The organism is Rhizobium aouanii (assembly GCF_037002925.1).
GTDB lineage: Bacteria > Pseudomonadota > Alphaproteobacteria > Rhizobiales > Rhizobiaceae > Rhizobium > Rhizobium aouanii.
Genome location: NZ_JBAMYD010000006.1, coordinates 115,344 through 332,738, shown reverse-complemented (window position 1 = coordinate 332,738; position 217,395 = coordinate 115,344). Strand labels below are relative to the sequence as shown.

The 217,395-nt window shown below is 58.6% G+C and carries 190 protein-coding genes and 30 pseudogenes; 106 read left to right on the top strand and 114 right to left on the bottom strand.

Translation table 11 applies throughout. The features are described 5' to 3' along the window. Both V8P77_RS13620 and V8P77_RS13615 read right to left on the bottom strand, forming a co-directional pair. On the bottom strand, positions 1–861 hold an 861-nt coding region (locus V8P77_RS13620), incomplete at its 3' end, for a nucleotidyltransferase family protein (RefSeq protein ID WP_335912956.1). Positions 862–1,190: 329 nt separating this feature from the next. Continuing rightward, positions 1,191–2,699, bottom strand: coding sequence for an anti-phage dCTP deaminase (locus V8P77_RS13615; RefSeq protein ID WP_264396488.1), 1,509 nt, complete (start codon positions 2,697–2,699; stop codon positions 1,191–1,193). 55 nt (positions 2,700–2,754) lie between these two features. Between V8P77_RS13615 and V8P77_RS13610 the strand changes: the two genes are divergently transcribed. Beyond that, the gene (locus V8P77_RS13610) at positions 2,755–2,946 is read left to right on the top strand and encodes a hypothetical protein (RefSeq protein ID WP_264396489.1); all 192 of its coding nucleotides are present in this window, start codon (positions 2,755–2,757) and stop codon (positions 2,944–2,946) included. Between the two features lie 451 nt (positions 2,947–3,397). On the opposite strand, the gene V8P77_RS13605 is transcribed toward V8P77_RS13610, so the two are convergent. The 4 genes from V8P77_RS13605 to V8P77_RS13590 are packed head-to-tail and all read right to left on the bottom strand — an operon-like array spanning position 3,398 to position 5,886. Next, positions 3,398–3,739, bottom strand: a complete 342-nt coding sequence (locus tag V8P77_RS13605; RefSeq protein ID WP_264396490.1) for a ubiquitination-like system serine protease family protein — start codon at positions 3,737–3,739, stop codon at positions 3,398–3,400. Next, complete coding sequence (locus V8P77_RS13600) at positions 3,739–5,148, bottom strand: ThiF family adenylyltransferase (protein ID WP_264396491.1); 1,410 nt, start codon at positions 5,146–5,148, stop codon at positions 3,739–3,741. Before V8P77_RS13600 ends, V8P77_RS13605 begins: the two co-directional genes overlap by 1 nt. Next, on the bottom strand, positions 5,133–5,546 hold the full coding sequence (locus V8P77_RS13595; RefSeq protein WP_264396492.1) for an E2/UBC family protein: 414 nt from the start codon (positions 5,544–5,546) through the stop codon (positions 5,133–5,135). Before V8P77_RS13595 ends, V8P77_RS13600 begins: the two co-directional genes overlap by 16 nt. A 4-nt stretch (positions 5,547–5,550) precedes the next feature. After that, positions 5,551–5,886, bottom strand: a complete 336-nt coding sequence (locus V8P77_RS13590; RefSeq protein ID WP_264396493.1) for a multiubiquitin domain-containing protein — start codon at positions 5,884–5,886, stop codon at positions 5,551–5,553. A gap of 154 nt (positions 5,887–6,040) precedes the next feature. Here V8P77_RS13590 and V8P77_RS13585 point away from each other — a divergent pair, with 154 nt between their 5' ends. Further along, positions 6,041–6,412: a helix-turn-helix domain-containing protein gene (locus V8P77_RS13585; RefSeq protein ID WP_264396494.1), complete on the top strand. Its 372-nt coding sequence runs from the start codon at positions 6,041–6,043 to the stop codon at positions 6,410–6,412. Positions 6,413–6,415: 3 nt separating this feature from the next. On the opposite strand, the gene V8P77_RS13580 is transcribed toward V8P77_RS13585, so the two are convergent. From V8P77_RS13580 to tcmP, 4 genes and pseudogenes are all read right to left on the bottom strand, one after another. Beyond that, the gene (locus V8P77_RS13580) at positions 6,416–8,638 is read right to left on the bottom strand and encodes a S8 family peptidase (RefSeq protein ID WP_264396495.1); all 2,223 of its coding nucleotides are present in this window, start codon (positions 8,636–8,638) and stop codon (positions 6,416–6,418) included. Beyond that, positions 8,604–9,767 (bottom strand): AAA family ATPase, encoded by a 1,164-nt coding sequence (locus V8P77_RS13575; protein WP_264396496.1) that lies wholly within the window; start codon positions 9,765–9,767, stop codon positions 8,604–8,606. The genes V8P77_RS13580 and V8P77_RS13575 overlap by 35 nt, the downstream gene beginning before the upstream one ends. Before the next feature lie 359 nt (positions 9,768–10,126). Further along, on the bottom strand, positions 10,127–12,361 hold the full coding sequence (locus tag V8P77_RS13570; RefSeq protein WP_264396497.1) for a CHAT domain-containing protein: 2,235 nt from the start codon (positions 12,359–12,361) through the stop codon (positions 10,127–10,129). Positions 12,362–12,505: 144 nt separating this feature from the next. Then, positions 12,506–13,231 (bottom strand): annotated as a pseudogene (gene tcmP, locus V8P77_RS13565) (three-Cys-motif partner protein TcmP); the annotation flags it as partial. Between the two features lie 20 nt (positions 13,232–13,251). Here tcmP and V8P77_RS34810 point away from each other — a divergent pair. Next, positions 13,252–13,442: pseudogene (locus tag V8P77_RS34810) on the top strand (RHE_PE00001 family protein); the annotation flags it as partial. A gap of 42 nt (positions 13,443–13,484) precedes the next feature. On the opposite strand, the pseudogene V8P77_RS13560 reads toward V8P77_RS34810, so the two are convergent. The 5 genes and pseudogenes from V8P77_RS13560 to V8P77_RS13540 all read right to left on the bottom strand — a co-directional run. Next, positions 13,485–13,937 (bottom strand): annotated as a pseudogene (locus V8P77_RS13560) (RHE_PE00001 family protein); the annotation flags it as partial. 71 nt (positions 13,938–14,008) lie between these two features. Further along, entirely contained in the window at positions 14,009–14,656 is a 648-nt protein-coding gene (locus V8P77_RS13555) for a transposase (protein WP_264396498.1), read from the bottom strand. Positions 14,657–14,781: 125 nt separating this feature from the next. Then, positions 14,782–15,126 (bottom strand): hypothetical protein, encoded by a 345-nt coding sequence (locus V8P77_RS13550; RefSeq protein ID WP_264396499.1) that lies wholly within the window; start codon positions 15,124–15,126, stop codon positions 14,782–14,784. 246 nt (positions 15,127–15,372) lie between these two features. Further along, positions 15,373–16,563: a Gfo/Idh/MocA family protein gene (locus V8P77_RS13545; RefSeq protein WP_264396500.1), complete on the bottom strand. Its 1,191-nt coding sequence runs from the start codon at positions 16,561–16,563 to the stop codon at positions 15,373–15,375. An 815-nt stretch (positions 16,564–17,378) separates the two neighbouring features. Then, on the bottom strand, positions 17,379–17,732 hold the full coding sequence (locus V8P77_RS13540) for a hypothetical protein (protein WP_264396501.1): 354 nt from the start codon (positions 17,730–17,732) through the stop codon (positions 17,379–17,381). A 79-nt stretch (positions 17,733–17,811) separates the two neighbouring features. On the opposite strand from V8P77_RS13540, the pseudogene V8P77_RS13535 reads away from it, so the two are divergent. Then, positions 17,812–17,928 (top strand): annotated as a pseudogene (locus V8P77_RS13535) (IS1595 family transposase); the annotation flags it as partial. Here V8P77_RS13535 and V8P77_RS13530 read toward each other — a convergent pair. Further along, the gene (locus tag V8P77_RS13530; RefSeq protein ID WP_264396772.1) at positions 17,891–18,070 is read right to left on the bottom strand and encodes a hypothetical protein; all 180 of its coding nucleotides are present in this window, start codon (positions 18,068–18,070) and stop codon (positions 17,891–17,893) included. The pseudogene V8P77_RS13535 and the gene V8P77_RS13530 overlap by 38 nt on opposite strands. A gap of 2 nt (positions 18,071–18,072) precedes the next feature. Between V8P77_RS13530 and V8P77_RS13525 the strand changes: the two genes are divergently transcribed. Together V8P77_RS13525 and V8P77_RS13520 are read left to right on the top strand one after the other, a co-directional pair. Beyond that, positions 18,073–18,414 (top strand): site-specific integrase, encoded by a 342-nt coding sequence (locus V8P77_RS13525; protein ID WP_264396502.1) that lies wholly within the window; start codon positions 18,073–18,075, stop codon positions 18,412–18,414. 53 nt (positions 18,415–18,467) lie between these two features. Beyond that, positions 18,468–18,824 (top strand): tyrosine-type recombinase/integrase, encoded by a 357-nt coding sequence (locus tag V8P77_RS13520; RefSeq protein ID WP_264396503.1) that lies wholly within the window; start codon positions 18,468–18,470, stop codon positions 18,822–18,824. A 665-nt stretch (positions 18,825–19,489) separates the two neighbouring features. Here V8P77_RS13520 and V8P77_RS13515 read toward each other — a convergent pair. From V8P77_RS13515 to V8P77_RS13505, 3 genes are all read right to left on the bottom strand, one after another. Next, a complete protein-coding gene (locus V8P77_RS13515; RefSeq protein WP_264396504.1) occupies positions 19,490–19,954 on the bottom strand; it encodes a hypothetical protein in 465 nt (154 codons plus the stop codon). Between the two features lie 19 nt (positions 19,955–19,973). Beyond that, complete coding sequence (locus tag V8P77_RS13510; protein ID WP_264396505.1) at positions 19,974–21,113, bottom strand: hypothetical protein; 1,140 nt, start codon at positions 21,111–21,113, stop codon at positions 19,974–19,976. A gap of 424 nt (positions 21,114–21,537) precedes the next feature. Next, positions 21,538–23,532, bottom strand: a complete 1,995-nt coding sequence (locus V8P77_RS13505) for a DNA/RNA non-specific endonuclease (RefSeq protein ID WP_264396506.1) — start codon at positions 23,530–23,532, stop codon at positions 21,538–21,540. A 260-nt stretch (positions 23,533–23,792) separates the two neighbouring features. On the opposite strand from V8P77_RS13505, the gene V8P77_RS13500 reads away from it, so the two are divergent. Beyond that, positions 23,793–24,038 carry a hypothetical protein gene (locus V8P77_RS13500; RefSeq protein WP_264396507.1) on the top strand — a complete coding sequence of 82 codons (246 nt, stop codon included), beginning with the start codon at positions 23,793–23,795 and terminating at the stop codon, positions 24,036–24,038. A gap of 406 nt (positions 24,039–24,444) precedes the next feature. Here the strand turns inward: V8P77_RS13500 and V8P77_RS13495 are convergent. From V8P77_RS13495 to V8P77_RS13485, 3 genes and pseudogenes are all read right to left on the bottom strand, one after another. Continuing rightward, positions 24,445–24,717 (bottom strand): annotated as a pseudogene (locus tag V8P77_RS13495) (LLM class flavin-dependent oxidoreductase); the annotation flags it as partial. Positions 24,718–24,765: 48 nt separating this feature from the next. Next, on the bottom strand, positions 24,766–25,791 hold the full coding sequence (locus V8P77_RS13490) for an aldo/keto reductase (protein WP_264396508.1): 1,026 nt from the start codon (positions 25,789–25,791) through the stop codon (positions 24,766–24,768). A 169-nt stretch (positions 25,792–25,960) separates the two neighbouring features. Next, positions 25,961–27,109: an acyl-CoA dehydrogenase family protein gene (locus V8P77_RS13485; RefSeq protein ID WP_264396509.1), complete on the bottom strand. Its 1,149-nt coding sequence runs from the start codon at positions 27,107–27,109 to the stop codon at positions 25,961–25,963. A 736-nt stretch (positions 27,110–27,845) separates the two neighbouring features. Between V8P77_RS13485 and V8P77_RS13480 the strand changes: the two genes are divergently transcribed. The 3 genes from V8P77_RS13480 (at position 27,846) to V8P77_RS13470 (ending at position 30,503) form a co-directional block, all read left to right on the top strand. Beyond that, on the top strand, positions 27,846–28,442 hold the full coding sequence (locus V8P77_RS13480; protein WP_335912953.1) for a class I SAM-dependent methyltransferase: 597 nt from the start codon (positions 27,846–27,848) through the stop codon (positions 28,440–28,442). 140 nt (positions 28,443–28,582) lie between these two features. After that, a complete protein-coding gene (locus tag V8P77_RS13475; RefSeq protein WP_264396511.1) occupies positions 28,583–29,173 on the top strand; it encodes a recombinase family protein in 591 nt (196 codons plus the stop codon). Beyond that, the gene (locus V8P77_RS13470; protein ID WP_264396512.1) at positions 29,157–30,503 is read left to right on the top strand and encodes a DUF7986 domain-containing protein; all 1,347 of its coding nucleotides are present in this window, start codon (positions 29,157–29,159) and stop codon (positions 30,501–30,503) included. The genes V8P77_RS13475 and V8P77_RS13470 overlap by 17 nt, the downstream gene beginning before the upstream one ends. Before the next feature lie 141 nt (positions 30,504–30,644). Here the strand turns inward: V8P77_RS13470 and proA are convergent, their stop codons facing one another. After that, positions 30,645–36,629: an anti-phage protein ProA gene (proA, locus tag V8P77_RS13460; protein ID WP_264396513.1), complete on the bottom strand. Its 5,985-nt coding sequence runs from the start codon at positions 36,627–36,629 to the stop codon at positions 30,645–30,647. 251 nt (positions 36,630–36,880) lie between these two features. On the opposite strand from proA, the gene V8P77_RS13455 reads away from it, so the two are divergent. From V8P77_RS13455 to V8P77_RS13415, 9 genes and pseudogenes are all read left to right on the top strand, one after another. After that, positions 36,881–37,666, top strand: a complete 786-nt coding sequence (locus V8P77_RS13455) for a hypothetical protein (RefSeq protein WP_264396514.1) — start codon at positions 36,881–36,883, stop codon at positions 37,664–37,666. Continuing rightward, entirely contained in the window at positions 37,663–38,229 is a 567-nt protein-coding gene (locus V8P77_RS13450) for a hypothetical protein (RefSeq protein ID WP_264396515.1), read from the top strand. Before V8P77_RS13455 ends, V8P77_RS13450 begins: the two co-directional genes overlap by 4 nt. After that, positions 38,183–38,695: pseudogene (locus V8P77_RS34805) on the top strand (M78 family metallopeptidase domain-containing protein); the annotation flags it as partial. The gene V8P77_RS13450 and the pseudogene V8P77_RS34805, both read left to right, overlap by 47 nt. Positions 38,696–38,732: 37 nt before the next feature. After that, positions 38,733–39,284 (top strand): UvrD-helicase domain-containing protein, encoded by a 552-nt coding sequence (locus tag V8P77_RS13440; RefSeq protein WP_264396516.1) that lies wholly within the window; start codon positions 38,733–38,735, stop codon positions 39,282–39,284. 22 nt (positions 39,285–39,306) lie between these two features. Further along, positions 39,307–41,571, top strand: a complete 2,265-nt coding sequence (locus V8P77_RS13435; RefSeq protein ID WP_335912952.1) for an ATP-dependent helicase — start codon at positions 39,307–39,309, stop codon at positions 41,569–41,571. Positions 41,572–41,654: 83 nt separating this feature from the next. Further along, on the top strand, positions 41,655–42,344 hold the full coding sequence (locus V8P77_RS13430) for a multiubiquitin domain-containing protein (protein ID WP_264396517.1): 690 nt from the start codon (positions 41,655–41,657) through the stop codon (positions 42,342–42,344). After that, entirely contained in the window at positions 42,344–42,730 is a 387-nt protein-coding gene (locus tag V8P77_RS13425) for an E2/UBC family protein (RefSeq protein ID WP_264396518.1), read from the top strand. Before V8P77_RS13430 ends, V8P77_RS13425 begins: the two co-directional genes overlap by 1 nt. After that, positions 42,727–45,537, top strand: coding sequence for a ThiF family adenylyltransferase (locus tag V8P77_RS13420; RefSeq protein WP_264396519.1), 2,811 nt, complete (start codon positions 42,727–42,729; stop codon positions 45,535–45,537). Before V8P77_RS13425 ends, V8P77_RS13420 begins: the two co-directional genes overlap by 4 nt. After that, a complete protein-coding gene (locus V8P77_RS13415) occupies positions 45,534–46,061 on the top strand; it encodes a ubiquitination-like system serine protease family protein (protein ID WP_264396520.1) in 528 nt (175 codons plus the stop codon). The genes V8P77_RS13420 and V8P77_RS13415 overlap by 4 nt, the downstream gene beginning before the upstream one ends. A 55-nt stretch (positions 46,062–46,116) precedes the next feature. On the opposite strand, the gene V8P77_RS13410 is transcribed toward V8P77_RS13415, so the two are convergent. The 3 genes from V8P77_RS13410 to V8P77_RS34800 form a co-directional block, all read right to left on the bottom strand. Beyond that, positions 46,117–47,367, bottom strand: coding sequence for a type II toxin-antitoxin system HipA family toxin (locus V8P77_RS13410; RefSeq protein ID WP_264396521.1), 1,251 nt, complete (start codon positions 47,365–47,367; stop codon positions 46,117–46,119). Continuing rightward, positions 47,360–47,695 carry a helix-turn-helix domain-containing protein gene (locus V8P77_RS13405; RefSeq protein WP_264396522.1) on the bottom strand — a complete coding sequence of 112 codons (336 nt, stop codon included), beginning with the start codon at positions 47,693–47,695 and terminating at the stop codon, positions 47,360–47,362. The genes V8P77_RS13410 and V8P77_RS13405 overlap by 8 nt, the downstream gene beginning before the upstream one ends. Positions 47,696–47,859: 164 nt before the next feature. Next, positions 47,860–48,105: a transposase gene (locus tag V8P77_RS34800; protein ID WP_373694594.1), complete on the bottom strand. Its 246-nt coding sequence runs from the start codon at positions 48,103–48,105 to the stop codon at positions 47,860–47,862. Positions 48,106–48,205: 100 nt separating this feature from the next. On the opposite strand from V8P77_RS34800, the pseudogene V8P77_RS13400 reads away from it, so the two are divergent. The 8 genes and pseudogenes from V8P77_RS13400 to V8P77_RS13365 all read left to right on the top strand — a co-directional run. Beyond that, positions 48,206–48,613 (top strand): annotated as a pseudogene (locus V8P77_RS13400) (IS110 family transposase); the annotation flags it as partial. Beyond that, positions 48,573–49,358 (top strand): tyrosine-type recombinase/integrase, encoded by a 786-nt coding sequence (locus V8P77_RS13395; protein ID WP_373694590.1) that lies wholly within the window; start codon positions 48,573–48,575, stop codon positions 49,356–49,358. The pseudogene V8P77_RS13400 and the gene V8P77_RS13395, both read left to right, overlap by 41 nt. 3 nt (positions 49,359–49,361) lie before the next feature. Continuing rightward, a pseudogene (locus V8P77_RS13390) lies at positions 49,362–49,556 on the top strand (transposase zinc-binding domain-containing protein); the annotation flags it as partial. A gap of 152 nt (positions 49,557–49,708) precedes the next feature. Next, on the top strand, positions 49,709–50,023 hold the full coding sequence (locus V8P77_RS13385) for a hypothetical protein (protein WP_264396523.1): 315 nt from the start codon (positions 49,709–49,711) through the stop codon (positions 50,021–50,023). A gap of 2 nt (positions 50,024–50,025) precedes the next feature. Further along, positions 50,026–50,910 carry a tyrosine-type recombinase/integrase gene (locus V8P77_RS13380; protein WP_264396524.1) on the top strand — a complete coding sequence of 295 codons (885 nt, stop codon included), beginning with the start codon at positions 50,026–50,028 and terminating at the stop codon, positions 50,908–50,910. A gap of 406 nt (positions 50,911–51,316) precedes the next feature. Beyond that, positions 51,317–51,664, top strand: coding sequence for a hypothetical protein (locus V8P77_RS13375; protein WP_264396525.1), 348 nt, complete (start codon positions 51,317–51,319; stop codon positions 51,662–51,664). Positions 51,665–51,949: 285 nt separating this feature from the next. Beyond that, positions 51,950–52,615 carry a hypothetical protein gene (locus V8P77_RS13370; RefSeq protein WP_335912951.1) on the top strand — a complete coding sequence of 222 codons (666 nt, stop codon included), beginning with the start codon at positions 51,950–51,952 and terminating at the stop codon, positions 52,613–52,615. A 223-nt stretch (positions 52,616–52,838) separates the two neighbouring features. Continuing rightward, a complete protein-coding gene (locus V8P77_RS13365) occupies positions 52,839–53,774 on the top strand; it encodes a BrxR family helix-turn-helix transcriptional regulator (RefSeq protein ID WP_264396527.1) in 936 nt (311 codons plus the stop codon). A 25-nt stretch (positions 53,775–53,799) separates the two neighbouring features. Here the strand turns inward: V8P77_RS13365 and tnpC (V8P77_RS13360) are convergent, their stop codons facing one another. From tnpC (V8P77_RS13360) to V8P77_RS13335, 6 genes and pseudogenes are all read right to left on the bottom strand, one after another. Further along, complete coding sequence (gene tnpC / locus V8P77_RS13360) at positions 53,800–55,332, bottom strand: IS66 family transposase (protein WP_264396528.1); 1,533 nt, start codon at positions 55,330–55,332, stop codon at positions 53,800–53,802. A gap of 71 nt (positions 55,333–55,403) precedes the next feature. Then, positions 55,404–55,760, bottom strand: coding sequence for an IS66 family insertion sequence element accessory protein TnpB (gene tnpB, locus V8P77_RS13355; protein WP_094086125.1), 357 nt, complete (start codon positions 55,758–55,760; stop codon positions 55,404–55,406). Further along, positions 55,757–56,233, bottom strand: a complete 477-nt coding sequence (tnpA, locus tag V8P77_RS13350) for an IS66-like element accessory protein TnpA (RefSeq protein ID WP_264396529.1) — start codon at positions 56,231–56,233, stop codon at positions 55,757–55,759. Before tnpA (V8P77_RS13350) ends, tnpB (V8P77_RS13355) begins: the two co-directional genes overlap by 4 nt. Before the next feature lie 624 nt (positions 56,234–56,857). After that, the gene (locus tag V8P77_RS13345; protein WP_264396530.1) at positions 56,858–57,172 is read right to left on the bottom strand and encodes a hypothetical protein; all 315 of its coding nucleotides are present in this window, start codon (positions 57,170–57,172) and stop codon (positions 56,858–56,860) included. Positions 57,173–57,212: 40 nt separating this feature from the next. After that, positions 57,213–57,380: pseudogene (locus tag V8P77_RS13340) on the bottom strand (transposase); the annotation flags it as partial. Next, positions 57,379–57,555 (bottom strand): annotated as a pseudogene (locus V8P77_RS13335) (IS110 family transposase); the annotation flags it as partial. The pseudogenes V8P77_RS13340 and V8P77_RS13335, both read right to left, overlap by 2 nt. Positions 57,556–57,660: 105 nt before the next feature. On the opposite strand from V8P77_RS13335, the gene V8P77_RS13330 reads away from it, so the two are divergent. The 3 genes and pseudogenes from V8P77_RS13330 to tnpB (V8P77_RS13320) all read left to right on the top strand — a co-directional run. Beyond that, positions 57,661–58,614 (top strand): LeuA family protein, encoded by a 954-nt coding sequence (locus V8P77_RS13330; protein WP_264396531.1) that lies wholly within the window; start codon positions 57,661–57,663, stop codon positions 58,612–58,614. Between the two features lie 76 nt (positions 58,615–58,690). After that, positions 58,691–59,161, top strand: coding sequence for an IS66-like element accessory protein TnpA (gene tnpA / locus V8P77_RS13325; protein ID WP_264396532.1), 471 nt, complete (start codon positions 58,691–58,693; stop codon positions 59,159–59,161). Beyond that, positions 59,158–59,276: pseudogene (gene tnpB / locus V8P77_RS13320) on the top strand (IS66 family insertion sequence element accessory protein TnpB); the annotation flags it as partial. The gene tnpA (V8P77_RS13325) and the pseudogene tnpB (V8P77_RS13320), both read left to right, overlap by 4 nt. Positions 59,277–59,644: 368 nt before the next feature. On the opposite strand, the gene V8P77_RS13315 reads toward tnpB (V8P77_RS13320), so the two are convergent. The 7 genes and pseudogenes from V8P77_RS13315 to V8P77_RS13285 form a co-directional block, all read right to left on the bottom strand. Next, the gene (locus tag V8P77_RS13315; protein WP_264396533.1) at positions 59,645–59,881 is read right to left on the bottom strand and encodes a hypothetical protein; all 237 of its coding nucleotides are present in this window, start codon (positions 59,879–59,881) and stop codon (positions 59,645–59,647) included. Positions 59,882–59,900: 19 nt separating this feature from the next. Further along, entirely contained in the window at positions 59,901–61,556 is a 1,656-nt protein-coding gene (gene tnpC / locus V8P77_RS13310) for an IS66 family transposase (protein ID WP_264396534.1), read from the bottom strand. A gap of 49 nt (positions 61,557–61,605) precedes the next feature. Continuing rightward, the gene (gene tnpB, locus V8P77_RS13305) at positions 61,606–61,956 is read right to left on the bottom strand and encodes an IS66 family insertion sequence element accessory protein TnpB (protein ID WP_264396535.1); all 351 of its coding nucleotides are present in this window, start codon (positions 61,954–61,956) and stop codon (positions 61,606–61,608) included. Positions 61,957–61,958: 2 nt separating this feature from the next. Beyond that, positions 61,959–62,396 (bottom strand): IS66-like element accessory protein TnpA, encoded by a 438-nt coding sequence (gene tnpA / locus V8P77_RS13300; protein WP_264396536.1) that lies wholly within the window; start codon positions 62,394–62,396, stop codon positions 61,959–61,961. A 147-nt stretch (positions 62,397–62,543) separates the two neighbouring features. Next, complete coding sequence (locus V8P77_RS13295; protein ID WP_264396537.1) at positions 62,544–63,131, bottom strand: plasmid pRiA4b ORF-3 family protein; 588 nt, start codon at positions 63,129–63,131, stop codon at positions 62,544–62,546. After that, positions 63,128–63,286: pseudogene (locus V8P77_RS13290) on the bottom strand (transposase domain-containing protein); the annotation flags it as partial. The gene V8P77_RS13295 and the pseudogene V8P77_RS13290, both read right to left, overlap by 4 nt. A 114-nt stretch (positions 63,287–63,400) precedes the next feature. Further along, a pseudogene (locus V8P77_RS13285) lies at positions 63,401–64,344 on the bottom strand (tyrosine-type recombinase/integrase). A gap of 656 nt (positions 64,345–65,000) precedes the next feature. On the opposite strand from V8P77_RS13285, the pseudogene V8P77_RS13280 reads away from it, so the two are divergent. Together V8P77_RS13280 and V8P77_RS13275 are read left to right on the top strand one after the other, a co-directional pair. Beyond that, a pseudogene (locus tag V8P77_RS13280) lies at positions 65,001–65,144 on the top strand (transposase domain-containing protein); the annotation flags it as partial. 14 nt (positions 65,145–65,158) lie between these two features. Then, a complete protein-coding gene (locus tag V8P77_RS13275; RefSeq protein WP_264396538.1) occupies positions 65,159–65,386 on the top strand; it encodes a hypothetical protein in 228 nt (75 codons plus the stop codon). 50 nt (positions 65,387–65,436) lie between these two features. Here the strand turns inward: V8P77_RS13275 and V8P77_RS13270 are convergent, their stop codons facing one another. From V8P77_RS13270 to V8P77_RS13260, 3 genes are all read right to left on the bottom strand, one after another. Then, positions 65,437–66,075, bottom strand: a complete 639-nt coding sequence (locus V8P77_RS13270) for a tyrosine-type recombinase/integrase (RefSeq protein ID WP_264396539.1) — start codon at positions 66,073–66,075, stop codon at positions 65,437–65,439. Positions 66,076–66,303: 228 nt separating this feature from the next. Continuing rightward, positions 66,304–66,630, bottom strand: coding sequence for a helix-turn-helix domain-containing protein (locus tag V8P77_RS13265; RefSeq protein WP_264396540.1), 327 nt, complete (start codon positions 66,628–66,630; stop codon positions 66,304–66,306). Continuing rightward, complete coding sequence (locus V8P77_RS13260; RefSeq protein ID WP_264396541.1) at positions 66,627–66,974, bottom strand: type II toxin-antitoxin system RelE/ParE family toxin; 348 nt, start codon at positions 66,972–66,974, stop codon at positions 66,627–66,629. Before V8P77_RS13260 ends, V8P77_RS13265 begins: the two co-directional genes overlap by 4 nt. Positions 66,975–67,365: 391 nt before the next feature. Between V8P77_RS13260 and V8P77_RS13255 the strand changes: the two are divergent. Next, positions 67,366–68,181 (top strand): annotated as a pseudogene (locus V8P77_RS13255) (Tn3 family transposase); the annotation flags it as partial. A 55-nt stretch (positions 68,182–68,236) separates the two neighbouring features. On the opposite strand, the pseudogene V8P77_RS13250 reads toward V8P77_RS13255, so the two are convergent. Both V8P77_RS13250 and V8P77_RS13245 read right to left on the bottom strand, forming a co-directional pair. Further along, positions 68,237–68,557 (bottom strand): annotated as a pseudogene (locus tag V8P77_RS13250) (exodeoxyribonuclease III); the annotation flags it as partial. Positions 68,558–68,561: 4 nt separating this feature from the next. Then, on the bottom strand, positions 68,562–68,738 hold the full coding sequence (locus tag V8P77_RS13245) for a hypothetical protein (RefSeq protein ID WP_264396542.1): 177 nt from the start codon (positions 68,736–68,738) through the stop codon (positions 68,562–68,564). Between the two features lie 202 nt (positions 68,739–68,940). Here V8P77_RS13245 and ku point away from each other — a divergent pair. After that, a pseudogene (gene ku / locus V8P77_RS13240) lies at positions 68,941–69,499 on the top strand (non-homologous end joining protein Ku); the annotation flags it as partial. Positions 69,500–69,558: 59 nt separating this feature from the next. Here ku and V8P77_RS13235 read toward each other — a convergent pair. Together V8P77_RS13235 and V8P77_RS13230 are read right to left on the bottom strand one after the other, a co-directional pair. Then, complete coding sequence (locus V8P77_RS13235; RefSeq protein WP_319641131.1) at positions 69,559–70,059, bottom strand: DUF4334 domain-containing protein; 501 nt, start codon at positions 70,057–70,059, stop codon at positions 69,559–69,561. Between the two features lie 52 nt (positions 70,060–70,111). Beyond that, positions 70,112–71,004: pseudogene (locus tag V8P77_RS13230) on the bottom strand (hypothetical protein). Positions 71,005–71,061: 57 nt separating this feature from the next. On the opposite strand from V8P77_RS13230, the gene V8P77_RS13225 reads away from it, so the two are divergent. After that, entirely contained in the window at positions 71,062–71,547 is a 486-nt protein-coding gene (locus tag V8P77_RS13225) for a hypothetical protein (protein WP_264396544.1), read from the top strand. Positions 71,548–72,055: 508 nt separating this feature from the next. On the opposite strand, the gene V8P77_RS13220 is transcribed toward V8P77_RS13225, so the two are convergent. Further along, positions 72,056–73,624, bottom strand: a complete 1,569-nt coding sequence (locus tag V8P77_RS13220) for a C25 family cysteine peptidase (RefSeq protein ID WP_264396545.1) — start codon at positions 73,622–73,624, stop codon at positions 72,056–72,058. Between the two features lie 481 nt (positions 73,625–74,105). Here V8P77_RS13220 and V8P77_RS13215 point away from each other — a divergent pair, with 481 nt between their 5' ends. From V8P77_RS13215 to qhpG, 5 genes are read left to right on the top strand one after another with little or no spacing between them, the layout of a single operon-like run. Then, positions 74,106–75,536, top strand: coding sequence for a ferritin-like domain-containing protein (locus V8P77_RS13215; RefSeq protein ID WP_264396546.1), 1,431 nt, complete (start codon positions 74,106–74,108; stop codon positions 75,534–75,536). Continuing rightward, on the top strand, positions 75,533–76,918 hold the full coding sequence (locus V8P77_RS13210) for a hypothetical protein (RefSeq protein WP_264396547.1): 1,386 nt from the start codon (positions 75,533–75,535) through the stop codon (positions 76,916–76,918). Before V8P77_RS13215 ends, V8P77_RS13210 begins: the two co-directional genes overlap by 4 nt. Then, positions 76,915–77,799, top strand: coding sequence for a hypothetical protein (locus V8P77_RS13205; RefSeq protein ID WP_264396548.1), 885 nt, complete (start codon positions 76,915–76,917; stop codon positions 77,797–77,799). The genes V8P77_RS13210 and V8P77_RS13205 overlap by 4 nt, the downstream gene beginning before the upstream one ends. 13 nt (positions 77,800–77,812) lie before the next feature. Continuing rightward, positions 77,813–79,144: a radical SAM/SPASM domain-containing protein gene (locus V8P77_RS13200; protein WP_264396549.1), complete on the top strand. Its 1,332-nt coding sequence runs from the start codon at positions 77,813–77,815 to the stop codon at positions 79,142–79,144. After that, positions 79,141–80,535, top strand: a complete 1,395-nt coding sequence (gene qhpG, locus V8P77_RS13195; protein ID WP_264396550.1) for a flavin-dependent monooxygenase QhpG — start codon at positions 79,141–79,143, stop codon at positions 80,533–80,535. The genes V8P77_RS13200 and qhpG overlap by 4 nt, the downstream gene beginning before the upstream one ends. A 198-nt stretch (positions 80,536–80,733) precedes the next feature. Here qhpG and V8P77_RS13190 read toward each other — a convergent pair. Further along, positions 80,734–83,676 (bottom strand): annotated as a pseudogene (locus V8P77_RS13190) (Tn3 family transposase). A gap of 154 nt (positions 83,677–83,830) precedes the next feature. Between V8P77_RS13190 and V8P77_RS13185 the strand changes: the two are divergent. Beyond that, positions 83,831–84,418 (top strand): annotated as a pseudogene (locus V8P77_RS13185) (recombinase family protein); the annotation flags it as partial. Here V8P77_RS13185 and V8P77_RS13180 read toward each other — a convergent pair. The 5 genes and pseudogenes from V8P77_RS13180 to V8P77_RS13160 form a co-directional block, all read right to left on the bottom strand. Beyond that, positions 84,381–85,082, bottom strand: a pseudogene (locus V8P77_RS13180) (plasmid pRiA4b ORF-3 family protein). The pseudogenes V8P77_RS13185 and V8P77_RS13180 sit on opposite strands and share 38 nt — an antisense overlap. 72 nt (positions 85,083–85,154) lie before the next feature. After that, positions 85,155–85,424, bottom strand: a pseudogene (locus tag V8P77_RS13175) (transposase family protein); the annotation flags it as partial. Between the two features lie 81 nt (positions 85,425–85,505). Next, complete coding sequence (locus V8P77_RS13170) at positions 85,506–86,666, bottom strand: MFS transporter (RefSeq protein ID WP_264396551.1); 1,161 nt, start codon at positions 86,664–86,666, stop codon at positions 85,506–85,508. Beyond that, complete coding sequence (locus V8P77_RS13165; protein WP_264396552.1) at positions 86,663–87,814, bottom strand: glycosyltransferase family 4 protein; 1,152 nt, start codon at positions 87,812–87,814, stop codon at positions 86,663–86,665. Before V8P77_RS13165 ends, V8P77_RS13170 begins: the two co-directional genes overlap by 4 nt. Continuing rightward, complete coding sequence (locus tag V8P77_RS13160) at positions 87,795–89,882, bottom strand: chorismate-binding protein (protein WP_264396553.1); 2,088 nt, start codon at positions 89,880–89,882, stop codon at positions 87,795–87,797. Before V8P77_RS13160 ends, V8P77_RS13165 begins: the two co-directional genes overlap by 20 nt. A 340-nt stretch (positions 89,883–90,222) precedes the next feature. Here V8P77_RS13160 and V8P77_RS13155 point away from each other — a divergent pair, with 340 nt between their 5' ends. Together V8P77_RS13155 and V8P77_RS13150 are read left to right on the top strand one after the other, a co-directional pair. After that, a complete protein-coding gene (locus V8P77_RS13155; protein ID WP_264396554.1) occupies positions 90,223–90,708 on the top strand; it encodes an ISAs1 family transposase in 486 nt (161 codons plus the stop codon). A 450-nt stretch (positions 90,709–91,158) separates the two neighbouring features. Continuing rightward, positions 91,159–91,281, top strand: a pseudogene (locus tag V8P77_RS13150) (IS701 family transposase); the annotation flags it as partial. Between the two features lie 17 nt (positions 91,282–91,298). Here V8P77_RS13150 and V8P77_RS13145 read toward each other — a convergent pair. From V8P77_RS13145 to V8P77_RS13135, 3 genes are read right to left on the bottom strand one after another with little or no spacing between them, the layout of a single operon-like run. Continuing rightward, positions 91,299–92,093 (bottom strand): shikimate dehydrogenase family protein, encoded by a 795-nt coding sequence (locus tag V8P77_RS13145; RefSeq protein WP_264396555.1) that lies wholly within the window; start codon positions 92,091–92,093, stop codon positions 91,299–91,301. Between the two features lie 26 nt (positions 92,094–92,119). After that, the gene (locus V8P77_RS13140) at positions 92,120–92,881 is read right to left on the bottom strand and encodes an amino acid ABC transporter ATP-binding protein (RefSeq protein WP_319641128.1); all 762 of its coding nucleotides are present in this window, start codon (positions 92,879–92,881) and stop codon (positions 92,120–92,122) included. Next, positions 92,881–94,215, bottom strand: coding sequence for a chorismate-binding protein (locus V8P77_RS13135; RefSeq protein ID WP_264396556.1), 1,335 nt, complete (start codon positions 94,213–94,215; stop codon positions 92,881–92,883). Before V8P77_RS13135 ends, V8P77_RS13140 begins: the two co-directional genes overlap by 1 nt. 46 nt (positions 94,216–94,261) lie before the next feature. Here V8P77_RS13135 and V8P77_RS13130 point away from each other — a divergent pair, with 46 nt between their 5' ends. Then, positions 94,262–95,245, top strand: a complete 984-nt coding sequence (locus V8P77_RS13130; RefSeq protein WP_264396557.1) for a LysR family transcriptional regulator — start codon at positions 94,262–94,264, stop codon at positions 95,243–95,245. Positions 95,246–95,252: 7 nt separating this feature from the next. On the opposite strand, the gene V8P77_RS13125 is transcribed toward V8P77_RS13130, so the two are convergent. Beyond that, a complete protein-coding gene (locus V8P77_RS13125; protein ID WP_264396558.1) occupies positions 95,253–96,554 on the bottom strand; it encodes an FAD-dependent oxidoreductase in 1,302 nt (433 codons plus the stop codon). A 372-nt stretch (positions 96,555–96,926) separates the two neighbouring features. On the opposite strand from V8P77_RS13125, the gene V8P77_RS13120 reads away from it, so the two are divergent. The 3 genes from V8P77_RS13120 to V8P77_RS13110 are packed head-to-tail and all read left to right on the top strand — an operon-like array spanning position 96,927 to position 100,260. Then, positions 96,927–97,955: an amino acid ABC transporter substrate-binding protein gene (locus tag V8P77_RS13120; RefSeq protein ID WP_264396559.1), complete on the top strand. Its 1,029-nt coding sequence runs from the start codon at positions 96,927–96,929 to the stop codon at positions 97,953–97,955. Between the two features lie 17 nt (positions 97,956–97,972). Next, positions 97,973–99,148, top strand: coding sequence for an amino acid ABC transporter permease (locus V8P77_RS13115; protein ID WP_264396560.1), 1,176 nt, complete (start codon positions 97,973–97,975; stop codon positions 99,146–99,148). Then, positions 99,145–100,260 (top strand): amino acid ABC transporter permease, encoded by a 1,116-nt coding sequence (locus V8P77_RS13110; protein WP_264396561.1) that lies wholly within the window; start codon positions 99,145–99,147, stop codon positions 100,258–100,260. The genes V8P77_RS13115 and V8P77_RS13110 overlap by 4 nt, the downstream gene beginning before the upstream one ends. A gap of 139 nt (positions 100,261–100,399) precedes the next feature. Here the strand turns inward: V8P77_RS13110 and V8P77_RS13105 are convergent, their stop codons facing one another. From V8P77_RS13105 to V8P77_RS13070, 8 genes are all read right to left on the bottom strand, one after another. After that, on the bottom strand, positions 100,400–101,353 hold the full coding sequence (locus V8P77_RS13105) for a LysR family transcriptional regulator (protein WP_264396562.1): 954 nt from the start codon (positions 101,351–101,353) through the stop codon (positions 100,400–100,402). Positions 101,354–101,417: 64 nt separating this feature from the next. After that, positions 101,418–102,281, bottom strand: coding sequence for a sugar phosphate isomerase/epimerase family protein (locus V8P77_RS13100; protein WP_264396563.1), 864 nt, complete (start codon positions 102,279–102,281; stop codon positions 101,418–101,420). After that, the gene (locus tag V8P77_RS13095; protein ID WP_264396564.1) at positions 102,262–103,179 is read right to left on the bottom strand and encodes an NAD-dependent epimerase/dehydratase family protein; all 918 of its coding nucleotides are present in this window, start codon (positions 103,177–103,179) and stop codon (positions 102,262–102,264) included. The genes V8P77_RS13100 and V8P77_RS13095 overlap by 20 nt, the downstream gene beginning before the upstream one ends. A gap of 42 nt (positions 103,180–103,221) precedes the next feature. Beyond that, a complete protein-coding gene (locus tag V8P77_RS13090) occupies positions 103,222–103,974 on the bottom strand; it encodes an amino acid ABC transporter ATP-binding protein (RefSeq protein ID WP_319641127.1) in 753 nt (250 codons plus the stop codon). A gap of 30 nt (positions 103,975–104,004) precedes the next feature. Then, a complete protein-coding gene (locus V8P77_RS13085) occupies positions 104,005–105,054 on the bottom strand; it encodes an amino acid ABC transporter permease (RefSeq protein WP_264396565.1) in 1,050 nt (349 codons plus the stop codon). A gap of 1 nt (position 105,055) precedes the next feature. Next, positions 105,056–106,156 (bottom strand): ABC transporter permease subunit, encoded by a 1,101-nt coding sequence (locus tag V8P77_RS13080; RefSeq protein WP_264396566.1) that lies wholly within the window; start codon positions 106,154–106,156, stop codon positions 105,056–105,058. Positions 106,157–106,176: 20 nt separating this feature from the next. Beyond that, a complete protein-coding gene (locus V8P77_RS13075) occupies positions 106,177–107,199 on the bottom strand; it encodes an amino acid ABC transporter substrate-binding protein (protein ID WP_264396567.1) in 1,023 nt (340 codons plus the stop codon). Between the two features lie 803 nt (positions 107,200–108,002). After that, positions 108,003–108,938 carry a hypothetical protein gene (locus V8P77_RS13070; RefSeq protein ID WP_264396568.1) on the bottom strand — a complete coding sequence of 312 codons (936 nt, stop codon included), beginning with the start codon at positions 108,936–108,938 and terminating at the stop codon, positions 108,003–108,005. A gap of 339 nt (positions 108,939–109,277) precedes the next feature. On the opposite strand from V8P77_RS13070, the gene V8P77_RS13065 reads away from it, so the two are divergent. From V8P77_RS13065 to V8P77_RS13020, 10 genes are all read left to right on the top strand, one after another. Further along, positions 109,278–110,426, top strand: a complete 1,149-nt coding sequence (locus V8P77_RS13065; RefSeq protein WP_264396569.1) for a cysteine desulfurase family protein — start codon at positions 109,278–109,280, stop codon at positions 110,424–110,426. Continuing rightward, entirely contained in the window at positions 110,423–111,553 is a 1,131-nt protein-coding gene (gene dndC / locus V8P77_RS13060) for a DNA phosphorothioation system sulfurtransferase DndC (protein WP_264396570.1), read from the top strand. Before V8P77_RS13065 ends, dndC begins: the two co-directional genes overlap by 4 nt. Positions 111,554–111,582: 29 nt before the next feature. Beyond that, positions 111,583–113,784 (top strand): AAA family ATPase, encoded by a 2,202-nt coding sequence (locus V8P77_RS13055; protein WP_264396571.1) that lies wholly within the window; start codon positions 111,583–111,585, stop codon positions 113,782–113,784. Then, the gene (locus V8P77_RS13050) at positions 113,781–114,206 is read left to right on the top strand and encodes a DndE family protein (RefSeq protein WP_264396572.1); all 426 of its coding nucleotides are present in this window, start codon (positions 113,781–113,783) and stop codon (positions 114,204–114,206) included. Before V8P77_RS13055 ends, V8P77_RS13050 begins: the two co-directional genes overlap by 4 nt. 59 nt (positions 114,207–114,265) lie before the next feature. Beyond that, on the top strand, positions 114,266–114,469 hold the full coding sequence (locus tag V8P77_RS13045) for a hypothetical protein (protein ID WP_264396573.1): 204 nt from the start codon (positions 114,266–114,268) through the stop codon (positions 114,467–114,469). Further along, positions 114,466–116,502, top strand: a complete 2,037-nt coding sequence (locus V8P77_RS13040) for an AAA family ATPase (protein WP_264396574.1) — start codon at positions 114,466–114,468, stop codon at positions 116,500–116,502. Before V8P77_RS13045 ends, V8P77_RS13040 begins: the two co-directional genes overlap by 4 nt. Further along, a complete protein-coding gene (locus V8P77_RS13035) occupies positions 116,502–117,989 on the top strand; it encodes an FtsK/SpoIIIE domain-containing protein (RefSeq protein WP_264396575.1) in 1,488 nt (495 codons plus the stop codon). The genes V8P77_RS13040 and V8P77_RS13035 overlap by 1 nt, the downstream gene beginning before the upstream one ends. A gap of 2 nt (positions 117,990–117,991) precedes the next feature. Further along, positions 117,992–119,158: an AAA family ATPase gene (locus V8P77_RS13030; protein ID WP_264396576.1), complete on the top strand. Its 1,167-nt coding sequence runs from the start codon at positions 117,992–117,994 to the stop codon at positions 119,156–119,158. Continuing rightward, entirely contained in the window at positions 119,158–120,042 is an 885-nt protein-coding gene (locus tag V8P77_RS13025) for a hypothetical protein (protein ID WP_264396577.1), read from the top strand. The genes V8P77_RS13030 and V8P77_RS13025 overlap by 1 nt, the downstream gene beginning before the upstream one ends. A gap of 108 nt (positions 120,043–120,150) precedes the next feature. Next, a complete protein-coding gene (locus V8P77_RS13020) occupies positions 120,151–122,055 on the top strand; it encodes a DNA phosphorothioation-associated putative methyltransferase (protein WP_264396578.1) in 1,905 nt (634 codons plus the stop codon). A 19-nt stretch (positions 122,056–122,074) separates the two neighbouring features. On the opposite strand, the gene V8P77_RS13015 is transcribed toward V8P77_RS13020, so the two are convergent. After that, positions 122,075–123,214, bottom strand: coding sequence for an RHE_PE00001 family protein (locus tag V8P77_RS13015; RefSeq protein ID WP_373694593.1), 1,140 nt, complete (start codon positions 123,212–123,214; stop codon positions 122,075–122,077). A 379-nt stretch (positions 123,215–123,593) separates the two neighbouring features. On the opposite strand from V8P77_RS13015, the gene V8P77_RS13010 reads away from it, so the two are divergent. Both V8P77_RS13010 and V8P77_RS13005 read left to right on the top strand, forming a co-directional pair. Continuing rightward, entirely contained in the window at positions 123,594–124,040 is a 447-nt protein-coding gene (locus V8P77_RS13010; RefSeq protein ID WP_264396580.1) for a helix-turn-helix domain-containing protein, read from the top strand. Further along, complete coding sequence (locus tag V8P77_RS13005; protein WP_264396581.1) at positions 124,030–124,608, top strand: PIN domain-containing protein; 579 nt, start codon at positions 124,030–124,032, stop codon at positions 124,606–124,608. The genes V8P77_RS13010 and V8P77_RS13005 overlap by 11 nt, the downstream gene beginning before the upstream one ends. Before the next feature lie 59 nt (positions 124,609–124,667). On the opposite strand, the gene scpB is transcribed toward V8P77_RS13005, so the two are convergent. Continuing rightward, entirely contained in the window at positions 124,668–125,354 is a 687-nt protein-coding gene (scpB, locus tag V8P77_RS13000) for an SMC-Scp complex subunit ScpB (RefSeq protein WP_264396582.1), read from the bottom strand. A 2-nt stretch (positions 125,355–125,356) separates the two neighbouring features. Continuing rightward, positions 125,357–126,310 (bottom strand): DUF1403 family protein, encoded by a 954-nt coding sequence (locus V8P77_RS12995; RefSeq protein WP_264396583.1) that lies wholly within the window; start codon positions 126,308–126,310, stop codon positions 125,357–125,359. 167 nt (positions 126,311–126,477) lie between these two features. Here V8P77_RS12995 and V8P77_RS12990 point away from each other — a divergent pair, with 167 nt between their 5' ends. The 5 genes and pseudogenes from V8P77_RS12990 to V8P77_RS12970 all read left to right on the top strand — a co-directional run. Next, positions 126,478–126,735, top strand: a complete 258-nt coding sequence (locus tag V8P77_RS12990) for a type II toxin-antitoxin system VapB family antitoxin (RefSeq protein ID WP_264396584.1) — start codon at positions 126,478–126,480, stop codon at positions 126,733–126,735. After that, positions 126,735–127,121, top strand: coding sequence for a type II toxin-antitoxin system VapC family toxin (locus V8P77_RS12985; protein WP_264396585.1), 387 nt, complete (start codon positions 126,735–126,737; stop codon positions 127,119–127,121). The genes V8P77_RS12990 and V8P77_RS12985 overlap by 1 nt, the downstream gene beginning before the upstream one ends. A 2-nt stretch (positions 127,122–127,123) precedes the next feature. Then, positions 127,124–128,182, top strand: coding sequence for a tyrosine-type recombinase/integrase (locus V8P77_RS12980; RefSeq protein WP_373694589.1), 1,059 nt, complete (start codon positions 127,124–127,126; stop codon positions 128,180–128,182). A 164-nt stretch (positions 128,183–128,346) separates the two neighbouring features. Further along, a pseudogene (locus V8P77_RS12975) lies at positions 128,347–128,786 on the top strand (VOC family protein). A gap of 216 nt (positions 128,787–129,002) precedes the next feature. Continuing rightward, positions 129,003–129,425, top strand: a pseudogene (locus V8P77_RS12970) (integrase); the annotation flags it as partial. Between the two features lie 272 nt (positions 129,426–129,697). Here the strand turns inward: V8P77_RS12970 and repC are convergent. The 3 genes from repC to repA all read right to left on the bottom strand — a co-directional run bounded on the left by repC (position 129,698) and on the right by repA (position 133,356). Then, entirely contained in the window at positions 129,698–130,936 is a 1,239-nt protein-coding gene (gene repC, locus V8P77_RS12965) for a plasmid replication protein RepC (protein ID WP_264396586.1), read from the bottom strand. 173 nt (positions 130,937–131,109) lie between these two features. Next, positions 131,110–132,090, bottom strand: a complete 981-nt coding sequence (repB, locus tag V8P77_RS12960; RefSeq protein WP_264396587.1) for a plasmid partitioning protein RepB — start codon at positions 132,088–132,090, stop codon at positions 131,110–131,112. A 75-nt stretch (positions 132,091–132,165) separates the two neighbouring features. Continuing rightward, positions 132,166–133,356 carry a plasmid partitioning protein RepA gene (gene repA, locus V8P77_RS12955; protein WP_264396588.1) on the bottom strand — a complete coding sequence of 397 codons (1,191 nt, stop codon included), beginning with the start codon at positions 133,354–133,356 and terminating at the stop codon, positions 132,166–132,168. A 389-nt stretch (positions 133,357–133,745) separates the two neighbouring features. Between repA and traI the strand changes: the two genes are divergently transcribed. The 13 genes from traI to V8P77_RS12890 all read left to right on the top strand — a co-directional run bounded on the left by traI (position 133,746) and on the right by V8P77_RS12890 (position 145,226). Beyond that, the gene (traI, locus tag V8P77_RS12950; protein ID WP_264396589.1) at positions 133,746–134,372 is read left to right on the top strand and encodes an acyl-homoserine-lactone synthase; all 627 of its coding nucleotides are present in this window, start codon (positions 133,746–133,748) and stop codon (positions 134,370–134,372) included. A gap of 11 nt (positions 134,373–134,383) precedes the next feature. Beyond that, complete coding sequence (gene trbB / locus V8P77_RS12945) at positions 134,384–135,361, top strand: P-type conjugative transfer ATPase TrbB (protein ID WP_264396590.1); 978 nt, start codon at positions 134,384–134,386, stop codon at positions 135,359–135,361. Beyond that, positions 135,351–135,734 (top strand): TrbC/VirB2 family protein, encoded by a 384-nt coding sequence (locus V8P77_RS12940; protein WP_168279984.1) that lies wholly within the window; start codon positions 135,351–135,353, stop codon positions 135,732–135,734. Before trbB ends, V8P77_RS12940 begins: the two co-directional genes overlap by 11 nt. Beyond that, on the top strand, positions 135,727–136,026 hold the full coding sequence (locus V8P77_RS12935) for a conjugal transfer protein TrbD (protein ID WP_264396591.1): 300 nt from the start codon (positions 135,727–135,729) through the stop codon (positions 136,024–136,026). The genes V8P77_RS12940 and V8P77_RS12935 overlap by 8 nt, the downstream gene beginning before the upstream one ends. A gap of 10 nt (positions 136,027–136,036) precedes the next feature. Beyond that, complete coding sequence (locus tag V8P77_RS12930; protein WP_264396592.1) at positions 136,037–138,493, top strand: conjugal transfer protein TrbE; 2,457 nt, start codon at positions 136,037–136,039, stop codon at positions 138,491–138,493. Next, positions 138,465–139,268 carry a P-type conjugative transfer protein TrbJ gene (trbJ, locus tag V8P77_RS12925; protein WP_264396593.1) on the top strand — a complete coding sequence of 268 codons (804 nt, stop codon included), beginning with the start codon at positions 138,465–138,467 and terminating at the stop codon, positions 139,266–139,268. Before V8P77_RS12930 ends, trbJ begins: the two co-directional genes overlap by 29 nt. Beyond that, positions 139,265–139,465, top strand: a complete 201-nt coding sequence (trbK, locus tag V8P77_RS12920; RefSeq protein ID WP_264396594.1) for an entry exclusion protein TrbK — start codon at positions 139,265–139,267, stop codon at positions 139,463–139,465. The genes trbJ and trbK overlap by 4 nt, the downstream gene beginning before the upstream one ends. After that, positions 139,459–140,634, top strand: coding sequence for a P-type conjugative transfer protein TrbL (gene trbL / locus V8P77_RS12915; RefSeq protein WP_264396595.1), 1,176 nt, complete (start codon positions 139,459–139,461; stop codon positions 140,632–140,634). Before trbK ends, trbL begins: the two co-directional genes overlap by 7 nt. A 24-nt stretch (positions 140,635–140,658) precedes the next feature. After that, positions 140,659–141,321 carry a conjugal transfer protein TrbF gene (locus V8P77_RS12910; protein WP_264396596.1) on the top strand — a complete coding sequence of 221 codons (663 nt, stop codon included), beginning with the start codon at positions 140,659–140,661 and terminating at the stop codon, positions 141,319–141,321. 17 nt (positions 141,322–141,338) lie between these two features. Further along, positions 141,339–142,151 carry a P-type conjugative transfer protein TrbG gene (gene trbG / locus V8P77_RS12905; RefSeq protein ID WP_264396597.1) on the top strand — a complete coding sequence of 271 codons (813 nt, stop codon included), beginning with the start codon at positions 141,339–141,341 and terminating at the stop codon, positions 142,149–142,151. Positions 142,152–142,153: 2 nt separating this feature from the next. Next, entirely contained in the window at positions 142,154–142,591 is a 438-nt protein-coding gene (trbH, locus tag V8P77_RS12900; protein ID WP_264396598.1) for a conjugal transfer protein TrbH, read from the top strand. 11 nt (positions 142,592–142,602) lie between these two features. After that, a complete protein-coding gene (gene trbI / locus V8P77_RS12895) occupies positions 142,603–143,943 on the top strand; it encodes an IncP-type conjugal transfer protein TrbI (RefSeq protein ID WP_264396599.1) in 1,341 nt (446 codons plus the stop codon). Between the two features lie 125 nt (positions 143,944–144,068). Next, positions 144,069–145,226 carry a tyrosine-type recombinase/integrase gene (locus tag V8P77_RS12890; RefSeq protein ID WP_264396600.1) on the top strand — a complete coding sequence of 386 codons (1,158 nt, stop codon included), beginning with the start codon at positions 144,069–144,071 and terminating at the stop codon, positions 145,224–145,226. A gap of 205 nt (positions 145,227–145,431) precedes the next feature. On the opposite strand, the gene V8P77_RS12885 is transcribed toward V8P77_RS12890, so the two are convergent. From V8P77_RS12885 to V8P77_RS12855, 7 genes are all read right to left on the bottom strand, one after another. After that, complete coding sequence (locus tag V8P77_RS12885; RefSeq protein WP_264396601.1) at positions 145,432–146,238, bottom strand: DUF3800 domain-containing protein; 807 nt, start codon at positions 146,236–146,238, stop codon at positions 145,432–145,434. 63 nt (positions 146,239–146,301) lie between these two features. Continuing rightward, the gene (locus V8P77_RS12880; RefSeq protein WP_264396602.1) at positions 146,302–146,565 is read right to left on the bottom strand and encodes a hypothetical protein; all 264 of its coding nucleotides are present in this window, start codon (positions 146,563–146,565) and stop codon (positions 146,302–146,304) included. 2 nt (positions 146,566–146,567) lie between these two features. Next, on the bottom strand, positions 146,568–147,566 hold the full coding sequence (locus V8P77_RS12875) for a caspase family protein (protein ID WP_264396603.1): 999 nt from the start codon (positions 147,564–147,566) through the stop codon (positions 146,568–146,570). A 9-nt stretch (positions 147,567–147,575) separates the two neighbouring features. After that, the gene (locus tag V8P77_RS12870; protein WP_264396604.1) at positions 147,576–147,947 is read right to left on the bottom strand and encodes a hypothetical protein; all 372 of its coding nucleotides are present in this window, start codon (positions 147,945–147,947) and stop codon (positions 147,576–147,578) included. Between the two features lie 443 nt (positions 147,948–148,390). After that, entirely contained in the window at positions 148,391–148,555 is a 165-nt protein-coding gene (locus V8P77_RS12865) for a hypothetical protein (RefSeq protein WP_264396605.1), read from the bottom strand. 18 nt (positions 148,556–148,573) lie between these two features. Further along, positions 148,574–149,185, bottom strand: coding sequence for an integrase domain-containing protein (locus V8P77_RS12860; RefSeq protein WP_264396606.1), 612 nt, complete (start codon positions 149,183–149,185; stop codon positions 148,574–148,576). 197 nt (positions 149,186–149,382) lie between these two features. Continuing rightward, the gene (locus V8P77_RS12855) at positions 149,383–150,714 is read right to left on the bottom strand and encodes an IS1182 family transposase (RefSeq protein WP_264396607.1); all 1,332 of its coding nucleotides are present in this window, start codon (positions 150,712–150,714) and stop codon (positions 149,383–149,385) included. A gap of 879 nt (positions 150,715–151,593) precedes the next feature. On the opposite strand from V8P77_RS12855, the gene V8P77_RS12850 reads away from it, so the two are divergent. Beyond that, entirely contained in the window at positions 151,594–153,921 is a 2,328-nt protein-coding gene (locus V8P77_RS12850) for an NACHT domain-containing protein (RefSeq protein WP_264396608.1), read from the top strand. Positions 153,922–154,025: 104 nt separating this feature from the next. Here V8P77_RS12850 and V8P77_RS12845 read toward each other — a convergent pair whose 3' ends face one another. Together V8P77_RS12845 and V8P77_RS12840 are read right to left on the bottom strand one after the other, a co-directional pair. Then, the gene (locus V8P77_RS12845; protein WP_264396609.1) at positions 154,026–154,238 is read right to left on the bottom strand and encodes a hypothetical protein; all 213 of its coding nucleotides are present in this window, start codon (positions 154,236–154,238) and stop codon (positions 154,026–154,028) included. Between the two features lie 43 nt (positions 154,239–154,281). After that, positions 154,282–155,236: pseudogene (locus V8P77_RS12840) on the bottom strand (IS630 family transposase). Between the two features lie 763 nt (positions 155,237–155,999). Here V8P77_RS12840 and V8P77_RS12835 point away from each other — a divergent pair. Beyond that, a complete protein-coding gene (locus tag V8P77_RS12835; protein ID WP_264396610.1) occupies positions 156,000–156,335 on the top strand; it encodes a DUF3768 domain-containing protein in 336 nt (111 codons plus the stop codon). Here V8P77_RS12835 and V8P77_RS12830 read toward each other — a convergent pair. The 4 genes from V8P77_RS12830 to V8P77_RS12815 are packed head-to-tail and all read right to left on the bottom strand — an operon-like array spanning position 156,242 to position 158,480. Beyond that, positions 156,242–156,757 carry a hypothetical protein gene (locus tag V8P77_RS12830; RefSeq protein ID WP_264396611.1) on the bottom strand — a complete coding sequence of 172 codons (516 nt, stop codon included), beginning with the start codon at positions 156,755–156,757 and terminating at the stop codon, positions 156,242–156,244. The genes V8P77_RS12835 and V8P77_RS12830 overlap by 94 nt on opposite strands. Positions 156,758–156,761: 4 nt before the next feature. Next, the gene (locus tag V8P77_RS12825; protein WP_264396612.1) at positions 156,762–157,310 is read right to left on the bottom strand and encodes a hypothetical protein; all 549 of its coding nucleotides are present in this window, start codon (positions 157,308–157,310) and stop codon (positions 156,762–156,764) included. Positions 157,311–157,364: 54 nt separating this feature from the next. Then, a complete protein-coding gene (locus V8P77_RS12820; protein WP_264396613.1) occupies positions 157,365–157,607 on the bottom strand; it encodes a hypothetical protein in 243 nt (80 codons plus the stop codon). 57 nt (positions 157,608–157,664) lie between these two features. After that, positions 157,665–158,480, bottom strand: coding sequence for a hypothetical protein (locus V8P77_RS12815; RefSeq protein ID WP_264396614.1), 816 nt, complete (start codon positions 158,478–158,480; stop codon positions 157,665–157,667). 341 nt (positions 158,481–158,821) lie between these two features. Here V8P77_RS12815 and V8P77_RS12810 point away from each other — a divergent pair, with 341 nt between their 5' ends. The 3 genes from V8P77_RS12810 to V8P77_RS12800 all read left to right on the top strand — a co-directional run bounded on the left by V8P77_RS12810 (position 158,822) and on the right by V8P77_RS12800 (position 160,512). Then, positions 158,822–159,370: a recombinase family protein gene (locus V8P77_RS12810; RefSeq protein WP_264396615.1), complete on the top strand. Its 549-nt coding sequence runs from the start codon at positions 158,822–158,824 to the stop codon at positions 159,368–159,370. Between the two features lie 142 nt (positions 159,371–159,512). Continuing rightward, positions 159,513–159,959, top strand: coding sequence for a hypothetical protein (locus V8P77_RS12805; protein ID WP_264396616.1), 447 nt, complete (start codon positions 159,513–159,515; stop codon positions 159,957–159,959). Between the two features lie 19 nt (positions 159,960–159,978). Further along, entirely contained in the window at positions 159,979–160,512 is a 534-nt protein-coding gene (locus V8P77_RS12800) for a DUF6650 family protein (protein ID WP_264396617.1), read from the top strand. 216 nt (positions 160,513–160,728) lie between these two features. Here V8P77_RS12800 and V8P77_RS12795 read toward each other — a convergent pair whose 3' ends face one another. Next, a complete protein-coding gene (locus V8P77_RS12795) occupies positions 160,729–161,004 on the bottom strand; it encodes a hypothetical protein (protein WP_264396618.1) in 276 nt (91 codons plus the stop codon). Positions 161,005–161,195: 191 nt separating this feature from the next. Between V8P77_RS12795 and V8P77_RS12790 the strand changes: the two genes are divergently transcribed. Next, the gene (locus V8P77_RS12790; RefSeq protein WP_264396619.1) at positions 161,196–162,029 is read left to right on the top strand and encodes a hypothetical protein; all 834 of its coding nucleotides are present in this window, start codon (positions 161,196–161,198) and stop codon (positions 162,027–162,029) included. 342 nt (positions 162,030–162,371) lie between these two features. Further along, positions 162,372–162,947, top strand: coding sequence for a hypothetical protein (locus V8P77_RS12785; protein WP_264396620.1), 576 nt, complete (start codon positions 162,372–162,374; stop codon positions 162,945–162,947). Between the two features lie 492 nt (positions 162,948–163,439). Here the strand turns inward: V8P77_RS12785 and V8P77_RS12780 are convergent, their stop codons facing one another. Continuing rightward, positions 163,440–163,739 carry a hypothetical protein gene (locus V8P77_RS12780; protein WP_264396621.1) on the bottom strand — a complete coding sequence of 100 codons (300 nt, stop codon included), beginning with the start codon at positions 163,737–163,739 and terminating at the stop codon, positions 163,440–163,442. A 649-nt stretch (positions 163,740–164,388) separates the two neighbouring features. On the opposite strand from V8P77_RS12780, the gene V8P77_RS12775 reads away from it, so the two are divergent. Beyond that, positions 164,389–166,350 carry a ParB/RepB/Spo0J family partition protein gene (locus V8P77_RS12775; RefSeq protein WP_264396622.1) on the top strand — a complete coding sequence of 654 codons (1,962 nt, stop codon included), beginning with the start codon at positions 164,389–164,391 and terminating at the stop codon, positions 166,348–166,350. 171 nt (positions 166,351–166,521) lie between these two features. Here the strand turns inward: V8P77_RS12775 and V8P77_RS12770 are convergent, their stop codons facing one another. After that, entirely contained in the window at positions 166,522–166,818 is a 297-nt protein-coding gene (locus V8P77_RS12770; RefSeq protein ID WP_264396623.1) for a hypothetical protein, read from the bottom strand. A gap of 202 nt (positions 166,819–167,020) precedes the next feature. Beyond that, positions 167,021–167,503: a hypothetical protein gene (locus V8P77_RS12765; protein WP_264396624.1), complete on the bottom strand. Its 483-nt coding sequence runs from the start codon at positions 167,501–167,503 to the stop codon at positions 167,021–167,023. Between the two features lie 427 nt (positions 167,504–167,930). Here V8P77_RS12765 and V8P77_RS12760 point away from each other — a divergent pair, with 427 nt between their 5' ends. Beyond that, positions 167,931–168,776: a TIR domain-containing protein gene (locus tag V8P77_RS12760; protein ID WP_264422401.1), complete on the top strand. Its 846-nt coding sequence runs from the start codon at positions 167,931–167,933 to the stop codon at positions 168,774–168,776. A gap of 3 nt (positions 168,777–168,779) precedes the next feature. Beyond that, on the top strand, positions 168,780–169,487 hold the full coding sequence (locus tag V8P77_RS12755; RefSeq protein WP_264396626.1) for an adenylate/guanylate cyclase domain-containing protein: 708 nt from the start codon (positions 168,780–168,782) through the stop codon (positions 169,485–169,487). A gap of 60 nt (positions 169,488–169,547) precedes the next feature. On the opposite strand, the gene V8P77_RS12750 is transcribed toward V8P77_RS12755, so the two are convergent. After that, positions 169,548–170,591, bottom strand: coding sequence for a hypothetical protein (locus V8P77_RS12750; RefSeq protein WP_264396627.1), 1,044 nt, complete (start codon positions 170,589–170,591; stop codon positions 169,548–169,550). 51 nt (positions 170,592–170,642) lie between these two features. On the opposite strand from V8P77_RS12750, the gene V8P77_RS12745 reads away from it, so the two are divergent. Together V8P77_RS12745 and V8P77_RS12740 are read left to right on the top strand one after the other, a co-directional pair. Further along, a complete protein-coding gene (locus V8P77_RS12745) occupies positions 170,643–172,166 on the top strand; it encodes a hypothetical protein (protein WP_264396628.1) in 1,524 nt (507 codons plus the stop codon). A gap of 332 nt (positions 172,167–172,498) precedes the next feature. Continuing rightward, complete coding sequence (locus V8P77_RS12740) at positions 172,499–173,857, top strand: tyrosine-type recombinase/integrase (RefSeq protein WP_264396629.1); 1,359 nt, start codon at positions 172,499–172,501, stop codon at positions 173,855–173,857. A 2-nt stretch (positions 173,858–173,859) separates the two neighbouring features. Here V8P77_RS12740 and V8P77_RS12735 read toward each other — a convergent pair whose 3' ends face one another. Genes V8P77_RS12735 through V8P77_RS12725 form a run of 3 tightly spaced genes read right to left on the bottom strand, consistent with a single transcriptional unit; the run spans position 173,860 to position 178,859 of the window. Then, the gene (locus V8P77_RS12735; protein ID WP_264396630.1) at positions 173,860–174,381 is read right to left on the bottom strand and encodes a hypothetical protein; all 522 of its coding nucleotides are present in this window, start codon (positions 174,379–174,381) and stop codon (positions 173,860–173,862) included. 23 nt (positions 174,382–174,404) lie between these two features. Further along, a complete protein-coding gene (locus tag V8P77_RS12730; protein WP_264396631.1) occupies positions 174,405–175,451 on the bottom strand; it encodes a hypothetical protein in 1,047 nt (348 codons plus the stop codon). 9 nt (positions 175,452–175,460) lie between these two features. Further along, positions 175,461–178,859, bottom strand: a complete 3,399-nt coding sequence (locus tag V8P77_RS12725; RefSeq protein WP_264441017.1) for a WD40 repeat domain-containing protein — start codon at positions 178,857–178,859, stop codon at positions 175,461–175,463. Between the two features lie 435 nt (positions 178,860–179,294). Between V8P77_RS12725 and V8P77_RS12720 the strand changes: the two genes are divergently transcribed. Further along, positions 179,295–179,609 (top strand): hypothetical protein, encoded by a 315-nt coding sequence (locus V8P77_RS12720; RefSeq protein WP_335912950.1) that lies wholly within the window; start codon positions 179,295–179,297, stop codon positions 179,607–179,609. 279 nt (positions 179,610–179,888) lie between these two features. Here the strand turns inward: V8P77_RS12720 and V8P77_RS12715 are convergent. Continuing rightward, positions 179,889–180,086: pseudogene (locus V8P77_RS12715) on the bottom strand (hypothetical protein); the annotation flags it as partial. A gap of 92 nt (positions 180,087–180,178) precedes the next feature. Here V8P77_RS12715 and V8P77_RS12710 point away from each other — a divergent pair. The 7 genes and pseudogenes from V8P77_RS12710 (at position 180,179) to V8P77_RS12680 (ending at position 184,690) form a co-directional block, all read left to right on the top strand. Further along, complete coding sequence (locus tag V8P77_RS12710; protein ID WP_264396635.1) at positions 180,179–180,415, top strand: hypothetical protein; 237 nt, start codon at positions 180,179–180,181, stop codon at positions 180,413–180,415. A gap of 566 nt (positions 180,416–180,981) precedes the next feature. Beyond that, positions 180,982–181,508, top strand: a pseudogene (locus V8P77_RS12705) (hypothetical protein). 142 nt (positions 181,509–181,650) lie between these two features. Continuing rightward, positions 181,651–181,932, top strand: a complete 282-nt coding sequence (locus tag V8P77_RS12700; protein WP_264396636.1) for a type II toxin-antitoxin system ParD family antitoxin — start codon at positions 181,651–181,653, stop codon at positions 181,930–181,932. Next, positions 181,922–182,233, top strand: a complete 312-nt coding sequence (locus V8P77_RS12695) for a type II toxin-antitoxin system RelE/ParE family toxin (RefSeq protein WP_264396637.1) — start codon at positions 181,922–181,924, stop codon at positions 182,231–182,233. The genes V8P77_RS12700 and V8P77_RS12695 overlap by 11 nt, the downstream gene beginning before the upstream one ends. Before the next feature lie 145 nt (positions 182,234–182,378). Continuing rightward, entirely contained in the window at positions 182,379–182,711 is a 333-nt protein-coding gene (locus V8P77_RS12690) for a sunset domain-containing protein (protein ID WP_264396638.1), read from the top strand. Between the two features lie 450 nt (positions 182,712–183,161). Continuing rightward, the gene (locus V8P77_RS12685) at positions 183,162–183,299 is read left to right on the top strand and encodes a hypothetical protein (protein ID WP_264396639.1); all 138 of its coding nucleotides are present in this window, start codon (positions 183,162–183,164) and stop codon (positions 183,297–183,299) included. A gap of 680 nt (positions 183,300–183,979) precedes the next feature. Then, complete coding sequence (locus tag V8P77_RS12680) at positions 183,980–184,690, top strand: autoinducer binding domain-containing protein (RefSeq protein WP_264396640.1); 711 nt, start codon at positions 183,980–183,982, stop codon at positions 184,688–184,690. Here the strand turns inward: V8P77_RS12680 and V8P77_RS12675 are convergent. After that, positions 184,687–185,007 carry a transcriptional repressor TraM gene (locus tag V8P77_RS12675; RefSeq protein ID WP_264396641.1) on the bottom strand — a complete coding sequence of 107 codons (321 nt, stop codon included), beginning with the start codon at positions 185,005–185,007 and terminating at the stop codon, positions 184,687–184,689. The genes V8P77_RS12680 and V8P77_RS12675 overlap by 4 nt on opposite strands. 189 nt (positions 185,008–185,196) lie before the next feature. On the opposite strand from V8P77_RS12675, the gene V8P77_RS12670 reads away from it, so the two are divergent. Next, positions 185,197–185,403 carry a helix-turn-helix domain-containing protein gene (locus tag V8P77_RS12670; RefSeq protein ID WP_264396642.1) on the top strand — a complete coding sequence of 69 codons (207 nt, stop codon included), beginning with the start codon at positions 185,197–185,199 and terminating at the stop codon, positions 185,401–185,403. 60 nt (positions 185,404–185,463) lie between these two features. Here V8P77_RS12670 and V8P77_RS12665 read toward each other — a convergent pair whose 3' ends face one another. From V8P77_RS12665 to traA, 6 genes are all read right to left on the bottom strand, one after another. After that, the gene (locus V8P77_RS12665) at positions 185,464–186,375 is read right to left on the bottom strand and encodes a nucleotidyl transferase AbiEii/AbiGii toxin family protein (RefSeq protein WP_264396643.1); all 912 of its coding nucleotides are present in this window, start codon (positions 186,373–186,375) and stop codon (positions 185,464–185,466) included. Then, on the bottom strand, positions 186,365–186,781 hold the full coding sequence (locus V8P77_RS12660) for a DUF6088 family protein (protein WP_264396644.1): 417 nt from the start codon (positions 186,779–186,781) through the stop codon (positions 186,365–186,367). Before V8P77_RS12660 ends, V8P77_RS12665 begins: the two co-directional genes overlap by 11 nt. 199 nt (positions 186,782–186,980) lie before the next feature. Beyond that, a complete protein-coding gene (locus tag V8P77_RS12655) occupies positions 186,981–187,598 on the bottom strand; it encodes a TraH family protein (protein ID WP_264396645.1) in 618 nt (205 codons plus the stop codon). Positions 187,599–187,614: 16 nt separating this feature from the next. Then, the gene (locus V8P77_RS12650; protein ID WP_264396646.1) at positions 187,615–188,778 is read right to left on the bottom strand and encodes a conjugal transfer protein TraB; all 1,164 of its coding nucleotides are present in this window, start codon (positions 188,776–188,778) and stop codon (positions 187,615–187,617) included. Next, positions 188,768–189,316 carry a conjugative transfer signal peptidase TraF gene (gene traF, locus V8P77_RS12645; protein ID WP_373694588.1) on the bottom strand — a complete coding sequence of 183 codons (549 nt, stop codon included), beginning with the start codon at positions 189,314–189,316 and terminating at the stop codon, positions 188,768–188,770. The genes V8P77_RS12650 and traF overlap by 11 nt, the downstream gene beginning before the upstream one ends. A gap of 14 nt (positions 189,317–189,330) precedes the next feature. Further along, positions 189,331–192,642, bottom strand: a complete 3,312-nt coding sequence (gene traA / locus V8P77_RS12640; protein WP_264396647.1) for a Ti-type conjugative transfer relaxase TraA — start codon at positions 192,640–192,642, stop codon at positions 189,331–189,333. A 255-nt stretch (positions 192,643–192,897) separates the two neighbouring features. Between traA and traC the strand changes: the two genes are divergently transcribed. From traC to V8P77_RS12620, 4 genes are all read left to right on the top strand, one after another. Further along, a complete protein-coding gene (gene traC / locus V8P77_RS12635; protein WP_264396648.1) occupies positions 192,898–193,206 on the top strand; it encodes a conjugal transfer protein TraC in 309 nt (102 codons plus the stop codon). 4 nt (positions 193,207–193,210) lie between these two features. Next, a complete protein-coding gene (traD, locus tag V8P77_RS12630; protein ID WP_264396649.1) occupies positions 193,211–193,426 on the top strand; it encodes a type IV conjugative transfer system coupling protein TraD in 216 nt (71 codons plus the stop codon). Continuing rightward, a complete protein-coding gene (traG, locus tag V8P77_RS12625) occupies positions 193,419–195,395 on the top strand; it encodes a Ti-type conjugative transfer system protein TraG (protein ID WP_264396650.1) in 1,977 nt (658 codons plus the stop codon). The genes traD and traG overlap by 8 nt, the downstream gene beginning before the upstream one ends. Before the next feature lie 366 nt (positions 195,396–195,761). Continuing rightward, positions 195,762–196,223 (top strand): thermonuclease family protein, encoded by a 462-nt coding sequence (locus V8P77_RS12620; RefSeq protein ID WP_406648744.1) that lies wholly within the window; start codon positions 195,762–195,764, stop codon positions 196,221–196,223. Positions 196,224–196,466: 243 nt separating this feature from the next. On the opposite strand, the gene V8P77_RS12615 is transcribed toward V8P77_RS12620, so the two are convergent. After that, positions 196,467–196,781 (bottom strand): hypothetical protein, encoded by a 315-nt coding sequence (locus tag V8P77_RS12615; protein WP_264396652.1) that lies wholly within the window; start codon positions 196,779–196,781, stop codon positions 196,467–196,469. 442 nt (positions 196,782–197,223) lie between these two features. Between V8P77_RS12615 and V8P77_RS12610 the strand changes: the two genes are divergently transcribed. Further along, complete coding sequence (locus V8P77_RS12610; protein WP_264396653.1) at positions 197,224–197,532, top strand: WGR domain-containing protein; 309 nt, start codon at positions 197,224–197,226, stop codon at positions 197,530–197,532. Positions 197,533–197,599: 67 nt separating this feature from the next. Here the strand turns inward: V8P77_RS12610 and V8P77_RS12605 are convergent, their stop codons facing one another. The 9 genes from V8P77_RS12605 to V8P77_RS12565 form a co-directional block, all read right to left on the bottom strand. Continuing rightward, positions 197,600–197,965, bottom strand: coding sequence for a hypothetical protein (locus tag V8P77_RS12605; RefSeq protein WP_264396654.1), 366 nt, complete (start codon positions 197,963–197,965; stop codon positions 197,600–197,602). Positions 197,966–198,173: 208 nt separating this feature from the next. Beyond that, on the bottom strand, positions 198,174–198,338 hold the full coding sequence (locus V8P77_RS12600; protein WP_264396655.1) for a hypothetical protein: 165 nt from the start codon (positions 198,336–198,338) through the stop codon (positions 198,174–198,176). A gap of 313 nt (positions 198,339–198,651) precedes the next feature. Further along, a complete protein-coding gene (locus V8P77_RS12595; protein WP_264396656.1) occupies positions 198,652–198,963 on the bottom strand; it encodes a DUF736 domain-containing protein in 312 nt (103 codons plus the stop codon). Positions 198,964–199,353: 390 nt separating this feature from the next. Continuing rightward, positions 199,354–200,409, bottom strand: coding sequence for a Fic family protein (locus V8P77_RS12590; protein ID WP_264396657.1), 1,056 nt, complete (start codon positions 200,407–200,409; stop codon positions 199,354–199,356). A 209-nt stretch (positions 200,410–200,618) separates the two neighbouring features. Continuing rightward, complete coding sequence (locus tag V8P77_RS12585; RefSeq protein WP_264396658.1) at positions 200,619–200,930, bottom strand: DUF736 domain-containing protein; 312 nt, start codon at positions 200,928–200,930, stop codon at positions 200,619–200,621. 681 nt (positions 200,931–201,611) lie between these two features. Then, entirely contained in the window at positions 201,612–202,538 is a 927-nt protein-coding gene (locus V8P77_RS12580) for an ArdC family protein (protein ID WP_264396659.1), read from the bottom strand. A gap of 313 nt (positions 202,539–202,851) precedes the next feature. Continuing rightward, positions 202,852–203,436, bottom strand: coding sequence for a hypothetical protein (locus V8P77_RS12575; protein WP_264396660.1), 585 nt, complete (start codon positions 203,434–203,436; stop codon positions 202,852–202,854). 473 nt (positions 203,437–203,909) lie between these two features. Then, positions 203,910–204,212 (bottom strand): UCP036055 family protein, encoded by a 303-nt coding sequence (locus V8P77_RS12570; protein WP_319641126.1) that lies wholly within the window; start codon positions 204,210–204,212, stop codon positions 203,910–203,912. Positions 204,213–204,310: 98 nt separating this feature from the next. Further along, a complete protein-coding gene (locus V8P77_RS12565) occupies positions 204,311–206,029 on the bottom strand; it encodes a ParB N-terminal domain-containing protein (RefSeq protein WP_264396661.1) in 1,719 nt (572 codons plus the stop codon). A 326-nt stretch (positions 206,030–206,355) separates the two neighbouring features. Here V8P77_RS12565 and V8P77_RS12560 point away from each other — a divergent pair. From V8P77_RS12560 to V8P77_RS12550, 3 genes and pseudogenes are all read left to right on the top strand, one after another. After that, a pseudogene (locus V8P77_RS12560) lies at positions 206,356–206,912 on the top strand (hypothetical protein); the annotation flags it as partial. Positions 206,913–207,040: 128 nt separating this feature from the next. Next, the gene (locus V8P77_RS12555; RefSeq protein ID WP_264396662.1) at positions 207,041–207,709 is read left to right on the top strand and encodes a helix-turn-helix transcriptional regulator; all 669 of its coding nucleotides are present in this window, start codon (positions 207,041–207,043) and stop codon (positions 207,707–207,709) included. Positions 207,710–207,713: 4 nt separating this feature from the next. Further along, positions 207,714–209,069 carry a HipA domain-containing protein gene (locus V8P77_RS12550; RefSeq protein ID WP_264396663.1) on the top strand — a complete coding sequence of 452 codons (1,356 nt, stop codon included), beginning with the start codon at positions 207,714–207,716 and terminating at the stop codon, positions 209,067–209,069. A 317-nt stretch (positions 209,070–209,386) separates the two neighbouring features. Here V8P77_RS12550 and V8P77_RS12545 read toward each other — a convergent pair whose 3' ends face one another. From V8P77_RS12545 to V8P77_RS12530, 4 genes and pseudogenes are all read right to left on the bottom strand, one after another. Beyond that, positions 209,387–214,486 carry a helicase-like domain-containing protein gene (locus V8P77_RS12545; protein ID WP_264396664.1) on the bottom strand — a complete coding sequence of 1,700 codons (5,100 nt, stop codon included), beginning with the start codon at positions 214,484–214,486 and terminating at the stop codon, positions 209,387–209,389. Positions 214,487–214,585: 99 nt separating this feature from the next. Next, a pseudogene (locus V8P77_RS12540) lies at positions 214,586–215,190 on the bottom strand (DUF1419 domain-containing protein). Positions 215,191–215,384: 194 nt separating this feature from the next. Then, positions 215,385–216,269: a DUF3991 and toprim domain-containing protein gene (locus V8P77_RS12535; RefSeq protein WP_264396665.1), complete on the bottom strand. Its 885-nt coding sequence runs from the start codon at positions 216,267–216,269 to the stop codon at positions 215,385–215,387. Between the two features lie 230 nt (positions 216,270–216,499). Next, complete coding sequence (locus tag V8P77_RS12530) at positions 216,500–216,676, bottom strand: hypothetical protein (RefSeq protein ID WP_264396666.1); 177 nt, start codon at positions 216,674–216,676, stop codon at positions 216,500–216,502. Positions 216,677–217,395 lie beyond the last annotated feature (719 nt).

The window sequence follows — 217,395 nt, the reverse complement described above, 5'->3', positions numbered from 1 at the left end:
GCGCTTCGCCGGCCCCTGCCCGTCAGTGTGTCGGCGGCTGGCGACTATGAGCTTGTGGACCGCATACCGGGACGGATCAGGGACGACGACTGGGACACCGCTTCGGTGGAGCAGCATTGTCCTGACGGGTTCCCTTATGAGGAAGTCGAGAAAGCGTAGTGGATCTGCGCTGGCGCCACCAAGGGCGGGCATCTTCGCCGGCTGGTCGATATAGTCATCCGAACCACGGTTCGACGTGAGGAATTCAACCCTGTACCCGTCGGCATTCTGAAACGCCGACGAGGCCGCGGATCCCGATCGATGTGGAACTGGCCGGAAGCTGGCGTCGACGCCCTGCAGCAACTCTACGATCGGAGGCAGACTGTCTTCAACCTCCCGACTGATGGCATAGTCCTGGGCGATGTCCGCATCGCCGGTCAGGATCGCAGCCATGGGAAGGCGGACGCCCAGCAGTCCTGAATAACATTGAAAGGCCACCGTGCCGATGAGAACACCCCGGAGCCGAAAGAGACCGCCATCGGCAAGAGCCTCGACGATGTCGCCGGACATGGCGTCAGGGGCGATCATCCCGCCTTCGCGGGTCAGAGTATTTACCAAGCGCCTGCGAGCGCGTAGATCGTCCTTGTCCCGCTTATGATCAGCTACGCGCTGCGCGATATCCGGATCATCAGCAGAACCGACGTAACGACGTTTGGTACCACCATGTCCATCTGGGATGTCGAAGTACCAGTACTTGCGCCCTTTGATGTTCGCCGGGGTGAACCGACCCTCCCGAGGGAAATCGGCCCTCCAAGCGGCGTCGAGCGAGCGCTGACCCAGTTCGGCGAGCATCGTCTGATACATGAGGTCGATGGACTTCATAAGCTCGACTCCGGTGTTATACTGTTTTTCAAAAACAGTATAACGGTCGAGAAGATAGGTCGCAAGATAGGATGCTGGCTCTATCGCCTTGAACCAACTCGAACCGATGACCCCCTTGGAAAATCTGCGATTATGCAGCAAAATTGGGATGTTAGTGTCCATGCCCGGCAACCCTCGTGAACAGGGGCGTTGACGAGGTTGAAACGTTGATGTGAAGCTCCAACCGAACCGGTCACAAGTTGAGTCAGCGCCGTAACCCTGGCCCGGAATGGTCGAACGCGACACATAAGTCTCCCAGTTCGTTTGGGGACTAGGGCGGACAAGTGAGATTACGGGCCTAGTATCTCGCTTAGGGCCCGCGTTCCGCTCTTAATGACCAGTAACTCTAGGTCGGCATAAAATGGTGCTTTGAAATTGACGTTGGGTCGCGCGTTCCCATTTATAAATTCGACGAAAACTCCATTCCGCTTCCGAGAGGAACGCTCAAACAGTTCGCGGTACCTCCGCGGAGTAACGCCGTGAAAGTGTTTAAAGCGCACTGCATCGTATTCGTCGAAAATTCCTCGATTGGCGCCCTCTATCTGAATAGAATCGGAGTGCAGATCAAACGCCAAACTCTTGGGGTAAGGCTCAAGAAAGATCACTTCCGAGATCCCGGTCGCGACAATGTGCTTCGCACACATATGGCACGGAAATGTTGTGCAATATAGTACTGCGCCCTTCAACTGAATCCCAAGCCGAGCCGCATCAGTAATGGCTGACATCTCTGCATGGACGATCCGGCCATATTCTAATGCGTCCATAAATTGACTGTCGCGGATCGGCTTCGACTCAAAATATGCTTCGAAATCGCCGCTAGGGTTGCTAATCTCGAATAACTCCCGGAGCAACTCTTTCTTCCGTCGATCATTGGAATCTTCTCCGTAGGTATACTCTCGAGCATCGAAGGGAGGTTCATCACACCAATATGTCCCTCCTGTCGCTTTTGGAACTTCATTCGAACCCATGCTTAGTATTTCGCCTGTAGGCCGAAATATGGCGGCTCCAACTTGCCTTGAAAGATCCAAAGTTCTAAGCGCCGCAGCTTTCGCCGCGAACATCGAGTATTCCATCTTTGTTGGAGAAATATAATTCGCCGAAAATAGGAGAAAGCAAAATCTTTCTATTTGCTTTTTTACGGAGTCCTTTCCCAGTTCATCCTGATTTATGATAAAATCGGCGTCATGGAAGATTTTTCCAACGCGTTGACCATGTGAATTACTGGTCTCATTTTGATCTCTTACCACCAGATTGTTGGCTGTTGACCTGAATGAATCTACATCGGGGCTGTTTTGCTCGTGAGCAAGTTTGCGGGAGAGATACTCGATCCGAGAAAGCTTCTTCGAGTAAACCGAAATTTGAAAAAAACCGCGTCCATAAACCGACCTCATCAGATCGACTTCTTCTTTGCGCTTGAATTGATGAATAATGAAAACTCGACGTGAATAACTAATTTTGTCTTCGCGTTTAAACGATCTTTGCCTCAATCTTGTTATCCGAAATATCGTATATGCCGCCAAAATTGCGTTGTCATTAAATAATGATCTTACGTGATTCCCAAAATTAATGTAGTCATCAATTCTAATATCTGTAGGTCCACTGGATAGTGGCTTATCTATATTTAGTGATCTTTTTATATTTGAAAAATAGTCTGTAACTTTAACCGGAATGACTTGATAACTCTGAGAAACGAAGAAATCTGATAGCGATCGAATTGTAGAAGAGATATCGACGCCCACTGGAGCAACGATTCCAATAAACAATTCGGGGAACTCAATGCTGGACAGCGGGTTTTCCAAGTTAACTCAACCTTAAAATTTTGATAGCATGATCAAGCCAACGGGAGAACAAACCATGCACAAGCCACGTTCATCTGATATTAAAGCGGGTAAGCTCGGGCACTATGTCGATGATTTGGTTTCCGAAAACAGCTCGTATTACCAGCGATGGTTGATCGCTGAGGGCGATGTTTCTAACGCTAATCTGATTCGTAGCAAAGATACCGATGCACAAATTTCAGCGAGGAATTCCGAAACTGCTGCATAAATAACCTGTTTCGGCGGCTCGAATTCCGCCGCCACACTTTTATGGGAACCAACTCTACAGGTGTCCTATCAAAAATGTTGAGACGAACGCGCATTCGTCTCAACCGATCTGCTTATCGGTAACTCTGATCAAACTGATATCTCACGAATGTGAGTGCTCCTCCTTTCGGTTATCCCGACCTCACTGTTGATTATGGGTTGGCTCTTTTCCTTCAATGACGGATCATCATTCTTCATGTTCTCTGAAGGGCGTGCCATTTCAAAATCACAGGTCGAGCCATGCCAATGCCGAAAGCGAAACGTACTGAATCATGAAGCGGAATTCACGATGGCTTCGCTTCGTATCCAGTCGCGCTGATCAGCAATCCTGCTGCCGCTCTAAATTGAAATCCGTCAGCGGATTATAAAGAAGCGTGGAATAGATCGGGTGGGGGTGAGCTCCGCCCTAAGGATCAAGTCCAAAAAACTCGGCCTCGCCTGAACCAGAAATGGACCCCGCAGTCTTTCTTCCGCCAAACTGACGGATGCAGTGATGCGGTTCCGTCATCATGGCAAATAATTGTCCAGCAGGGTCGCTCGTCCGGTAGAAGGTTCATGTGGAGAATGTGATCACGGCAGCGCGGGCAGAGCATGGCTGCCTGTTCTTCGAAGCCGTCCTCTTCCACTATGTATATGGCCTTATTTTTCAGCTTTTCCGGCAAAAGGGCTTGGACCACGATGGTTTTGTAGGGGGGGTCAATCCAGCCGGCAAACAGCAGGCGCAGCCACGTCAAGAATTGAACAATCCAGTTCATCAGCTACGCTTTCCGAGTTCCGGCATCCCGAGAAGCGGCCTGGTATCCCCCAAGCCTGTTTTGGGCAAAAGTATTGGGCAGATTCCTGCTTCACTTTCGTAGATGAGCTCCATGCTCGCGAGGCTAAAGGTAACGCTCGCGTAATTCTGATTCGGCAATTCCCGAAACGGATGAAGCCGGGCAAGAAACTCATCAACCGCAAGCGCTGCTGCGAGCATGTTGACGCTGATCACCGCTGGCCGTCGGTTGACAGCGCCACGAATGTATCCCTCTTCTAATTGCCGCCTGTGGGCATCTGGATCGGTACGGCGAAGACCTGCCGCCGCGACATCCTCCATCGAAAAAAGATCTCGGCTCATCAGCGATGATCGGCCGGGCTGCAGATAATGAATGGTGCCGCAGACCTCGCGAATCTGGCCGTGATTATATCCGTCGCGGATCGCGTCGAGACGGATCCCGATATCGAAGTACGGTATGAGATATTGACTGGCGATACAGTTGAGAAGATAGCGGCCGTCGACCGTATCCATGCACCCGAAAAGCACATCACATTGGGCGATGGTGCGAACGACGTCGGGGTCCCAGAGATTGCGGGGCATTCGAACAACCCTGGTGCCCAGGCCCATCCGGTCGATTGCATCCCCGAGGACATCGACTTTCTTCCGGCCGGCCCTTGCGTCGTCCATGGTCGAGTTGATGATCCGGTTCACGTTGCGGTCTTCGATCGGATCATCGTCAACGATGATGATTTCGCCCACACCAAGACGTACCAGTTGCTCGACCACAGGGCTACCGGTGCCGGAGCATCCTACAATACCGACAGAAAGCTTGCGGAGTCGTTCGATCGTGCCCTCATCAAAGGCTTGCGCATGCGAGGCGACAAAGCTCGGCATCTCGACATCTCCCGTGTTCGGATACCAGAACAACAGATCGTCGCCCGCAACACTGATGCTTCCGATGGATCGCATTTCATTCTCATCGACCAACACGCGGCCGAACATCTCCCCGGTAGGCAGCATGACGACACTGCCATGCGGAATATCGGCTTCCACCCAACCCCGAATCATGGGCAACAGTTTGTGATCGCCGGCATCATCGACATCTGAAAACTGCGCATAGCCGCCTGGGTGGCTGTGGATCTTGATAACCGACAGTCCAGTCTCAGCAGCTCGATCCAGAATGCCGGCAATGTAGTCAGGGCTCCAAACGACGCCGACAGAGGACCGCTCGAGGCATTCGTCATAGGGGATGTCGTGTATCTCTCGGACCGTCAGCCGATGGTTGCGATCGCCATCTCGGCGACCGCAGAGAAGGATAGCCACAGCCTCGTAACCGTCACCAGGAAACAGGAAGCTTTTCAGATGAGCATGCTGATCACCCGACAGTGCGAGCGTTACTTTGCTGGGCATTTCTCGAACTCCCGTTCCAGCCATTCTTCGATCAGGAAAACATGGGTTCCGAGGTTATCGAAACCGATCTTCCACGGATTGGCAGCGGTGCGGTGCCGCGACCAGCGCTGGTAAGTCTGGCCATCCAGCGGCTGCTGCGCGTCGGTGCAACCGATCGGCTGTCCATCGACACGGCTGAGCGGAGGATAGAAATAGACCATGTCAAGCTGAGCATTCGGATAGCCTGCCTCGATCCGGATCGCTGCCGTAACCTTTTCGTGGTTGTAGCCCTTAGGTACCGCAAAATCGTGGATAAGGACCCAAGGCGAGCCATCGATGATGGCTTCCCAGGGGCGTTCATAGGTAGCGAGGAACTCCTCATCCTCCGCGCCGAGATCAAAAGCACGCCGCATTTCCATTGCTTTAGCCCTCCGTCTGATCGCGCGGCAGCGCCTTGAACTTCTCGATCCCTTTGCGGCGCAGATCGACCTCCTTGTCGAGGGCGATCTTCTCCGGACGTTCGCCAACCATCTTCAGCCGGAGGGTATAATCCTTTGCAGGCAAAAGACCTGCAAGCGTCAGGATTTCCGAGCCGGTCGGATTCGGCTTCTGAATGACGAACGGTTTTCCGTTGACCTGAAGACGATAGCCCTTGGCGAGCGGAGGCTGCTTGCCGAGTTTGGCATATTCTTCAAGATCAATGATGTCGTCGAGGATCTGTTCCTCGCCCGGGTCGTTACCCTTTTCAACTGTGCTCATATCTTCGTCCTTTGTGTAATGCAGCCGACGGTATCGGCCGATGAATGCATCGTGGCACAAGCCTGCTTGATGTGTCAAGCAATACTTAGCACGCTTGACAGAATGAGCAGACGAGAGTATTATTTCCGATAAATCAATATCTTATCAGATGGTCATGAATCAGGACACCGAACAAAGGCCGGCGCCCCTTCCGAATCTCGGGCATTATCTCGCCTCGATCCGCGAGGATCGGGGGATGAAGCTGAGAGAGGTGGAGGCAGCAACAAAGCGCGAAGTTTCAAACGCTTATCTCAGTCAAATCGAGAACGGAAAGATTAAGAAGCCCTCCCCGAACGTCCTCCATTCGCTCGCAATCGTCTACAGAATCAATTACGAGCAACTGATGGTAATGGCGGGCTATGCCGTCACGTCGAAGGCGCAAAAACCCCATCCTCCAGTGCACAACAGCTTCACCGAGCTTAACCTGACGCCCGAGGAAGACGCAAAACTTCTCGAATATCTTCGTTTCCTGCGAAGTACCAAGTAAGGATCAGGTTCGCACCGGGATATCGATGACAGGCCGGATCGGTTCAAGCACTGTGGCGTACTTGCGAACGATCTGGTCGTAAAGATCGGCCACTTTCCTTGCGCGAACGGTGATGACCAACGCATAAGCCAGTTGCTCGTCAGGCGAGAAGTTTCGCCCTTCCAGCCGGGCATTGTAGTGAATGTCAAAGCAAGGGCGGCTCAGGCTCTTGCCCTGGAATCGCCTGGAAGCGTGTAGGCAGTTTTCCCATTTCCACGCGTCCCGCCGCAATTCGTCCTCGCCTGCATCCAGACCAGGGTCGCCAAAGAACGATCTCGAGTTTGCATGGACCTGTTCGTCAGCCTTGAACTTCCCGTCGTGCGGACGGAAAGTGGCGGTCAGGCCTGCGCGTGTGTAGTTGCCGGGATGATGAGGGTCTGTCTGGCATTTATAGCAAAGTGTTGCCGTGATCTCGATCATGCCGGCGAGTTCTGTGTCGGGCATGGGTACAGCGGCGCGAATATATTTGGCTGGCGATATCGCACCCTGATAAATCACCCGGATCGTGTTGTCGTCGCACAGAACCATCTCGTCGATCGTGCGCGCCACCCTTCCCCAACCGACTTCTGCATGCGGAAGGTCACTCGGTTCGGCCGAATGAATCAAAAGTGAGCGCACGGCAAGGAGATTTACTGCATCGCCAAAATGGGCTCGCAAACCAGCCCCGAGGCGCAGGGAACTGGGGGCGGCGAAAGACGTCCCGCCGGTCGGCTCTAGCTTGCCGACCGGGCCTTCGGCAACAACGAGAAACGGCCTCGGAAGGGACCCTCCGAACTCGACGATGTCGGGTTTAATGAGGCCGGGGCTTCGCCCAGGCCCGACAGCACTATAAGGTGCCCTCTGCCAAGTCGCGCCGGGAGAATCTGCTGCGCCAACCGCCAACGCGTTGATGCAGTCGGCTGGAACCTGGATACGATTGAAGCCCATGATGGCGTCACCTTCACCATTGTTACCCACGGCGATGGTGGCCAGAGTGTCGTTAAGCGCGAAGCGCTCATCGAGAACCGCAGTCCAGGCGTGCACGTCGTCATCCTCTATGGAGAGACTCGGACCGATGCTAATATTGACGAAATCGTATGGCTGATTATTCAAGACGTAGTCAATGCGCTCTAGCGCCTCATAGAGCTCGCGTGGATCCTGCCCCGGCTCGGCGTCAAGCACCCGGTAGTGATCAACATTGCAATACGGAGCATCGATCGGCCCGGTTGGATCGAGCGATCCGAATAGAAATGCAGACGTGACCTGCAGGCCATGGCTTACCAGCACAGGATGAGATCCACCGACATGTCGGCCTGCAATCGAAGTCGCCCATGGGTCAAGGACATGGTCTTCGGGAAGGCCACCGTCGAATATTGCAGCTCTGATCGAGGGATCCACCGCGGGTTCGCTGGGCAACCGGATCGATTGTGATGGCAGTCCCGACGTTCGAAAGGCCGGTCTCAAGATCCGAAGCCGCGGCATCTGCCTAATTGCGCGAACAATCGTGAACGTTGCAATTTCATCGGCAAGATCGACGGGCGCCTCGATTTCAACGAAGCATAGCCCACCTGCGTAAAAACGCTTGGAAAGATCCTGCTCGATGCCGAGGGTTGCGAGATAGACGTCAAAAGCCGGCAAAATCTGGGTTTCGCCGAGGAGTGGATCTGTGTGCAGAACGACTTCGAAGACAGCCTCCCTACCCCTGGGCAGCGGCCCCTTGATCTTGTCGCGAACGGTTGGGGCCGCGATCTCCTCGATCGTGATCATGTCGTCGGCAAGGCTGGAGCCGTCGTTCCATCGTGGCAAGGCGCCCTGCCACTGACGGAAAGCGGATCGAGGACCGAGCAAGAAGAGCTCGGTCGTCAGCGTTTCGGTAGGTTCGCGCCCGATCGACTTTTTGGTCGGTGTGATCCGGCGCGGCCGGCTTCCGACAGCAAGCAAGCCCGTCTGCTTCAACAATGCACCTGGATAGAAGGACTTGGCAATATATTCCGGGTTCAGCGTGACAGACGCAACTGCATGATCTTGCGGACATGCCACCGCAGGCAACTGATCGAGCGTCTCGACAGTGGTTGAAAGCATTGGCGACAGGCGCGCACGCGCTTCGGAAAAGCTATAGGGCGCCACTTTGTTGGGTGGGCCGCTTCGCACGATTACGTTGCTGGTGAGCCGCTCACCTTTGCCCAGAAGAAAGTTGCGCTTCGCCATCCTGTTTCCGCTTTCGTCCCGGCTTCGCCTTGGGTTTGGAAGGTTCGCCTCTAATCGTCTCGCGTGCAACACCGGTGAATTCGTGCGCCGCACGTTGCGACATCAGCCTCTCCCCAGCCAGCGTCCGCGCCAGCGCAATTCGTTCCGGTTTCGCCAACTGGTCCGGACGGATGAGATCCTTCAAATAGCTGGCCAGATCGCCACCGCGAATAGCGGCAAGCCGGCGCGCAGACTTGAGGTCCCGATCAATATCGCTGAAGGACTTACCGGCCATCGTTCCAGCCATGATTCCTGCCCATTCGTCCGACTTTTCCATATAGGGGCTGAGAGCGGCCTTCACGAAGGCCCTGATCGCATGCGGATCCGGCATCGGAAACTCGATCGCGTGATCGAAGCGTCGCCAGATAGCTGGATCGAGAAGCTCTGCGTGATTGGTCGCCGCCAACAGCAGTCCGGTTGCCGGCCAGTCATCAATTTCTTGAATGAGGACAGTGACAAGCCGCTTCAATTCCCCGATCTCGCCGCGATCATCTCGCCGCTTTGCGATAGCGTCCAGTTCATCGAGCAGCAAGACGCACCGCATCGACTTTGCATAATCTAGCACATGCCGAAGATTGGTCCCGGTCCGACCGAGATAGCTACTCATGACGGCTGCCAGGTCAAGGATCAGCAGTGGTCGATTGAGCGATCGCGCAACCCAGCGCGCCGCCATGGTTTTACCAACACCAGGGGGTCCAGTAAAGATTGCCGAACGCGTCGGCTCCAATCCCACCTTTAGAAGAGCGTCCAGATGTGTCCGCTCGTCGACAATCCGATCCAAAGACCGGCCGACCTCCACGGAAAAAACCGGCTCGTGATCGAGAGTGGGCGGCTCTTCAATCCGCAGCAGCGAGAAGCGGGTGTCTGCGTCGGTTGGGAGAACAGCTTCCGTTTGACGGCGCAGCGGAGATGCCTGGGTCGGAGCTTCCCGCATGAGCTCCACCAGCCCCGTCGCAAGCTCCGGCGCATTCTCGCGATGTGCCTTCGCCATGCGATGTACCATCTGCAAGACATCCTGCGGCCTGCCCGAGAGCGCTATGCGAGCCAGGTTTAAAATGTCTTTCTCAAGTTTTGATGCCACAGCTGCCACAAGCGCTTCCGATCTCATTTGCCAGTGAGTTATAACTCGATGCGGAAGATTTTCTACGCCTCTCGGTTAATTTTTCTTCCGCCTAAAGACATCTTATTGTTTTAGATCACATTTTTTTGGAAGACATGCATAGCTGGCTCGAAAGAGTCCCGCAGCTTTGGAGAGATTCGTCGTCCACCACTCCATCCGTATCGGTCGCAGCAGTCGCGTTAACGTCGTGGCTTCTGGCCCTGAACGCCTTGCTGAAGAAGGCGGCGGCGCCGAGCTGATCGCCGTCACCTAGATCGGCGGGGTGAGTGAGTAGAATACGTCATCCGCCATTCAGTGCATCAAGGTAGAACGCCGCTTGGCTTCTCCGGTTAGCCAGAAATCTGGTTGTCGGATGTTCCAACCAGTGCCTGCAAAGCAATCTCGATCAATGACTCATCGCTGAGGACGATCGTTTCGGGATTACCCAACTGCGTGTAGCGGATTGTGTCTGACTTAGCGACTGCAGCCAAGACCGATGGGCGGATCGCGCTTGGCGCGAGGCCACGCACACTGGCCAGACGATCAATAAGCTTGTCAAACCAATGAGAATCAAGGCCGTTTATTTCGATATTGGCATGCCCCTGCAAATCGTCGAAAATGGCGGAACCTGGCGGCCCGGCAAGTTCGCTGATTATCTCGGTCGCCAACGACATGCGCAACATGCCGCTTACAATCTCCGTCCAGGTGATCGCACGCCCATATGCCCGCACGGCAACAGGCGTGAACTCGGCCAGTCGATGCATCAGCCGTCCTATGAGCATCGCAGATCTCCGGCAATCAACAGGAAGGAATGTGGCTAGGACGGTCCGTGCCCCAAGAGCAATGAAGCCGTTGGCGACAGTCGCATGGCTCGATGCGTCTATACCATGCGTGTCGCAGGCACTCAGGATTATAATTGGCGGGCAGCGTACCTTTCCGCGAAGGCTCCAGACATCGAGCGACTGGCTTCCGATCTCCAGCTTGCCCACGGGCTTTTTATCATTTGGGAAACCGTGACCATCGAAGATCAGGATTGCACCACCAAATTGGTTCAACGCCGCCTCCAGCTCCTGGATGCTCGATACTTTGACGTGAACGAGCTCGAGCTCTGGCCAGGCATCGCGAATGATATTGATCGAGCCTGAAAGGAGATCTCGGAGCGGGTCAGTTGGCGCAAAAGACGACACGACCAACACCTTGCGGAAATCTGAGGGTGCCACAAAGATTGGCTCGAATGACAGGAGCTGTCCCATCAACACGTTACCCGGCGTGACTGGTATCCGCGAGCAGTCCCTGCGGAACGACAGGGGAAGGTCATCGATCGGCAGCCACTCCAAGGGGGCGTCCGATATAATCTTCAGCGGCCCGCTGGTGCGTTTAATAAAATCCACTCTTTCTTGACCTACTGCGACACTCAACTGTCGCTGAATCTCGGCGAAGAGCCGCGGCGCCTTACGTCGAGCCTCTGGGCGTTCGGCCCTTACATTACGAGCATAGTCGGAGAGCGCTGTGAACACGTGGTTCACGCCGGGAGTTAGCCTGACTACAGGTGTCGTCGTCTGTGCTGCCAGCAGTCCAACAGCAAGTGTTTGGGTGCGTAACTCGTCGGCACGGATTCCCGAGATAACTCTGGCCATTTTCGACGTTACGAAAAACTTTTTGTCATCTTCTCCATGCGTGGGGCTTAGTCCCCTTTGCTTCTGAAAATATCTAAGAGCGCGGCGAAATGCCTTGCCCTCCGCGCCCGGCACATGGACCCTGTCGTAAAGGCCACGGAAGAAGGCGGGCTCGAAAAGGATCGCTCCGCTTGTTGCAGCGTTCAATGCGAAGATATCGTGATTTCCGACAGCTCGCCGAAACTTGAGGACTGCCCCAGCGCTTTCTATGATCGCGTCAGTATAATCCTTCTCATCTTCAGAAGCGAAATGAACAGATGGCTGAAGTGTATAACCCACCCTGGCCATCGCCATATGGTTCGGGATTGCGATATTGTGACCTTTGACGTCGTAACTTTCCAACGTGGTTTCGGGCCAATCCCAAGAAACATCGGACCGAGTAACGACCTGCGACTGCTTCCCAGTGAGATTCTTTGCTGCAACTCGCAGCTTCCTGATGCAATAATCGCGCAAGAGCCCGAGTTGGAAATTCCAGCCTGAGATGCCAATCCCTTCGTACTGGCTGATGTGCAACGCTGCAAAGTTGACCTTCGCCCGCCAAGCCTCAATTCGCCGAGCGACAGCTTCATCACCCGCTCCAGAAAATAGGACACAGCAAATGGGCAGCTGATCAACAGTCAATTCTTCTAGTGCCGCGATATCGAGTGGATACCACGAGAGGCGCCGACCTCCTGCGATCCGTTGAACCGCAATATCTGCGGCATCATGTGTTCGCTCGTCGATGTCTGCGGGCATGCTCGTTAGCGCACGCATGGCCCAATGCAGACTAACCCAATTTCGACCGAAGCCTTGAAAGGGCGACATGTGAGCTGGCAACTCGTCGTCGCCAAGGATCAAAAAATAATAGATGCGAAGCGGGTCAGGCCACTTAATCACAGCCACTCGTCCAGCGTTTTCCCGTAATTCCATCGCTAGTAATCCTCAAAGTGTAGATATCTCAGAAAAAGGAAAAGAAGCCGCCCGAAATCAGCTTCAACAAGCCCTCACTCAACCAAGTTGACGAGTTGGTCGCGGTTACCACGAAGATGGATACCCTATCCGAGATCACGAAGATCAAAGCGCCCGCGCCGGCCACAAGCGCGTTTGCTGAGAGACACCTATCGTGTCTCTATAGATCGGAGAAGATGTGCGCTTTGGTGAATTCGCCGCGTTGCGGAGATCCAATTCCTTCTCCCCGACCAGAAGCGCCGTAACCTTATTGATATCGCTCAGGCGAGCAGGCGTCTCGTTGGCGATCGATGTTACGAAGTCACCATAAGAGACCGGTGCGTCACCATGCGTATCGCGGATCCGGCGCATGAAGTCGTCGGCGAGCCGATCCTTCATGACTTCCTCGTCCTTGAGTCCAAACCAAAAATCCGGAGCATTGCCGGTATCGAGATTCGGATTGAAGCCAAGCATCTCCAACCCACCGTGCCCCTGGTGCAAGGATTGGTTATTGATCAGCCAATGGCTGTCGACCATCACGTTCCTGGCCTTCAGGTGGTTCGAGAGATGCACCAGCCATAGATCCTTCCGAGCCTCTTTTGATCTAAGGAAAAATGGGCTTTGGAATTTCGCGCCTGTCATGCCTGAGATATGCCGCAACAGGAGGCGTTGGATGACATAACGTCCACCATGCTCGCCCTTGTAGCGAAGGAATTCGCGGAGCTGATCTTCCGATATTTCAATCGGGGCAAGGCGGTTGACGGTTTGAGGTTTGTCTGTGAGGTAATCGATAAGCCAGCCGACGGCGAAGGTGAGAATGCACTCGCCCGCTGAGAACTGCAGTATCTTTCGAACAGTTTCAAAGGCACGCCAAAGATCTGCCCGGTGTCGACTACGCCGCCATCGATGCGCTCTCGCCCGGTCCGAGGCGGCGATCGAGAACGCAACCCGGCCCGGCCGCGGCAGCGTTCATGACAAAGATCCGATGATTTACGATCTCGACTGGGACGAGGATGCTCGGCTCGACGAATGGCGCGGCGTGCTGCGTCATCGAGAGCAACTATCGACTGCAGCACCGCCGGCAAGTCTTGAGCCTGGCGTCGTCATCACCATCATCATCCCCCTCTCCTTCCGGATCCTTTGGGACTACGCGTCGGATGGTGCCGGCCATCGACGCATCGTCAGGGACGACCGATGTGATTTCCGACGTCTGCCGGAGCGTCCGCAAACCGTCGGGCGATAGTGCCCATTCGGGCGACTGACCAACAATGCGCCGGCGGGTGCGAAGAACGTCGCGGGCGATGGTGAGTTCGTGGGTAGGTGTGCGGGTATCGCGAAAGGCGTCGTGGAGGACGAGGTCTTCGAGATGGACGAGTTCGCCGTCGATCCACAGCGAGGCGCAGGCGTCGGTGAACTGAGCGCGCTCGAGGAAGCCGGCTCCGACCGGCGAGCGGGCGATGCGCTCGTCGAGACGGGTGAGAGCGATACCGGCGCGAAACGCCGGTTCCAAAAAGCTCGAAATTGCCAATCTGTCGAAATCGTAAGCCATTGGTTTTATGGTAAACGATCTCTTATACGAACTCTATAAAAAAGTTTGGGTTCCTCACATGGTATGGTGCCGAGTTGGGGTTATAACCATCGATAAGTAATGCTTATCGGAAGCCATCGCATCATGACGATGCGCACGCGAACATCGCTTGCGCCGAGGCGCCATAGACCCGGCAGGGTTCTCTTTTCGCCGCGCTTGAGCCCTTGCGCATAGCGCTCAAGCGGCCATGTGGCGTAGCCGTCGCGGCCGACATATTGGTTTTCGCGTAGGCGCAGCGTGAAGGGGATTTTCTCGCGCGCCAGATGGGCCATCCACGCGTTGCCGATGAATTCGCGATCTCCCGTCAGTTGGGCGATCTTCATGTCCGGGAAGAGGCGCTTCAGACGGCCGAGCAGATCGATGCGCTCTGCGGTCGATGAATTGCCTGCCTTCGACAACAGCGCCCAGATGAGTGGAATACCCACGCCGCGCCATTCCACCGACACCATCAGAATATTGATCGTCGTCTTGCCGAAGTCCCAGTTGGTGCGGTCGATCGCCAGCACCCAAGGCTTGCCACGAAACCCGAGTAGAGAGACGACCATGCGCGCCGCACAGCCCGCATCGAGCCGGACTGGAAGAAGCGGTAGAAGGGCCGCCGGACCGAATCCACTTGCGCGTCCGTCGCCGCCGCCAGCCGCCACAGCGAGATCGTGCTGAAGCGCAGCATCAACAGCACCAGCCAGCACAGCGTTTCCTGTCTTGTGCGCGAAAGCGATAAGTGCTTGGCTGCCATCTCGGATAGGGCGTTGGAGAAAACCGATTGCATCAGGCGATCCTTTCTTGCCGGAAAGATTCGCCTTTTTGAATCAATTCAATGCCCTATCCAACCCCTTCCCCAATGCGTCCAGTACTGTGCTGTTTCACAGACATGAATAGAATGCTCAGCCACAGAATAGAACTTCTTACATTGACCGGCGTAGCGGCAAATATTCGAAAGTCCTTGTGCGATATCGAAAATTGTGAACGCGCTGCCCCAGGGATCCAACAGATCGAACCAATTACCACTCGCGAGCATGAAGCTGGGGCCGGATTTTAGTTTGATAGCGATGCGGATCCGGCGCGTGGTATAGTCCTTCAAGGTGTGGCAATCCGGGTCGGCGATGAGGGAATAGTTCTCTTCTTCGTGATTCACGACCGCGCTCTGCGGCACCGCCATGACGTTCTTGCCCTACCCCGGATCGCAATCGACCATTCTACCGCCACCGTCGCCTATTGAACATTGGTCACGGACCATTTCGGGTTTGATATTCCGTGCTCATCCCACGATGAATTACCGGTCTCACAGAAGAAACAATGGCCTCAGCGAAAGTGCCCGACAACGAACTGCGACCGGAGTCATCCGCAGATGTCAAGACGCTGAATCCACAGCTCAGCGGATGCGCGAATGGGGCGGGGAAACGCATCACTGCCTCATCGACAACCATGACCCACCAGATTCGTGGCTGTCGGCACAAGCATCAATGAACAGCATCCCTTTAAGCCCATCTTCAACTCCGGAAAGCTCGACACTGCCTTCCGGGAGAGCGTATCCCCCGCGGCGTGCGGCGATCGCGAGACCAGCCTCGGCATAGAGATTTGCCCATGCATCCACTAGAGTTTCGCCGTGCCCCCGTGGGAGATGTGCTAGGCGTTCCGCCTCGGGTAAGATTCCATTGCCATGACCTCGCACGAAGATCTGCTCCTGCTCCCCCAGGGGTACATAACGCAGCACCTCCGGTTTTTCCTGATCCCAGTCGAGCCCACCCTTGTCGCCCCACACGCGAATGCGGAGACCACAATATTGGCCCGGGGCAGCTTGCGTCACCCAAAGAATCCCAGGGGCACCATTCTTGAGACGGAAATTAATATAGGCCGTGTCTTCCATCGGTTTCGGAGCTCCACAGTTGTGAAACTCAGCCCTGAGGCTGGCAATATCCTGTCCGGTAATTGTATGGAGGAGATGGTACGCATGCGTCCCTATATCACCGGTCGCTGATGTGCGGCCAACCTTCTCGGGATCCTGCCGCCAAATGGCGCCCTTGTCACGATCGGAAAATGGACTTGTCGCCCACTCCTGAGCAAACTCCACGTATGCTTGTCGCACGGTCCCGATGACGCCATTTCTGATCATGTGCTTGGCCTGACGAACCATCGCGTGATGTGCGTATGGGTAAGTCATCACGACCAAACGACCCGTAGCACTTTGTAGCTCCACGAGGTCTTGGGCATCGGAAACCGTCGTCGTCATGGGCTTGTCCATTACTACGTCGATACCGGCCTTGAGAAAGGCGGTCGCGATACGATGGTGTGTCCAGTTTGGCGTGACGATTGCGACTGCTTCTATACCATCGTCGCGCGCAGCTTCTGATTCTGCCATGGCGTTCCAGTCACCATACGAGCGATCGGGCGCAATCATCCATTCTGCGGCCGATGCGCGTGCGTTATCCGGATCTGAGGATAGCGCACCCGCAACGACCTCCCAGTGGTTCGACAATCTCGCCCCGGCGAAGTGCCATTGTCCAACAAGGCCACCCTTTCCGCCACCGACGAATCCCAGTCGCAACCGGCGACCGAGGAGCGGGCTTCGCAAGTTGCCTTTTCCGTCATAGGTCATTGAGACCTCCCTTGTGAACGATTCTTCCGCGACGTCAGCGGTGGAAAGCTCTTCGTGTGGTGCCGCCCGACTTCTGCTCAAGTCCGAATGCGTTTCTGGATTGCAAAGGCACGTACCGTGCCAATGGAGAAGGTCATTTCCAAACAAAACGCTAGCACTAGTACGGCTATGTCGCATCAACTGTCGGAGATCGGACAACGCACAATCAGTTGGAGCGAAGAAGACGGGCCACCTCCTCGACACTCAGCACCAGCGGCAAGCGTGCGCGGCTGATGGATGAGGGCCAGGTGGCGAGAGAGATCGGGCCGGTCGATCGTCACAGTGAAGAAGAAACGTAGCCGTCGCCATTATCGGGGGATCGGCCGATGAAGGCGGCAAGCGCCTTCACGCAACGGATCTAGTCACGGCGCGTGGCCTCGGTGAAGCCGCGCATGGACATGTCTTCGATCATGCGTCCACGAAGCGCTCTGCCGGATGGATTCGAAGGGACGGCGGTCATCGGATGCTCCTCTCAAGCTGAAGTTGACCCCTTCGGCCCATCGAACGAACCCGCTCGCGCGGGAGGGCGCGGGCTTTGAGGCGTGTGCCTCGTTGACGGCATCGGAGAGGCTTTGATCGATCAGAGGTGACGGGCGGGCGGAGAGATCCGAGCATGAAACAGCTGCTTATATGGCGCTCCTGTCCATCATCAACGTGGATCCATGACAACTTATTTTCGTTGTGAGCATGAAGCCCTGGGAGGCCGGGTGGCCTTGGTTGAGTAGGTCTACGGCAGTGTAAATCGTTTTCGCATTGCGACATCGAGATATTGAGCATCACCCGCGAAGCGGTGATGATGTGATGTGAAAAACATCGAGCAATATCGCCGTCGCGACTCCACCCGCGGCCAATAGGAGCCCCGTCATGAAAATACGGTTGGCGCGTTCAAATATACGTCGCTGCAGACATTTGGGGTCAAGGAGGTCGGAAATAGCCTTAATCTGCAGGCCGATGCCAAGAAGAAGCGGGATCACCGCAACGAGGTCGGGCAGCCGCCAAGGTACCGGATTCGCCGCCCACTGGGTGACAAAGCCCAGCGAAAAGGCGAGAACAATACTGACAGCCGTGACCGTACCGTTGCGAAAAGCGGTTTCGATCTGGTCGGGGTCTGTCTGTTCGGGCTCTTTCATAATTTTCTATGCATAGCCGACGAGATACGGCTTTTCAAATGCGATCTGCATCCCGGCCCCAGTACAGGATGCTGAAACGATGCTGGCAACGCTTTCCAACATTCTGACAGTCGAAGACATGATCGTGGCGTTCGAGGATGAGCAGCATTGCCGATGGCTTAGGATGTTGCTGTCTTTTGTTGATAAAGGCCGCGTACAATTTCGAGCAGTTCTTGTTCCGGCCCCATAATTCGTAGCCCTTCCAGCAATCCAGCTCGGGAAAGGTCGCGGTCGTAAATTACCGGCCAGTTGTCCGGTATTTTCTCAGCTTCCGCTTCGGCGATGGTGAGATCTCGCACAATTGCGTGCCGTCGACGTGACCGATTTCGTGCAAAAGTGGGTTTCGCGTCTCAACATGCGCCGCGCCAAAATCATGACCACCGCACTGCGGTCGTTTCTCTCCTATGCGCGTTATCGCGGTGACATCACCTCAGCTTTGATCGTAGCAGTCCCGATCGTGGCCAACTCGTCGCTCTCGTCTATTCTTCGTGCGATCGGTCGCGACGAGGTAACTCGTTTACTCGCCAGCATTGATCGCGATACACCAGTCGGATGCCGTGACTATGCGATGATCCTCGCGTTGGCGCGATTGGGATTACGATCGAGTGAGGTGGTTTCGCTCGAACTCGACGATATCGATTAGGTAGCCGGACAGATCCATGTGCGAGGCAGGCCGGTCAACGCAACGACATTTCGTTGCCCGCGGATGTTGGCGAGGCGATTGCCGACTACCTGCGAAAGTCGCGCCCAGGCAATGCCAGTCGTCTCGTCTTTTTGCACGACAAGGCCCCGATCCGAGGTTTCAAGGGGCCGAGTGGACTCGAGCCGGTCATCCGACGCTCACTCAAGAGGGCCGGCATCGATTCTCCCACAAAGGGAACGCACCATTTCCGACATGGGCTTGCCTCAGCGATGCTACGTGGCGGCGCGTCGCTTGGTGAGATCGGCGAAGTTCTGGGACACCGTCATGTGCAGACAACGGCGGTTTACGCCAAGGTCGACCTCGACGCGTTGCGAACATTGGCTTTGCCATGGCCGGGAGAAGCCCAATGAGCACACTCCAACAGGCTGTTCAGACTAGATCGAGATGCGGCGAGGGCTGGGGTTCAAGCTGCGAGAGACTGAACGGGGATTGATCAATTTCGCCGCGTTCCTGGAGGCCAACGACACGCCGCACATCACGACGGAACTGGCCCTTGCCTGAGCTCAGCGACCGTCGCGCGCAGCCTTCGCATTGGGCAAGACGGCTGGCGAAATCGGCGGTGCGATGGAAGGGGGATGTCGTTTTGCATTTAACCGTAAGACTCCGCCCACAACAATTTCAACAAGATAGCCTGGCACTTAATTTGAGACTTGGCACTTAATTTGAGATTTGGTGTTGGACTTTGGCACTTAATGTGAGATTCAATCGTCGACGAAATCGACGGTGTTTCTGCTGTGAACGATCGTTTTCCCAACGAGGTTGACGAAGCGCTTTGGGATGAGGCGTGCCTACGAGGCTTTACATGCTGCGTGGGCATATGATGGGTGAAACCAAAGCCCGATTCGGCAACGCTATAGAAGAGATAATGGACTGCGCCTGTCAGTCGCGGACGTCTTCACAGTTGCACTTAATCAATTCTCGGCCCACGGAATCTCAAATAAACTGCCAATCTAGAGAGAAACGGCCGCATTCTCACGTTTAAGTGCCAAACGACATGAACCCCATTGACTCGGGCTTATCGCTCGGTTCGGTAAGCCGGCAGGCAACAGAGGGCAACAAGAATCAAGAAAAGCCAGATTGGCTGTTGCTGAAATTGGACAGGTCCGGATGAATTAATCGTCTTCGCGACTGCCGCGACTGTGGTTGACATTTTCTCGACCACCTGCGCCAGACCGACGAAATCCGAGGCCCCGACCCCGAGAAGACCGCCAATCACTGTGATCAGAAGCTTTGCTGGCAGAAAGAGCAGAAGCGCGCCCCCGACAGTGAGACCCCAAAGCCCGGCAAGAATGTATTGCACAATGGCGCCCGGGACCCATACCAAGAGTGCGATCGAACCAAGAACGACGAGCACCAATATAATCAAGAAGAAAATATCTCCCTGCTTGGCAAGTTTATTCCCACTCGCAAGCCCCGTGTCGCCGGAGCCGCCCCTGATATTCTGAAACAATCTTCCTAGTCTTGCCCTAAACGGTGCCATACCTACCTCCCGCCTGCATTCAAAGATGGGTCAATGTCAGCTGATGATTGTGGCTCGCCCAATTTGTTATCGAGTCTGCAAAACACGCCACTCCGGTTGCGCCCCTTGTCGCAATCAACATGCCGAAGAGCGCCAGATCTCCCGAGGACAATGAATCACAAACAAAAGCGCCGGAATCACCACTCAGTGGCCGAGCAGCAATCACTTGGCTGACCCTTCCGCCTTTGAGGGATCGTGGGGCGGCAAAATCAAACAAGTGCGAAAAACAATAAGAATTGCCGGTCCCCTTGTCCTTCAATCGACTGGTGACGCCGTATCCGCCGATGATGTAGTCGTTCCTGCCTGACACTGTGCCGCGCATGCTGATCTGGGAACCAGAGCCCAGGACCGTACGATCGTACATGTCGACGACCGTCCCGTGTTTGGCAATTTGCGCGGTACCAACATGCGCCGGGTCCAGCTTCAACAGAGCCAAGTCTACCTCTGGATGGGCGGGCGCCGTGTACTGATTGCAGACACTGCCCTTCGGACTAAGTTGGAAGGTTGAGAAGTTGCTGTGAAGAACTGAGCCGGCATTCGAAATACTCACACCTGAAACGTCAGGAAGTGCGAAGGCCGCCCCAGCGGCAGTTGCGACATGCCCGCAAGTAACTCCGTAAATGTCGCCGTGCTGATCCTGGAGAAAACCGCCAAGCGTGCCTGTGTTCGGAGCATTCACCTCCAGCCCGCCGTCGACTGAGGCTGCGAGCCATCCAACTTCCTCCTCTTCAACATTTGCGAAAAACGGCTGTTGCGCTGCATAATTCTGGATTTGTCTGCGCAAACCGATTGTCCTATTGGTCGTTGGCTCGATGTAGATACGCACAAGGAACGGATCTTTTTTCTTACCGACGTCCATGCAGTAATGTTCCCAGAGCGAGAACTTCTGCGACATGTCGAACAGACCCTCCCAGTCGTCGCTGTTCCACCACCACCACCCAAAGACTAATTGAGGGTCGGGGATACCAGCTTGGGCAGCGTGCCCGGCTAAACGAACCCAAAAAGGATGCGGGTAAATATAGATGCCATGGATAAGCTCTTGAGCGGACTCAAGTCCGGGAAGGCCGGCCATAAAGTCGGCAAACTCCGGCGTGTTGGAAAAGTCTATCTGCGCCCGCATGAATGCCCTCACAACGTGTTGCGCTCAACCGCTCTAGTGTCTCCGAAGGAAAGCTCGATGATAGGGAGTATTACCAGCCGCTAATACTTACCATGAGTCTACACAGATCGCAAAGCTATTCCCGTTCTGCGAGTATCTAAATGAAAGCCGCTTGGCGGCAGAAGTGGCTGGAAATATCACGCGAGAGCGCGATCCAGGTTGAGTGCCGTCGGGGGCCGAACTTGCCGCACAGTTTCCAAGGGCTCAGCAAGCAAGTGCCCCTTTCTTGAGCCTTTTACTTGTTTGGGCGTGCTTCCCGCTGCCTGTTACGTGGATCGCCGGTCTACCCGTCCGTTTGCAAGCCTCCGCGCGAGATTGGCTTCTCGCCGGCGATCGCGCGGTGGTCGAAGTCAGCGAGAATTGTAAGCGTTCATGGCCCGAATGCTCAACGTCGCGGATGCTGAATATCCGCCACGGTTCGCAACGTTCGACCAGTTGACGGCCCAGAATACACATCAGCATTTCGCACGACGTCGGCAAACACGATACCTGTATCTTCGATGATCTTGGCCACAGGCACCTGGAAATTCTGACCAGGCTTCGTGCTGTTTGGACCGACGGGAAGGCGTTCGAACGGAATGTTGAGCGCATAGTCCTGCTGGCTGACCATGTAGGCGCTGGTATAGAGTTTGTTGTTCTTGTCGGTGACGGCAATGACTTTCCAGAAAAACTGAGGAATCAGAATCCCCCGGTGCTCTTCATCGTCCGAGCGGAAAAACGGACCGGAGAAGACGGACGCCTGAACGTCCTCCTCGTCCGTGTTGTAGAGCAAGAAATTCTCGAGGCCCTGCCATAGATCAGCACCTTGATTGAAACCCCAGTATTGCGGCGAGCAATTGGTCCATTGAAAGGTGTCGTCATTTGCCCGCTTAGCGACACGGATGTCGCCCCAAACGGGATCGAGACGCCGAACGAGGTGGCCACGGTCGAAATAGTTCTTCGAGGGAACGGGTTCGTCGCCATAGAGCTCGTCGCCGTTCTGCAGCTCCTCGGGCACACGCGGATCGTAATACCACACATCATTTCCCCGCTCGAGATTGGTCCAGCGCGCACCGTCAATATTTACGGCAGTGTAAAACGCCAACTTGCGTTTGGGGTTGGCGTTCAAGACCACCGAAAAATGCTGATAGCGCAGAACGTCATCAGTCGCGCCGGTGACCTTCGCCGGCGAACCATGCCGCAGGGCGTCCGCTCCAAGTGTCGGCAGCGGAATTTCGACCGACAGGAATTTTGGCAGATATCCATCACGTCCATCGAAATATGTGGCCGGATGCGTGTGTCGCGTCGGGCGGCGTCGGGCTTCTGTGGCCACAAGCCGCAGCGCCGGCGCGGCAACGAGCGGCGGACCAATGATGCTCTCTCCCGGCGTCGTTCCGGCAAAAGGTTTCACGCCGGTAGCGTCAGCGACGAGATCGTCGACAAGAGCTGAGCGCGCGAAGCCTGGGGCTGCAATGCGCTGTTCGACATCGGCGACAAGCTTGGAAATCCGCACGCCCTCATTGGCGAGCCAATGCACCTTTTCGGGGGGTAGATTGATGGCAATACGGGCCGGCACGGTTGTCTTGTCGGTCAGCGCCCAATGTTCCTCGCCGCCGATAATCTGGCGGTCAGGAACGCCGGCGTGATGCAGGCACACGACCTGCCAGGCATCCGTGAACACCGCCGCGCCGGAAGAACCGTTTGCGGTATCGGATGAATACCAAAGAAAATTGTCCCGCTCCGGATCCGCATCATCCCCGTATTTGACGAACTTGTTCTCGCGGAGCGAAATCCGTTTGGTCTTCGCATCCGGGTGTTGAATGATCGTTGCGTATTGACCGACCTCCGTCTTGCCGGTCCGGGCGTCAAGACGGAGAAATCCAAAGTCCGAGATCGGCGTGACACCGTCTTCGCTGCTTTCGGCAATCGCGACGATTGTGTAGTCGAGCGCTTCCTTGGGACTGGTCACAAACCCGTCTTGCGGGGACAGCCGAAAGCGCGTAGTGCGCTTGAGGCGTCCTTCGGCATCAAGCTCATAGCCGAACTCTACTGTCGCCTTGAGCGCATCCTCGGCGGAGCCGATGACATGATTGTTGGTCAGCAGCAGCCGCGGCCCGATCAGAAACCCTGAGCCCCAGTCGCTGCCCTCACCGACCGGCGCCGGAACGTTGATCCTGCAGACTACTCTGGCAGCCAACAGACCGCGTTCGAGATAGTTGATTTCGACGAGGTCGTTTTCGCCGATGAGGGATTCGAACACATCGAAATCCACCCCTGCCCCGGCCCTCGCTCGGTGGACGACCTGTTCGATCAGCCGCATGGGATCGACCTGTGGCGTGGCCTCACGGCCCGCTGCGATCTGGTCGACAAGTTGCTCGTCTGCGAATTTAGAGATTTCCATTGGCAGTCCCTCCCCCAACTATGGCGAGAGATTATGCGCGAAAAACAACAATAGCGTGACAGGCGAAGTAGCAACGATTTCATCCCGTCATCTGCGTTGAACTGGCTGGGTGCAAACGAAATGCCTCCCGCAGGAGCGATATGGCGAGCACCTCGAATGCCCCCTTCGCGCGGGTTTCGGCAGCGTCAAACCTTGTGGTTGCTGCGCCAATTTCGCCGTGCCATAGAAGACGCCTCTCATTCCCTCCGCATGTGGTCTCCATGCCTCGCCTTCAAATCTACGCGCTGTTCGTCGGAACCGTTTGTGGCGCAATGATCGTGCCGTTCATGGGCTTTTTCATCGTCGATGGTCTGGGGCAGGCGCCATGGACGATCAGCATCTACGCCGTGGCGCTCTCGTGCCTCGCGATCCTTGTCAATCGTCGGTTTGCCCGACTTATTGATCGTGGAGAAAGCGCCTTTCCGCTGATCGGCATTGTTTTGGGTGGCTATCTGTTGGCTAGCTAAGCTAGTTTCGCGTTGTCGATCTTTCCGGCTTTCTGGACGCGCTCTTCGCCGCTGCTGTCCTATTGTTCAGTCCGCGCCAGTTCAAAGTGTCTACACAGTCCCCGCCATAAAAGCGGTTCCCTCTCTATTCAAGCCCAACGCGCAGTGTCGGCAGTCAAATTGAAGGGAGCGAAATGAAAATACTGGAGCTATCGGCAAGGGCCGTGTCGGAAGACACCATTTCACAGGGAATGTGTTTTGCGTGCGGTGGTCCGCCCAGCAGCGGAGCTGGAGAACACGTGATCCCAAAACACCGTTCCATGCTGTGAAACCTGCAACAATGGTTTTCTCTCCCAGATCGAAGGCGCTGTTCAACCTGTCTTCGAGAGGGGCACGGTAAGCACTCGGGATGAGCAATTACTCTTGGCAGCGGATGACAAAGGCTAAGCAGCATAACGAGGGGGCCAAGACGAAGGTGACGGGTGCGCTGCGCGACGCTCGATAAAAACAGATTCGGCGATGGGCCTCTCCCGTGCGGCGAACAATGGTGCTCTGCTAGGTGATAAGCATAAAAACCGAGCCGATCATAGGCTTCCGCCAGTTCGAGGCTGTCTGCGTATTGTCTTCCAATGGGGCTACCGTCGTCGTCCAAATGATCGAAAATGCCGGAAGCTAGCTTAGAAGGTAAGGCTTTTCTCATTCAATCATCTCCAGCTTTGATCCGGTATCCGGGTGTTACCGCAGCAAACTACGAGTTGAATATGCGGCTGCCGTTCCAATGGTCGCGCTCCAGCCCATAGACATCACCCTCGAGCGGCCTTGTTTCCGCCAGCACCCCGGCGATGAGGTCACGGTCTTGAGTGGTCAGGGCGAGCCCGGAGATGGCGACGTTCGAGATCAGATGCGAGCGGTTGCGCGCACCAATGATGACGGCTGCCACACCCGGCCATTCGAGTATCGCAGCGCTGGCTACAGTGGCGATGTCGGTCCCCTGCCGATCAGCGATCTGGCGCAGCATCGTCAAAAGGGCCTGAAACAGGTCCCAGCCGCCGATATCGTCGATGACCCGCTTGTATTTGATCAGCGAACGGTTCTCCAGCGGCTCCGTCGGCTCCGGCGCTCCGAGCCATCTATCGCCGAGGAAGCCGCCTGCCATGGTGCCATAGCACAGGAGGGAGACGCCATTCTTGACCGCCGCTCCAGCCATCCGCCTGGCGGGACGTCTATCGAGCAGCGAATACTGTACCTGCATGGAGGTGAGCGGCACGCCCGCGTTGGCGATCTCGAGCATATGGTCGGTGTCGAAATTGGTGCCGCCGATCTTGTCAATCTTGCCGGCGCGACGAAGCTCGTCGAGCCACAAGGCCGCGTCCAGCCAGCGAGGCACGCGGTATTCCCACCAGTGTAGTTGGACGAGATCGAGCCGCTCCTGGTTGAGGCGCTTCAGAGACTGGTCGATCATGGCCTCCACGTAAGGCTTGCTGATTCGCGGCAGCATGTCGTGTTCAGGCACAAACTTGGTGTGTACCTTGATCCGGTCCAGGGCCTGTTCGCCGCGCAGATCGCGATAGCGCTTTCTGAAGTTGCCGATCAGTTCTTCGACGCCAGTATAAATGTCGGCACAATCGAAGCTGGTGATGCCCGCATCGGCGGAGGCCACCATGTCGGCGATCGGGTCGTCACTTCGGGCCGTGCCGTGACCGCTCGCTAACTGCCAGCTGCCACGAATCACACGCGAAATCTCGTAGTTTGGGGCAAGCTGGAGTCTCTGCATTTTTTGCCTCATCTCAGTTGTCACTACGGCCCACTGTGCGTGTGGTGCGGCTGAACATTTCGAATAGTCGCCGACGGGTGATCATGACGATGTTGTAGCCTCTTCATCCGAATGACATACGAGGCCTGCAGCCGCTGTCTGATCCGCATCCATGGCCGCCCGTCCGATCTCAGCGTTCGGACACCACCCGTTCCAGCAGCAACCGGCCCGCTTCCACATAGTGCCGCTGTTGGACCATCGCGTGTTGCGCCGCTGCATGCAGATCGCGCAGTCGCCGTTGCAGAGGCGAGGTTTCATACACTGCGGCACCGCCCGCCAAGGTAAAGCAGGCATGTGCTGCGCGGGCACAGATTGTCGCAGTCCAGATTCCCGTCTGTATGCCCTCAGCGTACAGAGCTTGGCCGTTCAGCGTGTGGGCCAAGGCGTGCCGCCAGTGGCTGTCGGCCTGAACCTGCATGGCCGACCGCGCTGCCCGTACATCTGCCTCGATTCGACCCAACTCGCACTGAACCATCTCCGACTCGCCCATCGGTGCCGGGGCTCGAAGCTGCCGTCGGCCGGTACAGGCGAGTTCGGCAAGATCCCATAGCGCCCCCTCGGCGATGCCCACGCAGACAGCTCCAAGAAGTACCGACTGAAGATGCCGCCAGGATTGATACAACGGTCCCGGTTCGCACGTTGGGCCATCTGGAAAATCGAAGAAATTGGCCTCCGGCGCCATTACGTTCCCAAGGACTATGTGGTGACTGCCGGTACCCCTTAGGCCGGAGGCATGCCAAGTGTCTTCGATCAGCCAAGCCGACGCCGGCAATGCGACACACCGGACTAAGGGTGGCCCGGCATCCCCTGAGAGCCCACGAAGTGGCTTGCCGCCTTCCGACATGACACAAAGACCCACCATCCAGTCGGCGTTTTGGCAACCGCTGGCGAACGGCCAGCTGCCGTTGACGCGCCACCCGCCCGGCACTCTCTCGGCTGTGCCCGCCGGCGAGTAGACGCCAGCTATGATGACGTCCGATTTGTCACGGTACAGCAGATCGTAAGTCTGTCTCGGCAACCGAGGGCTCACAATGGCCGAGGCGCTGCCGATCATCGCGGTCCACCCGACTGAGCCGTCGAGCCGAGCCAAAGCGCTGATCACTTCCATTCCCGAGGGTAAATCTAGTTCAAAGCCGCCACGGCTGCGCGGCGCGAACATGCGGAACACTCCGATCGATCGTAACTTCTCGATAACGTCTGATGGCATCCGGCGTTTGGCTTCGATATCGGCCGCACGCGCCATTATGGCAGGAGCCAGATCGCGAATTGCATCGAGCATTCGGCCGGCCGTCACATGCGATGTCCCCGGTTCCGTTTCGCCAGAGCAACATTGGCCGCTTCGATCTCCGCTCTGGGACGCACTATCGCCGGCGGAAGCATCAACATGATCCGTCAGTTTCTGCATTGGCACTGCAATTTTTGGGATTCGGTGCGGCTTGCTTGTAAAGGTACAGTGCGGCGGTGGTTGGTTGCCACCTTTCGGCGCGTTGAAGCCTCGGTCCACGTGCTTCGCATGCAACTCATGCCCTTAGCAATCCTTGCATAGGCTGCGGTCGATACGCTGATGGGCCTGTACCGAGCAATGTGAATGTTCACTTTTGTCCTAACCCCTTCTGCCGTTGCCTGCGATCACGTCCGATGTGTGTGAGCGGACCTCCGACGCAAGCTTGGCGAATGCAAGTCCGCCCGCCGCTTCTACAGAATTGAAGAAGAGTTCAATTGCGCACGTTCGGTGAGCTGATCATGGAAATTCTCCTCGTCTTGCGCCGCAGTTGGTCGGCAATGCTGAGCAAGTGCCATGCCAACCGAAGAAATCATTGCGGATCAATATGATCACTCTGCAACGCATTGTTTCATGCCCTACATTGTCAAACAGCTGACAACGTTCAAACACCCAAGCGGTCACGGTGACACCATCACCTCATCCATTCAGCGTCCAACGCCACAGAACCCATGCTGATCCGAAATGATATTCAAATCTGAGCCGAATCAATGATAGGCTGCTTGCTTGGCGCATGATCGGCGGGAGATTGTCATTGAGTTCCTCAAGCCGTTTTGCTGAGTACGCTCTGGGACATTCAGAGCCCGAGATGCACAGGTTGATCCTACAGGCAGCGGCACTGCGGCCGATGACCGAGCGGTTGCTTCGCGCAGCCGGGTTGGCTCCAGGCATGCGGGTGCTCGATCTCGGCTGCGGCCCCGGCGATGTGTCCCTCCTGGCGGCGGAGTTGGTCGGTCCGTCCGGAGCGGTACTGGGCGTTGATTGCAGCGAGGAAGCGCTCGTCACTGCGCGGGCACGGGCAAAGGAAATGGGCCTGGCGCAGGTCCGCTTCCTCCATGCGGCGGCCGACGATGCCGTCGACACCGTCATGGCCGAGAATCAGTTCGACGCCCTCATCGGCCGCTTCGTCTTATGCTATCTACCGGATCCGATCGACACGATTCGCCGGGCGGCCGCGCGATTGGCGCCCCGCGGCATTGTGGCGATCCATGAGGTGGATTTCCTCGATGAGTTCCGCTCTCGTCCTTTGGTGCCGCTGTGGCAGCAGGCCGGACGATGGCAAAGGCGAGAGATTGAGGGGCTTCAGTCAACGGCCAGGATACTGTCCTAATCGCGGCGGCATTCCATATCCTTTCAAAAATTACTTGCCTTACGAGGCCATATTGAAACAGGATTGTGAAAGGATTTTCGGCTTGCTTCGCCAGTGTAGCCAGAGCGCTTGCACAAACGGTCGTTTATGAAAGGACCTCGATGCTGATCGGCTACGCCCGCGTGAGCAAGGGAGACGAGCAATCGAACAAGGCCCAGGCCCGTGCACTGTCCGAAGCCGGCTGCAAACGCATGTTTGAAGAAAAGGCGTCCGGCGGGCGCTGGGACCGGCCGGAGTTACACCGCATGCTCGATCAACTGCGCGATGGCGACACTGTCGTTGTCTGGAAGCTCGATCGCCTGTCACGTTCGCTGAAGGACGTCCTGCATCTGATGGATCGTATAACCAACGCGGGAGCAGGGTTCCGGTCTCTCACCGAGGCGATCGACACAACCACGGCGGCAGGGCGCATGATGATGCAGATGGTGGGATCCTTCGCGGAGTTCGAACGCGCCATGATCCGGGAGAGGACCACAACGGGCCTTGCTCAGGCACGTGCCGAAGGACGAATTGGGGGACGCCGTAAGAAGCTCGACCCGAAGAAACGTCGGGAAATCGCCGAGAGCGTCTTGCAAGGCCGCAAAAGCGGCGCCGAAATGGCGAGACTTTACGACATCAGCGAACCGACGGTTTCGCGCATCGTCGCTGAACATCGCCAGAATATGGAGACCTTCCATGCCAACCAGCCATGACCTCAAAGGTCTGATGAAATTCCTCGCCCGGGAAGAGTGGCGCGAATGCTTCGACGAGGTGTTTTACGACCATTTCGGGCCGGTCCTGGATGCCGGCGATATGGACTTCGACGACATTGGCGAAATCCTCGGCGAGGTTTGGGCCATGACACTCTGGGGTTGTGCCTTCGAAGATTTCCTGACCCAGGACTTCGAAGTCGAAGGCGGCAACATCGTTGACGAGTATCTCAAACGTCGCGGCTGGAAGGAAAATGCCCAGGCAAAATCCTACATGAAGGCGCTGCGCACTTCCGTCATGAGCCTCTACGAAGTCAGTGAGATCGAGCTAGGAAAGTCGCTCATCGCGCGCGACCTTCTTCGCGGTGGCGACCCGATCGCCGTCAGTGAGGGGACGGCAACCAAAACGCTTAAGCAATGGGACCGGATCGCCGCCCGCATTGTGCCTCTCATGGGGAAAAATGTGTTCGCCGGAGCCCTTTTACCGTTCACGCCGCAGGCCACCGATGCGCTGTTCGATGGCCTGCGACAGATGTTCGGCAAAAAGAACGCGAAGAAGCTGCCGGCCATCAAGGACGAGGAGCTTCAGCCTGCGGCCTCCATGTTCACACTTTCATGGCTGTTCGATGCGCTTGAGCGCGCCATGGGGCTGCCCTCGGTGCAGAACGCCGATGGTGATGAGCTCATATTCCACGACGTCAGGTTTCCGCTCGCCTCCGGAGTTACCCAGAAGGATCTTGCCGCACGGGTGAGTACCATTCCCGGCATGTCGCAGGAAAACGCAAAATTCTGGAACTGGCTTGAGCAAAAGCCAAAGCATGGCGCCCGCAAGCGTAGTCCACCGTCCTTTGACACCACGATGGAAAACGGCGCGCGCGTGCTGGGAAATATCGAATTAAAGGGAAAGTTCCTACATCTGTCGACCAACTCGGCCGAACGCGCGCAAAATGGAACAACGTTGATCCAACAGGCTCTCGGGGATCTCGTCCGCGCGCCACTCACAGAAATCCGCACGGTCGAACAGATGATGGCCGAGCGGCCGGCACGCGAAAAGGAAGAGCCCGGGTCTGAAATACCGCCCGAAATTGCCGAGCAGGTCGTTCACCAGTTCATGGACCGGCAATATCGTGAAACCCTTGATCAGCCGGTCGGCATGCTCGGCAACAAAACACCGCGCCAAGCCGCGAAATCAGCCACTGGCCGTGAGAAGGTCGCCGGATGGCTCAAATATCTCGAAAACCAGTCGTCCCGGCACCCACCCGCGGACCCCATGGCGACATACAGCTTCGAGTGGATGTGGCACGAACTTGGGGTCATTGATCTGCGCCAATAGCCGCTACCGTATATCCGTGTCCCAATAATGTACTGAGGCCTGCGTGTCTTGCCTCGCGCAATCGACTGGGCAAGTCGCCCGAGAAATTGCCGAAGCGCTTGCCGAGATGGGGGTCGCTTGAATGGATAAATCGGAACATGGCTACTCGAATGAATGGGCGGTTGAAATATGCTGCCGCGCTCTCAAAATCGCTTCGTCAAGCCGTGCACGGGAAACAGCGGCAAGGCGCTCGACACCAAGCAGCCGAGCTAGATCTCGCGCTGGATCTAATTGGTCCAGTAAGTCGGAATTGTCGAGTACCACAAAAGCGAGTTCCGCAAGCGGAATATCGGCGATCGATCTGCGTGCGTCCTCGCTGACTGGTTGCCGGTATGGAATAATTTCGGAAACGGTTCCCACCTTCCAGACGAACTCGCCGCTCGACTCCTTGGTCGTGTGGAGACCGCGGAGATGAAGGTCGATCCTCTCTCGGATTCGTCCACCGGTACGCAACCAACCGTGCGCTCGAGAAATCCGCTGGGCTAGTATGTCTGTGCGTACCGGACTTTCGGTCTCGATGACCACTTCGATCATGGCTCGCAGGGTATCTCTATAGGCGAATTCGAAGAACTGATCGGGATCGGCTCGGAAGCTGGACAGATCTGTGACACGATATCGCAGTCCATTCGATGCTTCGTCGCCGACCGAAGCGGCGGATGGCTGCATTTCCGCCGATTCAAACTTGCTTGAAGAGGGCGGTGTCTCCACAGAGACGAGTACAGTCTCGACGATTACTGGAGGCAAAATAGCAGCCTGCTCGACAGGAGGGGCGGCTTCGTCGTCATGAATTTCGTCAATCCCCTCCACCTCGTGCCCCATGTTCCAGCGGGTCGCGGTATCCTCCGTTTCCGTAGCGCGGCGCGCCCTGCTCTCCTCGAGGAGAGCTTCGAGGCTGGCATGAAGCCGCTCGGCGCAGCCTGCTGCATCGAACCACCAATCGGTCGACCAGACGCGCAATATGTTCCAGCCAAGGCCTCTCAATACCTGTTCACGCACCTTGTCGCGGTCTCTGGCGGTGGCCGATCCGTGATAGGTCGCGCCATCGCACTCCACGCCCGCCAGATAGGTACCCGCCAGATCCGGATGGCGAATCCCGAAATCGATCCGAAATCCGGAAATCCCAACCTGCGGCACGACTCGCCAGCCGCGACGCTCCAATTGTGCAGCGACCGCCTCCTCGAAGGGGGACTCGAAACCGCCGACAGAGCCAATATCCTGTGCCGGCAGAGCGACCGCGCCACGGTCGGCATAGTCGAGGAATGTCTTCAGATGTTGTACAGCGAGCGCCTTGGTGCGCGTCGGGTCGATCTGGTCAGCCGTAAAACCCGAGAAGACGATGAGTTCCTGACGCGCACGCGTCACAGCAACATTGAGGCGGCGCTCGCCGCCGTCCCGATTGAGCGCGCCGAAATCCATCGTCAGCTTGCCAGCGGCATCCTTCCAGAACGTGATCGAAAAAAGGATGACGTCTCGCTCGTCGCCCTGCACGTTCTCCAGGTTCTTGACGATCGTCGGCTCGACCCGTTCCTCGACAAAGAACCACTCGAGTTCCGGATCGTCTCGGCGCGCGGCATCGAGGAGATCGAGGATCAGCGACTGTTGCTGCGCGTTGAACGTAATCACCCCAAGCGTCGGGCGATCTTTTTCAGGCAGTTTCAGCCACGCCTTCATCCGGGAAACGGCTTCTTTCGCCACAGCCTCTGCTTCGATCCGGTTGGTTCGGCTTTTCCCACGATCGTAAATGCCGTTAGGCACCTTGCGCAGATGTACGGCGCGGTCTTCAACGGCAGGCGACGGAAACGTTACCAGACGGTTCTGGTAGTAGTGATGGTTTGAGAAAGCGATCAGAGACTCGCTTCGACTGCGGTAGTGCCATCGTAAATCGCGGACCGGAATACCAGCGGCCTTCGCCTCGTCAAGAATGCTCTCCAGATCCTTCTCGTGATCGGCGACTTCCTCCTCTTCCTCGTTGCGCCCGAAGAAGTTCGTCGGCGGCAACTGCTTCGGATCCCCGACAATAATAGTCTGGCGAGCCCGCGCGATGGCGCCAACAGCGTCCCAGGTTGTTATCTGCGACGCCTCATCGAAGATCACAACGTCAAACAACGCCTGGTTTGGCGGGAGATACTGAGCAATGGAGAGCGGCGACATGAGCATGCAGGGTGCGAGCTTTGAAAAGTTCTGCGGCATCTTGCCGATCATATCTCGTATCGACTGGCTCGGTCGCTGCAACTCCATCTGGTAGCGCAGCAGGCCGAGTTCCGAATTGCGTGGAACGCTCTGCACGGGCGGCAATCCGTGAGCGACCACACTGACGACACGCAAGGTAGCGTGTGATCGGACGAGATCGTCTATTTCACGAAATTCACGGATTGCATTTTCGTGCTGGAAACGCCGGAAATTCCGCAGAACAGGGTCGGCGTCGAGAACCCTCGGAAGCCACCACCTGGCATAGCCGAGGCGAAATGCAGCCCGCGCCTCATTGGGCCGGGTCACCCCATTCTCAATCTGTTCGACCAAAGAGGACAGGTTCGCATGCAGTGCGCGGCTTCTGACCCGGCACCAGGCTGACCAATCGCGAAGCAGATGTCGTGCGCCGATGAGAGCATCAAGTTTGTCCCTAAGCGTCGTAAGGTCGACCACGTCCTTCTCAACCGAGCCGTCCCATCCTGCAATCGTGCTGAAGCGCTGTCGCGCTTCTTTAAAGCCTTCGACTGCGGCGAGAAGCCTGTCTCCCGCCTGCCGGACGCCATCGTTTTCAACCGCGGCTTGGAGCGATGGCGCGATCATACGCAGCGCCGATCGTATCTCCTCCTGATCACGTCCCGGAAGCAGCATGGTGGCACGAAACTCTCGCGCCAATTCGAGAATTTCCGCAACGGCTCCGACATCAGTACCCAGGCCACGCACTGGCAAAGGTTTTCCGTTCAACAGACTCTGGTCGATTGCCGACAGGTAATCCTTCATGCGGCGCAACAGTGGGAGGTCCCCCTCGGGCTCGGCGGTACCTTTATCCGCATAGCGTTGCAGTAGCTTTTGAATCTTGCGCTTGCCAAGCATGGCGTTCGGCCAAAACGAAGCATTCGCCTCTCGCCATTGGCGATCCAGCACGTCCGGATCGAGGTCGCGGATGGCGGAGGCACCATAAGATGCTGCGAGTCCGCGCTCCGCTTCGCGATAGGCCCCGATAGAATTTCGAAGGTTTTCCAGCGCTTCGGCACATCGCGCGAAGTCCCGATCGAATACGATCGTGATGTCACGACCTCGGCATTTCTGCAGTGCTCGCGCAAGACCTTCCAATCCTTGGAGTTCGGCTTGCGAGGACCGTTCCCGCGGCTTCAGGCCGATGCTCGCGAGACACGCATCCATTGAGCTGGCCAACAGATCGATCGCATTCTGCAACGACTGTGCGGATGCTAACAACCCGTCCTGCCAGCCGGAACTCCATTCGCCAACCCTGACAAGGTCCAGTGCTGGCTGCCGCTGGACCGATGCGAAGACGAGGCCGAGTTCGCCCGCAAGGTCTTCAAGCTCGCGTAGCGTCTGCGCGTCATGAGCGTCCCGTTCTAACCATGACAAGGTTGGTGCCGGAGCTTCCACAGCCTTAAGAGCGATTCCCAATGCCAGATAAGGCGTCCATCCGTTGGGATAACGATTGTGCAAAGCCTCGACGTAAGCGTTGAGCTCGTCGCGGCGCAATCGAAGACGCTCGTTGATCGCGACCCACTCGGACGCATCGGTCCGACCGCCATGCTCCCAGGCTGCCTTGAGCTGTCCAAGGAAATGTCGGCGATCAGTCTTGTGCGAGTGCAATTCGATGCAGTGATCTCCGAGGCCATGCGTTCGTAACCGACGATAGACAACGTCGAGTGCAGCCGTCTTTTCAGCGACGAACAGAACCGTTTTCCCCACCGCAAGGCAGTTCGCGATCATGTTCGCGATGGTCTGGCTCTTGCCAGTACCGGGGGGACCGACAATGACGAAGTCCCTCCCTTCGGCAGCCGCGAGGCTTGCCGCTGTCTGTGAAGAATCTGAAGGAAGAAGGCAAATGATATCCGCCGGCGCATAAGCGTGATCGAGCTCACGTTCGTCGCGGAACGCCGATTGTCCTCCGCTTTCTTGGAAGGCTTCCTCCGGCGTATCGATCAGATGGCGAACCACCCGGTTCTCGCGAAGCGCCTCGGTACGTTCGACGAGATCCTTCCACATGAGGAATTTCGCAAAGGAGAAGGTCGACAACGCAGTCTCGTCCACAACCTCCATGCCGGGCACGTCACGGACCGCCTGCCGCATCATAGCGAGAAGACGTGGCACATCGACCCCATTGTCATCGAGCGGCAGATCGCCGCCGAACTGGGGAAGCGTCAGGTCGAAATCCTGTTCCAGGAATTGCAGAAGGGTCGCATTGAAGCGGGGCTCATCCTCATGAAAGCGGATCGTGAAGCGCGAACTGGCACTGCGGCGCTCAAGCTTTACCGGAACCAACAAAAGCGGCGCTCGATAGCTGCGCTCATCCTCCGGTTTCTTCTTCCACCGCAAGAAGCCGACGGCAAGAAAGAGGGTGTTCGCTCCGCCCTCAGCAAAATCATTACGGACCTGCCTGTACAGGTCGATCAACCGGGCCTCGAGCTGGTGAGTGTCCAGTGGCGACGGTAGCTCGTCCCTAAGTAGAGCTTCGGCAGCAAAATTGCGCTGAAGATCGCGGCCGTGCACGTCACGATAGAGCGCCGCGTCCCGTTCGCCGAGTGGGTTCTGTTCGGGCAATGAAATGATCCGTACTGCAGCCCCATTCGCGAGTCGGTCTTCGAGATAGGCGACGTCAGTGCAGAGAAACGGAATCGTCTTCTTCGATTCCGGGAAGTTGAGGAGCCGATTGCGAAGAGTAAGGTCCAACAGCTTCTTCTGCCATCGGTCGATGCGGCCGGCGGCGGTGGTCGGTTTGACCTCGATGGTCTCGGCCGGTAACTCGCCAAAACTGGGAGCTGAGGGAAGTGGCAGATCCGCAACGGGTATTATATCGTCATCGAGAACATTGCGCCGGACCGGCTCATGTGAGGCGAGTGGCATGACCCCGCCGCTTCGCGATCGCCTAATGTCGACCGCCGCAACGAACGCGTGAGCTTCCCCCTCCCCGAGACGGCTGTCCATGACGCGCTGTGCGCTTTCCAAGGTCATGGCGGGGCGATGCGTCACGCCAGTCGTTTCGAACACTATCAACTCGCGTGATGCCAGGGCCTTCCGGACCTCCATCTGATCCGCCTCGACCGCATGCGCGAAGGTTCTCTTGGCCAGCCATACACCCGCTGCCGCATGCCCATCGAACATCAAGACGACCGGGTGCAATCCGGCTGCTTCCAGCCCGGCGGCAAAAAGAAGGGTAGTATCGAGACAGGTCGCCAGCCGCTCCTCGGCAATTGTGCTGGGACGCCGAATCTTCTGACCGCGGCTCTCGAAACTTACCGGCGGTTCGGCGTAGTGCAATCCCATCCCGGCAACGGCTGAATAGATAGCTGCAGCCAGCATATAAGCGCGCTGGGGATCCTGTGACTGGTAACCGTCCAATCCGCCTGGATAGCCATGCGCAGCAAGCCTTTCTGCTGCCGTCCGCAGGATTTGAGCCACTCCGGGATCGTTCGGCATGACGAAGGCTGGCAGCAGTTGCACCATATCGGCAACGCCTCCCCATTCGTCCCGCGCAAGCAGTCTGACGGGAAGGCGCCGTTCGCCCAAAATCTCTCCACCCGTGGATAGGCGCAGCGTGATCTCACCGCGCTCTGCCTCATTTAGGCCCGAGAGATAGCCGGCGTCGAATTCGACCTTTCGGTCGATCAGCGGAAGCCGATCGCCCGGCATCAGACGATCAACTATCCATGATTTCGGCCTTAGAAACGAAGGCGAAGACGTCAGATCGAGGCGGCAGTTTTCAATGTGCCTATCAGTATTATTCTCAATCAGAATCGATCGGAGGACCGGGATGGCATTTTGGTAAGATGCGTAGGTGAAGCTGGCCGCAACATCGACAACAATGGCAGGATTGTCAGGTTTGTCGGCTTCTTGTTGCTCTGTACCACTTTCGAAAGTCTGCATTGCTGTCTCCCCCTAGCGGGAAGACTAGCGGCGTTTCTCAACTTTAAGAAGACCAGTCTTGGAGACAAAGTGAACTTTTAAGACATTTTCTTTGAAAGTCTGGGGGGAGTCATAGTCCGGCTCATCGACCACGAGAGTCGCCTTCAGGAGGCCTTGTCCATTTTAGGTCCGGCGCCCCGCTCGACATCAACTTAAAGATGTTGGATTCTCCAAATGTGATTCGAATCGAATTTTGACGCGGAGCCGACCAAATGAACCCGCGGACCATTCCGCCGCTCAGCAAATATACGAGAATGACCGAGGTCGAGGCCGAGCTTGCCGGACTTGAAACGCTTGGGTTCGACGAGCTTATTGCGCGTTGCGAAATTTCGGACCGCTCGAACCCCGGCTATATACGCTCAGAATCGCTGGTCCACAGGATGAGGGCGACGCGGTCAGACAATAATGACGCAAGGTTCAACCGGTTGTTTGTGCTTTTTCTCCGGCGCATCGCGCGCGCCTTGCCGCGCGCCGAACGCACGGTCGACAGCAAGGTTCTGGTCGATGCGGCCACGAAAGACATCAACGATGCGGCGCTCGACCGTATTCGTCTGCTCGTCACCCTTGATCGCAGTGGCGGCGACCGTCTCGATTTCTACGAGGTCCATTTCGACGAGGCGATCGCCAAGCTTCGGCTGAGCGCTCGCAGGCGTGTCTCCGTTCGCGCCGAACGCGAGACCCCGATCGAAGTCGATGACGACAGCGGGACCCTCGTCGTGTCGGCTCAGAGGACCGGCGCGCCTGCAAATGGTGCCGATGATGCAATTCTTTCAGATCCTATTTTCCGGCCTCGGCTACTGGCGGCGATTGACGCTTTGCCACAGGAACAAAAGGAGGTCATCACCATGACGCTTGCAAATATCCCGAGCCAGTCGAGCGATCCCGATATTGCGTCAATCAGCGGCCTCTTGCATTGCGATCCGCGCACCGTGCACAATCGCCGCAAGCGGGCTATTGCTGCATTGCGACAGGCGCTCGGCCTCGGAGATGACAAATGAGCAACGATCAGCCGACCCCTGAGACATTGCTGACGAGCTTCGCCGTCGATTTCCGCAAGGATCCCGTCGCGCTCGGCCTCTACTGTCAGCGCTATCCGCAGAATACGCACGATTTCGTCGCGCTCGCCCATGAACTGCTCTTGTTGCAGAGCGTTGAACAGGGCACTCCCATCGACGCGGCCACCGAACGATGGATTGCCAACATCACCCCTACCGGCTCGTCCCGGACCAGTCCCTTTGAGGGCCTTGATCGTTCGGCTTATGCCGCGCTCCGCGAGACTCTCGGCATTCCCGGCCCCGTCATCAACGCCTTTCGCGATCGATTGGTAACGCTCGGGAGCGTGCCGCTGTCCTTCCTGGAAAAGTTCGCCGCCGGGCTGAATGTCGGCATCCAGGAGCTTGCGGACCATCTTTCCGCTGCTCCGAGCCTGTCGCGCGGGGTCCAGTACAAGTCGGACGGCAAGCCTGGGGCGGCAAGCGACAAGCTGAGTTTCAAGGCGGTGCTGGAGGAGGCTAATGTCTCCCCAGAACGCATTGCAGAACTTCTTCTCGACGAGGAGTAGGATGGATACGGTCGAACTCGGCCGTCAGGAGGCCGCAAGGATCCACGCCCGTCTGGTTGAACAAGGCATCGATCCCTGGGATCCGCTGGCGCTGGTGGAAGCGGCCGCCGATCGCTGTGGCATCGTCGACATAACCGGTTTGAAACCGGGCAGCGCGCTTCTGGCCCAAGCACGTGCGAGCTACGATCCGCACAGCCATAGCATCCTGCATGAAGACACCGGCAATGCGTTCATGAACGCCTTCCTTATCGGCCACGAAATCGGCCATGCCACCCTCGGTGACGCGCGATTGCCCGACCAGGCGCGCGACCCAGATCCGGCCCGTTCGGTCGAGGCGGCGCCAGATGGCGAAGAGCGCGTCGCCGATTATAGCCGCAAGTCGCGTCGCGAGGTGCAGATGGACCTCTTTTCGCGCGAGCTGCTGATGCCGCGCGCTTTCCTGCGTGAGCAACACCTGGCGGGCATGAGCGCGAACGCCATAGCGGCGAAGCTGGGCGCACCCTATGGCGCGGTTGCCCAGCAATTGCTGGACGCGCTGCTCCTGCCGTCGGTCGAGCTCAGACAGGACGCCGGAGAGGGGTGCCTTTCTGCTCGAGGCGGGCCCGGGTACGGGCAAGACGAAGACGCTAGTCGGCCGCATCTGCGACCTCATCGACAAGGATGCGGTCGACCCGCGCACCATCGTCGTCCTGACCTATTCCAACAAAGCGGCCGGCGAATTGTCGGAGCGTATCGCAAAGCGTGCCCCGCAAGCGGCAGCGGCCATGTGGATCGGCACGTTCCATGCCTATGGCCTCAATCTGGTGCGCAGCTATCATAGGGAGCTCGGGTTTGCTCGCGAACCACGGCTACTCGATCGCACCGAAGCCATCGACCTTATGCTCGACAGGGTCGCCGGTCTCGATCTTGCCCACTACCGGGATCTCTCCGATCCGACCGACAAGCTGCGCGATCTCCTGTCTGCGATCTCCCGGGCGCAGGATGAGGTCGTGCTTGCACCAGATTATGCCGCTCTCGTCGATAAGTTGGCCGCTTCGGACGGCGCGTCTGGCTGACCGGGCCCGCGAAGTCGCGCGCGTGTATGAAAGCTACAACGACCTGAAGAGATCGCTCGACTGCGTCGATTTTGGCGATCTCGTCGCCCTGCCGACGCATCTGCTTGAGACGCGCCCCGAGATCGCGCGCGCCGTCGCCGCCGATATCGGCCATATCCTTGTCGACGAATATCAGGATGTGAACCGGGCAAGCGTGGGGCTCCTGCAGCAATTGAGCCCGGGTGGTCGCAACCTCTGGTGCGTCGGCGATGTCCGGCAATCGATCTATCGCTTCCGGGGCGCATCGTCCTTCAACCTTTCCCGTTTCGAGACGCAGGATTTCAAGGGCGGCAGCCGCGATCAGCTGGATGTGAACTATCGCTCGGTGGGCGAGATCGTCGACAGCTACCAGGCCTTCGCGGCCGGCATGCAGATCGAAGGGGCCACGCCCGTGGCGCTGAAATCGAACCGCGGGACCAGCGGCAATCCGGTCGAATTCCGCTCCGTCGACGGCGACACCGAAAGGGAAATTGACGCTCTCGCCGACGGCATCCTGGAAATGCGCAATGCCGGTCATGCCTTCCGCGACCAAGCGCTCTTGTGCAGCGGCAACGACCGGCTCGCCAAGATCGGCGCCGGCCTCGAGGCCAGGGGCATTCCCGTCCTCTATCTTGGCAGCCTGTTTGAGCGGCCGGAGGTGAAGGATCTTTTGGCATGGATTTCGCTGTTGATCGACCGGCGCGCCATGGCGCTTGCGCGCGAGTTCGCCACACCGGGGCTGACGATACCGCTTGGCGATCTTGGTCGTTTCAATGAAGCGCTCAACAACGACACGGCCAGGCCACTCGATTGGATAAAACACCCGCCTGCCGGCCTCAGCGAGCCGGCAGCGGCGGCCGTTGCCGCCTATTCCTCCTTGCTTGCCGGCTTCGACGGTAATTCTCCGCCCTGGGATACCCTGGCGCAATTGTTGCTCGACCGCAGCCGTGTGGCGGCACAGATTGCCGGCGCTGGCAACATGCAGGCGCGCGCAAAAGGGATCGCCCTTTGGCAGTTGATAAATTTCGTGCGGGCCCAGCCCGCAGGCCGCAGCGGGGCCATTCCCGCCCTGCTCGAGAGGATCCGCCGGCTTGTGCGGCTCTCCGACGACCGGGACCTGAGACATATTCCGCAGGCGGCAGGCGCCATCGACGCGATGCGGTTGATGACCATGCATGCGAGCAAGGGCCTTGAGTTTCGCGTCGTACACATCCCCGGTATGGCGAAGGGTACCTTGCCGCGCAACGCCGCCGCGCCAGCCTGTCCGCCGCCGGACGGCATGATCGAAGGATCGGACCTTGACGGCGAAAGTTTCGCCGAACGCGAGCATATGCAGGAGCAGCAGTGCCTGTTTTATGTGGCCCTGTCGCGGGCGCGCGATCGGCTCCTCGTCTATGCGCCCGGCCGCACGAAAAAGTCCGAGCGACAGCCCTCCCCCTTCGTCGCCCGGCTCGGATTCGGCCTGTCTCGGCTCTACGTTACACCGTCCAGCTTCAATCTGCCGCCCGACAACCCGTCGATCGCGATGATCTATCGCGGACAGCCCCTCTTCCGGCAGAGCGAGCTTGCCCTCTACGAGCGCTGTGCGCGCCGTTTCTTTTATACCCATATCCTCAAACTCGGCGGCCGGCGCACCACGACTGCCTATGAGGACATGCACGAGATCGTCCGCCAGGCGGTCCGCGAGCTGATCGCCACCGGCACCATCGCCGCGGAGGCGGCCGGTCCGGATGAGATCGTCGAACGTCTCTGGTCGGCCTCGCCTCTTGCTGCATTGCCGGCCGCGCCGGCCTATCGCCGCCTTGCCGGCGAACTCGTCAGGCATTTCGTCGCCATGAACGACGGCAAGCCCATCGTCCCGGCGCACCGCCTGTCCTTTACGCTCGCCGGGGCAACGATCGAAATCGAAATCGACTATGCGCAGACGGATGCCGCCGGCGAGCTGAGGGAATTGCGGCAGGTCCAGACAGGCCACAGGCGCACGACGGCGATGGAAGGCGCTGCCGTCATGGCAACGCTCCTTGCCGTCAACGATCAGGCACCTGGCTGCGGCGCCGAAATCCTGTTTCTTTCCGACGCAGCCCGCGAGCGGCTCAGCCTGAAGGATGGGCCGCTCGACACGCGGCGGCGCAAGCTCGAGGCCAATATCGCCGCCATACTGTCCGGCCAATTTCCGACCAAGACATCGCCGCGCAGCTGTCCGAAATGCCCGGCGTTTTTTATGTGCGGAACCGTGCCAGGCGGAACATTCGAAAAAAATTTCGCCTGACCTTTCCGGTTATCGTTCCTCGCAGGGATTGATCCAGTGCACGTCACAGCAGACCGCGGTGACAATCATGAGGATCAATTCCGATGCAAGATAACGGTACCAACAAGGGCCATCCCGCCGAACTCGCCGTCGACGGTATCGTCTTCAAGCCGATCGCGCTTTCCGACCCCGTGCCACTGGGCCGCCAGATTCTGGGCGCCGGCAAGCTTGCGCCGCCCGAGGTCTATAGCCTCTATGCCATTCTTCAAACGGGTGACTTCGAAGATGTCCGTCTCGACGAAACCTTCGATCTGCGCGCCAAGGGCACGGAACGTTTCATCGCCTTTACCGGTGACCGTATCTTCCGCCTCTTTGCCAACAACCGGGAAATCAAATGGGGTCTCGAAACGATCAACGAGGCGGCGCTGCGGCTGTTCAGCGGCGCGTCAGACAATGAGGCGGTTTTTCTCGAGGTTCGCGGCGGCACCGACCGCCTGATCAAGGAAGGCGAAGCCGTCGACCTCACGCGCGATGACGTCGAGCGCTTCATCACCGCGCCGCGTCCGAAGACCTATCACTTCTTCGTCAATGGCCAGAAGTACGAAACCGACCAGCCACAGCTGACCGGTCTGCAGATCAAGGCACGCGTTTCGGGCTGGAACCCCGAACACGATCTTATGCTGGAAGGCCATGGCGACGATCCGGACCGCATCATCGCAGACGACGAGATCGTCGATCTCGATGTGACGCCTGCACGCCGCTTCTCCTCTGTCCCGAAGGCGAATTTTGGCTGATGAGCACGATCCTCGAACGTCAATTTGACGATCTCCGGGCGCGCTTTTCAGCCGCCGAAAAACGTCTTTTGCCGAGCGGAACGACGCTCGTGAGCGTACCGGTCATCCTGCTTCCCGAAGGTTGGTCGGCAGGGCAGACCACGATCCGTTTTCTGGTTCCGGTGGCCTATCCTTACGCCGCCCTGGACTGCTTCTGGGCGGACAATAATCTCAGGCTTTCCTCAGGCAACCTGCCGCAGAATGCGGCCTCAGACAATGCGATCCCGGAAACCACTGAAAGCGGGCTGTGGTTTTCATGGCATCTGACAACGCCATGGGACGCAAACCGCGACACGCTGTCGGGCTGGATGAACACCATCATCGATCGGCTACGGAGGATCCAATGAGCGGACTTCGCACGCTGCAAGGGACCTGCAGGAGCCTGGCCGACGATCTGCTGGCGGCAACCGCCGCCGAGGCCTGCGCAATTGGCTACGCCCATTTCGACCCGATTACCGAAAGCTGGGTGCTGGCCGAAGCCTCGCCGGTCGACCAGTCGGCCTATGTGAGCCGGACCTCGACCTCAGTCTGCCTTCACCCCGCCGTCCTGGTTGACATTGCGAATCGAGCGCGCGCCGAGCGCCTCAGCCCAGTCATGATCCATACACATCCGCACGCCGCCGGGAGGCCTGTCTTTTCGCCGATCGACGATGCCGGCGAAAAGGAGATGAAGGCCTTTTTCGACCGGCGTGCCCCGCAGGCAAGACCATTGGCAATGGTGATCGGACCGCAAGGGCTGAGCGCCCGCCGCCTCGGCCTGCAGACGCCCATCGACGTCTGGGAGGTCGGAACCGGGCTGACGTTGCTGAGCGACGCGGCGGGAGGCTTCCAGGACAGCGATCTGCGCCACGATCGGCAGATCCGCGCCTTTGGCCGGGACGGCCAGCAGATGATCGCAAGGCTGAAAATCCTGGTTGTCGGCGCCGGCGGCACGGGATCGGCGACGGTGCAGCAGCTCGCCTATCTCGGAGCCGAAAACGTGACGATCGTCGATCCCGACAGCGTCGAGGCGACCAACCTCAATCGGCTAATCGGGGCGACGGCAGCAGATATCGGCACGCCGAAGGTCGATGTCGCGCGCCGGGCCATACTTGCCGTCAATCCGAAGGCGGCTGTGCAGGGCATTGTCGGCGATATCGTCGACGGTCCAGTCGCAGGTCTGATCGGCGGCTTCGATTTCGTCTTCCTGTGTACGGATTCGCATGCCAGCCGCGCCGTCGTCGGTCAGGCCGCCTACCAGTATCTCGTGCCGGCCATCGATCTCGGCGTCAGTCTGACGGTTGCCGACGGTCTGGTCTCGCACATGACCGGCCGGGTACAAATGCTGGCGCCCGGTCTGCCGTGCCTCATCTGCACCGGTGCCTTGAACGGCGAACAGATCCGCCGTGAGATGCTCACCCCGGCGCAACGCGCAGCCGATCCCTATGTGCTCGGCGCACATATTCCCCAGCCCGCGGTCGTTTCCATCAATTCGACGGTCGCCTCGCTTGCGGTCACAATGTTCCTCGGAGCCGTCACGGCCATGCCCGCGCAAAGCCGCTTCCAATATTATGACGGCGTGCGCGGCACGGTGAGGCCAACGGCCGCCGCCCAGCGCTGCGGCTGCATCGTCTGTTCACCGTCCGGCGCGCTCGGCCATGGGCCAAGTTGGCCGCTGCCCGTCCCGCAGGAGCACACCATGTTTGACGAACGCCGCAACGTGCTGTGGATCGGTGAAGCGCCTGGCGCACTGATGATGCGCGAGTTTGGCAATCGCCGTTGCATCATAGAACGATGTGATCCGACATCGCTGCTCCTGAAGGCCGGCTTCGCACGTGCCGTCGTCGTCAACGTCAATGGGCGGCAGGAAGACGAACTCCTCAAGGCGATCGGACGCGACGCCCTGCAGCTTGTGGATCACGGTTTGCGCGTCGATGTGATTGCCCCCGACGATGCCGCGACGGGCCGTATCCAGGATCGTCTGGGAACGCTTGCCGGCCTGCCTTCCGTCGGCCTGCATACCGCGCCTCAAGCGCCCGCCATCGCCGAAGTGATCGCCCGCTACGATGCGGGCAAGATACCGCGCCTAGACCTGGACATCAGCACGGCTGATGACCGCGAGCCGTTGCGCGAAGCCGACAAGATCCTGTTCAAACGGGCCTTTCCTCAATGCAGCAGGATCACGCTTGTCGAGCTGGGTGGCGGGCGCTCGGCGGCGCGCGTCTTTGCCGTCCATATGATCGTCGACCGTTCCAACATCGGTGCCTGGCCGCAACCAGCATTCGCAAAGCTCGACCGACGCGATAAGATCGCGCAAGAACACGACAATTATCGGAATTTCGCGGAGCGCTTCATCCCCTTCGGACTGCGTCCCAATATCGATGAACTGATCCACGGCAGCCAGCGCAGTCTTCTCGTCGGCAGTTTCGTTGACCGCTCGGAATCGCTCTGGACGCTTGCCCGGCGCAATGTCGCAGGACCGGCCATCACCGCCCTCTTGGACGAAACCTTGGGCGGCTGGCGCGACCAAGGTTATGCAAGCGATCCGGTCAAAGTTGCCGTAGCGGTTGCCCTCAGGAATATTGGCTTATGGGACCCGGATCGGATTGATCCTTGTTACGTTGAGCGCGCCACCGAGGCCGGGGTCTTCGAGACACCGGAGATGTTATGGACCGCTCTTGCATCACTCGAGCAGACCTATCGTCAAGCCCCGATTCATGGCGATCTGCATGGCGATAATGTACGGGTGCGCGGATCGAGTGCCATCCTGATCGATCTGGCTTCGGTGACGCTTGGCCCCTTGACCGCAGATCTTGCAGCACTCGAAGCCTGGCTGGCATTCGAGGTTCCGCCCGACGTCGACCAACACCGCTATGATGATCCGGAATGGGCCACAGTGATCGAAAGGATCTATGCGCCGGCAGCCTTTCGCCATCCCCCGGGGCCTGCTCGCCCGGCAACGCGCTTTGCCTGGATTGAAGCGGTCGTCCGCCAAATACGCACGATGGGGATCGCCATTCAGACCTGCCCCGGCGAATATCAGACCGCCGTCGCCGTGCAGCTTCTGCGGCGCTGCCAATGGGCGGATGGCCCCGATGCCGACCGCGGTCGCCGCGCAAGGGGCTACCGGATCGCCGCCCATCTTGTTGCCGACCTTTGCGGAGGCACGCCATGACTTCGCCTGCGCGCAAAATCCGCTGGCGCGGAACGGGCGAATATCGTGATGATACCGAAGCCTTGCTCGAACACCCGGGCGATACCGCCGCCGTCATCCGCACCCGCCCCCGTTCGCTGTTGATAAGATGCCCAGACGGGTGCGGTGACACCCTGGTCGTCAACCTTGATCCTCGAGCGGGCAAGGCATGGTCTCTGACGGTCCGAGACGAGCGTTGCACGCTTTATCCGTCGATATGGCGCGAGGACGGCTGCCGCAGCCATTTCATCGTCTGGCGTGATCATATCGTGTGGTGCGGGCGCTTCGAATACGGCAATGAAGAACCGTCCTATGACGGTCGCCTCGAAGCCAAGGTCATCGCCGCACTGGATGAGGCGACCTATCGCAGCGGCTCGGATATCGCCATCGATATCGATGAGATCCCGTGGGATGTTCTGAGGGTCTTGCGGCGACTAGTCCGGGGCGGGACGGTCGAAGAAGGCGATAAGGGCCGGCGAGGGCATTTTCGGCTTGCGGGCGGCTGACAGCAAGGGCGTGGACTCGTTTGAAAATAACCCGGTTAAATTTAGGCCGCTGCCTTCATTCCAGCGCAGACGCTCGCTTTAGGTCGTCATGCTCGAATGCACTGGCCATACGATTGATTTCGCTATTCCGCGCGCCAACCGCCTTGGCAGTCTCACGCCAGGTCGCCGTGACGGTCGCCACCTCCTTGATGATGGTTCGTGCCTGGCCCAGCGAGAGCGCAAAATATTCCGATGCAGCCTCCAGGAGGTCGAGCGAGCAGGTGCCTTCGTCGAGATCGATATTGGTGGTCAGCACCCGAGCTTTGAGATCGGTCGGAACGGGGTTGAGATCGTAGGCCGGCGACAGCGACCAGCCGGCTCTGCCCAACCATAGAAATCCGTGGTTGCGCAGATGATCGTCGACGTTGGAGATCAGCACGTTGAAAACCACGCGCCGATAGAGAGCGTGCGCGTCGGTCTTCCCTTGCGCTCCGTGCTCCGCGAGTGCATCGACAATTTCGGGATAACTGCCGCGCTCGCCATCCCTGGCACCCATCATCGCCATCGCTGACAGAAACGGAATGCGGCTGGCGCCGTTGCGGTCGAAGCGTCTAGACAACATGACGGCTTTACCGGCCACTTCTATCAGCTCGTGTCTCGGGGTTGCGATACCGGCCTGGTCAGCAAGCCGGAGGGCGATCTCCTCCCAGGTCTCCATGCTGTATTCGTCGGTCTCTTTCGGAAACTTAGCGATGGAAAGATGGCCATGCTGATCGACGACCGAAGCTTTCGGTCGTGCGCCGCCCAATGACGAACCGGGAGCGAAAATGAGCTGCAGGTCTTCGTCTGTCTCTTCATCACGCAGAATGCGCTCGGTGATCTGCAGAAGCCGACCAAGCTCGATGACGGCCGGGACGCCAGTTTGGATGGGAGCCTGGAAGACCTCCTCCCCGACCCACCGGAATCGAAGCGCGCCGAGACGAGTTTCGTCGGCGACACCCAGCAGGTAATCGCTTTCGGCAAGTGTGCGGACAGCTCGCGCCTCGCGTTCCGCGCTGCGACGCTCCGCGCGTTGCATGAGCCGCCGCCCCCATGTGTCGGGAGCAGAGTCGCCGATCGACCCGAACGTTGCCAATCCTGCCGGCGGAGCGAATGCCCCGCGGGTCAATGCGAGCGCGGGCTCCAGCGAGAAGCGATCAGGGTCCTTCAGCCAGCCATCGTCATACTCGAACAGTATAGTCTCAGAGCCGCGGATGCGATTGCTCCGCGCCAGTCCAATTTTGCGGGTATCCCCAGCAAGGTAGATATGAACCTCGAAGTCAGCCATCGCGAGACGATCCTGACGCGAGCTTCAGGCGAACGCGCTTCGGCAGATCGGCACTGGCAAGCGCCTGGCCGACACTGTCGTTACGGATGTCAGCAACCTGGGTCAACCCGTCGAGGAGGCCTAATGCCTGGAGGACGCCCGCATAAATTCCGATGCTGACATTCGTGTCGCCCGCCTCGATCTTTTGCAGCGTCGAGCGAGAGGTAAACGCTCGCTCTGCCACGACAGCCATCGGCAGCTTACGTCGGCGACGAGCATCCTGGATATCCGCACCGAGCTTTCGCAGAGCTCGCCTGACGGCTGCCGATGGTTGATGGGGAGTAGGCATATGAAACCTTCGCGCTACAGAATTTGCCTTTATGTAGCACGAAGCTCACAACGCTTCTAGTGTTGTGACTCCAACGCCTGTCGCCCGCAGGCGACCTTTTCAAGAATGTGGGTAGCGGATTTTGTCCAAACGAAGGGCTTCGGATCGGTGTTGTGATGATCGAGTTAGTCTTGAATTGCACCTTCGAGCTCGGCGACACTCTTGAATACGCCACACTGGATGCGGTCGCTTGTGATCAAGCCGAATAAGCGTTTGACTTGATTGAGACACCAGGACGCCGAAGTGGGGGTGAAATGCATGTGGAACTGGGGATGCTTGGCCAGCCAAGCCTTGACCGTCGGGTGTTTATGGGTGGCATAGTTGTCTGCGATCAGGTGCAGGTCGAAGCCCTTGGGCGTGCTGCGGTCGATGAGCCGAAGGAATTTAAGATCCTATGAGGAGGTGAACAGCGGGCGGCGCTCTGCCAGAGTGTTCTCGCTGAAAAACCAACTCTGGAGACCGACATGCCTAATGCAGCACCATTCCGAAGCGCCATCCGCTGTTCGCGTCGACCTTAGCGCGATTTTCGTCTCGCTTGAACTCAGCCAGTCGAAGTGGCTGGTGACGTCGCTGTCGCCGGGAAATGGCGAGAAGCTTTCGAAGTTCACGGTGCCAGCAGGCGACGTTGCCGGAATGCTCGCTCGCTTTGCCGAGCTGCAACGGAAGGCTCAGGCACGGGCGGGTCAGCGCTTTCCGTTGGTCGTCATCCAGGAGGCCGGGCTGGATGGGTTTTGGATCCATCGTGTGCTCGAAGCCGAGGGGATCGAAAGCCACGTCGTCGATCCGGCCTCGATCGCGGTCTCGCGGCGCAAGCGTCGCGTCAAGACCGACAGAATCGATGGCGAGATGCTGGTGCGAACGCTGCTGGCCTACCGCCGACGACCTGCGCCGGTTCCAGATCGAGCAGCAGGAGAACGGCGTTCCCGTTCCGACCATGAACAGCATCGTGTCGGCGCTGCGCTTCTTCTTCACTCACACGCTCGACTGCCCGGACCTAGCGCGCAGGCTCGTCCGGCTGGCGCATCCGCGCAAGCTGCCCGTGGTGCTCAGCCGCGACGAGGTGGCCCGCTTGCTCAACGCCACAACCTGCCTCAAGCACCAGGCCGCATTGTCGGTCGCTTATGGCGCGGGCCTGCGCGTCGCGGAGGTAGCGATGCTGAAGGTCGCCGACGTCGACAGCGAGCGCATGCTGCTGCGTGTCGAGCGCGGCAAGGGTGGGCGCTATCGCAACGCCATGCTGTCGGAGGACCTGCTCGCACTTCTGCGGCAGTGGTGGAGGGTCGGGCGGCAGCAGGGTGTGATGCATCGCGACGGCTGGCTGTTCCCCGGACAGCACGCGATGAAGCCGATCAGCACGCGGCAGCTCCATCGCATCGTCGTCGAGGCGGCGCAGGCCGCCGACATCGCTAAGCGGGTCGGGCCGCACACGCTGCGCCACAGCTTCGCCACCCACCTTCTGGAGGACGGCACCGACATACGGATCATCCAGGTCCTGCTCGGGCACGCCAAGCTTAACAACACGGCTCTCTACGCCAAGGTCGCGACCCGCACGGTGCGGGCGGTGACGAGCCCGCTCGACAAGCTCGGGCTGTTCAAGCCGGGAGAGATCTCGCCCGACGGCTGAGCCGTGCACACCTCGGTCGAGGTCGCCGACATCCTCCGTGCAGCCGGGCCTGCCTATCGGGCCGCCCATGCCGGTCACCTGAGCCTCACCCAGCTCAAGGTCATGTCGGCCATCGAGCACTGCCGTACCGCGGCGCTTGGCGGGCATGTCGAGGCCTGCGAGGACTGCGGCCAGTGGCGCATCGCCTACAACTCCTGCCTTATGGGCAGATCCAGTAATGGGGAGCTGGCGGCCGCGGTGTCAGTATTTTCCTGTGAATCGTCGATCTCTCACTCTTCATAACATGGCGCCGGTGGTGCCCCGTCTGCTCGGCCACTGATGGCCGATCACAAGCGATGCGTGGGACGAACATGTTGGAGACCTACTTCTCTGCGTCGAAGATGCTGGGGCATCTGCGCAGCGGGCCGAGCAGGCCATATCTAGATGGCTTCGCCGCAGCGCTCGAACGGCAGGGCTATGGCTCCGAGACGGCCGTGCGCTATCTGCGGGCGGCAGCTCATGTCGGCCATGTCATGGCAGAGCGCGATGCAAGCGTGAGCGACATCGATTTGGCGGCGTTCGAACAGCATCTGCGAACGTGCCGATGTCCGCGCGCCAGGGGAGGCCGCCGCAACCATCACACCATCTACGGCGCAAGGCTCTTCCGTCGCACCTCGAAGAAATAGGCGTGTGCAAGCCCGCGGTCGCGGCGATGCGGCCTGCCGAACCGCAGTTGGTCGTCGGCTTTAAAGCATGGCTCAGCAAGCATTGCGGGGCATCCGATGCGACCATAAGACTCTACGCGCGCGATGCAGCCAGCATTATGGCAGCACTTGGAACGGACCCGACGCATTGGAGCCCCACCGATGTCCGCGGCCACTTCATGAAGCGCGCGAGCACATGCGGGCGCGGCACCATCGAGAAGATGACCACGAGCCTGCGGGCATTCTTGCGCTACCTCGCCGTTCAAGAGCACTGCCGGGCCGGTCTCGACAATGCCGTTCCGGCCTACGCCCATTGGCAGCTTGCCGAGATGCCGCGATATCTGTCGGGCGAACAGGTCAGCCGGTTGATTGCTGCCTGCGATGGTGACGCCGGCGGGCGCCGGCGGGATCGCGCCATCGTACTGCTGTTGGCTCGCCTCGGCCTGCGGGCCGGCGACGTGGCACAGCTCCGTCTCATCGATATCGAGTGGCAGGCGGGTTCGCTGCGGGTCACGGGCAAGTCGCGCTATGAGGTTCGCTTGCCGCTGCCCCAGGACGTCGGGGATGCGATCGCTGCCTATCTCGAATGTCGAGCGTCGTGCTGTCGAAGCGATCGCGTGTTCCTGAGCACGATCGCGCCCAGCCGCCCGTTCCGGAACGGCGACGGCGTCTCTTCGGTGGTCAGGCGCATTATGAAGCGGGCTGGCGTCGTGACGCCCGTCAAGGGTGCGCACGCACTGCGGCACACCGCGGCGACCGAGATGCTGCGCCACGGCGTACACGGAGTCGAACGAAGCCGAGATCCGCCAGAAGTTCTTCGAGTTGGTCGGTCATGTGCCGGCGAACGTGGTGATCATGACATGGTTTAGCTTTCTGATCACCCACGCCGTTAAGCCGTTTCAGGGCGCACTGTTCGACTTCCGGGTCGCCGGCATGGTGCTGGTCTCGGCCTAGTCGGGGATACGCTTCTATAATAGCAAGGGGATTGGAGTTCCGTGGCCAGAAGAGGTCATCGACAAGCACTATTTCGACCCGATCCGCCGAGTCTATTCCGACAAACGCCCCAAGCTTGCGGTCCGGTGCAACGAAAGGAGCGGTGGCGCCGTAATCGACCGGATCAGCCGCGTCTTCCCGAACGTCTTTGTCGACGAGGTCCAGGACCTAGACGTTATGACTCTAACGCCTGTCGCCTACGGGCGACCTTTTCAAGAATGTCGGTAGCGGATTTGGTCCAAACGAAGGGCTTTGGATCGACGTTGTGATGATCGAGATAGCTTGAATTGCACCTTCGAGCTCGGCGACACTCTTGAATACGCCACACCGGATACGATCGCCTTCGGAATTCAGGCCCTATGCAAATCTGAATTGGTGTCCCCGCCGGTACGCCGCATTCTCACCGATCATTTCCTGCACGAACGAAAAATCACCATTCGACGAGACGATATATTGCTCCGACTCCGCTATTTGCAGCGAGTTGACATACCTCATGTTGTCGATACTGAGCTGAAGAGGCACGCCGGCAGCGATCGCATCGAGATCAGCCTGAGCCCGTGCGAACTTGGCTCGAACCTGCGGCAAATTTCGTCGTGCTTCGTCAGCTTCTCTACCCAGTCCCAGAAGTGAGACGGCGGAGAGCTTTCGTATCAGATCCCGAGCTCCGTTGCGAGTTCTCCTAACCATATCAACAATGCTTGGGCACCCGAGTCCAAGGTTTCCGTAGGGGCTATGATCTCGCTTGTTTGCCCACACGACGGCGGCATCTCCAAGAACGAACTCCTGGCCCGCCGGAGCGGCGTGCAGCACAAGCGCTTTGTCGAGATAGTGTTGTGTGAACTCGGCTAGATCTCACTGCTGACATACGAGCCCTGCTTCGACCTCGACCGGGAAGAGTGGTTTGTTGATGTCGATTTGAAGCCGATCCGTGCCTCGGAACCCTTCGTGAGGTTCGGATTGGTCCGGTTCCAGAAGCTGTCAATCACCCAAGATATCATGGTGTCGGAGCCGGTAACCGTGATAATGCAGCTCTTGCCGCAACGGAACGTCGACCTGATCGACCACGGCGTTTCGGAGAATGGGGCACGCATGCTGGAGCTTGTCGTGCGTGGCATGGGTTCGCTCGATATCAAAGATCTTGACCCTGGGACACTGCCGGGCAACGAAACTAGCCAATGGGTTAAGGATTTCGACCTGCTCAGGATGCCCAAGATACGGCTTGCCGTGTTCCATGAGGTCGGCATCGGGCCTAGCCTCGTTCGGACTCCATGCGATCCAGAGGGCCTCCAGGTGGACGAACTCGGGCAGACCGTTCTCGCGGAAGCCGAAGTCGAGAACGACGAACTTGTGTGGAAGATCGATTTCACCCTTCCGTCAGGGTTGCTGCGTGACCTCGGTCCGGGACGATTTGTCAGCTATGTGGAAGAAGTGGATCGTCGCATGCCCGCAACCTACCGCCCCGAACCGATTAGCCTCAACACTATGTTCTCCCCCGACAAGTTTGAGACATCCGGGCCACGATTCAGCGCGCGCATCGCCTTTCTAGAAACAACGAAAGAGCTTCTGGAAACAGTGCCGTGACCTGGCGAAGAGAGGAGGGCTGAGGTCGGACAAAAGCCAGTGAGAAGCCAGCCCGGTCATTGCGAGATTGACTGTGCGCCGCTTGTGTCAAATGCAGTTGAAAGGATTCGAACCGTTGACGACCCACTCGTGATAGCTATGTGCTTGGCGAGCAACACGTTCTTCTGTTCGCCGGCCGGAGAAGTTCCCTTCGATACACTATGCGATCTTCGTGGCCCAAAGGGTGAACATCGCAACAACGCTTGACGGGCTCGTGGAAGCGCAATTCTGTCCGGCCCTTGAGGCGCATCCACGCCGGCCATCGGAGCAACGCCTGGAGTTCATCGAGTTCAAGTGCTTCTGGGAAGGTGGCATCCGCCGCGCAGACATTACAAACCGCTTTAACGTGTCCGTTCCGCAGGCTTCAAACGATCTTTCCCTCTATCAGGGTCTAGAACCGGAGAACATCCGATACGACACCCGGGAAAAACGATACGTTCCAACCGCCAGCTTCACACCCCGCTTTTTCAAGCCGAGTGCGGAACGCTACCTTGCGCAATTGAAGATGATCGCCGATCGTGTAATCGGTATCGATGACACGTGGATTGGCCATCCACCGCCGATCGATGCGCTGCCCATCCCTTTCAGATCAGTCCAGCCCGACGTCTTTAAATCGCTGCTTGGAGCTATCCGCGCAAAGCTGTCGATCGAGATATTTTACCAGTCGATGAGCAAGAGCCGGCCTGACGCAGTTTGGCGGCGTGTAACACCCCGTGCCTTTGGGAATGACGGCTTGCGCTGGCATGTTCGCGCATTCTGCCATCTGGACCTCGCATACAAAGATTTAATCCTATCACGCTGCGAAAACGTGCGGAATTATGAGGTAAGCGATGGTTTCGACGTTCCGGACCGCGAATGGGAAACCTTCTTCGAGGTAGTCCTACGGCCAAACCCCGATCTCTCGGCATCGCAACAGCGCACGGTTGCACTCGATTACGCAATGGACAATGGCCGCGCTCACATCTCCGTTCGGCGCGCCTTACTTTATTACTTTCAGAAACGACTGAGGCTCGATATCGACACCGATCGGCCAGCCGAGCGGCCAGTCGTCGTGGAAAACTGGGATGACTTCCGTGCAGCGATGTTGGAAGACAAGAACCGATCTAGCATTGCATCCTAGAATTGATATACCGTAAGCGGTGTTTTCAGGCCACGGCTTTGAGTTCGAGCTTTGCGGTATAGGCCCATGGCAACAGGTCATCGATTTGGCTGTTTGGATGACCGTTGACGATGCGGGTGAGGATATCTGAGAGATAGGCCAGAGGCTCGACTTGGTTGAGCTTGGCGGTCTCGATGAGCGATGCGATGGTTGCCCAATGTTCGGCCCCAGCGTCGGAGCCTGCGAAGAGTGCATTCTTGCGATTGAGCGCAATTGGCCTGATGGATCGTTCGACGGTGTTGGAGTCGATCTCGATCCGGCCATCGTCGATGAAGCGGGTTAAGCCATCCCAGCGTGACAGGGCATAGCGGATCGCTTCGGCGAGCTTCGTCTTCTGGCTGATGTAGTCGAGCTGTTCGCGTAGCCAGGGAGCGAGGCTGTCGGTGATCGGTCGGCTCTTCTCTTGGCGCGTGGCGCTACGCTCCTCGTGTGTGCGGCCACGTATCTCGTCTTCGATTCTGTAAAGTTCGGCGATGCGTCGAAGCGCCTCGCTGGCGATGGGTGCCGGACCGGCGGCGGCCAGTTCATAGAAGCGGCGTCGAACGTGAGACCAGCAGAATGCCAGCGACACGGTGTTCCTTGCCGCGAGCGGGCGATATCCACTGTAGCCGTCGACCTGCAGGATGCCGACGAAGCCCTCGAGATGGACCATCGGACGTTCACCTTTGCGGTCCGGCGCATAGACATAGGCGACGCCGGGCGGGTCATCGCCCTGCCATGGCCTGTCATCACGCGCATAGGCCCAAAGCTGCCCCGTCTTGGTCTTGCCACGTCCCGGATCGAGCACCGGGGCTGTCGTCTCGTCGGCGAAGAGCTTGGACGACGACTTCAAATGATCAAGCAGCCGCTGATGGACCGGGCGCAGATGCCAGGCGGCACGACCGACCCAGTCGGCGAGCGTCGAGCGATCGAGATCGATGCCCTGGCGCTTGTAGATTTGCGCCTGGCGGTACAGCGGCAGGTGATCGGCATATTTGGAGACCAGAACCTGGGCGACGGTTGCCTCGGTCGGAATGCCGCCCTCGATCAGGCGAGCAGGAGCGGCGGCCTGGACCACGACCTCTTCGCAAGCCCGGCAAGCATACTTTGGGCGACGCACCACCAGAACGCGGAATTGGGCGGGCACAATGTCCAGCTTCTCGCTGACATCCTCGCCGATCCGATGCAGATCATGGCGGCAGCAAGGACAGGCATGGTCATCGATATCGACTGTGATCTCGATGCGCGGCAGGTGTGCTGGTAGCGAACCCCGGTTCGTACGCCGCTTGGCGACCTGCGCCTGGCGAAGAGCATTCGACGTCTGCTCCTTCTCTTCCAGCCCGGCAGCCTCGACCTGTTCGGCCTCTTCAAGCCCCAACAGAAGCTGGTCCTCGGGAAGGGTCTCGGCCCGGCGGCCGAAGCGATGGCGCTGCAATTCCTTGATGATCTGACGCAGGCGGGCATTCTCCGCCTCGCGCGAAAGCACCATGGCTTTCAGCGCGTTCAGGTCATCGGGAAGCTCGTCTGCCGTCATCGTCATGGATCGAGAACAGCATATTTTGCCGCTCAGAACGAGAGGTTAGATAGTGCTGATTCAATTGGTCGCGGCCGCTATCCAGCCTTTATCGGCGCTCGCGTTTCGCTCGGCGCATGAACGCGTTTCCAGTCCAATCCCTCGAACAAAGCCGAGAACTGAGCGGCCGTCAGATGCATCGCACCATCTTGCATCCGAGGCCAATGGAACTCGCCATCCTCAAGCCGCTTGGCGACCAAGCACACGCCGCTACCGTCCCAGAAGATCAGCTTGATCCGGTCCGTTCGCTTGGCCCGGAACACGTAGATCGTGCCAGAGAACGGGTCGGCACCCATCTGGGCCTTCACCAGCGCTGCCAATCCTTCCGCGCCTTTGCGGAAGTCGACGGGCTTGGTGGCGATCATCACCTTTACCGCACCGGACGGACCAATCACGATTGAGCCTTCAACGCCTGGATAACGGCGACGATCGTTGCGGCATCGGTGCCAGAGGCGATACGCAGCGTGGCTCCATCAATTTGCAATTCGATAGCCGCCTCCGGACAAGCTTTTCGTGGCAAACGTGCCTGCCGCGCCTTCTTCGGCCCCGATTTCTCCGGCGACACGACGACCGCTGGCGCAAACATCGGTTCTTCCTCCGCCACAGCAAGAGCCTCAAGCGGCTTTCGGGCGAGCCGTCGCCATGTGAACAATTGCTGTGGCGTCAACCCATGCCGCCGCGCCACAGAGCACACCGTCACGCCAGGCTCGCAACTCTCTGCAATGATCTGCGTCTTCTGATCGTCGCTCCATTCGCGACGACGGCCACGGCCGGTGAATATCTCAAACCGGCGGACCGGCTCATCCTTGGAGTTAAGCGTAAGCTCTGAAATCGACATATGTCCAAGCCCTCTTTCGAGGCTGAACATCAATGATCAAGTGATGATCCGGAAGGTGGGATCAGGACAGCGCTTACGATATACCGTGCCGCCACAAGAAGAAGGGCGGGCATGGGTATGAGCGCGAGAATTGATACCGTCGTCGACATCGAGACCTTGCGTAGCCCGATACTAACTTTGCCCGAAGATATCGATGCGGCTTGGTTCCGAGACTGGGTGCCAATTTCGAACCGGCAGATCCGGCTTTTTCATGCCAAATGGGGCGAGACCATCCGGCGAATCACCGGATTTACCTGGCCGCCGGAACGCCCAGGCGTCGATGCAGTCTATGATCTCCTTCCGGAAGCTGCTCGTTACCCTTATTTCCTGCGGCTGTTCCTAGAGGAACTCGAACCCGGCCCGTTCGAGAAGCGAACCTACTTCAAACGTCTTGTATCGCGTTACGTAGACGCGCTTCGCGCCAGTGGTATCAACACTCACGCCCCAAAGGACGCGGAGACAACCGGTCAGCAGCTAGCCGAGCTTGCCGCACGCGGCCGAGGCGATGTATCTACCGCGGTCGTCCTGCTTGAATGGTCCGCGCAGCCGACCCCGGACAAACCGTTGTCGATGTTTAATGTTGCCGAAGCGCTGCCTGGTCTTCGATCCTATATCTTAACCTATATGGCTTGCTGGTCCGAACCGTTTGAGACGCTTCTCGCAGGCGACCCGCTTCCCATGACAGGCACTCCCATGGAAGGCGAAGAGCCCGAAGATAGTTACGTCGACCACTCTGTTCGGCCAGACGCCGTTCAAGGTAATTGGAACGACGCGATCGCAGCAATGGCGCGCCTGCTTGTAGCGGCAAGAAACGTACCTCCCGACGCATCGCTGGTCGGCGCACTGGAAGACCAACTGAGCATCCTCGACGAAGCGGTAAAGCAGCATTCCCTCGACCACGGTCCGCGCACCACCGAGGAAATCAGCCATCGCGCGGCCCCCCTGCTAACTGAGAGCCCGATTCAAAAGTTTATTCGTAGATCCAATATCTTGCGATACGTCGGGATAGCATTCGGATTGACGCGATTTGCGCCCAGGCGGTGGCGCTTTCGAGCGATTTCTCCCAATCCTTGGCGAGACGGCGGCAGCGACCGAGCCATGCGAACGTCCTTTCAACGACCCATCGGCGTGGCAGCAAACCGCGCCAGCATGCCAGCGACATCGCCGGCCACCACCGCATGCTTCGACATCTTCGCGCCGCCGCCCGGCGACAGCGACGTGATCAGCCATTTCAAACGGCTGAGTTCCAATGAGACGAAGATTGCGCCAAGATCAATGCGGATACCCTCATCTTTCACGCGGCTTCTCAGCATGTTGTCAGTTCACCATCGAACCTCCTTCTGCTTGCTGCAGCACACTATGGACGGAAACTACACTAGGTTGTACGTCGATGCAATCCATCGGGGGAGGAAGTGAAAATGGCGCGTCTCATTGATTGCACCCTAAGAGAAGGCGCCCAAGCACCAAATGTTGTGTGGCGCATCGATCAATCTATTGCAATTGCGCGCGGCCTTTTGGAATTCGGTGTGGACTGTATTGAAGCCGGACATCCCAGCGCAAGCAATCTCGAGTTCGATCGGACGCGGGCCCTTTCTCAACTTCGCCGGGATATCCCTTTGTTAGCACACGCCCGCGCACAAATCGAGGACATCCGCTGTGTGAAAGCGGCAGGTGCGGAATGGGTTGGGATTTTTGCAGGTGTCAGTGAGGTATCCCGGAACGTCAAGTTTCGAAATCGAAGCTTAGACGAGATCATTGGGCTGATCGAAACATCAATCGCTTTTGCAAAGTCCATCGGTCTGCAGGTCCGCTTTACGCTGGAAGACACCTCACGGACGGACTGGAACCTGCAGGGCATCGCCTATCGGGCAGCTATCTCCAAGGGTGCAGATCGCATTTGTTTTTCCGACACTGTTGGCGTGCTGACCCCGACTGAGGCTAGATTGTCCTTGCAGCGCCTTAAATCAACATTCTCGCAAACACCGATCGAGGTACATTTCCACAATGATCGTGGCCTCGCCTTGGCGAATGCGGTCGAAGTTGCGCCCATGGTGAATTGGATATCGACCTCGGTGAACGGTATCGGGGAGCGCTGCGGTATCACTGATACGATCGCCATGCGCGCTAACTTGGATTTCGAACAGACGAGAACGCTGACGGCGGATCAGGTCGATCTGTCCCGCAAATTGAGCGATGTTGTCAGCGCACTGGGCCGAAACACTATTGAGGATCGGCTGCCGATTGTCGGGAGGTACGCATTCACTCATTGCGCTGATCTGCATATCAAAGCCTTTGAGAAAGACGTCAACGCCTATTGCTGGCTAAAAGACTTCGACGGTCAGAACACACATCGCAACGTCGCTGTATTGTGAGCGCGACGAACAGCCCACCTTTCCTTTTGTAATTGAGGCCGCGAGATAAGCTCCTTCATTGACAGGAGCGGAACGAATGGTTGGAGATCGCGCTGATGCCATGCTTGAAGTCATGGGTGAAGCCATGGATGAAGCTAGGCATGAGGGAAGATATCGTCGGATCGAGTTGATCACCGGTCGGCGCCAGCGGCGGAATTGGACTGACGAGGAGAAAGCGCGGATCCTTGCGGAAAGCGCGGAGCCCGACGTGAATATCTCGGCGATTGCCCGGCGCTGGGGCGTCAATCGCGGTCTGCTGAACGTCTGGCGCCGCGAAGCCGGACTGACCTCTCAACGATCCGCAAAAGCCTGCGCGCAGCAGGCGATGTTCGTGCCGGTAACGGTGGTTGGCGATAGAACGTCTTCCGAGAGAGCGCCGTCGGATGTCGCCCACCATGCTGCGGGTCGTATTGAGATCGAGATTGCCGGCGCGCGAATGACCGTGATCGGCTCGGTGGCGCCCGAGTTGGCGCAGGCGATGGTGGCGGCGTCGCGAGGACGCCGGTGATCGGACTTTCGCCGAATGGCGTGAAGATCATGGTGGCGACGCAGCCGGTCGACTTCCGGCGCGGCATGAATGGACTTGTGGCTTGGTGGCGTCCGCGCTTGCGGCCGATCCCTTCTTATGCATCGGGTGAGATTCTGTGGCGGAGCCGTCATGGCGCCAGCCGGGGACTGCTAAATCTGGCATCTTCCGCAACATAATGTTTTAGCTTAGATACTGTTCAGCAGTTGCAGAACGGCATCGGTGGACCGGAAGCGCGTTCCGTAATCACCCTCGATGCCCGCCTTTGCGAGTCCGTTACGCATCATCTCGACATCCGCGGCGGCATAGCGTTAGCGCTGTTTTGCTCCCACCTTCCGGATTGCCAGCTGACCGTTGATGTTATGCCCGAACAGGGCTTGTAAGCATCCGAGGAGGGCCGCGGGATAGGGTCTCGTGCGCGAACCGGAGCCGGGCTAACCTTGGTTGGGCTTTTAGCGACGGTTTTTATGTGCGGTCGGCGTCCCTGCGAGCCTCGACGATATATTTGAGGTTCTCGATGCCGTCTTGGGAGAAGAGGACAATGTGCTCGCTCAATTCGGACGCCGGAAAGTTGTCATAGGCACTGAGGCAGCCATCTTCGGAGAACATTTCGATGGAGCACTCGTGCAGGAAGTCCTCGTCTTCACCGAGCATTTTGGCCACGTATTTCAGCGTGTACAGAGTTGAGTTCCTGTATCCCATTCGTTGGACCCTTTCTCCGTCAGGCGGCCTGTAGAGAAGCCGGGCTATCAATCTGCCGGTTACTTTTCCACTCCCATGGAAGCAATTCGTGCAGGCGTGAGACGGGAAGATCGGCGATGCGGGCAAGGATGTCCGCGAGCCATGCCTTGGGATCGACGTCGTTCAGGCGGGCCGTCATGATGAGGGTGAGCATGACGGCGGCGCGGTCAGCACCGCGATCGGAACCGGCGAATAGCCAGGATTTTCTGCCGCAAGCGACACCGCGCAACGCTCTTTCCGCGGCATTGTTCGTCATGCAAATTCTGCCGTCGTCCACATAGCGGGCGAAGTCAGACCAACGCGAGAGCATGTAATTGATCGGCTCGATCAGGGGGGAGGATCGCGATAGGACAGCGCGTTCCTGTTGCAGCCATTCTTCCATCGCCTCCAGAATGGGCTTGCTCTTCTCCTGTCGTACGTCGCGCCGCTCGTCGGCAGTCATGCCGTTGATCTCGCGCTCGATGGCAAAGAGCGCATCGATGCGTTTGACGGCTTCCAGCGCCACAGGAGAGATTGGCCTGGCACCCTGGCCCCGGCGCGCACGACGAGAGACGTCGGCGAGTTCGAAGAACTTTCGGCGCGCATGGGCGAAGCAGAAGGCTGGTGTCACCGGCATTTGTTTCTTTGTCCGGTCGAACAGCGGGTTGAAGCCATTGTAACAGTCGGCCTGAAGTATCCCGCCGAACTCAGCCAGGTGTCTTTGTGGGTGCTCGCCGCGCCGGTTGCTGGTGGCATAAAACACCGCCGCGGGCGGCGCGGGACCGCAAAAAGGTTTGTCGTCCCGAACATATGTCCAGATCCGACCTGTCGTGCATTGCCCCTTGGCGAGGATTGGGATTGTCGTGTCGTCGCCATGTAGCCGTTCGGCCCGGAACACATGGGTTTCGATCAAATCGAATAACGGCAAGACGACAGCGGTGACATTGCCCACCTGGTCAGCCAGCGTCTGGGTCGAAAGCTCGATACCTTCGCATTTGAAGCGTGTACTCTGCCGATTGAGTGGAATGTGCTGCCCGAACTTGTCGAACACGATCGTCGCCAGCAGATTTGCGCCGAGGAAGCCGCGCGGCGTCACATGGAATGGAGCCGGCGCCTGGCTGATCGCTTCGCAATCCCGGCAGGTAAACTTCGGCCTTACCGTCTCAACCACCTTGAAGCGGCGCGGGATCTCCTCCAGCGTCTCGGTGATGTCCTCCGCCAGCTTTGACAGCCGGTCGCCACCGCAACGCCCGCAGCTTGTGGGGGCATCAATGACAATGCGCTCGCGTTCGATATCCTCCGGCCAGGGTTTGCGCACCGGCCTCTTGCGGGTAAAGGCTCGCACGGACGACTGGGCTTTGGCGACGGCAGCTTCGGCAGCCACTTCGTCCTCGGTCTCCGCCGTCACCAGTTCCTCGAGCTGCAGTTCCAACTGATCGATCAGCCGCGCTGTTCGTTCACGGCTCGGCCCATGCTTCTCGCGTTCCAGGTTTCCGATCAGCAATTGCAGTTGTGCTATCAGCGCCTCGGTGCTCGACAGTTTCGCCTTCGCGTTGGCCGCGTCGGCCTCGGCTTTTAGCCGCGCTTCGCGTTCAGCCAGCAGCGCTGGGTGAGCGCTGGCAAGGTCTGTCGGAAGAGAAAGCGGCGTCGATCCCATGACAGGGATTGAATCAGATTTTGAAGGAATTTCAACAGGAAAACGCCCTTCAAACGCGCGTCGGACGCCAGGTTTCTTGCGGATTGCGCCAGTCAATTCCGGACAGCAAATAGGAGAGCTGGGCTGTCGAGATCGTAACCGCCCCACCTTCCACGTTTGGCCAGATGAACCGCCCTCGCTCCAGCCTTCGAGTAAACAGGCAGGCTCCCAGTCCATCGTGCCAGATGATCTTGATCACGTCAGAACGCCGGACCCTGAAGCAGAAAAGGTGGCCGCTTAACGGGTCATGCTTCAATACCTCCTGGACCTGCAGGGCCAATGATGGAAAGCCGCGCCGCATATCCGCATAGCCCGTCGCCAGCCATACCTTCACACTTGTCCCCATCGGCAACGGGTTCATGGTCAAAGCGTCTCCAAGCCGCGGATGATCCGCAGCAACGCTTCCACATCGACGGTCTGATCAACGACCACGCGCCGACCGTTCGCGCTCACCACCTCCATACGGCCGCTATCCGACATCGGGTGTTGTGTCGGCGCTATTGGCGCAGAATATTCACCCGACGCATGGCGCTCCGGAACAACAAGGGTGGGAACGACCAGGGCCGAAACAAATCCTTCCGGTGAACCATTGCCAAGCCTTCCTTCCCGCGCAGCCTTGCGCCAGCTATTCAACTGAAAGCGCTTAATCCCGTGACGCTGAGCTGTAACCGTCACCTGCCGGGGACCGCAGAGGCTCTCTGCAACAATCGCAAGCTTGGCTTCATCACTGAACCGGCGGCGACGACCCCTATCCACAATCTCCAGGCGGCTTACCTGTTGATGGTCTCTGATAATGTCCATGGCTACAACACCGGCTATATTGACGTCGATATAGCCAGTGCTCTTCCATAATCCTCATCCGAACAAGGCGGCCCTGCTCGGATGCGTACCAGGGCTTCGACATATGACGATTAGTAACCGTCCGGCGAAGACCGCAGGCTACGTCCTTCAGGTTTTTGAGCGTAGGTTGCGGGTCCATTTCTTGGCGAGTGCCAGGAGGGCGAGCTCGATCGCGGGTTTGTCGATGACATCGGTGTCGAATTGGTTGCCGCCCCACCATTCGATGAGTTCTTCATGGCGTTCATGATCGGGGTCAGCAAGCGCTTCTATGAACTCCCGATAGCCCCCCGGTCCGCCGATATCTTCGGGTGGGCAAGCGCCTGTTGCGTCGATGAGGCTGAGAGAATCTAGACCTGGGATTGCGGGTGCGATGCGTTCGATCTTGATTGAATGTTCCCAGCCGTCTCCAAAGTCATAGAGGTATTTGAAGGATTTTGCTCCAGTGTCCTCGATCGCGGACAGAAGCGTTGCCTTGCGGGCATCCAGCGGGCCGTCACCCCAGCCGGGGTCCGGCATGCCGAAGCCGATGTTCTTGATGCGGAACTCGTAGAGGTGGCTGTTGGTCCAGCCAAAGGCTGCCTGAAGCACCAGGTGCAGCCGGTCGAGCCTGATGTCGAACGGCACTTCGATGCGGCGCATGACGGTCGGTTCGACATCATCGAGCATGATCTTGAGGCGGGCGATGGATGTGGTCATGCGGCAAATGCCTTCTCAACCGGCTGCCCAATTTCAGGATCGCTCTTCCATTCCCATGGCAGGAGTTCGGACAGTCTTGTGGACGGGTGCCCGGCGATCCTCGCCAGCACGTCTGCGAGCCATGCCTGCGGATCGACATCGTTGAGCTTGGCGGTTTATGCCGACCGGCGAACTATGCCGAATGCCTCTTCTGACAGGGACGGCAAACTGTGCGTTCCGAGCCAGTTTGGCGGGTCGCCGTTGTTTGGCGCTCGGCATAGTTCTCATCCTCAGAGGGTGTTCAGGAATTCCAGAAGCCGGTCGCTTGGTCGAAATCGCTCGGCCTTGGCGCGTTCGTACGGCTTCAGCTTTGCGAGTGCAGATTCCTTCAGTTCGAGATGCGCATGAAGATAGGTCAACGTCGTTTCCATTGCTTCGTGGCCCAACCACAGGGCAATGACCGAGCAGTCGACGCCCGCCTGCAGCAATTCCATGGCAGCGCTATGCAGCAAGACATGGGGCGACACCCGCTTTGAGCGAAGGGATGGGCAGTTCTCTCGCGCTTTGGCTACATATTTGTTCAACAGCGCCTGCACGCCGTCGGCGCTGAGCCTACCGCCGTGCATATTCGGAAAAAGAACCGTCGCGCCTCGCTTCCCTGGTTCTTTGAGCCAAAGCCGGAGGGCTTCCTGTGCAATCTTGGTGAGGGGCGTACTTCGCTCTTTGCGGCTCTTGCCGATGCATTGCACATGCGCACCGCGGCCGAGCATTACCGAGTCTCGGTCGAGGTCGGTGATCTCCGAGACGCGCAGCCCTGTTTGCGCGGCTAGCATAGCAGAGTGTAATCGCGGCGTCCCAGCCACGTGCTTCGATCCGTGCAATCCAGGATCGATTCAATCTCGGGCCTGGTTAGGAACTGAAGCTGCCGCTTGTCACATCGCTTGCTGGGGATCGCGAGCACACGCTGAATGTGGGCGCTATGTGTCGGTTCCTCGAACGCCGCATATCGGAAGAAAGATCGAATGGCCGTGAGGCGGAGATTGCGGGTCCTCACCGAGGCGGCTCTCTTTGTCTCAAGGTGCTCCAGAAATGCGCCGACGAAAGGCGCGTCCAAATCCCGCAGGGTCAACTGAGATGGGGACATCGCAAGGCGCGTCTGTGCGAACGCAAACAGGAGCCTGAAGGTGTCGCGATATGAGGCGATGGTGTTGGAACTTACACCTCGATGCTTCATGAGCCGATCCGTAAACCACCGCTCGATCAGCACCGCCAGGGGTGAGCGCTGCAAACCCGTCTGCGCCGAAAGGACAGACCTCCCGCAGAAATCGAAGCGACAGAAGCTTGTGGCTCCCCACTGTCGCGGCGGCGAGCCCTCTCTCAGTCGAGAGATATTGCCCGAATACATCGGCGATCTTCTCGTGCTCACTGCGCTGAATCGGAAGCGCGGCTGGTATTAAGCCTTTCTCTCGTAACGCCAAAAGCAAGCGGCGGAGTGCCGATCGATCGCCCGAGTCGGGCTTCCAGTGCTTGAAACGATGCTCAAGAAAGCGGTCGACGTGAACCTCGCTTAAATCCTGCGGAGCATGTCCATTGCCAACATGCCAGTCCATCAGATCCCGAAACAGGCTCAGCGAGCGCCACGTGCATTGCCGACCCAAACCTTCGTTCGACATTTTGGCGGCGTAAACGCCCGCAAACTCCCGATACGGACCGTAGACCAGCTTCCGGTATAGGGAGCTGCGATTCAAATAGTCAGCTGCGTTCATGTGTCCTCTCCTGCGCGTCAATTGCGACGGAGAGACCCTAATCTATGCCGATTAGCCGCCCGCTATGGTGCCGGAAACGTTGGCAAAAACTTGATTAATCGGCATAGTTCGACGGTCGGCATAAACCGCCAAGCTCAACAACGTCGAACCGCTGGCCTATCTCGCCGACGTGCTGACCAAGATCGTCAATGGCCACCCCAACAGTAAGATCGACGAGTTGTTGCCTTGGTCATACAGGTCCGATAAAATACCCACGACAAACGAATAGGCGGGGAGTGTGCCGTGACAGAGCAAAGCATCTCATGGGAGCAGGATGGCATCGACTCCGGCTGGTTCTTCGCCAGGAATGTCGGCTCAGTGAGGAGCAGTTCCAGTTATCGCCCTGGAGGCTGGTGGTTCCTTGCAAAGTGGCTACCTGACACGGAAGAAAACGATATTGGCCCCTTCAAAACCAAAACTGCGGCGTTGGCAGAGGCAGAGCGCCTAGCTGTTCGCCAGTTCAAAAAATAGCAGGAAGCATCAACTTCGGCTATACCGTGGCCCAATAACAGCGCTTACGGCTAGCGGTGGGTGGTGGCGACCTGCGCGTGCCCGAGCCAGGCTTGGATCGTCAAAAGATCCACGCCGGACTGGAGAAGCTTCATGGCGAGGGAGTGCCGGAAGATGTGTGGCGATATGGGCTTTTCGGCCAAGTCTGGCCTTATGGCCACTGCCTTGGCCGCCGCTCGTCGTACGATGTGGGTCGCCCCGAAGCGCGTCAGGCGCTCATTGTGGGCGCCGATAAAGATCGGTCTTGGTTGGTGGTTGGTGATTCCGCGTTCGCGCAACAAGGCCGCCAGCGCTCTCGCCAGATCCTGATGAACGGGGATGACGCGATCTTTGCGCCCCTTACCGTGCAACAGCACCTGCGAGTGCGGGCGTTCCAGCTGAAGGTCGTCAGCATTGACACCGATGGCTTCGGAGACCCGCGCGCCGGTCCGCGCCAGGAACAGCAGAAACGCGCGGTCGCGCCGACCACGGGGCGTCCTCTGATCGGGCGCCGCAATGACGGCGTCCACTTCTGCGTTGGTGAGATGGTGCGTCACCTCAATGTGCGCGAGTTTTGTGGGAATCGTCAGCACGCGTTGCGCGATACTAAAGGACGCCGGGTCGGCCGCTGCCACATGGTGGAAGAAAGATCGTATCGCAGTAATCGCCAATCACGCCGGAGCGCATGAACATAGGCGACCATCGCCACCCTGCTGCAAACGGCGAAGATGTATGCCATTGATCTGCAAGCATGGCTAACCCAAACCCTTCTGCCGCAGGTTGGAACGTTTGGTTTTGTGCTGGCCCGTCGTTGCGGGCGTGCCGCAAATCCAGCAACTCAGGACAGGAGCGGTCATATTTTCGGTTCCTGGAGCAGCCGTCTTCAGCGGCTGCAGATCCTATGCATGCGCGTGCGTAGCCCGTAGCGGTTTGGCTGTAGGATGTACTTTGACCTTCACGTCCACCGTCTGGCCGAGCAGATCAAGCATCTTCCAAAGGCGATCGACGGTGAAGCCATCCAGCTTGACGCGGCGGATGCGCGAGAATTCGGTATAGTTGATTCCGGTCAGCGTTCCGGCTTCTCGGACCGAGAGCTTCCGCATATCGAGCGTCTTGACAATCTGTGCCGCCAGCGTAGCCCGAAGATGCTCCAGTTCCGGGTTCGGCATATCGAAGTCGCGGAAGATGTTGCCACTGCCACGAACAAGTTCAAAATCGTCGCTCATCGTAAAGCCTCCTTCAGTCGTTTCAGGCGTTCGCGGATCAGGTCGATTTCGGCCTTCGGCATCGCGACGCCCGACTTCGATTTTTTCTGAAACGCATGAACAACCCATATGTCCGTATCGATCTGCAGCATGTAGACTATGCGGAAAGCATCGCCCCGATGTTTCAATGCCAGCTCGAGCACGCCCGACCCGAGGCCTGTCAACGGCTTTGCGATATCGGAATGACCGCCCGCGGCAGCCATGGTCAACGCCCGCGCCATTTCGGCCTGAGCGCCGGGCGGAAAATCTTCAAAATCTTTCCGGGCGGCCTTGATCCACGATAAGGTTCGGACATTGTCTGACACATGGGTCTATGTTGATATATTTATCAACGGTCGTCAATGAAAATCGCGTAGTCGCAGTCCCTTTCGGCGCCCGCGGCGGAACGACTTATCGATGAAGGGTAGTGTAGATTGAGCAGATATGGTGAGCGGATAGTTTTAGCCGTCCTCAGAGAGACGCCCCTGAAACGGCCGCGAAAAAAGCGAATACTGTGGATTGGAACTACTCTGAGTTGACAATCTTCGATTCTCGATGAGTGTATCGTACAGGGACGCGGACAACGAAAGGTCGTGGCTGAATGAGTGCGTTTCGTTTTCTTCATGCAGCCGACATTCATCTCGATAGCCCACTTCATGGCTTATCACGTTACGACGGCATACCGCTTGACGACGTTCGGGGCGCAACCCGAGCCGCATTTTGCCCATCAGTCCGACCGAAAGCGAGGCGGCCTATGTGCTCGATGGGCTATTCGATCAGGACACGGTCCTGGACATCCAGGAACACTTTACCGATACGGGCGGCGCAAGTGATCACGTCTTCGGACTGTTCGCCCTGATCGGAAAGCGCTTTGCACCGCGATTGCGTAACCTCAACGATCGGAAGTTTCACACGTTCGAGAAGGGAGACGCATATCCGACACTGTCGAACCACATCGGCGCGCCGATCAACACCACTCTGATTCTCGATCATTGGGACGATCTGCTCCATCTGGCGGCGTCGACCACGACACGGTCCGTGGTGCCGTCTACGATCCTGAAGAAGCTGTCCGCATCCCCGAAGCAAAGCCATGTCGCAAGGGCGCTACGGGAACTCGGCCGGATCGAGCGCTCGCTCTTCATGATCGAATGGTATTCAAGCCCTGCATTGCGGCGGCGCAGTCAGGCCGGTCTCAACAAGGGCGAGGCCGCGCATAAGCTGAAGCGCGCCGTCTTTTTCCACGAGCGAGGCGAAATCCGTGACCGGTCGTTCGAAAGCCAGGCATTCCGCGCCTCTGGCCTTAACCTCGTCGTCAGCGCCATCGTCCATTGGAATACGGTCTACATCGAACGGGCCGTCACCCACCTACGCAATGGTGGGCGCCAGATCCCTGATCATCTGCTCAGGCACATCTCCCCGCTGAGTTGGGAGCACATCAATCTGACCGGCATCTACACCTGGGACAGCGAGCAGCACCTGCCGGAAGGCTTCCGATCGCTTCGCCTTCCAACTGGGTTGCGGCGCGCCGCATAAGTTCTCACTCTGTTCGACCTAAGCGTGTCGCCGAGAACAGTTCTTGTTCCGACCCCAGATAGAGGCAACCGATGATCACGCCGTCGATGGCCGCTTCGATGTAACGGCTATGCGTGTCATCCGGATCGCCGGGCAAGCCGCGCCGCGTTTCGAGAGGATCCTGCTCGCGAGCAAGAATGGCCACTCCGTTCCAGGATTTTTGCCCGTGCCAGATCGCACCGTAGCCGGCGCGCTCAAGTTCGCGACGCGGAAACTTGTTGTCCGGGGCTTTCAGTTCCTGCAGGCACACGACATCCGGCTCCGCCTCGTCGAGCCACCGCAGCAGAACGTCGAGGCGGCCGTTGATGCCGTTGACATTGTAGGTGGCGAGTTTCACCTGATCAGCGCTTGCGATCGCCTTTATCACCCTGGCCGGGCTTGGCGTCGTTCTTCGCATCGTGACGCGCATCAGCCGACAGAGATCGAGAGACATCGACGCTTTGCTTGAACTTGCCGTCTTCGTCACGGCGGACATAGCGTTTATCGGTTCCGGTATCGATCAGTTCACGCTTGCTCATGGCAGGACTCCCTTGAAGTTGTTCCTCTTGGAAACGCAGGCGGCTGCAAAAAGTGTATGCGAATCAAGACGCTAATCGATGACCCGCAATGCGAGCGACCGTTGCCTGCTAAGTCATTGAAAATGATTCATTTTGACTCGGAACGATTCGTCCGCTGATTCGGTTTTGAATCGCATTAGTTGCGTCAGGGAGTATCAGCGTCATGGTTAGCCCGAGAGCGAATTGGAAAGGCTTCATCAAGTTCGGAGAGGTCTCCTGTCCGGTGGCGCTCTATACCGCCGCTTCCTCGTCGGAGCGGATCGCCTTCAACACGCTCAACCGCAAAACCGGCAACCGGGTCAAACGTGAGTTTGTCGACAGCGAGACCGGAGATCCCGTCGAGCGCGACGACCAGGTCAAAGGCTACGAGGTGGACAACGGCCAGTACATCGTCCTGGAACCGGACGAAGTCGCCGCAGCCGTGCCCGAGAGTGACAAGACGCTGAAGATTGAAGCCTATATCCCCTGCTCGCAGATCGACACGACCTATTTCGACAAGCCCTACTATCTGGCGCCGGACAAGATGGGTTCGGATGCCTTCGTGCTTCTGCGCGATGGCATGAAAAACGAAAAGGTCGCAGCCATCGCTCGCACCGTTCTCTTCCGCCGCATGCGCACCCTTCTCATTCGCCCCCACGGCAAGGGCCTGATCGCCAACACTCTCAACTTCGATTACGAGGTCCGCTCATCGGCAAAAGCCTTCGAAGACATGCCCGACTTCCAAAGTCAATCTCGGCGATCAGTGTCGGCTGGGCGAACACGAGGTTTTTGCAATCAGCGCTCACGGCTCATCGACCCGTTCGAGTTCGAAGAAGTAGATTCGATCGTCACCCTTGATCGTCATGGCTCCCATGACCCTGCGTTCGTCCATTCTGCGGAAATGGTCGATAATCGGCTGACCGTCATACACCATCGCCGCACTCGCCACGCCCTGGAATGACATGGTTTTCAGGGACGCCACGGGGCCTTTGGCCCGGAACCCGCGCTGAAGATATGAAAACAGACATTTCGCGGCACCCGTCCTCCCGAGCCTGTGGAACCGCAGAGCCAGGCGAAGCGGTATTCTTGCCGGGTCGATCGGGATCAGCCGTTGCTCGCCCAAGCGAAACAGCAGCGCATCGGTGCGCATGTTCGGCGTGAACCGCTTGCCGAACCAGCCGAGGTTTTCCAGCACACCGTCGAACGGATGGCCGGACGGAATGCCCCGACCGGTCCACAGTCCGATCATCTCGCGCGGCTCGACCGGCGGCAGGCTTTGAAACTCATAGAGTGCCTTCTGCATCTGCGGCCTGCTCAATCCGAACACTCCTCTCCTTGCGACGCGAGGCGCGATGCTACGCGATGTCGCCCTGCTCTTCCCTACGCTGTTTGATGCGCTGTTTTGATCTGGCCCTTTGCCGAGCGGTCCGCAACTCCTCTAGGGTCGGCAGCCACCAACCTCGAGCGAGCTCTTCTTCTCCAGGTGGTATTCGTGCCGGCCAGGTGGTGACCAGTTCCTCGAGCGAACCGGGTCGCCACGACGCCCAAACATGCTCCTCGCTCTGGCCCGCAGGAAAATAGAACGTGCTGACAGTCGCAGGATCTGCCAACTCGCCGTCCGTGCCGGTGAAGATCACAACACCCGCATGCGTGCCGATCGCGCGCGCGAACGGCGGGCCATCGTCGGCGGGCACAGGATAGCGTTTTCGCCGACGCTCCCTCAGTCTCGCCTTCAATGCCTCCTCTTCATCGGTGCCCTTCATCGCCTCGCGGCGCGCTTTTCTCACCTCGGATTCATTGCGTGCGGCGGCTGCCTCGATCGTCGGCCATCGTCGGCGGAGTTCACTGTATGATCGGTAGGGGACAGTCCACACCCGGCGATCATCGTCCCAGCGTGCAGACGGGATTTCGCGAATTTCGTTCACGACAGTGCGCGAGTAAGGCGTCCGGATATGAAAGACCGAAGGTGCGGCTTCGAGATAGCGGCTTTCGATCGGATCGAACGCGAACGCGTCCCTGCCCTTCTCGTCGGCAAACGCGTCGGCTTCCGCTTCCATCTCGGCGAAGCCAGCGACCGATGCGCCTCTCTGCGGTCCGGCCAGGCACGAACCAGGCATTCAAGCTGTCGCTCCAACGAGCGCGCGGGAAAGTTTTCCCGAAAGCGCTGCACGGTGATGCGATCGTGAGGCAGGTCAGTCCGTTGCGCCAACACGGCAGCCGGGGCGGTATCGTTCGGTTCCTTTTCCATGGTTACCTCCACGGCTTGCTTTGGAAAGGATTATATCATCACCCACGACTGAGGGCGATGCGATGGCTAGCCCGGCCGTGCGGGCTGTTCGCGCTTCGGCTAGCTGCGGAAAATTATTACCGGACAGGACGGTGGCAGAACGTTTTTCTCTGCCAGGTTCAAGCCCAAGATCTCGGCCGACAGCTAAATCTGAAGAAGGTGGGCGCTGCCCATTTCTTTAACCTCGCCAGCGATGGTTTCCAGCATCTCAACAACTATGTTGGGCAGGTCAGCGCTGACAGGAAGCACAACCCCAAAAGGTTTGCCAATGTATACCATGTAAAGGAGGTGATTGACGAGCTTGATTGGCTCGGCCTCTATCCAGAGATCTGGAAAATCGCGGAGCAAAATTACAGCGCGGCGTGGAAGGTCGATAAACCAGCGGCATCGGACCTTTTGACGCGGGCAAAAATCCAACTCAAGTCGTGTCAGGTTTCACAGAGTATGAAAGACGAAACGATGCGGACCATCGATCACCATATAGTCGATCTCCAAGTAATTTAGTTATTCCCAAAACCGAGTCGGCCTCATTGCCATGAAGACATTGAACCATCGACTCTGCAATTGCCGCCGGACAGCGATGATTTTTGAACATTAAGGCGCGTAGCCGCATACACGCGCGTTATCTTGCGGTGGCGGACTGCCTTCCTCGCAATAGCCAAGGCATTTTGGAAAGGCCGCCAGAACAGCGCGAGCTTACCAGTCAAACCGACCACATACCGTGGCGTTTGGCGATATCGATCAAGAGCGGCTTTGTGCGGAGTGCCCTACCGATCGAGATGCTCGCTCCAGTCCGTTATCGTGAGAGTGTAGCCATGAGTTTCGCCAGTGCACTTGATCGTCTTTCCGACAAGCGTCTCAAGTTCGGAATCGAATAACGGATTGCCGCCTTCCCTTCGGAGCACAAAAGAACCCTGGCCGGTGTCGAGGTGTACAGCCTCGCGCTCGCTTTTTGAACCTATAGCAAAAGGTTTTTTGGTTACCGTGCCTATGAATTCTTGCAAATCCTGTCTCAACGGCTCCTTATCTTAGTGATCGAGGCAAGCTCGCCATCGACCTCCTTGCCGACGAACACCAAGATGTCTACCACTCCGGTTTCAGCTCGGGACGAAGACGTATCATCTAATGACTTAGTAAACAGTAGGTGAAACGCGGTCGGGAGTGAAGGTGCTTGTGCAAGCGCATGCGGGAGTTTAGCGCGCCCTCGCTGCCGGATTGAGAACGACAACACACTTCCCGGCGTTCTTCCTTGAGCCTCCGCGCTTGCGTGCAACCGGTCGAGTATCGCCTTTTTTGGCTTCCTCTTGACCAGCGTGGGCACTGGCTCCTTGGCGGCGAGACCAATGCCTTCGCGAAAAAGAAGCCGGCGGCGGTCCTTCCGATCCGATCGTTCCGCGATTGTATAGTCGGTTGCAGCCGCCAACACAAATGCCTTAGGCGTTTGGACGGGCGTGAGTGAGGGATCGCCGTAGAGGTTGAATTGAGCGAGCGTTTTCAGGTCCGTAGGATCCATGGGCGAGGATTTCCGGACAAAGGTTTGGCGGGCTTCAAGTGCGGCTCGCCCGTTTGACGAACCACGAAGGATGTTTTGAAGAAAGAACTGGCATATCAGGTCAGCCTGGCCGTTTCCCTCTGCGGGGCCGTAAGCGATCGTCGTGCTGGCGAAAAACCCATAAGCTTTGTTTGCAAGATAAACGTTGCAGATGCCAATCTGCGTTTGGGTCGCGGAAACCGGATATAGTTCACCACCGTAACAGCATTCGGCAGCAACGATCGTCCCTTCCTGAAGCTTCCCATCAATATAGGCCGCGTCTAGGGCAGGAGGATATTGGCTCGCTCCCGTGCTCGGCTGTCCGTAGAATTGGGAACTCGCGGGCGCGCCATGACAGTTGAAAAAATGCATATGCCGTTGGAGTTGATCGGTACTCCACTTGTAGTCGCGCGGAGGGACATCCTCGACTTTCGCGGGGGCGCCGAACGTGTTGGTCACCGAGAGGTCGGTCGATTTTTTCCAGATCTGCGCCGTCACCGCGAAATAGGTTTTCGCGGAAGGAAGGGAAGCGGGTCTGTATTCCGCGGCCACCCGAAGCAATTCAGCGAGATAATTCGGGTCCGTTCCTCCTGTGACATCCGGTAATCTGCCGACAACCCTTGTCGGACCGATGAAGTCCTTCGCGTCTCGGCTGTAAGGCGCTTCGCATGCATAGGGAAGATCTCCATAAGCATACTCGTCTGGGTCTTCTCCGCTTGGATCCAGAAGAGGGTTTGCCATGTCCTGATGTGGTACGATATCGATTGCGCCCAATATCACCACGTAATCTGGTCCAAGTGCGCGGTAAACTGCGTCGATGGCTTCCTTGTTCTGAGCGGGATCTATGGGTCGCGTCACCGGCGGTGCGGACAGGGTCTTCATGACACCCTTGTCGTCAAGAGGAACAAAAACCGTCACCAGTCCTCGCTGTTTATCCGCGGAAATAAGCGCATCGACACTGTTCTTGATGGCATCATATCCGTTGGCGCCATACTTTCCCTTGAGCGCCGCAACGTTCGTGACAATGACCTTGTCCGGTTGTTGATCCATGATACTTCCCCTTTTTTGGTGAACCGCCTCACCAGTTCGGCGGTATCGAATTGTTTTCGCGAATGCGCCAACGTCCCTTGCTATCCATCGCACCAACATAATCGCCGCGCGAGGTTTCGTCGAATATAAACCAATACGACTGTGTTCATGTTGGATGGTATCAAGTTCAGTTAAACGAAATCGGATATCAATTGACGGCGTAGTCTTCTGGTTAGCAGTAAAACTCGCCTCTGTTCATAACACCGCAGGCCGTATGTCCATGGCGAGAGATGGCACAATTCGCGACAAAAGCGACTTCTGCTCTATAAAACTCTCAAGCACAGCGCAGGTGCAACTGCCACAGGAGAGATTTTACGAGCGCCGCCCATTTTCACTTTCCAAAGTGTTGTGGGCGTGCTTTACTTCAACCTGAGCGACAGTAGATAAATCGTGCTTGCGAAACAAGAGGGATTTGCGGATCCTGGGGAACTTGGGGCTGAGAATGCGAAGCCGCGTCACGGAACAACTGCATCAAATTCTCGATCAATCATTGAAGGCACGGGTCACCCGTGCCAAAAGCTTGGGTCCGGAAAGTGCGAGCTCCAGCACATTTGTCGTCCCGACAGGCTTTTCTCCGCACGATTATGCGGTCTTTCTGCTGCACGTAGCCGCGGAGATCGAACACGGGCTTCTCATCCAATATCTTTTTGCGGCCTACTCGCTCGGCGGACCTCAGGTGCCCGAAAAAGAGAGGCCGAAGGTCGTGCGGTGGCAAACCATCCTGCTCGGAATCGCCCGGGAGGAAATGGGTCACCTGATCACGGTTCAAAATCTGCTCAAGCTGATTGGTGGCCCATTAAATCTCGAACGCGACGACTTTCCTTGGGATTTGCCGTTCTATCCCTTTCCGTTCGCGCTTGAACCGCTCAGCGCCAAGCTCATCGCGCGCTATGTGTGCATCGAAAGTCCAGATGTTTGGCCCGATCACTGGGCAGCGCAGCAGAAGGAGATCACAAAACTCGCCTTTCCGGAGGGGAGCGATGGCTTTAACCGTGTCGGCCTGATTTACGGCAACCTTAAAACGCTACTCGGCGATAAGACGTTGATGCCTGATTCTTCTTTTCACGCCGACACGCTGAGTTATCAAGCCTCGTTCGACGAATGGGGCCGAGGATATGCTGGAGGTGCTCGCGGTGCTGCAACCCCTGGCGCGGCAACGCCCGACGTTCTCATTCATACGGCCTATTCCCGCAAAACCGCATTGGACGCACTAGATGCTATCGCTGAGCAGGGTGAAGCGGCGGATGCAATCAGCCAAGAGAACGACCTCTCCCATTTCGAACGATTTATGGAACTGTACCAGGAGTTCTCGGCAGAATCTGGTTCATCCAGACTCTGTCGGCCGGTCATCAGCAATCCGAGGGTGGTCGGCGATGCTGATGCTGTTCCCAATACGACCTATATCGCCCATCCCCCATCAAGGCACTGGGCGGAACTTTTGAACCTGCGGTACCGGATGCTGCTTACCTACCTGAGCCACACTTTCCGGATTTCTGGGAAAACCGGCAGGGCCGAAGGCATGGTACGGGGAGCGGTGCTGAACAGGGCCTTCGGAGAGATGTACAATCTGCGCGCAATCGCCAACATTCTGGTAACTTTGCCCGCCATCGATGCAGCCACAGTCGCTCGAGCCGCCCCGACTTTCGAGCTCCCGTATACACTGACGCTGCCCTATCTAGAGCGCGATGTTTGGGGGCTGCACCTCGACTTACTTAAGGCTTCCGGGGATTTGATAGCGGGAGTGCAGGGCACCGCCGGAACCGATGCCGACGCGTTTCTTGCCTCATTGATGGCAATCGACGCAAATGCGGCCAAAACCTTCCAGTCAGCTCTTAACGGTTGCTTCACTCCCGCTCCTGGAGGAATGTCATGACCATTCTCGAGCTGCGCATCCTCCCGCCTCTTGCTGTCGCCCGGCTGGGCGCATCCGATACACCTCTCGCGAGCTACCGACTGGACGTGGATCAAAATGCGCGGCTTGGATACCGCACGATCGTGCCCGATGAGACGCTTGAGGTCGACATCGAGACCGGAGAGATAGTCAAGGCGTTCACGCCGGCGCGTATCAAGTTTCGTGATGGCGACAAAATCAGACCAGTGGCGCCTTTTCTTGAGGTGTTCGCACGGACCTCGCCGGATGTCCTCGAACCGTTGACCCTCCAGCTCTTGGCCGCACATAAATTGACACCCGAGGATGTGAAATGGACGGTCCATCTGGGTTGCCGAAAGATCGAGCGCCGCACAATGGACAAAAACGATCGGATCGAAGCGCTTCTGAACTTTTCCGATTACACGCGCCATTCTGTTTTGGCGACGTGCGCCAACTTCCGGGACGGGAAGACACTTCCGATCGGATGGGTGCAGTACGTGCGTCCCAACAACGAATTCCCCGAAATACGTCTGCGCTACACGCCTCCCGCGGGTCACGTTTATGGATCGAGCCCGACCGGCGAACTTTATGACACTTCAAAACCAGAACCAAAGCACACTGATCCGAACGTGCCGGAAGAGCGAATCCTTTACGATCCGGCAAAAGGCGGCTGGCTTGGATATGATGAAAGTAAGGCTGACGTATCCCGAGTGACAAATCCGGGAAGCATCTTCACACAATACGGCCCTGATGGATTGAGCAGCGGCTATTTCGATGACGAATGCGATGGAATCGTCCTCGTAACGTTAGATGTCGAAGGCAAGTCGTTGAGCGCTTTTGCTCGCGTAGGCGCTGGCCCACCAACCTTTGCACCGGATGTGATCCCCATCCGGACAATCGCAGACGAGTTGGAACAGGTGGCCTTCGGGGTTGGACATGACGGCATGGCGACCCTTGCAGAGGCAGAAGAGATCCTGCGCCGTGCGGTGGAGACCGTTCGATTGTTCAATACGACCGCCCTAAACGGCAATACCGTTCAGGGTCGCACGAACCAAACCAGCACAATGGTGCGTCAGGACTCGAACGATTTCGGGCGCTTCTTCGAGCCGATCATGGCACCCGCAATCGTCGACAACCACGCTATCCTTGCATTGCATCAGAACGTTCTGACCGCGCTTCGTAGCGGCACGGGGGCTTGGTTTGCGGATGCTCTCCGAAAACCAGAAGAGATCGGCGATCTGAGCGATATCGGCCGCCGGAAGATGCCCGCGATGATGCGCGGGGCTGATGGGCGCCATCTGGTCCTGACGAGGCGGCAAATCGATGCGGTCGTGTCTGCTGCCATCGGCAAATTGTTCAGCGATGAGCCTGAGGTGAAGGCATGACCAAGATATCCCCTAGCAATCTCGCGGCACAACTCAACTATCGCGGTCGCGGCAATCCGTGGAACACGCAGCCTGTCACCGCCATATCCAATTGCTTTCCCGGGCTCGAATTTGACTTTCGCGTAATCTGGCGTCGGATGTTCGAGGGATTGTTGCTAATGGAATGCCACAATCTGGTGATCGGCGGCGAGGGCCCGCTTGCCGCACTCGAGGATCACCGGCTGCTTGGGATTGTGGACCCAGAACGCACTGACGACGAAGCGCCACTCCCACTTATGGTGCAAACGAGCGGCGCAACGATGCCAGGCAGGGCCGGTAACCTTGGGAACCTTGGCAACAAAAACGGCGTATCGTTCATGGAGTGGTCGAACAGCCTCGCTCGGATCTTCGATGCGCAGGGCCGGACCGTTGTCGGCTATTTCACTCCAGACAAGTCACTCGACGAGGTCCTACTGCCCACCGATAAGGAAGATCTTGCATCCCTCAAAAAGGTGGAACTCACCGTGCGGAAGATATTGGATGTCAGTGCGGTCGACGGCCAGCGCATGGCGACGATTTCGCGGTCTCTGATTGAACCGGGCGAACTTAGCCAGGGCCTTTGTTCCCCCTGGCAGAACGACTATCGTGAATGCGCTTGCTACTATTGGGCTGCAAGTCGACCGGACTATGTCAACGTCGTGGATGGGCCCGATGGTGTCAGCACCGGCGACGACTGGATGGCGGTCGAGCGCCCCGCCGCTGGAGGATATGTGCTCGATGACCGATCTGACTCGAGCGTGTGGAGCTACGATCAGCTCTTCCAGAATTGGCAAGGATACCTGAAATTCGTCGTTGGCGGATCAGAGGCGCAGGACGCTGAAGACCGTGCTGATCCCAGCTAACTCTCGGTGCTCTATGGCCAACCTGTTCGAACTGTCAAAACCTCGGTCACGCGACGCGCATATTCTGCGCGGTAGCGTTGGCGCGCAGCTCTTCGTTCCGGAGGGAAGCCAGCTCTTTGATATTGACGAAGCTCTCGCGGACACGCTCGCCCGCGCCTGGCAGGGCGAAGATGACGGCACTTCGGAGATACTTGTCTCGCTAGGACTGGATCCAAACGCTGGTGCTTGCCAAGAAAAGCCAGTGGATGTGCGTACCCGGGCTCTTTCGCTCGCTGTCGCCCAGAGCTGCAATTTGGGATGCGGCTATTGCTACGCACAAGGAGGGACTTTCGGAAGCTCCGCAAAGGGCATGGATATCCGGACGGCGCTGGCGGCGGTCGATCTGCTGCTGGCCGAGACGCATCCGGGCGAGCGCGCCAACCTTGCCTATCTAGGGGGCGAGCCCCTGGCGGGGCGTGACGTCATGCACGCATCGGCTAACTATGCGGCTGAAAAAGCCGCGGAACGCGGCATCAAGCTCGGCTTTTCGATCACGACGAATGGTACACTCATCTCGGAGCGCGATATCGACCTCTTCGATCGTCTCGGCTTTGCGGTCACGATCAGCCTCGACGGCATTGGGTCCGTGCACGATCGGCTCCGATCGTTCAAGGGAGGTTCGGGAAGCTATGATCGCATCCTAGCTCGCATAGCTCCGCTCCTTGAGCGTCAAGGCAGGTGCCAGGTGTCCGCGCGTGTAACTGTCACACCGGAGAACCTCGCACTCGAAGACACGCTCGATCATTTCGTCGCGATGGGGTTCCATACGGTGGGCTTCTCGCCGATGCTGAGCGCCCCGAACTCGATGCATGAGATGCAGCAGGATCATCTGGCTTCCATGTTGGAACAAATGGTCGCTTGCGGACGCGCGTTCGAGCGCAAGACACTTGCTGGTGAACGCTACCCCTTCGCAAACCTGCTCAACGCCCTAAGGGAGATCCACAAGGGCACACATCGCCCATATCCCTGCGGGGCTGGAGCCGGATATCTTGGTGTCTCCGCTGACGGCGAGCTCGGCGCGTGCCATCGCTTTGTCGGGGAGCCGGACGCTGTTCTCGGCACGGTAGCCGACGGGGTTGATCGAGTTCGGCAGGCAGACTGGCTGTCAGCGCGGCATGTCCATGCGCAGACAGGCTGCCCTGACTGCTGGGCACGATATCTTTGTGCGGGCGGCTGTCACCATGAGACCCTACATCGGGGCCGCCCGGCATGTGATTTCATACGCGGCTGGCTGCACTACGCAATTACGGCATATGGCCGCCTGTCTAAAGCCAATCCCAGCCTCTTTGCTGATTGTGTCCGATGACCGATGCCTGTGACGTGTTGGTCGTCGGTGGAGGCCCTGCCGGTTCGATCACAGCGTTGGAACTTGCTCGGCTGGGCTACGACGTAAAACTTGTTGAAGCCCTGCCAATGCCTCGCCACCATATCGGCGAATCCATTACAATCGGTGTTCACCATCAGCTTTCCCATCTCGGAATCGAATCCGTGCTCGAAAGCGGCGGTCGTCAGGTTTTTCACGCGCACGAAGAACGATGGACTGAATCCATCATGACGTTGAAACCCGCAGCGCCGGGCGCCGCCACTATAAACCGAGGTATGTTCGACGCTGCGTGCCTCGAGCGTTGCAGCATTGACGGCGTCAAAGTGATTGCGGGACGGCGAACCCGATCTGTGAAGCGTGTCAAGCCATGCGAATGGCATGTGACAGTCGAAGGCGGACTAGCGCTGCATGCGCGCTTCGTTGTGGACGCGGCCGGAAAACGCGGGGTTCTCCCCAGACTACGAGAAACGACTGGAGCGAGGACGATTGCTCTCTACGGCTATTGGAGTGGTGACGGCCTTCCAACCTTGCCTCGCGTCTTTGCCGGCAGCGCCGGGTGGGCTTGGGGGGCGCCGATCTTTGGGCTCGGATATAACGTCACGCTATTTGTGGACCGTACTGCGATTGGTAGGTGCGGTGGCGACGTGCACCGGGCTTATATGGAAGGCATCTCCGATGCAGCCATATTCGATACTGGGGCAGGCCCGGTCTTGCGCTCCGATATTGTTGCCTGTGACGCTACGGCTTGGTTTGAAAAGGCAAGTGTAGGGCGCGACTTCATCAAGATTGGCGAGGCGGCTCAAAGTCTCGACCCGCTTGCGTCGATGGGTGTTCAGAACGCTATCCAGACCGCCATGTGGGCCAGCATAGTAATCAATACTGTTTTTCGACGTCCAGAGGCGGAGGCGGCAGCGTTGGGCTTCTTCCAGGATAAGATTCTGTCCTCAGCGAAATCACATGCGGCGGCGGTCGCGGAAATCTATGCCTCAAACTCTGAAGGAGCGTCGCTGCCATTTTGGGCGCGGCGGGCGGCCCTCCGAACGCCCCCGATGGAGGACGCAGAGATACTCGAAGTAAAGACAGCGCCGGCGACTGCGACGACTATCATGCGAGGATCTGCGCCCCTGGTGGACCACGCTTGCTTATGTGGTTCATATGTTGAAACGCGCCGGGCAATCTTGGTTCGCGGCGGCGGCGAACCAGTCGCATTTTTGGGCGGATTTGCCGTGGCCGATGTCATCAATCGCATTGCGGAGGGCTGCGCCTTTGGTGAACTTCAGGAATGGCTTGCGACACAAGTGAGCACTCGCTTGGCTGAGCGGCTCCTGAATTGGCTATTCCGGAACGATGTGATTAGACCCATTGACGTTTAATCATGTACTATCGACGGTCTCCTCTTCTTCAGGCAAGTCGTACGTGTCCGAAGCACCCAAGTATTGGAGGTAACGGCTGAGGACGGCAACCCGGCTCCCTTTCCGAGGGGCAATGATCCCTCAAAGCGCTTGCTTCAAATAGGGGTCGGAACAAGAGCAGTTCAAAATCGTACGCTAAGGTCGAACGGACGGTGAACGTCAGGCCGCGCGCAGGAGGCGGCCAGGAAGGCGCAATTGCCTGAAGCCCTCCGGCATCTGTTGCTCAGCGTCCCAAGAGTAGATGCCGGTGAGATTTATGTGCTCCCAACTGAGCGGCGAGACGTGTTTGAGCAGTTCGTTGGGAATATTCCGACCCTGTTGCCGTAGGTGGGCCGCGGCGCGGCTGAGATAAACGGTGTTCCAATGGACGATGGCGCTGACCACCAGGTTGAGACCGGAAGCCCGGAAAGCCTGGCTGTCAAAGGATCGATCCCGTATTTCGCCGCGCTCATGGAAGAAGACAGCACGCTTGAGCTTGTGTGCGGCTTCGCCCTTGTTGAGGCCGGCCTGACAACGCCTGCGCAGCGCCGGGCTGGAATACCACTCGATCATGAACAGGGTGCGCTCGATGCGGCCGAGTTCGCGCAAGGCTTTGGCGAGATCGCTGGATTTTGATGAGGCAGAGAACCTTTTGAGGATCGTTGACGGCGCGACGGTGCGCGTCGTGATCGAAGCGGCCAGACGCAGCAGATCGTCCCAATGTTCGAGAATAAGAGCGGTGTTGATGGGGGCGCCGATGTGGTTTTCCAACGCCGAATAGGCATCGGTCTTCTCGAAGGCGTGGAACTTTCGATCCTTGATGTTGCGCAGCCGTGGCGCGAAGCGCTTGCCGATCAGCGCGAATAGAGCAAAGACATGATCGCTGGCGCCACCGGTATCGGTAAAGTGCTCCTCAATCTCCAGAATCGTGTCGTGATCGAACAGACCATCGAGGACATAGACAGCCTCGCTTTCGGTCGGGCTGATCGGCAATATGCCGAAGATCCATATTGGTCCGAGAGATGGCTGTAGAATTTGGATCCCGGTTCGCTGCCATAATGCAAATTGACGTCGCCGCGTTTGGCGGCTCGGTCGCTGGCCCGGAAGAATTGCCCATCGGATGAGGCGGTTGTTCCGTCTCCCCAGAGCAGCGAATGCGGATGGCGTGTGTGAGCATCTCGGATCGGGCATGGAAGGTGCGCATCCAACCGATCTGATGCGCACTGATCCCCTTGGAGGCTCCCGCCATGCGTTTCGGGCCAAGATTGGTGCCATCCGCCAACACGCCGGCGAGCATGGCGGAGATGTTCTGCGGCGTATCCCCTGTCCGGACATGCGTGAACTGATCTGCAAATCCAGTCCACTCATGCACCTCCCTGAGAAGGTCGGGCACTTCGACCAGAGGATACATTTCGCTGATTTCGACGTTCAACTCATCCGCTGCGGCGGGAATATCGCTCGCCCGCGGCGTTACGATCAGGGTTCCAGCCTCCAGCCTGACGCCATCGAGCTTTCCATTGCGCACGCGATAAGCAAGGCGCTTGAGATTGAAGTCCATCGTCTGCCGCACTTCGGCGAGCCACGCGGCGCCATCGCCCTGTACGCCGAGACCGAGCTTGCCTTCTTCCTTCATGGTGAGGAACGCGGGCTTGGGCATGAGGTGTTCGTCTATCGGCCGGAATGACCGGCTGCCGTCAACCCAGATATCCGCGGAGCGCAGCCGGTCACGCAAGTGAGCCAGAGTGGCAACCTCGTACAGCCGCCGATCCGGCTTTCCGCTTTCGAAGATCAGTTTTCGCTCGGTCGCTCCAAGATGCCCGACCGGCACGCGATCCGGCAGAACACGCCGTCCTTCCGCATAAAGCATTTTCAGGGTCGCGATCGCCGCAAGCAGCGGATCGTGTCGACGACGCGAGTGGAATGTGAACGCCTGAAGGAAGGCTCCTGCGAACTTGCGGACATTTCCATATTGCTCGGCTGCCATCACCAAAGGCGATACATCCCCGTCCTCCACCATCGCTTCAAGACCGGGTTTGATCTGCAGCAGCCGATGCCAGCCGACTTTCCGGTTTACCATCTCGATCGCGTCTTCATCGGCGTCATTGGCAGCCTGCAGAGCCAAAATCGTGTCGAGGAACAGTCGTAGCGCTTTCGATGTTTCTATGCGGGCGTTCATATGGCGCTGTTTTTTGCGGTTGTTGGCTTGGGAGAACAGCCGGCCGATCAGTTTGATGAACATTGTCACGGCATCGTCAGTGAGCTTCTGGCCGAGTTTGATGACTGCGCCACGATCGTCGCGCGCCGACGGCTGGCATTGAAGTCACCAGCAAGCCAGGCTGGGGTGGCGTCACCCTCGCGGATCATCTGGCCCCATCGCCCAGAGGGGGATGCGGGCCTGCAAGCGGGGTTCGATCTCGAGTGCGCGCAGGAATGCGATGCGTTCCGTCAACCCCGCCAAGTTCCACGCTCCTGGTGCATCTGGAGCAGAACGCAGCCAGTGGAAGCGCGTCTGGCCTATTGTCGGATCAACGTCCAACAGTGCATCGAGGGCTTCGAGTTTTTCCGGCGCCAGCTCGGAGATCAGAGCTGCCTCGGCACGACGCCGGGCAATGGCGCGGGCTGCCAACCCCATGCGTTCGATCATGGTTGCCACTGGCAGCAGGGCCCGGCGTTCTCGGTACGCGGCAATGATTGCTTTTGCGATCACCGCTCCCTGGTCTGTCGTTGAGGCTGCCTCGATGCCTGCCCGCAGTGCCGCGCGACGGTCCATGCCGGTTGGGCTTCTGATTTCCAGATAGCGCAGCAGGTGTGCGGTGTGATCGCGGCGAGTTTCCTCACGGCGAGCGTAAAAGGCAAATAGCCTCGGATCCGCATCGATCTGTTCGGCGACATAGTTGAGCATCGCGCTCGGAAGGATCTCGTTCGGCAGGAGTGCCCGGCCGGGATAGCGCATCAGGCAGAGCTGCACCGCAAAGCCGAGCTGATTGTGTTTGCGCCGGCGATGTCGATTTCCAGCCGATCAGCCGGCGATAGGGAATAATGGCGGATCAAGCTGTCTTCATCGGCTTGAATGTCGAAAAGCTCCTGTCGATCCTGAGCCTTGAGAAGGGTCCGCCGTGCCACCGTTTTACTCCTTACAACATGCGCTGGTGGCCAAACCTCTGTACGGAAACGGACGATTTCGTACAGGGGCAAAACGGCCTGTCCACAAATTATCTTGACAGGCTTTTGAACAGGCGGGATATTTCGGACAGCCTATTCGGACGAAATTCGACCTATGCCACGCACCTTTGCCTATGTCCGCGTCTCCACGACCGGGCAAACCACCGAAAACCAAATCCAAGAAATCGAAGCCGCCGGCTTCCAGGTCGAGCCGCGCCGGATTGTCACCGAGACGGTTTCCGGCAGCACCGCCATTGCGCAACGTCGCGGCTTTTCCCGGCTTATGGACAAGTTGGAGTCAGGTGACGTTCTGATCGTGACCAAGCTTGATCGGCTCGGCCGCGACGCGATCGACGTCAGCACCACGGTGAAGGCTCTGACCGAAATGGGCGTGCGGGTCTATTGCCTCGCGCTCGGCGGCGCCGATCTCACCAGTTCGGCCGGCACGATGACCATGAACGTGCTCAATGCCGTCGCGCAGTTCGAGCGCGATCTGCTGATTGAGCGAACGCAGTCAGGTCTCAAGCGCGCCAAGTTGGAAGGAAAGGCGCTCGGCCGCCCTTCGACGCTCAGCGACAAACAGAAGCAGGATGTGCGGGACGATCTCGCAACGGGGATGAGCGTTTCGGCGATTGCTAGGAAATTCGTGACAAGCCGCCAGACCATCATGCGGATTCGCGACGAGGGTTCACGATCCGTTCGACCTCAGCGTACGATTTTGAACTACTCTTGTTCCGACCCCAGCTTGCACGCTCCTTCAGTCTATCCAGTGCGGCGCGCAGTTCCTCCGCACGATCAGGATCGTCCAGCACGGCAAGGGATTTCGTTTCGGCAACGTCCTGCAGAAACTCCGTCGTGATCTCCAGGTCGTCCATCGTCTCGTAGCCGAAGGCGTTGTCCTGCCGCCACATCCAGGCTTCCGGCCCGCCGCAGTCTTCCTGCGGACAGTCGCCGTCTCCTCCCGTGCATGCTGGATAGTGAGCGCCCGGTTTGACTGACTGGCGCTCCTCCAGCCGGATCTCGTGCTCCCAGGGAATGTTGAGGTCGTATTCGTACAGGAACCGGCTCCCTTTGCGCAGCTTCAATTAGCCAAGCGTGATGGCCGGGGAACGGGCACCCGTCTCCCACGAGCCGTACCGCGCCGTGTGAATGATGAACTGGTAAAGGTGGATGCCTTCCCATCCCATCGCCACCTGAAGGACGCCATGAAACTCGCGCAGCGTCATCGTCGAGGCAACCTGAACCCGACGCCACACCATAGGGTTCACATCCTTTAGCCAGACGCGAAACTGCAGGATGAAAATCTCATCCTCCGAGGTTGCCGCCTCTCCGACTGTTTTCCTTGCTGCCCGTTTTGCACGCTTCACACCCGCCGACCCCGTCGAAGTTCAATGACGACGGCATACTCCGTTCCATCCCGCCCCACAAATCTTCATGCTCCCGCCAATGGAGATGACGACCTTATCGAGGTGCCATTTGTCGCCGAGCCGACCGGCGGATCGCCTGCGGATTTTGCCGGCAAAGTGCCGACCAAATTTCTCCGCCAGTCGAACGCTCTGGTGCGTGACGATGATACCACGAGCTGCCAACAGGTTCTCGACCATACGCAGGCTCAGCGGAAAGCGAAGGTACAGCCAAACGGCGTGTGCGATCACCTCAGCGGGAAATCGATGACGACGATAAAGAGGATCGCGGGCAGATTTTGTCATGCCGCCAGATCGCATAATTTCCTCGACAGCCCGTTAAGTTTACGATGCCCGATGGCGGCGAGATGAAGGCTTACGAAACCGTCAGTTTGTGAATTCCTTCTGCGAGCTAAAATACAGGGCACCGAAAGAAAGGAGCGCGATTGCCATAAGAGTGAGAAACCCCGCGTAGAGTACCGCTATCTTATAGTCGCCTCCGAAAACTCGGACGAGCATAATAGCCGATGGAGTACCAAGAAGCGCGCCGGCGCGAGACGTGTTCATGTAGAGCCCTGTTGCGAGGCCGACCCTCGTTGGCATCGAAGCCTGAAACCAGGCCATGCCTGCACCCATTACGGCTACGATGAAGGCAGCGTTCAGGAACTGAGCGGATAGAAGTATGGGGAATGAACTGAACACGTACAGCAAAGTACTGTAGGTAACACCACATGCCGATCCCACAATAACGACTGCTCTGGGAGATCTCTTTTGACTCATACGCCCTAGGAGTAGGAACAGAGGTATCTCAATCGCTGAAGTTGCAGAAAGCAAGATGCCCGCATAAGTCACAGGCAGTTTTAGTGTCTCAGTCACGATCAAGGGGGTCACCATCACAATCACCGCGTTGGTTGCCTGCAAAAGGACGAATGCGACCACCATGATCCCGATGTTCAAGGAGTTGAGCGGCCGGGCCTCTGAGGAAGAGGAAGGCGAAGGCGAGATGTCCGCCGGAAGAAACGGCGCCAACAAAAGAATCGGCAAGCTGCAAAGAGCTACAGCGATCAGCAGGCCGGGGAATCCTCTCCAGCTCATCAGGAAGGACGCTCCCGCTGGTCCGGCTACCCATGCTATGGAAAAGACAGCTCTCATCGTAACAACGTGACCGCGCCCTTGCTCGGTTGATCGAAGATACGAAAAAAAGAGCCCGATTGAGCTCGCCGAGGGGCCAAGCAGACCGATAGCAATAAGCAGTACTCCCCCAAATCCGTCTACAAACGCCAACAGCAACGCAGCGACCGCTGTCAGAATGATTGAGCCTACCACCGAGGCCTTGAGCCAGCCGAAAACGTCAGTGAAATGGGGTATCGCCAAGCTGCAAACGAGCGCGCTGATGTAGAAGGCCCCGAGGAAAGCGGCGGTCTGGCCCTCTGTCATGCCAATTCGTGTTCTCGCGAAGAGCGCGAGGTTGGGTGTGATGGCCGCACTCTGTAACCCGACCACAAGTGCGACCGCCCCCATCAGGACGAGCGGGATAGCGGACTTCAAATTCGGCCTGCTGCCGCTTGATGGAGGTAGGGGGTCATGACATCCACGACTTTATCCCACCTGAAATGTTTGTTCGCACGGTTGTAGCCTTGCTGCCCCATCCCAATGCGCATTTCTCTGGATGTAACGAGCTTTCGCAGTCGCTCAGTCAAGCCAACGGAGTCACCGGACTCGATCAGGAACCCGGTTTCTTCTTCGAGTATGACCTCATTGACGGCACCGACTTTCGTACCAATGCAAGGCAGAGAATGAGCCATTGCTTCAGCGTAAACGTGTCCGAAGGCTTCGGTCTTAGTCGGGAGCACGAAAATGTCGGCAGTTGCATATAGTTCCGAGATTTTCCCCTTGTCTGAAACGTGTCCCAGATGTCTGACGCGGGGTTCCTCCAGCGCGACGTAATTCGGCCCAGGATCCCCGAAGACGATAAGTTCCACCGAAGGAAGCTCAGCCCGGAGAACACGGAAGGCTTTCAGAAGCGTGCCGAGCCCCTTGCGGGCGTAATCGTTCCCGCCGAAAAGGATCGTGACCCGGTCGCGGTCCGGTCGGCGGATCGGATCGGGAAAATGGTTGATATTGACACCGGCAAAAGCCGTCACGACCTTCTCGGCTGGAATGCCATAATCGTAGATGACAGATCGGCGCACCTTCTCGGAAAAGGTAAAAACACAGGCCGCCCGGCGCATCAGCTCGCCCTGAAGCCTGTCAACGTGCTTTCGCACACGTGGCAACGCCCACTCGGGAAATTCGCGTGCACTCAATCTGGTGGTCCAATCATTGTATACAACGTATGGTACAGTGATCCGTTCGCTTGCGTACGGCGAGAAAAAGAACTCCCACTGGAATATCAAGGAAGGCTTGGACTGTAACGCATTGATATAGCTCTCGCACGCGCGGCTCTTTTCTTGGAATATCCATCGGTGGCGCTTGTATGTTCGTTGTGCGATTTCGCGATTGGGCACCCAAGTTGCTATTCTTGAGGCTAAGGCCGTTAGCCCAGACGGCTTCGGCTGGAAAACCTCCGTCAGTTCGTAGCGGCTTGCGAGTTCCTTGAAGAGAAAATGCCTCGCGCCTCCAACACCCGTGCTGTTGCTCGAATATTCTGGCTCTGACGAAGCGAGGCCAAGAATGCTAAAGGGATCGGGGTTCATGCCGGGGCACCTCGTACTGGACCGCGATGTCAATGAAGTTTTTTACTATTGTGTGTCCTATGTTCCCATCGGCGCTCATGATCGACTCTGGGTGATATTGGACGCCGTAAATCGGCAGAGACTGGTGCTCAACGGACATGATTATTTCGTCGTCCGTGGTCGCGGTCACATGTAGGTCCGAGGGTAAACTGCCAAGGGAAGTGCAGAGGGAATGATAGCGGCCTACACGAAGACAGCCTGAGACGCTGCGATAGAGAGCAGTCGGTGTCTTTAGACGGAGTTCCGCGTGCTTGCCGTGGACGGGTTCGCTTAGTCGATCAACAATGCCGCCGAAATGCTGAACGATACCCTGAAAACCAAGGCAAATTCCAAGCGTTGGTACCATTTCCACCTCGCAATGCTTCAGGATCTCGTCAAACGGGTATTCCGCGGGATGCCCCGGACCGGCCGATAGCACCAACGCGTCCCCAGAAAACCGGTTCAGTGCATCAATGGCGTCCCTGTAATTGACGACCTCGACATCATCTACGAGCTGTGAAAGCAAGCCCGCAGTGAGGTAGGTGAATGAATCATCGAAATCGATCAAGAGTACGGTAGCTTTCCGCTTTCCGAACCGGACTTGTGAAGGATTTGGCGCATCATTTGCGAAAAACGAGATCTTGTTGTTGGCTTCAGCGACTTCCTCCGATGGGACGGAGTCCCATGTGATACTTGATCCGGCCTGAATATGAGATGTCCCATGGATGATGTGCATCATCGCGATCGGGATGCCCGTATCAATCTCTCCGTTGAGCCGCACATAGCCGACAGCACCCCCGTACCAGTTCCGCGGCACAGGTTCGTATCTCTCAATCAGTTCCAGAGCCTTGGCCTTTGGAGCGCCCGTTAATGCTACTGACCACATGTGTGCAAAGAGGGCGTCAACGCTTGTACAGCCAGGCGCGAGTGTGCCCGTGATATAGTCGACGGTATGAATGACGTTTGAATAAAGCTCAATCTGACGATTTGCGCGCAGCGTAACAGACTCTGGCGTACACACTTTGGACAGGTCATTCCTGGCGACATCACAGCACATCATCAGTTCCGCCCTGATCTTATCGGAGTTGAGGAGGGTGCGGACTCTGGCTTCATCTTCGACCGCCGTCTTGCCTCGCGCGATGGACCCGGCTATTGGCCGCGCCTCCACCTCCTGTGCCCGGACTCTTACGAGCATTTCTGGCGATGTGGCGAGCAGGTATTCGGAGCTTCCGAGATTGAGGAAGAAGCTGTAAGGAGCTGGCCTCTTCCGGCAAATTCGTTCAAAAATTGCGCTGGGCAATTCAGTCATCGGTCTGCTGAACCGCTTGCTCATTACGATTTCAAAGACGTCTCCTTTGCCGATATGCTCCTTCACCCTCGCCACGGAATCCGTGTGGTCAGTGAGCGGACTGAAGGGCTCCGGGCTGCCTCGCCGCGAAGGTTTAGCCGAAGAACCGAATTTATGAATATGAATTTTTTCTTCATTAGTCTGCTGGGCATCGGCGAGCAAGAAGGACACACGCCGTGCGGATCGGGCTTCGGGATCGAACTCAAGAAACGTCGTGGGGAAATAGAGAATTGCATCCCGATGGCGGGCACCTCGCGGCTTCAGTTTCCCGATGCGATGCACGTCCAATGCTATATCGAATCCGAATGCGCCATACAGGCCCAGCAAATCACCGTCATTTAGTGAATCGGAAACGCCGCACCGAAGAAGACCATTAAGGAATGGCTGAAGAGGAACGTCGAAAGATGGATCATGGGCAGGTAAACTCTGCAGTATTGGCCCGACGAAGTCCTGATAGAGGGCAGTCCCAATGCTGCCCCGGGCGATAACTCTCATCCCTTCGGATGACGAATCTATTCGAATCGCCGGCTTGGAGAAAGCCAACGCCTTCCTTCGGTAGATGTCTGATGCATAATTGCAGTAAAAAATACCGCCTTCATCTCTGTCCAGATTTTTTACGAAATCGTGGTAGCTTGCGTCATAGTCGATGTCCTCGGCGACGGAAATCAAATTTGGAAAGTGAACGGGCTGGATGCCAGGCATAGCCACCTCATGACGATCAATTTAAAAAAACCCACGCCCAAATCATAAGGCGTTTGCGGATGGAAATGCATGTACTGTGCCAAAGCAGAAAAGCATTTATAAACAACGTGGCCCCCAATTCAGCAATGTCACATACCAGACATCGTCAGACACGTAACGTCGCAACAAGGAGTACGCTACAATGGAAGATCAGGCAGAGAGAACTGACGCTGGAGCGCACCGCCTTTGTTCGATTTCGCAAAGCCCTTGTCGCACAGGGCAATCGGGTGAATTGACCGGTGACAATGGTCTGAAATGGTGAATCTGTCGGTATCCTCTGATTCGTGGGAGGATGAAGTCGATGGACGAGGAGGCTTGCGATATCGAGGCGATCGCCGAGACAGTCGTTTTTTTGAGCTATTTCAAGAATCTGCCTGATGGCCGGCAAATCGCGAAGGTGAAATACCCGCTCCCGGAGGTGTTGCTGCTGTGTCTGCTGGCGGTGATCGCCGGAGCGGAAACCATCACCGATATCGCCCGCTTCGGCGAGAAGAAGCTGGCCCTGTTGCGCCGGTTCCGTCCGTTCCGCGAGGGCACGCCGGCTCATGATCATCTGGGCGATATCCTCGCCAGCCTGGATGCCGAGCAGTTTCAACGCTGTTTCGTGGCTTGGGTCGCCTCTCTGATTGGCGTTCCAGAGGGCGTGGTCGCCATCGATGGCAAGACCGTTCGCCGCTCCAAGGGGGTAGACAAGGACGCGCCGAGTCGGCCCGGGGAATCTCACCCCGAGCCGCTCACAGATCCGTACATGAACCTCTCGGTTCATACGGCTCGTGCCCCCCCCTGAAAGGCTGCCGCCTTCCGTTGGAACCGGTGGGCTCCTCCGGTCTCCCGTTGGCCCGTCGATCCAACGCGGGTGACCCCCTCCCTTCGCGCCATGGGCATTACCCCACTTCCTCACTACTACGGAGGAGTCCGTCCCAATGCTCCGCCTCGGTACTTTCGCCTCGCGGTTTTGGCCCCTTGTGCTTTTCCCTTCGCATCGGTGCGACTGGTTCCTGCAGTTCCACGCGAAAGCCTGCATCCGCTTCACGCCCCCTGTACGCCGGTCGCCGTCTGCCCAGTCATCAGGCCTCTGACAGACTTATCCAAGGAGATGAATGCGCTCCTGGTTTCGACGACACTTGTGACCTAACGACGCGTCATCGAGGGTTCACTTATGGCGCGGCGATCAGGATGAGACGCCGCCTCACCTTGATTGTCGCCGCGCATTCACTTGCGTTCGTCTCTCGGATATAAGACAGTTTGGATGCGGGCTGAGGCGGCCGGTGATCCCGGCCCATGGCGGCAACAAGCCATTCTGGGTCGGGGACGCTGGGACGCGGACGGACTTCGCGACATCGTGCGAGAGTATGTTGTAGGCAGCTCTTTTCCTGCTTAACGCTTAGCACCGCCTTGAAAAAACGTGAGCATTATGGACTCAAGTGCTCGGTACATATCGATACCGGTGGCTATCCCACACCCTCGGGACTTCGCAGCGGCAATCAATGGAGTTTCGGACTCCGTGACCACACAACCAACGAACATTGCACTATCGAGTTCAGAAACTTCCACGGGCAGATAGTCATGGCCCTCCATCCCGGCTGGCGTTGCGTTGACGATGAGTTCGTATCCCCGCGGACTGGATGAACCCGAATGGACATCGCCTCTGACCTTTCGGAGCTTGTCTATCAACGCGTCTCGTCGCGCCTCATCTAGGTCGTGAACAGCCAAAGAATCAACGCCGGCTTCCAAAAGAGCCAATGCTATTGCCGAGCCGGCTCCCCCTGCACCAACCAATAGCGCCTTTTTTCCTGCGAGCTGAGCGCACCTGTCGCTGGCCGCATGCACAAAGCCCAAGCCATCGACCATGTCGCCATGCCACTGACAGTTTTCGTTCCGTCTCATGATATTTACGGCGTTCAAGTGTCCGGCGCGATCCGAAACCGTGGGGCAATGCTCAAAGCAGGCGAATTTATGAGGTACGGTGACGACGATGCCGTCGCAGTTTTTGGTCTGGTTTGCTGCCTCGAGGAATGAAGCGACGTGATCCGCGGCGACGTGCGCCGGGAGCATTACGGCATTTATTCCTGACCGTTGGAATGCGGAAGACATTCCGGTTGGCGACTTAACCTGATCTATCGGGTCGCCAATGATGTAATAAAGGCGGGTTTTGCCGTCGATCGATACCACCGTGTTTACTCCTACCAATCGAATGGCTAGTGCCTCAATTGCCCGATGAAATCTTTCAGTCGCGAACTTTTCGGGTTGCTGAAAAACTCTTGCGGCGTTGCTTCCTCCGCGATGGTGCCGCCGTCCATGAAGACGATCCTGTCCGCCACCGAGCGTGCAAAGCCCATTTCATGCGTAACGCAGACCATTGTCCTGCCCTCACTCGCCAGCTCCTGCATCGTCTGCAGGACTTCGTTCACCATCTCCGGATCGAGGGCCGAGGTAGGCTCGTCGAACAAAAGAACCTGCGGCTCCATGCAAAGTGATCTCGCAATAGCGACACGCTGTTGCTGACCACCCGAAAGCTGGCTCGGATATTTGTGGGCCTGATCGGCGATCCTGACCCTTTCCAGGTATTGCAACGCCTTAGCTTCGGCTTCCCTGCGGGGAAGCTTCAAGGTCCAGATCGGCGAAAGCGTACAATTCTCAATAACCGTCAGATGGGGGAAGAGGTTGAACTGCTGAAAGACCATGCCCACCGCCCGCCTGATTTGATCTCTCGACTCTTCGGTCAACTCGCATCCGTTCACACTGATGCGCCCACCATGATGGTCTTCCAGACCGTTAATGCACCGAATCAGCGTCGACTTCCCGGAACCGGAAGGGCCGCAAATCACAACCTTCTCGCCGGAGCCAACATTCAAGCTGACGCCCTGGAGAACCTTGAAGGTGCCATAGAGTTTTTCGACCTTCTCCAGGCTGATCACCGATTTAGATGACCGGGAGGCGTTCGGGAAACCGGCTTTCATTACCGCTGCTCCTGCAAAGCCTCAGCTTCCTTGACACATTCGATCATTGAACGCGCCTTGTTCATACATTCGTTGTATTCGTCGGTCGCATTTGATGCGTGTGTGATGCCGCCCCCGCATCGCATCGTAATCTGATCGCCATCGATCCAGGCGGAGCGCAGGATAATGGCTGTGTCCACCGAGCCGTCGAAGCCAATCAACCCGACGACGCCGCCATAGGGCCCGCGCGCCTGGCGCTCGACGTCCTTGATGACTCTCATCGCCGCTTGCCTCGGGGCTCCCGTCACCGCCGACGGCGGGAAACAAGAGAGAACGGCTTGGATGGGGTTCAGGTCTTGCCGAATGCCCGCTTCCAGAACTGTGAAGAGGTGCATGACGCTGCCAAGCTTGCGGACTTCAAGCTCAACGGGCATGCGCACGCCACCGTTGTCGGCAATCGCTCTGAGGTCAACGATGGTCTCATCGACGATCATTTTTTGCTCTTCCAGATCTTTTTCAGAACCCAGGAGCTCTTGCATTATTGCTTGCGTTTCTTCTTCGGTTTCGCCGATGCGACGGGTGCCGGCATCCGTTTCGACGGTCAACAAGCTGCCGTTCTTGCGAAGGTGCATGGCCGGCGACGCTCCGATGAGTGTGATGGCTTCTCCCCGGACGAGAAAGATATGTGGGGAGGAATTGCGCCGCCGCATCACCTCAAAAACGGCCTCTGGCGTTGCAGAGGTCGATTTGGACAGTCCCACCGATAGAATTGCCTGCTGCAACTCGCCTCTAGCGATGCGGGACTGGATTTCGCCAATTCTGCCAACATAATCCTCCGTCGAAACGTCAACGACCCAATCGACGGCAGATCCAGCCGCGAGTTGGGACTGCGCTCCTGATGGCCGTGCTGCAAGGATCTCGTCAACAATGTTCTTGCAGGCTCCATAACTGTACGTCTTGTCCGCATCTTCGGTTTGAATGACAGTGACTGCAAACGCGCTTGCGTCGACGTGGTCAACGACCAACATTTTTGACACCAGCCAGAACTGTTGTCCAATCGTGTCGCCATCGTCGTAGGGAAGATAGGTAAACACGCCCCCTTTGAACGGAACCTTGTCGAATTCCGCGCAGTCCTGCTGCTGATGCGGCGATAACTGGGTCAGACGCTCAGCCTCGCTCTGCGACAAAGGAGAGGTCTCTAGCCCGAAATACGTGAACTGCGGAGGCAGCCCACCGCCGGCGGAACGCTGCAAGATGAACTTGCTAAACGGTGCGGCCTGCAAGCAGAGAACTTCCATCTGTTCGCGGGAAAGTTCGAGGCGGTCCACAATCCGCGTGAGCTGTGTGTCGTGCATAACATTGTCTCCCAAGTGAGTGCGGTGACCCTAGGATCATTGACGCTTGTTGACAACACAGCGTTCTTCACTACCGTATGTCATAAAGACAATGGACGAGCGAACGATTGTGTTTACCTTACGCCAGATCGAAGTGTTCAACGCCGTCATGGAAACCGGGTCCGTGGTTGGTGCGGCGGAGATGCTCAACGTTTCCCAACCGGTTGTCAGCCGCATTCTGCGCCATCTTGAAGACCAGACCAAGGTGCCCCTTTTCGAACGCTCAAAGGGAAGGTTGCAACCGACTGCCCATGCCGCGCTGATTTTCAGTGAGGTTGCCACCGTATTCCGAAACATACGCAGTCTACAGGACTCGATGCGTAGGATGGCGGTCGGGGAAGATATGATCATCCGCGTCGGGGCATCGCCAAGTCTGGCGGCAAATCTGGTTCCACGAGCAATGTTGCGGTTGCGCAAGCGTTACCCGAAGCTGATCATGCGGCTTGACGTCTTATCAATCTCCCAGGTCACCGACTACCTCGTCTTCGGAGAGGGAGAGATGGTTATCGGCGTATACCAGCAGGATCACCCGTCGATTTCGACGCAGCTTCTGGGTTCAGGGGAGATTGTCGCCGTCACGCACGGAAAGGCCGCGGACCAAGTAGGCTCGCTGGACGAGAAGGGTCTCGCTCACCTGTCTTCCACTGATCTCATCGGCTTTGAAAGCACAACGCCGCATGGTCGCTCCATAACAGGGTACCTTGCGAACAGAGGGCTGCGGTACGAGCCGACCACCATTGTGCGCTTTGCTGAAACTGCGTGTCAGATGGTTGATGTCGGTTTGGGTTCGGCGTTCGTCGACAGTTTCACCGCAGCGGGATTTGCCGACCGGAATATTTCGATCCACCGGTTGCCGCAGCCGCCACAAATGGGCGTCTATGTGCACACCCATATTGAACGCGGTTTGTCCTCATTCGGTCGTGTGCTGCGCAGTAGCCTCACCACTGAAGTGGAAGACAGCGGCAAGCGTTTCGAGGCGCTCCTTGCCTGAATTCTCTTCAGGCAACCCGGCCTGCGTTCAGAACCGGGAGCGCGCCCTGTTTTGAAAGCCGACCACGCAGTTCGCCGACGTCGACTTCCCCAGACCGTGAGAGCGAAATGGCGGCAGCGACACCAGCTGCCTGGCCGGTGGCGAAGGCAGTCCCCATGACGCGAACTGAGCCGTACGCCTCCCGGTCTGCACCGATCAAACGGCCAGCTACCAGCAAATTTGCTATGGGAGTCCTGATCGCGTCGAACGGGATGCCGAAATACCCTTGGCCACCCACGGGAATGTACTCTTGCACACCAGGTGCATGATGGATTTCCATTGGCCAGCCGCCAAAGGCCACCGTATCTGAGGGAATCTTCGCCTCGAGGATGTCGTGTGCGGTAACGCGGCCGATGGTTTTTGGTCGCCGGCTCTCCCGAATGCCGATCTGGGGGCCCGTCGAAGCGAGGTAACAGTCTTTCAAAATGGCATTGGTCTGCCTGAGACACTCAACCAGCCGCCAACCGCATTCTCGAGACGTCATTTCAGCGAGGCTGAATCTCTCTCCGTCGCAAGGATTTGCTTCAAGATCCAGTGCCATCCACCAGATCTCGGAAGAACCGGGAACCCTCAGTTGGACGCCGCCATTCTCGCGGGCGACAATTGGAGGTTTCGACATATTAAACCGCTCCGCCGCCGCTCTGAAAAGGCTGCGATCAAGACCCCATTCCGGCGGAATCCCGCCGATACGGAGAGGAAATGACGCGGGCTGAACATTCGCATTTTGGTGGCCAAGACTGCGGTCGGCAAGAAAGCAAACATTACCTTCCCCTGACGCGTCGACGACAGCTCCCGCTGCGATCCGGATGTTGCCAAAATGCCCCGACACCTCGATTGAGGCAACGCGGCCATCGACGACTTCGACGCCGGAAACAACTGCATGATAAAGAACAGTGACACCCGCTGCTGCGATAGTGCGATCCAGAGCCAGCTTCATGGCCTCCGGGTTCAACGGCACAATCCAATTTCCAGTCGTCTTGAGACGGATCGGCATTGCCGGAATGCCCAAGCTTTCGACATTATCAAGAATTTCCGCCGCCACGCCGCCGACTACCGCCATCGGAGCCTCACCACTTGTGTAAAGGCCGCAATAGGCTAGGACCGATGCAGCCGTTGCAGCGCCTCCGGCGAAGGCATAACGCTCGATGAGCAAGGTCTTCGCCCCTGCTTTTGATGCAGAACATGCGGCCGCAACACCCGCAGATCCGGCGCCGACAACGACGACATCGTAGTTCCGGTTCGAACGGCTTGTCTGTGACTCAGTGATCATGCTCGCGACCTCTCAGATTGCGGTGCCAGTTCCCGCATGCTGCGCCGCAAACTGGGTGGATCACTATTTCGAAAACCGGGCATACCCATGTCCTGAGGCTATATGACGGGTAGCTTATTTTATCTGTAATCACCACGTCGCTCCACGGCTACTGGATCTTGATGCCAATACTTCGGTTTTCCTGAACAATAATCTACGTATTTCCTGAAGGATTAAGACCATCTTCGCAGTGGCGTCGAACTGAGGGCTGCTTGCGCCATATGCCATTAGGACATAGAGTTCGTTGGTTTTTGTCAGTGACGTGACGACAGGGAAGTGGTTCTGTGAAGCAGCACCGAACGGCAGTTTCGGGACATTGAAAGGGTGAACGCTATGAAGATCAAAATGTATGCTGCGGCACTGGGGATCGCAGCCTTCTCTAGTGGAATTGCATTTGCCAACGGCACGCTCGACCAGGTCAAAGGACGGGCTGAGTTGTTGTGCGGGGTCGGCGAGAATTTTGCGGGCTTCTTCTCTCCGGACGCGACCGGGAAATATTCCGGCTTCGACGTCGATTTTTGCCATGCCGTGGCCGCGGCAACACTCGGCGATGCAGCGAAAGTGAAGTTCCTCCCCGCGACGCCATCGGCACGGTTTCCGCAGCTTCAGTCAGGCCAGGTCGACCTTCTTTCCCGATCTGTCACGGACACCTTTAGCCGAGACGGAAGCCTTGGCCTCGATTTCCCCGTCATCATGTTCTACGATGGCCACGCATTGATGGTCGCCAAATCTCTCGGAGTAGCGTCCGGCAAGGATCTTGACGGCGCCAACGTCTGTACGCAAACCGGACTTTCGACCGAGGTCATCATCGCGGACTACTTCAAGTCGAACAAGATGACGTACAAACCGGTTGTCTTTGACTCCCGTGATCAGGCCTTGGCAGCCTTTGAAAGCGGACGCTGTGACGTCTTCTCATCGGACCGCTCAACGTTGTTCGCTTACAGGGCGGCGCTCAAAAATCCGGACAACTACGTCGTCCTCGACGATACGATCTCCAAGTCATTGAATGGTCCAGTCGTCCGCCATGGTGACAACAACTGGGAAGATATCATTCGATGGACGGGCTATGCACTGATCGCAGCAGAGGAATTCGGCGTAACCTCCAAGAACGTTGATGAGGTCAAGGCGGATCCCGCCGCTCCGGCGGAAGTGCGTCGCTTGTTGGGTGTTGAAGGCGACTTTGGGGCGATGCTCGGCCTCCCCAACGAATGGGCGTATAATGTCATCAAGTCGGTGGGTAACTACGGCGAGATATACGAGCGCAACCTTGGTCCTCAGGGCAAGGTAAAGATCCCTCGCGAGAAAACCCTCAATGCATTGTGGAAAGACGGCGGCGCCATGATCGCCCCGTCGTTCCAGTAACCGGGCGATCGAGCGCCATGGACGCGCAACACTATCGAGCTACGCACCCCGGCGCGCGGTCTGAAACAAAGAAAAGCGACCTGGGCGGAATAGCTGCCCAGGTCACGCTGGCAATCTGTCTGGCCGCAGCCGGTTGGTACGTGACGTCGACAACGCTTCACAATCTAAGCACTCGCGGCATCACGACTGGCTTCAATTTCCTAGGCAGGCCTGCCGGCTTCGATGTAGCGTTTTCGCTTGTTCCATTTTCCTCGGCCAGCCCGATCTGGATGGCACTGGTTGTCGGAATAACCAACACCCTGTTTCTGGCGGTCATGGCGGCGGTTTTCGGAACCCTGCTTGGTCTGGGAGTGGTCGCTTTGCGACTGTCCCCTAGTCCCGCGGCTTCCAAGCTTGCCGCTGGTTACATTGGGCTCTTCAGAAACACACCAGTCTTGCTGCATTTGTCGTTTTGGTATTTCGCGGTCTTTTCAGCTTTGCCAGGCGTGCGAGAAGGCTTTTCCACGGGTAACGTCGCCTTTTTGAATAACCGAGGGCTATTTCTCCCTGCCCCGGTTGCCGACAACTGGGTTTGGGCATTGGCATGCCTGGCCGCGCTGCTACCCGTGGTAGTCGCACGTCAGGTGGGTGGACAGCATCCAACATCGACTTTCGCCCGACTTGACCTTTCGCTGATCGGCGGTGGGTTGCTTTTCTGCCTTGTCATCGCCCTTGGTGTGCAGTCGTGGGATTTGCCTGTGCCTGCAGGCCTTGGGATCAGGGGCGGTTTGCTCGTGATTCCAGAGTTGCTGGCGGTGCTTGTGGCGATGTCGATTTATTCCTCGGCATTTATCGCCGAACTGCTCAGGGGCGCAATCCGCAGCATCGACACAGGGCAAACGGAGGCAGCGCAAGCACTTGGTCTCACAAGGAACGTCGTAGCAAGACACGTCATCATTCCCCAGGCCATTCGCCTCGTGATCCCACCTCTTACGAACCAATACGTCAATATGATCAAGCAAACCGCAATCGTAGCATCGATCGCGTTTCCCGATTTAATGCTCATTTTCGGCAAGACTGTTCTGACACAGACGGGGCAGGCAATAGAATGCCTGACAATCGTGACAGCCGTCTATCTTAGCATAAGCCTCGCTTGCTCCGGGTTGATGCACGCCTATTCCAGAGCTCTCAATGCACAGGGAGTGCGGCGATGAAGGGACCGAGAGAAATGACTTTGTCTGTCCTGCATCCTGTGACCGGCCGGTCTCCGACCGCAGTTCGCGAGTTCACAAAAAAACTGTTTGGGGACCGCAGGAGCACCATTGCTACAATCCTTGCCTTCCTGGTCGTCATCGGTGTGATCCTGCCCGTCTTCAAGTGGGCGGTGATCGATGCGGATTTTGTCGGCTCTGGCCCCCAGGACTGCCACCGCGCAGGCGCGTGCTGGGTCTTCGTGATCGAGAAATTCGGGCAACTGGCCTACGGCTTCTACCCGGAGGCGGCGCGATGGCAGGTCAATGTGTCGCTGTCCGTTCTACTGGCCGGTTGCGTGGCTGCTTTCGCGTTGGCGCGACACTATCAGATCATCCTCGCGGTTCTTGTTTATCTCCTCACCGTTGTGACCAGCTTCAATCTTTTTGGAGGTGGCATTCCGGGAATGACGTTGGTACCCGTTGAAAAATGGGGCGGCCTTTCGATCACGCTGTTGCTCTTCACGATAGGCATGGGCATCTCATTCGTCTTTGGCGGAATATTGGCGCTTGGAAGACGCTCCGAGCGGCCCCTTATACGGGCTGTATCGTCCTTCTACGTCGAGTTCATGCGCGGTGTGCCTTTGATTGCCATCCTTTTTGTTGCGGTGGTCCTGCTTCCGCTCTTTCTACCGGGCGGGGCGGAAGCCAACATGTTCATGCGCGTTCTGGTCGGCATTTGCTTGTACACGTCATCGTACATGGCCGAGGCCATCAGAGCAGGGCTGGACGCGGTGCCCAAAGGGACCCGAGAGGCTATCTATGCGTTGGGCCTTTCACGGTGGAATGGCGAAAAGCTGGTGGTTTTTCCGCAAGCCCTCATTGTTGCTCTGCCTGGCCTGATCAATACATTGATCGCACTCGTTAAAGACACATCGCTCATACTCATCGTAGGGATGCACGATTTTCTGGGTTCGACGCAGTTGGCGATGGCAGATGTGGCGTGGGGAAATGTGCTCTGGGAGGGTTATGCGTTCGCAGGGGCGGTCTACTTCGCCCTTTGCTTTGGACTATCCGCTATCGGCAGCCATATCGAACAACGCGCAGACCGATATCGGCTGCCCAAAAAAGCCTGATCCGGCCTGCGAGCGATCTCGATCGAACAACGGTGCCCAAGGTTGCCTTCATCTGTGCCGAGCTAACCTTCCGGCCGATCCTCGACTGACATTCGGAATCGGAAGGACCAGATTGATCGAAGGTGCCCGCCAGTTTGGGTCAGCCGCCAATTTGCCTGGGCTCTCCGTTTTCGGAAAGTTCCAACTGCATCTCCGCAGCGACCTGCTGGAGAACAGCTTGGAACGCCGTGAGTGCAGGTCTGGCTGCGCTGGTCTCACGGATGGCGAGGCAAACGGTGCGGTCAATTGCAAAGTCAGCAGGGCGTCGGAAAACCACATTCGATGGCGCAAACGACGTTGCCAAACGCGGAACCATCGCAAGGCCACATCCACTCCCGACGAGCGCAAGGCCTACGCCGAAATTGTCTGTTCGATGGCGGACTTCAGGCCTGAAGCCACCGAAGGTGGAACAGACATAAGCATGGAGTTCCGAGAACTCACTGCTGGCGCTCGTGCTGATCCAAACTTCACCCGCCAGGTCACCTAATCTGAATTGCTGAGCTTCGTCAGCCAGTTTGTGTGATGCCGGCATTCCAATCACGATTGCGTCCGAGCAAAGCGGGAGCGCAACCATTTCAGGCGGACGTGATCGACGCATGTACCGATAGTCGTCGATCAGGATGACATCGAAACTGCCTCGAATAAGCGCCGGTATCGCCTCTTCCGGGTTCATCTCCTGAGTTTCGATCTTCAGATTGGGATATTTGCGTTCCATCATCGGGAGCGCCCTTGGAAGGATCGTGCCAAGCGTTGTCTCGAGCGACGCAATTCTTAGGATGCCGCTGATCGAACCAGAGAGCATTTCCAGTTCAGTCTCGGCCTGCTCCATTTTCGCAAGAATTGTTGTCGCGTGCTCCACCAGCCGCTGGCCCGCCTCGGTGAGGAGAAGTCGCCGCCCAACCCGTTCGGTGAGCGGCACGCCTGCCGACATTTCGAGTTGCGCCAGGCGTTGCGAGATCGCGGAAAGCGATAGCGCTAACGCCTCGGCGACGGCCGTGATCGTGCCGCGGGAATTTAACTCGACAAGTATTCTGAGGCCTTTAGGGTCTAACATTGGGGATCCCGTCCTCTCCGCTGCAGCCACCGCGATTCAATTCGGCGCCAGCGAGACTGAATCGTTACGCCAGAAGGCCTGTCGATCTCAACCATGTTTCAGTTGGACGCCAGTAATCTTCTCGGTTTTGGTCCCCGCAGAAAAGCTCGACGGTAACCGGATGCTCGAAACCATCCGCGATAAGACGCTCGACGATACCCTTTACATCGACCATTCCCATTCCGAGCGGCACTGAGACAAAAGCGCCTCGTTCGGGATCGACCATCACACGCTTTCTCTCCTGGTAGGACAAATCACAGGACCCCTGAGGTACCGTGTCCTTGAGATGCACGTACTTGATCCAGGGCTTGAGCGTTTCATACGGTCGCGGGTAGGTGCTTTCGCCGTTAACCGCGAAATTGGCGATGTCCCAGCAGAGGGCGTAGTTCTCCGATCCCACTCTTTCAAGCAGTTTGCGGGTGCCGTCGACACTCGCCGTCGGGTCCTTGGCATCATCGCGGTTGAAGACGTTTTCGACGAGCAACGTGACGCCGAGTTCCTCGGCCCGGCGGACGATTGGGGCAACGAGTTCGACGTAGCGGTCGATTGCGGCGTCAGTGTCCAGTTTCGCGGGGCCTGCCATGCTTTCGGAATAACCAGCGCCCAGCTCTGCCGCCTGCTCCAGCGCCTGGAAGACAATCTCGAGCTGCTCATTCGCGTCCAGCGTATGTGAGAGCGGCATGCCACGGGTGCTAACGGAATGGACCCGGACACCATAAGCCGACTGCAGCCGCTTGATCTGCGCGACGCTAAAGTCGAAGTAGTTCACCTTGTAATACAAATCGACATGCTCAAGACCCCAATCCGCTGTCGTTCGGAAGATGTCCTCCAGCGACAGGTCCTGCATATCCAGAGCAATTGCGCCGAGACTAAACCGCCGTGCGGACATTGTTGCCTCCTGCCAGTTGGGAAAGGCCCGGGACATCGCGGTATGAACGCATTGGTCTCCACCCGAAGAGCTCAAAACACTTCTGCGTACTTACAAGAGAGGGGTTCTCGCCAGCAACCTTTGCAAGAGATTGGACCTCGGCGAGACGTTCGGGGAAATGCCGGGAGACCAGATCCTCAATCGAGACGGTACCGACGGCGGAATCCGGGGCAGCAAGGAGAATACGCTCGTATCCGATCTTCGGTGCTCTGAGCCCGCGCTCGATGGCTTCCAATGCGTCTTCGCTGCGAAGGTAGGACCACATGCGGTTGACGAGCTCGCCATCCGGGTCGGCGAGCCAGTCTTGGTAGCGAGCGATTGACTGCGGCTTGTCCGGGAACAGAACGCCGGTGAAACGCAGGCAAAGAATCTCCAAACCGTATCGGACATGGAAGCCACGAGCGAGGATTTCACCCATAAGCTTTGTGGCACCGTAATTGTCGTCGGGCTGTCGAGGATGATCATCGTCCATCGGCAGATAGTCCGGCGTCCAGGGCTTGACCCATGAGATCGGGCCGATGGCGCAGATAGAGCTGGCGAATACAATTCGCTTGATGCCGGCGCGGCGGGCGGCCTCGAAAACATTGAACGTTCCGACGACGTTCACTTCAATGATTTCGGGATAGCGTTCCCACTCGATTGGGTCGGAAATGGCTCCGAGATGAACGACAGCGTCGAAGCCCTTCATGAGGCCTGAAAGTTTATCAAGGTTGCTGAGGTCACTTTGTATCCACACGCTATCCAGTCCTTCGGGAGCCGGGGCGAGATCAAGGCACGCAATTTCGTTGCCCTGCTTAAGCAGATTCAGGGCCAGCCGTTGGCCAATTTGTCCGGCCGCGCCGGTTATGATCACTTTCATTGTAGTCTCCGATTGATTGTGGTCGCGCCGCGGGGCCACTGTTCAGTGCAAAATCTGTCCGAGGAACGCCTTTGTGCGGCTATTCCTAGGGGTGTCGAAAAATTCACCAGGCGGCGCCGATTCCACGATCTCACCGCTATCCATAAAGATCACGCGGTCAGCGACGCGACGCGCGAACCCCATCTCGTGCGTCACGCAGATCATCGTCATCCCGTCGGCGGCGAGCGCGACCATTGTGTCGAGGACCTCCTTGACCATTTCGGGATCGAGTGCCGATGTAGGTTCGTCGAAGAGCATGATCTTCGGCCGCATGCAAAGCGCGCGCGCGATCGCCGCCCGCTGTTGCTGGCCGCCGCTGAGTTGGGTCGGGTATTTATCGGCTTGATTTTCAATCCGCACCTTCTCGAGGTGTTCCATCGCCACCGCCCGGGCATCGCGCCCGGACATCTTTCGCACATGGATCGGCGCAAGCATGCAGTTCTCGATGATGGTCAGGTGGGGAAAGAGAGCAAACGACTGGAAGACCATACCCACTTCCCGTCTGACGGAGTCGATCGCCTTCAGTTTGCTATCAACCTGGGTGCCGTCCACGAGGATTTTGCCCTCTTGGTAGGTCTCCAGTTGGTTGATGCATCTGATGAGCGTGCTCTTGCCCGATCCCGATGGTCCGCAGAGGACGACGCGGCCGCCCGTTGGAATGGTCAGCGATACGTTGCGCAGGACCCTAAAATTTCCATACCACTTGCTAACACCCGCGAATTCGATCGCGGCACCTTGTTGTTCTACTGAAGTCAAAGTCTGAACTCCTTGGACATTGCACGGTCATCAGCGTCGGCCGACGGACATCAGCATCTCGGCCATTTCCCCAAATTTGATGATCGAACAACACATTGCGAAGTAAATCACGCCGATGAAGACGAACCCTTCGGCCGAAAATCCGGTCCACTGCGGATCGGATATCGCCAGCCGCGCAGTGCCTACGAGATCAAACTGCGAGATGATGACGATGAGGGTCGTATCCTTGAGCAGGCTGGCAGCCAGACTGACGAGCGGCGGGACGACCAGCGAAAACGCTTGGGGCAGAATGACCAGGCGCACCCGCTGGAGCCTCGTGAATCCGAGGCTGTCTGCCGCCTCATACTGAAGGTGCGGGATCGCGTTGAGACCGCTCCGCACGATCTCGGAGAAGTAGGCGGCAGCGACCAACAGCAGCCCAACAAGAGCGCGGAAAAGCGTGCCGATTTCGAGCTGTACGGGAAGGAACAACGGTACAATGATCGTCGCGATGAACAGGACCGCAATGATTGGCAGCGCCCTCATCACTTCCACGAACCACAGGCACAACATGCGCACTGCTCCGTTCCTCGACTTGCGTCCCAGCGCAATCAAGGTCCCAAGCGGAAGTCCGAGCAAGATGGTGCTTACCGACAGAACGATCGTGATCGGAAGTCCACTCCAGAGTCGCTCAGGAACTGGGGCGAGGCCGAAGACGCCGCCGCTCAGGAGAACGAAGGAGGCGGCGAGTTGCGCCAGCCAGAGGAGTGGCAAGGCGCGAAGCAGGGTCTTGGTGCCGGTCGCGATTGCCATGAGCGACAGCACCAGGCAAGCCGCGAATAACGCGCAAAGCGCGACCACCCGCCCGATCTCTTCCAGAGGGTAGAAGCCAAACAGAATGAAAGACATTTTGTTCGTCAGGAATGTCCAGCACGCCCCACCGGGGTTCGCGCGGCATTGGGATGCGTCCCCTGTCCAGGTCGCGTCGACGATTGCCCATCGGAAAATCCACCAGAAGAACGCCAGCGCGAGCGCACCGAGGACAATCGTGGTGGCGGACTTCGCGGGTGTGCCGAAGTAGACTTCAAGCCGCTGCTTCATATCAACGCCTCCTGTCCAGAGAATTGACGAGGAGAGCGCACGCAGCATTGATAGCCATAAAGAGAGCCGCGAGGGTGACCACAGACTCGATAGCGCGGCCCGTATTCTGCATGATCTGGTACGTTACGGACATGATCTCGGGGTAGCCGACAGCCACGCCCAAAGGCGTCGATTTTATGATGTTGACATAGATGTTGATCGTCGGCGGGATCGCGAGCCGCAGAGCCTGCGGCGCGATGACGAGTCGAAACGCTTGTCCTCTGTGCAGTCCCAGCGCGGCGGCTGCCTCGGACTGGGGGCGGGGCACCGAGAGAATTGCCGCCCGGATAACCTCCCCCATCTCCGCGCCGAAGTAGAAGGCGATGCCGAACGCCAATGCCCCAAACTCGTTGCTGAATGTGAGGCCGCCGTTGATGCTGAACCCTGCCAACGCCGGTATCTGGTACCGGGCAGTTCCGAATACGACCGCGACCGCGCTGGTTGCTAGGATCGGGACCAGCCACCGCGGACGCGATTTCATGAAGCGGGCCGCAAGACCGACAACGGCGAGGAGCGTCCCGACGAAGAGCCATGGCACCGAGAATTCCGCTGACGGAACGACTATGCCCCTATTGGTGAAGTAGATCGCGCCGAACGTCGCCGACGCTGCGCGCGGCGGCGGCAGTTGAAGGAGCGCCAGATATAAAAAAACCAGGAAGATTATCAGCGGCACGTTTCGCACAACATTGACGTACGAACGCCCTATCCGCGCCGCGAGCGGGTTGTCCGAGAGTCTAGCGAGGGCCGCCACCAAGCCCAGCAGCGTCGATCCAACCACCGCGGTCAACGCGACGACCAAGGCGTTGGCGAGACCAACCCCGATCGCGGCCAGGTTCGTCGAACCTGGCGGCAACGGAATGACGCTCTGCGAGATGCTGAATCCAGCAGTCCCAAACAGGTAGTCGAAGCTGATGCCGAGTCCGATTTCCTGCAGTCTCTGCTTCCCGACCGTCAACCCGACGACGAGAAAGCCCAGAACTGCGCTGGCTGCTGCGACCGATGCGGCGTGGCTCCGCCAAGGCGCTTTGGTGGCGGAGCCGGGGGTCGTGGATGTCGCTTGCATGTCAGGGCGATCCGATCGCATCAGCGCCACGGCGGCGAATAGATGAGTCCGCCATTGGACCAGAGGTTGTTGACTCCGCGCGGTATCTTCAAGGCGGACTGTTCCCCGAGGTTGCGCTCGTAGATTTCGCCGTAATTGCCGACCGCCTTCATAACTTTGACCACCCAGTCGTTGGCGAGATTCATCTTCGTACCGATATCACCTTCGGCCCCGAGCAGACGGCGCACTTCGGGATCTTGGCTCGTCTTGGCGAGTTCCTCGACGTTTGCGGATGTGATCCCGAGCTCTTCAGCCGTAATCGTGGCGTTAATCGTCTGCCTGACGAGGTTCGTCCACTCTGGGTCTTTCTCTAGCACGACCGGCGAGAACGGCTCTTTTGAGATCGTGGTTTCAAGGATGATATTGTCATCCGGGTTGCCGAGCGACGTGCGGAAGGAGGCAAGCACAGGCGGCTCCTGGCTGATGGCATCGCAGCGGTCGGACTTGTAGGCGTTGAACGCGTCATCGATCTTATCGAAGTTGACTTGGGTGTATGTCATGCCATTCTTGCGGAAATAGTCGTCAACACTCGAGATGTTGGTGGAGCCGGTAATGTTGCAGATTGCTGCGCCGTTCAGATCCTTGGGGCTGATGACGTTTGCGCTCTTTTTGACCATGAACGCATTACCCGAATAAAAGTAGACCCTGGGAAAATCGTATCCCAGCACGGCGTCGCGTGAGACCGTGTATGTCGTCGACGTCGTAATAATGTCGACCTCGCCAGTCTGCAGGGCGGTGAACGTCTGCACGAATGACATCGGCTTGTAGACGAACTTGCTCGGATCGTTGAAAAGCGCGGTGGCGAGCGCACGGCAATAGTCAACGGCAAATCCTTTCCAATTGCCGCTAGGGTCCGGCGTGTGGAAACCCAACCCTTCAGGTTGACCTCCACAGTAAAGCTCACCGCGGGCCTTGATCTTATCGATCGCCGCGCCAGCATGAGCGTCAATAGTCATCGCAAACAATGCCAACGTCGCCGCTGTGGCAGTCACAACTTTTCTCATATTTCAGTTCCCCATTTTGTATAGATACGCACCCTGGTGGTGCCTTGTCCTCCCGTCGTCCACACCCCGCGCAGAACACGTGGGCAGCCAACAAGACGACGGTACGACAAGAAATATCTTAAAAAAATCGCAAATTAACCGAGATGACTATTCGGCTTTTGTGAAGTATCGGCCGCGTCGTCTCCTAGCGTGGGAATAGTGCGAGGCTGGAACGCCATTCGCAAAAGCGAGGCTCGTCCTGCACCAAATCAAACGGCCACATCAGTCAAAAGAGCATACTCGCTGCCGATCACACATCGACGGACATTTTTCGCCGTCGCCAAGGCGACCGGACCGAGGCAATCCCGGTTTGCACCGGCGCCTGTAAGTGTTTGAATTTATCGATCGCGCCCGATGGCCTCGAAACCCGGCGGCATTAACAAGCTGAAATCGCAGCGATTTGTCATGCAGGTTGGTTGCAAGGGCATGATTTAAGCCTGTTCATTGGTCTTGAAGGGATCTGAACCAACAACCTAGGCCTTCGCATTGGCTAAGCAACTGAAAAATAAGAGAATTGATTATGTTGAGAATTGGCTTTAAGCCGCTATTCTGAAACTTCAAAACATTCAGAGGTCGATTGTGCCGGTTTCCTTCGTTGACAACCGGGCAACGCGCGAGGCTGCAATCTACCGTAAAGTAGGCGAGTCGAAGGCTGGAGCGCAAATTCGGCTGATCGTCGGCGCTGAGTTCGGCCTATGCGCCCCGAAAGGCGCATAGGCTTTCTTTATTCAAGACGTTGTGGCCGAAGTTCTTGCCGCCTAAATTCAATCGCGAGGAATTCTAAACAATTCACTCGCCTTGTTCCGTCCCATGCCCAAAACGGCGTTGAATTCGGCCCGCGTCATTGCTGGCCCGCTGCCGATAACCTTGCCCATGCTGCAACACCCTCGGCTTAGGAACCAGGTCCGAAGCCTCGCGCATGTCTTGAAGCCTCCGTGTTCAAAAATCTTATCGAGCCGCTGCTTCGGGTCCGGATCTTCGTGAAGCAAATGATGGGTGAGCGCCAACGCGTACTCTTTTGCGGTCATTTGAAACAATAAACGCTCGTCGATATTGAATAGCGCACGCTGGGTCGATGCAAACAAGGTTACGAGATCCATCAGAGATGGAGCCTGCTCATTTTGATATCGATGAACGAGACCTACAACGTCGGCCCCTCCTCGCTCAGACTTGAACCAAGCATCAGACCCTTTGATTTCTTTTAGTTGGCTATTTCCCAGCCGATGACGCTTGTCGCCGTGCACAAATTCATTCCGCCAGGCGCCAAGCAAGTCCACGATGAGCAAGATTCGTCCGTCAACGGCGTTCGGAACGTAGGATGCTAAAACCCTCAAGCGTTCAGCGACCGTGCGGCGCCGCTCGATTTTTGGATCTCTTCGTCCATTCAAGTCATCATGCAACGCCTCCGGCACCAGCCCAGGTACCCGGCTCGTGACGCGCAGATATTGATCAAGCCCGTCCATCACCGTTACGATTGCACTCTTGACAGCAAAAGTGCGCATCTCGTCGAAGTCACTAAGATTGTCGGATTTGTGCCAAGACATTTGGAGGTCGGGCGGTTTCACCGGGTCGACGTGTTTGAGCGTCTCGAGTGCGACGATGATCCCGTTCAGGCATCGGGTGGCGTCGCCAACGGATTTTCGTGCGCTGGCGAGACCAGGAGTGACTCCGAACTTAATAATGCGATTGGAACTGCTCATATATTTTACGCCAATTGAAAACTCAGGATTGTATATCGTTCAAAATCCAAAATTGCATGAACGCGTGCAGTAAGCTGGCGAGCAGGATCGACCTAAGGATAGGTGAGCCCGAAGCCACTGTGATGAGTGACTCGTATCTTGGTCCACTCGCTATCCTATCGATTTTTCGGGTATGAATGCGTTCCGCCTGGACTGTAGGTCGGCTCGATGCGCTGTGCTGCTCGTCTGTTTTTTGGGGACAGTTGTAAGCTTTGTGAGTGATTTGCTGCGAACTCGTGTATCATCGTTGTCCAACGGGGGCTCGCTTCGCATGAGCGGACTTAAAGAATTGATGGGCTTATGCCGATTTATCTCGACTATCATTCCCACGCGCCGATGCATCCGGCCGCTAGGGCGGCAACCTTCGAAGCTTATGAACGCTTCGATTCAAACCCGCACTCCACCCACATTCACGGCACACTGGCCCACGATGCGGTGGAAAGCTCTCGTGGACAAGTTGCCCATCTAATCGGAGCTCGTCCTTCAGAGATCGTGTTTACCTCTGGTGCGACCGAAGCCAACAACCTTGTCTTTGCAGGCCTACGGGATCTGCTGACCGCTCAAAACAAGAAAAAGGTCGTAATTGGCGCGGTTGAACATCCTTCGGCACTCAAGGCGGCCGAAGCGCTTCGCCGTGATAACTTTGAGATCGTTTCCCTTCCCGTCCACACGGATGGTCTGATCGATCTTGATGCTGCGGCAGAAATGATTACCACCGATACGGGTATCGTGTCAGTAGCGGCGGCGAACCACGAAGTCGGAGTGTTGCAACCGCTAGCAGCACTTTCTGAGCTTGTCAGGACTCGCGGGAGCTTACTCCACTCCGATCTGGCCCAAGCCGCTGGCAAGATCGAACTCGATCTAAGCGTTCTCGATCTGGCGAGCATCTCGAGTCATAAGCTCGGTGGGCCAGGGGGTATCGGTGCTCTTTACGTGAGGCGGCTGATTAAGCCGAAGATGAAACCCCACCTCGCTGGTGGCGGACAGGAAGCGGGACTGCGATCCGGCACTCTGCCCACTCCCCTTTGTGTCGGGTTCGGCGTTGCCTGTCAGCTTGCCGCGGAGGAAATGGCAGAAACCGGCACGCGCGTGCGTCGTATGCGCGACTCGCTCCTGACGGAGCTTCTGGCGATTACCGGATCGAAGTTGAACGGATCGGCAACCGCCCGTCTTCCGGGTAACATTAACATTTCTTTCGACGATGTGGATGGCGAGGCGCTGGCGTATCACCTTCAGCAGTCAGTGTCGGTCTCGACGGGATCGACATGCAGCGCGAAATCGCTCGAGCCCTCGCCTGTATTGTTGGCGATGGGGCTTCCGAGACATGTCGCGGAGTCGGCAATTCGCATCGGCCTCGGGCCATTCACAACGGAACATGATATCGAGATCGCATCGCGGGCTATCACGGCCAGCGTAACCGAATTGCGATCCATTCGGAGACGAGCATGAACATCGTGGTCAATCCTGCGAATACCCAGGCCGCGGTTAAGTCGGGCCTCGCAGATAAACTCAAATCGGTGCTCGCTGATCTCCGCGATGAATACGTCCAGCCGCATTCCACCCCCTGGATCATCGGTTTCTCCGGCGGCAAGGACAGCACGTTGCTGGCCCAGCTCGTTTTCGAGATGCTGCTGGCTCTGCCGCCCAGGCTTCGCACCAGGCGCGTTCACGTTGTAGCGAACGATACGCTTGTCGAATCTCCGGTTATCGCGAGCCACCTTCAATCTGTACTCGATCGCATCGCAGGCTCGATCGACGCGTTGCGGCTCCCCGTCACCGTCGCGAAGACGGTGCCGGATATCGACCATACGTTTTGGGTGAACCTCATCGGGCGCGGTTATCCCTCGCCAAGCAGGATGTTTCGCTGGTGCACCGATCGGATGAAGATAATTCCGACTACCGAGTACATTCAGAACCAGGTCGACAAGTCAGGACAGGCCATCCTACTGCTCGGGGTAAGACGAGCCGAATCGTCCCAGAGAGCGCGCAGCGTCGAACGCTATGAAAATGGGGAGCGCCTGAACGCTCATAACAGCCTAAAGAATTGCTTCGTATATAAGCCGATTGTCGAGCTGACCACCGAAGAGGTATGGCAGACCCTGTTGCAGTCGAGCCCACCTTGGGGCGGTACCCATCGAGAACTGGTCACCATGTACCGGAACGCGGGCGCAGGCGAGTGTCCACTCGTCACCGACAAGAGCGAAGCGCCGTCGTGCGGGACGAGTTCTTCCCGGTTTGGCTGCTGGACATGTACCGTTGTCGAGAAGGACAAGAGCGCAGAATCGTTCATCGAATCCGGGTATGGTGATCTTGAGCCCCTTCTTGAATTCCGGGACTGGCTCAAGGAGATCCGCGAAGACGGCTCAATGAGAATGGCCACCCGGCGCAATGGAAAGCTGAATTTTGTCGGAGATGGCCGTCTGATCCCAGGCCCCTTTACACTGGACGCAAGACGACAAATCCTTGATAAGCTTGTTGCCATGCAGGTGGAGGTTTCCCTAGCACTTATCAGTGACGAGGAAATCGCCGCCATCAAGAGAATATGGGCAGAAGATCTCTCTAATCTTTCTGCCTAGAACGCCGCGAGATCGCATGGCTAGAGTATATGAGTAACAGTCTTGAACAATTACTGGAAGCCAAATCCATGCTTGGCTCCCATAAGAACCGTCGACGGCTTTTTCTTCGTTTTGACAGTATTTTCGCTTCTGCCACCATCGAGCCAGGGGAGCTCAGGAACCAGATAGCGGCAGTACACGACGGCCTGCGGCGCAGATGCCAGTTCAAACGGATCAGGATGTCCAACTGGAAGGCCTTCGATACCGCGGACCTCGAGTTCCCGACAACGGCGTCCGGTCGTCCGATTGTGCTGATTGGCGGCAATAACGGCAACGGCAAAACGAGTATTCTCGATGCTCTCATCGCGGGGCTGTACGGCGCGGCAAGCTTCATCGACGGTGGTCGCGGGTCCGCCCAGGCGTCTGAAGTGGTCCGGCGGGCGGAATATCGCAGCTTTATTGAGCGGGCTTTCCACAAGCCTGCGTACGATCGTGGCGAGCGGATGTCATCCGTCGTCGTGGAACTCTCGATACCCAACGGTCAGTTGGAGATCGAGCGACGCTGGTACTTCGATGATGACGGTCAGTTGTTCGAGGATGACGAAGAGGTCGTGATCCGCCTCGGCAAGGACCGCGATATCGTGGCAGTTCCTCAGGATGAAGACCCAATATCATTTTACGAGAGCCTCATCGCCTCGATCGTCGCCCCCGCCAGCATGATTCCGTTTTTTCTGTTCGATGGCGAGCGCGTTGTGGAGCTGGGCCGGAAAGACGTCAGGGAACAGGTTAGGATTGGGATCGAAAGCGCCTTGGGAATTTCGTCGCTCAAGCGTTTGGCTGCCGACCTTTCCGACTATGTGAAAGATCGCTCTCGCGACCTCGTCGACGAGGACGTCGATGCGGAGCTTCGACGGGATGTTACCGGACTTGAAGACAGGCAAGCTGAGTGCATACGCGACCGCGATGCAGTGGAAGCGGAGGCCGCTGTCCTCAAACAGCGACGCGACGCGATCGTTCACGACATGGGCGCGCTCACTAACCACAGCTTCAAGGACAGGCACGAAACGCTCGAAGCCAAACATATTGCAAACCAGCAGTTGGCCGCCCTACGCAACGAGATGGCGGCAACCGCATCACGGCTTCTCCCATACCTGCTTCTCGGTCGGCCGCTGATGAAGAGAACGGTCAGCGCGCTTGAGAAAGCAGCCAGCAGTCGTGTCTTGGACGGCAACCCATCGGAGCTCGCCCTCGAAAACCTTTTGAAAGCCCTGGATGAGATCGAGCCTAAGGTCGATCTTGCGACGGGCAGTATGATAAAGGAGAGAGTGCGGTCAGCGTGGACAGTCTCGCGCCCCGCGAATGTTGCTGATCAGAGCCGCCACAAGTACCTCGAGCGATACGATGTCGAACGAGTTATCCACGGCCTCGGGCAAGGCGTTCAGGACGCGAAGGTCCAACTGCCAGAATTCATCCGGCGGGCAAGAGAGCTCGGTCAGATTGTCAAAGAAAGCGACGAATCGCTCCAGTTTGAAGAGGGTATCGAAGCAGCGCGAAGCCGCTACTCAGCTGTGCTGCGTGAGATAAACGGCGAACTCGAAGCGGTCGAAAGAAAGCAACGCGAGAATGCGCAGCAACTTTGGCATATCGAGAACGAGCTCGCGGCGAAGCGGACAAATCTGGAAAGGAGGTTGATCCAGCGCCGCGGGACAGCTGCCGGACTTCCTGTCGTGGATGCAGCGACTACCTTGCGCATCGAAATTTTGAACGCCATAGACCATATCGTACCTGAATATTACGCCGCCTTGGCCGATAAGGTTTCGTCAAACTACCGCCAGCTTGCACACAAGACGGTTGTCCAGCGGATTGAGATCAACGAAGACGGCTCAGTCAGGATTTTTGATGCGGCCGGGACCGATATCAGCCAGGCGGAGGCCTCTGCGGGCGAGAACCAAATATTCGCGACGTCGCTGATTTCCGCCGTCGGAGGACTGGTTGGGTCGCAGCTTCCGCTGGTCATCGATACGCCGCTCGGCCGTCTCGACACTGGACATCGGGAGCGTGTGCTCGACTTCTTCAAAAATGGTGGAAGCCAGGTCATCATCCTCTCTCAGCCCGAGGAAGTCGGCGGACGATACTACGACCAGATAGCGGAGAGCATATCCGCCGAATACACCCTTTCATACAGGTCAGATGATGGCCTACTCGGCAGCACCGTACTTGAAGACGGCTATTTCAGGCAGAGGGCGGCATGAGCACGGTGCGTTATCCATTACAGCTTGGCGACATAGTGCGAGCCGATTTCCGTACATCTCTCCCAGCTGATCACGAGAACAGCCGTTTTCAGCGGGAGTGGGGCTTCGCGTTTCGCTATCAGCCAGCGCGGCTGGCGATATCAGCCTCGCTTTCTGATCCGACGCCCCCCTCTACGCATATCGAGGCCTATGGCAAGCCCATCAAGGGTGACACGTTGTTCGGCCAGGACGAAAGTGACCTCGCCGCATGGATCGCGTTGATCGTCGAACATTCCGGAGAGGACGAACTTTCGCGCCGCGAGTTTCAAGACTTGGTGGCCCAACACTGGGCGAGGGGGCTGGATATGCTCGAGCGAAAGCTGAACAAAGTCGAAGGTGGGATCGTGGGAGTGGTAGAAAATCTGCTCGCAACACATCCGTAACCCGATAAAGTTATACACTTTTTACATAAAGTTGATTATAGGTTGCATCACGGTGGACGATGCGAAATCAAGAACTCAGATCATCAATTGTTCGGGAAATCTGCGATAGCTCCGGTCTGGATGCGGAACTGATATTCCGCCTGCTGGATCTTGAGACAAAGCACCGCGATCTTCTTGCGTGGGGAGCGCGCCCGAACCTGCGCCGTGACATCACGGCGCTCTTCGAAGAAGAGTTCGAAAAGTGGCGGATCGAGGGTAAATGAAATTCACTCGGGTCCGTTTAAAGAATATTTTTGCCTACCATGGCCTGATAAATTTCGATTTTTCCATTACCAGCCAATCGCGCAACGTCGTGTTGATCTGGGGTCGCAACGGCATGGGAAAAACAAGCTTCTTGAACGCCGTGAAACTCCTCTTTACGGGCATTGCACAGAAGCAATTTCGGACGGTGGGCTTCCCCCCCTCCCTTCTGAATGAAAAACAGTATCTGCTCGGGGATGGCGCACGTTGGTCAGGTCTGGTCAACCGCAGTGCAAGGCGTAAAGCCGCTGTTCTCAACGAGACCGTCGAAACGTTCGTCGAAATTAGCTGGACCGACGAGGACGAAAGGGAGTTCACCGCACAGCGGTGGTGGCAAACCGAGGGGAACAACACGGCATCCGGGGTCTACATTGATTTCGACGGCAATAGAAAGGCCGGCGAAGCCGCGGAGGATTTCCTCGAGGAGACGCTGCCGAGCGATCTCGTGAAGTTTTTCTTTTTCGACGGCGAGGATATCAAGAGCATCGCGGAGTCATCCGGCACCCTGCAGAAGGACATCAATCGGCTTCTTCAGCTTACTTTCGTCGAAGAACTCGCGGAGGAGGTTCGAAAAGTCGCAGACGAACGACGTCTTCGAGGAATGCAGACCGAGCTCCGCCGTCAGGTCGATGCGGCTCTGGCGTCGCAGCGCAGTATCGAGACGTCCATTTTCGAGCTTGAAGAACAGCTTGTCGCCATCGACGACACCCTTACAACCGACGGCATTGATTTGCGCAAGCTCGAAATTCGACGGGCAAATCTCAGTTCAGGTGCGTCCGAACTCCAGCGCGACGCCCTTGAAAAGCAGTTGAAAAAACTAAACAAGCAACTCGAGGACTGCGTCGCGGAGATATCGACGCAGCTGCCATTGGATATTCCGGTCGTCGCTAACCTGCGGATACTCAAGCGCGTGCGAGATGAGGTCGAAGCGCGCATCGCCGCTGGTGGATCCGCTGAAGCAAATTTCGTGAGGCAGATAGACACACGGCTCCCCGGTTGGGTCGCCGAAGCCGCGCCCGATATGCCACATGAGGATGTCGCCGGGATTGCCCGGTATCTTTCCGGAAAGCTCAACGGTGCACTAAATCTTCCGGGCTCCGCCCTTGGGACATTCGCGGCCGCGGATGTGTTTCGGATAGAAAAAATGCGCCGTATGGTTGAACACTGGAGCGCAGCGGGCGGCGAACGGCAAGATAGACATGTCCGCCTCCTTGAGCAGGCCTCCCAAACGAAGGCGGAACTGGCTGAAGTCACCGAGGCTCTTCTCAAGCTCGAGGTGGGCGCTCAAGGCAATCTCGAAGAGTTCCGCGACGTGACGAACATGATCGAGGAGCTCCGGGTGAAGGAAGCCCGCCTGAACCAGCAGAAGGGCGTTTCAACGACCAAGTTGACGGACTTCAAGCAGCAGCGGATCGATATTGCGGAGACGATCATCCGTCTTCAGGCAAGCCAAAACCAAGCCACGACGGAAATGGCAGAGAGCAAGTTCGCGACGAGCGTATCTAAGGCGCTGAACGAAATCGCGTTGAGATTGAAAGACGCGACCCGCACGGAGCTTGAAGACTTACTTAATGATCGCTTCCGCCGAATTATCTCCCATCCCTTGATCAAGCGGATCGGGATCGATGACGCCTATGTGCTGACTTTTTATGAGGAGAACGGAAGACCGATCGGCCGTACGAGCCTCTCCAGTGGTATGAAGCAATTGGCTGCGACGGCGCTTCTATGGGCAATGAAAGACAGCGCCAACCGGGATATACCCGTGATAATTGACACCCCACTCGGTCGTATCGACCGCGAGAACCAGGATCATTTGCTGAAGTCCTATTATCCGGCGCTGGCGAGACAGGTCATCATCCTTCCCACAAACGCCGAAATCGATGCGCGCAAGCGGGGTCTTCTGGAGCCGCGCATCGCCGAGCATTATCTGATCGAAAACAACACCGGGGACGCCGCTGAGGTCAAACAGGGCCAAGCCCTCGTGGAGCTTGCCTGATGGTGTCACGTATCCACCTCACAAAAGATGAGCGTGCCATAATCGAACGCGTTTCGCAGGGATGGCGACAGAAGCTCGATCAGTGGACTATAGCGCGCCTGGCATTGGCCCGTTCACTTCAGATGACCGAGGCACCCTCGCCCGAGCTATATCCACCGCTTTCAGGACAGCGTGGCGGCGTCGAATTGCATCCAATGCAGCTTATCGGCGAAGGCAGGGCCAACGAGCTCGAGGACTTCACGGATCTGTATTGCGCGATGTTGTCGATCTACGAAGGCGCCGATCTGTTCGAGGATGAAGAACTCTACCATGCGGCACTTCAACGTCACGTCAGGCGCGGACTGGCGGTACTCAACGAAGAGTGGCGCGACCAGTCGGACTTGAACCGCTACATCCTCGACGAAATCCTTGTCGACCGGGCAAAGGAGGCCGACAGCGGAGAGACGAGTGACGGTCTCGGCGAACGAGTGACGCGCGCCCTCGGTCAGATCGGGGTGGATGCCAAACTGCAGTCAACATCCGTCGGGCCGCGCCTCACCCGCTTCAGCTACGAGCTTCCGCTCCTCGACGATCTGGACCGACTGCGCCGCGGTCAAGACAAGATCGGCTTTGCCCTTGGCCTCGGGGACAGGAAGATCGACATCGCCGTCGGCACCAGCGAGCGAACGGTTGTTCTAGACGTGCCCCGCCCTTCAACCACCTGGAAAACGGTAAACTGGCCGGACATCGTCTCCGCTCTGGACAGTCCCGCCGCATCTAAGATGTCGCTGCCGATTTGCCTCGGCACCAGCGTGCTCGGTGAGCCACTGCTGATTGATCTGGCTGAAGCTCCACATCTTTTCATCGGTGGCACGACAGGAAGCGGCAAAAGTATGTGCCTTCATTCCATCCTGCTCTCGCTGAACCACAACAAGGTATTGGCTCCGGAGCTGCTTCTCGTTGACCCAAAGGCAGTAGAATTCGCCGGCTACCGCGGCTTACCCAATTTGATGGGTAAAGAGCCTGTAGTGACGCCCGACGACGCCTACAGAGCGCTCAACGACCTAGTGGACGAAATGGAGCGTCGGCAAACTGTTTTCAAAGAACTTGGTGCCCGTGACATCTCCGAGGCGCTTGAGAAAGGCGCGCGCCTCAAGAGGATCGTCGCGGTGGTCGATGAACTCGGCGACCTGTTTTTGAACCGTCGCGAGATCGAGATCCCCCTTATCAAGCTGGCTCAGAAGTCCCGTTCATCGGGAATCCATCTCGTCTTAGCAACACAGAGGCCCGAGGCCGCCACTTTCCCTGGCCTGCTTCGATCGAACATACCGAGCCGTATCGCCCTTACGGTACAGAAAAATGCTGAATCGAGGATCATCCTCGATGAGGGCGGTGCCGAACAGCTCCTTGGCAAGGGTGACATGCTTGTTAAATTCACGGGGCAGCAAGTTGTGAGAGGTCACGGAAGCCGGGTTCTTCCGTCCGACATCAGCGAAATATTGAGATAGACATGCAGAATTTGACGATTTCGGACTGGAAGCTGATCCGCCTCACTGTTGAAGAGCTTGGGCCATTCCGCAACGGAAAGCGGGAGTTCGATTTTTTCGGGATCGAGCCGGGATCGTCGGACCCTTATTCGGCAGGTCCAGCGAACCTGTATATGTTACTGGCAAAGAATGCTTACGGTAAGACGACCGTACTCGAGGCGATTTTCGGCCTTTTCGGTCTACTAAATGAGAACCCGTGTGGCAGGTTTGCACAATTCACAGCCACCGGACAAGCTCAAGTCGATATCCGCGCGACCTGGACGATCGACGGCGTTTCGCAGGACGTGCTGCTGTCCGTGTGGACAGGCTCTCAAGGCCCTGTGCGGAGTTGGACGCCGGACGAGCTCGACACCGTGGCTCAAACCCGCAATTGGGCTGGGCTCGGTATATCGATGACGCCTCAGGGTCTGAGTGTGAGCTCCCAGACGAACGAACTCGGTGCGCTGTTTTATGACATAACGCGGCGTTCTCTCGGCCAGCCGCCAAGCGAGCTTTTTGGCTTGTCTCAAAACCTGCCCTCTATCCTCTATTTTCCGGCAGATCGACGTGTAGTCGCGCCTGTGGAGCATTTTGCCGTGACGCGACCGGATATCTGGGGCTACCAGCCAGCCCAGATATTCAGCTCCGACGGCCCCGAATGGGGTACGTCCATCGACAATGTACTTGTGTGGCTCGAATGGCTCGCCGACAGGCGCTCGGACGGCGCGGGCGATCGTCGGGTGGATGATCTTCTGTCATTCCTGAATGCCCTCATCTTCAAGGACGACCCGTCGAAGTCTATAACGCAGCCGCGGCGCGAGGAGCTGAGGACTTACGTCAAAACACGCTACGGTGTTCATTCGCTGGCTGCCCTCAGCCACGGCGAACGGGCAATGCTCCAGATTCTCGGTCGGACGTTGACCCACATGACATCGAATACGATCATTCTCATCGATGAAATCGAGATTCATCTCCATACAAGGTGGATGAACCGGATGTTCGAGGCGATGAAAGAGTTGCTTCGAAATTACACGGCCCTCACCCTGATATTCACAACACACAACCGTGAGCTGATGCAGGTTTTCCAGCACAACGTGCAGGAAGAAGGCCTGATCAAGGGTGGGCACTTGATAGAGAGCGACATCCAGTAATGGCGAACCTTTCTCAGATTTCGGACCCAGCCGAGCTGGACAATATCTACATCGGAAAAGTGGTCGTTTATGTGGAAGCTGAAAGTGACGCCAATCTCTTTGGCGTCCTGGTAGGGCCGGGGCATGCCGAGCGGATCGAATTCAAGATACCCCCGGAAGGCGGAACGGGCTGCGGACCCGCAATCGCGCGGGTGAAACGCGAGCGCGTCACCAACAGGAAGGTCTTTGGGCTAATCGATGGCGAAGCGGCCGCATCGTCCCATCTCGGCTTTGAAAAGATGCTCGAATGTGTCGAACCGACATTCGTGGTCGATGATCCCGAACTCGATGGCGTTCTGTTCCTGGCGGAACACGAGGCGGAAAACATTCTGTTGAGGCACACGGACGTCTGTCACTACGTCGTCAAAGACAGGACCCTTGCTGGCCTGCATACGAGGTCGGCGGACGATGTTCGCGAGTTGATCAACGGGGTCGTTGACCGCTACTTCTCGAGTGCTGTGTGCAAGTATACGAGTGCGCGTCTTCATTCAGCGCAGGCGATTTCCGGCATTCTAGACAGCGGAATGTTTTTCAACGATCTTTCTCGGACCGGGTTTCTCAAGCTGCTCAAAGCTAAGGTTGCCGCCGCTGGCTGCACTTGGGAGGTTTTTCGCACTGAGTTCAAAACACTGCTTCGGCTGATCAAAACCCGTTTCGACACTATGGAGGAAGCGCTGAAATCAGCGGAGCGGAGACGACTATCCGACGGAAAGAGCGCGCTTGCGAAGATCCAGAACGTATACGGCGTCAACAAATATTGGGAAGGTCACCTGGCCGACGAGCTGGCAAAGCTTCCCTACGCGACCGAATTTAGAGAGAATGTCTTCCTGAGGACCGGATTGTAAGTGCTGCGATTTAGCCGAAGCACCGGATGCAATAGCAGACCCTACGGGGCAGGGTGATTTCCGGCCGTAATTTCTACGGCGCGCCTGCTGAGAGAGAATGCTTGGACGATGGCTGCTGGGAAGAAGATCGGCCGAACACTTTACCTCCATCGGGATGCGATCGACGCCCTGCCCGACGATACTTTGCGAATTGTCGCCTCGGCCATGTCTTCGGGCCCGCCCTTCGAATGGAACGCCGTCAAGCTCGAAACAAGCAAGCTTTCGCTGTTGCAATACCAGGATTTCGATGCTCACGCCTTCCCGGTTTTATTGCGGGCGAGGACTTTCAAGCTCCCCGACTTCACCTTCACGGACACTGACTACTCGGGCCGCAAAAACCCTCCGATCCTGCACCGGAAGGAACTCCTTCTTGCTGAGGGAGATGCCCGCCGACCTGCATTCAGTGCGATCACTGCTCTTGCGGAACGTCATGACCTCTTTGCTGACGCCAAACGGATCGGTACCCGTGAGGCTTGGGGTAGACTTGTATCGGACGTGGGACTGCTTATAGACGGCCCTCGACTTCGTCACGCTTCGTTCGCCACCGTCGAGCGTCACAAGACCGCAATAACGCGCTACGACCTATCCGCTCCTGTGGCCTTGATGTTGAAGCAAGGCATGCTTCGGCCTGAATATAGCATGTTCGATTACGGCTGCGGTCTCGGCAGCGACGTCGCGATTCTGACTAAGAGCGGCTACGATGCGTTCGGCTGGGATCCTGCGCACAAGCCCGATGGGATAAAAAGAGAAGCCGACATCGTGAACCTCGGTTTTGTGGTCAACGTCATCGAAGATCCACGCGAGAGGGCCGATACGTTGAGGTCTGCCTGGTCATACTGTCGGAGAGGCCTCTGCATCTCGGCAATGCTCGCCAACCAAGCAAACGTCGCGGGACATACAAGCCATGGCGACGGATATCTGACATCGATAGCGACGTTCCAGAAATACTACGCCCAGGCCGACCTTATTTCATGGGTATCGGAGGTCCTTGGCGAGCAGGCTGTCACTCTGGGCAATGGATCAGTTGCATGCTTTAAAGACAAGGAACTTGAGCAGGAGATCAGGTTCGCCAGGTATTCGCGAATTTCTTCAGCCTCCATAGGATCGATGCGCCTTGCTCGCACTCTTCGTCCATTAAAAGCCGCGCGGGAGGTGCCCTCGGCTATCACATCCGCTCTATGGGACCTAGCGCTCAGCCTTGGAAGAGTTCCCACCCCCTTCGAAGTCGACCCCGAAACCTCATCCATCATCGCTCTCGCATCGCTTTCTCCAGCAGCGGCCATTCGTTCGTGTGTTGCAGGTTTTGATAGAGCCGAGCTTGAGGATGCAGCCCTAAAGAGGCGCGAGGACATGGTTGTCATGGCTGCCCTGTCGCTTTTCCCAGGATCGCCGAGATATACGACACTGCCACCCTCGATTCGACGAAGTGTTCGATATTTCTTCGGGAGCCATGAGCACCTTCTCGACGAGGCACGCGAGCAGCTCCGCGCACTTCAAGCGGCCGACTTTTTAGCAGAAAGCTTTCGCTCGGCCGTTGCAAATGGTGTAGCGACGATCAATGAATCCGCTTTGTCTTTTGGCATGGTCAGCGAAGAGCGTCTTCCGATAGGGATCAGATTGATGCTTGGCTGCTCGGAGCTTGTCTCTCCCGGTTTCAGCGCATGCGATATCGTTGAAATCGGGCCCGCGCGCGGAAAGCTGAAGGGCTATGTTTGCAGCAACATGGAGTCGCCTTTACCGAAGATTTCCTCCCGGGTTGTGGTCGATCTCGCGCGGTTCTCAAGTCACAGCAAGGATTTTTCAGACCGCGTGCTCTATACCAAGTCTCGATATATGGAACGCGATACGCCCAACCTTGAGCGGCAGCTTTCCATAGAGACTAGGCTCGTCGCTCACGGGGTCGTGGACCGATACGGGAATGGCCCGGAAGGCCGCGCGCTAAGTGCGATGTTGAAAAGCGCATTGAAAAGATAATTCAAACATCATCGCTCCGCTATAGGACGCCCCATGCCCGAAACCTCCCCCTGCCCGTCATCTCCCTCAAGCCCAGCTCCAAAACAATCCGCCGCGCCGCCTGCGGCGTCATCTCGAGCGTCTCCGCCACCATTTTCCCTGACACCAGCGGCTTTGCCATCACCAGTTCAACCAGTTCCGGCAGCTTTGAAGATGTCCGGCGCCCCTCCAATTTCCGCTCCATCAATGTTCGCGCCAGCGCCAGCCGGTCATGTTCTTTGAGCCCGATCTCGGCGGCCGCCAAAAAGCCGTGGGCGATGGCGAGCAGCCGGGTTTCGCGGTCCCGATGCCGACGCCGATCGACGGGAATGGTTTTCAGTCCGAGATTGACGGCGGCAAGATGCGCGCCTGACGTGACGCCGGCATGGCGCAGGATCGACGCCGCCAACAATCTGCCGAGCCAGGGCGCGTGCTGGAGGACCGAAAGCTCGTTCCAAGCATCAAGGGCGACGATGGCCTGCAGCACCGCCGGCAAGTTTTCGGCCTGGCGCAGCACAGCCCGCCATTCGTCCAGCCGCGCGTCCTCATCCCAGTCGAGATCGTAGACCATCAGATCTTTATCTTGGCCGCCGCCGCGGCCGGGCCGTGTTGCGTTCTCGATCGCCGCGTCTGATCGGGCGAGCACCGCATCAATGGCGGCGTCGTCGATACCGGGGAGGTTTTCGACGTCGTCGGCGTCTTCGCCCTCCCCTTCTGGATCGCTCGCGACCGCGGGCCGGATGGCACCGGGTGTCTCCACGTCGCCAGCGTCGGCCGACGTGATCTCCGCCGTCTTTCGCAGCGTCCGAACCCCGTCGGCAGTCAACGCCCAGCCGGGCGGTTGGGCGGCGATGCGCCGGCGGGTGCACAACACGTCGCGGGCGATTGTCAGTTCATGGGTGGGTGTGCGAATATCGCGGATATCGTCGTAGAGGACGAGGTCTTCGAGATGGACCAGTTCGCCGTCGATCCACAGGGAGGCGCAGGCGTCGGTGAACTGGGATCGCTCGAGCCATCCCTGGCCGACCGGTGAGCGGGCGATGCGCTCGTCAAGACGTGTCAGGGCGATACCGGCGCGAAACGCCGGTTCCAAAAAGCTCGAAATTGCCAATCTGTCGAAATTGTAAGCCATTGATTTTATGGTAAATTATACGAACTCTATAAAAAAGTTTGGGTTCCTCACATGGTATGGTGCCGAGTTGGGGTTATAACCATCGATAAGTATCGCTTATTGGAGTTGATGGTGACAAGATCACCTTTTCTTTTATATTGTACAAATCAATTGAACCTTCTCCATCAATGACGGCGCCACTTAGCATTTAGTGCAGGAGCAATACAGACGTTGCTTCAGGATAAGGCCGCTCTCCCGGCGCATCCTTAAACAGTTTGGGAAGCCGCCTGGCTTCGATGCGGCGTTGGCGATCTGGCAGCCTGCATCGCCACCGCGTCCGGGCTGCACGCTTTCAGTTATTGCAGTTACCGGCCATCCGCACTATATTTGCGATCAAGGAGACATCGCCATGGCCAGCCAAATCGTTCATTTCGCCGGATTGTCGGATCGCGACCGCAAAACCGCGTCGCCCTTGCCGAAGTTGGCTGCAGGCGACAGGCTGGAACTTCATGTTCGCCATGAAGGCGGGCGGGAACAGACGCTCTCGATACCGCCCTCGGCCGCCGCGGCGGTTGAAGCTCTTCTGGCGCACATGCTGCGCGGCGAGCGTGTTGCCGTCCTGGCCGAAGACCAGGAACTGAGCCCGACCGAGGTGTCTGCCATTCTCGGCATCTCTCGTCCTCTCGTCGTCCTGCGCATGGACCGGGGCGATCTGCCGTTTCGTTATGTGGGAAAACATCGCCGCGCCTTGATGAAGGACGTGCTTGCGCTGAAATCCAGGCTCGACGCCCGGCAGACCGCGATGGACGCGCTTGCCGAAGATACCGAGGACTTGTTCCAGACCCATGGCCTCTAACCCGCCCTTCGCGGTCTATGATGCCTGCGTCCTCTATCCCTTTCATCTGCGCAACGTCCTGATCCAGTGCGCCTTCGACGGTCTCGTCGAGGCGCGCTGGACCGATGACATCCACGACGAGTGGATGCGCAATCTCGCCGCCAACACGCCTGCCTTACCAATAGAGCGTCTGATTGCAACGCGTGACCGGATGAAGGCCGTCCTGCCGGAGGCGGACGTGGCGAACTATCGCTCGTTGATCGCGGACCTCGAACTACCTGACCCCGACGATCGGCACGTACTCGCAGCCGCCATCGCTGGAAAAGCCTCCGTCATCGTCACCTGGAATCTCAAGGATTTCCCAACGCGAGACCTCCGCCCCTACGGCGTGACCAGCCAGTCGCCGGATGATTTTTTGGCTGATCTCCATTCGGCGTTTCCCAACGCGCTGATCTCCAGTGTTAGACGTGCGCGCCATAATCTGCGCAAGACAACGCCATCTGTCGAAGCGTTCGTAGACACGCTCGAGCAAAGCGGGCTGAAGAATTTTTCGGGCGTACTTCGCCGCAAGATCGCCGGACTGAGGTGACGGACGAAGTCCAACAGAATACCGCGACGGAGACATCGTGCACACGGCCGACAGCAAACTTATTCTTCGTCGCTCTCCGTCTCGGCCGAAAGCTGCTCATTTTGAACGACCTGCCGGCTGAGCAGGCCCGCATCCTCGAGCGCCTCAATGTTGGGCAGGTCACGTAGCGTCTCCATGCCGAAGGCGGAAAGGAAATGCTTGGTCGTCACATAGGTATAGGGCGCACCAGGTGTCGGGCTTCGCGGCCCTGAGCCGAGGAAACCGGCGCCGCGCAGACTGGCAATCGTGTCGCGGCTCACTTCCTTGCCGAATATTTTTGACAATTCACCACGGGTGACCGGCTGAAAATATCCCACCGCCACCAGTACCATCGCCTCGAACTCCGACAATGCCGGGGCGCCTCCCCGTGTCGGCGTCGTTGAGGCGCGGATTGTTTCGGCAAAACGAACACGGGTGCGGTGTTGCCAGCCGCCGGCGACCGAGACCAGCTCATAGGGCCGGCCTCGTAATTCCTCAATAAGATCGGCGATCAGCAGATCGATGCTGCAGTCCTTGCCGACGACCCTCGCCAGCGTTTCGCGGCTGACCGGCTCGGCCGAGGCAAAGATCACCGCCTCGACCCGCAGTATCCATTCCCGCCAGCGCAGCTCCGGCGGCAAGTCCTCGAGCTCACGATCGTACAGAACCTCTTGCTTTCGCTCCTTCACCTGGCGCCGGTTGGTCTTGGCTGCGCTCGCTCCCGCCATCGTCACAACCCAAAGATCCGGAAGGAGGAGCGACCGGATAGCTCGCGCACGGCCTCGAAACGTTCGAGACGCTCGAACAATCGAGTGGCGGCCCAGCGCGACAGGGCACTGCCCGGCGCGGACGCCGGTACCGCGTCTTCTGTCAGCAATCTGCAGATCACCGGTTCGGCGCCCTTGGTCCGAAGCTTCGGCAAAATGGACAGCAGCCGCTGAGCCCTCCGATCGATCTCTGTGGCGGACCGCAGCGCCGCGTCGACGCCGTCGACCAGCGCCAGAGATATCGCTTTTGGATACCCCGGTTCGCCCGCGCGGACACGCCCCCTGCCCCCAATCGTCCGAAACGCAGCGCCAAAACGTTCAGGCAGCAGCAGCGGCACGGGTTTTTGCCAGTTCAGTTTTCGGGCGAGCACGGCGTCGGCCACGCCGAGCGCCAACACTTCGGCGTCCGGGCGAACGGCAGAGATCGCCGTTATCAGGTCCGCCACCGCGAAGGGTGCTGCTCGTCCGGACTGATTTGTAGAATCGACCATGTCGGGGATCGAGGCAAGGCAGTCGTCCCATTTGATCCCCAGCTGTTCGGCAAGCTCTTTAAGAAACGGTGTCGTGAGTGTCCCGGATCGGCGCGCCAGCATTCGTGTCGCCAAAAACAGCTTCCCGACCGGGCCGGGATCGTCGCCCACAGCCGTCAGCAAAACCGCGTCGCGGATCGCGCTTTCTTCCTCCGTACGGCCGAGCATCCTGGCGGCGACGACGGCGGATTTCAGGGCAAGGCGATCACGCCAGCAGCCCAACCATGGCGGGTCGGCGCGGACAAGATCGTCCAGCGATTTCAGGGCGATACCAGCGGCGAAGGCGGCGTCGGACTCGCTCTGCCCACTCGCGCGCAAAAACGCCCAGCTTGGCAGGCGGGACGACCAGATCGAGGGAGGCTCTGTAGCGAGCGGGCGCGAATCCATGCCGTGGAGCATAGATCACACGCGCAGTTTACGCCAGTTATATCGCCACAAACCGCACGGCCTGTCGTGACCTAATATTGCCTGATAAGATTGCCTTATCGCTCGTTTTGACAAAGACAGAAAATTATGGTAGAAAGCCGAGAAAAGGTAGAATAACGGAGCCTCTCGTGTCTCTCAACATCAAAAACCCGGCCACCGTTGCGCTGGTCGAAGAGCTCGCGCGGCGCCGGGGAATTAGCAAAACGGCCGCTATCCACGAGGCTTTGACCGAGCGTCTGCACCGTCTGGGTCACGGAGGTGCCGCTCAGGACCGACTTCTGGCGGAAATGCGTGCCATCCGCGAACGGGTGGCAAGTTTGCCGGAACTCGACAGCCGTAGCGATGATGAGATCATCGGCTACGACGAGCATGGCATTCCCAACTGATGGTGATCGACACGTCTGCCATCGTGGCAATCCTCCGCAACGAGCCTGAGGCGGTCAGGCTTGAAAAGGCGCTGGTTGCCGACCCGATCCGCCTCATCCCGGCGACCTGCGTGCTCGAAGCACGCATGGTGCTGGTCAGCCGGCGCGGCGAACACGCGCTGGCCGAGATCGATCTCTGGCTCCGTAAGATCGCCGCGGACACAATTCCGGTCGACGCTGACCTCGTCGATCTCGCGACGCACGCCTGGCTCACCTACGGCAAGGGCCGCCATCCGGCGGCCTTGAATTTTGCCGATTGCTTTTCCTACGCCCTGGCAAAACGTGCGGACGAACCGCTGCTGTTTATCGGTAATGATTTTGCCCAGACCGACATCGAGGCGGCGTAACGATGACCGATGACCCTGGTGCCGACGACGATCTCCCGAATATGCTCCCCGCCCCTCCGCCGGCGCCCGGTCTGCCGGCCCATCTGCAGGAGCTGACCGATCGCGCCTGCACTTACGTCGAGGCGGCGAGCTCCGCGAATACCCGCAAGGCCTACGGATCCGATTGGAAGCATTTTGCCGCTTGGTGCCGACGCCAGAACCTGTCCCCCCTCGCCCCAGCCCCGCACATCGTCGGTCTCTACATCACCGCCTGCGCGTCAGGAGCCGCTGAGCGTGGCATGAAGCCCAACAGCGTCTCGACCATCGAACGGCGTCTGGCGGCAATCGGCTGGAACTGCACACAACGCGGCACGCCACTCGATCGCAAGGATCGCGCCATCGCCACAGTGATGGCCGGAATTCGCAACAAACACGCCGCCCCGCCCCGCCAAAAGGAAGCGATCCTGCCGGAAGACCTGATTGCCATGCTGGAGACGCTCGACCGCGGGACCCTGCGCGGCATCCGCGACCGGGCGATGCTGCTCATCGGCTTTGCCGGCGGCCTTCGTCGCTCGGAAATCACCGGCCTCGACCTCGGCCGGGACCAGACCGAGGACGGCCGCGGCTGGATCGAGATCCTCGATAACGGGCTGCTCGTGACACTGCGCGGCAAGACAGGCTGGCGCGAGGTCGAAGTCGGCCGCGGTTCCTCCGATGCCACTTGCCCGGTGGCTGCAGCGGAAACCTGGATCAAGTTTGCCAGGATCGCCAAAGGTCCCCTCTTCCGTCGTGTTCGCGGCCAGGGCAAGGATGTCGGGCCCGACCGTCTCAACGACCAGGAGGTGGCGCGGCTGGTCAAGAAGACGGTGCTTGCCGCCCGCATTCGCGGCGATCTTCCAGAGATGGAGCGGGGCCTGAAGTTTTCTGGCCATTCGCTGCGCGCCGGTCTTGCTTCGTCGGCCGAAGTCGACGAGCGCCATGTGCAGAAGCAGCTCGGCCACGCGTCGGCCGAGATGACCCGCCGTTACCAGCGCCGCCGCGACCGGTTCCGCGTCAACTTGACGAAAGCGGCCGGACTATAGGTTCCCCCTGCCCTGCCATGGCCCTTTTACAGATCGTTTGAACACGGCGTCGCGGTTTGAGGCGGTCCATACTTCTGATGTGGACAGCAGCGAATCGCGCCCGGAAGGCTGTCGGTCTTGGGGCGCCTCAAACGTCCTTTGTTAGACGAGCGACGCCTCGTAGATTGCAACGACACTTTTGGAGATTGGACAATGTAGGCATCGTCGTCGACAACCTCGCAGCGGCGATTGATTTCTTTGGCGAACTCGGCCTCGAGCTCGAAGGACGAGCCATGATCGAAGGAGAATGGGCCGGACGTATCACTGGACTGGGCGATCAGCGTGTTGATTGCCATGATGCGCGCACCTGATGGCCACAGCCGGCTTGAGCTCTCCCGCTTCCTCACCTGAGGTCGTCGCAGATCACCGCAACGCTCCAGTCAACGCGCGCGGCTATCTCCGCGTCATGTTCACCGTGGATGACATCGACGAGACGCTTGAGAGGCTCCGCGCGCGCGGCGCGCAGCTCGTCGGCGAAGTCGTTCAGTATGGAGACACATATCGGCTCTGCTACATCCGCAGGCCCGAAGGGCTTCTCCTCGGACTCGCCCAGGAACTCAGCTGAGCATAATACGACGACAAATGGCGAAGAGTGACTCGCGGAACGGTCCGATAAAAAGTGCTGAAGCACCTTGCCCGCAACGGCCCCGATCAGAAAGGACTCTTATATCTTTGAACCGTGTCGGGACCGCTCTGCGATACTCGAAAGATCGACTTTCTTGCCCGGACATCTGCGACGATCGTCAACGTGCCACCCAGAGATTCGACATACTCGCGACTCGAGACTGATCTCGAGCACGGCATGCCGGCCGAAGTCGACCAGGCCTTGAGAGCCGATGGCTTTCTCAGATCAACCGGGCCGCACGCGCCGGACACGGTGCGCCGGCGACCGGCGACATGGTCAACGCTGACGAAGTGGCGCGGCCTCGAGGGGGCCTTCGCCTCCCCTCCCCTCAAATCAGCGATCCGGCTGGCCGTCTGCGCCGTGCCACGGCAACGCCGCCGCAGGAGCGCCAAGGCGGTCACCGGTGACGTGCTGGCCAAACTGCTGGCGACCTGTGGCGGCCACAGCCTGCGCGACGTTCGCGACCGGGCCGTCCTGATGGTCGCGTTTGCCTCCGGCGGCCGCCGGCGCAGCTTGGCGCGTTCCATCAGATTGCCGCGGCTGCGCGCAGACGAAGTCCCCCGAGGCCCCTGCTTGCCTGTTGCCTTCGAGGGGCGTCACCTTGTACTGGCACCCGGTGCGGCTCCTTGCCTCTCTTCAGGAGGACTATGCGCAACGCAGCACGTGGCCCGCTTTTCGGGCAACTTCTCCTCAATATCCATGCTCAAACCACCCAACTATCTGTTTTGCAACAACAAACAGGCAAAAAAAACGGCTGACAAGTGGCTGGGTGCGGTCCGCGCAATTCTGGGAGAACTTACCAGAGACCGAATCCCCTGCAATGACAAAAATGCCTACTCTCGCCATCGTCTTCAGACCACTCGAAGCGCTCCCTCGCCGTTTGCCTTCAAAAGCGCAATCAGCATCGGGCCGAGCGAAAACTCGCCGCGCTCCGATCGTCTCGTCAAATCCCGCAGGTATCCGCCAGGAGAGTTGATGAAATTCGATCTTTCGAGGATACATGCCATTGCAACGGCTGCATTCTCAGGTCCCATGGCTTCGCAGGCCTCCTGATAGGCCGATGGACTGACCCCGAGCATCGAGCGAACGACCACGGCGGCTGCCATCAGCTCGCGCCAGTGCGAAACGCCGCCGCTTGGCCCGTAGTCAATGATCTGGGGGCAGGCTCGAAGCACCATGCCCAGTGGGAAGGACTTGATCGGTTCGGCCTTAACCTTCGGCGGCGGCGAGCGCATCATCTGCGGCTCTGACTCCGGCTTTTCGCCCTGCTCTTTTTCGGAGCTAGGTTCAAGATCATAGATGGATTCGGGTTTTGAATTCTGTATGTGGCATCCATTTTGAATACCATTGCCACCCGTTTTTTCAGTTTTTACCTGAATTTCCAGAAGGTTGAGGATTTCTTCGCGCAGCAGCTCCATTTCATCGAGCGTCGCTTCGACCTGTGCGCGAGAAGGATAACGCGGTAGACGCCCAAGAATGCTTACATACATGACTTCCGCGGCAGGCCAGTCACCCGAGGCTCCCTCCTCCATAGCTGCTGTAATCAGCTTGCGAACGTCTCGCCGGCAAATGGTCAGCGCTTCCTTCGCGCGGCGAAAGTGCGTGCGTTCGGCTGCGACGTCCTGCGCAAGAGCTGCGATCTCTGCGACGCGCGCCACCAGCGGCGCAAGGTCGAAGCCGTAAGCCTGTTCGATCTCACCGTCCCGATCGCGATGGACGTAACGCTTTCCGTTCGGGCTGTCGCGCCGGTGGATGAGGCCCGCCTCTACGAGCGCCGCCAGGTGTCGCCGCAGTGTGGTTCCGGTGATCCCATGCGCGCGCACAGATAGTTGCGCATTTGAAGGAAAAACGACCAGCCCCTGCTCCGCGTCGAGCTCGGTCGAAGGATAGAAGGTCAACAGCGCATCAAGAATCGTAAGCGCTCTGTCCTGGAGTCCTAACCGTTCGCGCGCCTCACAGACGTCCCGAAACACCTTCCACTTTTCCACGCGTGCTGTGGGTTTTGATTGCGCGACCTCCATCTGGCCTTTCACCAAAGCAAGCGTCATCGGTCGCCGCCCAAAAGGCGTCGATACATAGGCTGTGTGCATTTCCCTCTCACCTTTCTTCAGGCAAAAGACATCCGCCCACCAAATCGGTGCCAAAGACTCTTGACTGTGATTCCGGGAAATGCGATTCTCGATCTTGCTAAGGATAACGAGAGAGGCTTCCACGGTTTACCGTTTGGGGGCCTTTTTCTTTTGCGGGCTGATCTCCGTTGCGTTTAGGTTTTGGACTTTCTGTATTCCTCGTACAGACGATCCATCCGGCTCGAAAGCCAATCGCTGAAGGGCTTTGCTTCCATATTCGAAAGCTCGATCGCCACCTTCTTTGACTTTGCGTTCATTGTGAAACTCAGCGAACTATCGCTCGACGTCCACTCCTTCGCGGACGTAGAGCTCTTCGGCTTCTTGGCCGCTGATTTGTTCTTGTACCGCGTGAGATATCCGTGGAGGTCGTCAAACCTCGACTCTTCCTCGAGCCCGAGAAACTCGGCAGTTTCCGCGTATTCCGTGGCGACCTTGCGCAGGGCAGGGGCAAGCAAAAGCTGGCGTAAGCTCAACCACTTGTCGCGCCCGATCTTCTTGGATGCGCCGAGCGCCTTGATCACAGGGGGAGGGACGATCTCGATCACTCCAAGCATCTTGGAGAGCATAGCCTCATCAATCGCCAGCGACGATCTGACGACATCCTTCGTCATTCCGGACGCCAGAAGGTTCTGAGCAAAATAGGCCCGCTCGATGAACGAGAGATTCGAGCGAGCGGAGTTTTCCTGTCCTTGCGCTATCGCAGAGGTAATGTCGTCCAGTTTCTTGACGACCGCCTTGATCGGAATTCCGAGTTCCTGGGCTACCTTCAAACGGCGATGACCAAAGACAACCATGTAGCGCTGGCTGTCGTTTGTGCTGGGCCGCACGAGAATTGGCGTCAACTGTCCTGATTCTCTGATCGCCTGCTTGAGCTCCTGGTATTCCTCATCATCATCGGAAAGACGGTCGGCGAGGAACGAAACATCGAGCGACCGCGGATCCAATTCCACAATCACTTCGCCGTCCATCAGCTTCTTTGTGTTCTCCGCTAGGTCCTCGATCGACCGAACGACGGTCTTTGCAGCACCAGTCATTCCGTAGCCGGGTTTTGTAGGCGCCTTATCTGCCGATATCGAAGCCAGGTCCAGCTTTGCGAATGGATTTTCACGCGACATCGCCAACCTCCCTCAAATGCGACAAGGGTCTGTAATTACGATTTAAACTGAGGAAAAAAACGGCTGACAAACTAGTCATTTCCGTCCCCAGGCATTGTGGATCAGTTCCAAGATTTCGCCATTGGCGGCATTTAGACTTTCCATCGCACGGTCATAGGTTGATCGGACAAAACTGCCACGCTCGACTTCGTAGAGCGTTTGCTTCTTGATCGAAGCGTCTGAAATGGCCGTCGACTTGAGCACATGGTTTTTAAGCATCTGCTGAGCAAACATAGACTGCATGAAACCGACCATCTGCGCCTGCGGGATGTCCGTCGGCTCGAAGCGAGTAACGAGATAGCGGAACCATTGAACACGCATCTCGGCGCCGGCCTCTGCAACCGGGCCCATGATGCCGCCCAACATCATCAGGAATTGGCTCATCGACATGATGTCCAGCATCTGGGGATGGATAGTGATCAGAATGCCTGTCGAGGCCATCAGTGCCGTGATGGTCAGGTAGCCCAGTTGTGGCGGGCAATCGATGACGACCACGTCGTACCTGTCGTCTACCTGCTTCAGTGCGTTGACAATGCGCATGTAAAACAACCGGCCGTCCTCTCCCTTTTTGGAGGAGATTGCCAGGGGCACATCATACTCATATTCCTGAAGAACCAGATTTGCAGGGACCACGTCCAGGCCAGGAATATTGGTTGGCTGAATAACTTCCGCGATCGACTTCCGCTCGTTATCAAAACGAAGCGCCTCGTACAGGGAGGCCGTATCATCGAGTTCAGGCTGGATTCCGAACAGGGACGTAAGCGATGCCTGGGGGTCTAGGTCGACCGCCAGTACGCGATGGCCGGTGAGGGCGAGATATTGTGCGAGGTGCGCGGCCGTCGTTGTCTTTCCGCTTCCCCCCTTGAAGTTCACGACGGATAGGACCTGCATCGGCTCGCCTTCCCGACGCCTGGGAACGTAGTATCTCTTTTCAGATTTTTTGTTGGCCTCAAGGTAGTCTCGAAGCTCCAACATCTGGTCGGCCGTATAGTAGCGCCGTCCACTGACCGACTCGATCTCGGGCCCCTTGCCCTCCGAATGAATTTGTCGAAGATGGCTCTGAGTGACGCCGATGAAGTCTGCGACTTCTCCTAGCTGGAACTTGCGCAATCCCTTGCGGGCATCGGGAGGATACTGTTGACTGCGAAGCATATGCAAAGCGCTTGAAATCTTCGCTCCTTGCTGTGCAATCTCGACATCAAAGCGGTTGGGCTGCGGATGGCTCATTTTGCAAATTATTTCCGAGGTAAGAACAATTTCGAAAAAATGGCCCCATAGCCACGATTTCCGCAACTATCTCCCGATTCTAACGACGCCGCAAGGGATTTAAAGTTAATAAAGGGTTAACGCGGAGACGGTCAATAATGCGACTTCATTCACCTCTTCCTTTGTTTCCAACAAGTTACAATGAGCACAAGGATCCGAGTTCAGGCTTTGTTTTACTGTGAATCCTACAAGGGGCAGGACAGGCTGAACGCCAGAATCGCATGCAAAATGGTTCACCGGAAACCCAGGCGGACCGCGACTCACTCTTCAGGCCTTGTAAGATCCTACAACTACCGCTCGATTCCGATCTGTGCTGATTTCCCCGCCGACCAAAGACGACGGAGAGATTCATGCAGGTTCTCGCGATCACCAAACCGCGAAATATCCACGAAGCCCGACTTCTCGATCAGCATTTTCAGCTACGTGCGCGCATTTTTGCCAATCGCCTGGGCTGGGACGTCAACGTCGTGGACGGCCGAGAGTCGGACCCCTTTGACGCTCTCGATCCGACCTGCATCGTCGCGCTATCCAATAGTGGCGACGTGACCGGTTGCGCGAGGCTGCTGCCGGCGCTTGGCCCGACAATGCTGACGGGCGTCTTTCCATCCCTCCTTCCGGATGGTCGGCTGAATGCGCACCTCGCCATGATCGAGAGCTCCCGCTTCTGCGTCGATACGCGATTGGAGGAGGGCAGGGGAGCGGGCTCGGTGCACGAGGCGACGCTTTCCATGTTTGCGGGAATCATTGAGTGGTGCCTGGTCAACGGCATCACCGAGATCGTCACGGCCACAGACCTCCGTTTCGAACGTATTCTGGGTCGTGTTGGCTGGCCGCTGCAGCGGCTCGCCGAACCCAAGAAGATTGGCGTGACCATGGCCGTGGCGGGCACCCTGGCGGCCAACCCGAGGATTTTCCAGAAGCTCCATCCCGCCAGCTACCGTTCTCAATTTGCCGGCCGTCTGGGCCAGGCAGCCTAAAGGAGAAAGCCGTGAACCAGCTTCGCTCTCACCCTCGACTTGTCCGCAAACTCCAGGAGGCGCTCGGCGATCAGTTGTGTGTCGCGCTGGACGACTCGACTGTGGTTGAGATCATGCTCAATCCGGATGGAAAATTGTTCATCGAACGGCTCGGCCACGGTTTGGTGGCGGCCGGTGAGATGTCGGCGGCCAGCGCGGAAGTGGTCATCGGCACCGTGGCGCATGCGCTCCAATGCGAGGTCGATACCGAGCAGCCGATCATTTCCGGCGAACTGCCGATCGGTGGTCACCGCTTCGAGGGTCTGTTGCCGCCCGTCGTTTCCCGGCCGGCGTTCACCATTCGCCGTCGTGCCTCTCGCCTGATCCCCCTCGAGGACTATGTGCGCTCCGGGGTCATGACTGAACAGCAGGCTTCGACCATCCGCAGCGCGATTTCGGCTCGGCTCAACATCATCATTTCCGGAGGAACCGGTTCCGGCAAGACGACGCTCGCCAATGCGGTCATCAACGAAATCGTCAAGTCGGCGCCGGACGACCGCCTCGTCATCCTTGAAGACACCGCCGAAATTCAATGCGCAGCCGAGAATGCCGTTCTTCTCCATACGAGCGATACAATCGATATGACGCGACTGCTGAAGAGCACGATGCGCCTGCGCCCCGACAGGATTGTGGTCGGCGAAGTCCGCGACGGTGCGGCACTGACGCTACTCAAGGCATGGAACACCGGCCATCCGGGCGGGGTGGGCACGATCCACTCCAATACGGCGATGTCGGCGCTTCGTCGTCTCGAGCAACTGACTGCCGAAGCAAGCCAGCAGCCGATGCACGAGGTGATCGGAGAGGCCGTCGACCTGGTCATCTCGATCGAGCGGACGCCGCGCGGCCGGCTTGTTCGCGACATCATCCAAGTCGAGCGGTTCATCAACGGACAGTACGAGATCGAATCCGATCAGCTCACCGAAGAACAGGAGGCACGCCATGTCGCGTAAGCATGCCCTCATCGCCGCCGCGCTCTGGGCGGCACCCATCATTCTTGCCTCGGTCGCGCCGGCGCTGGCCAGCTCCGGCGGTAGTCTTCCATGGGAAGGGCCGCTGCAGCAGATCCAGGAGTCGATCACCGGCCCGGTCGCGGGTGCGATCGCGCTTGCAGCCGTGGCCATTGCCGGCGGCATGCTCATCTTCGGCGGCGAGCTCAACGATTTCGCGCGGCGACTTGTGTACGTCGTTCTTGTCGCCGGCATCCTGCTCGGCGCCACCAACATCGTCGGCCTTTTCGGTGCGACCGGCGCTTCGATCGGGCTGACCGACGAGCAGATCACGTCAATTGGCTCGAACGGAGGAGGGGAGGGAGATCATGGCTGAGTCCCTGTCCGGCCTGCGGCGTAACCGCATCCATCGCGCGCTCTCCCGCCCGAACCTACTCATGGGCGCCGACCGGGAGCTGGTCCTGATCACCGGTCTTGCAGCCGTGATCCTGATCTTCGTCGTCCTCACGATCTATTCGGCGCTTTTCGGTGTCGCCGTGTGGATCGTAATCGTCGGGCTTCTCCGGATGATGGCGAAGTCCGACCCGCATATACGGCAGGTCTACATCAGGCACATATCCTACAAGCCCTACTACAAGGCGACCACTTCGCCGTGGCGTCGGTATTGAGGAGGCGGTCATGGTAGCTCTCAAACGCTTCCGAGCCGCAGGCCCATCTTTCGCTGATCTCGTTCCCTACGCCGGCCTCGTCGACAATGGTGTCCTCCTGTTGAAAGACGGAAGCCTGATGGCCGGCTGGTACTTCGCTGGCCCGGACTCCGAAAGCGCGACCGACCTCGAGCGCAACGAGCTGTCGAGGCAGATTAATGCCGTTCTGTCGCGGCTCGGAAGCGGGTGGATGATCCAGGTCGAAGCCATCCGCATTCCGACAGTCGACTATCCATCGGAGGATCGTTGCCATTTCCCCGACCCGGTGACCCGCGCGATCGACGCCGAGCGGCGGGCGCATTTCGCGCGCGAGCAGGGGCATTTCGAGAGCAAGCATGCGCTGATCCTGACGTACCGGCCCCTCGAGTCCAAAAAGACCGCTCTCAGCAAATACATCTATTCGGATGAGGAAAGCCGGAAGAAGTCTTACGCGGACACGGTGCTCTTCGTGTTCAAGAACGCAGTGCGCGAGCTTGAGCAGTATTTTGCCAACACACTTTCGATCCGGCGAATGGAAACCCGCGAAACGGTCGAAAGGGGAGGGGAGCGAATTTCCCGATACGACGAGTTGCTGCAGTTCGCTCGGTTCTGCACGACCGGGGAAAGCCATCCAATCCGGCTCCCCGACGTTCCCATGTATCTCGACTGGATCGCCACCGCGGAGCTTGAGCACGGACTGACGCCAAAGGTCGAAAGCCGTTTCCTCGGCGTCGTCGCGATCGACGGTCTGCCGGCCGAGAGCTGGCCCGGTATTCTCAACAGCCTAGACCTGATGCCGCTGACCTATCGATGGTCATCGCGCTTCATTTTCCTTGATGCCGAGGAGGCCCGGCAAAAGCTCGAACGCACGCGCAAGAAATGGCAGCAGAAGGTCCGGCCGTTCTTCGACCAGATATTCCAGACACAAAGTCGATCCGTCGACCAGGACGCGATGACCATGGTGGTCGAGACCGAGGATGCCATCGCGCAGGCCTCGTCGCAGCTGGTTGCCTATGGCTATTACACACCGGTCGTCGTGCTGTTCGACAGCGATCGCGAAGCACTGCAGGAAAAGGCCGAAGCGATCCGGCGGCTGATCCAGGCGGAAGGTTTCGGCGCGCGCATCGAAACGCTGAACGCCACCGATGCCTATCTCGGCAGCTTGCCGGGTAATTGGTATTGCAACATCCGTGAGCCGCTGATCAACACCAGCAATCTCGCCGACCTCATCCCCCTGAATTCGGTTTGGTCAGGCAACCCAGCGGCGCCATGCCCTTTCTACCCGCCGAATTCACCGCCCTTGATGCAGGTTGCGAGCGGATCGACGGCGTTCCGTCTGAACCTGCACGTGGATGATGTCGGCCACACACTGATCTTCGGTCCGACCGGTTCGGGCAAGTCGACGCTTCTCGCTCTTATCGCCGCGCAGTTTCGCCGGTACGAAAATGCGCAGATCTTCGCCTTTGACAAAGGCAGTTCACTTCTGCCCCTGACGCTTGCAGCCGGTGGCGATCACTATGAGATCGGCGGCGACCATGCGGAAGAGGGGCGGGCTCTGGCCTTCTGCCCGCTCTCCGATCTCAAAAGTGACGCCGACCGGGCTTGGGCGACAGAGTGGATCGAGATGTTGGTCGGTCTGCAGGGCGTGACGATCACCCCCGACCATCGCAACGCTGTCTCTCGCCAGGTCGGACTGATGGCGAGCGCCTCTGGTCGGTCGCTCTCGGATTTCGTCAGCGGCGTGCAACTGCGCGAGATCAAGGACGCACTGCATCACTACACCGTCGATGGCCCGATGGGCCAACTCCTCGATGCGGAGGAGGACGGCCTCACACTCGGCGCCTTCCAGACTTTCGAGATCGAGCAGCTGATGAATATGGGCGAGCGCAATCTCGTGCCAGTGCTGACCTACCTGTTCCGCCGGATCGAAAAGCGTTTGGATGGGTCGCCGAGCTTGATCGTCCTCGACGAGGCGTGGCTGATGCTCGGCCACCCTGTATTCCGCGACAAGATCCGCGAATGGCTCAAGGTGCTGCGCAAGGCGAATTGCGCCGTCGTTCTTGCGACCCAATCGATCTCGGATGCCGAGCGGTCGGGGATTGTCGACGTGCTGAAGGAATCCTGCCCCACCAAGATTTGCCTTCCGAATGGCGCCGCTCGAGAGCCGGGAACGCGGGAATTTTATGAGCGGCTGGGGTTCAACGAACGGCAGATCGAGATCGTCTCAAGCTCTATTCCAAAGCGCGAATATTATGTCGCCACGCCGGAAGGCCGGCGGCTCTTCGACATGTCGCTTGGGCCAGTCGCACTGAGCTTTGTCGGCGCATCCGGCAAGGAGGACCTCAAGCGCATCCGCGCATTGAAATCCGAATATGGCGACGACTGGCCGATCCACTGGCTTGAAACGAGAGGAGTTCACGATGCCACATCGCTACTCAAGTACGAATAGATGGTTTGCTTGCCTTGCGTCCGCGACGCTCACGATCGGAGCCGCGGGCTCAGTGCATGCCGGTACAGCCACCGGCGCCGCGACGGAATGGACGCAGCTCGCCAACAATGCGCAGCTCGTGGATCTCATGAAAAGCTCCGGCATCCAGGTCGACAATCAGTTGACCCAGATCAGCCAGCTTGCAGAGCAGATCCAGAACCAGCTGAAGATCTACGAGAACATGCTGCAAAACACGGCGCAGCTTCCTGATCATATCTGGGGGCAGGTCGAAAGCGACCTCAACCAGCTGCGCAGTGTCGTCGACCAGGGACAGGGCATCGCCTTTTCGATGGGGAACGCCGACGATGTTCTTCAGCAGCGGTTTCAGAGTTATGCCGATCTCAAGACGAATTTGCCGGACAACGCGACGTTCTCGTCGACCTATCAGTCCTGGTCGAACACTAACCGCGACACCATCGCCAGTTCGCTGAAAGCGGCGAGCCTCACCGCCGACCAGTTCGACAGCGAGGAAGATACGATGTCCTCGCTGCGGTCGATGTCCGAAACAACTGACGGGCAGATGAAGGCTCTGCAGGTCGGACACGAGATCGCAGCGCAACAGGTCGCACAAATGCAGAAGCTTCGCGGTCTGGTCTCCCAACAGATGACGATGATGGGAACCTGGCTTCAGACGGAACAGACCGACAAGGACCTGGCGCAGGCGCGGCGGGAAAAGTTCTTCAACGCCGAGATCAAGAGCGTTCCGGAAGGCCAGAAAATGGAACCGCGATGGTGAGCCGCCCTGTCCTGATTGCCTTGCTGTTGGCTGTCGCCGCTGCATCGTCTGCAACGACAGTGCTGATCGTCAATTCCAGCGACGGCGGAAAACCTGCGCTCACCGATGAGCAGCGCGCCGTCCGGGAAAAATTCTTCGGCTCCGACAAGGAGCTACCGCCGATCAAGGAAGGTCGGGAGATGCGCCCGAGATGGTGAAGGTGACTGTTGCGCGTTCTTTGCTGATTACAGGTCTCTTTTTCCTCGCCTATGCTGTTCCGGCATTCGCGCAGGAGGGACAGGTCCTCACAGAACTGGAAAACCAGGTCTCGTCCGCTGCGAAGGGGTGGGAGACCACCATCATGGAGGCGGCGAAATCCCTATTCTGGATTCTCGCAACGATCGAGATCGGCATTGCAGCCGTCTGGCTGGCGATCCAGTCAGCCTCGCTGGACAGCTGGTTCGCCGAACTGGTTCGGCGGATCATGTTCATCGGGTTCTTCGCATTCGTTCTGACCCAAGGTCCGACCTTTGCGCGAGCCGTGGTCGACAGCCTTTTCCAGATTGGCGCCGGCGGTGGTTCAGCTTCTCCCGCAGAAGTGTTCGATGCCGGCATCCGCGTCGCCTCACAAATGTCGCAGCAGGCGCAGTTCGGGGTGTTCGAAGACAATGCGCTCGCGATTGCCGCCGTTCTTGCCATGGGCATCGTTGTCATTTGCTTCTCGCTTGTCGCGGCGATTTTCGTGTCGGTCATGGTCGAAATGTATGTCGGCTTGCTCGCCGGCATGATCATGCTCGGGCTGGGTGGTTCGTCCTTCACGAAAGACTTTGCCATTCGATACCTAGTTTATGCCTTCGGCGTCGGCATGAAGCTCATGGCCTTGGTGATGATCGCCAAGATTGGATCGCAGGTCCTCTTGGGTCTGGCCAATGCGCCGACCGCATCCTCCGACCAGTTTGTCACCACCTTGGCCATCGCCGGTATTTCCGTCGTGGTCTTCATCATTGCCATGTACGTGCCGAACATCATCCAGGGCGTTGTCCAGGGCGCATCGGTTTCTGGAGGAATGGAAGCGATCCGCCACGGCGGGCAAGCGGCGTCTTTTGCCGCCGGGGCTGGCTTCCTCGCCGCCGGCGCCGCGCGAGCGGGTTTTACGGCCGGTCAGTCCGCACGAGCAGCCGGCTCGTCACTCGCTGGTGCCGCCCTTCGAGGCTTTGGCGCGGGGATCGGATCCGCCGGGAGTGCTGCGGGCTCTGCCGCGAAGGACAAGGCGATCGGCTCTCCCGGCGCCTATGCCGGATCGATCCTCGGGCTCGCCAATGCCAAGCTCGACGAGGCCCACAGCGGTCATAGCGGGCCAAAGCCACCTCCCGAACATAAAGCCTAGCAACAACCAGAAAGTAATGGATCGATGGCAGCGAATGGCGCCCCCGAAAACCCCTATCTTGCCGCACGCCAGGAATGGACGGAACGATATGGATCCTATGTGCAGGCGGCCGCGGCCTGGCGCATTGTCGGCATACTGGGCCTGACCATGGCCGTGATCGGCTTCGGCTATGCGATGTATCTCAGCACCCAGGTCAAGCTCGTGCCCTACATCGTCGAAGTCGACAAGCTTGGAACCGCCGTGACATCCGGCTTCCCTCAACAGATCGAATATGCCGATGTGCGCGTGGTGCGCGCAACGCTCGGCAATTTCGTCACCAGCTTCCGCTCGATCACGCCCGACGCGGTGGTGCAGAAACAATATATCGATCGAACCTATGCGCTTCTTCGGACGTCCGATCCGTCGACGGAAAAGATCAACACCTGGTTTCGGACCAATTCACCTTTCGAGAAGGCGAAGTCTTCGACGGTCGCCATCGAGGTCAACAACATCGTGGCACTCTCGAACCAGACCTATCAAATCGATTGGACGGAATACGAGCGGGACCGGAAGGGCAAGGAAACCGGTACGCGCCGGTTCCGCGGCATCGCGACGGTCGCGCTGACCGCGCCACAGGATGAGGCGATCATCCGCCTTAACCCGATCGGTCTTTATGTCCGGGATTTTGACTGGACAGCACAGCTTTAGGGGCAGGGGATTTCTCAATGCAAAAAACAGGATTGATCGCGGCCGTCGGCTGCATGGCGGGACTCGCCTTCATGTCCAGCGCGCAAGCGCAAAGCTTGACGCCGAATGAGGTGAAGGGCACGAATATCTCCAGGATGTGGCGAGGCACGCCTGGACTGGTCACCACCGGACCGGACGGAAAGGTGATCTTTCTGTTCGGCGAGACCCAACCGTCTGTGGTCTGCTCGCCGCTGCAAGTCTGCGACATCGAACTCCAAGGTGGCGAGATTGTTCGCGACGTCCTTGTCGGCGACACCGTGCGCTGGAAGGTCGAGCCCGCGACCTCGGGCGCCACAGGCGGACAGGCCATCCATCTGATCGTCAAACCGTCGGAGCCCGGCCTCGTCACCTCGATGGTGGTCACCACCTCACGGCGAACCTATCACATTCAGCTCCGGTCTCATCCCAGCCAGTATATGGCGCGCGTCGGTTTCGAATATCCCGAGGATACGTCGACCAAGCTCGCCGATATCAACGCACGGCTCGAGACCGGCGGCGTTCCCGGCATGGCCCCGGACAAGCTTAACTTCTCCTACTCAATCAGCGGCGGCGCTTCATGGAAGCCGAAACGGGTCTATTCGGATGGAGTGAAGACTTACATCCAGTTCCCGAAGTCGATCTCCGGCCAGGACGCGCCGGTCCTGTTCGTCGTGTCCGGTGGTCAGAATCGCATCGTCAACTACCGCATGAGGAACGACATGATGACCGTCGACTATGCGATCGACAAGGCGATCCTTGTGTCCGGCGTCGGCTGGCGGCAGCAGAAGATCACCATCCGGCGGGGAGGCTGACCATGCGCGGGCTACTCGTCTGTATCATCATCGCTTCGCTCCTATCCGGCTGCCAAACGCCCGAGGATGGATTGTCCACCAGTTCCTCCCCCGTCGCCATCACCGGTGCCGTCGCAAGTGCCATTGCCGGCGACATGGCAAGCCGCCTCGCCGAACAGATCGGTCCGGTGGCCACGACGACCATCAAGATGGACAAAGACTCGTCGGACTTTGCGACCGCGCTCGAGGCAGCGTTGAAGGGCTGGGGCTATGCGGTCATCACCGACGGCAAAGTCGGCAAGGATGTGAAGCCGGTCGAGCTCGCTTATTCGATCGATGGCGTCGATGGTCAGGTGCTTGCACGGCTTTCGACGCCTTCCATAGCCCTTGGCCGGGCCTATACCTCAACGGCAGCGGGTGCTGTGCCGGTAAGCCCGCTCTCCATCATGCAGCGCAACTGAAGGAGACTGATATGGTGCAATCTCTTCAGCTTGGCGCCTCCAATCAGGGCGGCGATCAGACAGGCATGCGTCGTCTCAATCGGCTGCCGATCATCGTCGCCGCCGTCATCATCGCGCTGTTCGTCGGCGTCGTCGTGATTGGTCTGTCGTGGCGAGGGCTCCCATTTAACCGCAACAACGATATCGACAATGCGTCGAATACGACGGCGACGAACTACGGGGACCAGCTCAAGCGCGGCGTCACGGATGGCATAATCGGCGAGCCCGTCGAACGTCAGACGTTTCAGCCGACGCCCACGGTTGAACAGAAGATCGAGAAAGAGACGACTGTTGCCGACCGCCGGCCGACGGAGCGGGACGAGCGGCGCCAGCGGTTGGAACCAGAGGAGGAATGGAAGGCCCGGCTGAAGCGTGAGCAGGACGAGCAATATATCCGCGAGGCCCAGCGGCAACGCATGGCCCGGCTGCAGGCTAGGGCAACGGCCTACGAGTCACCGTTGAAGGTCGATATCTCCGACGTCGAGAAAGACGCGAAGAACTCCATCAATGCGGGTCAAAATACCACGGCAACGGCAACCAATGCCTCAGATCTATACGCCGCCGCCATGAAATCCGGTCTGACGGGGCAGAACGTCGACCAAAACGGCCAGACCTCGAAGGAGGATTTCTTCAATCAGGATATCAAGGACCTTGGCTATCTTCCAAACCGGGTCGTGCCACAGATGTCGGCCTACGAGCTGAAGCGTGGCTCGGTCATTCCGGCCACCTTGATCACCGGCCTCAACTCCGACCTGCCGGGGCGGATCACCGCGCAAGTCAGCCAGAATGTCTATGACAGCGCCACGGGGTATCGCCTCCTAATCCCACAGGGGGCTAAACTCTTCGGTCGTTACGATTCCAAGGTCTCGTTTGGCCAAGAGCGCGTGCTAGTCGTCTGGACCGACCTCATTTTCCCGAACGGATCGACCCTGCAGATCGGCGGCATGGCCGGCACGGACGCGGAAGGATACGGCGGCTTCAAGGAGAAGGTCGATCGCCATCTCTGGCGCACATGGAGTTCGGCAGCCCTCGTCGCGCTGATCGGAACCGGCATTGATATGTCGATGCCGCAAAGCTCGACGCTGGCGACACAGGAAACTGCATCAGATGCGGCCCGCCGCAACTTCGCGGAATCATTCGGCCGCGTCGCTGAGCAGACCATCGCGAAGAACCTGAATGTACAACCGACGATCGAAATCCGGCCGGGCTACAAGTTCAATGTGCTCGTCGACCAGGACATCATTTTTTCCGTCGACCTATCGCGAAAAATAGGCGCAGGATTCATTAGTCCAAGCGGACGCTCGGCCTTTTAATCAGTAGGTCTCGGGTTCGAACCCCGACGCTCTCACCAACAATTTCAATGGCTTGCGGCCTTGAAGTTGGCGGAAGATCAGCTAAAATGCCCTCACACACTTCTCGCACAGTTTTGAGGGCTGAAATGGACTCCCACAAAGTGCTCGGTGACAAGGTCCGCGTCTATCGCCGACCCAACAGCTCCGTCTGGCAGTGCGCCACCTATATCGATGGGAAGGAGTGGCGGGTCAGCACCAAGACTGACAGCCTCTCCCAGGCGAAAGAGGTTGCGGAAGACTGGTATTTCGAGCTCAAGGGGAAAAGCCGGGCGGGCCAGCTTAAGCAGGAAAGAACCTTTGCTGATGCGGCCAAGCAGTTCGTTCGCGAATATGAGCCACTCACCAATGGCGAGCGTAATCCGCGCTACGTGAAGGACCATGAGGCGCGCCTGGACAACCATTTGCTGCCCTACTTCGGCAACATCGGCCTTAGCGCGCTGACGGCGGGCAAGGTGCAGGAATACCGGGTCATGCGGCTCCAGCCGCATCCGACGACCGGCAAGGTGCCGACACGCAGCACCCTGCATCATGAAACAGTGACACTCCGGCAGGTCACGAAAACCGCCCTGCGGCACGGCTGGATCAGCCATCTGCCCGACTTTTCCGCCCCGTATCGCGCCTCCAGCAAAATCAGCCACCGCGCATGGTTCTCGCCCGAAGAGTACAAGCGGCTCTATACCTATACCCGTGGACGGGTGGCCTCGGTTATCGGCGAAAGCTACGAACATGCCGTGGCACAGCTACACGACTACGTCCTCTTCATGGCCAATACAGGCCTACGGCCGGACGAGGCCAACCGGTTAGAATATCGGGACGTGACCTTCGAAGAGGATGCGGAGGGTGGCGAACGGATCCTTTTGATCGAGGTGCGAGGCAAACGTGGCGTCGGCTACTGCAAAAGCACCACGGGCGCGGTGCATCCCTTTGAGCGGCTGGTGAAGCGCAACAATCCCAAGCCGACCGATCTCGTCTTCCCCCAGGATCACAAGAAGCAGTTCAACCGGGCGCTGGCGGCCTGTGATCTGAAATTCGACCGTGAGGGCAACAGGCGCTCGGCCTATAGCCTCCGGCACACCTACATCTGCCTGCGGCTGTTGGAAGGCGCTGATATCTATCAGATCGCCAAGAACTGCCGCACCAGCGTCGAGATGATCGAGAAGCACTATGCCGTGCATCTGAAGAACACCCTCGATGCCAAGGCGATTAATGTGCGGCGGCGGACGAGGGCTGCTATAGCTGATTAGGGCGTAGGGACCTGCAGCGTGAATGTCAGCCAGCATTCTCGTCATGAGCAATCCCAGTTGCGCTAGAGAGTGGAGGCGCAAAGCGGTGGTTTTGCAAAAGAACTTGTAAAACAGTTCTACGTGTACTAGATTTTAATTAGAGCAACGCTCCGGGGTCAGCGCTAGGCGCTGGCCGAAACGAATTAAGGTCCGAAAGGACCTTTTTTCATTTGAAGCAGCTGTATTTGATGCCTAGGTTCGGCCGGTCCTCCAAGGGGAGGTGCGCATCGATAAGCTTACCTGCCTTCATCAAATCGACATAGGGCTTGTAGCTCGGGTCATAGCCGCCCTTTGCCATAGGGTACAGCATTAGGTCTGCGACCTGCAGCATTGACGCCTCCTTGGTCCGGCGCTTGGGCTCCCCCATGACAATCCGCCGAAATTCCTCCGGGGGGAGAGACCCGTAAGCGGCAGCACCCTCGCCGGCGAACGGCATGCCTCCGGCCTTCAGCGCTCTGGCGTAGGCAATCAGATCGCGATCTTCGTGTTTGCCACTCTCCTCGAAAAAGACGCGTAGGGTGCGGCCCTGGCTGTCGGCGAACTTCGCCGCGCGCTCGATGAGGATCGAGTACGCCGTCTTGCACATAAGCCAAAGCCGTTCATTGTACTTCTCGCGATAGCGCAGGACATATCCCGGCCGGTCGATGACGGCCGCAATCCCGACCACCGGCAATGACAGAATGAAGGCATCCAGCTCTGGGAAAAAGATGCGCGCCTTTTCGGGGTTCTTCAGCCATCCGAAGTCCCCGCGCCCACCCCGGATCTTGTGCGAGTGAAGCGGGTAGGTGATGCCGTGCTCCGCGCAGAACGCGACGTGCCGCGCCTTCAGCTCGTGAAGGTCTTCCTGCTTGATCAGGAAGCCGCCTAGGCCGAAGCAGTCCATGCTGTCCTTGCGTTGCTCGGGAAGTTCATGATCGGGATCCCGGCTGCCGGTATCGTCGAGGAAGAGGTGGTATTCGGGATGTGAGGTCATTGCGGGCAGTCTAGCCGGCATCTCGTTGTTTGTCATTGATTTGCAGGGCGCCGAGCAAGCACGTCACTCGCGAAGGGCGGCTTTCAATAAGGGCAGGTATTTCTGAACCTGTTTACGGTCACTGTCTTTTTCTTTATCGGAGAGGAGGGCGAACGGGGTTTCGATCTGCTTTTCCCACCGAGCAACAAGCTCTGCTGGGATAAGCAGGGACCCGTCGGACTGCTTTTGACTTTTGTCATGGACATATCGCTGCCAATGAGCCCAGCGGTCATGTTCGATCGCTGCCAGCTCATCAAGCAAGCCGTCCAAGATCTCGTCGGCGGCCACGGCTAAATCATCCCCGCTTCAACGAGCTTCCGGTAGTGCTCACCGAGCACAGTCAGCTCACAGCTTTTGCTTTGCATAGCGGCGTGCCACATGTGAGGAGCATTGACGGGCCGAACCAGATTTACCTTTACGAATTTCTGCAGAGTGGCGAAGACAGCAGTCTTCGCCGGATCTGGTGGCGGGATCGTCGGATCGTCCTTCTGCTCGGCACTCCGCTCGGGCTCATACGCGGGATCGAGCGGAAACTCGTAATCCTGTGTCGGAAAGAGCGACGCTAACTGCTGCAGGTCGGTCAATGGTATTGGAGCGTCGGCCCTCTTCAATGAGACGAACGTTTGTACGTTGGTCTTGAATAGGGGTCTCTGCCCGGCCCAAGGACCAAGTGATTGGTCGATATGCGCGTAGACACTGCCAGGTGTCACGTCGCCAACAAGGTTCGCTGCAGCGCCACTTAAGGCGTCGACCAGCAGACTTGTGAAGACGCCGCCTGGATTTGGGCCGCCAGTCTCCAGAGCGTACTGCTCTGCGGTCGACGCTGTTAGGATAGTCATCCCAGTGGGGATTTCCGAAAAGCCCTTCATTACCGGGCGCTCGCCAACAATGCCACTATGGCAGCTGTCGAGAATAATGACCTTATTGATTGCGGGTGACGCCGCGGCAATAGTCATCACTTCATTGAGCGAAAGCCCGTCATCGCCGGTTTTGCAGTCTCCCGCACAGAGAAACCCACCAGTGTCCTCAATGTACCCGTGGCCGGCGAAATAGAAGAGCGCAATCTCAGCTTGATCGGTAAACAGCGCACGAACCGCTTCTTTAAGTTCGGCGCGTTCGACGATATCGGCGGGACCGGTACCTGTAATTAGCTTCGGCGTCTTGAAGTTTGTTGTGCCGTCCGCGTTCCGCTCCAAAGCCGCGCGAACCGAGTGCGCGTCATTTACGCAGCCGTTTAGCGGCGAGATATGTTCGTAGTGATCGATGCCAACAATGAGTGCCTTGCGCATTGGAAAACCTTAGAGGCCGTTAATCCAGTTGGAGATGTTATCCCACGTCCAGACCATAGCGTTGACGCCGGCGACGTTGGCACGGTCTTCCTTGTATGCCCAGATACCGCGAACAGGCACACCGAGTTCTTTGGCGCACGCGATCTCCCACTTCTGGCCTGTCGAAGACAGAGAGTTCTTGCTGATGATGGCGAGTACACCGTGCGAACGCTGAATACGGGCTTTAACTTTTGTCTTCCAATCTGAATCGTATGCTTCTTTGACGGACATATCGATATATTCAAAGGGAGAGTTGGTGTAGAGTGACTGTCCTTTGATCATGTCGCGGATTCGCTCGTCTTCGATAGCAAAAGCTACGAAGACAACTTTTTTATCTGCCATTTCGACCTTCTCCCAATACCTGAACAGTAATTTCACTGATTTGTTTGCATTTTCATACACCATATCTCGTCTCTGGGTTGATCAATCTTAGCTGTTTCACAGGAGTTGCTGCTTTGACGGGCATTTATCCACAGGCTAATCGCTAAGAATCTCGCTCCACCGCATCGTGAACCGCAATGAGCGATGATGCGCGGCACCGAAACCTTCTGCGTCCCGCCCGCCGTAAAGCTCATCGAGGTCCGCCCGAACTGCTGACTGAGCGCTGCGAGGCCCGCCATCAGCAGGGGCGGTCGTTTTTCATTTACCGTTGTTGTTGATCTTGAAGAAAATCAACGCATCCTTGTATGATGCGTACAGCGCACTTACGCATCGCCCAATGTGTACGCATTGAGCAGAATAGGCGATGCGTTGCACGGTTTTCTGGCCAGCCGCAGGGCGTCGTCTCATTGGAAGGCCCTCCCCAAATAGGTATCGGTGATCTTGAGGCGCGTTCCGAAGGCAATTTCCTGATGGCCACCAGTGTCAGGACCAAGTACGCCGACAAGATCTTCAACCCGGCAGCCGTTGCCGCCGCCATCGACGAGGTGGCCTTCCAGGGCCACCGCCAATACCGCGTCGTGCAGGAGCTACCATTCGACCTGTCGGAAACCGATGCCGCCCACGCGCTGGAGGACTGGCTGGACCAGGAACAGTTCCATTATATCTGGCGCCCCACGTTCCTCCGCGTCGCGTTCCTTGGCGGTCATCTCCTTCCAGGCTTTGCCGCCGGCCAGCGGGCAGGGGAGCCCGGTGAGGGTCTGGTAGCGGCGCTGGGCATAGGCGTGGCGGAACCCGTGGGTGTTTCGGAGGCCTGCCTTGTAGGTCTCGTACTCATAGCGTTTGAGCTGCTCGATATAGGTGAGCTCGGCAGGGATCAGCGAGCCCTGCCCCTTGACGAGGGTGGTGACGTGCTGCAGCGCGTGGCGTTGCTCCAGCGTGGTGATGGGCACTGTTCGCGGGCGGCCACCTTTGGTCCAGCTGCCTTGGAGTGTGATCTGGTCAGCGCGCATGGCGACCTGCGGCCGGAACTTGATCGCTTCCTCACGGCGCAGGCCGAAGGTGACCTGCAGCAGGAGCGAGGCCTGGATGTGCGGGCTTTCGATGGTCTGGAATTTTGTCGGGTCGAGGGTTTGGGCGCGGTTGCGCGTGACCTCGCCGCGCTCGGCCACGCCATAGGCGGCGTTGTCGCGGCTGACCACGTTCGGCTTGCCGATTTTCTCGGCCCACCAGCGCAGCCAGCTCAGAGCTTGTGAAGCTTTTGGATCTTGGCGTTTCCGGCCTGTCTTGGTTGACCGGTGCCGTCGAGCGTCGGACGGTTGACCGGTGCCATCGAGCGTCGGACGATTGGGCGGTGCGGTCGGACGGTCGCTGCTGGCGCCTGGGTGATTATGCTCGTTTAGCCGTTGGCGAGCCGATGGCCCTGCAAGATATTGTTGGTGAGTGCGTAGCAGAGCACGACGGCACGGACCTTTTCGATGCCGCGCACCGTCAATTGTCGTAGGTTCCAGTTACGCCAGCGGGCATGGATGCATTCGCAGATCGAGCGGGATTTGTACTGCGCCTTGCCCGTCTCGCTTGCCATGCGGGCTCGCCAGGCTGACACCCCCGGACCGTCGCCGTGCCGCGGCAAGCAGGGATCGGTTCCGTGCTTGGACTGCGTGGGCGGACAAAAGACCTCAATCCCTTCGCCGTGCGCCCACTCGATGTCTTCGGCGCTGCAAAAGCCGCCATCGGCGAGATAGCGCCGCGGCAGATGGCCGCTCAGCGCGCGCAACCGCTCCAGCATCGGCCGCATGAGGCCGCGATCGGAGCCGACATTGGTCACCTCGAGCCCGACCACGAGCTGCTCAGCGGCCACGCTCGCCACCTGCACATTATACCCCGGACGGAAGCCGCCGTCGGCCATCTTCATCACCCGCGCCTGTGCGTCCGTGCTGGAGGCGCGCGGCTCCTTCGGCTTTTTGCCATTGCCGCGCTTTTCCTCGCGGGCCTGGCGCTGGCGCTGGATCTCGTCAAGAGCCGCCTGGGCTGCTCTGATCCGCGCGCCGCGCTCGCGCGCCGCTCGTTGCCTGGCCGCCTTGATGCGCTGATTGCTGGCATCCGAACGCGCATCAACCTCGTGCTTGAGCTGATCCACAACGGCCTCGGCAATTGAAAGATGCCGATCGAGCGTCGCCTTGCGGCCGAACGAGGCGGCCCCCGCGCTCGCTCGTATCCGCACGCCATCCTGCGCCAGACGGTCGAGAGCGACGAGGCCGGCATCGGCAAGCGCCGCCAGATGTTCGGCCAGCAGCCGGTCGAGCAGATCGGCGCAGCCGATCCGGAAATCCGCCAGCGTATGATAGTTCACCGAAACGCCGCCGCACAGCCAGCGATAGACGTCGTGGCTCCTGCACAGCCGGTCCAGCGCCCGCGCGCTGCCGACGCCGTCACTGCTGGCATACAGCCACAGCGCCAGCAAAAGCCGTGGCGAAATCGGCGGATGGCCCGGCCTGTGCGCCCGCGCCTTGATCCGATCTTCAAGCGCGCTCAGATCCAGTCCCTCGACATAGCTCCAAATGACGCGCACCGCGTGGTCCTGTCCGATCAAGCTGTCGATATCCACAGCACGCAACTCGATCTGATCGCGCACCGGCTCGCGCATGCGCGCCGCCCCGCCCGCCACCCGAGCACTTCGCCGCACCCCATGCACCGGTAGTCCTTCGAACAGGTCGTCGCCCACGATCATCCCCCAAAGCAAATCAACGAACCAACAGAATCACAAGCTAACCGCCTCCGCCACCAAACATTCACACCCTCTCAGGGTGAGATGGATCGCGCAGTTCGCTTGATCTGTCGGGATAGTGAACGCAGCCGCTCGGCAATTTCCAGCGGCGTGCCTAAAAAATGATGCCGCTTCGTTCCGGTTGGAACGGGCATCATTCGTCGGTCACGTGGGATCGTTTGCGGGAAATCGGACATTTCATGTCCGACCTCTCCCGCCTGTGCTTTGCGCCCGCATGCTCCGCTTACTGGCGATGGGTATCGGCAGGAAGTGGCACCCTGACCCGCCTCCAGCCTTCCGCAAGTCGTGTGCCGCCGCAGGGGGCGGTCTCCCGAGCACAGACTGGCACAAGGCTGGTTGTTGGCGGATCGGATCGGGCCACCTGCCGATGGTCGCCCATCTGGTTCGCGGGCAGGGCGGGTTTGCGCGCCGCTTGGCGGGAGTACGGGCGCAGACTGTGGTTGGTGGTGTGATTTGTTGAAGTGGATGAGTGTGGGGAAGGCCTTCCCCTGGCTGCAACCCGTCGGGACAGTTTTATGCCACCCCTTCTGCGGGTGAGCCCGCAACGCCCCCGGGGAGAGAGCGATACCCAATATCGTCGTCGCGCCAGTCGCTTAATGTCGACTAAATGGCTGTATTGGAAATCTATCTCGCACTTTACAGTTGCTTTTCTAAGGCGGCTGGCCCCATCAATCCATAACGATCAGCATTGGTGCACAGACTGGAGAAGGCACCATCTTCGGTCTTGCCCGTCGCCTTCTGACCAAGCTTGTATGGAAGTGGGCGATCACGGAATAAATGTGTCAGACGCGACGAGAAACATTCCGGAGTGGGGAACGAGCAATGGCAAACAACGGCATGACTATCCAACCGCAAGTCAGGCGCTCGACAACCGCCATCGGGGACGAATTGCGTGACCAAGTGATTGACCTGCTGGAGGCCGAAGGCCACAGGGTCGCCCGCGAGGTCCGTGTAGGTACCAAGAAAGTCGATGTCCTCTTCGAAATCGAGGACGAGTTTCGTCCGCAGAAGATCGCGATCGAATGCAAAAACCTCGACAAAAACCTGTCGCAGGCCGAATTGAACTTGATCTGGTCTGACTATTCCCTGCTCATTGAAGAGAACGAAATCACGAGCATATTCGTGATCACACGGCTCGATTTTTCGCCCGAAGCTAAGCAATACGCTAACAAACGACGTGGCCTAGAAGGTTTTTCATTGAAGGAGTTCGAGGAAAGCCTCCTCGGATATCGCCGGTATTGCCGCGACGTTGGAGACCTCTTCAGCGAGGGAGGTCTCGAAAATTATTATGTGCAGCCTTCAGTCGAAAACGGCGGCAAGCTCCACGACCGGATCGTCGAATGGGTTCGCAGCGAGGACACCGCCCCCGTTGCGATCCTCGGTGGATATGGGATGGGAAAGACGTCTTACTGTAAATTCCTGACCCGGACCCTCGCGGATCAGTACCTGGATGACCCGTCGGCTCGGGTGCCGATCTACGTGCGGCTCTCGGATATCGCCACGCAAACCGATATCGACGGCCTAATCGCGAAAACCTTGGCAGACAGACACAATACGAAGAATTATTCCTTCGCCAAGTTCAAGAAGCTGAACCGGTCCGGAAAGTTCGTTGTAATCTTCGACGGGTTCGACGAGATGAAGCACGCACTTTCGTGGACCGATTTCAAATACAATTTCTCGCAAATTCATTCACTCCTGGACGGTAAGGCCAAGATCATGGTTGCCGGCAGGCCGAACGCGTTCCTGTCCGATAGCGAGCATGCCTGGATTTTAAGAGGAGCGCGCCTGGTCGGGGAGCAGTTGATGAAGGTCCCTGACGCTCCCGAATACCTTGAGCTTTCCTTGTCTCAGTTTTCGGACGACGAGGTCACGAGTTTCCTCGACCGATATCTTCGGCAGAAACTCCCGACAGGCATCTCCGATCCTCAAGAGATAGAGCGCTGGATTTCAGAGCGTGTCGGGGATTTCGAAAAAATCCGGGCGAACGGCGATATCTATCGTCCGGTACACCTCAAAATCTATGCCGACATCGCCGCCGATCCGAACGCAAAACTCGAAAGCTTTTCAACATACGGCCTCTACTCGATCGCCACATCCAGGATCAGCGAGCGGGAGGGCGAGAAGCTTGTCCGAAAGCAGATCGATTCCGAAAAGCGACAGCACATTATCGAACGCATAGCCTGGTGGCTCTGGGATACGTTCGACGGACGCAGGCTATATTTCATCGCGGAAGCCGTCCCCGAATATATTATCGGTCGTGATCTCCTCGACGATCAGGTCTTTGAGCGCGACGCGATCTATCGCGAGATTTTCACTGGGTCTTTTCTGGAGCGAAAGTTCGGCGAGAACTATTACTTCTCGCATCGATCGTTTCTCGAATTCTTTGTGGCTGGTCGGCTGGAGAAAGCTGAAAGCCACCAGATCACCGTCCAGTCGGTCTTCAAGAACATCAATCCGGAAATCCTGGTGTTCCTTAAGCAAAGCCCCGGGTATCAGAACTTCCTGGCATACGTTTACAAAGGCATGCAGCGCTTCAGCGGACATATCCCGCTGCTTTTTCTCGAAGAGATTTACACTTACCGTTCTGAGACTGGAGCAGCCGATGCCCAAACCGGAATCCAGCTCCTGCTCAAATATTTTGGTTTCTTGAGATCGGAAGACTTCGATACAGCAGCGTACGTCCGTGCCGTGAGGACGGATTTAGCTTCCACTAACCAGGAGCATCGCGAGACGGCATTGTATTTCGCCCTCTACGTCATGCGTCTGCGCTATGATCGCGATGCATTGCTCGCTCTGCTCCAAGTTCTGGCGGCATCAGTCAGTTGGCCTGCGAGAGCGGGTACGGTTGCGGGGATGAGTATGACCAAGTACACGTTCTCGCGCAGCAACATTGGTGAGTACGTTTTCGTCCGCTTCGCTCGCATTACCGCAGAGCGCTCGCGTGACGGCAAACCCGTCGTCACCTTTGACATCGCCAGGGCTTACGATGAAGTCAAAGACAAGAGGCCTCCCAAAATCGACATCGAAGGGAATCTGCAAGGCCTTCCTGATCTGGTTCAGCCTCGCATCGAATTCGCTGATATTTTTGGTGGGCTTGGCCTAAAAGAGCAAAAAGCTGCCATGGATGTTCTCAGCGTTGGTGTGGCATGATTTGCTATGATCAGGTCGCAATATGATCTGGAGATGCGGGCTAGATATCAGCAATCCGCTTGCGACGTCCTCAAGGAGGGCCGCGTAATCGCTACTGTTGTCGCCTATGCTCTGCGGCCTCGGTAGGTTGTCGGCGGAGGAAGTGCCTCGTGGGCTTGAGCCAGTGTCTCGAGCCACGTTGCCCGACCATCGGAAATTTCTTCGTTGCCGGCTTCCATGGCTTCAATCCATGACAGCTCGCATTGCAGCGCCGAGGCAATGTTGACCGGCGTCCAGCGGATATGCAGCAGGCACTCGGAGAAACGTTCTGAGGTCATCATGGACTCGTCAAGGTGTCACGGCCGCTAGAGCACCGGGCGATTAAATTGCAACGTATCCGGCAGCCTTGAGATAGTTCCAACATTCTTCGGGCTCGAACAGATCGCAGATATTGCTGACTGCCCGGCAGAGATCGTCGAGGTTCGCGCGGCGGCTTTGCGCAAGAGAGTTTTAAGCTTGGCGAACGCCATCTCGATCGGGTTCAAGTCTGGAATATTTCGGCAGGAACAGGAACCAGGCGCCTTGCTCAGCAACGGCCTGTGCGGCTCTTGGGCTCTTGTGGACGTTGAGGTTATCGAGGACCACAACGTCGCCAGGTTCCAAAGACGGTGCCATTTGCGTTCGCACGTAGATGTCGAAAGCCGCGCCGTCCATGGCGCCTTCGATGATCCATGGGGCAACGAGTTCATGGCATCTCAAGCCCGCCACGAACGTTTGGGTTCGCCACTTGCCGAACGGTGCGTCAGCCCGCAAACGCTCACCGCGCAGGCTTCTGCCGCGCAGCGGAGTCATGTTGGTCTTGACACTCGTTTCATCGACGAAGACCAATCGGGCCGGTTGACGGCGCATGAAGGGCTGGCGGCGGTCACACCACTCACGCCGCGCTGCTTTGACGTCACAGCGTCCTTGTTCCGACGCCAGCAGCGCTTTTTTTATATGTGAAGCCTTCCTTGCGCAGGAACTTGGACAGGTTCGACGGATCGATCGTCACGCCATGGTGAGCTTCGAGCCAAGCAGCAAGATCCGGCATCGTGATGTCGGGCTTGGCCAGAACTTTGTCGATGATGGAGCGCCGATGCGCTCCCAGCTTGCCGGATCCCGCGGGCCGACCCTGCCTGGCCGGCGCGACGGATCCGGTGGCCCGATAACGACTATGAACCCGCACCGCCGTCGAGGGCGCTACCTCAAACCGCGCCGCCATCGCTCGACGCGAATGACCTGCCGCGACCCCGCCCACGATCCGTTTCCGCAAATCTGACGAAATAGCCTTTCCCATGAAGCACCTCCGGCTTCCATGGAATCAGACCAGGCTTCAAATGGGAACCCTTTGATTCAAACTTTTCGCCATATGCTCTAGTTTGCCACAGAAGAAGCTCGGACCAAACTCCCCCACCGAATTGACGCGTGAATTACTGCTCACGCTCAAGCCGAACTATTGAGACAAGAGCGCTGCTCGCCGCTTAAACCCTTTGGTTGTCTGTGGTTTGCGTTGCTGTATCGAGCCGGGTGCGGCAGTCCCTGAGGTATGGGAATCCAAAGCCGCACTTGACCTGTGGGCATTGATCCGATCCCGAATCTGCCCACCCTCAATCTGTCAGTAATTGGCGATTGCATCTCGGGTCTGGGTCCTTCCCTGGTGACCGTCTCTCCCTTGTGGCCAGTGAGGTCGGGGTTTTGCGGCGTGGCCCGTCCCCGTCAATCTGGCTGCCCGCTCCTTCGCTGCGCTCCCGTGTTGCCGTTGACTGGTAGCGGGCGCGTGCCGCGCCTCGGGCTTCACGCCGCTTTGAGATCCCGACCGGCCGCAATGGGCGAGCCGGGTAACCAACGGGAGAATCCCCAATGACTACCGAAAGCAAACGACCCTCTCACGAGGTCTTCCACATCGAGGGTGAGGGCAAGAAAGCCTTCTGGACCAAGATCGGCGGCGCTTAGCACGACGACGGCGACGGCTTCACCATCAGCCTCAACTGCCTGCCGCTCAATGGACGGCTGGTCGTCCGCAAACCGAAGAAGGATGACACGTCGAAGGGAGACGCGCGATGAGCGCGTCCACCCTTCGCATCCGCCTGCTGAACGATCAACTGGGTGCGTTCACGTTCCCGCCCCGCGGCGAGATGGTTCTCACCCGCAGCGTCGCCGACCTTCCGGGCGACGATCTCCGTGAGGTCCTGCGTCAGGTCCGGACGTTTGACGACTTCAGCACCGACAAGGATCCGCACGGCGAACATGTCTTCGGTAGCTTCGCGCACAACGGCGCCCGCTATTTCTGGAAGATCGACTATTACGATCGCGACAAGAAGTACGGTTCGCCGGATCCGGCCGATCCTGCCGTCACCTGCAGGGTTCTGACCGTGATGCGCGCCGACGAATACTGACGTTCCGAGCAACGAGGCGGTGTGGTGCGGCCGCAGAGGGTGACCACGGCGGAACTCCCGAACGCCGCCCGCGGGATGAACGTAATGAGGTAGTCCTTCGACTGAGGAAGTGGCCCGAACCAGAACCCCGATGCCTCGGTCCGGCATTCCGGGGCGTCCATGGCAGGGACACGTTCCTCCTTGTCCGGAGGGGAGGGTAGCCCGTTGGCGTCGAGGGTGTTCATGGTGATTCCGAGGTAGCTCCCCGCCTTGAAGCGGCCGACGAACTCCACGGCATCCCCGCTATAGCGATAACACCCGTCGGCCGGATTGAGCTTGAAGGTCTGCGGGTGGATCGGCGACGGCGCCTCTTCCTGCGCCTGCGTGGCGGCGGGCCAGCCGACCAGCAACCCGACCATCAGAAACGTGCGATGCATGTTCATCCCGTCAGCTCGGCTGGCCCTTGCAGAAGTTGGTTTGGAAGCACTTCACCATTCCCGGCAGGCGGCCGGGGTCGTTGTCTTCCAATCGGAACGGCCAGGACGAGGTTTTTTGGAACATCTCGCAAAAGCCTTGTTCCTCAACGTTGCAGGTCATGCGGGCCCCCGTGAGGGTCGTGCCGTGTTTGGGCGCCCCCATACCCAAATCCTGCTCGATGATGGCGACGGATGTCAGCTTGCCGAAATCAAGGGAAAATTTGAAATTATCCCTTGCTGCAAAGTTGATGGCGTAGTTGCAATCATCCTGCCGGGTAATCGTGATGGTCACCTTAGCCGGGTCCTTTTCCGCCACGTACGTCAACGGCTCGGCGGACGTTTGGTGAAACGCCGGGGGATCTCCCTCCAGACCAACAGGCACGACGGTCCCTTCTTCGAGACCGAAGACCATATAGGCAACCGCCTGTTCGGCGGTTGGTCCGTCTGCCGCCTTTGAGGACTGATCGGAACATCCTGCAAAAATCAGCAGCCCGAGTATAAGGGGAAGTCGATATGTCATAAGGCCTCTCGAAGAATACGATGGAAGACGGACTGCGTCAGGTAGGTTGACCGGTCAATTCCCGGCCACGGGCTGCCAACCGCTCTCGGTCTTGATCAGGCGGCGCGTGATCGACCAGTTATTGCCATCGGTCAGGAACGTACACATGTAGCCGGGCTTGCCTTCGGCCGCCACGCACTGGTTGTCGTGGATTTGAATGCCCAATGCTGTTTCAACGTCCGTCTCCGAAGGGCCGGAAAACGAGCAAGACGATAGCAAGGCTACTGAGCCGATGATGGCGGCACGGACTTTGGGCATAGATAGGCTCCAGATTGCTTGAGCGATTGGTGAGTGCGGAAGGGCGGGGACGCGCCGTTAGCGGGGATCAGGCTCGCCGTGAAGCGCGATGAATTTCTGATAGACCAGCTTGCTCAGTTGCGAACCGAAAGCATTGCTTACCCGGTGATCGACGTAAGAGATGGTCAGTTCACAGATCAATCCAGCGTACATGGGCGAACCCGACTCCGTCAGGCTGGTAGCGGTCTTGGGGTCGACGCATTTCTGGCCGCTGATTTCGACCAAAATGGTATTGTTGCCGCCGCAGTCTCCCGACATCACCTGCTTGCCGCTCTCGTCGAAGCAATAGGTGAGGTTCAGGCCGTTGGAAGGAGTGACGAGGGGTTGACCGTAGTCGTCATTGATGTGTTGGGCCACGGCGCTCATAGGAACGCCCAGATGGTGCCGGTCGCTCCAAGTCGCCCTGAATTCGACGCGTTCGAGAAAGTTCGTATCCCAGACCGTCGCCGAAATCTCCTGTGTGTCCGTATCGGCGGATACGCCTTCGCCGGAATGGGAATTGCGGGAGGTGTCTTTGACCGTGAGGACATCCTTCTGCACCGGTACCGAGACGGTATAGGGAACGCCTTTCACCTGACCGGTAAAGCCCCCGGTCTTTTCGCTGCTGATGGCGACCTTGGAACCGCCCTTGGCCAGAACCTTCTCAATATCGCCGGTGGTCATTCCCTTATGCACGACATGCGCCCCTAGATTTTGAGGGGCCGTCTTCGGTGGCCTGAAGCCAAGGTCTGAAGGATAGAAGGTCTGCGGTTCTGCGTCTTGCGCTCTGGCTGGCTCGTCGCTGTAGCTGGCGATTGCGCATAGCATCAGGAGCGTGACATTGGTCATTTTCATCGCAAATCTGCCCGTCAATGCATGAGGAAAGGCAGACGCTATGCGGCGGCGGTATCCCGCGCCTCATGGGTTATTACGTCTCGCCCCGGCGAATTCTGGATATCAAAAATCACGACTTTTGACGGCCATACGACCATGCGCGAGGCCTCGTCCTTGTAAGAATAAAATCAACTACGTTAGGTATTGCTGAAATATAAATCCCGTAACAGAATGTGAATCCACCGCACTTGCAAAAGTCGTGATTTATGACGGCCCGCAATTTCAAATAACATGAACTAATTCAAGTATGCTAATATGTTCCTTTATCTCAACCTGGTGAGTTCGCTTGACAGGGTACAGCGATGATATACGGCTATGCCCGTGTTTCCACGAAAAAGCAGGATCCTGGTTATCAGCTCGACAGGCTCCGCAAAGCAGGATGCGACCACATCGTCCGTGAAAAGAAGAGCGGCAAAGACACGAAAAGCAGGCCGGAATTCCTGCGGCTATTAGCAAGCCTCCAACCGGGTGATACGCTTCTGGCGACAGTGTCGGATCGCGTCGCCCGTGATCCCCTCGACCTCGTGCTTATCCTCCGTGAAGTCGAAAGTGCTGGTGCCCAGCTTCGGCTGCTTGATGAGCCGTACATCGATACGACATTCGATTTTGCCGACGTGATCGCCTACTTCCGCGGCTGGGTGGCTCGCGTGCAGCGTCTGAGGATCCTGGAAAACACCTCCAATGGTCGGGCGATGGCGAAGGCGCGAGGGGTCAAGTTTGGACGTAAGCCCAAGCTGAGTCCCCGTCAAAGGGCTCAGGTGATGGAACGGAAGGCCAAGGGCGAACCGTATGCGCGGATCGCGCGGTCCTACGGCGTGAGCGAAAGTACGATTCTGCGGGTGCGGCCTTAGGCTAGAGGTGTCGGGACTTGACCTCTCGATCTACGATGCTCCAGCCATTGAAATAAAGCCGTGTATATTTGCCGCGGTAGATGGTCATCTATTGGAAATTCTATCACAGGTGGTGTCGTGCCTATTCAAATAGGAGAGATGTATGGCTGATATTTGGAAAGAGTTGGTCCCAATCGGACTCGGTGCCGTTGGTACGGTGCTCGGGGTGATGAACACTTGGAACACTATGAGTCAGCGCCAGATGCGCATGCGGGTCACCCCGGCGTTCCTACTTGAGCAGGACGGAACGCCATTCGGGTTTTCCATTGAAGCTGTCAATCTCAGCGCGTTTCCGTTGACCCTCTGCGAAATTGGATTTCGAACGGCCAAGAAGCGGCGAACGGTCATTACGGGATATCGAACCAGCGATGGGCGATCCTTGCCCTGCCGTTTAGAGCCGCGTGAGGCAATCTCGTTCATGTTCGGAGCGGGTGACGTTCGGCCTCCTTCGGGGCATCGTATCGGCGCCGCCTATATTCGGACCGCCTGCGGTCGAACCATTTTGGGGGATAGCCCAGCGCGAAAGCAATTTAGCAACATGATGGCTTGAAGGAAGGGGAGGTTCACTGATGATGTTGATCCGAGTTCAAGAAATGCTAAAGCGGATTACCGGTTTTTCGACACCCGCCTTTGGTATTCAATGGACTCCCCCGGCTTCCGACCGTGACGCGATCCGCAAATTTCTCGCTTTGTTGGAAGACCGCCGTGCATTGTTCAATCCTCTTCCGGCCGAGGTTGAGGACCACGTGGTTTCGTCCATTCACATGATCCGCGCCGAGTGCACAACGGCGGTGGGTATCCTCAGCAAGAAGGCGCCCGGTGTGGCGCACGTTCGGGCCATCGGCGCTGCTTGCCGGCGCTTTCTCGACGAACCATACCCCACATTCGACGACATCATGGATCGGCGACGTGATCCGCATTTTGATCGGGATGAGCACTATGGTGGGCTGAGACGCGGGACTCATCCAGCAGCGTTTTTCACTGCTCTTGGCGAATTGCGCGCTTTTGTTGGAACTCAGATCGCTCTCTTATCAGCAATATACCAAATCGAGATACATGGCGATCTGGTGCGCATCCTGCCGCCGGAACTAGAAGATGCGTGACGTCCGCAAGGATGTTCGCGCTCTTATGAGATGCGTTCAGGACACCAGTTCTAACGCGGACGTCCGCGTCGAAATGGCTAAGGTCGCTCGAATCGAGCGAATTGGAGCGGAAGCTAACTTGTGATAACGCCGAGCCTTTGGGCAGCGCACGGCTTCCCCGCAAGGCAAGGCAAGGAACGCTGAACGCAATTGGAATGGCACTCGGAGAATAACGCTTCAAGCCGGCAGATTGCGCGTGCGACCTTGTGAGACTAGTTTCACGCGCTGATGAGCTATCTGCTCCATGGCCGTTATGTCGACATAGTGCGGAAAGCGGCAGAAAACGCAAACGTCCAGATCGCTATATTCATGAAGTTGGGCCCCAGGAAAATCGGTTTGCAGCAGTTCACAGATCCGTCTCATCTGCGGATACTGGAAACCGTGGATCCAGTACCTGTCATTTCCGCTGTTAAAGGCGTTCGCGATCTCCCGCTCGTAGTCAACGTCGGCCAATTCTATTCTCCACAAGTTTACTTCAGACGGCTCCTCTTAGCGCGTGGGCAATGAACAATTGCTTTATGCCTTGCTGAAGGACGACTTTTCCAAAGTAAAGTTAAGGTTGCTGGCAAGTGTTGCGTGATTGCAATGGTAAATGCATGCAACCCATGCTAATCGACTGTTAATATGTATTTAAGGATTGAGATATGGGTCGGTATTGTATCAGTCTCATTTGTGGTTTCGCCTTCACGCTTTCGAGCTGCGGTACGACCGTGCCGAAAATGGTTCTTTCGAACGAGCCGCATGCGACGGCCTTTTTCATCAATAAGCTTGTAAATCACGTGAAATGCGAGGTACGGGAAGCCTTCTTCCGCGCGCGTGAATTTGATTTGAAGAATGCGAAGCAACAGGGAGACGGCGTCCGGAGATTGGCTTGGCTGGATACCTGGGCTGCCGAACTATCTCTCACCCTCACCGTTAAGGAAACGGGCACGGTCGCTCCGAGCTTGGAGTACACTGATCAGCTCGGCAAGGTATCGCAGTTGGTTTTGAGCACTGGCATCAGTTCTTCGAGCGAAGCCACGCGGATCGCGAAGATTGATTTCACGCTTCCCTTTGCCGACTTTCTGAAGGAACGGCAGGCAAATCCTAACCGTCCGATAATATGCAAGGAAACGGGGATAATCCTCGTCAATGGTGATCTTGGCTTTGACGACATGATTGATGATTTAGCGTTTCCGCATTTCATACCGGGCAACGTCGCCGTTAAGCCGCCAAAAACGTTCTCAAATGAAGTGCAGTTTGTGGTCACCGTGTCGGGCGATCTCACTCCGTCTTTTGATTTGAGACGCATTGACACCAATCCTCCAGGCACGCTGTCGCTGTTTTCCGCTTCGCGGGCACGGACGAATGATATCGTGGTTTCGCTTGGACCAACGGCGCCAGGCAAGCCCGACACACCCTCTCAGCAGCTCGAAGCAGCCCATCAAAATGCTTTGCTGCGATCTGCATTCCAGAATGCTTTAACGACTGCGCCATAGGTCGGCGCATCAGTCTATAAGGAGAGAGCGATCATGGCGAAGGGACCGCAGTCAGTTATTCCGCGTACCGTCCACGAGGCAAATCAGCAGGGGTATATGAAAGTCGAAGGCTTTCGGATCTCTGATTTGAGCCGCCGGGAAAAACAACGTTGGACTCAAGTTTCTCCCAAATTCGCTCGGCCGGGGGATGTTGCCTGGGTTGGCCCCTGTGAGGACAGCGGTACGCGCATCGTGTGCTATTACGATGATAACTTAGATCCGTCTGACTGCCGAAATGAGCGTTGTTGACAAGGGGCAGGGCAAATGTTTGTGGCGCCTCCTTAATCTCATACAGGGGAAGAAATGTCGCAGCCGGTAACACCTGACGTCGAAACCAAAAATAGGCGTTTGTCCGTTCGGTTTTTTGATGAGCTAAAGGGAGGTGTGGCGAAATACTTGGCCGCAGGTGTAATTGGACTTATTGGTATAGGCGCCAGTTGGCTCTGGGGCTGGTATGCTGCAGGCGGCCCATCCAATCTGATAGGAGCAGTACCGCGCGGCGCAGTGGTTGCCTTCGATAGAGCTGACGGCTGCCCAACAGGCTGGGATGATTATAAAGAAGGTTGGGGTCGGTTTGTCATTGGTGCGGTCGAAAGCAATAAGATCGGTCAAATACCGGGCGAGTTCGTGCGAGACGCTAGCGGTGTGGACCTAGGCCCGAGAGAATTTCGAAAACCGGGCGGACAGGCTTTAACCGCTATTACCGTGAGAAATCTTCCTGCATTTAATATTGTAGGCCATGATGAGTATGTGCGCTCGCAAAAGGGATATGCCGGCTTGGAGAGCGTGACGCCGGTCGATGGGCCAAACCTTCAAAATCCTCTTAGCAACCTGCCGCCTTACATCGCCTTAGTATATTGTAAAAAATCCTCGCCATGACGCACCTGATAAAGATCGGGGCTTCTGATCTGGTGAAAATTGACCGCAGAGAGTTCCGCTGCGCTTTCCTGAATTCTTCACCGCACAGATCCGCAACGTGAACACACGACGTTTCCTCGCGAGGTGTCCATTAAATTCCTGCGCTGGTGCGAAGACCGAGGCGCCGGATCGCTTAACGCAATCACGTTGATCCACGTCTCCGATGGATTGGGAAAATGAGAGATCGGAACGCACGTGCGGGGGCAGTCGGTCCCGCCTCCCTGTCGGCCGCTATGCTGAGGCTCCTGCGGCTGCCCTTGGTCCGCCCTTAGCGTGACGAGATTCCCGAAATCCCGCCTCACGGCCGCCGCTATGCTGATTTCTCCGATACTCTTCATTGTTTGGTTTGGAACCCGCCCTGCAGGCGGATTCCATTCTCGCTTCTTTTCCGCCAACATCCTTGATCACAAAAAGCGATGGTAGAAGCGCTTGGTCGGACCTTTCTCCGGCACCTTATTTTTTGGATTTCCGTCTTACCAAGCGGCGCGTCGTCACGTGGCTACCAAATTCCTTCTCGACACGACGTTGGAAGATCTTTGCTTGGGAACGGGTTGCCCAACGAAAGCGCGCAACACCGGTTGCACGCACGCGGTTGTTGGTCTGCCCCTTTTTTGATTCGATGCCCGGTCTACCATAATGATCCGCAATCCGTCGAATGCGGTCCAAGGTAGAAAAATCGTTTCCAGTTTCAGGTCTTACCTCTACCGTACATTTCATATCGCTGGTTTTCCTTTGAAAAAAAGCCGTGAGCATCTGCTCACCGCCCTCATTTACGCAGGGCTCGAAGCGAGCCGATTATCTGGCCATTTTCGCATTTAACTGTCCCTGGAGCGGGTTAGCCTGAGACGTCAACGACAGGTCACGGTTCGTCTCATGAACGGCATAGAGATATTGAAAGAACTCATCGGAATGGGAGGATGGCCGGGCGCTATAGCGGCGGTCACGTTCATCGCCGGCCGATGTTACAAGGATTGGCTAGCCGCGCAGCGTGCCCGGGTTCGCCTCGGCGATTCCGAGTTCGAGGCGTGCAACACCCGCGACGTGTTGCGTCTTGTCCGGGAGGCAGGGCACGCCGCAGCCGCGCCAGGACGTACGATCGAATCTTTGCCGCCGGAATCCGTCCAGCGGCGGCGGAAACCCTATTCACCGTAAAATCAACAAAGGAGTCGCGGTTCGCGCCGCTTTGTTTGTTTTACGGGGACCGAGGGGCGTTGCCCCTTCTCCTCCCCAAACAGGTCTTCCGCCCAGCTTCCTTCACTGCGCTTGCGCTGCGTTCCGTGCAGCCGGTTCCCCGCGAAGACTGTTGTCCCCTTCCAACCCCACCGCTCGCGCGGCCCCGGGAAGCAGAACGCGGTTCTGCCCTGTGTTCGACGAAGACAATCAAAAGGAAGGAAGAAGACCTATGAACACCATGACAACGGCCACGGAAACCGCCGTGGCCCCAACCATCATCAGCATCCAGCACGAAGATGAGAGCATTGCGCTCAACCGGCTGGTGCCGAGCGCTGGCAACGTACGCCGCGTGAATACAGCAGCGGGTCTGTCGGAACTGGCCGACAGCATCGAGGCGCATGGCCTTATCCACAAGCTCACCATTCGCAAGGCCAAGAAGGGCAAATACGAGGTGATGGCGGGCTCCCGCCGCCTCGGTGCGCTGCGTTTGCTGGCCAAGGAGGGGCGGCTGGCGGAGGATGCGCCCATTCCCTGCACCCTGCGTCAGGCGGACGATGCCACGGAACTCTCGTTGGCGGAGAACGTTCAGCGCGAGGCCATGCACGTCGTTGACGAAATCCTCGCCTACCGCGAGCTTGCCGGGAACGGCATGGCGCCGGAGAACATCGCCGCGCGGTTCGGCCAGTCGGTCATCACCGTGCGCCAGCGGTTGAAGCTGGCAGGGCTTGCCCCGAAGGTGCTGGACGTGCTGCGCGAGGATGCCATGAGCATCGAGCAGGCCCGTGCCCTCGCCATCAGCGACAGCCACGAGGAACAGGAGCGGGTGTGGTTCGAGGCTCCTTCTTACAACCGCGACCCGCGCAGCCTGCGTGCCATGCTGACCCGCGAGCACGTGCGCAGCACCGACCGGCTGGTCCGGTTCGTCGGATTGGAAGCCTATGAGGCCGCAGGCGGCGGGATTGTCCGCGACCTGTTCAACGAGGACAGCGGCACCTTCCTGACCGACCAGCCGTTGCTGACGCGGCTTGTTATAGAAGCTTTGGAACAGGCAGCGGAACCCCTCAAAATCGAGGGGTGGGCGTGGCTGGAAACCTCTCTTGACGCATCGGTGGGCTACGGCGGCGGTTACGGACGGATTTACCCGCAGACCCGCGAACTGGCGGAGGACGAGCAGGCCGAGTTGTCCGCGTTAGGGGAGAGCTTTAACGAGGAGCAGGCGCACTTGGAAGCCTACGACGACGGTGATCCCGCCATCGAGGCCGACGAGGCGCGGCTGGTCGAGATCGAGCGGCACATCAACGCTATCCGCAACGGCTCCAAAACCTATGACCCGCAGGAGCAGGCGCTGGCCGGGTGCATCGTCTATCTCGACCAGTTCGGCGCGGCGCAGGCGGGCAGGGGCTATGTGAAGACCGAGGACCGCGAGGCGCTGGAACACCTGCGGCGGGCGGATGCCAGGGAACAGGAGGACGAAAGCGGAGGTGAGGCTCCTGCGTCGTCCGCGCCGGAGCCGGAGGCAGGGTATTCCGCCGCGCTGGTGGAGGAACTGACCGCTATCCGCACCGCTGCGCTGCGGGTGGAGCTTGCCAACCGTCCTACGGTGGCCCTTGCCGCGTTGCTCTATCCGCTGGTGGGCCGCATCTTCCAGAGCGGCTACACGACCTTCGATGCGGCGGTGGAAGTGAGCCGCCAGCGCCGTGAGCTTGCCCCTTCCATCAAGGAGCCGGGCGAGGCTCGCCCTCTTGCGGCATGGCAGGCGATGAAGGAAGCGTGGGGCGACACTCTTCCCGGCCAACCCGCCGACCTGTGGACATGGTTGCTTGAGCAGCCCACGGATAAGCTCCTCGAACTGCTGGCGTACGTCACCGCCGCCAACCTCAACGGCGTCAAGATCAAGAATGACCAGAGCCGCAGTCGGCTGGACAATGCCGAGCAGGTCGCCGTGGCTGTCAGCCTCGACATGCGGCAGCACTGGACGGCGGATGCGACGTTCCTCAACCGCCTGAGCAAGGCGGGTATTGCCGAGGTGCTGGACGAGGCGGGATGTTCAGCGCAGGTGGTGCGCGCCATCGAGAAGGTCGCGAAGGCCGAGGCGGTGGCCGAAGCGGAGACGCAGCTTGCGGGCAAGGGATGGCTTCCACTTCCGATGCGTACCAAGGGGCAGGAAGCTCTGCCCGAAGCCTCGGCATAGCCCGTTGACCGATACGACCAGAAGGCCCGGACTCGTCTCCGGGCTTTTCCTTTGGCCGGTATGGCGCGGGATGCCTTGCCCCGGCCAAGGTCGATCCGACCACGCCAGGGCGAGGGGAGCCCCGTGGCCGCTTCCCCTCGCGCTCCCCTCCCACCCGCTCAGGGTGGAATCTCACTTAATGACGTCGATAATCTCGTAGCGCTTCACGAACGCGCCTACGCCTTCGTTCAGCAAGGCGAAGATGCTCTCTTTCGAGATGGGGAGGGTTTCGATCTTCTCCAACTGCATCGGCACCCAAAGATCGTTGGGATCGCTCTCTACGTCTCTGCGCAATTGACGAAGCGCCTCGCGCGCGGCGCCCTCGCTATCAAAGAACTCGTCTGGAATCCCGGTATAGGCCCAGCGATCGTCACGAGCGTCATCGACGCGTGCGTAGGTGTAAAAGGTGAAGGACTCGCCGTGGGACATGTCTTGCCTCCAAATGTTTCCGAGAGTGCGCGTGGCTGCTGCGCCGGAGATGACCAGCATTCCGGCCAGATCGCTACTCGCAAAAGTGTTAGCTCCCGGTCAATTGTAGGATTCGACAATGCCTGCGGCATCGATGGCTGCCATCGCGCCGGAACCAGGTCGGAATGTTCGGCTCCTCAACTTAACAAAGTTGAGTTTTGGCTCATGGGGTCTGCTTTTTGCAAATCCGCGTCCAGAGTTCACGGCCCAACATTTCCAACTGGTCCTGCAGATTGTCCTCCGTCCATGGATTAGGGATGGTCCATCGTTCATCCCAGGGCATACGCCATATATTCGGGAAATCCGCGCGATTGTCGCCGCCGTCCCAACTGAAGATAACTGATGCCGCTACAACATCGAATCCCGCCGAATGGGCCAGATCAATCATATCCAGAATGTCAGGGTGATCCACCGAAGCGACGTGGCTCGGCATGATAATCAGCTCGCGCGTTCTCCAGTCAGGATCATTAGCATCGAGCGCAGCTTCAACCGACCCACGTTGGCCTCTTTCCCGCTCCTGATAAGACCTCCCAAAAACATAGGCATCAATCATCCGATTGGCCCATGGGCTATACATCTCACGCGCACCCTTGCGGTGGAGTTTCATTTCCGTACTGATTCCAAGCGCAACGAGCGCCCTGATCATGGTCGATTTTCCATGGTTATTGTTTGCCAAAGGTACGATGAATAGCCGTCGCGTGATTCTCATCTCTTCCCCTTACAAGAACTGCCGTGCGGCGCTGATATGACCGCTCGTCACGATGGACTGCAAGCGATGATTGAAGACAACATACGGGCCTTGGCGCGAGTCTGGAATGTTCTGTTGATTTCTCTCCCCCGACCGAGCGTCGGCTACAGGTGCAGGCGGGACACGTCGCCCAATAGCCTGCATATGAGGTGGTATGTCGGCAGATATGCACAGCAGAGTCATTGCAGGTCGGGCAATATGGTTGTCATCATCCGTGGGTTGAATTAGATTCTGACTTAGGGGGATCAGAAATTTCATGAGAGAACGGTTCGAGGGCGATGCCGGTCGCCGTCTGCGCCTCGAGGCGCTTGCCGCGCAGAAGATGATGCTGGGCAACGGGCCACTTGTCGAGGAAGTGGCCGATCACTGCACTATCGAGGAATATGCTGCAGGTGCCGAGCTGATGCAGCAGGAGAGCGATACCAACGATATCTACTTTATCCTGGCCGGCACGGTGCAGATCGTTGTCAACGGGCATCGCGTCGCCGTGCGCGGTCCGGGCGAAAGTGTCGGGGAAATGGCGGCCATCCAGCCGACACAGAAACGCTCCGCCACGGTTGTCGCCCAGACTTCAATTGTGGTTGCGAAGCTCACCGAACCGCAGTTCGCTGATATCGCAAGTCGCCATCCGCAGCTTTATCGGGCAATTGCCCAAGAGCTATCCCGGCGCCTTCTGGAACGCAACAAACTGGTGGGCGTCCATCGAGACAAGATCCGCGTCTTCATCATTTCCTCAGTCGAAGGACTTCCGATTGCGCGGACCGTTCAGGATGCGTTTGAACACGACCCGTTCACCTGCACAGTCTGGACCGACGGGGTGTTTCGCGTCGCCAATTATACGATGGAAGCTTTGGAGGCAGCCGTCGATGATTCCGATTTTGCCATTGCGATCGCGCACGCCGATGACGTCACCGCCTACAGGGGGCAGGACTGGCCGTCGCCGCGCGACAATGTGATCCTGGAGCTTGGGCTGTTTATGGGCCGTCTTGGCCGCCGTCGCGCCATTCTGATGGAGCCACGTGATGAAAAGGTGAAATTGCCTAGTGACATGGCCGGGATCACCACCGTTCCCTATCGGTTTGAACCTGGGAAAGACATGGCCGCTCTTCTGGCGCCTGCCTGCAACCGGCTGCGCGACCATTTCAAACTCATGGGGCCGAACAATGGGTAGTTCATGGGCCTGTTAAAGGATCTTCAAGACCATGCGACGCAGACGTTCCGTGAGCAATGGTCAACGCGTGACGGCCAGGTTGTGCCCTCTCCGACTGACCTGAAGCTATCCAATGACGCCGTGCAATTCGATCGCGCCACGGTGCTCTACGCGGATCTGACCGGCTCCACCAATATGGTCGATACGCTAGGTTGGCAAAAAGCCGCCGAGATCTATAAGTCCTTCCTTTTTTGCGCCGGCAAGATCATTCGCGAGGGGAACGGGGTAATCACCTCATATGACGGGGATCGCGTCATGGGCGTGTTTATCGGAAACAGGCAGACCACCAATGCGGCGATCTGCGGCCTAAAAATTAACTGGGCAGTCCAGAGCATCATTAACCCAGCACTCACTAAGCAATATTCCGGGAATACCTTCGCGGTCAGCCAAGTGGTGGGTATCGACACAAGCACAGTGTGCGCAGCGCGCACTGGTGTCCGCGGTGACAACGATATCGTTTGGGTCGGCCGCGCGGCAAACTATGCTGCAAAACTGACGGAAATTAAGTTGGCCGAGAGGACATGGCTCACAGAATACGCATACACGAATCTCGCTGATGAGGCGAAATTCGGAGGCAATCCCAAACAGGATATGTGGAAGCGTTTCACTTGGACGCAGCACGGCAATATCCCTGTCTACGGCTCGACCTATTGGTGGCCCATTTCCAACTAACTCTGCAAACACTGGCGCACGAAGCCCCGTGTTTGTGCTGCCAATTTTTGAACCCGGTCTTTAGGCGATAGTCTCGGCAGGCACGCGAAACAGCCGGTAGATCGCCGCTCTCAAATTATCATCGCAGGCTGAAAACTCATCGGCGGCCCTAACGATGAAGTCTACCTGTTCGCGTGAACTTTGCGGCAACAGTCGGACCGCTTCAAGCTCATGGGGCGTAAGATAACGTTCAAGATACGCGTATGGATCGATGTTCCGCTTAAGGAACTCGTTAATTAGTAAGTTCCAGGTCATCCTGGCGCTGCGTTGTCGATGAAAGGTCCAGCAATGGCGATAGTCGGCGACTGCCGGTGGCGGGTCTGTATCCGCTTCACCGAGCAGGTGGTCGTAAAAGTCATGCACCCGCCTATGGTAGAGGGACGCCACCGTGCCGACATCGATCACATCGCCGGCGCTTGCAAGGTACCGCCGTGCTGAGCTGTTCCAGTCAGCATCGGTGTCCATTAGTTCGCTGCGTTTAAATAGGTAGTGCGAGGTCGCCTCCGGGCCAGAACCTCGGATTTCCCAGTCTGCGTCAACCATCAGCTTGTGATGAAGGGCTGTGCGCAGGCCGCATATGAAGTCATGCAGTCCATCCTCCCGGAAGCACAACGGAATGCGCTGTGCGATCGACGGGTTTTCCCACCGTGATCTGATGCGGCGGCAATGATCCTGCAAACTATGGGCAAGTTCGGAAAACGCGAAGACCTCTTTCCTGATCCGCCTCTCAATCGCCTCATGCTCCGCGCGGTGGGAACGGTACGAAAATTCAGGCCGTCGGCTGAATGTGTCAAACGCAGCAAGAGCCTCAGTCAGATCCGCGGCTGCCTGATCAAAAAGCTGCAACGTCGTACGGATTGAGCGGATCTTGTCTTCGAGATCAAACCCCGGATGGAAGCGCAGTACCTCAAGCGCGTCGGTGATAAACAGGTTCGCAATGGCGTCACGGATCTCACCAGAAACAGGAATGGCGCCGGCGGCCAACGCGTCCAGGATCGCTTGTTTTCGCTCTTGCTTTCGCTGTGCATCGCGGCCGAGCAGCCTGCTTACGTCTTGATCGCGCACGTCTCACTCCGTTGACGAATGTAGTTGAAAGGCAGTCCGAAACCCAAGCAAATGGGCAACGTGGCGACCGCATCCATCGTCAACCTCGCGGGCCAGAAAAAATTCGACTATAAAGTGCAAATGAAACCGATCACAGGATTATTTCTTGGCGCTGGTGCTTCATACGAAGCCGGGATGCCGCTTGTTTGGGAACTTACGAACGAACTAAAGATCTGGCTTACCCCCGAAAAGCTGCGGGAATTTGCCATGGGTTGGCGTTCCCAGGGCGCCGCATTTTCCGATGCCGTGATTGAAGACTTCATCTCGGTGCTGGTGCGGCCGGATATGCACTACGAGGCGCTGCTCGGCCATCTGGAAACGCAGTTCATGCGCCATAATCACGTAGGTGCGCGAGGCAACGAGTATCATGGTCTCTATTCGTGGCTAATCGAGATGGTCTACTATCTGCTGTATTATCGGCAGATCAACAACCGTGCCTTTCTCGATACGCATCTTCCCCTCTTCGACGGCATCGGCGCGCTGATGAATGACTCGACGCCGCTATGGGTGTTCTCCCTAAACCACGACGTTATGATCGAAACGATTGCTGCTCGACTCTCGATTCCCCTCCACACTGGTTTTGGTTCTTCCACTATACGTCTGCCGAGACGCGACCAAACAGGACGAGCGATTGGAGAGCTGAGGGCAGAAACGCTGACCTGGGACCAGCTCGACAACAAAGCCATGTCTTATCCAAATCCATTGCAGCCGGGCATCTATTTGATGAAGATTCATGGCGCGCTTGATGTTTTCACCTTCAATGATGGTAAAGACCTGTTGAAATTTCTGCCGGAAGGCTCAAGCACCTACGGCTATATCGATGCGCTGCGTGCTGCAAATGAGGAGCTATTCTACCTACTCCCGGGCGCTCCCAATGGCAGGGTCAAGGCTACAAACGAAATCGCCTATACCGACAGTATGGGAGAAATGCAGTTTCTCCGACGGAGTCTCCTGTCGGGCGCGTTCAAATTTGGCGCGCGGAGCCAGCAGGTTCTGCCCAAAAGCATGCTGAAGCATTTTCGGGCGCATCTCAATTTTGTGACGAACCTTATCTGCATCGGGTATGGGCTCGGCGATCTTCATATCAACACTGTCATCCGGGAATGGCTGGAATTCACACCCGACCGTCAACTCGAAATCGTCGACCCGTTCATTGACAACGTTCCCGCGTTCCTACTGCATCTCAGCCCGCAGGTAACGCTTACGAAGAGCGACACGACTGATTTCCTGGACCAGAGAGCTGGCATAGCGCGATCACGGTTCGAAAGGCTCGAAAAGCGTTTGGCGGCGACGTTGCGCCGAAGGGGAAAGCAGCGAGCTGCGAAGGACCTTGAGGCATTTGCAAGGAAAAATCAGGATAGGGTGACTGAGCTTCTCGTTAAGAAACTCAGCGAGCTGCCACATATCAATGGTCAGCCTGATCTAAGCAGCCTCGGCAATCCCGCCGAAGCCGCAATGCGTTGGGCGTCGGAAGCGAAACTGAGTGAAGAAGAACTCCTGACGGCGCTGCTTGAGCATCTTTCAGCGGTGGAATAAAGCTCTGAAAAAGTTGGGCCCACTCGACGCGATTCGAACGCACACCCTTTTTTGGAGCCGAAATAGTTCCGTTACATCAAATTTACATAAGATAGTTTTTTCCAGCAGATATACTGTAAGTATTTGAAACTAATGGTGGGTCGGGAGGGATTCGAACCCACGACCAATTGATTAAGAGCCGCAAAATGGCATTATTTCGAATGTGTCGAAATAATGTAAGATGATATAAAATAATCATTTTTCGATGTTGATCATCATCATTACTTCACTCGTCATGTAACATTTGATATAAATTCGTTACATGAAATTTACATGGAATGCCGAAGTTATATTTGACTGATACTTTTGTTTTTAGCACGAGGTGCCCCGGAGAAAAAGACCAGGAAATCTATTGGGACTACCCGAGGGGAGAGGACGGTCATATTCGCAATGGCTCGGTGTCGGGGCTAGGCCTGCGGGTGACAGCGCTGGGGAATAAGTCGTTTGTCCATTCCTACCAATTTAACGGCAAGCGCTATCGCAAGGCACTCGGGTCCACCATCGTCCTCAACGTGGCATCGGCGCGACTGGTGGTCGGCCAACGTGAACGGCAACTTGAGGCAGGAGAGAACCCGGATTTTGACCAGGCCGATTCCCGCCGCACGCATCTCCTGACGGTCCGTGAGGCCATAGATCGCTATTGGGAAAGCCATATGAGCGAACTTAGCGAAGGCCACAGAAAATCCTTTGCGCTGTTCGTGGCGAAATGGCTGAGACGTACCCCGCAGCGTACCACTCGGCGCGGCCACAATACTCGAAAGGGATATGCCGATTTCGGGACGATGTTTAGCGATCGGCCCCTGTCGTCCATCAAGCCGTTGGATATCGAGCGGTATCAAAAGCAGTTCGTCTCACCCTACATGTATAACAGCGGCTTGCGTCATATTTTGGCCTTGTTCAACTGGGCGATACGCATGCAGCTCGTGGATATGCGCAATCCTTGCGATCCGATCCGCCTCCGGAAGGTCGTCCGGAAACGCCGCGACTATTCCACCGAGCAGATACGCCAAATTGCGTCCTACATCTTCTATCCGGTCTTGGAAGCGGTGCCGGAGATCGAGGACCTGACTGGTTTTCAGAAGCGGAACGCCGCGCTTGCCAAGGCGGCGGCGCAGACTGCCAACGACCAGATGCTGGAATTGTGCAACCTGATGGGCATCTTGTTCCTGACGATGGCGCGGCCGAGCGACTTAGCTACGGCCAAGTTCAAGCACTTCGACCTCGAGAAACTGGTTTGGCACAAACACAATACCAAGGGGATCAAGCTTTCGCGCGCCGCCTATGAGTATGCCTATCGCACGGTGCCGATTCATAGCCGCGTGGCCGACATGGTAAGGGCGCAGCAGTCGCGTTGGCCAGAAAGCGAACTGGTGTTCCCATCGCACGCTGACCCGGCGCAGCCGCGCGATAACTTCCGCAAGGGGCTGGCACGCTTCAAGGCGTTACCAGACGTGCCGGATTATTTTCAACTGTATGATCTCAAGCGGATCGCGATTTCACTGATGCTGGCGGGGCAGGGCGTCTCCCACGAAGCCATATCCCACTATGTCGATCACAAGGGGAATCTTGAAACGACAATGATCTATGACCTAGGGCTCGTTGATCCCCTGCGCCCGGTTACGGAAAAGCTTGGAGACCTGCTGGGCGTATAGTTTCACGCCGCAGGTATCTCACCCGCAGTCGTATCCCCAATGCCCTCGCTGAGGGCGAAGATGGCGCCCAGGACCGCGCAGACGCTAAGAACATAGAGAAAATAGAGCGAGACGACGGCAAGCCAGTGCGACGCAGGCGGCCAAACCTGCAGCAGCGAAGAAGGCCCGAATAGGCCGAGAATATCGGCCGGATCGGTCACCTGCTGCTTCTGTGCGGCGGCTATCGCATCGGCGGAGAGCCAGAAACCACCAATGAATTCCTGGCCAGATGATGGCATAGTGAATGCCAGTGCGTCTTTCATCGGCAGATAGATTAGTAGGAGAACGAAAGCGGCAACACCGCAGGAGACCGCCACCTGCAGCCATCGCCTGCGCACGCCGTCCGTGAGCTTCTGGCCGGCGCGGGTGAAGACGATGAGTAGGAACAGGATGAGTGCGATGATGCTCGCAAAGCCGGTCGATACCGAGTGTTCCGGGGGAGAGATGTTGGTGATGAAGCCGCCGAACAGGGCAAAGATTGCCAAGATGACTTCGACACCTCTCGTAATTATTTTTCGCATCTTGAATTACTCGCGGGTTTGGTCGTGAAGGTCAGATCGACCTTGTGCTCGGGATCGAGGGCAAGGCTTTCCATGCTGCCAAAGAATGTATCGCTGACATTGCGTCCGGTCTTTGGGTCCACGGCGACGATGCACAGGGAGGCCTCAGGGACAAACGCGGTGGCGGGCGTCGTGAACGTTGGAAAATCGTCAAAGATGGTTCTAGCGACGGGGTGATAGCGAACGCGGTATCCGTCCTTTTGCGTTTTCTTTCCCTTGTCGTATGACCATAGCGACACCTCCATCCTGAAAGAGCCGTTGTTGCCCTTCGCCTGGTCGCGATCCGCGCCCAGGGGCTCGGCCAGAACGCCGAGCCGGGCGACGTTGTCCGAGGCGATCGTCTTGATGGCCGAAAGCTGCAGGTCGTCGAGCTTGTCGCCGGCCTGCAGTTTGGAGAGCGCCCCGTCGAGGAAGGTTGTTTCAGAGTCGAGCTGCTGCAGGAGAAGGATCGAGAGTGGCTTAGTTGCCTGTGAAATGACGTCCATGTAGGCACCATAAGTGGCGGCGATTTGGGGCAATTGATCCGCCAGTTCCGGTGGGGAGTTGCCGATCTCTGAAAAAGCCTTGACCCCGCTTCGAACCTCAGCGAGGCCCTTCATGACCGTTCTCTTGAGCTCGGTGTCGAGCAATATGCTCAGCTTGCCGGATAGATCGCCGTCGCGTTTGACAACCAGGCTAACCGGCTTCTCAATTCCGGCGAGACCCTGGAACGACGTCACGCTGTTGAGGCGGAACGCAAGTTCAACAGAATCTCCGTCGAACACGATGTCCTGCTGGTCCATAAGCTGCTTTAGTCCATCTCGCCACGCTTTCGGCGTTCGTTCTCCGTTTGCGGGCAACAGCGTAACCAGCGATAGGCTGACCTCCTTGGCTGTTGCTAAGACCTCGTTACCTGCCTGCAGGTTGAAGGGCACGCCTGAGAGTTCGAGCTCCTCCGCTTGAACTGCGGTGGCGCAAAGCACGGTTGAAAAGAGCAAAAGGCTGACCCGGTGCAAGGCGTTCTCCTACTGGTTGGTGATCAGGATTTTTGTCGCTTCAAGCATGATCGAGCGCGAGAGCCGTAAGAAGGCGGGGGCGCTGACCACACTGCCCGTCTTCCCGCTTCGCGCGGTCGCAATTATTGCTCCCCGATCCTCGACGTAGTTGAAGAAATCATTGAGCGTGGTCTGCTCACCATCGGCGTTTGCAGGCATCCTGCTTTTCATGGCCGCCGTCAGCGGCGTTTCGCCGATGCTCTGTGCCTCGTCCTGGGCCGCGGCCGCGGCGACCACGAGAATCGATTTATCGAACAGGACCTGCGACAAGCCGGGGCTCGAAAAAGGGCCGGGCTTAAACCCTGGATTCTTACCGACGCTCGACGAATAGCAGGTATCCAGGATGAGGATCTGCGCGCGCGCCTGTATCAGCTCGAGGGCGTCGGCGATTTCGGCTTCGGAAATCAAAGTCGCCGCCGGGCCATTAGAATAGGGAGTGATAGAAAAACGGCCATCGGTATTTTGACCATGGCCCATATAGTAGATTACGATGATATCGTCGGGATCCGCAGACAGGGCACGACCGGTCTCGTCGTGCGGCCAGGCAACGAGAGTCGGGGGCGGGGTGGCCGCGCCGGCAAGACCTGCAAGAACGGCCAAGATGTTATCGCGCGTTGGAAGTGTCGAGGAAGGCGAAAGACCGATCAGCCCGTATTTGTCGTGGGCAGAGATCAGCGGCAGTAACACAGTCTGAAGCGACCCGCTCTGGCGGAAGAGATCCTGCAGAGTCTCTTGCATGTCGAGCGCCTGGCGCGGCGGATAGGAGAGCTCGAAGCCGATGGCGCCATTGGCGCCGACGCCGATCGTAACAAGCCACAATCGCGGCGGATGAGAAGGCCCGACGCCCTCCTCAAGCGTCAACTCTTGCGTCGCGTCACTGCTCTTGATTCCCGCCTTGCTGAATGCATAGGCCTTGAATGCAAGTATCGCCCCTATCGGCGCTGTCGGCAGCGCTACCATCACGGTAACCTCATCGTTCTTATCAAGCAGACTAGGAGCCAAGCGTTGAACGAGTCGGCCGTCCAAAAAAAGCTTGATATCCTCGACCGGTTCGGGCGCGCCGGTGGCGGGTTCGATGGGTCCGGTGACGGTGAGCGTCGCTCGCGCACTGTGCCGGTCGGCTAGGCGTACATCAAGGGTGACGGTCGGTTGTGTTGCCTGGAGCGTATCGAGCGGGATCGGGGTTGATGGCTTGCCGTCGACGATATCGAAGAGCAGATGCGGAACGAAGGCCGGTTGCGCCAGCCGTTCTACGGGGAGTGGCGATCGCCGCTGTTCGGGAAAAGACCAGACGATGTCCCGTACGAGCGAGAAATCGTTGGTGTCGAAGCGCCCATCATTGGCGACTGCGAGCCACCGATCGTCAGAGAACAGAAACAGCCGGGCAACCTGCGAGAAGTCTACGGACGAAAACAGCGTCAACCCAAGCCCGGTGCCGACAACTAGGCCACCGGCGCCTGCGGCGCCCAGTTGCGTGATCGCCTCAAGCTCGGCCCTATCGCCATGGAAGGCCTCGAAGGATACGCCCTTCAACTTCAAACTGACCAGGCTGCCGTACTCGCCGCTAGCAAGAATGTTGCCGGCCTCATCCTGGAACACCGCATAGATCGACAGGGCGCTCGGCACGACGAGTGGATCGTCGACTTGCGCGAGTATCTTCAGATTGGCGCCGGTCGACCAGTCTACCTGGTAAAGGCCGCCTCGGGCGCCAAGAACCAGGCAACCGCAACCGATCGAAAATACGCCGTCCCGAGGCGCCCAAAAGTCCGTCGATGTCCACAATGGCGCCGACGTCTCGATCTTGTAGACGCTGACCCAGTCGTCATCGCAGACCAGGAAGCGATCGCCGGCAGGAGAGAATTTGAGGCAAGTCGGCAGGTTTTGGTGTCCGTCGAACGATTGGCGATGGGCCATGGACGGCCAGTCGTAGAGGTCCAGCTTCCCGTACCGGTCGGCTAGCAGCAGGTGGCTGCCCGAAGGATCAAACGCCGCTTTGGCAATGCGGTATCCGGGAAGCTCATGGGACCATGTTGGTTCCGGCGCGCCCGCGGCGAAGAGGCGGATTCGCTGGGTCTCTTCGTCGCCTGTCTTGTCGGTCGCAAACGTGACGAGGCCATCGGTAGCTGGCAGCGGGATGGCGAGATAGCCCGGCAACCGGATGAGCCGTGAGGTGATGAGATTGAGTGCGGTAATTCTATTTGGGGCAGAAAAATCGTCGGGCGGCCTGCGTACCATCACCAGCGATCGTCCGCCAGCCGTGAAGAAAGCGCCGCGGACCTGGTCCAAGCCCGGCAGCGGATTGATCTGCTTCTTCAGCGAGCCGTCATGCGTGTCAAAGATTGCGATTGTCCCGTCTTCATTGACCGAGAGAATCCTAGATGGGCCGACGAACGACAATAACAGGGTGTCGTGGTCGCCGAATGGCCCAAGGCCATTGCTGATCGGCGCGCCGGGGCGGGCGCCGTCTTTGGTGAGCAACCTGATCGTGCCAAAGCCGCCAAATGCGATAATTTTGCCGTCTGGGCTTGTGGCAATCGTGGTCGGACGTACGACGGGAATCGGCACTTTTACTCCGTCGGTCGTCGCAAAATCGGGCGAGAAAGCTTGGTAGGATGGCTTTGCCGCTGTAAATTGGAAGACATAAGATAGGTTGGCGATCGGATCGAATGCGGTAACGGGAGCCTGCATTTGCGGCATGGGTATCGGCGGGCGGATCGGCGCAAGGTCGCTGATGCGCCGGACAAGGATCCCAACGCCTTCCTCGGACTCCGCCAGGGCTTTGTCCCCGTCAATAAACCTCAGGTCGCCAGGCCGGCCAGACAGCGCGCCGGTATTCACAGCCCCTCCCGTTAGGAGATCGGTTACAACGATGCGGAAGGGATCCTCGGCCGTGGCCAGTTTTTTGCCGTCATCCGAAATCGCAGCCGTGAGGATCGCCTTTTCATTATAGGTGACGTGGTTGACCTCGGTGAAGGTGTCCGTGCTCAGCACCTTGGCGGAGCTAGTACGCTTGTCGCCATCCTTGGTGCCGACGACGACCACGACCAGCGACCCGTCGCGGTTGGTTGCAAGCCCGCCGACCTTGCCTTCCGGCATTTTCAGGCGGGCCACCGACTTGCCGTCGAGGTCGACCCGCCAGAAGGCGACCGTTCCCTGGACATCGGCGGTGAATAGCCACTTGCCGTCACCGCTAATGGTGGCCGCCTGCAGCACATTGGTATGTCCAAAAGGCAGGACAAGGTCGAAGGGATTATTGCCTGCTGCCATCGCCAAGCGTGGTGACACAGCGAATGCAAAGAGTACGCTGGCCAATGTGATGAGGACGCGGATACTAGCCATCGCCGCCCGACCTCGCTGAGGAATAAGCAAGTCCGTTTCCCCTCCCACCGTGAGCGCGAATGGCTACCGTCCCCTAAGGTGCTCTGATAAGACGATACCACAGTATAAGCATTGTCTCGAACTATTGTTGAGGATTTTATCTTGAACAATGAGTAGCATCTGGCGTGGCTTTAGAAATGACTGGTCTCATTGCCGGTCGTCCGAGCGCGACGGACACGCAGCTTACTGACGTAACGCCTAGGTCTCCGTCTGAAGCAAACGCCGCATGACTTCGCCGCATTTGCGACTACTTCCCTGTAGCATTGACGTCATTTTTCGGCTGTGAGTCAATGGGCGTGCGGTGATCTCCAGTCGCACCACTCCCACCAACGAAAGTCATTGCTCATGGAAGCCTTGCAGGCGGTTGTCCTAACTGACGCTCAACTGCGCGAGATGCTGACTGAGGCCGCCAGACGCGGAGCAGCCATGGCCGTCGACGAGCTGCGGGCGCAACTCCATCAGGCGCCGGAGGATGCGACCTTGCAGAAGCTTCGTGCCTATCTGGTCGACCCTGACTCGCTTGCCAATCCGCACGATCATTGGGCTCACAGCGGGATCATCTGCAAGATCGCGGTCACGGCGCGCGGCAAACCTAAATCCGCCCCGTGGTTCATGAAATTTCAGCGCGAAACGAATCTGAATGAGTGCTTCAATCGGCCGAGCCCGGCCTACGGGCGTCGCCGGGAGTGGACGTTCTTCGACATCAGACTGGCGTGGGACGCCTATTACCGCCGGCGGTAGGACAACCGCCGTCTATCAACGGACGATACGAACGTATCGCTGATGGCTGTGACTAACCTTGAACAAGGTGTCCGGCCTTCGAAACCACGGAATGCCGGGTACGCGGCGGGCAAGTGCGATATCCGATATTTCATGGGCGTTGTGCCAAATGTGCTCATCTGCCATGATTCATGTGTCCGTTAAGGATCCGCGCCGCAACAGCGCGGGACATCGCGATTATCTCTGAGACCTTTTATGTCCTCATCCGCCAACGGTCGTTCCGCCGGGGGCGTCTCTGCAATAGTCAGTGATGCCGAAGACCTGAACATCGCTCGCTTCAAGCTGCGTTATAAAGGCAGTCCAAACGGCGTCGCTCGCCTGCCCAAAGGCGTTTGAGAGCTTTGTGCCGGGAGCATGAATATGCAAATCCCACTTACGCCAGATGGAGCCACGCTGCGTATCCTTTTTCGTGGTGAGATGGGGTTGCGCGTCTGGCATGGACAATCTCCGCTTCGTTTCACATGGTCGCCGCAGCGCATTCAAGCGCCAGCGACACGTCGTATCGTCCGCCGCCTACGCGAGTGGAAGCCTTGCATGCGCTTGTCTTAACCGAGATGCAACTGCGCGAAATGCTGGCCGAGGCCGCCAAACAAGGCGCGGTCCTGGCCGTCGACGAGCTTCGTGCGCAACTTCACCAGGCGCCGGACGACGCCGCCCTGCAGAAGCTTCGGGCCTACCTGGCCGACCCGGCCTCGCTCGCCAACCCGCATGATCACTGGGCCCACAGCGGCATCATCCGTCAGATCACGGCTGCCTCGAACGGGTAAGCCTAAATCCACCGCGTGGTTCATGAAGTTCCAGCGCGAGAGCACTTTGAACGAGTGCTCCAGCCGTCCGAGCCCAGCCTACGGACGTCGCCGGGAATGGACGTTCTTCGATATCAAACTGGCATGGGATGCCTATTATCGTCGGCGGTAGAAGAACCGACGTTTATCAATAGACGATACGAGCGTATCACCCGCGGCCGTGACCAAGCTTGAACAAGGTGTCCGGCCCTGGACAAAACCACGGAACGCCGCGCACGCGGCGGGCAGGTGCGATAGTCCGATCATTCCGATAGCTCCGTAGGAATTGCTCCTGATGCGTGCATCTGTCATGATTTACACGCCTATCAAAGGATCCGTGCCGTAAGGGCGCGGGCATCGCGATATCTCCACGACCTTTTATTTCTTAATCCGCCACTGGCGTCATTGCTTTCGTAATAGCCAAGGCGAGCGGCGGGGCATCGAATCCAAAAAGACCTACCCTCCGCCTCAAACCTAAGCCCCTGTTTGAATGATAACGCGGAGACGTTGGTTGCGCCGATCTCCGCCTTCAGGATGAAGGAGATCCTATGACTTCCGATGACTGCCTGATGCTCTACGCCAAACTTGCCGGCTTCCGGCTCGCCGTCCTCGCAAGCCGCTCTTGCTGCGACGGTGATTTCTCCCGCGAACTGCATGATCGCCTGATTGACGGGCTCGAGGCCGCCATCGATCGTATCTGGATCATTCTGGCATGGGAGCGGCGACCTCTCGACGGTAGCGATGAATGCACCGGCTATCAGTTCGCGGCCGAGATCGAGATTTTCGGGCGCATCACCATCGACTTGCTGGATGAGCTCGACATCGACCAAGACACCCGTGAATACCGCATCAACGACGGCCGCTGGACCAGCGCCGTGATGGTCGATGATACGGGTGTCCATGTCGATTATCCCCATCTGGTGCCCTTGGGATGCGACGAACTCGGGCCACTGCGCCGATTATCCGGGCCATTCGAACGGAGACCGGCCTGGCGATCCGGGCCGCTCGCATCGATGAGGGCCAAATTCGGTGTCTTCATCCGAATTCTACCACGCACGGCCTTCGCCGCGCGTAAGCAGCACAAGTTGAGGGGTGGCATGTCCACCACCCCTCAACTGATTGCTTGTCCGTTGCCGCTTACATCGGAAACGCAAAGTTCTTGGCGGGGGTGTCAGACGGTGGTAATAATTCCTACCATAAGTGCATGGAGGTGAATTATGGCCAATGTTGAAAAGATCAGCGTCTCGATGACGCCGCAACAAGCCGACTTGTTGCGTGACGCGGTCCAGAGCGGAGCCTATGCCAGCAGCAGCGAAGTTATCCGCGAAGCCATGCGCGACTGGTCGGCGAAATGGCAGCAACGTCGCGGCGATATCCAAAAGATGCGCGAGATGTGGGCCGAGGGCAAGGCAAGCGGCGCCGCGTCGCCGGTCGATTTCGATGAAGTGCTTGAGGAAGCGCGGCAAGAACTGAAGGCCGATCGCGGACATGGCGGTTAAGCTTCTATGGACGCCGAAGGCGCGGGCCGACGTTAAGCAAATCTTCGTTGAAATAGGTAGAGAGCAGCCGCAGGCGGCCGAGCGGTATTTTCAGCAATTCCGGTACAAAGCCGGCTTGCTTGTCGACCATCCGCGTCTTGGCGAGCGCCATCCGGAGATTTTCCGTACCGCGCGGATGCTGGTCGAAGCGCCGTATGTGATCCTGTACGAGACCCGCCCCGATACGGATGACGGCGAGGTCCATGCGGTCGAGATTGTCCGCGTGGTCGATGGCCGGCGCGACCTGACAGCGCTTTTCTAAAAGACTTTCCGCGAACGATAGGTGCTTGAGAGTAGCGGCCTGCCTACATCATTTGCGATGCATTTTAATAGATGGCGCAGACGAGGATTAACTACCGATTCAGCCAAGGCTTGCAGTAGCGCCTAAGATTCGCACTTGATGGCGCATGCCAACCCATCGTTCATTCTCGCCGAAATATCGGACCAAGAAACAATCCCGCCCGCGGTTCACGATGGAGGCGTTCTATCTCGCCATCATCGGGGCAGGGGTGGTCGGATACTTCGGCGTTGAAGTTGCAGATATGTCGGCTCCAGTCCCTGCCTTCGCCGTCGGCTGCACTATCAAAGGCAATGTGAGCATCAACAGCGGTGAGCGCATCTACCACGTGCCGGGCCAGGAGTATTACGACGCGACCAGGATTTCCCCGCAGTACGGCGAGAAATGGTTTTGCTCGGAAGCTGAAGCCCGTGCTGCCGGTTGGCGTCGTGCTAGAAGGTAAATGCGCCGATCGATGGTCGGCTGTCGGAGACAAAGTTTTGTGCCGCTAGCCCGATCTGCCGTGCAATCGTACCGCGCCGAGCGCAGCCCTACTCGCGCCAATGATGACCCCCGTGCTCAGCGCCTCTTTCCTAATTAAATTTGTCGTCGGACACCTCGAAAGTGGCCGATTTTCGTCACTTACGCACACACACTTTTGCGCACAGTGTAAATAGCGATTAAAATAACAATGTCATGTCAACAACATAATGCATGCCTACACTGACTTGTCGTTGGAGGCCCCGCCGCTGCGATCATCAGGCCGAGCAGCCTCCGGCTAGCAACGGTTTAGATTTGCACGTATCTCCACCTGGCAATTTCTGGCAAGCCTCTCGCGTTCGCCGCGCCGGGTATGATGACAGACGGATCCTCTGCGCGTCGAGCGTTCGTGACCAACCGAAGGGCTCCAATCATGAACCCATATGACGAATTTGAAGACGTGCCCGAAGATCACCCGGATCGGCTGGAAAACAGCGGCATGCCAAAATCCGTCATTGAACGCCTGTTGCGCAATACGGCTTACCGGCGGCTCAAGACTTCGATGATTTGAGCGATGGCGAAATCTTGAGTGAACCGAATGTTTCTCTCCGCGTGGTCAGAGCCATTCGCGAAGCGCGCGGTCGGCTCGAGCCTCCCAAAACCAACAGGTGAGTTTATTTGCTCACCACTAGCGCCCCCGGGCACGTGATTGAGTGACGTTTCAGGTTGCCCGCACGACAAGCAAGACTTGCCAGGTCGCAGCCGTCGTCGTTGAGGCATCACCCCGCCCGATACTCAATCAGGGACTGTGGGGCGCCGCCTATGTGATCAGCCAGTTTCGTAACGCCGGGAGCTTGGGAGCGATGCGTACTCCGCTTGATTGACGACATAGGAGGCACGCTTCGAAGCAACCGCAATCGCGGGGGAAAAGCCGCAGCAAGCGGCACGTTTTTGACCGGCGAGTGCTGTGACGGGCTTTGCCGGGCGTGAACAACTCGGACGCAAAACCCTTTCTCGATTTATCATCTTTTTAGAGTGAAGGGGCTTGAAAGCTTGCTTTTTGTGGGTAGTGCTACCCTGCATGGCAAGTTGAAACCGCTTCGCAGCAATCCATCACCTTGGGTTGCGTGCAAATTGTCATTTGGCAAATGGCAGCCAAGCCCTCGTGGCAAAGTGGCAAAACTCAAATCCAGCGTCTCGATCACTTGAGCCGGGATCGATTCGCAGGTCGAGGAGATAGGAGAGACGTCCGTGGATGAAGAATTTCGCTCACTCGTTGACATGCTGGAAGCCGCGCAAGACGAGTTCATGATCAAAGGAGCCTTGAAGCGGTTCGCACGTTTTTGCGGATACGAACGGTTTGCCTATCTCCAAAAAGAAGGCGCCCAGATCAACACATTCAACTCCTACCCGAAGCCTTGGGAGGGCGTCTATCTCTCCGCCGACTATTCCGACATCGATCCCGTGATAACAGAGGCGAAGCGCCGATGGGATGTTTTCACCTGGTCCGCTGAAGACTGGCCTGCACGCGGGTCTTCACCAGTCAGAAGGTTTCGCGATGAGGCGATCGATCACGGCATCCGTTGCGGCATGACGATCCCTGTTGAAGGCGGTTACGGCGCCTCGATGATGCTGACGTTCGCGTCTTCGCAAAGAAAAGTGGACGTTCCCGCTCCATTCGACCAGAAGAGAGCAATCCAACTCGTCATGACGGTTCATTACCAGTTGAAGATCATTGCTGCCAAAACCGCAATCAACCCAAAGCAGGTTCTATCGCCGCGCGAGACGTATTGCATGACGTGGGCGGCAAAAGGAAAGAGCACCCTGGCGATAGCTGCTATAGCCGGCATTAGCGCCAGGACCGTGCAATGCAATCTTGATAAAGCCCGCAACAAGCTCGGTGCGGAATCGGTGCCGCACCTTATCGCCATCGCTAAAGATCGCGGTCTGCTGGACCTTTAGCGTACATCATCTTCCAAGGGCACCTCGGGCACGAAGCCCAGCGCATCAAGGATGTCCGAGAGTACCTCCTGCTGAACCTCGGACCTCCTGTGGCGGGCAACGTGTTCATCCTGGAGCGTTTGCAGCACTGAACTGGCGGTCGAGGGATCGTCGCTTGCACGCACCCACTCCTCATAAACGACCTGATCGGCCGCGAGGAGACGACGATGCTCGCGAATGGCTGAAACCGCCAGCGCCTCCAGTTCCGTCTTGTCCATCAGATCGTATTGAGGTTTCCTCTGGTCTTCATGGCCTTCCGAGGAACCTGCGTCTTTCATTTCTTTTCCTTCCCAATCCGATGCGTCGAACTCGGCTCTGTCGCAGTATTCGACGCGCGTTCAACGGTCCATGTCAAAACGATCATCTTCGATGAGTAATCTACAGACTGGCACGCAATAGCACACGCCGGGATGAATCGGAACTATCGTTCCTGGAACGATTTTTCCTATTCAGGCTCGGCTCACGTCATGGATCTCAAGGAGGTCATGGCGATCAACCTGCGTCGGATCCGTCATGCCAAGCAAATGACGCAGGAAGAGTTGGCTCACCGTGCCGGGCTGAGCACGCGCTATATCGGCAAGATCGAACGTGCCAACGTGTCCGCGAGCGTTACCGTACTCGGGCAAATCTGCACGGCTCTCGGCATCGAACCGGCTGAGTTGCTGGCAAAGTGACAATGGCGGGGAAGTTCCGGTACCGGACGGCGTTGCTACGAGCAAACGCCTGCTGAACCCTCAAGCGTTGCGGATCCGTTCGGCGAACCTTTGTATCTTCTCGAACGCGGATGCGAATTCCGGTCTCTCACCATAGACAAGGTCGCCGAGCAGCTTCGTGTAATTCTCCGCGAACTTTTCGTCCTTGGACATGAGCTCGTAGGCGCGCAGCGTTTCCGTTTTCGGGTCAGCTTTATACGCAGGATAGTCCTCAGCGCGGCTTTCCGCTTCAGCCTTCATCGTTTCCAAGGCAATCGCGGCCGCCTCGTCCGCATCATAGTGCCCGTCCATGCGCGACAAGTCATAGACGTGACGGACAAGCGTGTGGTCGAGATCTCCAAGCCCCGATAAGGCAAAACCGGCACGGCGCCCAAGCGCAACGAACTTGTCCGCTGCGGTTTCGACCAGTCTCACGCACGCGACATCCGTCGCCTCGGCGTCAGCGCCACTGGCCTCGTTGACAAAGGACGAGACCGAGCGCTTTTCGGGCGCCGTGCAAATCGGAAACGCGGAGATTTCGATCTTGATCTCCGGGCGCAAGACGCCCTCTCCTTTTGCGATGGGGACATAGGGTAGATCGTACCGGACATACCTGTCGTTTTGTTTGACGACGTAATGGCCTTCCACCGCGAAACCTGCTGCGTGAAGCCTCTCGTTGACCTCGCCTCGCAGACGCTTGAGAGCGCCGCGGGAGTTCGCCTTTTCGCCCACGATGCGCAGGTCGATATCCTCCGACATGCGTTCGACCAGGCGATAGGCGCGTCCAAGCGCCGTTCCACCGCCAAACGCGAGCGTCAGTCCATCGACCTTAACATCATGGATGGCGGTGAGCGCCCGAACGACAAACCAGTCCTTCTCGACCAGAGCCGGCGAAGGAAGGCCGAAAAATTCCTGCACTTCCAGAAGTGTCTTCTGGTCTGGCTTATCGTTCAACGCGAAGCTCCGTGCGGCCATCGGACAGCCGCCGGTTGAACCGCGCCTTGACCTTGACGGTCGGGTTTACGGGAATCTGGGTGGAGCGGCCTTCATTATAGGCTTTGGTGCTCTCGCTCTGTTCCCAAGGCACACCGAGCTTGTTGAGCGCTTGAAGTGCCGCGCTGTGAAAGCCGTTGGAACTGGACACTATGAGCCGGCCAGACAGGCGCGATCGCATGGCGCGGGCGTAGACACCATAACCCAGCCGCATGAGCGTGCCATCGTGGACCAGGGACCGAAGAGCGCGCAGAACCTGGTCCTCGCCACTGAGGTCAGCAAAATCCCGCGGAAGAAAGACGTCGGTCTTCTTCGTTCTTGCGACGCGGGTTTTGATTTTCTGCTTCAGTGTCTTCGGCTGGTGCATGGTCAACTTCTTTCTGCAAACACCCGACACGCAATATATACAAAAACCCGACACCGTGCAAGGGACTGGACACGTCGGGATGCCCTCAACGCCGCCTGGTTCAGACGGACTTCATGCACCATTTCTCCCCTTTGGATCCTTGGTCGAGCACAGGAAGGTGGCCTTGCACACTAGGCAGTTTGCGTCCCGTTCCACGAGATCACTTTCCGCCAATCCTCGACAGATCGATCCGCATTTCCGCCGCGCCGACGCTCTCGCTTTTCTCGCCGCTGTCGGCATTTTTATCCGCAGGAAGAGGCATGTCGCTGTTCGCCTCGCCGTCTTCCGCAGGCAGCGTGTTGTCGACCGTCACGTCTGTTCCGGGATCTTCCACCTGGAATACACTCACGCCTTCGAACTCTCCGGTTTTCCAGGCATAGACCGCATCCTCGAATATCTGCGGGAAGACGTCATCGCTCTTGGGATTGCCGTACCACTTGGCAACGGCCCTGAGCACTTTGGCAAACATCGCCGTCCCCTTGCGCAGGTTTTGGCAGGCATCGACAAGATCGGGTTTCAGATCAGCGGCATCCGTGATGCCGATGCCGGCTGGAAACTGCGTCAGGCCGACGCGAACCATTGCCTGACCGACATATTGCCGGACGATTGCCATCGCTTGTTCGGCCGACGTCGCCTTTGGAACGAGGATCAATCGGCCGCCGGATTTGACAGTGATCGCAAGCGGATCGTTCGAGCCGGCGGCGCTCACGAACCGCTCGACGATCGCGGGCTTCAATGAAGGGTCGCCACAGTGTCGGATCAGGTCTGCGTCGAGCATGAGGTCTCCATGGGGCTCAGGTATTGAAGGAAATCACCAAGGGCTTGCCGAACAGACGGGCCCAGGCTTGCGCGCTGGCGCGTTGGATGGCGACGATGGATGTCCCCTTGGTCCACCAGCCGTTGCCCACAGCGAGGATGAGGTCCGGGTCATCAAGCATTGATTGCAGTACCGGCCAGACGACCAGTTGCTCGTAACAGATCAGGGGCGCAACTCGCTCGCCGGTTAGGTCGACGACCGGATTGGCGAAGAAGTGCGCCCGCGCGCCACCGCTTTGACCGAGAAGGGGGCGCCACGGCTGCCACATCGAGCCGGGAACCGGCATGCGCTCCCGATACAGCATCCGGGCGCCGCCACCCGAAAGAGCAACCAGAACATTGTCGTATCCGCGCGCATCGACGATCGCCGCGCCGGCGACAACGGTCAGGTCCGTCTCCTGCAGCGCCTGCACCCATAACCGTTCGACGGTGGGGGTCCAGAATCCAAGAGCGCTTTCGGGAAGCACGATGGTGCGTGCGCCGCGGGATGCTTGAGCCATCACCGTGGCAATCAGATCACGGTGCCTGATCATGCTGATGTCGCGGCCGAGTGAAGCGCCCAATTCGAGATCGACGCCGCGCCACGTTTCCGGTAGCGTCGGGTCGGTCCAGAATGCGGCGGACCACAGCCAAAAGCCTGAAAGCATCATCGCGACAGCTGGCCACATGCGGGTTACGAGGCCCATGAAGCCGGCTGTCGTGGCAAGAAGCCCCCACCATCCCCATCCGGGAAACAACACGCCCGCGGCGGTGATCGGATGCGCCCAGCCGATGATGCCGAATGGCGGAATGGCCATGAGCGAGGCAGCGGCGAGATAACGAAGCGCTCGAGCGCGTTCGCATCTCGTCCACAGCATTGTATGAACGCCGACAAAGCCAAGCGAGGCGCATAGCCATAGAGCCAGGCCCGGCCGAAGATCTGATGCATAGAAGGTGGCAACGCCCTGCGGCAGCCCCCGGGATGCCGCCAGGAAATAACCGGCCGAGACACATGCGGTCGTCAGTCTCGTTCGCGCAAGCGCCCAGAGAACCGGAAACATCAGCGCGATCGGAAGAGAGAGGGCGTTGCCGCTCCAAGCCACTGTTCCGGCGACGATGGACGCGGCAAGCAACAGGACTGGCTGACGGTACTTACGGTGCATTGGTGAGCACCTGCTTTGCCAGCCCGAGGATGCCCGACACGGGTAGGGGACCGAAATAGCGGGAGTCAAAGGAACCGCTAAACGGCGAATGGAGAAAGACCTGTGCCGCCGGCACGACGCCGCCGGAATCGGGCGCCATCGGCCGTCCGCTTCCATCTCGCGTCGCGACATCGGAGAATGGAACCCTCACCCCATCGACCGACACGTGAGCGCCGATTTCGACATGCTGCCCAGCAAGGGCGATAATCGTCTTGATGAGTGGCGCAACCCCGCCCGGGCAGGTCCCAAAGCGCAGATAGCCACGCTCCCTCGCCACGCGCATTGCCGGCGTCTGCGGAGGGCAGATGAAGACGAGATCGCCTGCCGCCGGTGGACGATCAAGCGCGACGATGCGCCAGAGACCAAGCGGTTCGCTCGGTGTCAGGTTGATGCGGTATCCGGCGGTGAATGCGGCGACAGCACCGCCACCAAGGACGCATGCCGCCATCAACAGGAGCGCGGCCGCATTCGCTCCTTGAGTATTTCTCAGCCGACGCATAGACATTGTTTCCGTCATTTGAGTGAGAGCCCCTGGCTCTTTGTCTGACGCAAGGTTTCCGCCTGTTTCAGCGCCACTGTCGTGCGCTCATGCGCGGCCAGCTGCTGCACCGTTCGCATCGAATTCCACGCTGATTGCACCTCGGCCTTCTGACCTGCAGTCATTCCCGTGGTGACGGCATTGAAGGTCTGGCCGTTGGCGTCTTTTGCAGCAAGGGACAAGAAGGTGCGCTCACCAAATCGCTCCGATACGGCTTTGGCAAATCCCTCCAGCTGAGCCTTGACAATCTTGTCGGCGAGCGCGAATTCAAGGCCGGCTGGCAGGTCGTTGCGGTCGATCGCGTCGCGAACCCGTTCGAGCGTCTGTTTCGCGTTCGTCGAAAGCGCCGGGATATCGACCGACACTTTCAAACGGACGGCGCGCTCTTCGACCTCGAATTTGCGCTCGGCTTCCGCCCGCTGGCGCAGATAGCGTTCAAGATTGCGCGCAAGTGCCGGGGCATTGGTCAGAGCCTTCTCGCGCTCTCGGCTGTCGGAACGGCTGGCGAAGATCCCCATCTTGCCCTTGAGCGCGCCGAACTGTTCGGGCTCCGATCCGATCTTCTGCAAGGTGGTCTTTGCGACGCTCCCATCCTTGACCATCGCGTCGACATTGACAGCCTTGAAGGCGCGCTCAGGCTCTGCGTAGATAAGATGGAAGCGACTTGAGACTTCCTCCCATTGCTTCTTCAATCCGGGATCCGCGGCGACCTTGTCCTCGATCGCCTGATCGATTGATTTGGCAAAGGTGGTGATGCCTGTGACCATCGGTCTTGCCTCCTTGATATTTGGTCGGTCGGGAGTATGCAGGGTCGCGCGGATGAGCCGGAGCTTGCCGGCAACGGCGGCAAGCCGGGCGCCGAGTTCAGCAATCCTGGTCTTCTGCCGGATGGTCCAGTCCAGCCGGTCGCGAACCAGCGTTCGGGCAACTGTAACGAGATGCATGCCGCGCGCTTCGGCGAAGGCAAGTGCCTGGCGGTAGAACGTGCCCTTGTCGTAATCGAGCGTTGTTTCCTTGGCATTTAACCGGGACAGGATCGGGATCAGCCCGCCGGCCTTGAAGAAGGATCGCCGTCCGTAATAGACACCGAGATCCTCGCGGTGACGGGTCATCGCCACGTAAGCGAGATGCCGGTCGAGCGAGAGCGATGCGAGCACCTTGACCCGGTCGACGGTCGCGCCCTGGGATTTGTGGATGGTCGTGGCATAGCCATGATCGAGGTTGTTGTAGAAGCGCTGTTCGACCGTGATCTGGCGGCGGTGTTCACCTTCGCCGATCGCTGCGACAATACGGCCGGGCGCGGCCTCGACGACCCTCGCGAGCATGCCGTTCTTGACGCCGAGCGAACCCTCGTTTTTCAGGAATACGAGCTGGTCGCCGGCGGCAAATTTCCGTTCTCCTTCTTCGGTCCTGAAGGCAAAACCCTCGGCAACAATCCCGCGCTCGACGAGTTTTGATCGCGCCAACGCGTTGAGCATGCGCACGTCACGACGAAGGTGCGCGAGGATCAGCGACGACCTGGCCGGATCATAGTCGCGGTTCCAGTCGGTGATGAGGTTTGAGACCGCGTCGGCCTTCAGCTCGGCGCCGATCAGCTTTCCGTTCGCCCGATAGGCATCGACGGCCTTGCCGACATTGCCACGGGCAAGATCGAGCGAAGCGTCGCGCATCCACTGCTCGCGCTGACGATAGATGGTTTCGAGTTCCGCATAACCGATGCGATCGGCAATGGCGCGGAAGGCGGCACCCGCCTCGATTGGCTGCAATTGTTCCGGATCGCCGATGAGAACCAGCTTGGCGCCGGCCTTCGTCACTGCTTCGACGATGAGTGCCATCTGCCGCGACGACACCATGCCGGCCTCGTCCAGCACAAAGATCGTCCTGTCATCAAACTGGTTGCGTCCCTCGTTCCAGCGAAGCTCCCAGGACGACAGCGTGCGTGAGACGATGCCCGCTTCCTTTTCGAGACCCTCGGCCGCCTTGCCCGCAAGTGCGCCGCCGACGACGCGGTAGCCTGCCAGTTCCCACGCCTCGCGCGCAGCCTTCATCATCGTCGTCTTGCCGGCGCCGGCCCGGCCGATCACGGCGGCAATCCGCTCGGCTCCCGCCACATGTTCGATCGCCGCTCTCTGCTCGTCCGACAGACGCTCGTGACGCTGGAATATCACCGCCAGCGCCGGGTTTCGAACGCCATGCGACGAACGCTCAGACAGCCAGATGGCGCGGTGAGCCATATCAGCTTCCAGGCGGATCATGTCCCGCGTCGTGTATTTGGCCGGCAATCGGGCGCCGGTGGCAAAGTCGATCCGCTCGCGCTCCAGACGGAGGGTCTGCGGGCTGTGCAGGATGCGGGCCATGAGACTCTGAAACAGGGCCGCATCGTCGATGTAACGGTGCAGGATCTTGGCGACATCCCGTTCATCGAAGACGCTTCTCTCGCGCACGATCAGGTCGAGGACGAGCTCCGGATTTCGCTGGATGCGCCGGGCGTTCTCGGCCCTGCGTGTCTCCTGCAATTCAAGACGCTCCAGTTCCGCCGGCTTCGACGCGCCGTCGCATTTCCGCTCGATCGCCTTGGTCCCGACGCCGAGATGGACGGTCGGCTCCAGAGCGAGCCCCTGCTTCTCGAACGAGCGGCCATCGACGCGAATGTCGAGACCGGCGAGCGCCAGATGCCGGTTCTGGCAGGCAAACCACCCATCGCGAAACGCGTTGAAATCATCGATGCCGCCGGCCCAGAGTTCGTAGACGATCTTGCCGGCGTCGTTGCGGACCGGTTTGCCGTCCGGCCCCAGTACCGCCACCTTCTTGGCGCCGAAACCGCCCGCTGTCAGCGGCCGCAGGGTGGTCATCAGGTGCACATGCGGATTGCCCGGCGCGTCGTGGTAGACCCAGTCGGCGACCATCCCGTTGGCCGTGATGTGCCGCGCGACGAAATCTCTCACCAGGGCGATGTTCTGTTCGGCGGTCAGTTCGAGCGGCAGGGCGATAGTCACGTCCTTGGCGAGCTGCGCATCGGACCGCTTCTCGAAATCTTCAACCCTGTTCCAGAAGGCTTCGGAGGCGCCTGACACCGAGCGATCGGCGATCATCATGCGTAGCCATTCCGGCGCGTCGGCGGGGATCACGAACTCCTCATGCAGCAGGCCCTGCTTGCGGGTGTAATCTATGGTTCGGGCTTCGCGCTCGTACTCCATCCTGGCGCAATGTCTGTACGCCGCCGACAAGACGGCGCTGCGGCCGGAGCCGCGGGCGACGACGCTGACGGAGAAATGGGGGACGGCCACGACAGAATTCTTTCCCGATTGCGAACAAAATCAAAAAGTTCGTCGGAAGCGGCCGGCCCCGCCAGGGCCCAAAGCCAAGATGTCGCGCCAGCGACGTATAATTGCGCCCTTGGAAGCCGCTCCTTTGGAACGGCCGGGATGATCCACGAAAACATTGCCGCTGGCGATTGCAGGATTCACAGTGGTGCGTTGCGCACTCCGATCGGAAAGACTGGGCTTGAAAGACACGCTTTCTCGCCAAGGAGACGAACGGACATGAAGAAACCATCCTCAAAAATCCGCGACGAAATCGCCAAGCTGCAGGAGCAGCTCAAGGCTGCCGAGACCCGTGAGGCCGAGCGCATTGGCCGGATCGCGCTCAAGGCTGGTCTCGGTGAGATCGAGCTCGACGAGACAGAGTTGCAAGCGGCTTTCGAGGAACTGGCCACGTGGTTTCGCGGCGGCCAAGGATCGCGAAAGACAGGCTCGAGCGGGAAGGAGAGGGCAGGAGCAGGTGGCGCCACGAGCGGCCAGGCCGTGGCGGTCCCGCCTGGCGCGGCTGAGAGCAGCGCTGGCGAGGCTTGAGCGAATGGCCCGCACGACCACATCCGACGCCCGCAAAAAAGACACGCGGGAAAAGATCGAGCTTGGCGGACTAATCGTCAAAGCCGGTCTTCGCTATGAGAAGCGCGCGCTGCTCTTGGGCGCATTGATTGAGCTTGGCCACCGCATCAGGGGCGACGAGACGGAACGATCTCGCCTCATTGCCATCGGCGCGGAGGCCTTCGGGAAAGCCGATGACTAGATTGATCCTCCTCATCACGCCGGCGCTGCTGATGATGTTTTCTGCCATCGGCATGACCGGGATCGAGCATTGGCTGTCCGCCTTTGGAAAGACGGAAGCCGCACGCCAGATGCTCGGCCGCGCCGGCATCGCCTCGCCGTATCTCACGGCAGCGCTCATCGGCATTGTCTTCCTGTTCGCAAGTGCCGGCGCGATCAGGATCAAGTCAGCGGGATGGGGTGTCGTCGCCGGCGGTCTTGGCGTGATCCTGATCGCCACGCTTCGCGAGACCCTGCGCTTGTTGGCATTCGTGCACCATGTGCCACGGGCCAGGTCCATTCTCACCTATGTCGATCCGGCGACGCTGATCGGAGCGGGGGCGGCGTTGATGGCGACCTGCTTTGCATGCCGCGTCGCGCTCATCGGCAACGCGGCCTTCGCCAGTTCCGAGCCCAGACGCATTCGCGGCAAGCGGGCGCTCCATGGCGAGTCCGACTGGATGAAACTGGCGGAGGCGGAAAAGCTGTTTGCAGAAGCGGGTGGTATCGTGATCGGCGAGCGATATCGTGTCGACAAGGACAGCGTCGGCTCGCAAGCGTTTCGTACCGACGATCCGGAAACATGGGGTGCCGGCGGCAAGTCACCGCTCATCTGCTTCGACGGCTCCTTCGGCTCGTCGCATGGCATCGTGTTTGCCGGCTCCGGCGGCTTCAAGACGACATCGGTGACGATCCCGACGGCGCTGAAGTGGGGCGGCTCGCTCATCGTTCTCGATCCGTCGAACGAGGTGGCGCCGATGGTAACTGCCCACCGCGCGAGCGCCGACCGCGACGTCTTCGTGCTCGACCCCAAAAACCCGGAGACCGGCTTCAACGCGCTCGACTGGATCGGGCAATTCGGCGGGACGAAGGAAGAGGATATCGCCTCGGTCGCCTCATGGATCATGAGCGATAGCGGCGGCGCGCGTGGCGTGCGCGACGACTTCTTTCGGGCATCGGCCTTGCAATTGTTGACCGCATTGATTGCCGATGTTTGCCTCTCCGGTCATACGGCCGAGAGCGAACAGACGCTGCGGCAGGTTCGCAAGAATCTCTCCGAGCCCGAGCCGCAGCTGCGCCAGCGCCTGCAGGAGATCTACGACAATTCGAACTCGGATTTCGTCAAGGAGAATGTCGCGGCCTTCGTCAACATGACGCCCGAAACCTTCTCCGGCGTCTACGCCAATGCGGTGAAGGAGACGCACTGGCTTTCCTATCCGAACTATGCAGCGCTGGTTTCGGGCACGACGTTTTCGACGAGCGATCTTGCCGCGGGCAACACCGACATTTTCATCAACATCGACCTCAAGGCGCTGGAGACGCACGCGGGCCTTGCGCGCGTCATCATTGGCGCCTTCCTCAACGCGATCTACAATCGCGATGGTGTGATGAAGGGCAGGGCGCTCTTTCTCCTCGATGAGGTGGCGCGGCTCGGCTACATGCGCATCCTGGAGACGGCACGCGACGCCGGGCGCAAATACGGCATCACGCTCGTCATGATCTATCAGTCGATCGGCCAGATGCGTGAAACCTATGGCGGTCGCGACGCCGCCAGCAAATGGTTCGAGAGCGCGAGCTGGATCAGTTTCGCGGCTATCAACGATCCCGAAACCGCAGATTACATCTCGCGTCGCTGCGGCATGACGACGGTCGAGATCGACCAGGTCAGTCGCAGTTCCCAAGCGAAAGGTTCGTCGCGCACGCGGTCGAAACAGCTCGCCGCGCGGCCGCTGATCCAGCCGCACGAAGTGCTTCGCCTGCGCGCCGACGAGCAGATCGTCTTTACCGCTGGAAACGCGCCGCTTCGGTGCGGCCGGGCGATCTGGTTCCGGCGCGACGATATGAAGGCATGCGTCGGCACGAACCGGTTTCATGCAGCCGGGAACAACGCCGCTGCCCGTGTGAACGAGCCGGCGCGGAGCGCCGCGAGCAGGGCCGGCCAGGAACAATGAAGAGTATCGGAGAAATCAGCGTGAGCGACGCCCGACGGGCGGGATTTCGGGAATTCTCGTCGTGCGAGGAGCGGGAAAAGCGCAGCCGCAGGAGCCTCAACAAAGTGGCTCGAAGAGGAGGCGGGATCGACTGCGCCCGCTCCTCACACACCGTTTTGACGGCCTGACACGTGAGCGCATCCGTAAAGGCGGATGAAACCGAGGCGAGGATAGGCTGAGGTATACGAAAGAGAGGATTGGCGAGTGGCGAAATCGAAAGTGGTTCCGATCGGAAGAACGCGGAAGTCAGGAAACGACGATCGACCTGGCGCCGCCGGCAAACCATCCCGATCGGGCCAGAGCAGCCGCCGCAGGCGACTGGCGGGACTGTTTGCGGCCGTCATCATTGCTGTCGGCGGTTGGCTTGCCTATACCGGCGCCGGCAATCTTTCCGGGTTCCTCGCACTTGCCGGGACACCGAGACCGGACCCACTGTCGGCGGCATTCTCGATCTGCAGTGAGAGCCGTCGCGTGAATTGTGTCGTCGATGGGGACACGTTCTGGTTCGAAGGGCGGAAAATTCGCATTGCCGATATCGATACGCCCGAACTCAGCCCGCCGCGCTGCGAGGCCGAAAGGATCAAAGGTGAAGCGGCAAAATTCCGCCTGCTGGCGCTGCTCAACGCCGGAAAGTTCTCGCTGTTGGCCGGGTTTCGAGACGAGGACAAATATGGACGCAAACTTCGGACCGTCACGCGAGCCGGCAAGTCGCTCGGCGGCGTTTTGGTCCAGGAGGGCCTCGCGCGGTCGTGGGATGGCGCCCGGCACGGATGGTGTCAAAGCCAGTGACGACCAATCTTCCTTTTTCCCCTGCACGGGAGAGGGATTGGGGTTTGGGGAAAGGGAGGAGGGAACCGTCCCCTTTCCCCATGGGAGGAAGTTTGAAGGAGGGGCTTGCCCTTCCTTCATGGGGTGAGATTGAGAGGGGCGGCACAGCCCCCCTTTCATAGCCGTGCCGGCCGGTCGATCCGGCTGGAACGGCTCAGACGCATGGCAAAGACCAGAGGCGGCCGGCCGCCTCTGGTCTCAACCTCAATCACCGGGGTCGAAGAACTCTTTATCCTCAAGGCCGATGTGCCATCGTTTGTCGGACCACTGGGATGGCAGGTAGATCTCGTCACCCCCGAAATGCGCAATGATGATCCTGCCTGCCTCATGGAACAAACCGAAATCGACCTTGTTCTCGATGACGAAGAGCAGCGCCGCAGACAGGAACTCTTGCGAGATGTCGCTGGGCAGATGAACTTCCGCATCGAATTGTCGACGCAAAGCTTCAAGCCAGCCCGGCTGTTGGTCGGGCGCCTCCTGGTTTTCGCCAACCGGCTGTGTGATTTGATGCTTTGTCATCAGAGTCTCCTTTTCGTTTTCTGACGAAAGGGATCCGCACCGTAGCCGTGAGGGGTCAGGGATCGCGGAACGCGGCCGCTCTGCGGCGAGCGGAGGAACCGATTTTGTCTGTGCCGCTTGCGGTGCAGGGAAAATTGGAGGGGCCGCGATGTCCTTGACGCCGGAACGGCGGGTGCAAAATGGGAGGTCAGAGAGAGATAAAACCGCGTCCTGAAAGGACGCGACCGCTTGCCAGCTTTGCGGGCCATAGGACGTACCGGCAATCTCGCTACGACGATATCTGGCATCGTCACGCTTCTTCTTGCGAGAGGATCGTAACCCGACTGGGCGGGGACCGCGTGCGGGCTCCGGTCGCAACGCGATGAGAGCCTTGCGCCTTTGGCGCCTCGCCCAGGCACCATTCTTCACGAAAATGAATCGGTCGCACCTGTAGGATTCACATATGTCGTTGGACGTGGCGGCGTGCTGTCACGATGATGATGACATGGTCAAGCAACCCTACCGTCTCTATGTCGAACGCATGGATCCGGCGAAAAACATGGCGCGTTACTACGCCATGGAGATCGGCAGGACGATGTTCGGCGAAGCGTGCCTGACCCGAAGATGGGGGCGGATCGGCAAGCGCGGGCAGGAGAAACAGCACGTGTTCGAACGGGAGGAGGAAGCGGTGCGGCTGTTCCTCGACCTGTTGAAACAAAAGCGCGCTCGCGGTTATCGGCCAAAAGCAACGTTCCGGCATTCGTTGCGTTGAGCTTCTGCACCCCTCGGTTTTTTCAAGTCGCCGAAAAGGGGCCGCCGACGCGGCCGCCCGGCGCGCGTCATGTGCGGTGATCCCAGTCGGTCTCAAAAGAAGCCTCGATCTCGACAAAGAACGGGATCTTGATCGCGAGCTTCAGGCCGAGTTTTCCCTTGCGGAAGAAATGGCAGATCACCCCGCCGAGAGCGTGGGGGCCGGCGACCGGTGGCGGCGAGGAATTGAGCGAGCTGTTGCACGATGTTTCTCCTTTCGATTTGCGGTCATCGCGGGGTGAGACCGCAGACGGATAAGGAGCGACGCACTCGAAGAGCCGAAACGAAGTGGAGGACGTGGCCGGCGGCCGAATTTTGGTCCGCGGGGAGACGCGAAAGCGTCGGGGAAAATTCTGACGCTGGCAGGTTGCGTCGCGACGATCGGGCTGCAACATCCACGATGAGAGATGACAGCAGTGTCAAAAGGAGGAAGGGGACCGGTCGCTATCGATGGTTCGTTCGCGCCTCGATCGAGTGACGCTCTTACCGACTGGACCGCGACCGCAGGAGCCACCAGGCTGAAGGCGAGGGATGAAATCCCTCATAGCCGGGACAACGGTCGATCCGGCCGACCGGCTTACATGGCAACAGATAGAACCCGCCTCAGAAGGGCGGCTCGGCTTCGACGGTTCCGTCCTGTTCGGCAAGCATCAGAGCGAGATCAGCCTGCGCGAGTTGCAGCTCCGCCTCGATCTGCCGGCGCTCGGCGGCATCAAACGCATTGTTCAGTTCAGCGCGCAATTCGGCAATTTGCTCTTCGATGGTCATCGTCTCATCTCCTTGAGTTCGTGAAAGACGACGACACTGGGCGTGCCGGAGTGGTGGGGTCAGGGATCGCGGGACGCGACCGCCAGCGGCGGCGAGGGGGAGCCGATTTTGTTGGAGCGGAGGGAACCGGAGAGGAAGCAAAATTGGGGGGACCCTCGTCCTTGAGGCCGCCGATCCGGCACGGCACAATAGGCTGATCTGAGCAGACCCTTACGGTCCGTATGGCACCGGATAAGCCGGAAGCGGGCTCAACGCCCGTTTCCGGCTTCTGAGGAAGAGCTTGGCCCCGCTCTGACGCGCGGGGCCTGCCGCATCAATCCCGGTTCGGGCGTGACCAGATCAGCTGGTAGCCGTCCTCGCCCTCGACTTCCGTCAGGGTCGCGTAGATCGGGGCCGGGAAGCTCGGGTCGTCGAGCTTGATCGAGAGGTAGTCGCGGTCAGTCTCGGTCGAGCGCTTCTGCCAGGCGGCACCCAGCTCCACGGCGCCTGCGTAGATGCGGAAGTGCGGGCCCTTGTCGGAGGGGTTTTCGACGCGGGCGATGCGTGCCTTGACATTGAGGGCGAGCGTGCGGATCGAGCCGTTAAAGCCGTTTTCAGATGCGGTGAAGGTGCCGATAGTTGCCATTGCCGTAGTCCTTTTTGCTGTTTCGGGCCGCGCCCATCGCGGCCTCGATGGCAGTCGCAAAGACAGGTGACGATCGGACCGCACCCCCGGGGTCCCCGTTGCGCCTGCGCAATGGGGTGGCTTGCCGGGCCGCAATGGAATGGAGGGCGGCCGGCAGCAGCTTTGTTGATCCGCGAGGAATGAGCGCCTGGCGCTCAGGGGAAGAAAGTTGCGAAGGCCGTTGCGGGAAAACGATCGAGGCGGAGCCGCTCTCCTGTCAGACATGCCTCATCGAGCCCGCAGAGGGAGCGCCGGTGACAGGAGTAAAGGGGTTGGCAATGGCGATCCGCACATCGTCGACGACATCCCGGATATCGGCTCACAGGTGCGCCCCGTACATCACATTGCTGTTCAGCTCAGGCCGTACCACGTACCGCGGCCGGCTCCGTGAAGAGTGAGGTGTCCCTGCTCGGTCAACGCCCGGAGATGATCCTTGACCGTATTGCGGCTTGCGCCCGTGGAATTGGCCGCGTCCATAACGGTCACTCTTCCACGTTCGCGCGCCAGTTCGAGGATCGCAACGGAAAGCTCCGGCAATTCGCCCAGCAGAATGCGCTCGCGTTCGATCTTGCGTTCCAGGCGTTGTTTCTGTCGCTGCAGGCTTTTCAGGAAGAACTCGACCCATGGGTTCCAATCCTGATGATCGGTGCGGATCGTGCCTTGTGTGCGACGCAGCGCCAGATAGTAGGCCTCCTTGTTCTGCTCGACGACGCTTTCGAGAGAGCTGTAGGACACATAGGCGTAGCCGGCCCTGAGGAGAAGCAATGTGGTCAGGGCGCGGGACAGCCGGCCGTTGCCGTCCTGGAACGGATGTATCTCAAGAAAGACGACCACGAAGACGGCGATTATGAGCAAAGGATGAAAGGTCTTGTCCGTTTCGTGTTTGTGCAGCCAGGCCACGAGGTCGGCCATCCGGCCCGGGGTGTCGAAAGGAGATGCGGTTTCGAAAACAACGCCCAGGCTTCGGCCGTCTTCATCAAAGGCCTCGACATTATTGGACAATGTCTTCCAGTTTCCACGATGTCGCTCGTCCTTGGTCGAGTGGGCGAGGAGGTCTCGATGGAGTTGGCGGATGTGATTCTCATTGAGCGGGATCGTGTCGAAAGCCGAGAAGATCGTCTCCATCACGTCGGCGTAGCCTGCGACTTCCTGCTCGTCGCGGCTGCTGAACGAGCCGATGCGCAGGTTCGACAGCAACCGTTCGACTTCGCGATCGGTCAGCCTTGCCCCTTCGATGCGGGTTGACGAACCGATGCTCTCGATTGTCGCGACATGCCGCAGACTGGACAGCCGGTCGGGGGCGATACGGCCCAGCGCCCGCCAGGCACCTTTGAACTCATCGATCTCGGCGATCAGCGACAGGATCTCGGGTGTGATCCGGAGTTTCAAGAGGTCTAGTACCGGCATCCATTAAATCATCCGTTTCCATCCAAAACGGGTATGGCAGGACGGCATCCATTAATCCATCCATTTTCATCCAATAACCGAAACTTTATTGCCGGGATAAATTAGTCCAGCGCGCGCGCTCCACAGGTTTTCGCGGCATTACGGAGGGCCAGCGACACACCGCTTCCTGCTGAGGAGCGGCCCCGCTCTGACGAGCGGGGCCTGCCGGATCAATCCCGGTTCGGGCGTGACCAGATCAGCTGGTAGCCGTCCTCGCCCTCGACTTCTGTCAGGGTCGCGTAGATCGGGGCCGGGAAGCTCGGGTCGTCGAGCTTGATCGAGAGGTAGTCGCGGTCAGTCTCGGTCGAGCGCTTCTGCCAGGCGGCACCCAGCTCCACGGCGCCTGCGTAGATGCGGAAGTGCGGGCCCTTGTCGGAGGGGTTTTCGACGCGGGCGATGCGTGCCTTGACATTGAGGGCGAGCGTGCGGATCGAGCCGTTAAAGCCGTTTTCAGATGCGGTGAAGATGCCGATAGTTGCCATTGCCGTAGTCCCTTTTGCTGTTTCGGGCCGCGCCCATCGCGGCCTCGATGGCAGTCGCAAAGACAGGTGACGATCGGACCGCACCCCCGGGGTCCCCGTTGCGCCTGCGCAATGGGGTGGCTTGCCGGGCCGCAATGGAATGGAGGGCGGCCGGCAGCAGCTTTGTTGATCCGCGAGGAATGAGCGCCTGGCGCTCAGGGGAAGAAAGGTGCGAAGGCCGTTGCGGGAAAACGATCGAGGCGGAGCCGCTCTCCTGTCAGACATGCCTCATCGAGCCCGCAGAGGGAGCGGCCAGTGGCAGGGAGTAAAGGGGTTGGCGATGGCGAGCCGCACATCGTCGACGACATCCCGGATATCGGCTCACAGGTGCGCGCATTCTCCACAGCCAGTCCGGCATGCTGCTGACCTGATGCTTCGATTCCAGGACAATGGCCTGGTTGCCTCAGCCACGCGGTCGAAATATCGTTCCGCATCGTTCTGCCCAAGAGGATGCACGCCCAGAGAGGCAAAGCCGTTCATCGTTGAGATCAAGCCATCACGAGAGGCCGAAGTCCGGCCCAGAGAAGACGTCGATCTGGGCAAGGCAGACCTGAGGGCCGACAGCGACCGCTCCGTCACGCCCACCAGGATGAACCGGCCGCCCTGGACTGAGCGGCCGGCCCTGATTGATACTTGCAGCTCTCAAGCCGCCTGTCGCTCCTCGCCGTTTGCCGGCTGCAGGTCATGGAGATAGTTGACCGCGCGCTGTGCATGGGCCGCGGCGGCGAAGATGAACCGCTTCTCATGTCTGAGAATCTCGAGCCAGCTGGCAAGGTAGCTTGCGTGGTCGGGTCTCGGCTCGAGCTCCGGGACGATGCCGAGATCGGCCGCCAGAAAGCAACCGCCGAGGTCGGCGATAAGCTCTTCGTGGGCCCGAGACGCGCGATCCTTGTGATAGCGGGAGAGGTTACGATCAAGCCGCTTTTCCACGCCAACCCAATGGGTTAGCTCGTGCCCGAGCGTCGCGTAGTAACTCGGCGCATCGCGGAAACTTTCGAGCGGCGGCATTTGCACGATATCAAGAGCCGGATTGAAATAGGCCTGGTTGCCGCCGTGCCGGATCACGGCGCCGGTATTGGCAAAGAAGCTGTCCGCATGGGCGATCCGCTCCACCGGATTGATCGCCGGGGCCGGGTCGAGATAATACTGCTCGGGAAGCCCTTCGATCTGGTCGGCGCAGAACACCGTATAAGCCTTGAGGAAGGGAATTCCGCGTTCCACTTCCTCACCATGGGCATCGGTCTCCGTGCGCGTGAAGCGGCTGGCATAGACGACCGTTGCACCGCTCTCACCCTTACGCACATGGCCGCCGAGCTCGATGCTCTGCTTGAAGGTCATCCAGGTCGGCGAGACGAAGCCTCTCGAGACGGATTCCGACCACAGAAGCAGGGTATTGATGCCCTGATATGGCAGGCCGTTGTGGCGCAACGGCCGTGTGATGCGTCCCGCGGTGTTTGCCGCACTCCACGGCCTGACCCAGGGGCGCACACCAGTCTCCAGATCCGCGACGATCCGGTCGGTGATTTTTGCATAGATGTCCACGCGGGACCCGTTTTCTTTCCTGCTCATGTCCTGACCTCCATTTGAGGCCGCGCCTATCGCGGCCGTCACGCGGGGTCCGGAGCCGGGGCACCAGGCAAGCGAGCGCACCGAAGGCCGAAACGGCAGTGGAGGACAGCAAAGCCGTTGCGGCTCGGTTGCGGCCCCGGCAGGACCGACACCCGCGGCGGCCGCGATGGGAGGCCCCTGCCTTCTTCTGTCTCCTCCCCTTCCTTCCCCATCGCCGGGCGAGTGCGGCGCCGACATGGCAAAAGGCCGCCCCCGGCGGAGGCGGCCTTGATCATGGGAGGGATAGGCGAGGCCGAAGCCTCGCCTGAAGGGCTCATTCGAAGGCCGACAACTGCGCTGCGGCCGCCTTGCGATCGAGATTGTGGCCCGGGTTTTCGACCGGCCGGTCGAAGGGTTTCCAGGTCTCGCCGACGATCCCAGCGTAGGCGGCCACCGCGCCCTCGGCAGCCATCCTGAGCGCATGGGCCTGCACGCCCATGTCGGCGGCGAACTCGCGCCTGCGCTGTGCCGCACTGTCGTAACCGACGGGGCCGTCGAGGTCTTCGTCGCGGCTGTCGTTGGCGGCCTTGGCGGTGGCGTCGCGCGCCTCGGTGACGGCGCGGCTATAGAACTGGCCGGCGCCATGGGCGGAACCGACGAAAGCGCCGACGATCCGCTGCAGGTGGATCTGCATGGCCTTTTCGCCGAGGCCGTCGCTCAGAGCATTGGCCGTCTCGCCGAGGAGCCGCTCATGCAGATCGCGGATCCCGTCGCTGTCGACGATCGCGGTCCCAAAGCTCTCGGCGATCTTCAGCGCCTGGGCGCTGTCGGGGCATGTGAGGCGGACCATTTCGAGTGTGGCGCCCTTGCGGAGCTGAACGACCCGGGCGGATTGGCGATTGGTTGCGGGCTTGGCCATTTGTGTTCCTTTCAACATCCGAAGCGGTTCCGGCCCCGTGCCGGCTTGCCCTTCGGTGCGGTCGAGCCGAACCGGCGGAAGACGGACGCTTCAGGGCCCGGGCCAGCCAGGACAAGCGGAGCCGATCTGCGGGCAAGCCAGCGCGATCGCGCTTGCGAAGACGCGGCAGATCTGCTCTGCGATGAACGGCGGGCTCCGGCCGCCCCCCGGCGCGATAGCGGCCTTGAAGCGGATGGCCGCTGGTTCAGACCGCAGCAGAACCGAAGGACAAACCGGCATGGACAGGCTCAGCCCTGCTCATTGAAAGGGGACTGGCCCACGAGAAACGCTACACCTCGTCATCCACGGCGTCGGGCTTGCTTTGCGCCCGCGCCGCGGTCGCCCGCTCCGCCGAACCAGCGCTCGCCAGCCGGTACGATTGCAGCCAGGTCGGGCCATGGGAATTGCGCAGACGGCGTAGGATCCCGCCATCGTCATGGGGCGCCCCGCCCATCCAGACGTTGTTCAGAATGCTCTTCCGGCCCGAAGGTGCGATGGAGGGTCACGAGGATGGTCGACTTGCCGCCGATGTCCTCCTGATGAAGGGTAAAATATCCCGGCGACGTGTAGCTGCCGAGCTTGCGCGGCCCTTCTTTGCGGATGAGCCGGCCCTGACTGTTTCTGGTATGCCAGGCAGCGAGCTTCTTATGGAATCGCTCGGATGGGCGGGGGCTCCCGTCCGACCAAGAAACGAGTGAGCCGATCGGGGCGAGATCGAAGATCAGGGACGCAGACATGAAAGAGCTCCCGTTCTGGTTCTGCGGTTGATGGAAACGAAAGCGCCGCCGGGGCGGCCGGCGGCGTGATCTTTCGGGAAGAAGCAAAAAGGCGGCTGTTATTCCGCCGCGATGCCGTAGGCGGCCTCAAGCTCCTCTTCCGGCGCGTTGTCCGGCGCTTCGTCGACCGCGGCGTCCGTGTCAGCGCTGGCAGCGTCACCTTCGGCGGCGGCATCATCGGCGTCCGGTTCATCGGCATGGCCGATCAGATCGGCGATCTCGCGCGGGTCGGGTGCGAAGAGCGCGGCAGGGTGGATGAAAGTCACTTCGCCCTTGAAGTGCTCGACGAGTGCTGCCCGCGTGTCGCGCACACGCGGCTGCGGCTGCAGGCTGACCTCCCTGGCCGCGGTCTCCAGCGCCTGGCGCGACAGGCACAGGAGAAAGTCTTCCGTGCCCATGTTCGGAAGAAATCCGTCCGCACCGATCGCCTCGCCGGCAATGCGCGAGACGACGCCGCTGTTCGACATGCCGCGCCGGCACGACAGCACGTCGACCAGTATGGAGCGGGCCGCGACCCGCACCGTCTCCAGGTCGAAGGACAGCCGACCATCCTCGGCGAAGAGCCTTGCCCCATGACGCTTGAAGCGCTTGCGCCCGAACACGTGGTCACTGGCGCCGGAATCGACCCGGACATTCAGGCTGGCGAAGGCGAGTACGAGCAGCGCCATCAGCGTGTCGTCCTCGATCGACGCCCGGCCGAGCGCCTCGTGCAGCGCGTCGGTGCGGAAGTCGCCGATCATGTCCTGGCCCTTCTGGGTAACATCGGGGCGTGGCTTGGCGCCAGTCGCTGCGTCAGCGTCGGCGTCCGCCGACGAATTGCCGACCGAGCCTGTCCTGTCTGCGGCAGCCTTCGGTTCCGGCATACGGTAGTGGACGGTCTGCACCTTGCCCTCACGGTCGAGATACATAGCGGTGTGGTCGCCCTTGCCCGGCTTGCCATAGACACGTTCCGCCTTCTTCGGCAGTTCCGGCTGGCCCCAGCTGTTGGCCTCGATAATCGCGCCCTTCTTCGGCAGGTTCACCGTCATCCATTCCTGCTGGGCGCCGAGAAAGGCCTCGACATTGGTGGTGTAGCGGTTGTCCTCGTCGGCAGGACCGAAGAGATCCTCGGCCCATTCGATGCCATAGGCCTCACGCAGATCGTCGCCGAAACTGGCATCGCGGGCGTACATGCGGGTTTTGCTGAGCGCATTGGCGATCTGCCACCAGGCTGCGGTGTCGCCCTTCTTCGGTTTGTTGGCCTTCCAGACTTCCTTTTGCTCATCGAGCGCGGCAGCCGCGATCGTGCGCAACTGCTGTTCGTTGGGCATGTCGCCCCTGGCCATCTGCTCGAGCATGGCGGGCAGCACATTGGCGAGCAGCCTGAGCTTCCTGATCTGGCGGACCGGCAGCGCCAGCGCCACGGCAATCGCCTCCTCGGTCCAGCCGAGCGCCACCAGACGTTCGATGCCCCGCCACTGGTCGACGGGATTGAGCGGTTCGAAAGCGACATTCTCGATCATCGAGCGCATGGCGCCATTGTCATTGGCGGCGTCCGCGACCAGAACCTCGATCTCCTCGAGGCCGGCCGCGATCGCCTGGCGCACCCGCCGGTGGCCGGCCTGGATGACGAAGCCGTTGCCGCCCTCGATTTCGGGCGAGACGACGGGCGGCTGGATGATGCCGACGGACTTGACCGTCGCCAGCAACAGCGCGTCGGCCTGGGGGGAGGATTTCGAGCGGCGGGCGCCATCGGGATTGTCCTTGAGCGCGCGGGGATCGAGTTTCAGGATCTGCATGGGAAAGCTCCTCTGGTCGGTGCGGAGCGGCACGCTTGCCGCTCCTTCCTGTCTTCACTTCATTGCGAAGACACTTCCCGGACCGCGAAAGCGGGCTTTCCGGCGCAACTGCGCGCGAGCGTCCCTGCCGCGACGCGCAAGCGGGGCTATCAGCCCTGCGCGGCGCGAGCGGCCGGGATGCGGAGGGGGCGGTAGAGCGGTTACGCGTCGGCGGGAACACCGCTTTGCGACCTTCCTTCTTCCCTTCATGAATTTCTGTTTCTCCCCTCCCAATCTCTGCTACTCAGCAACAGGGCCCAAAGACCTCGTGAAAGGACCGCCTGCCTTTGAAGAACGCGCTTGCCCATGCCGAACTGATTGCCGTGCTCACTGCGGTCACGAGCGAGGCGCCGCGGGTGATGACCGTGCGCAAGGGAGAGGCGCTTGCCTCCGGGCCGCTCGAAGTGGAGCACCGCAGCCTGCAATCGGGACTTCGCGAATGGGTGGGTGAGCAGACCGGTCATCCCGTTGGCTATCTCGAACAGCTCTACGCTTTTGCCGACCGCGACCGTTCGCCGCGTGACAATGCCAGACGGACGATCTCGATCAGCTATCTCGGACTGGTGCGCGAGCAAGCCGCACCCGGCGCGGGCGCACCTGGTTGGCATGGCTGGTACGAGTATTTTCCCTGGGAAGACCACCGCGCGGGAAGACCCGGACACCTGAAAGAGATCATCGAAGGATTTGAAGGCTGGATCTCATCCGATGTCTCCCGAAGTGACCACCGGCGCAAGCGGATGAGTCTACTTTCGGCCTTAGCGGCGCATCCTGGAACGAGGAGCTTGCGCTGCAGCGCTACGAGCTCATGTACGAGGCGGGCCTGGTGGCGGAGGCGGGGCGCGGCCGGGCTCGACTGGACCTGAATAGCATGGCCCGAATAGCCCAGCTCATGCCTACTTCGTTCCCGTTCGGGATCAACGGCCCCACTAGTAAGCAACTGAACGCGACGCGCTCCCGTACGGTAACGACATTTTGGCTTCGCCCCCGTTCGGGAGCAACGCCTATTGCAATCACGCTTCGGCTCAGCTATGTTCCCGTACAGAAGCAGACATGAGCGATCCAGGCGATAAAATTCCATCTGTGACGAAGGCGACTGACGTTGCCAGGCTGCTGGCGCAATCGCCTCTGTCCGAGGCTTTGCGCGACCAGATGAAGCTGGCGGATCTTCATGCGGGAACGAAAGCTCTTCGCGACATCTCGGCCATGTCCAAAACTCTGACGGACACGCTGAAAAGCGTCGATATTCCATCGGTCAAACTGGCAACGGAGGCTTTGAAGGCCGCGACCGCCTTCAAGCTTCCAGCAGTCGAGATCCCAGACCTCGGTGTGGACACCCGGCATTTCGGGCTTCCCAAACCTCTCGCTCCCTTGCCTGGTGAACAAGAGACTGAAAGAACGAAGGCGAAGGCCGACGACAGACGGCATCATGCAACGGAAATCGTCTCGTCCGCCGACTTGGGCCATATCGTCAAAAAAGCGCGGGAAGCGCAAAAGCTTTCGCAACAGGAGTTTGCCGATCTAGCGGGCGTGGGCCGGCGTTTCATATCCGAGCTTGAGAACGGCAAGGCGACGCTTGAGTTTCAGAAGGTTCTCAAAGTCGCGCAAGCCGCCGGCATCTCGATATTCGCTGAGCCGCGATAGCCGCATGAATATGATCGCGCTCGACGTCAGGCTGGACGGGTTTGCCAATCCCATCGGCAACCTCGTGAGGGATGAAGACGGTGGATTGGCGTTCGCCTACGCGGCCAGTTATCTCGACGATCCCAATGCCTTCCCGCTTTCGCTCTCCTTTCCCCTCGGAGACGACGCTTTCGACGACAACAGGGCCCGGCCCTTTTTCGACAACCTTCTTCAGGAGCGGGACGGCGTCCTGCAGCGCGTCATGGATCGCGAGGGGCTGGCCCGCAGCGATGTCGCAGGCCTTCTCTTCTATCTCGGTAAGGATTGCGCAGGCGCGATCTCGGTGCTGCCTCTCGGAGCCCCGCCCGTCAAGGTGCCTGGCAACTACGACGTCGACTACAGGAGAATCGATGGGGATCGGCTGAACGCCATCATTGGCTCGCTGCACAGGCGTCAGCGCCTTCCGGAAGGCACCGAAGATCCGTCACCGCTCGCCGGCGTTCAAAGCAAGATCGCGGTCACGATCCTTCCCAACGGAAGCTATGCCGAACCCTTACCTGGCTCGGGCGCTCCCACTACCCACATCATCAAGGTCCCGGACCAGGAGCATCTGCAGGACCCGAGGCTGGAATTCGAAACGCTTCTGCTTTCGAGAGAGCTCGGCTTCGAGACCGCGCAGGCAAATGTCGTCAACTTCAACGGGGTAGACGCCCTGGTGATCGAGCGCTTCGACAGGCGGCTGAACGCCGAGAACAAGATCGTCAGGATCCATCAGGAAGATTTCGCCCAGGCGCTTGGCCTTCCGCCGTCTCTGAAATACGAGCGTCATGGGCGGGAAGGCCGGCGTTTTGACGCCCACGCCATAAACAGGATCCTCGATGCGACGGTCGATCCCGCTAGCGAAAAACAGCGCTTCATCGGAGCGGTCCTGTTCGACCTCATGACCGGCAATGTCGATGGTCACGCCAAGAACTTTGCGCTCCTCTACGATAGGGGGGGCCGGATCCGCGTTTCTCCGCGCTATGATCTGCTGCCGACGAGGCTCGATCCCAATCTCACCGATCTCTTTGCCTTCACAATCGGCGATGCCACAAAACTGGATGATCTCGGCTTCGGCGATTTTGCGGCATTCTTGAATGCACTGGGAATAACATCACCTGGCGCGCAAACCCGCCTCACAAAAAGCTTGACGGGAAGACTATCAAAAGGGCTCGCGGCAGAGCTGCCCCGGCTCGATCGCCTTGGCATGAAGCGCTTTGCCGACCTGATCGCGCACAATATCGATGAGCTGCTGTCTGCTTTCGAAATCCCGCCTCCCGACGGGATCAAGACGCGAGACGACTATATCGAGCGCGGTGGCGGTTGGCTGCTCGGCTCTTGAGGATTATAGCCAAACCGGAAGCGCTATCGGACTCAAGCGGCCGGAGCATGTCGCACCGCCAGCTGAGCTGACCGGGCATGCGCTGTGACGCAGAGGACAAAAAAAGAGGGCCAGCGGAGACCGCGGCCCTTGAAGTGTGAAGGTAATTAAAACCTCCAGAGGGGAACAGCTGGCGCGGCGGCACTGGGAGGAAAACCGCCATGTGCATCAGCTGCAGGCACATTGCCCGTTTTTTGATCAAAGGCAAACCAGTTATTGTGCAATGCAGCTATGCACATGCTGCACCGCATTCAAGAATGGCGAGCCGTGGTTTTCTCTCAAGCGGCCTTCACCACCGGGGCGGTATCGCCGCGCGCATCAGAGGCGAGCGCGTCTTCGATTTCCCGCAGCTGTCGGTGCTTGTCCGCCAGTTCCTCCGCAAAACCAAACGCCCCATCCTGACGCGATCGGTAGGATGCCAATCGGCGCTCGAATTCTTTCAGGCGTTGGCGATAGCGCTCCCGCTCTTGCCGGAACGCGTCGAGCACGCGCTCGAGCCGTGAAACCGCGCCAAGGGGGGTGACGGTTACCGCCAGATCGATCTCGTGGCCGGCGCCGGTGCGCTGGAGCAGGGTCTGATAGTGGTAGTGCTCGCCCCGACCGAAGCTTTCGCCACGATAGACGAGATCGAAGCCGCCGATGGCGGCGATAGGAACCTCGCCTTCTTGCTGCAGTTGCACGAGGGTGAGGATCTCCTTCATCAGCTCCCGGCCGGCATCCTTGCGCTCCGAATACGGCTTGCCCGTCACGGTCATGGTGAAGACATCTCCACTGGTCGGAACCAGCCGCTCGAGGTCCTTGCCGATCTCACCGATCCGCCGCGTCGCTGTCTCGATCTCGCGCTCGGCGTCGCGGATCTGCCGCCGCACGGCGTGGAGATCGTCCGCATGAGCGGCGCGCAGACGTTCCAGGCGGGCGATATCGGCCTCCAGACCTGCCTTCTGCATCAGCCGCTGATCGCCCGATGCAATCGCCTTGGCCATGGCGAACTGGTTGGCCTGTCCCTCGCCCAAATCGTCCAGCCGGCGGATCGAGGTGTCGCCGGAAAGCGCTGCGGCAATGAAGCGGGCCTTGCGCTCGTTGTTCTGCCACATCGTCGCGTCGAGCGAGCCTTCGGTGGCGTAGGCGAAGATATCGACCTCGTCATGCTGGTTGCCCTGGCGCACGATCCGGCCCTCGCGCTGCTCAATCTGCGACGGCAACCACGGCACGTCGAGGTGATGCAGCGCCTTCAGCCTGAGTTGCGCGTTGACCCCGGTGCCCATCGTATCGGAAGAGCCGATCAGGAAACGCACCTTGCCGGCGCGCACGTCGCCGAACAGCCGCTGCTTGGCCTCCGCCTTCCTGTAATCCTGCATGAAGGCGATTTCAGAAGCCGGCACGCCTAGGCGGACAAGCTCGCTCCTGATCCAGCGATAGGCGGAGAAACCCCTGGTCTTCTCCACGCTGATCGTGCCGAGATCGGAAAAGATCATCTGCGCCGCTCCAGGAAGCTCGAACAACATGCCGTCCGCGCGGACGTAAGTTCGCCCGGCCGTCTCTTTCCAGATGCGCAAGGCATTGGCGATCAGGCTGTTGAGCTTGTTTTGAGGCTCATTGTCATTGTCGGCGTCGACCAGCCGCAGGTCGATAGCCGCGTGCCGTCCATCGGTGATCACCGAGAGCAGGATGTCGTCGCCCGGCTTCGGCGGCCGGTCGCGTTCCTCAATCGCCTTGATGCGGGCGTCTAGCACCGTCTGAAAGCACTTGAAGGCCACGGTCGGCTTGGAAGTGACGATCTGGCGCTTGCCGGTCGAGATGTCGGGCACCTTCACGTAGCGGCGCAGGTCCTCCGGCATCACCACGTCCGCGAATGAGCGGAACATCGCAATCAGTTCCGGCACATTGACGAAGCTTGCGAAGCGCGAGACCGGCTTGTATTTGCCCGACGGTTGCAGTTCGAGCTCCGTCGTGGTGTCGCCGAAGGTCGAGGCCCAGGCATCGAATTTGTGCAGGCCCCGTTCCATCAACGCGCACTGGTCCATCAGCCGCTGCACGGTGAACATCTCGCCGAGCGTATTGGTGATCGGCGTGCCGGAGGCCAGCACCAGTGCGCGGCCGGGGTTCTTCGTCTCGATGAAGCGCGACTTCACATAGAGATCCCAGGCGCGCTGCGAGCCGTTCGGATCAACGCCCTTCAGCGTCGACATGTTGGTGGCAAATGAGAGTTTTCTGAACTCCTGCGCCTCGTCGACGATGATCTGGTCGACGCCGATTTCGGCAATCGTCAACAGATCGTCCTTGCGGGTCGAGAGTGCCTCGAGCCGCTCCTGCAGGCCCTCCTTCAGCCGTTCGAGACGCTTGCGCGAGACCCGATCGTCGCTCTCCACCTTCGTGAGCAAGGTTTCGTAAAGCTCGAGCTCGTCATGGATCATCTGCTGCTCGAAGGCGGAGGGAATGCCTATGAAGCCGAAGGCCGAGTGCGTGATGATGATCGCATCCCAGGTCGCGGTCGCCGCCCGCGACAGCAACCGCCGGCGCTTGTCCTTCGAAAAATTGGTATCGTCGGCAACCAGGATACGAGCGTTCGGATAAAGCGCCAGGAATTCGCGGGCGGCCTGCGCCAGGCAATGGCCGGGCACGACCAGCATCGCCTTGGCAACCAGCCCGAGACGGCGCTGTTCCATGACGCTGGCCGCTATACTCATCGTCTTGCCGGCGCCGACGGCATGGGCGAGATAGGTCGAACCGGCGGCGATGATCCGCCAGATGCCGCGCTTCTGGTGCGGGAAGAGGGTGAAGGCTCCGGATGCGCCCGGCAGTTTCAGATGCCCGCCGTCGAATTTGCGCGGGGCGATATTGTTGAAGCGTTCGTTATAGAGCCTTGCCAACCGGTCGGTGCGGTCGGGATCGGACCAGACCCAGCTCTGGAAGGCGGTCTTGATCTTCGTGAGCTTCTCCTTCGCTGCTTCCGTATCGATGACATTGAGCACCCGGCGTTCACTATCGCCGTCCCTCACCGTGTCGAAGATCTGCGGCACACGGCTGTTCAGCGCGTCGGCGATGAGTTCGCCTGCGTGGCGGCGATCGGTGCCCCATTCCGACGTGCCGGCCGCCATAAAGCCGAGCTGCCGTGCTTCCACCGTCCATGATGCAAGCTCCGGCATGTGATGGATGCGGATTTCGGCCCCCATCGTCTCGTGCACGAAGGCTGCCACGTCGGACGCGGGGATCCACGGGCTGCCGAGACGCGCGGTGATTTCCGAGGGACGGAGATCAGTGGGCTGCACTTCGGTCAGCGCCCCGACATTGCGCGCATAGGCGGGGTCGAGCGCGGCCGCTGCCTCGGCCACCTTCAGCTTGTCGCGGACATGACCGGAGAGATAGGCGTCCGCTGTCTGCCAGGCGCCATCGGCCGGGTTCTGGAAAATCGCCTGGCCTAGTTCGTCGATGATGGCAGCGACGTCGCGATGGACGAGCTCGGCGATGTGATCGAGATCGACATACCCACGCTCGTTGAGCACGACGGCGAGCGCATCGGCAGCGGAGGTGATGACCGGCGCCGCTGGCGGCGCGATGACGCGCTCGGAAAAGATCGAGCCGGGCCTTGCGGTGTCGGTTTCCAGATCGTAGTCCTCGATCGAGGCGACGAGCCAGCCATCGGGGTCATCAAGGAACGGCTGGAGATTGGGGCGGCGATGGGCTTCGCGCACCTCTCCGGTTTCCGGGTCTTCCGCGATCGAGACCCTGGTGTGGTTGATCGGCCCGAAATCGCGCACGAAGCTCGACCAGGCGATCCGCAGGCGCACCTGCGCCTCCTTCCACGGCCGATCGAGTTCCTGGGCCTTCAGCACGTCGCGCATCGCATCGCGGATCGGGATCAGCTTGCGGATGATGCGGACATGCTTTTCCGGAAATCCATCGGCGCTGCGTCCCTTGCGCAGCTTGACCTCAGCGGCTTCGCCGTCGACCATTTGCATCAAACCATGCCTGACATCGATGAAGAAGCTGCCTTCGCGGACCTGTTCGGATCGGGGGCGGAGATCGACGGTCTCGCTGAGTTCATGCTCAAGGTCGATGTCGATTTCGGCCGGCTCGCCGTCGTAGCGGTCTTCCGGAAGACGGGAGATGGCCGCGTTCAGGGCCGTTTCGAGATCGACACCGTCACGGGGATGGCAGGTATAGGTCTCGCCGAACGGCCCCGCAGTCAGGGCGTGGTCGCCGAGCACGAAGTCGGGATGGCTCGCGAACCAGCGGTTCACGCAGATCGCGCCCTCGTCCTCGGTTACCCCCCGCACTTCCTCAAGGTCGAGCCATGACAAGTCACCCTCGGCGTCTCCAACCTTGCGCTTGCGGAAGAACAGGATGTCGACCACGACGTCCGTGCCGGCGTCGCGGCGGAAGCTGCCTTCGGGCAGGCGTATCGCCGCGATCAGGTCGGCGGATCCGGCGATATGCGCGCGGGCGGTCGGGTCCGCCTTGTCCATCGTGCCGGAACTGGTGACGAAAGCCGCAAAGGCGCCGGGTTTCAGCAGGTCGATCGACCGGGCGATGAAATAGTCGTGCAGACGAAGACCGAGCGCGCGATAGGCGCGGTCCGAACGCACGGTACGATCAGAAAACGGCGGATTGCCGATGGCCAAGTCGAAGCTTGCGGGCAAGTCGGTGCGGGCGAAATCGCCGGTGACGATCCGCGCGTACGGCTGCAACAGCCGGGCGATTCGTGCGGTCACCGGATCGAGCTCGATGCCGGTGACATGCGACGCGCCACGCAAGCTCTCCGGCATCAACGCCGGAAACAGGCCCGTGCCGACGCCGGATTCCAGAATGCGGCCACCGCGCCAGCCCATGCGTTGCAGGCCGCTCCAGATCGACCGGACGATGAATTCCGGCGTGAAATGCGCATACTGCGTGCAGCGCGCAAGAAAGGCATAGTCGGCCTCGCCGACCGCGTCTTCCAGATCCACAGCAATGTCGCTCCAGCCCTCGCGGAACGCGGTTTCGCCGGGGTGGCGGAAGAGGCCATTGGCGAGATCGGAGGCGCCGAACCCTGTGAACCGGATCAATCGCTCCTGCTCGTCGCGCGTGGCCGGGCGGTTGTCCGCCTCGATTTCGCCGGCGAGTCGGATCGCGGCGATATTGTCCCGGGCGCGACCCTTCCAGCCATGTGCGAGACCACGGTCGCCTTCGAGATAGAAGTTGGAGGGCTTTTGCTGATCTCGAACGCATGGCCGTTTTGACGGTGCGGGAAGGGCAGGGGACGGTGCCGGCGGGGTCGGCTCCGGATCGTCGTCATTGGCGACCGGTTTCATGCTGTCGGAAGCGGTAAAGCCGATTCCGAAGCCTGCGGCCAAGGTGGTGCCGCCAAACATGTCGAGGGTGAAAGCATCGTTGCTCATGGAGAGATTCCTTTGCTGTAGATCGCAGTCCGGTTGCGGACGATCGACCCCGCGGGAAAAAGGGGAAGTGTTGGAATTGCCGCGAAGCCGGAAGCCGGCTCAGGCGGCGATGGTCGAGGGCAGGTGGCGCAGATGCACGGGCGGCTCGGCGGCGATCTCGTGGTCGGAGAGCTTGTCCAGGCGCTTCCAGAAAGCCTCGCCGCCGCCGCTATAGAGGACAACGACGCGACGGCCGCAGCAGGAGTCCGGCAAGTCCTTGCCGGCGTACCCGCGATAGGCGTCTGCCGTGCTGCTCCAGATATGATCCAGACGTTCCTCACGCGTCATCGCCCGCGCGGGTCCCGTCTCGCGCTCCATGATGGCGTGGCGCATTTCTCGGTCGACGCACGGTCCGACAGATCGCAGTAGCCGTGGAAATAGCGAATTCGGCCGTCGATCCTCAGCGCGAAGAAGACTGAGGTCACGGAGCCGGTCAGGTATTCGCGCATGGCAAACATCGCGCCACGGATCCAGAGCGGCGGAAGGATCTCGAACATGTAGTCGTGATCTGTCTCGCTGATCTGAAACCATTCGCCGGCGTAGAGAGCTGCGGCGTCGTCGTCCCATCGGCTCGGGCGCTGCGCGTGGCGATCAAACATGCGGAACATCTGCTGGCGCGTCGCCACACCCTCAAAGACTTTGCGGATTTTTGCGGAACCGGGCATTCTTGAACTCCTTCGGTGCTGTCGTCCGACCGAAGTGCCGCGGGATCCTCACGATCTCGCCATCGTCTTCAGGCCTTCATGACAGCTCCCCGGCCGCCGCGATCGCGCATCGGAGGGTCAAGGGCCGGCTTGCCGGGCGAAGCTTCACCCTTGACGCGCCGATCGGGCATGCGGCACGTCTCCTTCTTTTTTCTTCATCCTGCTTTCCCGCTTTGTCGAAGTTTGAGGACGTAGTTCCAGTCGTCTGCCGGCGGCCGCAATCGCAGCCATGTGCAGCCAAGCTCTTCCGCGAGGCTTCGAAGGCGTTGAGCATAGGCCTCGCCCTGCGGATTGGCGTCCGTCGCTGCGACAAGCTGGACCTCCGGCTGGATAGCGAGGGCCCGCAGGGCAGCTTCTGTAGCCGGCGACCAGCCGCCGCCGGTACTGAGGTAGAGCGTGCGCTCCCGCATGCCTTCGACCGCAGCAAGGCTCATTGCGTCGATTGCCGCCTCGGTCACGCAGAGCCGTGGGGCAGGGGCGGAACCGAGGCGGAACAGAACCTTGGCGCCGCCGGTTGCAAAGCCGCGCCAACCGGAGCCACGTTCTTCCCATCCGCTCACCGCGCCGGCGCTATCACTATGCGCGGCCCACATGCTGCCGTAGGGGCCCTCGCGCAGCACGCCATACCCGATCGCCTTCCTGACGATCGCGGCCGGTAAAAGGCGTTCTTTGCGCAGGTAGCGCCATGCGCCCGAGCCAGGCGCGACCATTCTGCGCGATCGCCAGCGTTCGGCTACCGTGCCGCTCGTCGCATCGGCTTTGGCGGATTTTCGCCAGGTGGGTTGGGACGGTTGAAAGCCGACAAGTGCTGTGACCCGTTCGAGCGCCTCGCTGAAGCCGACTCCATCGAGATGTGAAACGAGTGAAAATATATCACCCTTGCCATCACCGAGCGGATCGAACCAGCCGCGGCCCTCATGCGTCACGATGATGATCTCTGCACCGCGGCGAAACTTCATCGCGCGGCGCGTGCTCTTCTTTCGATCGAGCGCGAAGCCAGCGGTCTCCAGTACCGCGTGGCAACCAACCCGCTGCCGCATGTCTTCTATCTCTTCTCTGTTCATCTTAATCCGGCCGCTCCCGCGGCCGCCCTCCTGCTCTTTGTTTTCCGCATTTGCGGCACCACTGTCCGGCCCGCCAGCGAAGAGCAAAGGCTGCAAGGGCGTGGGCGGGCAATTGTCGGATTGAACAAGCCGGCATTCCGCCCACGGCGAAGCCTCCCTTGCGGCCGCCGGCTCGCAAGCGGCAGCCGCAAGGCTAAAAGGGCGGCTCAATGGGCCGCCCAGGGAAAGAACTCATGCACCACATCGAGATCGTCGCTGGCGTCGATCTCGTCCGAAGGAAGCACGCCGTATTCCCCGTCGACTTCAAAGACGGTAACCGGGACCATGAGGTCGCGGGAAAGCTGGAAGGCGTGTGACTGTGCAAGGGAAAGGTCGTGGGACATCTGAGAGGCTCCTTCGGAGCGGGCCAATTCCCGCTCGATGGCTCCTCAAAAGGCCCGGAGGCGGGCGCGATCACCGCGAAGGCGAAGACGAAGCGGCCGCAGCTTCGCTAGCGGACCCTTTACGGGTTGATCGTGGAAGATCCGCAGCCGGGCCAGGACGCCATCAAACGAGAGCGGGATTGGGTTGCCTCGAGGGACCCCGTCGAGAAAGACCCGCACGGAGAGCTGATCATGCGGCAACCAGCCCCCAACCTTTGACGGCAAGGGCTTCACGACAGACCTGGCAGCATGCCGACAGGCGCCGGTGTCGTTGACATAACGACGGTTGTCTAGGGTCCTATCAGCGTACGCCGTTCACTCGAACCGTGCGACATTCAAAAGCCCGTCATAACCGCGTCTCAGTCGCAAATCACGGCTAGGGGTCAGAGGCCGAAATGCCCGCCTTGCGCAGCGCCTCCTCGATCGTCGCAGCCTCCAGTGAGGCCATCGCACTGGCGAGGTAATCTTCGATTTCGTTCACGCTCCTCGCTTCAAGTCGAGCGATGTCCTCGATGCTCCGACCTTTGGACAGCCAGCGCAGGCATGATTTTTGAAGCGGTGAGAGCATGTCCAAGCCCTTTAGTCTCGGCGCGAGAAGCATGTGGATTGACAGGATGTCATGCGGGTATTTCTGAGAGGCGCAGCATCCGCAGATAGGACTTGCGCGCTCGCTCGTCGTC

What these genes read in the sequence shown, in the direction of transcription:
- V8P77_RS12695 (WP_264396637.1), top strand. Translation starts at nt 181,922, where the DNA reads ATGGCGGTTAAGCTTCTATGGACGCCGAAGGCGCGGGCCGACGTTAAG.
- V8P77_RS13515 (WP_264396504.1), bottom strand. Translation starts at nt 19,954, where the DNA reads ATGGCACCGTTTAGGGCAAGACTAGGAAGATTGTTTCAGAATATCAGG.
- repC (WP_264396586.1), bottom strand. Translation starts at nt 130,936, where the DNA reads ATGCACACAGCCTATGTATCGACGCCTTTTGGGCGGCGACCGATGACG.
- V8P77_RS12830 (WP_264396611.1), bottom strand. Translation starts at nt 156,757, where the DNA reads ATGAACATGCATCGCACGTTTCTGATGGTCGGGTTGCTGGTCGGCTGG.
- V8P77_RS12935 (WP_264396591.1), top strand. Translation starts at nt 135,727, where the DNA reads ATGGCTGAGTCCCTGTCCGGCCTGCGGCGTAACCGCATCCATCGCGCG.
- V8P77_RS13415 (WP_264396520.1), top strand. Translation starts at nt 45,534, where the DNA reads ATGACTTCGCCTGCGCGCAAAATCCGCTGGCGCGGAACGGGCGAATAT.
- V8P77_RS12610 (WP_264396653.1), top strand. Translation starts at nt 197,224, where the DNA reads ATGTCGTTGGACGTGGCGGCGTGCTGTCACGATGATGATGACATGGTC.
- V8P77_RS13600 (WP_264396491.1), bottom strand. Translation starts at nt 5,148, where the DNA reads ATGCCCAGCAAAGTAACGCTCGCACTGTCGGGTGATCAGCATGCTCAT.
- V8P77_RS13485 (WP_264396509.1), bottom strand. Translation starts at nt 27,109, where the DNA reads ATGCTCGATGCAATTCGCGATCTGGCTCCTGCCATAATGGCGCGTGCG.
- V8P77_RS12985 (WP_264396585.1), top strand. Translation starts at nt 126,735, where the DNA reads ATGGTGATCGACACGTCTGCCATCGTGGCAATCCTCCGCAACGAGCCT.
- V8P77_RS13440 (WP_264396516.1), top strand. Translation starts at nt 38,733, where the DNA reads ATGGCGCGGTTGCCCAGCAATTGCTGGACGCGCTGCTCCTGCCGTCGG.
- V8P77_RS12760 (WP_264422401.1), top strand. Translation starts at nt 167,931, where the DNA reads ATGCTGGGCAACGGGCCACTTGTCGAGGAAGTGGCCGATCACTGCACT.
- V8P77_RS12885 (WP_264396601.1), bottom strand. Translation starts at nt 146,238, where the DNA reads ATGACCTCACATCCCGAATACCACCTCTTCCTCGACGATACCGGCAGC.
- V8P77_RS13405 (WP_264396522.1), bottom strand. Translation starts at nt 47,695, where the DNA reads ATGCCTACTCCCCATCAACCATCGGCAGCCGTCAGGCGAGCTCTGCGA.
- V8P77_RS12745 (WP_264396628.1), top strand. Translation starts at nt 170,643, where the DNA reads ATGGGCAACGTGGCGACCGCATCCATCGTCAACCTCGCGGGCCAGAAA.
- qhpG (WP_264396550.1), top strand. Translation starts at nt 79,141, where the DNA reads ATGACCGATGCCTGTGACGTGTTGGTCGTCGGTGGAGGCCCTGCCGGT.
- V8P77_RS12545 (WP_264396664.1), bottom strand. Translation starts at nt 214,486, where the DNA reads ATGAGCAACGATGCTTTCACCCTCGACATGTTTGGCGGCACCACCTTG.
- V8P77_RS13105 (WP_264396562.1), bottom strand. Translation starts at nt 101,353, where the DNA reads ATGTTAGACCCTAAAGGCCTCAGAATACTTGTCGAGTTAAATTCCCGC.
- V8P77_RS12660 (WP_264396644.1), bottom strand. Translation starts at nt 186,781, where the DNA reads ATGCACCAGCCGAAGACACTGAAGCAGAAAATCAAAACCCGCGTCGCA.
- V8P77_RS12875 (WP_264396603.1), bottom strand. Translation starts at nt 147,566, where the DNA reads ATGCGCAAGGCACTCATTGTTGGCATCGATCACTACGAACATATCTCG.
- V8P77_RS13450 (WP_264396515.1), top strand. Translation starts at nt 37,663, where the DNA reads ATGAGCAACGATCAGCCGACCCCTGAGACATTGCTGACGAGCTTCGCC.
- V8P77_RS13345 (WP_264396530.1), bottom strand. Translation starts at nt 57,172, where the DNA reads ATGGCTGATTTCCTCGGTGGTGCGCGGACCGTGGTCGAGGGAATGCTG.
- V8P77_RS12770 (WP_264396623.1), bottom strand. Translation starts at nt 166,818, where the DNA reads ATGTCCCACGGCGAGTCCTTCACCTTTTACACCTACGCACGCGTCGAT.
- V8P77_RS13135 (WP_264396556.1), bottom strand. Translation starts at nt 94,215, where the DNA reads ATGCACGACACACAGCTCACGCGGATTGTGGACCGCCTCGAACTTTCC.
- V8P77_RS13095 (WP_264396564.1), bottom strand. Translation starts at nt 103,179, where the DNA reads ATGAAAGTGATCATAACCGGCGCGGCCGGACAAATTGGCCAACGGCTG.
- V8P77_RS12855 (WP_264396607.1), bottom strand. Translation starts at nt 150,714, where the DNA reads ATGATCGTGGGCGACGACCTGTTCGAAGGACTACCGGTGCATGGGGTG.
- trbH (WP_264396598.1), top strand. Translation starts at nt 142,154, where the DNA reads ATGCGCGGGCTACTCGTCTGTATCATCATCGCTTCGCTCCTATCCGGC.
- V8P77_RS13165 (WP_264396552.1), bottom strand. Translation starts at nt 87,814, where the DNA reads ATGAACCCCGATCCCTTTAGCATTCTTGGCCTCGCTTCGTCAGAGCCA.
- V8P77_RS12930 (WP_264396592.1), top strand. Translation starts at nt 136,037, where the DNA reads ATGGTAGCTCTCAAACGCTTCCGAGCCGCAGGCCCATCTTTCGCTGAT.
- V8P77_RS12755 (WP_264396626.1), top strand. Translation starts at nt 168,780, where the DNA reads ATGGGCCTGTTAAAGGATCTTCAAGACCATGCGACGCAGACGTTCCGT.
- V8P77_RS13580 (WP_264396495.1), bottom strand. Translation starts at nt 8,638, where the DNA reads ATGGCGAAGCGCAACTTTCTTCTGGGCAAAGGTGAGCGGCTCACCAGC.
- V8P77_RS13455 (WP_264396514.1), top strand. Translation starts at nt 36,881, where the DNA reads ATGAACCCGCGGACCATTCCGCCGCTCAGCAAATATACGAGAATGACC.
- V8P77_RS12605 (WP_264396654.1), bottom strand. Translation starts at nt 197,965, where the DNA reads ATGTTGCAGCCCGATCGTCGCGACGCAACCTGCCAGCGTCAGAATTTT.
- traI (WP_264396589.1), top strand. Translation starts at nt 133,746, where the DNA reads ATGCAGGTTCTCGCGATCACCAAACCGCGAAATATCCACGAAGCCCGA.
- V8P77_RS13410 (WP_264396521.1), bottom strand. Translation starts at nt 47,367, where the DNA reads ATGGCTGACTTCGAGGTTCATATCTACCTTGCTGGGGATACCCGCAAA.
- V8P77_RS13010 (WP_264396580.1), top strand. Translation starts at nt 123,594, where the DNA reads ATGGCCAGCCAAATCGTTCATTTCGCCGGATTGTCGGATCGCGACCGC.
- V8P77_RS13430 (WP_264396517.1), top strand. Translation starts at nt 41,655, where the DNA reads ATGCAAGATAACGGTACCAACAAGGGCCATCCCGCCGAACTCGCCGTC.
- V8P77_RS13160 (WP_264396553.1), bottom strand. Translation starts at nt 89,882, where the DNA reads ATGCCTGGCATCCAGCCCGTTCACTTTCCAAATTTGATTTCCGTCGCC.
- V8P77_RS12590 (WP_264396657.1), bottom strand. Translation starts at nt 200,409, where the DNA reads ATGCCGGTACTAGACCTCTTGAAACTCCGGATCACACCCGAGATCCTG.
- V8P77_RS12825 (WP_264396612.1), bottom strand. Translation starts at nt 157,310, where the DNA reads ATGACATATCGACTTCCCCTTATACTCGGGCTGCTGATTTTTGCAGGA.
- scpB (WP_264396582.1), bottom strand. Translation starts at nt 125,354, where the DNA reads ATGGCGGGAGCGAGCGCAGCCAAGACCAACCGGCGCCAGGTGAAGGAG.
- V8P77_RS13050 (WP_264396572.1), top strand. Translation starts at nt 113,781, where the DNA reads ATGAGCACGGTGCGTTATCCATTACAGCTTGGCGACATAGTGCGAGCC.
- V8P77_RS13245 (WP_264396542.1), bottom strand. Translation starts at nt 68,738, where the DNA reads ATGAGCAAGCGTGAACTGATCGATACCGGAACCGATAAACGCTATGTC.
- V8P77_RS13545 (WP_264396500.1), bottom strand. Translation starts at nt 16,563, where the DNA reads ATGACCTATGACGGAAAAGGCAACTTGCGAAGCCCGCTCCTCGGTCGC.
- V8P77_RS13045 (WP_264396573.1), top strand. Translation starts at nt 114,266, where the DNA reads ATGCGAAATCAAGAACTCAGATCATCAATTGTTCGGGAAATCTGCGAT.
- V8P77_RS13540 (WP_264396501.1), bottom strand. Translation starts at nt 17,732, where the DNA reads ATGAAAGAGCCCGAACAGACAGACCCCGACCAGATCGAAACCGCTTTT.
- V8P77_RS12910 (WP_264396596.1), top strand. Translation starts at nt 140,659, where the DNA reads ATGGCAGCGAATGGCGCCCCCGAAAACCCCTATCTTGCCGCACGCCAG.
- V8P77_RS13225 (WP_264396544.1), top strand. Translation starts at nt 71,062, where the DNA reads ATGCGATGGCTAGCCCGGCCGTGCGGGCTGTTCGCGCTTCGGCTAGCT.
- V8P77_RS12940 (WP_168279984.1), top strand. Translation starts at nt 135,351, where the DNA reads ATGTCGCGTAAGCATGCCCTCATCGCCGCCGCGCTCTGGGCGGCACCC.
- V8P77_RS13155 (WP_264396554.1), top strand. Translation starts at nt 90,223, where the DNA reads ATGGACGAGGAGGCTTGCGATATCGAGGCGATCGCCGAGACAGTCGTT.
- V8P77_RS13420 (WP_264396519.1), top strand. Translation starts at nt 42,727, where the DNA reads ATGAGCGGACTTCGCACGCTGCAAGGGACCTGCAGGAGCCTGGCCGAC.
- V8P77_RS12785 (WP_264396620.1), top strand. Translation starts at nt 162,372, where the DNA reads ATGTCGCAGCCGGTAACACCTGACGTCGAAACCAAAAATAGGCGTTTG.
- V8P77_RS12700 (WP_264396636.1), top strand. Translation starts at nt 181,651, where the DNA reads ATGGCCAATGTTGAAAAGATCAGCGTCTCGATGACGCCGCAACAAGCC.
- V8P77_RS13505 (WP_264396506.1), bottom strand. Translation starts at nt 23,532, where the DNA reads ATGGAAATCTCTAAATTCGCAGACGAGCAACTTGTCGACCAGATCGCA.
- tnpA (WP_264396529.1), bottom strand. Translation starts at nt 56,233, where the DNA reads ATGTTCAGCCTCGAAAGAGGGCTTGGACATATGTCGATTTCAGAGCTT.
- V8P77_RS12600 (WP_264396655.1), bottom strand. Translation starts at nt 198,338, where the DNA reads ATGACCATCGAAGAGCAAATTGCCGAATTGCGCGCTGAACTGAACAAT.
- trbI (WP_264396599.1), top strand. Translation starts at nt 142,603, where the DNA reads ATGGTGCAATCTCTTCAGCTTGGCGCCTCCAATCAGGGCGGCGATCAG.
- V8P77_RS12870 (WP_264396604.1), bottom strand. Translation starts at nt 147,947, where the DNA reads ATGGCAGATAAAAAAGTTGTCTTCGTAGCTTTTGCTATCGAAGACGAG.
- V8P77_RS13025 (WP_264396577.1), top strand. Translation starts at nt 119,158, where the DNA reads ATGGCGAACCTTTCTCAGATTTCGGACCCAGCCGAGCTGGACAATATC.
- V8P77_RS13235 (WP_319641131.1), bottom strand. Translation starts at nt 70,059, where the DNA reads ATGCAGAAGGCACTCTATGAGTTTCAAAGCCTGCCGCCGGTCGAGCCG.
- V8P77_RS12580 (WP_264396659.1), bottom strand. Translation starts at nt 202,538, where the DNA reads ATGAGCAGGAAAGAAAACGGGTCCCGCGTGGACATCTATGCAAAAATC.
- V8P77_RS13065 (WP_264396569.1), top strand. Translation starts at nt 109,278, where the DNA reads ATGCCGATTTATCTCGACTATCATTCCCACGCGCCGATGCATCCGGCC.
- V8P77_RS13265 (WP_264396540.1), bottom strand. Translation starts at nt 66,630, where the DNA reads ATGAGCGACGATTTTGAACTTGTTCGTGGCAGTGGCAACATCTTCCGC.
- V8P77_RS13220 (WP_264396545.1), bottom strand. Translation starts at nt 73,624, where the DNA reads ATGGATCAACAACCGGACAAGGTCATTGTCACGAACGTTGCGGCGCTC.
- V8P77_RS12530 (WP_264396666.1), bottom strand. Translation starts at nt 216,676, where the DNA reads ATGTCCCACGACCTTTCCCTTGCACAGTCACACGCCTTCCAGCTTTCC.
- V8P77_RS13115 (WP_264396560.1), top strand. Translation starts at nt 97,973, where the DNA reads ATGGACGCGCAACACTATCGAGCTACGCACCCCGGCGCGCGGTCTGAA.
- V8P77_RS12675 (WP_264396641.1), bottom strand. Translation starts at nt 185,007, where the DNA reads ATGAAAGACGCAGGTTCCTCGGAAGGCCATGAAGACCAGAGGAAACCT.
- V8P77_RS12595 (WP_264396656.1), bottom strand. Translation starts at nt 198,963, where the DNA reads ATGGCAACTATCGGCACCTTCACCGCATCTGAAAACGGCTTTAACGGC.
- V8P77_RS13040 (WP_264396574.1), top strand. Translation starts at nt 114,466, where the DNA reads ATGAAATTCACTCGGGTCCGTTTAAAGAATATTTTTGCCTACCATGGC.
- V8P77_RS12850 (WP_264396608.1), top strand. Translation starts at nt 151,594, where the DNA reads ATGGCAAACAACGGCATGACTATCCAACCGCAAGTCAGGCGCTCGACA.
- V8P77_RS13215 (WP_264396546.1), top strand. Translation starts at nt 74,106, where the DNA reads ATGCGAAGCCGCGTCACGGAACAACTGCATCAAATTCTCGATCAATCA.
- V8P77_RS13120 (WP_264396559.1), top strand. Translation starts at nt 96,927, where the DNA reads ATGAAGATCAAAATGTATGCTGCGGCACTGGGGATCGCAGCCTTCTCT.
- V8P77_RS12535 (WP_264396665.1), bottom strand. Translation starts at nt 216,269, where the DNA reads ATGCGGCAGCGGGTTGGTTGCCACGCGGTACTGGAGACCGCTGGCTTC.
- V8P77_RS12690 (WP_264396638.1), top strand. Translation starts at nt 182,379, where the DNA reads ATGCCAACCCATCGTTCATTCTCGCCGAAATATCGGACCAAGAAACAA.
- V8P77_RS12615 (WP_264396652.1), bottom strand. Translation starts at nt 196,781, where the DNA reads ATGACAAAGCATCAAATCACACAGCCGGTTGGCGAAAACCAGGAGGCG.
- V8P77_RS13475 (WP_264396511.1), top strand. Translation starts at nt 28,583, where the DNA reads ATGCTGATCGGCTACGCCCGCGTGAGCAAGGGAGACGAGCAATCGAAC.
- V8P77_RS13110 (WP_264396561.1), top strand. Translation starts at nt 99,145, where the DNA reads ATGAAGGGACCGAGAGAAATGACTTTGTCTGTCCTGCATCCTGTGACC.
- V8P77_RS13490 (WP_264396508.1), bottom strand. Translation starts at nt 25,791, where the DNA reads ATGCAGAGACTCCAGCTTGCCCCAAACTACGAGATTTCGCGTGTGATT.
- V8P77_RS12810 (WP_264396615.1), top strand. Translation starts at nt 158,822, where the DNA reads ATGATATACGGCTATGCCCGTGTTTCCACGAAAAAGCAGGATCCTGGT.
- V8P77_RS13550 (WP_264396499.1), bottom strand. Translation starts at nt 15,126, where the DNA reads ATGGCGGTGCCGCAGAGCGCGGTCGTGAATCACGAAGAAGAGAACTAT.
- V8P77_RS12835 (WP_264396610.1), top strand. Translation starts at nt 156,000, where the DNA reads ATGAGCGCGTCCACCCTTCGCATCCGCCTGCTGAACGATCAACTGGGT.
- V8P77_RS13610 (WP_264396489.1), top strand. Translation starts at nt 2,755, where the DNA reads ATGCACAAGCCACGTTCATCTGATATTAAAGCGGGTAAGCTCGGGCAC.
- V8P77_RS13585 (WP_264396494.1), top strand. Translation starts at nt 6,041, where the DNA reads ATGAATCAGGACACCGAACAAAGGCCGGCGCCCCTTCCGAATCTCGGG.
- repA (WP_264396588.1), bottom strand. Translation starts at nt 133,356, where the DNA reads ATGAGCCATCCGCAGCCCAACCGCTTTGATGTCGAGATTGCACAGCAA.
- V8P77_RS13085 (WP_264396565.1), bottom strand. Translation starts at nt 105,054, where the DNA reads ATGAAGCAGCGGCTTGAAGTCTACTTCGGCACACCCGCGAAGTCCGCC.
- V8P77_RS12550 (WP_264396663.1), top strand. Translation starts at nt 207,714, where the DNA reads ATGAATATGATCGCGCTCGACGTCAGGCTGGACGGGTTTGCCAATCCC.
- V8P77_RS13200 (WP_264396549.1), top strand. Translation starts at nt 77,813, where the DNA reads ATGGCCAACCTGTTCGAACTGTCAAAACCTCGGTCACGCGACGCGCAT.
- V8P77_RS13500 (WP_264396507.1), top strand. Translation starts at nt 23,793, where the DNA reads ATGCCTCGCCTTCAAATCTACGCGCTGTTCGTCGGAACCGTTTGTGGC.
- V8P77_RS13595 (WP_264396492.1), bottom strand. Translation starts at nt 5,546, where the DNA reads ATGGAAATGCGGCGTGCTTTTGATCTCGGCGCGGAGGATGAGGAGTTC.
- V8P77_RS13035 (WP_264396575.1), top strand. Translation starts at nt 116,502, where the DNA reads ATGGTGTCACGTATCCACCTCACAAAAGATGAGCGTGCCATAATCGAA.
- traC (WP_264396648.1), top strand. Translation starts at nt 192,898, where the DNA reads ATGAAGAAACCATCCTCAAAAATCCGCGACGAAATCGCCAAGCTGCAG.
- V8P77_RS13605 (WP_264396490.1), bottom strand. Translation starts at nt 3,739, where the DNA reads ATGAACTGGATTGTTCAATTCTTGACGTGGCTGCGCCTGCTGTTTGCC.
- V8P77_RS13295 (WP_264396537.1), bottom strand. Translation starts at nt 63,131, where the DNA reads ATGACCACATCCATCGCCCGCCTCAAGATCATGCTCGATGATGTCGAA.
- tnpA (WP_264396536.1), bottom strand. Translation starts at nt 62,396, where the DNA reads ATGGACATTATCAGAGACCATCAACAGGTAAGCCGCCTGGAGATTGTG.
- V8P77_RS13570 (WP_264396497.1), bottom strand. Translation starts at nt 12,361, where the DNA reads ATGGAATTACGGGAAAACGCTGGACGAGTGGCTGTGATTAAGTGGCCT.
- V8P77_RS12565 (WP_264396661.1), bottom strand. Translation starts at nt 206,029, where the DNA reads ATGCAGATCCTGAAACTCGATCCCCGCGCGCTCAAGGACAATCCCGAT.
- V8P77_RS12575 (WP_264396660.1), bottom strand. Translation starts at nt 203,436, where the DNA reads ATGGCCAAGCCCGCAACCAATCGCCAATCCGCCCGGGTCGTTCAGCTC.
- V8P77_RS13470 (WP_264396512.1), top strand. Translation starts at nt 29,157, where the DNA reads ATGCCAACCAGCCATGACCTCAAAGGTCTGATGAAATTCCTCGCCCGG.
- V8P77_RS13055 (WP_264396571.1), top strand. Translation starts at nt 111,583, where the DNA reads ATGAGTAACAGTCTTGAACAATTACTGGAAGCCAAATCCATGCTTGGC.
- V8P77_RS13385 (WP_264396523.1), top strand. Translation starts at nt 49,709, where the DNA reads ATGTTGGAGACCTACTTCTCTGCGTCGAAGATGCTGGGGCATCTGCGC.
- proA (WP_264396513.1), bottom strand. Translation starts at nt 36,629, where the DNA reads ATGCAGACTTTCGAAAGTGGTACAGAGCAACAAGAAGCCGACAAACCT.
- V8P77_RS13480 (WP_335912953.1), top strand. Translation starts at nt 27,846, where the DNA reads ATGATCGGCGGGAGATTGTCATTGAGTTCCTCAAGCCGTTTTGCTGAG.
- V8P77_RS12980 (WP_373694589.1), top strand. Translation starts at nt 127,124, where the DNA reads ATGACCGATGACCCTGGTGCCGACGACGATCTCCCGAATATGCTCCCC.
- V8P77_RS13205 (WP_264396548.1), top strand. Translation starts at nt 76,915, where the DNA reads ATGACCAAGATATCCCCTAGCAATCTCGCGGCACAACTCAACTATCGC.
- V8P77_RS13125 (WP_264396558.1), bottom strand. Translation starts at nt 96,554, where the DNA reads ATGATCACTGAGTCACAGACAAGCCGTTCGAACCGGAACTACGATGTC.
- V8P77_RS12655 (WP_264396645.1), bottom strand. Translation starts at nt 187,598, where the DNA reads ATGCTCGACGCAGACCTGATCCGACACTGTGGCGACCCTTCATTGAAG.
- V8P77_RS13330 (WP_264396531.1), top strand. Translation starts at nt 57,661, where the DNA reads ATGGCGCGTCTCATTGATTGCACCCTAAGAGAAGGCGCCCAAGCACCA.
- trbL (WP_264396595.1), top strand. Translation starts at nt 139,459, where the DNA reads ATGGTGAAGGTGACTGTTGCGCGTTCTTTGCTGATTACAGGTCTCTTT.
- V8P77_RS13075 (WP_264396567.1), bottom strand. Translation starts at nt 107,199, where the DNA reads ATGAGAAAAGTTGTGACTGCCACAGCGGCGACGTTGGCATTGTTTGCG.
- V8P77_RS13395 (WP_373694590.1), top strand. Translation starts at nt 48,573, where the DNA reads ATGGCGAGATGCTGGTGCGAACGCTGCTGGCCTACCGCCGACGACCTG.
- repB (WP_264396587.1), bottom strand. Translation starts at nt 132,090, where the DNA reads ATGTCGCGTGAAAATCCATTCGCAAAGCTGGACCTGGCTTCGATATCG.
- V8P77_RS12820 (WP_264396613.1), bottom strand. Translation starts at nt 157,607, where the DNA reads ATGCCCAAAGTCCGTGCCGCCATCATCGGCTCAGTAGCCTTGCTATCG.
- V8P77_RS12720 (WP_335912950.1), top strand. Translation starts at nt 179,295, where the DNA reads ATGGCCGTCGACGAGCTGCGGGCGCAACTCCATCAGGCGCCGGAGGAT.
- V8P77_RS13140 (WP_319641128.1), bottom strand. Translation starts at nt 92,881, where the DNA reads ATGAAAGCCGGTTTCCCGAACGCCTCCCGGTCATCTAAATCGGTGATC.
- V8P77_RS12800 (WP_264396617.1), top strand. Translation starts at nt 159,979, where the DNA reads ATGATGTTGATCCGAGTTCAAGAAATGCTAAAGCGGATTACCGGTTTT.
- trbJ (WP_264396593.1), top strand. Translation starts at nt 138,465, where the DNA reads ATGCCACATCGCTACTCAAGTACGAATAGATGGTTTGCTTGCCTTGCG.
- V8P77_RS12780 (WP_264396621.1), bottom strand. Translation starts at nt 163,739, where the DNA reads ATGCTCACGGCTTTTTTTCAAAGGAAAACCAGCGATATGAAATGTACG.
- V8P77_RS13070 (WP_264396568.1), bottom strand. Translation starts at nt 108,938, where the DNA reads ATGAGCAGTTCCAATCGCATTATTAAGTTCGGAGTCACTCCTGGTCTC.
- tnpC (WP_264396534.1), bottom strand. Translation starts at nt 61,556, where the DNA reads ATGGGATCGACGCCGCTTTCTCTTCCGACAGACCTTGCCAGCGCTCAC.
- dndC (WP_264396570.1), top strand. Translation starts at nt 110,423, where the DNA reads ATGAACATCGTGGTCAATCCTGCGAATACCCAGGCCGCGGTTAAGTCG.
- V8P77_RS13510 (WP_264396505.1), bottom strand. Translation starts at nt 21,113, where the DNA reads ATGCGGGCGCAGATAGACTTTTCCAACACGCCGGAGTTTGCCGACTTT.
- V8P77_RS12685 (WP_264396639.1), top strand. Translation starts at nt 183,162, where the DNA reads ATGAACCCATATGACGAATTTGAAGACGTGCCCGAAGATCACCCGGAT.
- V8P77_RS12790 (WP_264396619.1), top strand. Translation starts at nt 161,196, where the DNA reads ATGGGTCGGTATTGTATCAGTCTCATTTGTGGTTTCGCCTTCACGCTT.
- tnpA (WP_264396532.1), top strand. Translation starts at nt 58,691, where the DNA reads ATGGTTGGAGATCGCGCTGATGCCATGCTTGAAGTCATGGGTGAAGCC.
- V8P77_RS12890 (WP_264396600.1), top strand. Translation starts at nt 144,069, where the DNA reads ATGGACTCCCACAAAGTGCTCGGTGACAAGGTCCGCGTCTATCGCCGA.
- traF (WP_373694588.1), bottom strand. Translation starts at nt 189,316, where the DNA reads ATGCGTCGGCTGAGAAATACTCAAGGAGCGAATGCGGCCGCGCTCCTG.
- V8P77_RS13100 (WP_264396563.1), bottom strand. Translation starts at nt 102,281, where the DNA reads ATGTCCGCACGGCGGTTTAGTCTCGGCGCAATTGCTCTGGATATGCAG.
- V8P77_RS13590 (WP_264396493.1), bottom strand. Translation starts at nt 5,886, where the DNA reads ATGAGCACAGTTGAAAAGGGTAACGACCCGGGCGAGGAACAGATCCTC.
- V8P77_RS12670 (WP_264396642.1), top strand. Translation starts at nt 185,197, where the DNA reads ATGGATCTCAAGGAGGTCATGGCGATCAACCTGCGTCGGATCCGTCAT.
- V8P77_RS12775 (WP_264396622.1), top strand. Translation starts at nt 164,389, where the DNA reads ATGAACACCATGACAACGGCCACGGAAACCGCCGTGGCCCCAACCATC.
- V8P77_RS12815 (WP_264396614.1), bottom strand. Translation starts at nt 158,480, where the DNA reads ATGAAAATGACCAATGTCACGCTCCTGATGCTATGCGCAATCGCCAGC.
- traD (WP_264396649.1), top strand. Translation starts at nt 193,211, where the DNA reads ATGGCCCGCACGACCACATCCGACGCCCGCAAAAAAGACACGCGGGAA.
- trbG (WP_264396597.1), top strand. Translation starts at nt 141,339, where the DNA reads ATGCAAAAAACAGGATTGATCGCGGCCGTCGGCTGCATGGCGGGACTC.
- V8P77_RS12995 (WP_264396583.1), bottom strand. Translation starts at nt 126,310, where the DNA reads ATGGATTCGCGCCCGCTCGCTACAGAGCCTCCCTCGATCTGGTCGTCC.
- V8P77_RS13210 (WP_264396547.1), top strand. Translation starts at nt 75,533, where the DNA reads ATGACCATTCTCGAGCTGCGCATCCTCCCGCCTCTTGCTGTCGCCCGG.
- tnpB (WP_264396535.1), bottom strand. Translation starts at nt 61,956, where the DNA reads ATGAACCCGTTGCCGATGGGGACAAGTGTGAAGGTATGGCTGGCGACG.
- V8P77_RS12805 (WP_264396616.1), top strand. Translation starts at nt 159,513, where the DNA reads ATGGCTGATATTTGGAAAGAGTTGGTCCCAATCGGACTCGGTGCCGTT.
- V8P77_RS12765 (WP_264396624.1), bottom strand. Translation starts at nt 167,503, where the DNA reads ATGATCAGGGCGCTCGTTGCGCTTGGAATCAGTACGGAAATGAAACTC.
- V8P77_RS12650 (WP_264396646.1), bottom strand. Translation starts at nt 188,778, where the DNA reads ATGCACCGTAAGTACCGTCAGCCAGTCCTGTTGCTTGCCGCGTCCATC.
- V8P77_RS12845 (WP_264396609.1), bottom strand. Translation starts at nt 154,238, where the DNA reads ATGACCTCAGAACGTTTCTCCGAGTGCCTGCTGCATATCCGCTGGACG.
- V8P77_RS13080 (WP_264396566.1), bottom strand. Translation starts at nt 106,156, where the DNA reads ATGCAAGCGACATCCACGACCCCCGGCTCCGCCACCAAAGCGCCTTGG.
- V8P77_RS13020 (WP_264396578.1), top strand. Translation starts at nt 120,151, where the DNA reads ATGGCTGCTGGGAAGAAGATCGGCCGAACACTTTACCTCCATCGGGAT.
- V8P77_RS13315 (WP_264396533.1), bottom strand. Translation starts at nt 59,881, where the DNA reads ATGGGATACAGGAACTCAACTCTGTACACGCTGAAATACGTGGCCAAA.
- V8P77_RS13030 (WP_264396576.1), top strand. Translation starts at nt 117,992, where the DNA reads ATGCAGAATTTGACGATTTCGGACTGGAAGCTGATCCGCCTCACTGTT.
- V8P77_RS13005 (WP_264396581.1), top strand. Translation starts at nt 124,030, where the DNA reads ATGGCCTCTAACCCGCCCTTCGCGGTCTATGATGCCTGCGTCCTCTAT.
- tnpC (WP_264396528.1), bottom strand. Translation starts at nt 55,332, where the DNA reads ATGACGATGACGGCAGACGAGCTTCCCGATGACCTGAACGCGCTGAAA.
- traG (WP_264396650.1), top strand. Translation starts at nt 193,419, where the DNA reads ATGACTAGATTGATCCTCCTCATCACGCCGGCGCTGCTGATGATGTTT.
- V8P77_RS13425 (WP_264396518.1), top strand. Translation starts at nt 42,344, where the DNA reads ATGAGCACGATCCTCGAACGTCAATTTGACGATCTCCGGGCGCGCTTT.
- V8P77_RS12585 (WP_264396658.1), bottom strand. Translation starts at nt 200,930, where the DNA reads ATGGCAACTATCGGCATCTTCACCGCATCTGAAAACGGCTTTAACGGC.
- V8P77_RS12570 (WP_319641126.1), bottom strand. Translation starts at nt 204,212, where the DNA reads ATGTCTGCGTCCCTGATCTTCGATCTCGCCCCGATCGGCTCACTCGTT.